Annotated in this window: 211 protein-coding genes, 2 tRNA genes, 1 pseudogene and 1 riboswitch; of the genes and pseudogenes, 103 read left to right on the forward strand and 111 right to left on the reverse strand. The window is 66.2% G+C overall.

All coding sequences use genetic code 11. The features are described from left to right. The first annotated feature begins 393 nt into the window (after window positions 1-393). From J5M67_RS13755 to J5M67_RS13785, 7 genes are all read left to right on the forward strand, one after another. Window positions 394-858: a multidrug transporter gene (locus J5M67_RS13755; RefSeq protein ID WP_207885893.1), complete on the forward strand. Its 465-nt coding sequence runs from the start codon at window positions 394-396 to the stop codon at window positions 856-858. 59 nt (window positions 859-917) lie between these two features. Next, a complete protein-coding gene (locus J5M67_RS13760; RefSeq protein ID WP_207885894.1) occupies window positions 918-1,748 on the forward strand; it encodes an SDR family oxidoreductase in 831 nt (276 codons plus the stop codon). Beyond that, a complete protein-coding gene (locus J5M67_RS13765; protein ID WP_207885895.1) occupies window positions 1,748-2,134 on the forward strand; it encodes a hypothetical protein in 387 nt (128 codons plus the stop codon). The genes J5M67_RS13760 and J5M67_RS13765 overlap by 1 nt, the downstream gene beginning before the upstream one ends. 86 nt (window positions 2,135-2,220) lie before the next feature. After that, window positions 2,221-2,844, forward strand: coding sequence for a tyrosine-protein phosphatase (locus J5M67_RS13770; RefSeq protein WP_207885896.1), 624 nt, complete (start codon window positions 2,221-2,223; stop codon window positions 2,842-2,844). Window positions 2,845-2,960: 116 nt separating this feature from the next. Then, a complete protein-coding gene (locus J5M67_RS13775) occupies window positions 2,961-3,848 on the forward strand; it encodes a TIGR01459 family HAD-type hydrolase (protein ID WP_207885897.1) in 888 nt (295 codons plus the stop codon). Window positions 3,849-3,916: 68 nt separating this feature from the next. After that, complete coding sequence (locus tag J5M67_RS13780) at window positions 3,917-4,126, forward strand: hypothetical protein (RefSeq protein WP_207886087.1); 210 nt, start codon at window positions 3,917-3,919, stop codon at window positions 4,124-4,126. Between the two features lie 72 nt (window positions 4,127-4,198). Beyond that, a complete protein-coding gene (locus tag J5M67_RS13785; protein ID WP_207885898.1) occupies window positions 4,199-5,917 on the forward strand; it encodes a SulP family inorganic anion transporter in 1,719 nt (572 codons plus the stop codon). A 123-nt stretch (window positions 5,918-6,040) separates the two neighbouring features. Here J5M67_RS13785 and J5M67_RS13790 read toward each other — a convergent pair whose 3' ends face one another. Genes J5M67_RS13790 through J5M67_RS13805 form a run of 4 tightly spaced genes read right to left on the reverse strand, consistent with a single transcriptional unit; the run spans window position 6,041 to window position 10,849 of the window. Continuing rightward, a complete protein-coding gene (locus J5M67_RS13790; RefSeq protein ID WP_207885899.1) occupies window positions 6,041-6,946 on the reverse strand; it encodes an HlyD family secretion protein in 906 nt (301 codons plus the stop codon). A gap of 13 nt (window positions 6,947-6,959) precedes the next feature. Next, on the reverse strand, window positions 6,960-7,160 hold the full coding sequence (locus J5M67_RS13795) for a DUF1656 domain-containing protein (RefSeq protein WP_207886088.1): 201 nt from the start codon (window positions 7,158-7,160) through the stop codon (window positions 6,960-6,962). Window position 7,161: 1 nt separating this feature from the next. Then, window positions 7,162-9,354 carry an FUSC family protein gene (locus tag J5M67_RS13800; RefSeq protein ID WP_207885900.1) on the reverse strand — a complete coding sequence of 731 codons (2,193 nt, stop codon included), beginning with the start codon at window positions 9,352-9,354 and terminating at the stop codon, window positions 7,162-7,164. A 1-nt stretch (window position 9,355) separates the two neighbouring features. Then, window positions 9,356-10,849 (reverse strand): efflux transporter outer membrane subunit, encoded by a 1,494-nt coding sequence (locus J5M67_RS13805; protein ID WP_368735931.1) that lies wholly within the window; start codon window positions 10,847-10,849, stop codon window positions 9,356-9,358. 216 nt (window positions 10,850-11,065) lie between these two features. Between J5M67_RS13805 and J5M67_RS13810 the strand changes: the two genes are divergently transcribed. Together J5M67_RS13810 and J5M67_RS13815 are read left to right on the forward strand one after the other, a co-directional pair. After that, window positions 11,066-12,001, forward strand: a complete 936-nt coding sequence (locus tag J5M67_RS13810) for a LysR family transcriptional regulator (RefSeq protein ID WP_207885902.1) — start codon at window positions 11,066-11,068, stop codon at window positions 11,999-12,001. Window positions 12,002-12,302: 301 nt separating this feature from the next. Then, a complete protein-coding gene (locus J5M67_RS13815) occupies window positions 12,303-13,277 on the forward strand; it encodes a D-glycerate dehydrogenase (RefSeq protein ID WP_207885903.1) in 975 nt (324 codons plus the stop codon). A gap of 271 nt (window positions 13,278-13,548) precedes the next feature. Here J5M67_RS13815 and J5M67_RS13820 read toward each other — a convergent pair whose 3' ends face one another. Then, on the reverse strand, window positions 13,549-14,850 hold the full coding sequence (locus tag J5M67_RS13820; protein ID WP_207885904.1) for a Wzz/FepE/Etk N-terminal domain-containing protein: 1,302 nt from the start codon (window positions 14,848-14,850) through the stop codon (window positions 13,549-13,551). Window positions 14,851-15,215: 365 nt separating this feature from the next. Further along, window positions 15,216-16,109 carry a DMT family transporter gene (locus J5M67_RS13825; RefSeq protein ID WP_207885905.1) on the reverse strand — a complete coding sequence of 298 codons (894 nt, stop codon included), beginning with the start codon at window positions 16,107-16,109 and terminating at the stop codon, window positions 15,216-15,218. 136 nt (window positions 16,110-16,245) lie between these two features. Between J5M67_RS13825 and J5M67_RS13830 the strand changes: the two genes are divergently transcribed. Next, entirely contained in the window at window positions 16,246-17,121 is an 876-nt protein-coding gene (locus tag J5M67_RS13830) for a helix-turn-helix domain-containing protein (RefSeq protein WP_207885906.1), read from the forward strand. A 593-nt stretch (window positions 17,122-17,714) separates the two neighbouring features. On the opposite strand, the gene J5M67_RS13835 is transcribed toward J5M67_RS13830, so the two are convergent. The 6 genes from J5M67_RS13835 to J5M67_RS13860 all read right to left on the reverse strand — a co-directional run bounded on the left by J5M67_RS13835 (window position 17,715) and on the right by J5M67_RS13860 (window position 24,709). After that, window positions 17,715-18,038, reverse strand: a complete 324-nt coding sequence (locus tag J5M67_RS13835) for a DUF3325 domain-containing protein (RefSeq protein WP_207885907.1) — start codon at window positions 18,036-18,038, stop codon at window positions 17,715-17,717. Then, window positions 18,038-19,561: a PepSY domain-containing protein gene (locus tag J5M67_RS13840; protein WP_207885908.1), complete on the reverse strand. Its 1,524-nt coding sequence runs from the start codon at window positions 19,559-19,561 to the stop codon at window positions 18,038-18,040. Before J5M67_RS13840 ends, J5M67_RS13835 begins: the two co-directional genes overlap by 1 nt. Then, the gene (locus J5M67_RS13845; protein ID WP_207885909.1) at window positions 19,558-19,872 is read right to left on the reverse strand and encodes a DUF3649 domain-containing protein; all 315 of its coding nucleotides are present in this window, start codon (window positions 19,870-19,872) and stop codon (window positions 19,558-19,560) included. The genes J5M67_RS13840 and J5M67_RS13845 overlap by 4 nt, the downstream gene beginning before the upstream one ends. Window positions 19,873-19,963: 91 nt before the next feature. Next, window positions 19,964-20,551, reverse strand: coding sequence for a hypothetical protein (locus tag J5M67_RS13850; protein ID WP_207885910.1), 588 nt, complete (start codon window positions 20,549-20,551; stop codon window positions 19,964-19,966). Between the two features lie 229 nt (window positions 20,552-20,780). Continuing rightward, entirely contained in the window at window positions 20,781-23,225 is a 2,445-nt protein-coding gene (locus J5M67_RS13855) for a TonB-dependent siderophore receptor (RefSeq protein ID WP_207885911.1), read from the reverse strand. A gap of 86 nt (window positions 23,226-23,311) precedes the next feature. Then, a complete protein-coding gene (locus J5M67_RS13860) occupies window positions 23,312-24,709 on the reverse strand; it encodes a PLP-dependent aminotransferase family protein (RefSeq protein ID WP_207885912.1) in 1,398 nt (465 codons plus the stop codon). A 137-nt stretch (window positions 24,710-24,846) separates the two neighbouring features. On the opposite strand from J5M67_RS13860, the gene J5M67_RS13865 reads away from it, so the two are divergent. Beyond that, window positions 24,847-25,728, forward strand: coding sequence for a DMT family transporter (locus tag J5M67_RS13865; protein WP_243434664.1), 882 nt, complete (start codon window positions 24,847-24,849; stop codon window positions 25,726-25,728). Window positions 25,729-26,172: 444 nt separating this feature from the next. Next, a complete protein-coding gene (locus J5M67_RS13870; RefSeq protein ID WP_207886090.1) occupies window positions 26,173-28,203 on the forward strand; it encodes a DEAD/DEAH box helicase in 2,031 nt (676 codons plus the stop codon). 79 nt (window positions 28,204-28,282) lie between these two features. Here the strand turns inward: J5M67_RS13870 and J5M67_RS13875 are convergent, their stop codons facing one another. From J5M67_RS13875 to J5M67_RS13915, 9 genes are all read right to left on the reverse strand, one after another. Then, complete coding sequence (locus tag J5M67_RS13875) at window positions 28,283-29,263, reverse strand: FecR domain-containing protein (RefSeq protein ID WP_207885913.1); 981 nt, start codon at window positions 29,261-29,263, stop codon at window positions 28,283-28,285. Next, window positions 29,260-29,763, reverse strand: coding sequence for a sigma-70 family RNA polymerase sigma factor (locus tag J5M67_RS13880; RefSeq protein ID WP_368735930.1), 504 nt, complete (start codon window positions 29,761-29,763; stop codon window positions 29,260-29,262). Before J5M67_RS13880 ends, J5M67_RS13875 begins: the two co-directional genes overlap by 4 nt. Window positions 29,764-30,053: 290 nt before the next feature. Beyond that, window positions 30,054-30,839 carry a 3-hydroxybutyrate dehydrogenase gene (locus J5M67_RS13885; RefSeq protein WP_207885915.1) on the reverse strand — a complete coding sequence of 262 codons (786 nt, stop codon included), beginning with the start codon at window positions 30,837-30,839 and terminating at the stop codon, window positions 30,054-30,056. Between the two features lie 43 nt (window positions 30,840-30,882). Continuing rightward, window positions 30,883-31,230, reverse strand: coding sequence for a YceK/YidQ family lipoprotein (locus J5M67_RS13890; protein ID WP_207885916.1), 348 nt, complete (start codon window positions 31,228-31,230; stop codon window positions 30,883-30,885). 54 nt (window positions 31,231-31,284) lie between these two features. Next, window positions 31,285-31,644 (reverse strand): YceK/YidQ family lipoprotein, encoded by a 360-nt coding sequence (locus J5M67_RS13895; protein WP_207885917.1) that lies wholly within the window; start codon window positions 31,642-31,644, stop codon window positions 31,285-31,287. A gap of 33 nt (window positions 31,645-31,677) precedes the next feature. Beyond that, entirely contained in the window at window positions 31,678-32,811 is a 1,134-nt protein-coding gene (locus J5M67_RS13900) for an ABC transporter permease (RefSeq protein ID WP_207885918.1), read from the reverse strand. 9 nt (window positions 32,812-32,820) lie between these two features. Then, complete coding sequence (locus J5M67_RS13905; RefSeq protein ID WP_207885919.1) at window positions 32,821-33,993, reverse strand: ABC transporter permease; 1,173 nt, start codon at window positions 33,991-33,993, stop codon at window positions 32,821-32,823. Continuing rightward, on the reverse strand, window positions 33,975-34,946 hold the full coding sequence (locus J5M67_RS13910) for an HlyD family secretion protein (RefSeq protein WP_207885920.1): 972 nt from the start codon (window positions 34,944-34,946) through the stop codon (window positions 33,975-33,977). Before J5M67_RS13910 ends, J5M67_RS13905 begins: the two co-directional genes overlap by 19 nt. Before the next feature lie 86 nt (window positions 34,947-35,032). After that, complete coding sequence (locus tag J5M67_RS13915; RefSeq protein WP_207885921.1) at window positions 35,033-35,512, reverse strand: phosphate-starvation-inducible protein PsiE; 480 nt, start codon at window positions 35,510-35,512, stop codon at window positions 35,033-35,035. Window positions 35,513-35,710: 198 nt separating this feature from the next. Between J5M67_RS13915 and J5M67_RS13920 the strand changes: the two genes are divergently transcribed. Then, on the forward strand, window positions 35,711-35,992 hold the full coding sequence (locus J5M67_RS13920) for a DUF3509 domain-containing protein (protein ID WP_207885922.1): 282 nt from the start codon (window positions 35,711-35,713) through the stop codon (window positions 35,990-35,992). A 258-nt stretch (window positions 35,993-36,250) separates the two neighbouring features. Then, entirely contained in the window at window positions 36,251-36,517 is a 267-nt protein-coding gene (locus tag J5M67_RS13925) for a YebG family protein (protein WP_152225594.1), read from the forward strand. Between the two features lie 563 nt (window positions 36,518-37,080). Here the strand turns inward: J5M67_RS13925 and J5M67_RS13930 are convergent. After that, the gene (locus tag J5M67_RS13930; RefSeq protein ID WP_207885923.1) at window positions 37,081-38,115 is read right to left on the reverse strand and encodes a Glu/Leu/Phe/Val dehydrogenase; all 1,035 of its coding nucleotides are present in this window, start codon (window positions 38,113-38,115) and stop codon (window positions 37,081-37,083) included. Window positions 38,116-38,265: 150 nt separating this feature from the next. On the opposite strand from J5M67_RS13930, the gene J5M67_RS13935 reads away from it, so the two are divergent. Continuing rightward, complete coding sequence (locus tag J5M67_RS13935; protein ID WP_207885924.1) at window positions 38,266-39,075, forward strand: SirB1 family protein; 810 nt, start codon at window positions 38,266-38,268, stop codon at window positions 39,073-39,075. Window positions 39,076-39,110: 35 nt separating this feature from the next. Here the strand turns inward: J5M67_RS13935 and J5M67_RS13940 are convergent, their stop codons facing one another. The 3 genes from J5M67_RS13940 to J5M67_RS13950 all read right to left on the reverse strand — a co-directional run bounded on the left by J5M67_RS13940 (window position 39,111) and on the right by J5M67_RS13950 (window position 45,020). After that, window positions 39,111-41,639 carry a LuxR C-terminal-related transcriptional regulator gene (locus J5M67_RS13940; RefSeq protein WP_207885925.1) on the reverse strand — a complete coding sequence of 843 codons (2,529 nt, stop codon included), beginning with the start codon at window positions 41,637-41,639 and terminating at the stop codon, window positions 39,111-39,113. 176 nt (window positions 41,640-41,815) lie between these two features. Further along, the gene (locus tag J5M67_RS13945; RefSeq protein ID WP_207885926.1) at window positions 41,816-43,186 is read right to left on the reverse strand and encodes a DUF1329 domain-containing protein; all 1,371 of its coding nucleotides are present in this window, start codon (window positions 43,184-43,186) and stop codon (window positions 41,816-41,818) included. Between the two features lie 25 nt (window positions 43,187-43,211). Next, a complete protein-coding gene (locus tag J5M67_RS13950) occupies window positions 43,212-45,020 on the reverse strand; it encodes a DUF1302 domain-containing protein (RefSeq protein ID WP_207885927.1) in 1,809 nt (602 codons plus the stop codon). A 293-nt stretch (window positions 45,021-45,313) separates the two neighbouring features. On the opposite strand from J5M67_RS13950, the gene J5M67_RS13955 reads away from it, so the two are divergent. From J5M67_RS13955 to J5M67_RS13965, 3 genes are all read left to right on the forward strand, one after another. Continuing rightward, the gene (locus tag J5M67_RS13955) at window positions 45,314-46,066 is read left to right on the forward strand and encodes a nuclear transport factor 2 family protein (protein WP_207886091.1); all 753 of its coding nucleotides are present in this window, start codon (window positions 45,314-45,316) and stop codon (window positions 46,064-46,066) included. 113 nt (window positions 46,067-46,179) lie between these two features. Continuing rightward, a complete protein-coding gene (locus J5M67_RS13960; RefSeq protein WP_207885928.1) occupies window positions 46,180-47,601 on the forward strand; it encodes an FAD-binding oxidoreductase in 1,422 nt (473 codons plus the stop codon). 33 nt (window positions 47,602-47,634) lie between these two features. After that, window positions 47,635-47,982, forward strand: coding sequence for a cupin domain-containing protein (locus tag J5M67_RS13965; protein ID WP_207885929.1), 348 nt, complete (start codon window positions 47,635-47,637; stop codon window positions 47,980-47,982). A gap of 283 nt (window positions 47,983-48,265) precedes the next feature. Here the strand turns inward: J5M67_RS13965 and J5M67_RS13970 are convergent, their stop codons facing one another. The 7 genes from J5M67_RS13970 to J5M67_RS14000 form a co-directional block, all read right to left on the reverse strand. Continuing rightward, entirely contained in the window at window positions 48,266-49,033 is a 768-nt protein-coding gene (locus tag J5M67_RS13970; RefSeq protein ID WP_207885930.1) for a crotonase/enoyl-CoA hydratase family protein, read from the reverse strand. Between the two features lie 124 nt (window positions 49,034-49,157). Next, window positions 49,158-50,069 (reverse strand): SDR family oxidoreductase, encoded by a 912-nt coding sequence (locus J5M67_RS13975; RefSeq protein ID WP_207885931.1) that lies wholly within the window; start codon window positions 50,067-50,069, stop codon window positions 49,158-49,160. Between the two features lie 106 nt (window positions 50,070-50,175). Further along, window positions 50,176-50,469 (reverse strand): hypothetical protein, encoded by a 294-nt coding sequence (locus J5M67_RS13980; protein WP_207885932.1) that lies wholly within the window; start codon window positions 50,467-50,469, stop codon window positions 50,176-50,178. A 54-nt stretch (window positions 50,470-50,523) separates the two neighbouring features. Beyond that, a complete protein-coding gene (locus J5M67_RS13985; protein WP_207885933.1) occupies window positions 50,524-51,447 on the reverse strand; it encodes an alpha/beta fold hydrolase in 924 nt (307 codons plus the stop codon). Continuing rightward, a complete protein-coding gene (locus J5M67_RS13990) occupies window positions 51,447-52,229 on the reverse strand; it encodes a class II aldolase/adducin family protein (protein WP_207885934.1) in 783 nt (260 codons plus the stop codon). Before J5M67_RS13990 ends, J5M67_RS13985 begins: the two co-directional genes overlap by 1 nt. 185 nt (window positions 52,230-52,414) lie before the next feature. Beyond that, window positions 52,415-53,101, reverse strand: coding sequence for an LrgB family protein (locus tag J5M67_RS13995; RefSeq protein WP_207885935.1), 687 nt, complete (start codon window positions 53,099-53,101; stop codon window positions 52,415-52,417). After that, window positions 53,088-53,465, reverse strand: coding sequence for a CidA/LrgA family protein (locus tag J5M67_RS14000; RefSeq protein ID WP_207885936.1), 378 nt, complete (start codon window positions 53,463-53,465; stop codon window positions 53,088-53,090). Before J5M67_RS14000 ends, J5M67_RS13995 begins: the two co-directional genes overlap by 14 nt. A gap of 112 nt (window positions 53,466-53,577) precedes the next feature. On the opposite strand from J5M67_RS14000, the gene J5M67_RS14005 reads away from it, so the two are divergent. Next, window positions 53,578-54,474 (forward strand): LysR family transcriptional regulator, encoded by an 897-nt coding sequence (locus tag J5M67_RS14005; protein WP_207885937.1) that lies wholly within the window; start codon window positions 53,578-53,580, stop codon window positions 54,472-54,474. A gap of 79 nt (window positions 54,475-54,553) precedes the next feature. Here the strand turns inward: J5M67_RS14005 and J5M67_RS14010 are convergent, their stop codons facing one another. Next, window positions 54,554-55,024 (reverse strand): cupin domain-containing protein, encoded by a 471-nt coding sequence (locus J5M67_RS14010; protein WP_207885938.1) that lies wholly within the window; start codon window positions 55,022-55,024, stop codon window positions 54,554-54,556. Beyond that, a complete protein-coding gene (locus tag J5M67_RS14015; protein ID WP_207885939.1) occupies window positions 55,024-55,476 on the reverse strand; it encodes a flavodoxin in 453 nt (150 codons plus the stop codon). The genes J5M67_RS14010 and J5M67_RS14015 overlap by 1 nt, the downstream gene beginning before the upstream one ends. Window positions 55,477-55,616: 140 nt before the next feature. On the opposite strand from J5M67_RS14015, the gene folM reads away from it, so the two are divergent. From folM to J5M67_RS14050, 7 genes are all read left to right on the forward strand, one after another. Next, on the forward strand, window positions 55,617-56,342 hold the full coding sequence (gene folM / locus J5M67_RS14020; protein WP_207885940.1) for a dihydromonapterin reductase: 726 nt from the start codon (window positions 55,617-55,619) through the stop codon (window positions 56,340-56,342). A gap of 32 nt (window positions 56,343-56,374) precedes the next feature. Beyond that, entirely contained in the window at window positions 56,375-56,935 is a 561-nt protein-coding gene (gene folE / locus J5M67_RS14025; RefSeq protein WP_207885941.1) for a GTP cyclohydrolase I FolE, read from the forward strand. A gap of 1 nt (window position 56,936) precedes the next feature. Continuing rightward, a complete protein-coding gene (gene folX / locus J5M67_RS14030; RefSeq protein WP_207885942.1) occupies window positions 56,937-57,308 on the forward strand; it encodes a dihydroneopterin triphosphate 2'-epimerase in 372 nt (123 codons plus the stop codon). Window positions 57,309-57,435: 127 nt separating this feature from the next. After that, window positions 57,436-57,747 carry a DUF1244 domain-containing protein gene (locus tag J5M67_RS14035; RefSeq protein ID WP_152225632.1) on the forward strand — a complete coding sequence of 104 codons (312 nt, stop codon included), beginning with the start codon at window positions 57,436-57,438 and terminating at the stop codon, window positions 57,745-57,747. A gap of 13 nt (window positions 57,748-57,760) precedes the next feature. Next, window positions 57,761-58,099, forward strand: coding sequence for a HopJ type III effector protein (locus tag J5M67_RS14040; protein ID WP_207885943.1), 339 nt, complete (start codon window positions 57,761-57,763; stop codon window positions 58,097-58,099). Window positions 58,100-58,279: 180 nt separating this feature from the next. Continuing rightward, a complete protein-coding gene (locus J5M67_RS14045) occupies window positions 58,280-59,056 on the forward strand; it encodes an ABC transporter substrate-binding protein (RefSeq protein WP_207885944.1) in 777 nt (258 codons plus the stop codon). Between the two features lie 13 nt (window positions 59,057-59,069). Next, complete coding sequence (locus J5M67_RS14050) at window positions 59,070-60,098, forward strand: histone deacetylase family protein (protein WP_207885945.1); 1,029 nt, start codon at window positions 59,070-59,072, stop codon at window positions 60,096-60,098. Window positions 60,099-60,168: 70 nt separating this feature from the next. Here J5M67_RS14050 and J5M67_RS14055 read toward each other — a convergent pair whose 3' ends face one another. Beyond that, complete coding sequence (locus J5M67_RS14055; RefSeq protein WP_207885946.1) at window positions 60,169-61,098, reverse strand: LysR family transcriptional regulator; 930 nt, start codon at window positions 61,096-61,098, stop codon at window positions 60,169-60,171. A 211-nt stretch (window positions 61,099-61,309) separates the two neighbouring features. Here J5M67_RS14055 and J5M67_RS14060 point away from each other — a divergent pair, with 211 nt between their 5' ends. From J5M67_RS14060 to J5M67_RS14085, 6 genes are read left to right on the forward strand one after another with little or no spacing between them, the layout of a single operon-like run. After that, window positions 61,310-61,972, forward strand: a complete 663-nt coding sequence (locus J5M67_RS14060; RefSeq protein ID WP_207885947.1) for an amino acid ABC transporter permease — start codon at window positions 61,310-61,312, stop codon at window positions 61,970-61,972. After that, window positions 61,969-62,730 carry an amino acid ABC transporter ATP-binding protein gene (locus J5M67_RS14065; RefSeq protein WP_152225642.1) on the forward strand — a complete coding sequence of 254 codons (762 nt, stop codon included), beginning with the start codon at window positions 61,969-61,971 and terminating at the stop codon, window positions 62,728-62,730. Before J5M67_RS14060 ends, J5M67_RS14065 begins: the two co-directional genes overlap by 4 nt. Before the next feature lie 50 nt (window positions 62,731-62,780). Further along, entirely contained in the window at window positions 62,781-64,109 is a 1,329-nt protein-coding gene (locus J5M67_RS14070; protein ID WP_207885948.1) for an aspartate aminotransferase family protein, read from the forward strand. Further along, window positions 64,106-64,786, forward strand: a complete 681-nt coding sequence (locus J5M67_RS14075; RefSeq protein ID WP_207885949.1) for a CoA transferase subunit A — start codon at window positions 64,106-64,108, stop codon at window positions 64,784-64,786. Before J5M67_RS14070 ends, J5M67_RS14075 begins: the two co-directional genes overlap by 4 nt. Further along, entirely contained in the window at window positions 64,761-65,414 is a 654-nt protein-coding gene (locus J5M67_RS14080) for a 3-oxoacid CoA-transferase subunit B (protein WP_207885950.1), read from the forward strand. The genes J5M67_RS14075 and J5M67_RS14080 overlap by 26 nt, the downstream gene beginning before the upstream one ends. Before the next feature lie 13 nt (window positions 65,415-65,427). Continuing rightward, window positions 65,428-66,624 (forward strand): thiolase family protein, encoded by a 1,197-nt coding sequence (locus J5M67_RS14085; RefSeq protein ID WP_207885951.1) that lies wholly within the window; start codon window positions 65,428-65,430, stop codon window positions 66,622-66,624. A gap of 69 nt (window positions 66,625-66,693) precedes the next feature. On the opposite strand, the gene trxB is transcribed toward J5M67_RS14085, so the two are convergent. Then, on the reverse strand, window positions 66,694-67,641 hold the full coding sequence (gene trxB, locus J5M67_RS14090) for a thioredoxin-disulfide reductase (RefSeq protein WP_207885952.1): 948 nt from the start codon (window positions 67,639-67,641) through the stop codon (window positions 66,694-66,696). A 443-nt stretch (window positions 67,642-68,084) separates the two neighbouring features. On the opposite strand from trxB, the gene J5M67_RS14095 reads away from it, so the two are divergent. The 4 genes from J5M67_RS14095 (at window position 68,085) to J5M67_RS14110 (ending at window position 72,526) form a co-directional block, all read left to right on the forward strand. Continuing rightward, window positions 68,085-70,016 carry a diguanylate cyclase gene (locus J5M67_RS14095; protein ID WP_207885953.1) on the forward strand — a complete coding sequence of 644 codons (1,932 nt, stop codon included), beginning with the start codon at window positions 68,085-68,087 and terminating at the stop codon, window positions 70,014-70,016. A gap of 99 nt (window positions 70,017-70,115) precedes the next feature. Next, on the forward strand, window positions 70,116-70,856 hold the full coding sequence (gene cysZ / locus J5M67_RS14100) for a sulfate transporter CysZ (RefSeq protein ID WP_207885954.1): 741 nt from the start codon (window positions 70,116-70,118) through the stop codon (window positions 70,854-70,856). Window positions 70,857-70,954: 98 nt separating this feature from the next. Then, window positions 70,955-71,254 carry a hypothetical protein gene (locus J5M67_RS14105; protein ID WP_207885955.1) on the forward strand — a complete coding sequence of 100 codons (300 nt, stop codon included), beginning with the start codon at window positions 70,955-70,957 and terminating at the stop codon, window positions 71,252-71,254. A gap of 66 nt (window positions 71,255-71,320) precedes the next feature. Then, on the forward strand, window positions 71,321-72,526 hold the full coding sequence (locus tag J5M67_RS14110; RefSeq protein ID WP_207885956.1) for a glycosyltransferase family 1 protein: 1,206 nt from the start codon (window positions 71,321-71,323) through the stop codon (window positions 72,524-72,526). Between the two features lie 3 nt (window positions 72,527-72,529). On the opposite strand, the gene J5M67_RS14115 is transcribed toward J5M67_RS14110, so the two are convergent. The 4 genes from J5M67_RS14115 to J5M67_RS14130 form a co-directional block, all read right to left on the reverse strand. Continuing rightward, a complete protein-coding gene (locus J5M67_RS14115) occupies window positions 72,530-73,489 on the reverse strand; it encodes a DegV family protein (protein WP_207885957.1) in 960 nt (319 codons plus the stop codon). A 564-nt stretch (window positions 73,490-74,053) separates the two neighbouring features. Then, entirely contained in the window at window positions 74,054-75,166 is a 1,113-nt protein-coding gene (locus J5M67_RS14120; RefSeq protein WP_207885958.1) for an NADH:flavin oxidoreductase, read from the reverse strand. A 69-nt stretch (window positions 75,167-75,235) separates the two neighbouring features. After that, the gene (locus J5M67_RS14125) at window positions 75,236-75,826 is read right to left on the reverse strand and encodes a TetR/AcrR family transcriptional regulator (protein ID WP_207885959.1); all 591 of its coding nucleotides are present in this window, start codon (window positions 75,824-75,826) and stop codon (window positions 75,236-75,238) included. Window positions 75,827-75,901: 75 nt separating this feature from the next. After that, window positions 75,902-76,792, reverse strand: a complete 891-nt coding sequence (locus J5M67_RS14130; protein ID WP_207885960.1) for a LysR substrate-binding domain-containing protein — start codon at window positions 76,790-76,792, stop codon at window positions 75,902-75,904. A 107-nt stretch (window positions 76,793-76,899) separates the two neighbouring features. Between J5M67_RS14130 and J5M67_RS14135 the strand changes: the two genes are divergently transcribed. Then, complete coding sequence (locus J5M67_RS14135; protein WP_207885961.1) at window positions 76,900-77,307, forward strand: tautomerase family protein; 408 nt, start codon at window positions 76,900-76,902, stop codon at window positions 77,305-77,307. Here the strand turns inward: J5M67_RS14135 and J5M67_RS14140 are convergent. The 3 genes from J5M67_RS14140 to J5M67_RS14150 form a co-directional block, all read right to left on the reverse strand. Next, window positions 77,294-78,034, reverse strand: coding sequence for a nitroreductase family protein (locus tag J5M67_RS14140; protein ID WP_207885962.1), 741 nt, complete (start codon window positions 78,032-78,034; stop codon window positions 77,294-77,296). The genes J5M67_RS14135 and J5M67_RS14140 overlap by 14 nt on opposite strands. 111 nt (window positions 78,035-78,145) lie before the next feature. Beyond that, window positions 78,146-78,631 carry a glutathione peroxidase gene (locus tag J5M67_RS14145; protein ID WP_207885963.1) on the reverse strand — a complete coding sequence of 162 codons (486 nt, stop codon included), beginning with the start codon at window positions 78,629-78,631 and terminating at the stop codon, window positions 78,146-78,148. Window positions 78,632-78,847: 216 nt separating this feature from the next. After that, window positions 78,848-79,333 (reverse strand): peptidylprolyl isomerase, encoded by a 486-nt coding sequence (locus J5M67_RS14150; protein WP_207885964.1) that lies wholly within the window; start codon window positions 79,331-79,333, stop codon window positions 78,848-78,850. Here J5M67_RS14150 and J5M67_RS14155 point away from each other — a divergent pair. The 4 genes from J5M67_RS14155 (at window position 79,302) to J5M67_RS14170 (ending at window position 84,018) form a co-directional block, all read left to right on the forward strand. Then, complete coding sequence (locus tag J5M67_RS14155) at window positions 79,302-79,634, forward strand: DUF3565 domain-containing protein (protein WP_207885965.1); 333 nt, start codon at window positions 79,302-79,304, stop codon at window positions 79,632-79,634. The genes J5M67_RS14150 and J5M67_RS14155 overlap by 32 nt on opposite strands. Window positions 79,635-79,636: 2 nt before the next feature. Further along, the gene (locus tag J5M67_RS14160) at window positions 79,637-80,827 is read left to right on the forward strand and encodes an acetate kinase (RefSeq protein WP_207885966.1); all 1,191 of its coding nucleotides are present in this window, start codon (window positions 79,637-79,639) and stop codon (window positions 80,825-80,827) included. A gap of 74 nt (window positions 80,828-80,901) precedes the next feature. After that, the gene (gene pta, locus J5M67_RS14165) at window positions 80,902-83,028 is read left to right on the forward strand and encodes a phosphate acetyltransferase (RefSeq protein ID WP_207885967.1); all 2,127 of its coding nucleotides are present in this window, start codon (window positions 80,902-80,904) and stop codon (window positions 83,026-83,028) included. A gap of 78 nt (window positions 83,029-83,106) precedes the next feature. Then, window positions 83,107-84,018, forward strand: coding sequence for an acyltransferase (locus J5M67_RS14170; protein WP_207885968.1), 912 nt, complete (start codon window positions 83,107-83,109; stop codon window positions 84,016-84,018). 133 nt (window positions 84,019-84,151) lie between these two features. Here the strand turns inward: J5M67_RS14170 and J5M67_RS14175 are convergent, their stop codons facing one another. The 3 genes from J5M67_RS14175 to J5M67_RS14185 form a co-directional block, all read right to left on the reverse strand. Next, a complete protein-coding gene (locus J5M67_RS14175; RefSeq protein ID WP_207885969.1) occupies window positions 84,152-84,865 on the reverse strand; it encodes an OmpA family protein in 714 nt (237 codons plus the stop codon). A 92-nt stretch (window positions 84,866-84,957) separates the two neighbouring features. Further along, a complete protein-coding gene (locus J5M67_RS14180; RefSeq protein ID WP_207885970.1) occupies window positions 84,958-85,599 on the reverse strand; it encodes an MBL fold metallo-hydrolase in 642 nt (213 codons plus the stop codon). 71 nt (window positions 85,600-85,670) lie between these two features. Beyond that, complete coding sequence (locus J5M67_RS14185) at window positions 85,671-86,690, reverse strand: AraC family transcriptional regulator (RefSeq protein WP_207885971.1); 1,020 nt, start codon at window positions 86,688-86,690, stop codon at window positions 85,671-85,673. 121 nt (window positions 86,691-86,811) lie between these two features. Here J5M67_RS14185 and J5M67_RS14190 point away from each other — a divergent pair, with 121 nt between their 5' ends. Beyond that, the gene (locus tag J5M67_RS14190) at window positions 86,812-87,651 is read left to right on the forward strand and encodes a metal-dependent hydrolase (protein WP_207885972.1); all 840 of its coding nucleotides are present in this window, start codon (window positions 86,812-86,814) and stop codon (window positions 87,649-87,651) included. A 534-nt stretch (window positions 87,652-88,185) separates the two neighbouring features. On the opposite strand, the gene J5M67_RS14195 is transcribed toward J5M67_RS14190, so the two are convergent. Next, the gene (locus J5M67_RS14195) at window positions 88,186-89,124 is read right to left on the reverse strand and encodes an alpha/beta fold hydrolase (protein ID WP_207885973.1); all 939 of its coding nucleotides are present in this window, start codon (window positions 89,122-89,124) and stop codon (window positions 88,186-88,188) included. Window positions 89,125-89,196: 72 nt separating this feature from the next. Beyond that, the gene (locus tag J5M67_RS14200; protein ID WP_207885974.1) at window positions 89,197-89,850 is read right to left on the reverse strand and encodes a TetR/AcrR family transcriptional regulator; all 654 of its coding nucleotides are present in this window, start codon (window positions 89,848-89,850) and stop codon (window positions 89,197-89,199) included. Window positions 89,851-89,949: 99 nt separating this feature from the next. On the opposite strand from J5M67_RS14200, the gene J5M67_RS14205 reads away from it, so the two are divergent. Continuing rightward, window positions 89,950-90,822 (forward strand): hypothetical protein, encoded by an 873-nt coding sequence (locus J5M67_RS14205; protein WP_207885975.1) that lies wholly within the window; start codon window positions 89,950-89,952, stop codon window positions 90,820-90,822. A 157-nt stretch (window positions 90,823-90,979) separates the two neighbouring features. Here the strand turns inward: J5M67_RS14205 and J5M67_RS14210 are convergent, their stop codons facing one another. The 4 genes from J5M67_RS14210 to J5M67_RS14225 form a co-directional block, all read right to left on the reverse strand. Next, window positions 90,980-93,706: a LuxR C-terminal-related transcriptional regulator gene (locus J5M67_RS14210; protein WP_207885976.1), complete on the reverse strand. Its 2,727-nt coding sequence runs from the start codon at window positions 93,704-93,706 to the stop codon at window positions 90,980-90,982. Window positions 93,707-93,923: 217 nt separating this feature from the next. Next, window positions 93,924-95,291 carry a DUF1329 domain-containing protein gene (locus tag J5M67_RS14215; protein WP_207885977.1) on the reverse strand — a complete coding sequence of 456 codons (1,368 nt, stop codon included), beginning with the start codon at window positions 95,289-95,291 and terminating at the stop codon, window positions 93,924-93,926. 152 nt (window positions 95,292-95,443) lie between these two features. Next, the gene (locus tag J5M67_RS14220; protein WP_207885978.1) at window positions 95,444-97,366 is read right to left on the reverse strand and encodes a DUF1302 domain-containing protein; all 1,923 of its coding nucleotides are present in this window, start codon (window positions 97,364-97,366) and stop codon (window positions 95,444-95,446) included. A 206-nt stretch (window positions 97,367-97,572) separates the two neighbouring features. After that, on the reverse strand, window positions 97,573-99,255 hold the full coding sequence (locus tag J5M67_RS14225) for a fatty acid--CoA ligase (protein WP_207885979.1): 1,683 nt from the start codon (window positions 99,253-99,255) through the stop codon (window positions 97,573-97,575). A gap of 270 nt (window positions 99,256-99,525) precedes the next feature. On the opposite strand from J5M67_RS14225, the gene J5M67_RS14230 reads away from it, so the two are divergent. After that, window positions 99,526-100,701 carry an acetyl-CoA C-acyltransferase gene (locus J5M67_RS14230; protein ID WP_207885980.1) on the forward strand — a complete coding sequence of 392 codons (1,176 nt, stop codon included), beginning with the start codon at window positions 99,526-99,528 and terminating at the stop codon, window positions 100,699-100,701. 48 nt (window positions 100,702-100,749) lie between these two features. Here J5M67_RS14230 and J5M67_RS14235 read toward each other — a convergent pair whose 3' ends face one another. Continuing rightward, window positions 100,750-101,934, reverse strand: coding sequence for an MFS transporter (locus tag J5M67_RS14235; protein WP_207885981.1), 1,185 nt, complete (start codon window positions 101,932-101,934; stop codon window positions 100,750-100,752). Between the two features lie 88 nt (window positions 101,935-102,022). Here J5M67_RS14235 and J5M67_RS14240 point away from each other — a divergent pair, with 88 nt between their 5' ends. Further along, window positions 102,023-102,799 (forward strand): helix-turn-helix domain-containing protein, encoded by a 777-nt coding sequence (locus J5M67_RS14240; RefSeq protein WP_207885982.1) that lies wholly within the window; start codon window positions 102,023-102,025, stop codon window positions 102,797-102,799. 294 nt (window positions 102,800-103,093) lie between these two features. Here J5M67_RS14240 and J5M67_RS14245 read toward each other — a convergent pair whose 3' ends face one another. Continuing rightward, window positions 103,094-103,723: a LysE family translocator gene (locus J5M67_RS14245; protein WP_207885983.1), complete on the reverse strand. Its 630-nt coding sequence runs from the start codon at window positions 103,721-103,723 to the stop codon at window positions 103,094-103,096. Window positions 103,724-104,004: 281 nt separating this feature from the next. Between J5M67_RS14245 and J5M67_RS14250 the strand changes: the two genes are divergently transcribed. The 6 genes from J5M67_RS14250 (at window position 104,005) to J5M67_RS14275 (ending at window position 109,744) form a co-directional block, all read left to right on the forward strand. Beyond that, on the forward strand, window positions 104,005-104,970 hold the full coding sequence (locus J5M67_RS14250) for a 2-hydroxyacid dehydrogenase (protein WP_207885984.1): 966 nt from the start codon (window positions 104,005-104,007) through the stop codon (window positions 104,968-104,970). Further along, window positions 104,967-105,731 carry a DUF1835 domain-containing protein gene (locus J5M67_RS14255; protein ID WP_207885985.1) on the forward strand — a complete coding sequence of 255 codons (765 nt, stop codon included), beginning with the start codon at window positions 104,967-104,969 and terminating at the stop codon, window positions 105,729-105,731. The genes J5M67_RS14250 and J5M67_RS14255 overlap by 4 nt, the downstream gene beginning before the upstream one ends. A gap of 52 nt (window positions 105,732-105,783) precedes the next feature. Then, window positions 105,784-106,788 carry a class I SAM-dependent methyltransferase gene (locus J5M67_RS14260; protein ID WP_207885986.1) on the forward strand — a complete coding sequence of 335 codons (1,005 nt, stop codon included), beginning with the start codon at window positions 105,784-105,786 and terminating at the stop codon, window positions 106,786-106,788. A gap of 117 nt (window positions 106,789-106,905) precedes the next feature. After that, window positions 106,906-108,363, forward strand: a complete 1,458-nt coding sequence (locus J5M67_RS14265; protein WP_207886092.1) for an amino acid permease — start codon at window positions 106,906-106,908, stop codon at window positions 108,361-108,363. Between the two features lie 44 nt (window positions 108,364-108,407). Further along, window positions 108,408-108,524: riboswitch (yybP-ykoY riboswitch) on the forward strand. A gap of 90 nt (window positions 108,525-108,614) precedes the next feature. Then, window positions 108,615-109,196 (forward strand): TMEM165/GDT1 family protein, encoded by a 582-nt coding sequence (locus J5M67_RS14270; RefSeq protein WP_207885987.1) that lies wholly within the window; start codon window positions 108,615-108,617, stop codon window positions 109,194-109,196. Between the two features lie 104 nt (window positions 109,197-109,300). Further along, on the forward strand, window positions 109,301-109,744 hold the full coding sequence (locus J5M67_RS14275; protein WP_207885988.1) for a ketosteroid isomerase-related protein: 444 nt from the start codon (window positions 109,301-109,303) through the stop codon (window positions 109,742-109,744). A gap of 122 nt (window positions 109,745-109,866) precedes the next feature. Here J5M67_RS14275 and J5M67_RS14280 read toward each other — a convergent pair whose 3' ends face one another. Next, entirely contained in the window at window positions 109,867-110,874 is a 1,008-nt protein-coding gene (locus J5M67_RS14280; RefSeq protein WP_207885989.1) for an NAD-dependent epimerase/dehydratase family protein, read from the reverse strand. Between the two features lie 34 nt (window positions 110,875-110,908). Beyond that, a complete protein-coding gene (locus J5M67_RS14285; protein ID WP_207885990.1) occupies window positions 110,909-111,730 on the reverse strand; it encodes a M48 family metallopeptidase in 822 nt (273 codons plus the stop codon). A 189-nt stretch (window positions 111,731-111,919) separates the two neighbouring features. On the opposite strand from J5M67_RS14285, the gene J5M67_RS14290 reads away from it, so the two are divergent. Then, window positions 111,920-114,052, forward strand: a complete 2,133-nt coding sequence (locus J5M67_RS14290; RefSeq protein WP_207885991.1) for a methyl-accepting chemotaxis protein — start codon at window positions 111,920-111,922, stop codon at window positions 114,050-114,052. 226 nt (window positions 114,053-114,278) lie between these two features. Here the strand turns inward: J5M67_RS14290 and J5M67_RS14295 are convergent, their stop codons facing one another. Genes J5M67_RS14295 through J5M67_RS14305 form a run of 3 tightly spaced genes read right to left on the reverse strand, consistent with a single transcriptional unit; the run spans window position 114,279 to window position 115,370 of the window. Further along, window positions 114,279-114,890 carry an SOS response-associated peptidase gene (locus tag J5M67_RS14295; RefSeq protein ID WP_207885992.1) on the reverse strand — a complete coding sequence of 204 codons (612 nt, stop codon included), beginning with the start codon at window positions 114,888-114,890 and terminating at the stop codon, window positions 114,279-114,281. Between the two features lie 31 nt (window positions 114,891-114,921). Then, entirely contained in the window at window positions 114,922-115,188 is a 267-nt protein-coding gene (locus J5M67_RS14300; protein WP_207885993.1) for a DUF2007 domain-containing protein, read from the reverse strand. Beyond that, entirely contained in the window at window positions 115,188-115,370 is a 183-nt protein-coding gene (locus J5M67_RS14305; RefSeq protein ID WP_207885994.1) for a CPXCG motif-containing cysteine-rich protein, read from the reverse strand. Before J5M67_RS14305 ends, J5M67_RS14300 begins: the two co-directional genes overlap by 1 nt. A gap of 140 nt (window positions 115,371-115,510) precedes the next feature. Here J5M67_RS14305 and J5M67_RS14310 point away from each other — a divergent pair, with 140 nt between their 5' ends. Next, complete coding sequence (locus tag J5M67_RS14310) at window positions 115,511-116,668, forward strand: 1-acyl-sn-glycerol-3-phosphate acyltransferase (protein ID WP_207885995.1); 1,158 nt, start codon at window positions 115,511-115,513, stop codon at window positions 116,666-116,668. A 39-nt stretch (window positions 116,669-116,707) separates the two neighbouring features. On the opposite strand, the gene J5M67_RS14315 is transcribed toward J5M67_RS14310, so the two are convergent. Next, entirely contained in the window at window positions 116,708-116,986 is a 279-nt protein-coding gene (locus J5M67_RS14315) for a hypothetical protein (RefSeq protein ID WP_207885996.1), read from the reverse strand. A gap of 264 nt (window positions 116,987-117,250) precedes the next feature. On the opposite strand from J5M67_RS14315, the gene J5M67_RS14320 reads away from it, so the two are divergent. Then, window positions 117,251-117,457: a hypothetical protein gene (locus tag J5M67_RS14320; RefSeq protein ID WP_207885997.1), complete on the forward strand. Its 207-nt coding sequence runs from the start codon at window positions 117,251-117,253 to the stop codon at window positions 117,455-117,457. A 77-nt stretch (window positions 117,458-117,534) separates the two neighbouring features. On the opposite strand, the gene J5M67_RS14325 is transcribed toward J5M67_RS14320, so the two are convergent. After that, window positions 117,535-118,122: a YajG family lipoprotein gene (locus J5M67_RS14325; RefSeq protein WP_207885998.1), complete on the reverse strand. Its 588-nt coding sequence runs from the start codon at window positions 118,120-118,122 to the stop codon at window positions 117,535-117,537. Window positions 118,123-118,918: 796 nt separating this feature from the next. Here J5M67_RS14325 and mqo point away from each other — a divergent pair. Continuing rightward, window positions 118,919-120,412, forward strand: coding sequence for a malate dehydrogenase (quinone) (gene mqo, locus J5M67_RS14330; protein ID WP_207885999.1), 1,494 nt, complete (start codon window positions 118,919-118,921; stop codon window positions 120,410-120,412). Between the two features lie 71 nt (window positions 120,413-120,483). Here mqo and J5M67_RS14335 read toward each other — a convergent pair whose 3' ends face one another. The 3 genes from J5M67_RS14335 to J5M67_RS14345 form a co-directional block, all read right to left on the reverse strand. Beyond that, the gene (locus J5M67_RS14335; RefSeq protein WP_207886000.1) at window positions 120,484-120,885 is read right to left on the reverse strand and encodes a glyoxalase/bleomycin resistance/extradiol dioxygenase family protein; all 402 of its coding nucleotides are present in this window, start codon (window positions 120,883-120,885) and stop codon (window positions 120,484-120,486) included. A gap of 305 nt (window positions 120,886-121,190) precedes the next feature. Next, on the reverse strand, window positions 121,191-121,478 hold the full coding sequence (locus J5M67_RS14340) for a PA4642 family protein (protein WP_205337322.1): 288 nt from the start codon (window positions 121,476-121,478) through the stop codon (window positions 121,191-121,193). Between the two features lie 98 nt (window positions 121,479-121,576). Further along, window positions 121,577-122,056: a hypothetical protein gene (locus J5M67_RS14345; protein ID WP_207886001.1), complete on the reverse strand. Its 480-nt coding sequence runs from the start codon at window positions 122,054-122,056 to the stop codon at window positions 121,577-121,579. 137 nt (window positions 122,057-122,193) lie between these two features. Between J5M67_RS14345 and J5M67_RS14350 the strand changes: the two genes are divergently transcribed. After that, the gene (locus tag J5M67_RS14350) at window positions 122,194-123,111 is read left to right on the forward strand and encodes a LysR family transcriptional regulator (RefSeq protein WP_207886002.1); all 918 of its coding nucleotides are present in this window, start codon (window positions 122,194-122,196) and stop codon (window positions 123,109-123,111) included. Here J5M67_RS14350 and J5M67_RS14355 read toward each other — a convergent pair. The 3 genes from J5M67_RS14355 to J5M67_RS14365 all read right to left on the reverse strand — a co-directional run bounded on the left by J5M67_RS14355 (window position 123,095) and on the right by J5M67_RS14365 (window position 125,770). Continuing rightward, the gene (locus tag J5M67_RS14355; RefSeq protein ID WP_207886003.1) at window positions 123,095-124,519 is read right to left on the reverse strand and encodes an aldehyde dehydrogenase family protein; all 1,425 of its coding nucleotides are present in this window, start codon (window positions 124,517-124,519) and stop codon (window positions 123,095-123,097) included. The genes J5M67_RS14350 and J5M67_RS14355 overlap by 17 nt on opposite strands. 214 nt (window positions 124,520-124,733) lie before the next feature. Beyond that, window positions 124,734-125,210 (reverse strand): WbuC family cupin fold metalloprotein, encoded by a 477-nt coding sequence (locus J5M67_RS14360; protein ID WP_207886004.1) that lies wholly within the window; start codon window positions 125,208-125,210, stop codon window positions 124,734-124,736. Between the two features lie 2 nt (window positions 125,211-125,212). Next, window positions 125,213-125,770: a hypoxanthine-guanine phosphoribosyltransferase gene (locus tag J5M67_RS14365; protein ID WP_207886005.1), complete on the reverse strand. Its 558-nt coding sequence runs from the start codon at window positions 125,768-125,770 to the stop codon at window positions 125,213-125,215. A 155-nt stretch (window positions 125,771-125,925) separates the two neighbouring features. Here J5M67_RS14365 and upp point away from each other — a divergent pair, with 155 nt between their 5' ends. The 3 genes from upp (at window position 125,926) to J5M67_RS14380 (ending at window position 129,028) form a co-directional block, all read left to right on the forward strand. Continuing rightward, the gene (gene upp / locus J5M67_RS14370) at window positions 125,926-126,564 is read left to right on the forward strand and encodes a uracil phosphoribosyltransferase (protein ID WP_207886006.1); all 639 of its coding nucleotides are present in this window, start codon (window positions 125,926-125,928) and stop codon (window positions 126,562-126,564) included. A 3-nt stretch (window positions 126,565-126,567) separates the two neighbouring features. After that, window positions 126,568-127,869 carry a uracil-xanthine permease family protein gene (locus J5M67_RS14375; RefSeq protein WP_207886007.1) on the forward strand — a complete coding sequence of 434 codons (1,302 nt, stop codon included), beginning with the start codon at window positions 126,568-126,570 and terminating at the stop codon, window positions 127,867-127,869. A gap of 160 nt (window positions 127,870-128,029) precedes the next feature. Beyond that, entirely contained in the window at window positions 128,030-129,028 is a 999-nt protein-coding gene (locus J5M67_RS14380) for a lysylphosphatidylglycerol synthase transmembrane domain-containing protein (protein ID WP_207886008.1), read from the forward strand. Between the two features lie 3 nt (window positions 129,029-129,031). Here the strand turns inward: J5M67_RS14380 and J5M67_RS14385 are convergent, their stop codons facing one another. Both J5M67_RS14385 and purU read right to left on the reverse strand, forming a co-directional pair. Beyond that, window positions 129,032-129,217, reverse strand: coding sequence for a hypothetical protein (locus J5M67_RS14385; protein WP_207886009.1), 186 nt, complete (start codon window positions 129,215-129,217; stop codon window positions 129,032-129,034). 90 nt (window positions 129,218-129,307) lie between these two features. Further along, window positions 129,308-130,159 (reverse strand): formyltetrahydrofolate deformylase, encoded by an 852-nt coding sequence (gene purU, locus J5M67_RS14390; RefSeq protein WP_207886010.1) that lies wholly within the window; start codon window positions 130,157-130,159, stop codon window positions 129,308-129,310. A 260-nt stretch (window positions 130,160-130,419) separates the two neighbouring features. On the opposite strand from purU, the gene mvaT reads away from it, so the two are divergent. Then, on the forward strand, window positions 130,420-130,794 hold the full coding sequence (gene mvaT / locus J5M67_RS14395) for a histone-like nucleoid-structuring protein MvaT (RefSeq protein WP_152225797.1): 375 nt from the start codon (window positions 130,420-130,422) through the stop codon (window positions 130,792-130,794). A 60-nt stretch (window positions 130,795-130,854) separates the two neighbouring features. On the opposite strand, the gene sbcB is transcribed toward mvaT, so the two are convergent. Further along, window positions 130,855-132,285: an exodeoxyribonuclease I gene (gene sbcB, locus J5M67_RS14400; protein WP_207886011.1), complete on the reverse strand. Its 1,431-nt coding sequence runs from the start codon at window positions 132,283-132,285 to the stop codon at window positions 130,855-130,857. A 142-nt stretch (window positions 132,286-132,427) separates the two neighbouring features. On the opposite strand from sbcB, the gene J5M67_RS14405 reads away from it, so the two are divergent. The 7 genes from J5M67_RS14405 (at window position 132,428) to J5M67_RS14435 (ending at window position 140,156) form a co-directional block, all read left to right on the forward strand. Continuing rightward, window positions 132,428-133,192: a hypothetical protein gene (locus J5M67_RS14405; protein WP_207886012.1), complete on the forward strand. Its 765-nt coding sequence runs from the start codon at window positions 132,428-132,430 to the stop codon at window positions 133,190-133,192. A gap of 157 nt (window positions 133,193-133,349) precedes the next feature. After that, complete coding sequence (locus tag J5M67_RS14410; RefSeq protein WP_368735932.1) at window positions 133,350-134,021, forward strand: RDD family protein; 672 nt, start codon at window positions 133,350-133,352, stop codon at window positions 134,019-134,021. Then, the gene (locus tag J5M67_RS14415) at window positions 134,018-135,004 is read left to right on the forward strand and encodes a stage II sporulation protein M (protein WP_207886013.1); all 987 of its coding nucleotides are present in this window, start codon (window positions 134,018-134,020) and stop codon (window positions 135,002-135,004) included. The genes J5M67_RS14410 and J5M67_RS14415 overlap by 4 nt, the downstream gene beginning before the upstream one ends. Further along, window positions 134,991-136,562: a DUF4129 domain-containing protein gene (locus J5M67_RS14420; RefSeq protein ID WP_207886014.1), complete on the forward strand. Its 1,572-nt coding sequence runs from the start codon at window positions 134,991-134,993 to the stop codon at window positions 136,560-136,562. Before J5M67_RS14415 ends, J5M67_RS14420 begins: the two co-directional genes overlap by 14 nt. Then, window positions 136,559-137,827: a DUF4350 domain-containing protein gene (locus tag J5M67_RS14425; RefSeq protein WP_207886015.1), complete on the forward strand. Its 1,269-nt coding sequence runs from the start codon at window positions 136,559-136,561 to the stop codon at window positions 137,825-137,827. The genes J5M67_RS14420 and J5M67_RS14425 overlap by 4 nt, the downstream gene beginning before the upstream one ends. Further along, window positions 137,824-138,831 carry a MoxR family ATPase gene (locus J5M67_RS14430; protein ID WP_207886016.1) on the forward strand — a complete coding sequence of 336 codons (1,008 nt, stop codon included), beginning with the start codon at window positions 137,824-137,826 and terminating at the stop codon, window positions 138,829-138,831. Before J5M67_RS14425 ends, J5M67_RS14430 begins: the two co-directional genes overlap by 4 nt. Continuing rightward, window positions 138,828-140,156: a DUF58 domain-containing protein gene (locus tag J5M67_RS14435; protein WP_207886017.1), complete on the forward strand. Its 1,329-nt coding sequence runs from the start codon at window positions 138,828-138,830 to the stop codon at window positions 140,154-140,156. The genes J5M67_RS14430 and J5M67_RS14435 overlap by 4 nt, the downstream gene beginning before the upstream one ends. A 626-nt stretch (window positions 140,157-140,782) precedes the next feature. On the opposite strand, the gene J5M67_RS14440 is transcribed toward J5M67_RS14435, so the two are convergent. The 3 genes from J5M67_RS14440 to J5M67_RS14450 form a co-directional block, all read right to left on the reverse strand. Continuing rightward, window positions 140,783-141,142 (reverse strand): PilZ domain-containing protein, encoded by a 360-nt coding sequence (locus tag J5M67_RS14440; protein WP_207886018.1) that lies wholly within the window; start codon window positions 141,140-141,142, stop codon window positions 140,783-140,785. Between the two features lie 60 nt (window positions 141,143-141,202). After that, entirely contained in the window at window positions 141,203-141,625 is a 423-nt protein-coding gene (locus J5M67_RS14445; protein ID WP_207886019.1) for a DUF4124 domain-containing protein, read from the reverse strand. 76 nt (window positions 141,626-141,701) lie between these two features. Next, a complete protein-coding gene (locus tag J5M67_RS14450) occupies window positions 141,702-142,073 on the reverse strand; it encodes a tol-pal system YbgF family protein (RefSeq protein ID WP_207886020.1) in 372 nt (123 codons plus the stop codon). Between the two features lie 99 nt (window positions 142,074-142,172). Between J5M67_RS14450 and J5M67_RS14455 the strand changes: the two genes are divergently transcribed. The 3 genes from J5M67_RS14455 to pyk all read left to right on the forward strand — a co-directional run bounded on the left by J5M67_RS14455 (window position 142,173) and on the right by pyk (window position 145,594). After that, window positions 142,173-142,979 (forward strand): tetratricopeptide repeat protein, encoded by an 807-nt coding sequence (locus J5M67_RS14455; RefSeq protein WP_207886021.1) that lies wholly within the window; start codon window positions 142,173-142,175, stop codon window positions 142,977-142,979. Window positions 142,980-143,127: 148 nt separating this feature from the next. After that, entirely contained in the window at window positions 143,128-144,036 is a 909-nt protein-coding gene (locus J5M67_RS14460) for a universal stress protein (RefSeq protein WP_207886022.1), read from the forward strand. A gap of 106 nt (window positions 144,037-144,142) precedes the next feature. Further along, on the forward strand, window positions 144,143-145,594 hold the full coding sequence (gene pyk / locus J5M67_RS14465) for a pyruvate kinase (RefSeq protein WP_207886023.1): 1,452 nt from the start codon (window positions 144,143-144,145) through the stop codon (window positions 145,592-145,594). Between the two features lie 410 nt (window positions 145,595-146,004). Here the strand turns inward: pyk and J5M67_RS14470 are convergent, their stop codons facing one another. From J5M67_RS14470 to J5M67_RS14480, 3 genes are read right to left on the reverse strand one after another with little or no spacing between them, the layout of a single operon-like run. After that, window positions 146,005-146,778, reverse strand: coding sequence for an enoyl-CoA hydratase-related protein (locus J5M67_RS14470; RefSeq protein WP_207886024.1), 774 nt, complete (start codon window positions 146,776-146,778; stop codon window positions 146,005-146,007). Window positions 146,779-146,826: 48 nt separating this feature from the next. Further along, the gene (locus J5M67_RS14475) at window positions 146,827-147,765 is read right to left on the reverse strand and encodes an iron-sulfur-binding ferredoxin reductase (protein WP_207886025.1); all 939 of its coding nucleotides are present in this window, start codon (window positions 147,763-147,765) and stop codon (window positions 146,827-146,829) included. After that, entirely contained in the window at window positions 147,758-148,876 is a 1,119-nt protein-coding gene (locus J5M67_RS14480) for a diguanylate cyclase (protein ID WP_207886026.1), read from the reverse strand. The genes J5M67_RS14475 and J5M67_RS14480 overlap by 8 nt, the downstream gene beginning before the upstream one ends. Window positions 148,877-149,136: 260 nt before the next feature. Here J5M67_RS14480 and J5M67_RS14485 point away from each other — a divergent pair, with 260 nt between their 5' ends. Then, the gene (locus J5M67_RS14485; RefSeq protein WP_207886027.1) at window positions 149,137-150,660 is read left to right on the forward strand and encodes a fumarate hydratase; all 1,524 of its coding nucleotides are present in this window, start codon (window positions 149,137-149,139) and stop codon (window positions 150,658-150,660) included. A gap of 191 nt (window positions 150,661-150,851) precedes the next feature. Here the strand turns inward: J5M67_RS14485 and J5M67_RS14490 are convergent, their stop codons facing one another. The 12 genes from J5M67_RS14490 to J5M67_RS14545 form a co-directional block, all read right to left on the reverse strand. Next, window positions 150,852-151,154: a ribbon-helix-helix domain-containing protein gene (locus J5M67_RS14490; RefSeq protein WP_207886028.1), complete on the reverse strand. Its 303-nt coding sequence runs from the start codon at window positions 151,152-151,154 to the stop codon at window positions 150,852-150,854. Window positions 151,155-151,187: 33 nt separating this feature from the next. Then, window positions 151,188-151,769 carry a DJ-1/PfpI family protein gene (locus tag J5M67_RS14495; RefSeq protein WP_207886029.1) on the reverse strand — a complete coding sequence of 194 codons (582 nt, stop codon included), beginning with the start codon at window positions 151,767-151,769 and terminating at the stop codon, window positions 151,188-151,190. Between the two features lie 340 nt (window positions 151,770-152,109). Continuing rightward, entirely contained in the window at window positions 152,110-153,516 is a 1,407-nt protein-coding gene (locus J5M67_RS14500) for an efflux transporter outer membrane subunit (RefSeq protein WP_207886030.1), read from the reverse strand. A 17-nt stretch (window positions 153,517-153,533) separates the two neighbouring features. Then, window positions 153,534-156,710 carry an efflux RND transporter permease subunit gene (locus tag J5M67_RS14505; protein WP_207886031.1) on the reverse strand — a complete coding sequence of 1,059 codons (3,177 nt, stop codon included), beginning with the start codon at window positions 156,708-156,710 and terminating at the stop codon, window positions 153,534-153,536. Window positions 156,711-156,720: 10 nt separating this feature from the next. Beyond that, on the reverse strand, window positions 156,721-157,770 hold the full coding sequence (locus tag J5M67_RS14510) for an efflux RND transporter periplasmic adaptor subunit (RefSeq protein ID WP_207886032.1): 1,050 nt from the start codon (window positions 157,768-157,770) through the stop codon (window positions 156,721-156,723). Between the two features lie 199 nt (window positions 157,771-157,969). Beyond that, window positions 157,970-158,581, reverse strand: a complete 612-nt coding sequence (locus J5M67_RS14515; protein ID WP_207886033.1) for a hypothetical protein — start codon at window positions 158,579-158,581, stop codon at window positions 157,970-157,972. A gap of 62 nt (window positions 158,582-158,643) precedes the next feature. Then, window positions 158,644-158,910 (reverse strand): hypothetical protein, encoded by a 267-nt coding sequence (locus J5M67_RS14520; RefSeq protein ID WP_207886034.1) that lies wholly within the window; start codon window positions 158,908-158,910, stop codon window positions 158,644-158,646. A gap of 408 nt (window positions 158,911-159,318) precedes the next feature. After that, the gene (locus J5M67_RS14525; protein WP_207886035.1) at window positions 159,319-161,604 is read right to left on the reverse strand and encodes an Orn/Lys/Arg decarboxylase N-terminal domain-containing protein; all 2,286 of its coding nucleotides are present in this window, start codon (window positions 161,602-161,604) and stop codon (window positions 159,319-159,321) included. Between the two features lie 100 nt (window positions 161,605-161,704). Next, a complete protein-coding gene (gene adiC / locus J5M67_RS14530; protein ID WP_207886036.1) occupies window positions 161,705-163,216 on the reverse strand; it encodes an arginine/agmatine antiporter in 1,512 nt (503 codons plus the stop codon). A 163-nt stretch (window positions 163,217-163,379) separates the two neighbouring features. Next, window positions 163,380-163,931, reverse strand: a complete 552-nt coding sequence (locus J5M67_RS14535) for a DUF2846 domain-containing protein (RefSeq protein ID WP_207886037.1) — start codon at window positions 163,929-163,931, stop codon at window positions 163,380-163,382. Between the two features lie 356 nt (window positions 163,932-164,287). Next, window positions 164,288-165,178 carry a carbon-nitrogen hydrolase family protein gene (locus tag J5M67_RS14540; protein ID WP_207886038.1) on the reverse strand — a complete coding sequence of 297 codons (891 nt, stop codon included), beginning with the start codon at window positions 165,176-165,178 and terminating at the stop codon, window positions 164,288-164,290. Then, complete coding sequence (locus J5M67_RS14545) at window positions 165,178-165,771, reverse strand: GNAT family acetyltransferase (RefSeq protein WP_207886039.1); 594 nt, start codon at window positions 165,769-165,771, stop codon at window positions 165,178-165,180. Before J5M67_RS14545 ends, J5M67_RS14540 begins: the two co-directional genes overlap by 1 nt. A gap of 109 nt (window positions 165,772-165,880) precedes the next feature. On the opposite strand from J5M67_RS14545, the gene J5M67_RS14550 reads away from it, so the two are divergent. Beyond that, entirely contained in the window at window positions 165,881-166,279 is a 399-nt protein-coding gene (locus J5M67_RS14550; RefSeq protein WP_207886040.1) for a nuclear transport factor 2 family protein, read from the forward strand. A 135-nt stretch (window positions 166,280-166,414) separates the two neighbouring features. Here the strand turns inward: J5M67_RS14550 and J5M67_RS14555 are convergent, their stop codons facing one another. The 4 genes from J5M67_RS14555 to J5M67_RS14570 form a co-directional block, all read right to left on the reverse strand. Next, entirely contained in the window at window positions 166,415-167,695 is a 1,281-nt protein-coding gene (locus tag J5M67_RS14555; RefSeq protein ID WP_207886041.1) for an acyltransferase, read from the reverse strand. Between the two features lie 44 nt (window positions 167,696-167,739). Then, window positions 167,740-168,897 carry a phospholipase D-like domain-containing protein gene (locus J5M67_RS14560; protein WP_207886042.1) on the reverse strand — a complete coding sequence of 386 codons (1,158 nt, stop codon included), beginning with the start codon at window positions 168,895-168,897 and terminating at the stop codon, window positions 167,740-167,742. Further along, window positions 168,894-169,469 carry a YceI family protein gene (locus J5M67_RS14565; protein ID WP_207886043.1) on the reverse strand — a complete coding sequence of 192 codons (576 nt, stop codon included), beginning with the start codon at window positions 169,467-169,469 and terminating at the stop codon, window positions 168,894-168,896. Before J5M67_RS14565 ends, J5M67_RS14560 begins: the two co-directional genes overlap by 4 nt. Window positions 169,470-169,580: 111 nt before the next feature. Further along, window positions 169,581-170,486 carry a LysR family transcriptional regulator gene (locus J5M67_RS14570; protein ID WP_207886044.1) on the reverse strand — a complete coding sequence of 302 codons (906 nt, stop codon included), beginning with the start codon at window positions 170,484-170,486 and terminating at the stop codon, window positions 169,581-169,583. 107 nt (window positions 170,487-170,593) lie between these two features. Here J5M67_RS14570 and J5M67_RS14575 point away from each other — a divergent pair, with 107 nt between their 5' ends. Next, window positions 170,594-172,093: an MFS transporter gene (locus J5M67_RS14575; RefSeq protein ID WP_207886045.1), complete on the forward strand. Its 1,500-nt coding sequence runs from the start codon at window positions 170,594-170,596 to the stop codon at window positions 172,091-172,093. Window positions 172,094-172,364: 271 nt separating this feature from the next. Here the strand turns inward: J5M67_RS14575 and J5M67_RS14580 are convergent, their stop codons facing one another. The 5 genes from J5M67_RS14580 to J5M67_RS14600 all read right to left on the reverse strand — a co-directional run bounded on the left by J5M67_RS14580 (window position 172,365) and on the right by J5M67_RS14600 (window position 176,374). After that, a complete protein-coding gene (locus tag J5M67_RS14580; RefSeq protein WP_243434667.1) occupies window positions 172,365-172,964 on the reverse strand; it encodes a YceI family protein in 600 nt (199 codons plus the stop codon). A 43-nt stretch (window positions 172,965-173,007) separates the two neighbouring features. Further along, window positions 173,008-173,346: an amidase gene (locus J5M67_RS14585; RefSeq protein WP_207886046.1), complete on the reverse strand. Its 339-nt coding sequence runs from the start codon at window positions 173,344-173,346 to the stop codon at window positions 173,008-173,010. Further along, on the reverse strand, window positions 173,343-174,473 hold the full coding sequence (locus tag J5M67_RS14590; protein ID WP_207886047.1) for a serine hydrolase: 1,131 nt from the start codon (window positions 174,471-174,473) through the stop codon (window positions 173,343-173,345). The genes J5M67_RS14585 and J5M67_RS14590 overlap by 4 nt, the downstream gene beginning before the upstream one ends. Window positions 174,474-174,584: 111 nt before the next feature. After that, entirely contained in the window at window positions 174,585-175,370 is a 786-nt protein-coding gene (locus J5M67_RS14595) for an MBL fold metallo-hydrolase (RefSeq protein WP_207886048.1), read from the reverse strand. A gap of 107 nt (window positions 175,371-175,477) precedes the next feature. After that, window positions 175,478-176,374: an acyl-CoA dehydrogenase family protein gene (locus tag J5M67_RS14600; protein WP_207886049.1), complete on the reverse strand. Its 897-nt coding sequence runs from the start codon at window positions 176,372-176,374 to the stop codon at window positions 175,478-175,480. Window positions 176,375-176,520: 146 nt separating this feature from the next. Between J5M67_RS14600 and olsB the strand changes: the two genes are divergently transcribed. Together olsB and J5M67_RS14610 are read left to right on the forward strand one after the other, a co-directional pair. Next, window positions 176,521-177,276 carry an L-ornithine N(alpha)-acyltransferase gene (olsB, locus tag J5M67_RS14605; RefSeq protein WP_207886050.1) on the forward strand — a complete coding sequence of 252 codons (756 nt, stop codon included), beginning with the start codon at window positions 176,521-176,523 and terminating at the stop codon, window positions 177,274-177,276. Then, window positions 177,276-178,046: a 1-acyl-sn-glycerol-3-phosphate acyltransferase gene (locus J5M67_RS14610; RefSeq protein ID WP_207886051.1), complete on the forward strand. Its 771-nt coding sequence runs from the start codon at window positions 177,276-177,278 to the stop codon at window positions 178,044-178,046. The genes olsB and J5M67_RS14610 overlap by 1 nt, the downstream gene beginning before the upstream one ends. Window positions 178,047-178,183: 137 nt before the next feature. Here the strand turns inward: J5M67_RS14610 and J5M67_RS14615 are convergent, their stop codons facing one another. Continuing rightward, entirely contained in the window at window positions 178,184-179,047 is an 864-nt protein-coding gene (locus tag J5M67_RS14615) for a universal stress protein (RefSeq protein ID WP_243434668.1), read from the reverse strand. Between the two features lie 78 nt (window positions 179,048-179,125). Next, the gene (locus J5M67_RS14620; RefSeq protein ID WP_207886052.1) at window positions 179,126-179,719 is read right to left on the reverse strand and encodes an ACP phosphodiesterase; all 594 of its coding nucleotides are present in this window, start codon (window positions 179,717-179,719) and stop codon (window positions 179,126-179,128) included. A gap of 241 nt (window positions 179,720-179,960) precedes the next feature. Here J5M67_RS14620 and J5M67_RS14625 point away from each other — a divergent pair, with 241 nt between their 5' ends. Genes J5M67_RS14625 through J5M67_RS14635 form a run of 3 tightly spaced genes read left to right on the forward strand, consistent with a single transcriptional unit; the run spans window position 179,961 to window position 182,579 of the window. After that, entirely contained in the window at window positions 179,961-180,290 is a 330-nt protein-coding gene (locus tag J5M67_RS14625; protein WP_207886053.1) for a helix-turn-helix transcriptional regulator, read from the forward strand. Between the two features lie 46 nt (window positions 180,291-180,336). Next, on the forward strand, window positions 180,337-181,500 hold the full coding sequence (locus J5M67_RS14630; RefSeq protein ID WP_207886054.1) for an MFS transporter: 1,164 nt from the start codon (window positions 180,337-180,339) through the stop codon (window positions 181,498-181,500). A gap of 29 nt (window positions 181,501-181,529) precedes the next feature. Next, window positions 181,530-182,579: an alkene reductase gene (locus J5M67_RS14635; protein ID WP_207886055.1), complete on the forward strand. Its 1,050-nt coding sequence runs from the start codon at window positions 181,530-181,532 to the stop codon at window positions 182,577-182,579. A 403-nt stretch (window positions 182,580-182,982) separates the two neighbouring features. Here the strand turns inward: J5M67_RS14635 and J5M67_RS14640 are convergent, their stop codons facing one another. After that, window positions 182,983-183,819 carry an ATPase gene (locus J5M67_RS14640; RefSeq protein ID WP_207886056.1) on the reverse strand — a complete coding sequence of 279 codons (837 nt, stop codon included), beginning with the start codon at window positions 183,817-183,819 and terminating at the stop codon, window positions 182,983-182,985. A gap of 252 nt (window positions 183,820-184,071) precedes the next feature. On the opposite strand from J5M67_RS14640, the gene J5M67_RS14645 reads away from it, so the two are divergent. Next, window positions 184,072-184,362 carry a hypothetical protein gene (locus J5M67_RS14645; protein ID WP_368735933.1) on the forward strand — a complete coding sequence of 97 codons (291 nt, stop codon included), beginning with the start codon at window positions 184,072-184,074 and terminating at the stop codon, window positions 184,360-184,362. A 150-nt stretch (window positions 184,363-184,512) separates the two neighbouring features. Here the strand turns inward: J5M67_RS14645 and J5M67_RS14650 are convergent, their stop codons facing one another. Further along, window positions 184,513-185,502 carry an NAD(P)-dependent oxidoreductase gene (locus J5M67_RS14650; RefSeq protein ID WP_207886058.1) on the reverse strand — a complete coding sequence of 330 codons (990 nt, stop codon included), beginning with the start codon at window positions 185,500-185,502 and terminating at the stop codon, window positions 184,513-184,515. 190 nt (window positions 185,503-185,692) lie between these two features. Between J5M67_RS14650 and J5M67_RS14655 the strand changes: the two genes are divergently transcribed. Further along, complete coding sequence (locus tag J5M67_RS14655; RefSeq protein WP_207886059.1) at window positions 185,693-186,754, forward strand: trans-acting enoyl reductase family protein; 1,062 nt, start codon at window positions 185,693-185,695, stop codon at window positions 186,752-186,754. Here J5M67_RS14655 and J5M67_RS14660 read toward each other — a convergent pair. Further along, on the reverse strand, window positions 186,741-187,646 hold the full coding sequence (locus J5M67_RS14660) for a LysR family transcriptional regulator ArgP (protein WP_207886096.1): 906 nt from the start codon (window positions 187,644-187,646) through the stop codon (window positions 186,741-186,743). The genes J5M67_RS14655 and J5M67_RS14660 overlap by 14 nt on opposite strands. Before the next feature lie 92 nt (window positions 187,647-187,738). On the opposite strand from J5M67_RS14660, the gene J5M67_RS14665 reads away from it, so the two are divergent. The 10 genes from J5M67_RS14665 to J5M67_RS14710 all read left to right on the forward strand — a co-directional run bounded on the left by J5M67_RS14665 (window position 187,739) and on the right by J5M67_RS14710 (window position 202,085). Next, entirely contained in the window at window positions 187,739-188,146 is a 408-nt protein-coding gene (locus J5M67_RS14665; protein ID WP_207886060.1) for an ACT domain-containing protein, read from the forward strand. A 3-nt stretch (window positions 188,147-188,149) separates the two neighbouring features. Continuing rightward, a complete protein-coding gene (locus J5M67_RS14670) occupies window positions 188,150-188,752 on the forward strand; it encodes a LysE/ArgO family amino acid transporter (protein ID WP_207886061.1) in 603 nt (200 codons plus the stop codon). Between the two features lie 309 nt (window positions 188,753-189,061). Next, on the forward strand, window positions 189,062-189,643 hold the full coding sequence (sodB, locus tag J5M67_RS14675) for a superoxide dismutase [Fe] (protein WP_152225940.1): 582 nt from the start codon (window positions 189,062-189,064) through the stop codon (window positions 189,641-189,643). A gap of 192 nt (window positions 189,644-189,835) precedes the next feature. Beyond that, window positions 189,836-191,914, forward strand: coding sequence for a bifunctional diguanylate cyclase/phosphodiesterase (locus tag J5M67_RS14680; RefSeq protein ID WP_207886062.1), 2,079 nt, complete (start codon window positions 189,836-189,838; stop codon window positions 191,912-191,914). A 288-nt stretch (window positions 191,915-192,202) separates the two neighbouring features. Continuing rightward, window positions 192,203-193,546, forward strand: a complete 1,344-nt coding sequence (locus tag J5M67_RS14685) for an imelysin family protein (protein ID WP_207886063.1) — start codon at window positions 192,203-192,205, stop codon at window positions 193,544-193,546. Window positions 193,547-193,743: 197 nt separating this feature from the next. After that, the gene (locus J5M67_RS14690; protein WP_207886064.1) at window positions 193,744-195,165 is read left to right on the forward strand and encodes a di-heme oxidoredictase family protein; all 1,422 of its coding nucleotides are present in this window, start codon (window positions 193,744-193,746) and stop codon (window positions 195,163-195,165) included. 15 nt (window positions 195,166-195,180) lie between these two features. After that, the gene (locus J5M67_RS14695) at window positions 195,181-196,242 is read left to right on the forward strand and encodes an imelysin family protein (protein WP_207886065.1); all 1,062 of its coding nucleotides are present in this window, start codon (window positions 195,181-195,183) and stop codon (window positions 196,240-196,242) included. 84 nt (window positions 196,243-196,326) lie between these two features. After that, window positions 196,327-197,421 carry a DUF1513 domain-containing protein gene (locus J5M67_RS14700; RefSeq protein ID WP_207886066.1) on the forward strand — a complete coding sequence of 365 codons (1,095 nt, stop codon included), beginning with the start codon at window positions 196,327-196,329 and terminating at the stop codon, window positions 197,419-197,421. 378 nt (window positions 197,422-197,799) lie between these two features. After that, entirely contained in the window at window positions 197,800-198,912 is a 1,113-nt protein-coding gene (locus J5M67_RS14705) for an efflux RND transporter periplasmic adaptor subunit (protein WP_207886067.1), read from the forward strand. Window positions 198,913-199,028: 116 nt separating this feature from the next. Further along, window positions 199,029-202,085 (forward strand): multidrug efflux RND transporter permease subunit, encoded by a 3,057-nt coding sequence (locus J5M67_RS14710; RefSeq protein ID WP_207886068.1) that lies wholly within the window; start codon window positions 199,029-199,031, stop codon window positions 202,083-202,085. Window positions 202,086-202,326: 241 nt separating this feature from the next. Here the strand turns inward: J5M67_RS14710 and J5M67_RS14715 are convergent, their stop codons facing one another. From J5M67_RS14715 to J5M67_RS14725, 3 genes are all read right to left on the reverse strand, one after another. After that, entirely contained in the window at window positions 202,327-203,691 is a 1,365-nt protein-coding gene (locus J5M67_RS14715) for an MFS transporter (protein ID WP_207886069.1), read from the reverse strand. Between the two features lie 320 nt (window positions 203,692-204,011). Then, a complete protein-coding gene (gene hemH / locus J5M67_RS14720) occupies window positions 204,012-205,034 on the reverse strand; it encodes a ferrochelatase (RefSeq protein ID WP_207886070.1) in 1,023 nt (340 codons plus the stop codon). Between the two features lie 114 nt (window positions 205,035-205,148). Further along, a complete protein-coding gene (locus tag J5M67_RS14725; protein ID WP_207886071.1) occupies window positions 205,149-206,054 on the reverse strand; it encodes a TIGR01777 family oxidoreductase in 906 nt (301 codons plus the stop codon). A gap of 271 nt (window positions 206,055-206,325) precedes the next feature. Here J5M67_RS14725 and J5M67_RS14730 point away from each other — a divergent pair, with 271 nt between their 5' ends. The 4 genes from J5M67_RS14730 to phrB all read left to right on the forward strand — a co-directional run bounded on the left by J5M67_RS14730 (window position 206,326) and on the right by phrB (window position 210,803). Then, a complete protein-coding gene (locus J5M67_RS14730) occupies window positions 206,326-207,309 on the forward strand; it encodes an NAD(P)/FAD-dependent oxidoreductase (protein WP_207886072.1) in 984 nt (327 codons plus the stop codon). Between the two features lie 150 nt (window positions 207,310-207,459). Continuing rightward, window positions 207,460-208,419: a DUF523 and DUF1722 domain-containing protein gene (locus J5M67_RS14735; RefSeq protein ID WP_207886073.1), complete on the forward strand. Its 960-nt coding sequence runs from the start codon at window positions 207,460-207,462 to the stop codon at window positions 208,417-208,419. Window positions 208,420-208,437: 18 nt separating this feature from the next. After that, the gene (locus J5M67_RS14740) at window positions 208,438-209,379 is read left to right on the forward strand and encodes a MerR family transcriptional regulator (RefSeq protein ID WP_207886074.1); all 942 of its coding nucleotides are present in this window, start codon (window positions 208,438-208,440) and stop codon (window positions 209,377-209,379) included. Next, window positions 209,376-210,803 carry a deoxyribodipyrimidine photo-lyase gene (gene phrB / locus J5M67_RS14745; RefSeq protein ID WP_207886075.1) on the forward strand — a complete coding sequence of 476 codons (1,428 nt, stop codon included), beginning with the start codon at window positions 209,376-209,378 and terminating at the stop codon, window positions 210,801-210,803. The genes J5M67_RS14740 and phrB overlap by 4 nt, the downstream gene beginning before the upstream one ends. A 231-nt stretch (window positions 210,804-211,034) precedes the next feature. Here phrB and J5M67_RS14750 read toward each other — a convergent pair whose 3' ends face one another. The 6 genes from J5M67_RS14750 to hemA form a co-directional block, all read right to left on the reverse strand. Continuing rightward, a complete protein-coding gene (locus tag J5M67_RS14750; protein WP_207886076.1) occupies window positions 211,035-211,556 on the reverse strand; it encodes an acyloxyacyl hydrolase in 522 nt (173 codons plus the stop codon). Window positions 211,557-211,671: 115 nt separating this feature from the next. Continuing rightward, entirely contained in the window at window positions 211,672-212,466 is a 795-nt protein-coding gene (gene murI, locus J5M67_RS14755; RefSeq protein ID WP_207886077.1) for a glutamate racemase, read from the reverse strand. Beyond that, a complete protein-coding gene (locus tag J5M67_RS14760; RefSeq protein ID WP_207886078.1) occupies window positions 212,459-213,214 on the reverse strand; it encodes a molybdopterin-synthase adenylyltransferase MoeB in 756 nt (251 codons plus the stop codon). Before J5M67_RS14760 ends, murI begins: the two co-directional genes overlap by 8 nt. Then, window positions 213,208-214,038 carry a peptide chain release factor N(5)-glutamine methyltransferase gene (gene prmC / locus J5M67_RS14765; RefSeq protein WP_207886079.1) on the reverse strand — a complete coding sequence of 277 codons (831 nt, stop codon included), beginning with the start codon at window positions 214,036-214,038 and terminating at the stop codon, window positions 213,208-213,210. The genes J5M67_RS14760 and prmC overlap by 7 nt, the downstream gene beginning before the upstream one ends. A gap of 30 nt (window positions 214,039-214,068) precedes the next feature. Beyond that, the gene (gene prfA, locus J5M67_RS14770) at window positions 214,069-215,151 is read right to left on the reverse strand and encodes a peptide chain release factor 1 (protein ID WP_207886080.1); all 1,083 of its coding nucleotides are present in this window, start codon (window positions 215,149-215,151) and stop codon (window positions 214,069-214,071) included. Further along, the gene (gene hemA / locus J5M67_RS14775) at window positions 215,148-216,416 is read right to left on the reverse strand and encodes a glutamyl-tRNA reductase (RefSeq protein ID WP_207886081.1); all 1,269 of its coding nucleotides are present in this window, start codon (window positions 216,414-216,416) and stop codon (window positions 215,148-215,150) included. The genes prfA and hemA overlap by 4 nt, the downstream gene beginning before the upstream one ends. Before the next feature lie 145 nt (window positions 216,417-216,561). Between hemA and J5M67_RS14780 the strand changes: the two are divergent. The 9 genes and pseudogenes from J5M67_RS14780 to ychF all read left to right on the forward strand — a co-directional run bounded on the left by J5M67_RS14780 (window position 216,562) and on the right by ychF (window position 223,549). Continuing rightward, window positions 216,562-218,329, forward strand: a pseudogene (locus tag J5M67_RS14780) (tetratricopeptide repeat protein). 3 nt (window positions 218,330-218,332) lie between these two features. Then, on the forward strand, window positions 218,333-218,977 hold the full coding sequence (gene lolB / locus J5M67_RS14785; RefSeq protein ID WP_207886083.1) for a lipoprotein insertase outer membrane protein LolB: 645 nt from the start codon (window positions 218,333-218,335) through the stop codon (window positions 218,975-218,977). Between the two features lies 1 nt (window position 218,978). Beyond that, complete coding sequence (gene ispE, locus J5M67_RS14790; protein WP_207886084.1) at window positions 218,979-219,827, forward strand: 4-(cytidine 5'-diphospho)-2-C-methyl-D-erythritol kinase; 849 nt, start codon at window positions 218,979-218,981, stop codon at window positions 219,825-219,827. Between the two features lie 31 nt (window positions 219,828-219,858). Then, window positions 219,859-219,933: transfer RNA gene (locus tag J5M67_RS14795), tRNA-Gln, on the forward strand. Between the two features lie 61 nt (window positions 219,934-219,994). Beyond that, window positions 219,995-220,069 (forward strand) — tRNA-Gln (locus J5M67_RS14800). A 52-nt stretch (window positions 220,070-220,121) separates the two neighbouring features. Next, window positions 220,122-221,063, forward strand: coding sequence for a ribose-phosphate pyrophosphokinase (locus J5M67_RS14805; RefSeq protein WP_015478849.1), 942 nt, complete (start codon window positions 220,122-220,124; stop codon window positions 221,061-221,063). Window positions 221,064-221,176: 113 nt separating this feature from the next. After that, a complete protein-coding gene (locus J5M67_RS14810) occupies window positions 221,177-221,785 on the forward strand; it encodes a 50S ribosomal protein L25/general stress protein Ctc (RefSeq protein WP_207886085.1) in 609 nt (202 codons plus the stop codon). Between the two features lie 38 nt (window positions 221,786-221,823). Beyond that, entirely contained in the window at window positions 221,824-222,408 is a 585-nt protein-coding gene (gene pth / locus J5M67_RS14815) for an aminoacyl-tRNA hydrolase (RefSeq protein WP_024767097.1), read from the forward strand. A gap of 40 nt (window positions 222,409-222,448) precedes the next feature. Then, the gene (gene ychF / locus J5M67_RS14820; protein ID WP_207886086.1) at window positions 222,449-223,549 is read left to right on the forward strand and encodes a redox-regulated ATPase YchF; all 1,101 of its coding nucleotides are present in this window, start codon (window positions 222,449-222,451) and stop codon (window positions 223,547-223,549) included. The last annotated feature ends 111 nt before the right edge of the window (window positions 223,550-223,660 follow it).

Consider the following 223,660-nt stretch of genomic DNA (forward strand, 5'->3'; position numbering starts at 1 on the left):
ATTCCTCTTTCAGGCTCATGGCATCTCTCGTGTTCCAGGGCATGGTGTGGATTCCCGACAAGGCTGCTCGCCGGAAAGTGTCAACCATGTCCCCGCACACCTGTCAGCTATGTACCCGGTCCGTACAGTCGTTTGGCAAAGTGACTCGCCCGAGGGGGCGAAACAAAATCTCTCAGCACACGCCGAAGCGGCGCAGAAACACCCAGCCCAAAAGCATCGCGGACGGAGTCCGCTCCTACGCAGGCGGGAAGCTCAAGGGCTTCTCCTGCGAGAGAGGACTCATCCGCGATGGACTTCGCGGACAAGGTCCGCTCCTACGAGAGCCGTGCCGCGATCAACCCGCCACACCCCGCCCCCTGCTAAGGTATCCAGCAAATCCCCGCGGAGCGCTCCATGCTGTACGGCATCCTACTGATCGTCACCTGGATCATCCTGCTGATCCGCTACCCCTCCCGCGCCCTGCCCATTTCCGGCGCCGGCCTGGTCGGCCTGGCGGCGGTGATCGCCCTCGCCATCTGGCAGGACAGCAACGACACCCGCCAGCTGCAGCACCTGGAACTGCGCATCGCCTACCAGCCCGACCAGTGCCCGCCCGGCCGCCCACTGGCGGTCAGCCTGAAGAACGGCGCCTCGCGTCCGCTGCTGGAGCTGCGCTGGAAGGTCGCCGCCTACCGCCCCGGCGATACCACGGACCTCGCCGAAAACCTCTACGAAGCCCCGCGCTACCGCGGCCCCGGCGCGCTGCTCGCCGGCGATGCCTGGAGCGACTGCCTGCCGCTGCCGCCGCTGCGCCCCGGCTACCGCGCCAGCACCCTGGAGTTTCGCGCGGAACATGTGAACGGCCGCTTCGGCAACTGATTCACCTGCCCCGCACAATCCGGTACGGTAGTCCCGCCCACAGCCAAGGACCGCCCGCCATGCCCCTCCCCGTCGCCCTCATCACCGGTTGCTCCAGCGGCATCGGCCGCGCCCTCGCCGACGCCTTCCAGAACGCCGGCTACCAGGTCTGGGCCACCGCGCGTCGTGACGAGGACGTCGCCGCCCTCGACCAGGCGGGTTTTCGTGGTGTGCAGCTTGACGTCAATGACGAGTCCGCCGTGGCGCGGCTCGCCGAGCGGGTGCAGCGCGAAGCCGGCGGCCTCGACGTGCTGATCAACAATGCCGGCTACGGCGCCATGGGGCCGCTGCTGGACGGCGGCAGCGAGGCGCTCCGCAAGCAGTTCGAGACCAACGTATTCGCCGTGGTCGGCCTGACCCGCGCGCTGTTTCCGGCCCTGCGCGCGCGGCGCGGACTGGTGGTGAACGTCGGCAGCGTGTCCGGCGTGCTGGTCACGCCCTTCGCTGGCGCCTACTGCGCATCGAAGGCGGCGGTGCATGCGCTGAACGAAGCACTGCGCCTGGAACTCGCGCCCTTTGGCATCGAGGTGCTGGAAGTACAGCCCGGCGCCATTGCCTCCAACTTCGGCGCCAATGCCAGCCGCGAGATGGCGGCGGTGGTCAGCGAAGAGTCGGCCTGGTGGCCACTGCGCGCCTTCATCCAGGCACGCGCCGCCGCATCCCAGGACAAGCCTACTCCGGCCAGCGACTTCGCCCGCGAGCTGCTGGCCACCGTCCAGCGCTCGCCGCGCCCGCGCCTGGTGCGCATCGGCCACGGCAGCCGCGCCCTGCCGTTGATCGCCCGCTGGCTGCCCACCGGGCTGCTGGACAAGGTGCTGAAGAAACGCTTCGGCCTCGACGGGCAACTCTGATGACCTATCGGGTTCGCTACCTCGCGCTCGCCGGTATCCTCGCCGCCTTCTTCCTCAACGTGGTCGCGCGAGGGCTGTTGCGGGTCGGCGGAGTGCCGGCGACCCTGCTGGTGGCGGCGCTGATCGCAGCTGGCATGGCCTTCTGGTTCGCCCGCCGGCACAAGCGCCTGGCCGAGACCGGCGAACGCTGGCGGCTGACCGCGCTCTATGGCGGCGGCCTGGCGGTGCTCTACCTGATCCTGGTGGCCATGGCCGCCTGGAAGAACACGCCCAGCCCGGCGGCACTGCTGATCTTCGCCCTCAGCTACCTGTGCTATCCGCTGTGCGTCTGGTGGTTCTTCCGCCCGGGCGTCATGGCCCGATTCCTGCCAGACGGGGCACGCTGAAGCCGCTTCACGCATTTTTCACACCCCTTTCATGGGGGCACGACGCGCACCGGCCTAAGGTGGCGCGGACCTTCCGAGGAGTCCCCATGTCCTTTCCCCGCATTCTGCGCGGCGCCGCTGGCGTCGTCGCACTGATCGCCAGCCTGACCACCCTCCCCGCCCTCGCCACCGGCGAAACGCAGGCCGACTGGGCCAAGCCGGTGGACAAGTCGTTCAACCTCTACCAGATGTCGCCGACCCTCTACCGCAGCGCCCTGCCCAGCAGCCAGAACCTGCCGGAACTGCAGCAGCTGAAGGTGAAGACCGTGGTCAGCTTCATCAAGGACGACGACAAGACCTGGGTCGGCAACCAGCCGATCGACGTCGTGAGCTTCCCCACCCACGCCGACCGCGTCGACGACGCCGACGTGCTGAAGGTCCTGCGCATCCTCCAGCAGGCCCAGCAGCAAGGCCCGGTGCTGATGCACTGCAAGCACGGGCGTGATCGCACCGGCCTGTTCGCCGCCATGTACCGCACCGTGGTCGAGGGCTGGAGCAAGGAAGACGCGCTCAAGGAAATGACCGATGGCGGCTTCGGCACCGAAGACGACATGAAGGATGCCATCGCCTACGTGCAGAAGGCCGACGTGGACAAACTGCGCCAGGCCCTGGCCAGCGGCGCCTGCAGCACCAGCGCCTTCTCCACCTGCCACCTCAAGGAGTTGCTGTGAGCGCCTTCAGCGAAGCGCGCACACCGCATCCCAGCCGCTGATCCACTTCGGCTCGCGCCAAAAGCCCGCGAGTGCGGTAGGTTAGGAAACTTACCCACCCACTCGCCAGGCCGTCCATGTCCTCCTCCCGCTTCACCGCCGTCACCCATACCCGCTATATCGACCACGCTGGTCTGGATGCCTTCTGCGCCGACTACGACGGTTTCCTGCTCGACCTCTGGGGCGTGCTGATCGACGGCCAGGAAGTCTTCCCCGGCGCGCTCGCCTGGCTCCGCCGACGCGCCACCGAAGGCAAGCCGGTGTGGTTCCTGAGCAATGCCTCGCGCAGCGTCAACGAGATGGCCGATACCCTGGAGCGCCTTGGCGTCCCCCGCGACCTGTACTGCGGCATCACCACATCCGGGCAGTTGGCCATCGACGCCCTCACCCACGAACCCGAACTCCAGCGCGGCGGCATCCACACCGTCGGCGTGATCGATTCCCTGGCGACCTGGCCCGGCGAAATCCGCGAGCGCTTCTGCGACGACCTGAACGCCGCCGCGCTGATCCTCGGCGTCGGCAGCTTCCCCCAGGACGAACTGGAGGCACGCTTCGCCCCGCTGCGCAGCGCCACCGACAAGCCCTTCCTCTGCGCCAACCCGGACCGCGTGGTGGTCTCCGGCGGCAAGACCGTGTTCGGCGCCGGCCGCCTGGCCGAAGCCTTCGCCGAGGAAGGCGGCCAGGTGCACTGGTACGGCAAGCCCGATCCATCGGCCTTCCGCATCGCCCAGCGCCAGCTGGAAGCACGCGGGGCGAAGCACATTCTGTTCGTCGGCGACTCGCTGGTGACCGACGTGCCCGGCGCGCTGGCGGCGCGCATCGACACCCTCTGGCTGGCCGCCACCGGCATCCACCGCCAGGCGCTGGGCGTGCCGTTCAACGGTGCGCTGGACCCGGAACGTACCAACGCGCTGCTCGACGGCTATCCGGTTCGACCGCACTTTGCCGCGCCGGGGCTGGTCTGAAATCAGGACAATCGCCTGAAATCGACTGACCCGTGAATGAACTGATCGACCTGCTGCAATGGCCAGCCATGCTGGTCACCGTCCTCGCCGCCTGGCTGGTGGGCTCCCGCGACCGCCGGCGGCGCAAGGTGGGCTTCTGGGTATTCCTCGCCAGCAATGCGCTGTGGATCGCCTGGGGGCTTCCGGCCGGGGCCTATGCGCTGGTGCTGCTGCAACTGTGCCTGGCGGGCATGAACATGCGCGGAAGCTACAAGAACCGTCAGCGAAGTGACGGCTGACCCGCGGCCGCGAAATCTCCGATAAGCCCTTGGGAAGCCATCACCTGTTCCCCAGGCGATGCGATTGCTCGAATGCCTACCCGCATTCAGGGCACGTCCGCGATGGCCAACCGACTGAAAATCCTCCAAGGCATTCTTCCCCTCACCCGCAAGGGCGCACTGCGCGACGCGCTGGCTGGCGTCTCCCTGGCGGCCATGGATATCCCGCAATTGCTGGGCTATGCCCGGATTGCCGGCATGCCCGCCGTCGCCGGGCTCTACACGGCCCTGTTGCCGCTGCTGGCCTTTGCCTTCTTCGGCGCCTCGCGACACCTGGTGGTCGCGGCCGACTCGGCCACGGCGACCATCTTCTCCAGCCGCTTGTCCGGCATGGCCAGTATCGGCAGCCCGGAATACATCGCCCTGGCCGGCACCGTCGCGCTGCTCACCGCCGCCCTGCTGCTGGTCGCACGCCTGCTGCGTCTGGGCTTTCTCGCCGACTTTCTCTCGCGCACCGCGCTGACCGGCTTCCTCGCGGGCGTCGGCATCCAGGTGGCGCTGGCCATGTGCGGCGACCTGTTTGGCCTGGCGATCAGCGCACCGACCGCGCTGGGCAAGCTGCTGTTCCTGCTCGACCATCTGCTGCAGATCCACCCTCCCACCGCCGCGTTGGCCTTGTCGCTGCTGCTGGTGCTGCTTGCCGCCAAGCGCTGGCTGCCGCACCTGCCGATCCCGATGCTGTTGCTGGCGGGCTGCATCGCCGCCAGCGCGGCCTTCGACTTCGCCGCCCGTGGCATCCAGGTGCTCGGCCCGGTCGCCGGCGGTCTACCCTCGCTGACGCTGCCCAGGCTCGGCTGGAGGGATGTCCTCGACCTGCTGCCGATCGCCGGCGCCTGCTTCGTCATGATCATCGCCCAGAGCTCGGCGGCCAGCCGGGTCTATGCCGACCGCCACTATGAGCACGACGACCAGAACGCCAACATCCTCGGGCTCTCGGCGGCCAACGCGGCAGCGGCTTTCAGCGGCGCCTTCGTGGTCAACGGCAGCCCGACCCAGACCGCCATGGCCGAGCAGTCCGGCTCGCGCAGCCAGGTCGGCCAACTGGGTTTCGCCGTGGTTGTGGCGCTGGTGCTGCTGTTCCTCTGCCAGTGGCTGCAGTACCTGCCGCACTGCGCGCTGGCGGCGGTGGTGTTCGCCATCGCCGTCGGGCTGGTGGACGTGAAGACCCTGCGGGCCATGCGCACGGAAAGCCCCGTGGAGTTCCGCATGGCCCTGATCACGGCGGCCACCGTGCTGATCGTCGGTGTGGAACAGGGCATCCTGCTGGCCATGGCGCTGTCGCTGATCCACCACGTACGCCACAGCTACCGCCCACACACCCTGATGCTGGAACCGGACAGCAGCGGCCGCTGGCAGCCCGTGGCGGTGCAGCCCGGCCGGGAGACGGCGCCGGGGCTGATCGTGTTCCGCTTCGGGGCCGACCTGTTCTATGCCAACGACACCTTCTTCGTCAGCCAGGTGACGCAACTAGTCGCCCAGGCACCGGCGGGGCTACGCTGGTTCGTCGTCGATGCCGGCGCCATCACCAGCCTGGATTACTCGGCGGCACGTACCCTGCTGGAGCTGTACCGCAATCTCTCGCAGCAGGGCGTGCAGCTGGTGTTCGGGCGGGTCAACGGCTACCTGCGCGCGGACATGGTGCGGCATGGCATCGACGGGGTTGTCGATGAACGCTACCTGCTGCCGACACTGCATGAGGCGTTGGCGGTGGCCGGGGTCACGCCGCAGCGTTCAACCAATGGCGGGGAATGACTGGCCAGATTCAGCACTTAGGGCGCATAACCCGGAACGGGTTATCCGCCCTACGCAGGCTGAAGCAACGTCGATACCCCAGGATGAAAACGGGAGCCGAGGCTCCCGTTTTCTTTCATTGGATCACTGCGCCGCCGCAGCCGCCCCGTCGGAGCGCTCCGCGGTGCGCGACTCCGGATTGACGATCACGGTGGCGGTAATCCCCGCCGCCAGCAGCACGCCGTCCGGCACGTCGTCGATGTGAATGCGCACCGGCACGCGCTGGGCCAGGCGTACCCAGTTGAAGGTCGGGTTCACGTCGGCCACCAGCTCGCGGCTTTCCGGGTTGTCGCGGTCGTAGATGGCGCGAGCGATGCTTTCGACGTGGCCCTTCAGGCGCTCGCCGCTCATCAGTTGCAGTTCGGCCGGGTCACCCAGGCGGATGTGCGGCAGCTTGGTTTCTTCGAAGTAGCCGTAGATCCAGTAGGAGTTCTCGTCCACCACGGCCATCTTCGCCTCGCCCACGCGGGCGTAGTCGCCCCGGTGCACGTTGAGGTTGGTCACGTAGCCGTCCACCGAGGCGCGCACCTGGGTGCGTTCCAGGTTCAACCTGGCGGCGTCCAGCGCAGCCAGCGCCTGCTGGTAGTCGGCCTCGGCGGCAGCGGCGGTGTTGCTGGCATCGTCCAGGCTCTCGCGCGATACCACTTCCTCGTCCATGGCGCGGCGGCGCTTGGCGTTGCTCTGGCGCATCTGCAGGGTGGCCTTGCGCGAGGCGACTGCCGCTTCGGCCTGCTTCACCGCGATGCGGTAGTGGTCCGGGTCGATCTGCATCAACAGGTCGCCTTTCTTCACCTGCTGGTTGTCACGCACCGGCACGTCGACCACCACGCCGGAGACATCGGCGGCGACGTTGATGATGTCGGCGCGCACCCGGCCGTCGCGGGTCCAGGGGGTATCCATGTAGTTCACCCAGAGGGCGCGGCCGATCAACGCGGCGACCGCCAGGATGATCAGGGTCGCCAGCAGGCTGATGATGGATTTGAGGGTCATGGATGCACGCTCGTTATTTGTAGATGGTCAAGGACAGCCCGCCAAACAGGCAGGCGAACAGGCACACGCGGAACAGCGCCGGGTGCCAGGTGAAGCGGTACAGGCCGATGGAGGCGAAGACGCGGTCGATGCCCCAGCAGATCACCGCGGCGACGATGAACATCAGGGTCAGGGTCGGCATGTAGACCCCGTGGAACGCGATCTCGCGGGGCAGGTCAGGCAGCATGTAAGGTCTTTCCCGAAGAGGTTTTGCTGTCGCGCAGCGGCGACTGCGGATCGAGCAGGCTGCTGCGGATGAAGTGCAGGTAGCTGAGCACGCGGCGCAGGGGCGAACTCTCGAAGTCCGGGGCGCGCGGCTCGTCGGTGTTCTTCACGCAGTCGATGGCCTGTTCCACGGCAGCCAGGGCGCGCTCGCGGTTGGCTTCGCCGGGTTTGACGAACAGGCGGATCAGCGCACGGCCCATGGCGCGGATCGACTGCCGCCAGGGCGACGTCTGCGCATAGCAGGGCTCGTCCGGCAGGGCTTCCTGTTCGGCGCGCAGTTCGATGACCGCATGGCCGATCTCCAGCACCACGAAGGTCCAGCGCAGCAGGCGGCGCTGCATCTGCGGGCTGCGCGCGGCAGCGCCGTAGGCCTGGTTGAGCAGGTCGCGGGTGCCGCTCTCGAAGGACGACACCAGGCCGTCGAGCTTGCCGCTGATGGCTTCCACCACGCGCAGGCGCAGGTCCTTCTCCAGGCGGCGCCACAGCCAGGCGCTGGTCGGCGGCATGATCACCGCGACCATCACCGCGGCCAGGCTCTGCGACAGCACCAGGGCGATGTATTCGTTGAGCATGCGGCCCGGATCGTAGACTGTCAGGTTCGCCGGGATCGCGCCGAAGCTGAAGAACACCAGCAGGCCCAGGCCGTAGCCGGCGTACTTGGGCTTGATCGAGAGGAACGCGCCGACGGCGAACACCGGCGCCAGGGCATAGGCCAGCAGGGCGAAGCCGTCGAGGTGAGGGAACACGAAGAAGGTTTCGGAGAAGCCGAGGATCGCCGCGAAGAAGGTGCCCACGGCCATCTGCATGGCCAGCTTCGCCGGATCGGGCGCGGCGGAAACCAGCGCGGCGACGGCGGCGGCGTTGAGCACGAAGGTGCTGCCGCTGGGCCAGGCGGTCTCGATCCAGAACAGGCCGAAGGTCAGCACCATCAGCGCGGTACGCCCGCCGGCCACCAGCGAGGCGACCAGGTTGGCCTTGGGCGAGAAGCCGTGCTTCCAGTTCTCCCGCTCGTGCTTGTGCGCGGCCAGGGAGGCGTGGGTCAGGGCATAGTCGTAGAGGTCGTCGGCCAGGCGGTAGAGCAGCTCGCCGGCGGTGTTGTAGTCCAGCAGCGCGGCTGGATCATCCTGCTCGGCGAGCAGTTGCGCGCGACCATTGCGGATGCACTGCATCATCCGCGAGCGGTGGCCTTCCAGCTGCGCGGCCAGGCGTTCGGCATCGCGCTCGGTGACCGACTGGCCGCGCCAGGGCGCGAGCACCTGGGCCAGTTCGTCGAGGCAAGGCTGCAAGGCCCGCAGTACCGCCTCGGCCTCCTGCACACGCAGGCGCTCGAGCAGCTGGTGCAGCGCGTTGTAACGGGTGGTGAGGACCATGAACTCGTTGTTCAGGCGCGACAGGCGGCCGGAACGCAGGCGCATGTGCGGGTCTTCGAAACGGGTGGCGCTGCGCAGCGCTTCCAGGCCCACGGCCTGGGAGGCGAAGGCGACGTTGGCGGCCTCGAACTTCAGCCGCTCGCCGCCACCGAGGTTGTCCAGGACGAACCCGGCGAAGGCGCCGAAGCGCTGGTACAACGCGCTGCGCATGGCGGTGGTGGAGGTCTGCGGGAACAGCGTGGCACTGACCACAGTGGAGCAGACGATGCCCAGGCAGATCTCCAGCACCCGCCAGATCGCCGACATGAACGCGGCCTCGGGGTGCAGGGTGGCGGGCAGGCCGATCAGCGTGGCGGTGTAACCAGCGAGCATGCAGGCATAGGAGCGGAAGTCGCGGTAGCGCGCGGCGCCCACGGTGCACAGGCCGATCCACAGCGCCGAGACGAGCAGGAACAGCACTCGCTCCTGGGCGAAGATGGCGATCAGCGCGACCATCACGGAGAGGCCGATCAGGCTGCCGATGATCCGGTAGAAGCTCTTGGCGAACACCTGGCCGCTCTGCGGCTGCATGACGATGAACACGGTGATGGTCGCCGTGCTCGGCTGCGGCAGCTCCAGGCGCATCGCCAGCCACAGGGTCAGCAGCGAGGCGAGCAGCACCTTGGCGATGTAGATCCAGGTGACGCCGTCAGTGCGCCCCCACTCCAGCAGCGCGCGGCGCAGGGCGTCCAGCGGCGCCAGCGGGCGGGCGGCGGTGTAGTTGTCAGCGGCCATCTCAGCGCTCGCTGACCGCGCGGACATCGACGGTGTCGGGCACCATCTTCGAATCCTTCGGCCCTTCCTGGACCTCCATCAGGCCGCCGCCCAGGGCGACGACGAGGCCGGCATGGGTGGCCAGGCGCGCGGCGCGCACCTGCTGCTCCACTAGCTGCTGCTGGAACAGGCGGGTCTGCGCGTTGAGCACGTTGAGGTAGTCGGTCAGGCCGCCACGGTAAGCCTTGGTGGCGATGTCGTAGGTGCGCTGGGCGGAGGCCACGGACTTCTCGGCGAAGCCCTGCTGCAGCTCCATGGAGTGCATGCGGATTAACTGGTCGGAGATGCCCTTGAGGGCGTTGACCAGGGTCTGGTTGTACTGCGCCACGGCGGCGTCGTAGCCGGCCGATTCCTGGCCCAGCTGCGAACGGCGGCGACCTCCGTCGAAGATCGGCAGCGAAATGGCCGGGCCGACGCCGTAGGTGAACTTCTCGCCGTTGAGGAACTCCAGCACGCCGCCGCCCACCGCGCTGTAGCCGATGCTGGCGACCAGGTCGACGTTGGGATAGAACTCGGCGCGGGCGACGTCCACGCCCTTGGCCTGCGCGGCGACCTTCCAGCGGCTGGCGACCACGTCCGGGCGATGGCCGAGCAGTTCCATCGGCAGCTTGCTGGGCAGGCCCGGTCCTGCGGCGAGCTTCAGGCTCGGACGCTGGATTGAAGCGCCGGCGCCGGGACCCTTGCCGGCCAGGGCGGCGATCTGGTTGCGGGTCAGCTGGATGTCCTCGTCCACCGACTCGATCTTGCGCTCGGTTTCCGGCAGCGGGGTTTCCGCCTGGCTGACTTCGAAGTGGGTACCGATGCCACCGGCCAGGCGACGCTGGGCCAGGGCGAGGATGTCCTGCTGCTGCTTGAGCATGGCCTTGCCGATGTCCAGTTCCGCGTACTGCAGCGACAGCTGGATATAGGCGCGGACGATGTTGCTCTCCAGCTCCAGCTGGGCCATGCGCGCCTCGGCGGCGGTCATCTTGGCGATGTCCAGGTAGCGCTCGGTGTTGCTGCGCTCACGGCCCCAGAGGTCCAGCGAATAGCTGAAGCCCAGGGCGGCGTTGTTGTTGAAGGTGGTGGTGTCGGCCAGCTCGCCCGGGCCGTAGAAGTAGTCGGTCGGCCAGCGGTGGCGGGTAATCGAGGCGTCGGCATTGACCTGCGGCGACTCGGCGGATTCGGCGACGCCGGCCATGGACAGCGCCATGCGTACCCGCGCCTCGGCCTGGGCCAGGGTCGGGCTGCCCTCCAGCGCGGTCTTCACCCAGGCATTCAACTGCGGATCACCATAGGCGCGCCACCATTGTTCGGCCGGCCAGCCGGCTTCCCGGTTGGCGTGCGCGATGGCGGCGTCGGTGGCCAGCTCGGTGTCGCCCAGGCGCTGTTCCTGCGGGGCGATGCCATCGGTGCTGATACATCCGGCGATTGTTGAAAAAATGACAAAGGAGCCGACGAACGTCAGTCCTTTCACGAGGTGACGCGACACAGTGAGGGTCCTGGAAGTGATCTAGCTTTTCAGCGTGGGACCGGCGTCGAGATGCCGGCAGAGCCAATTGCGGCGATTGAATTCTAGGGAGGCGGAAGGAAACGGATAAGACGGCTGATTTGTGATTGTTTATTACCGAAAATGAAACAATGTATGTCTTCATCCGTGTGACAATACGCCGCTCCCACTGACGAGGCCCCCATGGACACATTGCAGACCATGCGAGCGTTCGTCTGCGTCGCGGAAACCGGCAGCTTCACCGCCGCCGCGCAGCAGTTGAACACCACCACCGCCTACGTATCGCGCGCGGTGGCCAACCTCGAATCGCACCTCCAGGCGCGGCTGCTCAACCGCACCACCCGGCGCATCGCCCTGACCGAGGCCGGCCAGCGCTACCTGCTGCGCTGCGAGCAGATCCTCGCCTACGTCGAGGAAGCCGAGGCCGAGGCCAGCGACGCCCATGCCCGCCCCGCCGGCCGCCTGCGCGTGCACTCGATGACCGGCATCGGCCAGCACTACGTGATCCGCGCCATCGCCCACTACCGCCAGTTGCACCCGGAAGTGACCTTCGAGCTGACCATGGCCAACCGCGTGCCGGACCTGCTCGACGAAGGCTTCGACGTGGCCATCGTGGTCGCCTCGGAGCTGCCGGACTCGGGCCTGGTGTCCCAGCGCATCGGCGAGACCTACAGCATCCTCTGCGCCTCGCCCGAGTACCTGGCGCGGCGCGGCGCACCGAAAACGCCCTCGGAGCTGATCGAACACGACTGTCTGCGACTTATCAGTCCAGTACTACCCCTGGACAAGTGGTTGTTCGATGGCCCCAACGGCCAGGAAATGATTACCCTGGGTACTTCGCCCTTCCAGGTGAACGTCGGCGACGCCATGACCGAGGCCATCAGCTCCGGCATGGGTATCGCCGCCCTCCCCGTTTACTCGGCCGTCGACGGCCTACGCAACGGCTCGCTGGTGCGCGTGCTGCCGCATTACAAGCTGCAGCAGCTGAACGTTTACGCGCTGTATCCGTCGCGGCAGTACCTGGATGCGAAGATCAAGACCTGGGTCGCCTACCTGCGGGAAAACCTGCCTGGCGTGCTCCAGGCCGATGGGGCGGGCGTCGCCAGCGTCACGCCCTGATCTGTTTCCCGCGTTTGCGGGCAAGTTCGCTCGATGTAACTCCTTACCCCGGTGTGAGCGAACTTGCCCGCAACTCCTTATTCCCCCGCTCCGAAATCTCCAGAATCCCCTTGTAGGAGCGAGCTTGCTCGCGAACCGCATTGCACCGAGGTCGCCGGGAAATCCTTTCGCGAGCAAGCTCGCTCCTACAAGAGCAACCGAGCCGTTCGATAACCGCCCGACGCGCACGCCAGCCTTGCCCCGCCCCATCCCGGCAATGATAGGGTTAGCCCCTTCATTGATCCCCAGCCGTCCGAGCACCATGAAAAAGAACGTCTTCGTCTTCAGCCGCCTTGCCCCGGAACACCTCGACCGCCTGCGCAGCCAGTTCAACGTCACTGTGCTCGATCCCAAGCTGGGCGATGTAAACGAACAGTTCGCCGCCGCCCTGCCGACCACCCACGGCATGATCGGCGTGGGCCGTCCGCTGGGCGAGAAGCAACTGGCCAACGCCGGCCAGCTGGAAGTGATCTCCAGCGTCTCGGTCGGCTACGACAACTACGACCTGGCCTACCTGAACCAGCGTGGCATCCCGCTGACCAACACCCCCGACGTGCTCACCGAAACCACCGCGGACCTGGGCTTCGCGCTGATCATGGCCACCGCCCGGCGCACCGCCGAGCTGGACGCCTGGACCAAGGCCGGCCAGTGGAAGCGCACCGTGGACACCCCGCAGTTCGGCGTCGACGTTTACGGCAGGAAGCTCGGCATCCTCGGCCTGGGCCGCATCGGCGCGGCCATCGCCCGCCGTGGGCGCTTCGGTTTCAACATGGACGTGCTCTACCACGGTAACAGCCGCAAGCCGGAACTGGAACAGGAACTGGGCGCGCGCTTCTGCGGCTTCGACGAATTGCTGGGCGAGGCGGACTTCGTCTGCGTGGTGGTGCCGCTGTCGGAGCAGACCCGCAAGCTGATCGGCAAGCGCGAACTGGAGCTGATGAAGCCCAGCGCCATCCTGGTGAACATCGCCCGCGGCCAGGTGATCGATGAAGCCGCACTGGTGGAAGCCCTGCAGGAAAAACGCATCCTCGCCGCCGGCCTGGACGTCTATGAGAAGGAACCGCTGGCCGAGTCGCCGCTGTTCGCCCTGCCCAACGCCGTGACCCTGCCGCACATCGGCTCCGCCACCTTCGACACCCGCCGCGCCATGGCCGAGTGCGCGCTGGACAACTTCGAGACCGCGCTGCGCGGCGAGCGGCCGAAGAACCTGGTCAATCCGCAGGTGTGGAAAGACTGACCAGCGGCGGCTTTTCTCAGGATGGAGTGAGGCGATGACCTTCGATGAGAGCGCAGTAGACGCTCGGCAGGGGTGTCGCCTTCGCCCATTCCTGCCTGGCTGACGCGGACACCACGACCGATCAGGCGAACCCGATCAAGCTACGCCACGGCGTCATCTGCAAAACAGCGTCCATGGCATGGGCGCCCATGCCGACTTACCGATTCGTTGCGTTGCCCGCCACATTTCCCGAAACAACCAGGGATATGTAGTGGGCAACGCACGGACATCATCAGGAATAACTCAGAGCCAGACTGCGCTCCTCGCGCACCACCGGCCTTCCTCTTCTCAGCACGGCGACGAGCGCGGCACCCACGCCAAGCGCCGCACCGATGATCAGGCCGAGCGCCATGATCAGCAGCTTGCGAGGCCGCACCGGCGCCGAAGGCGTGGTAGCAGACTGATCGAGCTGCACCAGCTGCAGTTTGGAGAAATCGACTTTCATATGCTCCAGCCTGGCCCTCTGCTCGGTGAGTGCAGCAAGATTCGCAAGGAACAGTTCTTCGTTCGCGCGGTCCCGCAGCACTTCGACCTCGCGGTTATGGGCGAGCAGTGTCAGCTGTTTCTGAATCTCGGAAATACGCGGCTCGGAAAAATCATCGGACTGTCGGGCAATCAAGGCAGATCGCTCAGCCTCCAGGGCTTCCACCCCCATGAAGTAGAGCGGTATCTGCTGATTATTGACCTCGGTCCGGAAGATGCTCCCCTGAGTTTCCCGTTGGCTATCGCCCAAGGCAGAAGGCGTGGTCGGCTTGGTAATATGCAGTCGTTCAGCGATCTGAATCGCCTCATTGAGTTGCTTGATGCGATTCTGCCGCCGAACCAGCAACTGCTGACGAAGCGCTCGGAGCTCGTCCTCAAGCTGAACTTTCTGAAGGCGATCGGCTTCCAGAAGGACCGCGATCTTGGCTTCCTTACCGGCGTCATAGGCCGCCCGCTGCGCCGCGATCTTGCTCTCCACCTGTGCCAGGCGGTTAGCCAGGAGAACGCTGAAATCATCCTGGATTCGCTGGCGCTCCCGCTCCACCGCGGCACCAACCAGTCCGTTGACGATCGCAACGCCGTCGACACCGGCGGGGAAGGCAAAACGTAGCCCTACAAAGGGTGCACTATCCGGCGCCTTCTTCAGGTCCGGGCGCAGCACGGTAAATCCGTCACGGTTCAGTCGCTCGAGCACCTGCTCAAGCGGCTCATCGCCAATCTGCAGCGCAGCGGTCAACTCCGGATTATCACGGAGGAACTGCAGGCGAATGCTGTAGGACTCCAGCGCCACACCCACCTGCTGCAATGCATTGGCAGGACTCAATTCCATCAGTTTCGTGCCATTGAGCTCATCGAGGTGCTTGAGCGCTACGGGCCGAAGCACGCTTTCCACCTGGTATACAGGCGTCGCCAGCATCGCGTACAGCGTGGAACAAGCGAAGATGAAAAGCGTCACTCCCAGGATCAGGAACTTGTACGTCCAGAGGGAGCCACACAGGGCCAGAAGGTCGATTTCAGCATCTCTGCGGGGTGGAGCAACATAGTCATTCATTGCGTAGTGCATCCTTGCATAGCCAGGCATTTCAATATGATTTGCCAGGCCATGGGAACTTTTCCATGGTCAAAGAGTCGTCGAGGGGGGCAATATGATAGCAATATGACGGCCAAGGACAAGTTCATCTGGTCTAGGAAAATCGCTGGATATTTCCGAAAGAAACCCAGACGCAACCGAATGCGACTTATCCAGACTGTCAGACCGGCATAACGTGACCAGAAAATGCGGTTGAACGCTGAGCGCAACGCCTTTCAGAACGGAGCAGCTCGTTCCAGGCATGTATAGCGGTTCGCTGACGAACGAGCTCCGCCGCAGCCGGTGCGTGAGCAGGCCTGAGCGTCCTCCTCGCACCGACCAAGCCCTCACACCCGCGCGGGCTGCAACGCCGGCCTGGGCTTGCGGAACACCAGCACGTTCCCCGCCATCACCAGCCCCAGCCCGGCGAGCGCCGGCAGGCTCCACTGGTAGCCTTCGGCGAAGGCCGAAACATTCAGCGCCACCACCGGGAACAGCACGGTGCAGTAGGCGGCGCGCTCCGGCCCCATGCGCCCGACCAGGGTGAGGTAGGCGGTGAAGCCGATCACCGAACCGGGAATTGCCAGGTACAGCAGCGAGCCGACGTACTGGCTGCTGGTATCGAAGGTCAAGGGCACGCCCTGCACCAGGCAGATCGCCAGCAGGATCAGCGAGCCATAGAGCATGCCCCAGGCGTTGGTCGACAGCGGGCGCAACCCGGCTTTCTGCTGCAGGCTGGACAGCAGGTTGCCCGCCGAAAAGCAGAGGGTGCCGGCGAGGGCCAGGCCCAGTCCGTAGTAGGTCTCGCGGCCGGCACTGTGGCGGGACAGTTCCGGCCAGAACAGCAGCACCAGCCCCGCCAGTCCCAGGGCGCCCCCCGCCAGCACGTTCGGCGCGATGCGCTGGCCGAAGAAGATCCGTGCGTTGAGCGCATTCCACAGGGTGGCGGTGGAGAACACCACGGCGATCAGCCCGCTGGGCACCCACTGGCTGGCGGTGTAGAAGCACAGGAAGTTCACGCAGAACAGGCACAACCCCTGCGCCAGGCAGATCGCCTGACCGCGCCGGCCGAGCGGCTGCAGGCGTCGCGAGAGCAGCAGCAGGGCGAACAGCACCAGCGCCGCCAGGCTGAAGCGGTAGGCGATGGACAGCGGAATGGCGACCACGCCGACCTGCAGCTTGATGGCGATCCAGGTGGTGCCCCAGATGAGTACGGTGAGCAGGTAGAGCGAGAGGTTCATGACGGTCTCCGGGTGGCAGGGAAACAGTCTCCCGCCCTGCCCCGGCGCCGGCTTGCAGATTCTTGCGCTTATTGCGACAACCGGGCTGGCAACGCGCGCCCGCGCGGGTAGAGTTGGACGCAACAGAGGAACGTCCATGACCGCCATCGAAGCACTCGAAGTCTTCCAGTCGATGAACTCGTCGCCCAACGCCCGCCTGGAGCGTTGCGCCGAGTTGGGCGACGGGCTGTCGGCGGCGATCTGGAGCAACAGCCACGACGCCCGCGACTACCACGCGCCCAGCCACCACACGCTGTCGTGCTACCTCAATGACGGCACCGGCACCTTCCGCCGCGGCGCGCCGGGCAGCAAGGGCGCGCCGGACAAGTTGTGCGTGATGCCCGCCGGCTCCGAGTCGGCCTGGATCGTCAACGGCGACATCCGACTGGCCCACCTGTACATCGGCCAGGAACAGTTCGCCCTCGGCTGCATTCGCCTGCTGGACCGCGAGCCGCGCGAGCTGCAACTGCACGAACGGACCTTTCTCGACGATCCGCAGCAGGCCGCGCGTTTCCGCCAGCTGGTCAAGCTGGACTGGCAGGAGCCGGGCGAGCGCATCCGCACCAGCAGCGTGGCCCACGAGCTGATCGACCACCTGTTGCTCAACCAGGTGGGGTTGCGCGAGGGGCTGAAGCTCAAGGGGGGCCTGGCGCCGACGATGCGTCGGCGGGTGGCCGAGTACATCGAGCAGCGCCTGGACCAGCCGTTGTCTCTCGGCGAACTGGCGATGCAGACGGCGCTGTCGGAATACCACTTCGCGCGGATGTTCCGCGAAAGCTTCGGGATGCCGCCGCACCAGTACGTGCTGGCCCGCCGCGTGGCCCTGGCGCAGCACCTGCTGCGCGATACCCGGCAGCCGTTGGCACAGGTGGCGCTGGCGTGCGGGTTCTCCAGTGCCAGTCATTTCGCCAACCGGTTCCGGTCGGTGGTGGGTGGGACGCCGGGGGAGTATCGGGCGGCGTTTGAGGAGTGAGGCGCCAGCCGCATTTCCATGTGCATTACATGCACATGGCAGATGTGCCCGCTCTACGGCGAACGAGCGCCCCGTAGGAGCGGACTCCGTTCGCGATGTTCTTTGTAGGGCGAATAACGCCTCTGGCGTTATCCGCCGTATCGAGGTTAGGTGTTTCTGCGCCGCTTCGGCGTGTACTGAGGGATTTTATTTCGCCCCCTCGGGCGAGTTACTTCTTCCAAACGCCGAAGAAGTAACCAAGAAGGCTTGCCCCTGCATCCGGGTCCCGCTTCGCGGGACTCCCCTCGCTCCATCGAAGTTTCAGGGGCACGCGTCGACGGGCCACCCCTGGCCCAACGACGCTCTCGCGGCATCCATGCCGCTCAACCCCTGAAACTCCGATTCCACTCGGCCTCCTGAAGGGGCGCCCGGAGTGCGCGGATGTTTCTCTGGAAGTCCTCAAGAGCTAAAGCCAGAGCATGGGGGCCGTCCCCGTAGGAGCGGACCTTGTCCGCGAAATCCCTCGCGGATGAATTCATTTTCACAGGGGAACACCTGTGCATTGCGCGTGCGTAGGAGCGGACTCCGTCCGCGATCAGCCGATCAGGCCAGCGTCAGCCTATCACCGCCAAAACCCCGCCAATCACCGGCATCACCGCCGCCGTTGGCAACGTCCAACGCGGCCGCCAGGCCAGCAAGAGTACAAGAGCCGCACCCGCAATCATCAACAGGCACGCCCAATACACGACACCTAGCTCAATCCCCATGCGGTGAATCGCAAAGGCCAACGCCAACGCACCATCCACCAGCGCGACACTCCGCAACAGAAGCACACGGACATCCGACGGCGCACTTCCGAACAGATCCCGGTGATGCCGAGCGAGCGACAGGCAGGCCGCCGCCAATGCCAGCAGGTTGAGACCAAAAACCAGTAACATCAGGCGAACTCCTCGGTACGGCCACGACGCACACGCACGGGCTCGGCGCGTTCCCGGCCCAGGCACCAGGCCAGGAAGGCGCACAGTACGCCCGTCACCAGAAAACCAAGCTCGACACCCGCCATCAACCAGTCACCCTCGGCGATACGGGTTGTCAGTCGGCCGGGCTCGGGCCCGAACAGGCCAAGTACCGGCAGCAACAGTGCCAACGCGGCCAGCGCGCCGCACTGCTCGCGAGCCATGCCCCGCCCGCCGCGACGCCACAGCGCATGGGCCAGCGCCAGCAGCCAGGCCACCACGAACGCCGTCGCCTCCCAGCGCTCACGGCCTATCATCCCGGCCGGCAGCAGTCGCGACGCCGCCAACAGCGCCAGCGAGGCCAACGGCAGGCCGCCGCACACCGCGCCATTGAGTACCCGCACCACTGCTACGCCCCGGTGGCTGCGCGCCTCGCGCTTGCTCACCCAGACCTGCAGCCCACCGAAGACCATGGCGCATCCCACCAGGCCGAGGACGAAATACATCACCCGCAGCAGATGATTGCCGAACTGCGCCATGTGCAGCCCGGTCAGCCAGGCGTAGGTGTGATAGCCGGGGGTATAGGGCGGCTGCACATGCAGCAGCGCGCCGGTGCCGGAGTCGAACGACACCGTGCGCTGGTCGTTCACCATGCTGCGGTCCACCGCCCGGCGCACCTGGACCATCGCCGCGGCGTCATTGGGATGCTCGACGTTGATCCAGCCTACGGCGCTGTCGTCGCCCCAGGCCTCGCGCGCCTTGAGGATCATGCGATCGATGGACTTCGGCGGCTTGGCCGGCTTGCCCAGCTCCTCGCGCTCGAAAGCCCCCTGTACTTCATGCTCGAAGCGCTCCATGTCGTTCTTGTAGGCGGCCTGGATGCCGGCGGTCATATAGAAGGTGATGAAGATCGCCAGCCCCGTGTAGGCCATCAGCAGGTGGAACGGCAGGCCGAGTACGCCCAGCACATTGTGCGCATCGAGCCAGGCACGCTGCCTGGCAGCCTTCGGCCGCAGGGTGAAGAAGTCCTTGAAGATGCGCCGGTGCACTATCACCCCGCTGACCAGCGCCACCAGCATGAACAGGCCGGCCACGCCGACCACGTAAAGCCCGATGATGCCGCCATGCAGTTCGTAGTGCAGCTCGAAGAAGAAGTTGCCGCCGACGGTGCGCGGCAGCACCTCGCCGCTCCGCGCATCGACCAGGAAGGACTGGAACTCGCCCACGCCTTCCGGCTCCCAGCCCGCGGTCCAATAAGGCATGCGCTCGCTCGGCGGCAGCATCCAGTAACCATGGGTCCGGGGCGCGCGTTCGACGATCAGGTCGCGGACCTGGTCGGCGCCCACCTGGATCGACTCCAGCGGCTGCAGTTGCGGCAGCATCCAGCGGGTCAGCTCCTTGTCGAACACCGCGAGGGTGCCGGAGAACAGCACCACGAACAGAACCCAGCTGACCAGCAGGCCACTCCAGGTGTGCAGCCCGGACATGGATTGGCGCAGGCTCATGGGCGCACTCCATAACCGGCGGGAAGAAAAGCCGCCAGCCCGAGCACGAGGCTCAGCGCTGCCGGCACCCAGACGGCACGCCAGGGGCTGCGAGCACCAAAGGCGTAGAGGATCGCCGCGACCCAGACGATGAAGCAGGCCAGGCTGGCCAGGGACACGCGGTCCGGACGCGACATCGGCAGGTAGACACTGAGGAAGGCCGTGGCGCTGTAGGCCAGGGCGTAACCGCCGACCACGGCGCTCAGGATGCGCGCGGTGATGGCGCCGGCCTGGGTACCGCTCCAGCCTTGGGAGCGCGGAGAAGCAGACATGCGGGTGAATCCTGCGAAGCCTCCCGGGCGGTTCCCTGGAGGCGTGATTGAAAAGCAGAATTATATGATATTGCTTCTCAATTAAAAGAAATCAGTCGGTATCTTTGTCAGCAGCTGTGTCGGCTATCCGCTGCACAGCATAGGCCCCGCTGACGTCCATGGCCCGCAGCAGGCGCCCCATTACCCGGTCGGCTTCGACGGTGAGTCCCGCCGGTGGATCATGCGGCAGAATGCGTGACTGGCCAGGAAGCAGCTCCACGGCGGCGACCACATTGCCCTGCTCGAACAGGTATTCGTAGATCAGCAGATGATCCGGCCCTGGCAGGTCCTTGAAATCGGCGATCCGCCGCAGCACGTTGAGCGCACCGATCACCCACTCGCGGCTTTCGGCGAATTCCAGTACCGCCAGGGTCCAGGCCTGGGTCGCCTCGTCATAGTGGTTCCAGGCCGGCGAGCGCAGGTGCCGGCTCCAGCCGTCGACCCAGGCCTGCGCCGTGGTGCCCTGCCCCAGTTCGCACAGCTCGTTCCAGGTCATGTTTCCTCGCCAACGCCGGTTGATATCGAGCCATTGCTCGAAGTCGTCGAAGCAGGCCGCCGAGTCCGCCTCGCTGTGCAGGAAAGCCTCGAGATTCGGTCGGCTGATGGCGACCTTCAGATACAGCTGGCACGGCTGGGCCATGGAAAATCCTCAGTTTTCTAATCATCGTTATCACCCCGAGGTACCCGTAGCCGGGGCGCTGAAGCGATTATCCTAGAGCCTCGCAGCCGCCCGACTTATCCACTCTTTTTGCCCGTGAAGTCATCTCTTTCCGATCAACACGTACGACCGTTCAAAATCCCTACAGCCCGTCCCACATACACATCCACATAGCTGGAGCCGTGGCAGATCGCCATGTCGGGCTGCCTGCTTACCAGCGGTAGGTCGCGGTCCCGGTGACGATGCGACCGTTGCCGTAGATGCAGCGGGTGGCGTCGTAGCAGCCGGCGATGTACTCGCGGTCGGTGAGGTTGGTGGCGTTGACCGCGAAGCGCCAGGGGCCGGTCTCGTAGTGCACGGCGGCGTCGAGCAGGGTGTAACTGGGCACGTTCAGCGAGTTGTCCGGGGCCCCCGGGCTGCGGCCGTTGTAGCGGGCACCGGCGGCGAATCCGAGCCCCTTCAGCTCGCCGTCGCGCAATGTGTAGTCGGCCCACAGCGAGGCCAGGTTGCGCGGGGTCGGGATGCTGACCGGCGTCTTGCCGTCGCTGGCGTCATTGGCCTGGGTGATCTTCACGTCCTGGTAGGTGTAGGTCGCGACCAGGTTCAGCGCGTCGCTGAGGCTCGCCACGCCCTCCAGCTCCAGGCCACGGGAACGCACCTCGCCGGTCTGCACGTTGCTGTTGACGTGGCTCGGGTCCGGATCGGGGGTGACCACGTCGCGCTGGGTGATCTCGAACACCGCGGCGGTCACCGAGCTGTCCGAGCCCGTGGGCTGGAACTTCACGCCCGCCTCGTACTGCCTGGCCTTGGTCGGGTCGAAGGGTTTGCCGTAGTAGTCGGTGCCGGCATTGGGCGTGAAGCCCTCGCTGTAGCTGACGTAGGGCGCCAGGCCGTTGTCGGCGAGATAGACCAGTCCGACCCGGCCGCTGAAGGCTTCGTCCTTCTGGCTGGCATGGCTGCTGCTCGTCGTGCTGCGGGTGTCGGTGGTGGAACTGGCCCAGTCGTAGCGGCCGCCCAGGGACAGCACCCAGTGGTCGTCGAAGTGCAGTTGGTCCTGCAGGTACAGGCCGGTCTGGCGCTGGATCTGGTCAGTGTAGGTCCAGTCGTCCGGGGTGAAGGCGGACGGGTCCACCGGGCCGTAGGACGGGCCGCCGTAGAGGTCCAGCGGCGTGGTCAGCACGTAGGCCTGCGGGTCCTCGGTCTTCTGCCGTTGCCAGTCCAGGCCGAGCAGCAGGGTGTGGCGTAGCCAGCCGGTGTTGAAGTCAGCCTGGGCCTGGTTGTCCAGGGTCCAGCGGGTGTATTCGGGGTTCTCGATACCGGCATAGCGCAGCAGTGTGCGGTCGTCGCCGCCTTCCATGCCCCAGTAGCCGGTGGTGCCGACGCCGTAGACCATGTTGTCGTTCAGATCGAGATGGGCGTAACGCAGGTTCTGGCGAATCTGCCAGACGTCGTTCAGACGCGTCTCGAACTCGTAGCCGAGGCTGTATTGCTCCTTCTCGTACCTGGAGAAATGCTTGTCGCCGGTGAACAGGCTGCGGCGGATCCTGCCGTAGGGGCTGTGTTCCACCGTGCCCACCGCCGGCAGGAAGTTGTCCTGGGCGTTGGTGTCGTCCTTCAGGTAGCTGGCCATGACGGTCAGGCGGGTATCCTCGTCCGGCTGCCAGCTCAGAGACGGTGCCAGGGCCAGGCGCTTGTCTTCCCAGGGTGTATCGCGGATGTCGCCCTCGTGGCCGACCATCACCACGCGGTAGCTCCACACCCCGGCGTCATCCAGCGCGCCAGTGCTGTCGAGGCCCAGTTGCTTGCGCGCGTCACTGCCGTACTGCACCTGGATTTCGTGGCTGGCGATGGGGCTCGGGCGCTTCGACACCTGGTTGATCACCCCGCCCGGATCGCCCTGGCCGTAGAGCACGCCGGCCGGGCCGCGCAGTACTTCGACGCGCTCCAGCATGTAAGGGTCGACCATCCAGCTGGCGAGGTTGATGGTGTTGGGCAGCTGCAGGCCGTCCTGGTAGGTGGTGGGCGAAAAGCCGCGAATCACGGTGTACCAGTCCGAGCGGTTGTTGGAGCCGTAGGACGACACGCCCGGCGTGTAGCGCAACGCCTCGTTCACCGAGTGCACGGCCTGGGCCTCCATGCGCTCGCGGGTCACCACGGAGATGGACTGCGGCGTCTCGTGGATCGGCGTATCGGTCTTGGTCGCGGTAACGCTGCGCCTGGCCACGTAGCCCTGCACCGGGCCCTTGGGGTCTTCCTCCGTCTGGCCCGTAATGGTCTGTGCGTTCATTTCCAGCGCGCCTTCGGTGGCACTGCGTTGCAGACGGTAGCTGCCGTCTGCGCTGGCCTCGGCGGACAAGCCGCTGCCGGACAGCAGCACGGCAAACCCGGCGTCCACCGAATAGTCGCCAGCCAGCCCCTGGCTGCCGAGGCCACGGGTCAGCGCCGGATCGAAGCTCAGCAGCACGCCGGCCTGACGCGCGTAGGCATTCAGCGCATCCTCCAGGCTGCCGGCGGGTACGCTGAAGTGCTGCGCGGAGGACGCGGCCAGGACGGAAGAGCAAGGCAGGAGCAGCGGCAGGCTGGCGGCCAGGCCGAGCGCGGCGATGCGCAGGGCGTGAGACAGCGGACGCTGGCGCGCGGTGGGGACGGCGGGCATGGAATTTCCTTGTGCAGATCAAGCGGGACTGCACAGAGGCCGAACGACGAAGCAAAACCTGCAGGCCGATCTAAAAAATTTTTCTGTCAGCGCGTGCGCGCCGCGTCCATGGCCCGTTCCAGCCCCTCGAACACCCGTGGCGACAGGCACTGGGCGACGTTGAAGCGCAGGAAGCCGGTGGCGCTCTGGCTGAGGCTGAAGACGTTGCCCGGCGCCAGCACCAGGTTGTCCGCCAGCGCCGCGCGGGACACCTCGGCGGCATCCAGCCCGCCCGGCAGGCTGGCCCAGATGAACACCCCGCCGCGCGGCTCCAGCCAGGGCTGGATATCCAGCGCGCGCAGGCGCTGCAGCGTCTCGCCCATGGCGTCGGCGAGGCGTGCGCGCAGGCTGTCCAGATGCCGGCGGTAGCTGCCCTTGCGCAGCAACTCATGGAGCATTTCCGCGCTGAACGGACTGTTGCCGAAGCTGGTGGCCAGCTTCAGGTCCACCAGGCGCTCGCACCATTCGGGCTTGGTGGCGATGTAGCCGCAGCGCACCGAGGCCGACAGCGTCTTGGAGAAGCTGCCGACCTGGATCACCCGCTCCAGCCCGTCGAAGGCCGACAGGCGCGGCGCGCTCTCGTGCTCGAAGTCGCCGAAGATGTCGTCCTCGACGATCAGCAGGTCATGGACCTCGGCCAGCTTCAGCAGGCGATGGGCGACCAGCGGCGAAAGCACCGCGCCGGTGGGGTTATGGAAGGCCGAATTGGTGATGTACAGGCGCGGCCGGTGCTGCTCCAGCAGGCTCGCCATGGCGGCCACGTCCGGCCCGGTCGGCGTATAGGGCACGCCGATCACCTGCACGCGGTGGGCACGCAGCAGGGCCTGGAAGTTGAAGTAGCCAGGGTCGTCCACCAGTACGCAATCGCCCGGCTCCAGCAGGAAGCGGCAGACCAGGTCGATGGCCTGCGTACCGTTATCGGTGAGCACCACCTGCTGCGGGCCGACCGGCACGCCGTAATCCGCCAGGCGCCGCGCCAGTTGCTCGCGCAGGCCGGAATGGCCGTAGGGGCGGCCGTACTCCAGCAGGCTTGATTGCGGCGCCCGGGCGATCTGTCGCAGCGCGCGGCGCAGTTCGTCTTCCGGCAACCAGGACGGCGGCAGCCAGCCGCAGCCAGGCTTGAGCGAGGTGTCGGCGGCTTCCAGCGACTGACGGGATATCCACAGGGGATCGATGCTGCGGTCCAGGGCCGGGCTGATCTCCGCCAGCGACAGGGGCGGCGCATGGCCGCTGACATAGAAGCCGGAGCCGCGCCGGGCGGCGATCACTCCATCGGCAGCGAGGCGGTCATAGGCCTCGACCACCGTGGTCTTGGACACCTCCAACTGTTCGGCCAACTGGCGGATCGACGGCAGCCGCTCCCCTGGCACCAGCGCCCGTGCAGCCAGGCGCTCGCGCACATGGTGCATCACCGAATCGACCCGCGTGCTCTTTGGCCTGCCCATGCTGCCCTCACCTGCCCAGGATAATGTGTACCGGAATAATTTACGGACAGTTTGCGAAAATTGTACCTTTCTGTCACTGGCCGCTCGGCGGGTCCCGGCGCATCCTCGATGCTCGCTCTCCTGCTGGATGGACCATCATGAACAACACTCTCGCCATGAACCGCAATCTCGGCGGCTGGCTCAGCGGCTTCCTCGGCGTCCTCATCTTCAGCGGCTCGCTGCCGGCCACGCGGGTGGCGGTGGCCGACTTCGACCCGACCTTCCTCACCCTCGCCCGCGCCAGCATCGCCGGCCTGCTGGCGGCGGCGATCCTGATCCTGCTGCGGCAGAAGCTGCCGGCGCGCAAGGACCTGATCCCCCTGCTGGTGGTCGCCGGCGGCGTGGTGGTCGGCTTCCCGCTGCTCACCGCGCTGGCGCTCAAGCACGTCAACTCGGCCCACGCCATCGTCTTCGTCGGCCTGCTGCCGCTGGCCACCGCGCTGTTCGGCGTGATGCGCGCCGGCGAACAGCCACGCCCGGCGTTCTGGGTGTGCTCGCTGCTGGGCAGCGCCGTGGTGGCCGGCTTCGCGCTATCGCAGAGCGGCGCGGGCAATCTGACCGGCGACCTGCTGATGCTCGCCGCCATTGCCGTCTGTGGCCTGGGCTACGCCGAAGGCGGGCGCATCGCCCGGCACCTGGGCAGCTGGCAGGTGATCTGCTGGGTGCTGGTGCTGTCCCTGCCGCTGATGCTGCCGCTGGCCTGGTACACCCAGCCGGAAACCTTCAGCGGCGCCAGCTGGCCGGCCTGGCTGAGTCTGGGCTACGTGTCGCTGTTCAGCATGCTGATCGGCTTCTTCTTCTGGTACCACGGCCTGGCCACCGGCGGCATCGCGGCGGTCGGCCAGCTGCAATTGCTGCAGCCGTTCTTCGGCCTGGCGCTGGCCGGCCTGCTGCTGCACGAGCAGATCAGCCCGCTGATGGCCGGCGCCACCGTCGCCGTGGTGCTGTGCGTCGCCGGAGCCAAGCGCTTCGCCCGCTGACTGACCGCTGGTTTCCTTCCGCGCCCAGGCGAGAAAAATCGCGGTATCATCGGGCGTTTGCGTACTCGGCTGGATCGCCGGAAGGAAACTCGGATGAAGCCACCCGCCGAATCTCCACTGCCTGCCGTGGAGCGCGACGAATTCGCGCCACGGCCACGCCTGACCCTGGGCAGCCACGTGCACAGCGGTTTCGACCTGCGCAGCGGGCGCATGCAGAACATCTCCCGGCACCGCGCCGCGCTGGCCTTCCTGTATGACGACATGCCGGTCTCCGGCAGCGTCACCCCGCGCTCGGGCCGCGAGATCCGGGTATTCCGCGATGACCGGATCGTGCGCGTCAGCCGCCAGCTGGAGCTGGAACAGGCCTGGCGCCTGGACCTGCGCGAACTGGGCTTCAAGCCGGCGATGCGGCGCAGCGATGCGCTGGAGGACAGCGCTGGGGAAATGTTCGAACTGCCCGACGACAGCGCCTGGCAGGAGTTCATGCGCGAAGGCCTGCTGCAGCTGCGCGAACAGGGCTGGGAAATCGACGTGCGCCCGGAGTTCGTCTTCGACATCTCGCCGGTGGAAGACTGGTACGCGGAGATCGAGGAAACCGAGGACCGCCAGTGGTTTGACCTGGAACTGGGCATCCAGGTGGACGGCCGCCGCATCAGCCTGCTGCCGTCGCTGATCGAACTGATCCGGCGCATGCCCGCGCTGCTCGACCCGGCCGCCCTCGCCCGCCACGCCGACGACGAACAACTGGTGCTGCGCCTGGATGCCGGGCGCAACCCGATCCATACCTGGCAGACCGCCTCGGACCGCCCACTGCGGGTATCGCTGCCGTTCGGCAAGCTCAAGCCGATGCTCGGCACGCTGTCGGAGTTCTACATCGGCGACCTGCCGCCGGTGCGCCGCCTGCGCATGGGCGCGGCCGACGCCTCGCGCCTCTCCGAACTGGAAGAGCTGCCGCTGGCCTGGGAAGGCGGCGAGCAGCTGCGCGAGATCGCCCACCGCCTGCGCGACTACCGCGCGCGCCCGGCAGCGATTCCCGAGGGCCTCAACGCCGAGCTGCGCGCCTACCAGCACGAAGGCCTGAGCTGGATGCAAACCCTGCGCGAAGTCGGCGCCAGCGGCATCCTCGCCGACGACATGGGCCTGGGCAAGACGCTGCAATCCCTCGCCCACATCCTGCTGGAGAAGCAGGCCGGGCGCCTGACCAGCCCGGCGCTGGTGATCATGCCCACCAGCCTGATCCCCAACTGGCTGGACGAGGCCGAACGCTTCACCCCCGACCTGCGCGTGCTCGCCCTGCACGGCGCCGGCCGGCGCAAGGCGTTCGCCAGGATCACCGAGCACGACCTGATCCTCACCACCTACGCCCTGCTGCCGCGCGATGCGGAGAAGCTCGCGCAGCACGAGTACCACCTGCTGATCCTCGACGAGGCGCAGAACATCAAGAACGCCGGCACCAAGGCGGCCCAGGCCGCGCGCCACCTGCAGGCGCGCAACCGCCTGTGCCTGACCGGCACGCCGCTGGAGAATCACCTGGGCGAGCTGTGGTCGCTGTTCCACTTCCTGCTGCCCGGCTGGCTGGGCGACGCCCGCCAGTTCGCCATCGACTACCGCACGCCCATCGAGCGCCACGGCGACCAGGGCCGCCTGAGCCACCTGGCCGCGCGCATCCGTCCCTTCCTGCTGCGCCGCACCAAGGAACAGGTAGCCTCGGAACTGCCGCCCAAGAGCGAGTTTATCCAGCACATCGAACTCAGCGAGGCACAGCGCGACCTCTACGAGACCGTGCGCCTGGCGCTGGACCGCAAGGTGCGCGACGAGATCGCCCGACGCGGCCTGGCACGCAGCCGCATCATCATCCTCGAGGCGCTGCTGAAGCTGCGCCAGGTGTGCTGCGACATCCGTCTGGTGAACAAGGAGGCTCCGCCGCCCACCGGCAAATCCGCGCGCGCGGTGACCTCGGGCAAGCTGGTGTACCTGCTGGACATGCTCGAAGAGCTGCTCGCCGAAGGCCGCCGCGTACTGGTGTTCTCGCAGTTCACCTCGATGCTCGCGCTGATCGGCGAGGCGCTGGCCGAGCGCAACCTGGAATACGCCCTGCTCACTGGCGACACCCGCGACCGCCGCGCGCCAGTGAAGGACTTCCAGGAAGGCCGCGTGCCGCTGTTCCTGATCAGCCTGAAGGCCGGCGGTGTAGGCCTGAACCTGACAGCCGCCGACACCGTGATCCACTACGACCCCTGGTGGAACCCGGCCGCCGAGAACCAGGCCAGCGACCGCGCCTACCGCATTGGCCAGGACAAGCCGGTGTTCGTCTACAAGCTGATCGCCCGTGGCACGGTGGAAGAGAAGATCCAGCTGCTGCAACGCGACAAGGCGGCGTTGGCCGCCGGCATCCTCGAAGGCACCGGCTCCGACTGGCAGCTCGACGACGCCGATATCGACGCGCTGTTCGCGCCGCTGCCCAAGGCGGTTTGAACCTGTAGGAGCGGGCCATGCCCGCGATTCGCGCCCATGGGGCGCTCCTACAGGAACAACGCCCCCGGAATCCAAGGACTCAAGCCAACGGCACCAGCTTCACCCACCAGCGCGTCCGGTACTGCGCCCGTACCGGCAGGCTACGTTGCAGGGCGGCGATGGCCTGCTCCGGCTGGTCCAGCGGGAACACACCGGAGATCGCCAGGTTCGCCACCTCCGGATCGCAGCGCAGCACGCCGGGGCGGTAGCGCGCCAACTCGGCGCACAAGCGGCCGAGCGTCCACTGCCGTGCCACCAGATAGCCGTCGCTCCAGGCCAGCGAATCGGCATCCAGCGCCGTCTCGCCATACAGCCCCGTGCGGTCGAAGCGCACCTGGCGGCCGGCAACTACCACCTCGGCTGGCTCATCGCGCAGTGCCGGCGTGACAGCCACCGCGCCCTCCTGCACGGACAGCCGCGCATCGCTGCCATCCAGGCGCACGGCGAAGCGTGTGCCCAGCGCCTGCAGACGGCCCAGCGGCGTGTCCACCCAGAAGGTGCGGCGTGCACTGTCCGGGGCGGTCTGCACCAGCATCTCGCCGCTGTACAGGCGCACCCGGCGCTGCTGTGGGTCGTAGACGATATCCACAGCGCTGTCCGTATTGAGCTGCAACCAGCCGCCATCGGGCAGCGCAATGCGCCGGCGCTCGCCGACCGAGGTGCGCTGCTGTGCCAGCCAGGGCGAATCGCGCAGGCCGAAGCTGCCGCTGCCCACCACCGCCGCGCTGCCGGCGAGCAGCAGCAGGCTCTTCAAGGCCCGCCGCCGCGCCGGATCGACCGCCGCGCGACGCAGCGAGCGGCTGGCCACGGCCGGTGCCACGCCGCCCAGGCGCCCGTCGAAGAACTCCAGGCGCTGCCAGGCCTGCTCATGGGCCGGATCGGACGCCCGCCAACGCTGGCAGGCATCTACCTCATCGGACGCGGCCAGCCCGGAGGCCAGGCGCACGCGCCAGCCGATGGCCTGCTCCACCACCGCATGCTCCAGACGCGGAGCGACATCGAGGGTGCCGCTGCGGTTCATGGATAGAGCGCCTGGTAGCAATGGCCGAAGGCCTGGGTCATGTACTGCTGCACCGAACTCAGGGAAACGCCCAGGCGCTCGGCGATCTGTGGATAAGTCAGGCCATCCAGCTGCGACAGCAGGAAGGCGCTGCGCACGACCGGGCGCAGACCATCGAGCAGGCGGTCGATTTCCATCAAGGTCTCCAGCACCATCGCCCGCTCCTCGGCGGACGGTGCTCCGGCCTCGGGCTGCTGCGCCAGGCTGTCGAGCCAGGCACGTTCCAGGCTCTGGCGGCGGAAGTGATCGACCATCAGCCCACGGGCGACGGTGGCGAGGAAGGCTCGGGGCTCGTGCAGTCCCTTGAGTTCGCTGCGACCGAGCAGGCGGACGAAGGTGTCCTGGGCCAGGTCCGCCGCCTGATGGCGACATTCCAGGCGGCGATAGAGCCAGCCGAGTAGCCAGGAGTGATGACCGGCATAGAGCTCGCCGACCTGTGAATGCTGTGTGGCTGACGTCACGGGAGCCCCCTGCGCGCGAACGTCCTGCATCGCGGCCCGGGTGAAACAGAGCCTCAAATGCGAAAACTTATCATTTGCGCAAAGATGCCATGGACGGGCCATCACGGCAAGGGCCGTGGGCAAGGTGCGGTCGACGCTGCGGGGGAATTCTGTTCGCGAGCAAGGGCTGGGCGCCTCCTCGGCCCTACGATGCACTGCCTGCAGGAGCGAGCTTGCTCGCGAACCGCGTCTCACAGGCTTGATCGCGGACGGAATCCGCTCCTACGAAAAGCGCAACTTGCGGGAATCGCTCAGCGCATCCCCCAGCCATGGCTGACCAGCACCGACTGCCCGGTGAGCGCTGCCGAGGGGAAGCTGGCGAGGAACAGCACGGTCTGCGCCACATCCTCGACGGTGGTGAACTCGCCGTCCACGGTGCCGCCGAGCATGACCCTCTTCACCACCTCGTCCTCGCTGATGCCCAGCTCCTTCGCCTGCTCGGGAATCTGCTTCTCCACCAGCGGCGTACGCACGAAGCCGGGGCAGACCACATGGGAACGCACGCCGTGCGGCCCGCCCTCCTTCGCCAATGTGCGCGCCAGGCCGAGCAGTCCGTGCTTGGCGGTGACGTAGGCGGACTTCAGCGGCGACGCCTCATGGGAGTGCACCGAGCCCATGTAGATCACCACGCCACCGCGTTTGGCCGGGTACATGTGGCGCAGCGCGGCGCGGGTGGTGAGGAAGGCGCCGTCGAGGTGGATGGCGAGCATCTTCTTCCAGTCGGCGAAGGCGAAGTCCTGCAATGGACTGACGATCTGGATGCCGGCATTGGAGACGAGGATGTCGATGCTGCCGAAGGTGGCGACGACCCGGTCGATACCACTGCCCACCGCCTGCTCGTCGGTGACATCCATCGCTACCGCCAAGGCCTTGCCGCCGGCGTTTTCGATCTGATCCACCACGCGCTGGGCAGCGTCCTGCTGCAGGTCGGCGATGGCCACTGCCGCCCCGGCCTGAGCCAGGGTCAGGGCGATCTGCTTGCCAATGCCGCTGGCGGCGCCAGTGATCACCGCGACCTTGCCATTCAATGGGTTCATCACAGCACTCCTCGAATGATCCGAAACACTCACTCTAGACGGGCTACTCTCGGAGCATCTGGATACTGCCGTCCCGATTCTGGCGGTACAGCGTGTACGGCAGCACCAGGGTATCGGCCACCGCGGACAAGCCCATATCGATGACGGGCGCCGGATACTCCATCAGGCCAATACGATAGAGCGGCCCACCACGCTCATGACCATTGCCGCTCAACACGCAGATGTTGTAGACCACGCCACCGTAAACCCGAGGCAGCGTGTCGCCGCAGGCAGTTCCCTTGAGCTCCAGATCATCGACCTTGGCGACATTGTCACTGGACAACGTCCGGACCGACCCGCACCCCGCAATGCCAGCCACGATCAGCAGCGCGACCATCAAGCGAACGATCATGGTTCAACTCCCTGTCAACGAATGACCGCCCGCGTTGGGCGGCGGATGCATCACTCAATCCTTACGCAACTCGATACTGCCATCGCGGTTCTGGCGATAGACGGTATAGGGCAAGGCCAGGGTATCGACGACGCCGGATAAAGCCATGTCCAGCACGGGCAGGACCTGCGGGCCGATAGTCGCGTTGGCCGGCGTATCCGGCGTCTTGCTCGGCGTATCAGTCGGCGGCTCGCCGTACAGTTGGCAGGCATCCCAGACCACGCCGCCGTACACCCGCGGAATGGCCCCGCAATAGGTACCCTTGAGCCGCAGATCGCTGGCGCTCATGACATCGTCGCTGCGCAGTGTGTGGTAGGACCCGCAGCCACTGAGCAGACTCGCCAGCAGCAGTGGCCAGGTCAGGCACGGCTTCATATCGAAACTCCTTCTCGATAACGAAAGGGCGCTCTACCAGCCCTTGAGCTGGTCCCAGCGCCAGTTGCGGTACTGGTAGATCAGTGTACCCAGCACTCCATAAGCCGCGGCCATGGCAAAGAGGATGAGAATCCTGTCCGCCACCGCCGATAGCGGCAGGTTCATCTGGTTCATCTCCACCACCGCGCGGATCGCCCAGGTGGATGGGATCGCGTCAGCCAGCAGCTGCACCCACTGCGGCATGGCCTGCGGCGGCCAGGTGAAGCCGGCCATGTAGAACAGCGGCAGGGTGATGAAGGTCATGGTCAGGTAGACCGCCTCCTCCGAGGGCAGCAGCTCGGCGATGAACTCGCTCATGGCGATCACCGCCAGCAGGAAGGGCAGCACCAGCCCCATCAGCATGAAGAACGAGGCGGTCTGCCGGTAACCCATCATCCACGGCCAGATCACGTAGAAGAGCATCGCCAGCACCGTCCAGATCAGCAATTGCGCGGCGTAGCGACCGAAGCGCGTGGAGGTCGGCTGGCGCAGCGAACGCGGGGTGCCGCCGCGCAGGTTGAGGTTCACCCGCGTGCAGGAGAGCAGCAGGCTGTGCTGCAGGATCAGCGTCACCAGCCCCGGCAGGACGATGGCGGCGAAGCTGGTGCCAGGGTTGAACAGGTCGGTGAGCTGGCCGACCGCCGGTTGCAGGAGGACGTTCGACTGAGTCTCGGAGAAGCCATTACGCATCAGCCGCTCGCGGTTGTAGCGCAGCGAGAGTTCGGTGTAGGTGGCGCTGATGTCCTGCTGGATCTGACCGTTGGCCATGCGGTTGGTGGCGTCGCCGAAGATCGGCACGGTAACCGACTCGCCACGCAGCACGCGCTTCTCGAAGTCCAGCGGGATCACCACGATGGCGAACAGCTTGCGCCAGGCCAGGTCGTGCTGCGCCTCGGGCAACTGGTCGTAGCCGAGGGTGGCGATCTTCGGCGCGGCATCGAGCAGGCGCACCAGCTCGCGGGACACGGCGCTGTGGTCCATGTCGATCACCGCCACCGGCAGGTCGTTCATGGTGCGGTGGGCGTAGGGCAAGGTGGTCAGCGCCACCGACAGCACCATCATCAGCCACAGCGGCTTGCTCAGCATGTTCACTAGGGATTCGCGGAAGACGCTCCAGAAATTTTCCATGCGCGCTCCTTACGCCGGGCTCAGGTCGAGGCGCCGGCGCAGGCGCATCTTGGCGATCATGTAGGCGATCAGTGGGTAGAGCAGCAGCTTGCAGCAGGTGTAGAGCCCGGACTCGGCCGGCGCCTTGCGCAGGAACTGGTCGAACAGGCCGTGGAGGGTGTGGGTCAGCGGCTCGGCCTCGGCGATCACGCGGGCGATCGGCGGCATCGCCAGTTCCGGCAGCAGCACGCCGGAGTAGGTCTGTGCCAGGCCGATCAGCAGGCCGATCAGCGAGTAGGCGCTGAAGCGGTTGGCGGTGAAGATGAACAGCACCAGCCCGAGGCTCTGCGCCGCCGCCACGTAGCAGAAGGTGATCGCCAGCATCCACCAGGGATTGCCGTTGATCCGCGCGCCATTGAGCTCCACCAGCAGGAACAGCTCCACCATCAGCAGTGTGCTGAACAGCAGCGTGTAGGGCGCCAGCTTACCCAGCAGGCGCACGCCGAGGGCCTGGGCACGGAGGATGTGCGGCGACGAGGCGCGCAGCTCCGGCGCCTCGCGGGCCAGCACATGGACGGTGGCGACGATCACGAACAGTTGCAGCAGGTGGACGATGGCGGCGAACTGCTGGAAGTAGATGTAGTTGCCGCTGGCGTTGAACAGGCTCTCGTAGGACACCGCGATGCTCGCCAGTGCTGGCATCGGGCGGTCCATGCCGGCGGCCAAGCGCGGGCGCAGCTCGGCATTCACCGAGCTCATCAGCCCGCTGAAGTCCTGGGTCGAGTAGAAGCCGGCGGAATAGAACAGCGAGTTGTAGTACAGCTCGGCGGTGGGCTGGCGGCCGGCCAGCGCGTCCGCCTCGAAGTCGCGGGGAATGTAGAGCAGCGCGTAGTCGTCGGCCATGCGCAGGCGGCGCAATCCCTCCTGCAGACCGCCGCCGAGCACCTCGACCCTAGCGTGGGAGCCGGCGTCCAGCTCGCGGACGATCTGCCGCGACAGGTGACTGTGGTCGGCATCGACCACCGCCACCGGCATGTCCAGCAGGGTGCCGGCCTGGTATACCCCGCTGATCACCACGAACAGCAGCAACGGCCAGAGCCAGCCGAGCCAGTGGATGGTCCAGCTGCGCAGGGCGATGCGCGTCTCGCTGCCGAAGGCCTGGGCGAAACGCTGCAGGTTGCGCCTTACTGCTGCCAGTGCCACAGCGCGCTCATCCCGGGGCGCAGGCCGTCCACCGGTTTCTCCGGGTAGAGCCGCACTTCGAAGGTCTTCAGGTCGAAGTCGCCGGTGGCGCGGGTCGCACGCTTGGTGGCGAAGTCGCCGAGCGGTGCGATGTAGCTGACCTTGGCCTTCACCTCGAGATTCTTCAGGGCCGGCACCTGGATCGCCACTTCATCGCCCTTCTTCACGTCGGCAAGGATGTCTTCGCGCAGGTTGAACACGAAATAGCTGTCGGACAGCCGCACCAGCGTCAGCAATGGGCTGTAGGCGTTGACCAGCTCGCCCTGCTCCGCCGGGATCGGCCCGACTTCGCCGTCCACCGGCGCCACCACGTTGAGGTCGTCGGTCTGCGCCTGCAGTTCGAGGATCTGCGCATCGGCCCGGCGCACCGCCGCTTCCAGCGCACGGCGGCGTTCCTCGCGGTCGCCCTGGTTGCCCTGGTCGAGATTGGCCTGGGCCTCGGCGACGCGGTTGCGCGCCACATCGCGGCCACGCCGGGACAGGTCCAGCTGTGCCTGGGACACGAAGCCGCGGCCAGCCAGCTCCTGGTTGCGCTGGTACTCGAGGTCGGCGTTGCGCATCTCGGCCTGGGCCTGGGACAGGCTGGCCTGCAAGGCGCGCAGAGTCTCTTCGCGGGTGCCGTGGAGGGATTCGTCGAGATTGGCCTGCACCTGGTTGCGCGCGGCGCGCAGGGAGTCCAGCTGGGCCTGCAGCTCCGGGCTGCTGAGGGAAATCAGCAACTGCCCCTGCTTCACATCGTCGCCGCGCCGCACATGCAGCACTTCGACCCGCCCCTTGGCCTTGGAGGCGACGATCACGTCGGTGGCGTCCGCCTCGCCCTGCAGCAGCAGGGGCTGAGTGTGCAGGCGCAGGTACAGGGTAATGGCGATGATCACCAGGATCAGCAGGGGTGCGAACAGCTTCCATCCCTTCATGGGCTCGGTCTTCCTCGGCGGCCGGATGCACCGATGGTAGTGCATCCGGCCGCGCTACGGCGGACCGGGATCAGTCGTCGGTGCGATCAGCGCTCGTCGTCGCTGATCAGGTCACGCTCGCCGCCACGCTGCGGCGAGGCCGGCGACGGGAAGCGCGAGGAGGCATAGCGCACCACCAGGATCGCCAGCGCCAGCAGCAACAGGGCCACCGAGACCAGGATGATGCCGTCGTCCGGCACGTGGTTGTGCTGGATGTCGGCGATCATCAGGCGGGTCAGCGCGGTCATCGCCACGTAGATCAGGAAGCGCACCGGCATGTGGTTGGTCTTGAAGTAGATCCCCACCATCGCGCCCAGTTCGAGGTAGATGAACAGCAGCAGGATGTCATCGATGCTCGCGTGGCCCTTGCCCATCATCTCGCCGAAGGCCACCGCCGCCGACCAGAACACCGAGCCGCCGATGGCGAATAGCGCCAGGTAATGGAAGCCCTCCACCAACAGGTTGCCCAGGGATTCGGCACAACCGTGCATCCGTTCTCGCAAGCGCTCGGCCCAGTCCAGTTTCATTGGTTACACCTCCGTTTCTTTAAGGATTCCTTGGGGTAAAGCCTGCCAGCCACTATTTGTAAGCACTGCGATTGCAAGCACTACGCCATTGATCTTGAGCAGTCATGGCAGCACGTCGCTGCGGCACCATGACGGCGAACTTTTCCGGTGGGCCTCCGGTCAATCCAGAAGCACGCCCACAACAGGCAGGACCGATTCATGCAAAGCCCCTTTCAGGTACTGACCGACGCCTTTCAGCACCAGTACCGCGTCAACTTCAGCCTCGAACGGCTCGACGGCAGCATCGTCCTCACCCTCTCCACCGAGGACGGCGTCGCTGCGCGCCGCATGATCCGTAGCAGCCAGTTGCAGGACCCGGAGCAGCTACAGCGGGTGATCCAGAGCGTCCGCTTCGGCATCGCCATCGAGCACGGCCGCATGGCACCGCAATTGCTGGCCACGATGGCGCGCAACGGCCACGGCCTGCTCATCGCCTCCTAAGCCAAATTCTCATCATCTGAAAGTTCTGACTGACGGCGCCTTGCGCCGGTCACGTCGGAGCCGCTGCGCGCGCCTTCGGGGCGCGCGCACCGCTTTGGGCCACCGCAGACAGTGGCCGAATTCCGGCATTCCTCTTCTCCGCGTCTAGGCTTCTGACGAATGGTTCGCGCACGGGCAGTAGCATTGCGCGATCACTTTGCTGTATAAATAAACAGTAATTTCCACTCCCCCAACAAGAGAAGGCTTACGAGGTGATGAATGGCCGTCGAAGTGGTGTACCGCAGCAGCCGCGATCCGGAGCGCCTGTTCATGGATAAGGCGGAAGCCGACCGGCACGACAAGATGCTGGAGCTGGCGGAAACGCTGGCTGAGGTACTGCAGAAGGCGGTGCCTTCGCTCAAGGAGGACCAGGTCGAGGAGATCGGCATCTTCATGGCCAAGAATCGCGACGCCTTCGCCCGTGCCTTCAAGAACCAGCCAGATGCGTTGAACGAGATTTTCAGCGAGGCTGCGGCCGAGGAGTGAGCCGGTAGCTGGCCCATCGCGGACAGAGTCCGCTCCTACGCAGGCGCAAAGCACTGGTGTTCCCCAGTGAAATTGGATTCATCCGCGAGGGATTTCGCGGACAAGGTCCGCTCCTTCAAGAGCAAGTGCCCCGCACAGTTCTGGCTCTGGATTTAAAGACTTCCAGAGAAACCTCCGCACACGCCAGAGCGCCCCTTCAGGAGGCCGAGTGGAATCGGAGTTTCAGGGGTTGAGCGACATGGATGTCGCGAGAGCGTCGTTGGGCCATGGATGGCCCGTCGACGCGTGCCCCTGAAACTTCGATGGAGCGAGGGCAGTCCCGCGAAGCGGGACCCGGATGCAGGGGCAAGACTTTTGGTTACTTTGCGTGGGGCGGCCATCCGTCGTTTGGCAAAGTGACTCGCCCGAGGGGGCGAAACAAGAAACATCCGAACACACCGAAGCGGCGCTGGAACACCCAGACCCAGAAACGGCGGATAACGCTTTACGCGTTATTCGCCCTACGAAAGCCAAGAGCATCGCGGACGGAGTCCGCTCCTACGAAAGCCGCACGAGCGGCTATATCAGTGCCCCGAATATTCCCCATAGAGAATCCGCTCCGCCAACTTATCGGCGACCCGCGCCGGCGACAGGTGATCGGCCTGGGCGTGGGCATAAACCTCGGTCAGCCGCTCGGAAATCCGCGACAGGTGTGCGGTGATGGTCGGCAGCAGCTCGCCCTGGTGTTGCAGCGCAACGTAGATCAGCCCGCCGGAATTGATCACATAATCTGGCGCATAGAGGATTCCCCTCGCCTCCAGTTCGTCAGCCACCTCGGGATGCGCCAGCTGGTTGTTCGCCGCCCCCGCCACCGCAGCGCAGCGCAGGTGACCGACCACCTGCGAGGTAAGTACCCCGCCCAGCCCGCACGGCGCGAGGATGTCGCAGGGGGTGGTGAGCAGCGCTTCGTTGGGCACCGGACGTGCCCCCAGTTGCTCCACCGCCAATTCCACTTTTCCCGAATCGATATCGCTTACCAGCAGCTCCGCACCAGCGGCGGACAAGTGCTCCGCCAGCGCATAGCCCACATGCCCCAGGCCCTGGATGGCAACCCGCAAGCCGTCCAGGTCATCGCTGCCCAGGCGCGCCTGGGCGCTGGCGCGAATGCCGGCGAACACGCCCAGTGCGGTGTGCGGCGAGGGGTCGCCGCCCGTGGTGGTGCTGGTGACATGGCGGGTGTACTGGGCGATGCAATCCATGTCCGCGCTGGAGGTGCCGCTGTCCACTGCAGTGACGTAGGCACCGCCCAGGGAATCGATGAAGCGGCCGAAGGCTTCGAACAGTTCGCCGCGATTGGGCACATGGGGCGGGCGGATGATCACCGCCTTGCCGCCGCCCTGGCGCAACCCGGCCAGCGCGGCCTTGTAGCTCATGCCCTGGGCCAGCCGCGCGGCATCACGCAGGGCGGCGTCCTCGCTGGGATAGGGCAGATAGCGGCAACCACCCAGCGCCGGCCCGAGCCGGGAATTGTGGATGGCGATGATGGCCTTGAGTCCCGTGGCCGGGTCCTGGGCGAGATGCAGCGACTCGAGCCGGGTGGCTTCCATCATGGCGAACATGGCGGCGCTCCCTTGCTGTTGACCGGGTCCCCGTGTTTCGGGGCCCTAACAGTATAGGCAGTGCCGCCTCTGCGCGTTGGCCGGCGACGCGGGAGACTGGACGAGCGCGGCCCGCAACGGTTAAAACCGCAGGGTCAGCCGGAGAACGCCATGAACCCGCGTGAAGCCTGCCTCGCCTGCCTTGCCCAGGAGCCACCGGCCCTGTTCGAGGCGGCGCTGTGGATCGCCGCCGAGCACGAGCCGCACCAGAGCCCGGAACAGGCACGCCGCCTGTTCGACAGCCTGGCGCATCAGGTCGCGGTGGCGCTGCCGGTTGCCACCACGGATGCCGAGCGAGCCCAGGCGCTGCTACGCCGCCTGAGCGAACTGGGCTTCGCCGAAGATGACGAGTTCCCCCTGCAACCTCGCGCCGCCCTGCTCCCCAGGGTGCTGCAACGCCGCCACGGCCAGCCGCTGTCGCTGGCGCTGATTGCCCTGGAGATGGCACGCCAGCAGGGCATTTCCCTGGTGGGCGTGAATTTCCCCGGACGCTTCCTGCTGCGCGTCCCCGGCGCCGATCATCTGCTCGACCCGGCCACCGGCCGACGCCTCTATACCCGCGACTGCCGGGACCTGCTGGTGCGTCAGCTGGGACCGAAGGTGGAGCTGTCTGCCGCGCACCTGCAAACCGCCAGCGCCGCCGAGATGCTGCAGCGCCTGTCGCGCAACCTGCGGCAACTGCACCTGGGCGCCGGCGAACCGCTGGCGGCGCTCAAAGACGCCCAGCGCGTGCTGGAACTGGGCGAGCCGACCGCCGGCGATCATCTGGCCCGCGCCGATCTCTATCACGCGCTGGAATGCCCGCAGGCCGAACGCTACGACCTGGAGCGGGCGATGCTGCTCAGCGACGACCCCGCCGAGCACCTGCAACTGGCCCAGCGCCTGGCGGAGATCAGCGTGCCGCCCAAGGCCCTGCACTGAGCCATAGCGCCTGATTGCGATCTTACGAGCCAGCTTTAGACCTTCAGCAGCCCCAGCTCCTTCGCCCGCGCCACCGCCTGGGTGCGCCGCTCGACGCCGAGCTTGCCGTTGATTCGCCGGGCGTGGGTCTTCACCGTGTGCAGCGAGATGTAGAGGCGTTCGCCGATTTCCAGGTTCGAGCAGCCCCGCGCGATCAGCTCCAGCACCGAGAGCTCGCGCAGGCTGAGCAGGCTGTGCGCAGGCTCCTCGCCGGAACAGGGGCGAAGGCCGAACAACCCCGGCTGGCGGCGCTGGGTTTCCCGCAGCGTGGCGAGCAGGCCGAAGCGCTGCACCAGTGCCACGCCTTCATTGAGCGCCGCCCGCGCGCCTTCCACATTGCCGGCGATGTAACGGGCTTCGGCCAGCGCCAGCCAGACATCGCAGGCCAGGGTATTACGCCCCTGCCGCAGCAGGTCCGGCAGCATCGCGGAAAGGCGCAGCTGCGCACCTTCGACATCACCCTCGTAGAGTTCCGCGAGTGCCAGGCAGCTCTCCACCTGCAGGATCAGGTCGGGCGTGGCGGCCGGTGGGTTCAGGCGATCCGTGCGGCAGCGCGAGGCCACCCGCAGCAACACCTCGCGCGCCTGCCCTGCCCGCCCCTGGCGCAGGCTCAGGGCGCCGCTGAGCAGGAGCAGCCAACCTCGATACATGGCCTCGGGTACATGCTGCAGTTGCATAAGTCGCTCGACTTCCAGCAGACGGTTGAACGCGCCGTCGATGTCGTCATCCAGCGCATCCAGCCACGCCATGCCGGTGAGGCCGTAGACCAGGCTCGGATCATGGCTGCGACGGGTTTCGGTGAGGCCGGCGATGAACAGCTCGCGCGCCTCCTCGTTGCGCCCCTGGCGCAGGCTCAACCAGCCCCGGCGCAGGGCAACGCGCCCGGCCATGGCATTGCCGGTCACGCTGACCTCATCCAGGTAATCCTGCACCCGCGCCAGCAGGGCGTCGGCACGCTGCAATTCGCCGCGCTGCTCCAGCCACTGGGCACGGTCCAGCTCCAGCAGCGCCTCGAAGGTCAGGCTGCCGTGCAGCCGTGCCAGCCTGAGCGCGTCCCGGTTGAGCAGACGGGCTTCGGCAAGGTTGCCGCCGGCCTGGGCCTGCTGGGTCAGCGCCGACAGGCAGATCAGCTTCTGCGCCCAGGCGTCTTCCGGCAGGTACTCCAGCGCTTCGCGCAGCTGCTCGCGGGAACTGGCGCGGCCACGGGCATGGGCCAGCACTCCGGCAAGCCCCTGCCACTGTGCGACCAGCGCGCGCTGGCGGCGCTCACCGGGCATCGGCAGAAAGCGGGTGAACCCGGCAAGCAGCGCCTCGACGTCGTCCAGCCGGCCGACGAACAACAGGGTCCAGGCGTTGAGCACCAACAGGCGCGGCGTGCTGCACAGCAGCTCGTCCGGGAGCATGTCGCGCAGCGTGAGCACTCGTTCGATGTTACGCCCATGCAGCAGGTGTTCTTCGGTGAAGCGTTGCAGCAGGCTTGCCGCCTCGTCCGGCTGCTCGGCGAGCAAGGCGTGTTCGAACGCAGCGTGGAGGTCGCCGGACTGGCTGAACCACTGGCAGGCCCGGCGATGCAGCATCGCCGCCGGCCAGCGCGACAGGCGCGCCAGGGTCGGCGCCAGCATCGGCGCCACCTGGAACCGGTGCCGGGTGTTGTCCACCGGCTCGATCAGCGCGCCCCAGACGAGCAGGCCGTCCAGCCCCTGGCCGGGCGCATCGAACAGGTAGTCGCTGAGATCAGGGCCAAAGCGCGGAATGACCGCCAGCGCGCAGAGGATTTCCGCCAGCGACGCCGGCAAGGTGGTCAGCACCTCCCGTTGCAGATAGTCCTGCAACAGCGCGCCGCCGCTCTCCGCCACCTGGGCCGCGCACGGCACCAGGGCATCGCCGGCGAGGCTCAGCAGGCGCAGGCGGATGCCGGCGAACCAGCCACGGGTCGATTCATGCAGGGCTTCGCGCTGGGCCTGGGGCCACTCCAGGCCCGACAGGTGCAGATAGCGGTCGAGTTCGCCCTGGGTCAGCGCCAGGCTGGCGGCGTCCAGCTCCAGCAGCTCGCCTTCGAGCAGCAGGCGGGTCAGGTTGCACTTCGGCCGTCGCCGGCTGGCCAGCCACCAGCCAACCTGCGGTGAGGCCACGGCGAGCAGGCGGTCGAAGCAGTCGTCCAGTTCCGTATCCGGCGTGCGCGGGTAATCGTCGAGCATCAGCCAGATCGGCTCGCTGGTGGTTTCCAGCCATGCGCTCAATGCATCTTCGTCGCCGCGCAGCACCCCCAGGGCTTCCGCCAGCCGCTCGCAGAACTGCGCCGGCTCCAGCATCCGCCCACCGAAGCTCAACCAGACCACGCGGATGCCGGCCGGCGCCTGGCGCGCGCATTCGCTGAGCAGCACCGTCTTGCCGCAACCCGGTGGCGCCACCAGCAGGCGCAGACGGCATTCGGCGGCGCCCAGGCTGGCTTGCAGGCGCTCACGGGACAGGTGCTGGCGAGGCAGTCGCGGCAGCGCCGCGCGGTGCAGGGCGAATGTCGACATGGGCTTCTTCCGGCCATTTGCTGCGAGCCAGCCTATGCCTGGGCGCGCGGCGGGCAAAGAACCATCAGCCCCATTCATGCCACGTCATAGCGCGAGCGGTGCCAACCCCGCTCAGCCCTGAAAAAAAGAAACCCGGCGCCTCGCGTGAGGCGCCGGGCAAGGAGCACAGCAGTGGATCAGCGCACGCCGGTATTGCGCAGCGCCGCCGGGGTGAAGTCGGCCATGCTGGCCTTGTTGCCGAACTGGTAGCCACGCTTCTCCTCGTTGTTCAGGCCGAAGGTCACGTAGCGGCCGGCGAGGATGTCGTACAGCGACTCGGCGGCGTAGCCGGTGGCCAGTTCCGGGTAGAAGGTCATCGAGTGGCCCTCACCCACGCGCCACAGCTGGCCGCGGCCGTCATACAGCTCGGACTCGGCGATCTGCCAGCTGTCCTCGTCGAGGTAGAAGTGGCGGGTGGCGTAGATGTTGCGCTCGCCGGACTTCAGGGTGCCCACCACTTCCCACACGCGGTGCAGTTCATAGCGGGTCAGGTCCTGGTTGATATGGCCGGGTTTGACGATGTCGTCGTACTTGAGCTGCGGCGAGTTCAGCCGGTAGCTGTTGTAGGGGATGTACATCTCGCGCTTGCCCACCAGCTTCCAGTCGTAGCGGTCCGGGGCGCCGGAGAACAGGTCGTAGTTGTCCGAGGTGCGCATGCCGTCGGAGGCGGTGCCCGGGCCGTCGTAGGCCACCTGCGGGGCGCGGCGCACGCGGCGCTGGCCGGCGTTGTAGATCCACGCCAGACGTGGTTCCTTCACCTGGTCCAGGGTCTCGTGGACCAGCAGCACGTTGCCGGCCAGGCGTGCCGGGGCGGTCACCTCCTGCTTGAAGTAGGTGAGGATGTTGCCGGTCTTGCTGGCGTCCTGCTCGGCCATGCTCTGCGGCACCGCGATCGACTCCTCGAAGCGGATCGGCGTGTAGCTGCCGTTGGTCTGCGGCACCACCTGCACCACCACGCGGGAGATGTTGCCGCCGTGGTAGCGGGTCAGGTGGTTCCACAGCGCCTGCACGCCGTTCTTCGGAATCGGGAAGGCGTAGTAGCGGCTCTTGTCGAAGTTCTCCAGGCCGTTGCCGTCGTTGATCGGCTGGACGAACTCGGCGCTGCGCTTGATCGCGCCGTAGACCTCATCGGGCAGCGCGAAGCTGCGGTGGGTCTTGTACACCGGGATCTTGTAGGTATCCGGATAACGCTTGAACAACGCCAGCTGGCCGGCGGAAAGCTTGTCCTTGTACTGGTCCACGTTCTGCGCGGTGATGGTGAACAGCGGTTTCTCGCCAGCGAAGGGATCGGAAAGGAAACCCTTGGCGTCCACCTTGCCGGCGTCGCGGGCGATGCCGCCGGTCCAGGCCGGAATGCTGCCGTCGGCGTTGCCTTCCTTCTGCGAGCCCATGGGCGTCAGGCTGCTGCCCAGTTTCGCCACCTCGTCGGCGGAGACCGCGGCCATCACCCCGCAGGACAGCAGGCTCAACGCCAGCGCGCCGCATTGAAGGATTCTTGTCGTTCTCATACGTCGGTTCCTTGGGTCAGGCGGGTCAGAAGTTCACGCCGAGGCTGAGCGAAACGAAGTCGCGGTCGACGATGGTGTTGTAATCGCCGCCGAAGAAGTTCGTGTAGTTCAGGCTCGCGGTGTAGGTGTTCTGGTACTCGGCGTCGAGGCCGACGCTGGCGGCCTTGCTGCCTTCGTTGAAGACCGGGCCGTAGCCGTGCACGTCGTGGGACCAGGCAATGTTCGGCTTGAGGTTCACCCCGGCGAACACGTTGTTGTAGTCCCAGATGGTGCGGGCGCGGTAACCCCAGGAGGACGAGGTGTAGAAGCCGCCGCTGCCGTACTGGGCATCGGCCACCGCGTTCTCCGGCACGCCGAACACCGAGTCGCGGCCGTAGCGTTCGCCGACCTTGTCGGTCATGCCGCCGACGTAGGTCACGCCGATTTCACCCACCAGGGTGACGCGGTCGGCGCCCATGGCCTGGTCGAAGAAGTGGGTGAAGGTGGTCTGCGCCTGGCTCACGTCTTTGCGTATATAGCCGTGGTTGACCTGCTCGGCCTGGGCCAGGGCGCCCGCCACGCCGCCGCTGGCGAAGCCGCCGGCAACCGTGGTGGCCAGCAGCGGCGTCAGGTCGGTGGTGTTGAGCTGCAGCGGCATGTTCGGCCGGAAGCTGAACTCACCCTGCCAGGCGGTGCCGGTGGGCAGCGTGGTGGAGAAGCTCAGGCCGTACAAGCGGATGTCCTCGGGGTATTCGAGGAAGTAGTGGCCGCGTCCCAGCAGGATCGGCTGGGCCAGTGCCGGGGCACCCGCGCCGATGGCGCGCAGGGCGTTGCCGATGTCGGCGGCGCTGGCGTTCTGCATGCTCACGATGGGCGTACGGCTGTGGTAGTTCATGGCGTAGGCGCCGTACTCGACATCATCGCCCAGCCAGCGCATGGAAAGGCCCCACTGCCCGGAATCACGGGCATCGCGGTCGGCGCCGCGCGGCACCATCAGGCCCTCGGGCGTCACGGTGACGCCCAGGGAATTGAGCAGCGCCTTGGTCGCCGGGGCGTTCAGCGCGGTGACGGTGTTCTTGTCGAGGATGTTGTAGTTGGTGTTACAACCGTCGGCCGCCACGTCGGTGGTGGAGAAGAAGGTGCCGCAGTTGTCCAGCACCGTCTGGTCCCACTCCAGCTGGTAGAAGCCTTCCACGGACAGCGAATCGGTGAGGCTCTGCGACATGTAGAGCATGTTCACCGGGATCAGACCTTCCTTGATTTCCGAACCGGGCCGGCGGAAGGCGGAGACGTCGATGGGGTTGATGGCGTTGATGCTGTTGCCGATGAAGGTGCTCTCACCCCAGCTCACCACCTGCTTGCCCAGGCGCACGGTGCCGGGCATGTCGGCGATGGAATAGTTGTAGTAGCCGAAGGCGTCGAGCAACTGCGCCCCGGACGACTTGGCGCCCTCCTTGCGGCCGCTGTTGGAGATCGGCTTCCAGTCGGTGTCTTCGTCCTCCAGGCGGAAGTCGTACCAGTACTTGCCACGGGTGAAGACGCCGAAGTCCCCATACTTCAGCTCCAGGTCGTGGATGCCCTTGAAGATCTTCGAGAAGGTGTCGCCCTTGCGGAAGTTCAGGCGTCCGTCGTCGTTGGTCTGGGTCATGCCGTGGCCGCCGTTGGCGGAGCCGATCAGGTCCTGCTTGGGACTCTGGGTACTCCAGCTGGCCCCCACGGACAGGCTGGAGTCGAACTGTCCTTCGATTTCCCCAATGTTGAAGTTGATGGCCTGAGCCTGGGTGGCGCATCCCAGGGCGACAGCGGTGGCGAGCAGTTGCGGTTGGAAGAATCCGCGCCTTGTTTTTGTTGTCATGCGGCTCTCCTGATGGTGTCGAGGTGGCTACACCCTACTCAGGCCCCCGAGGGGGAGTAAGCGCTCCAAGGTGGTATTCGAGCTGTCGCCCGAAAGAGTGAATCCCCGCTCTGCCATGGGGCTCTTCAGGTGACATTGGCGCAGGCAATGACGGGCCATCGAGCATCTGGATAGTGCATCGGCCATTGCCACTACCCGAACGCCGCGCTCTGGGGCAGACTTGGCAACCTATGCAAGCCATCGACCAACGCCCCACCGACAGCCATCTCACCGAACAGACCCGCGAGGTGGTGCTGCGCTATCACCAATGCTGGAAGCACCGCGACCTCGATGCGGTGCTCGCGCTCTACCATCCGCAGGTGGAGTACAACGACTTCTTCCAGAACCGTACCCTGGGCTTTGCCGACCTGCGCGACTATGTGCAGGGCACCATGCCCAGCCGTCCGGAAGAGTTCCTCGCCCACATCGACCGCATCCGCGTGGATGGCGATACCGCGTTCATCCAGTACCGCATCGCCTTCACCCTCAGCGGGCGCCTGGCGACCTTCCACTCCAGCGAAGCGATCACCGTGCGCGACGGCCTGATCTGGCGCATCAACGAATACGCCTCGGTGGTGCGCGAGGGCGCCGAGAACCGCTCGCAGGCCAGCGACCCGCGCCCGGCCACCAGCCGCCTGGGCCTCTCGCCGCGCCAGCTGAGCCAACTGGCCAGCGACCTGGAGCACTACTTCAGCAAGAGCCAGCCGTACCTGGCGCCGGACCTGGACCTGACCCAGGTGGCCACCGCCACCGGCTACACCCGCAACCAGATTTCCTACCTGCTCAATCAGGTGATGGGGCTGAGCTTCTACCAGTATGTCAACCAGACGCGCCTCACCCACCTGCTCGCCCAGCTGCGCCCGCCGCTGCCGGCGCGCATCGACGAACTGGCGTTCTCCGCCGGCTTCAACTCGCTGTCGGCCTTCTATCGCTGCTTCCGCCAGCACACCGGGCAGTCCCCGCGCGAATACCTGAAGCGCCTGCGCGACGAGCAGAACGACGCCTGACCGCCAGTTGCCAGCGGGTGCGCGGGCACTCCCCGCGTACCCGCGCAGACGACAGAACCCCGCGCCACCTCTAGGCTTGACGACATTCCCCCACTTCCCCTCCGGAGTCGTCTATGTCGGCATGGCGTCATATCAGTCTGTGGATGAACCAACTGGACGACGACCTCGTCCCGCGCCCTGCCCTGCAAGGCTCGCTGGACGTCGACGTGGCCATCGCCGGCGCCGGCTACACCGGACTGTGGACCGCCTATTACCTGAAGCAGCGCGCGCCGCAGCTGAAGATCGCCATCGTCGAAGCGGAAACCGCCGGCTTCGGCGCCTCCGGCCGCAACGGCGGCTGGCTGATGGGCAACATCCTCGGCGAGGATCGCCTGCTGGCCGGCCTGTCGCCGGAACAGCGCCGCGCTTCCTACGACCTCCTGCACGACATCCCCGATGAAGTCGGCCGCGTGATCGAACGTGAAGGCATCGATTGCGACTACCGCAAGGGCGGCGTGCTCTACACCGCCGCGCGCTACCCGGAACAGGAGCGCCGCCTGCGCGACTACCTCACGCACCTGCATGCCGAGGGCCTGACCGAGGACGACTACCGCTGGCTGAGCGCCAGCCAGCTCGCCGAACAACTGCGCATTCCCAGCGCGCTGGGCGCCATCCACACCCCGCACTGCGCCACCATCCAGCCGGCGAAGCTGGTCCGTGGCCTGGCCCGCGCCGTGGAGCGCCAGGGCGTGCAGATATTCGAGAAGAGCCGCGTGACCCACTGGGCGCCCGGCCTGCTGCGCACCGACCGGGGCGAGCTGAAGGCGCACTGGGTGGTGCCGGCCATCGAAGGCTACGCCGCCGACCTGCCGCCGCTGGGCAATTACCAGCTGCCGGTGCAGAGCCTGCTGGTGGCCACCGAGCCGCTGCCGGAATCGGTCTGGGCCGAGATCGGCCTGGAAAAAGGCCAGGCCTTCAGCGAATTCAGCCGCCAGGTCACCTATGGCCAGCGCACCGCCGACAACCGCCTGGCCTTCGGCGCCCGCGGCGGCTACCGCTTCGGCGGCAAGCTGCGCAGCGATTTCAGCCTGACCGACGATGAAGTGGGCCTGCGCCGCTACCTGTTCGGCGAACTCTTCCCGCAACTGAAGGACGTGCGCATCACCCACACCTGGGGTGGCAACCTCGGCATGTCACGCCGCTTCCACCCGCACATGCTGATCGACCGTCGCAATGGCATCGCCCTCTCCGGCGGCTACGGCGGCGAAGGCGTCGGCGCCACCAACCTGGGCGGCCGCACCCTCGCCGATCTGATCCTCGGCCAGCACAGCGAACTGACCCGCCAGCCTTGGGTGATCGACGACCGCAGCGTGCAGGACGGCCTGCGCGGCTGGGAGCCCGAGCCGTGCCGCTGGCTGGGCTACAACGCAATCATCCACAGTTTCGTGCACGAAGACGAAGTGCTGGCCAACCCGCACAGCGCCCCGTGGCGCCGTCGCCTGGCGGAGAAAGTCGCCGCGACCATGGAAGGCCTGATGACCTGGAAGGTCGGCTGATCAGCCCTTAGAGAAAACCCACTGGAGCCCCGAATGAAACTGACCCACCTGAAGAACACCCTGCACGCCGAACTCGGTGAAGCCAACCCGGTCGCCGTGCCGCTGGGCGAACCGGTGTCGGAGACCCGCGTGGAATCCATCGAGCGCACCGATGGCGTGGAAACCGGCATCTGGGAATGCACCCCCGGCCGCTGGCGCCGGCAGATCGTCGAGCAGGAGTTCTGCCACTTCATCTCCGGCCGCGGCACCTTCACCCCGGACGGCGGCGAGACCATCGCCTTCCAGGCTGGCGACGCCTTCCTGCTGCCGCAGAACAGCCTGGGCGTGTGGGACATCCAGGAAACCGTGCGCAAGACCTATGTGATCATCCAGCGGGATTGATCGGCGTACCGTAGGGCGTACAACCGTTCGCGGTTGTACGCCGATGCACCTCGCCGCATCGCGGGCGGAGTCCGCTTCTACGGAAAGACGCGGCTCTCGTAGGAGCGGATCCTATCCGCGAAACCCATCGCGGATGACTCCGTTCCAACAGGGAAATGCCGACATATCGCGCCTAGGTAGGAGCGGACTCCGTCCGCGATCAGCGGCGCACGCCAGCGCCACGCCAGGTTCGCGAGCAAGCTCGCTCCTACAAAAAAGCGCAGCATTGTTTTCCGCACGCCTCTCAAAACTCCCCGTGCCGCCCTTCCCCATCGGCGAAGCGCTGCGCCCCTTCCACCGTCTCTCCGCTCTGGATCACCGCCAGCCCACCCTGGAATTCATTGGCCATCGCCACATCGAAGGACAGGGTCCACTGCGTGAAGACGCTCGCCCGGTCGGCCAGCATGCAACGCTGAGGAAACTCGGCGATCTCCCGCGCCAGCTCTTCCGCCGCCTCCAGCGCCTGCCCGCGCGGCACCACGCGGTTGGCCAGGCCCATCGTCAGCGCCTCCTGCGCCCCCACTGGGCGGCCGGTGAGGATCATGTCCAGCGCCCGGCCCTGGCCGATGATGCGCGGCAGACGCACGGTGCCGCCGTCGATCAGCGGCACGCCGAAGCGCCGGCAGAACACGCCGCATACCGCGTCCTCGGCCATCACCCGCATATCAGCCAGCAACGCCAGCTCCAGCCCGCCGGCCACGGCGTAACCCTCGATGGCGGCGATCAGCGGCTTGGACAACTGCATCCGGCTGGGGCCCATCGGCGCGTCGCCTTCGGTTTCCAGGCGATTGCGCCGCTCGCCGCCCTCGGCCACCGCCGCCAGATCGGCGCCCGCGCAGAAGGTGCCGCCGGCACCGGTGATCACCGCGACCCGAGCCTCCTCGTCCTGCTCGAAGTCGCGCAAGGCATCGGCCAACGCCTGGGCGGTGGGCAGGTCCACGGCATTGCGTACCGCGGGACGGGCGATCACCAGGGTGGTGACCGGGCCGTTCCTCTCGATTATCACGCTCATGGCGAACTCCTTGGGCATCGAGGCAGAAAAGCAAAGGGCCGACTCTGAGCCGGCCCTTCCACCTTACTGCGTCCGCCGCCCCGGAACAGCCCCGCTGGCCGTTCCGCCGGTCAGGCTGGCCGGATCAACCGGCGTATTTCTGCAGGTTCGCCATCATTTCGCGCAGCGCTTCGACGTTGTCCTTCGGATGTGCGGCATTCTCGAAATCGCAGATCTGCGCGAAGTTGGCCGCCACATCCTCGACGCTGAAGCCCTCGCGCGGGTCGAAGCCCACGCCCAGGCTGCGCTCCCAGCGCACCTTGCCGATCCAGCCGCCGCCCACTTCGAACAGGCCGGAAGTCTCCTGGCAGGCTTCGCTGCCCAGGTACACCACCAGCGGGCTGACCAGCTCGGGCTTGAGCTGCTCGAACACCTGCGGCGGGATCAGGCCTTCGGTCATGCGGGTGCCGCCGGTGGGGGCAATGGCGTTGACGAAAATATTGTTCTTGCGGCCCTCGATGGCCAGGTTGCGGGTCAGGCCGTAGAGGCCGAGCTTGGCCATGCCGTAGTTGCTCTGGCCGAAGTTGCCGTAGATACCGGAGGTGGACGAGGTGAAGATCACCCGGCCATAGCCCTGCTCGCGCATGAACGGCCAGGCGGCGTGGGTCACCTTGTAGGCGCCCTCGACATGGACCTTGTAGACCAGGTCCCAGTCGGCGTCCTCCATCTTGTGGAAGGTCTTGTCGCGCAGGATGCCGGCGTTGTTCACCACCACGTCGATGCGGCCGAATTCCTCCACGGCCTGGCGGACGATCTTCTCGCCGTCGGTCACCGAGTCGTGGTTGGCGATGGCGGTGCCGCCGGCTTCGCGGATTTCCGCCACCACGCGGTCGGCGGCCGAAGCGTTGGCGCCTTCACCGTGGGTGCTGCCGCCCAGGTCGTTCACCACCACCTTGGCGCCGTGCTTGGCGAACAGCAGCGCATGGGCGCGGCCGATACCGCCGCCGGCTCCGGTAACGATCACGACTCTTCCGTCGAAACGCAGGGCATCACTCATGGTCGGACTCCAGGCAGGTCTGTTTTTTCCGGAGTGTCCGGCAGTCACGATTCGGTCACAAGCAAGACGATTGGGGCGAATGTTGCCCAATAAGGCCGGGGGATGATCAGCGGATCGGCAGGTTCAGTTCGTCGCGCGGGCCGAGCTTGAACAGCCACCAGTCGTACTCGCTCCAGAACAGCAGCAGGCCGAAGGCCGGCAACAGCGCCAGGGCGCCCAGTGCGGCGGGCACCCAGTCCTGCATCGTCCAGGCGTAATAGCAGCCGGCGGCGCAGACACCCACCAGCAGCAACAGCACGGGCACGGCGACGAAGGCGAAATCCCGGCGCAGGTGCAGCAGCGCCCGGTACAGCAGCGAACCCTGCGGCTGACGGACGGGAATGACGGATCTGAGTGGCATGGCAGCGGCCTCCGGCTGGACAAAGCCGGGGAAGCTACCGCCGCCACATGGAGTTCAGCTATCGGCTCGTTCTGAATCTCTCGACAGATCGGTCTGTACCTGTCGAACCCGTTCCTGTCGGAACGCCAGATAGTGCTGTAGCACCTGCTCCGGCGCTTCCACCTGCGGGTAATGGCCGATGCCTGGGAGCTCGACGGTGTCCGGTTGCGGGATCAATTCCCGGTAGCGCGCCACCATGTGCGCGCCGGAAATCGGGTCCACCGGCCCGTCGATCACCCGCAGCGGCACCCGCGTGCGCTGCATCGCGCCGACCCAGCGTTCGCGGTGCTCGCGGCGGTCGAGGATGTAGTGGATCAGCCGGTGCATCACCCGCGGGCCGTCGTTATGGCGGATCAGCTCCCAGAAGGCATCCAGCTCCGCCTCCGAGGGCTGCGTCGCGGGGCCGAACACCCTGGCGAAGTTCTGCGCAAGGCGTCGGCGATCGAACAGCCGGGCGAACAGGCCGCCCAAGGGGCTGAGCAGCAGCTTCTGCGACAGCACCGCGCGGTGGGTTTCCGGGAACAGGCCGCCGTTGAGGAACACGCAGGAGGCCAGGGCGAATCCGCCCTCCTCATGCCGCGCCAGCAGTTCCTGGCCGACGCTGTTGCCGTAGTCGTGCACCAGCAGGTGCACCGGTTCGTGCACGTCCAGGTGCACCAGCAATGCCTGCTGCAGGTCGGCCTGTTCGAGGATGCGGTAGTCGTGGCCACGTGGTTTGGCGGAGTCGCCGAAGCCGAGCATGTCGCAGGCGATCACCCGGTAGCGCTCGGCCAGCGCACACCACAGGTAGTGCCAGTCCCAGGACGCCGTGGGAAATCCGTGGATCAGCAGCAGCGGCTCGCCGCTGCCGGCGCTCCAGTAGCGAATCGGGTGGCCGCGGAAGGTGAAGGAACTGCCCTGGGCGCGCCAGTCGCGCAGGGCGATGCCGTCCAGCGCCATCAGTCGCGGTAGCCGGGGTTCTGCTGGTCCAGCTTGCGCAGCAGCGCCGGCCAGGCCAGCGCGCCGCCCAGGCCCTGCTTGCTGCGGGTGACGCCGGCGGCCATGGCCATGGCGCCGTCGAGGATCTGCTGCGGGATCATGATCAGTTCAGCGCCGCCGCCCTGGGCCAGCACCTGGATTTCGCAGGCGCGCTGCAGGATGAACATCATCAGGAAGGTGTCGGCGATGCTCGGTCCGCAGGTCATCAGGCCATGGTTGGGCAGGATCATGAAGCCGGCTTCGCCCAGGTCGGCCTGCAGGCGGGCCTTCTCGTCATGGTTCAGCGCCACGCCCTCGTAGCCGTGGTAGGCGAGGCTCGACAGCACGAACAGCGATTGCTGGGAAATCGGCAGCAGGCCCTGCTTCTGCGCGGAAACGGCGATGCCGGCGGCGGTGTGGGTGTGCAGCACGCAGTCGACGTCGTGGCGGACTTCGTGGACGGCACTGTGGATGGTGTAGCCGGCGGGGTTGATCTCGTAGGGGCTGTCCATCAGCTTCTTGCCGGCGAGATCGACCTTCACCAGGCTGGACGCGGTGATCTCGTGGAACATCATGCCGAAGGGGTTGATCAGGAAGTCTTCGGTGCCGGGCACCTTGGCGGAAATGTGGGTGAAGATCAGGTCGTCCCAGCCATGCAGCGCGATCAGACGGTAGCAGGCGGCGAGGTCGACGCGGGTCTGCCATTCGGCGGCGGAGACCTGGTCCTTGACGTTCGCGGTGGGCAGCGGGTGTGCGGCGTGCATGGTCGGAAGCCTCTTCGTTGTTGTTGTGCGATGCAGCAGTCTAGCCAGCACAGCGGGCCGTGGACTGTCACGGAGCTGACAGTCGTCTCCGGCATGGCCTGCCGAATGACGCGCCATAAGCCGGGACGTGGGTAGCCCACGCCCCGGCCCGACAACGAAGCGTAGAAACGCCCAGTTTCAGCCGATCACAGGCAGTACGCCAGGACGGGCGCCAGCAGCAGGTTGAACAGGCCGGTGAGGACCATCAGCAGGCCCGCCGCCGAACCTTCCTCACCGCCGAACTCATAGGCCCGGCTGGTGCCCGCGCCGTGGGCGCCGACGCCCAGCAGCGCACCGCGGGCCAGGGCCGAACGCAGGTGCAGCAGGCGCATCAGCACACCGCCGACCAGGGCGCCGAACACCCCGGTGATCATCACGAAGGCGGCGGTCAGCGCCGGCACGCCGCCCAGGTCATGGGACATCTCCATGGCGAACGGCGTGGTGATCGAGCGCGGCAGCAGCGACAGGGTCACCTGGCCGTCCAGAGACAGCGCATGGGCCAGCGCCCAGGAGCTGCCGATGGCCATGGTCGAGCCGGCGAGCATGCCGGTCAGCAGCGCCGGCCAGTGGCGGGCGAGCAAGGCGCGCTGCTGCCAGATCGGGATGGCGAAAGCCACGGTGGCCGGCCCGAGCAGCGCCACCAGCCAGTTGGTGTCGCGGGCGTAGTCGGCGTAGGTGGCGCGCATCGGGATCGCCAGGGCGAACAGCAGCACCGGGACGAACACGATGGGCGACAGCCAGTACTGCTGGTAACGGCGGTACAGCAGGCGACTGAGCAGGTAGCCGCCCAGGGTGGCGGCCAGCCAGAACAGCGGTTGCTTATCGAGATTCATGGCGCGACCTCCAGTGGCACATCCACTCCACCGCCAGCGCGGTGGCCAGCATCACCAGCACGGTGCTGGCGGTGATCACCAGCAGGATCTTCCAGCCCTCGCTGCGCAGCAGCGGACCGTAGTCCAGCAGGCTCATCAGCGCGGGAATGAAGAACAGCAGCATCTCCGCCAGCAGCACGCCGGCGCCGCCCTGCAGCAGGGCCGGACGGATCGCCCCGCAGGCGAACAGCACCAGCAGCAGCGCCAGCCCGATCACCCCGCCCGGCAGCGGCAGGCCGGTGAGCGTGGCGATCCAGCCGCCGATCCACCAGAAGGCGGCCAGGACGGCGAGTTCGAAAATCAGGCGGGCGGCGCGGCGGAACATGGCGGCGATCTCGAAGTGTTTGGGGAAGCAGAAATGCTTCGGGAATGGTGCAAAGCCTACGCCCGCGCCTATCATCTCCAAAGCGAATAGATCGAATCGGAGCCATTCCAGAATGGAATTCAAGCAACTGCGCACCTTCGCCGAAGTGGTACGCCAGGGCAGCTTCACCCAGGCCGCCGTGCACCTGAACGCCAGCCAGTCGGCGGTGAGCAAGCAGGTCGCCCAGCTGGAGCAGAGCCTGCGCGTGCAGTTGCTGGAACGCAGCGGCCCGCACATCCGCCTGACCGCCGCCGGCGAGGTGGTGCTGCGCCGCGCCGAGGACATGCTGCGCCTGCGCCGCGAGCTGCTCACCGAACTGGACGACCTCACCCACCTGCAAAGTGGCGAGCTGCGCCTGGGCCTGCCGCTGCTGGGGGCCGACGCGCTGTTCGCCGGGCGTTTCGCCGAGTACCGGCGGCGCTACCCGAACATCGCCGTGCACCTGATCGAGGGCGGCAGCAAGACCATGGAAGAGCTGGTCTACAGCGGCGAGCTGGAACTGGGCGGCGGCCTCACCCCGGAAGACCCGGCCTTCGACCACCAGCCGTTCTGCAACGAGCCGCTGGACGCCCTGCTCCCCGCCGATCATCCGCTGGCCTCGCGGGAAAGCCTGAGCCTGGTGGAACTGGCCGATACGCCCTTCCTGCTCTACCAGCAGAGCTTCACCCTGAATGACCGGCTGCTGCGTGCCTGCCGCGAGCTGGGTTTCGAGCCGAAGGAAGGTGGCCGCAGCGGCCAGGCGGACTTCCTCGGCGCGCTGGTCGCCGCCGGCCAGGGCGTGGTGTTGTTGCCACGGGTGGTGGCCGAGGAACTGGAGCGTCCGGGGGTGGCGCGGGTGCTGATGAGCCAGCCGGACCTGAGTTGGGACATCAGCTTCATCTGGCGGCGCGACGCCTACCTGTCGAATGCGGCAAAGGCATGGCTGGAACTGATGCGGGAGATGCCGTTGCATCCGGCGAACAAGGCGTGATGCGGTTCGCGAGCAAGCTCGCTCCTACAGGTCCGCGCCGGCATGCTCTTCGTAGGAGCGAGCTTGCTCGCGAACGGACTTACAGCAGCTCGGGAAACTCCCCGACGAGCTGCGGCCACTCAAGCTGCGCCTGCGCGTCATCCGACAACAATTTGAACCCGGCGAACTCGAACGCCGGCGAGACGGTGCACCCCACCAGCACGTAATCCCCCAGGCAGCGCGCCGCCTGCCAGGCGTGGGCGGGCACCGCGCGCTGCGGCAGGCTGCCCTCGCCCACCGGACCGAGCGTTTCGATGCGTACGGGAGCGTCCGGCTGTTCGGCCACCAGCAGCTCCAACGGCCCGCCCTCGTGGTAATGCCACAGCTCATCGGCATCGACACGGTGCCAGCGGCTGACCGTGCCGCCAGGCAACAGGAAGAAGATCGCCGAAGATTGCTGGCGACCATCCGCGCCCTCCAGCGCCGATTCGAACACCCGGCGATAGAAGCCGCCCTCGGGGTGCGGAGCGAGGCCAAGGGTATCGATCAGGTAGCGGGCGCGGGGATGCATCAGGCTTTCAGCGCGGCGATGAACTCGGCGATCCAGGGCTCGGAATCGGTCTCCTGGTCCACCGTCTCGCTGCCGTCCAGGCGCAACATCGGCACCACTTCGCGCATGCCCAGCTCCACCAGCAGCTCGCGCACCAGTTCGCCGCCGCCGCAGTAGGTGTCGCCATAGCTGGAATCGCCCAGGGCGATCACGCCGCCCGGACGGTCGCGCCAGTTGGGCAGGCGGTCGCGCAGGGCGTAGTACAGCGGCTGGAAGGTGTCCGGCAACTCGCCCATGCCGGTGGTCGAAGTCACCACCAGCAGCGCCTCGGGACCGAAGGCCAGCAGGCCGTCGAGGGTCACGCGCGGGTCGTGCCAGGCTTCGAAGCCTGCCGCTTCGAGCAGGCGCTTGGCGTGGCGCGCGACCTCTTCGGCGGTGCCGTAGACCGAGCCGGACAGAATGGCGACTTTCATGATCACTCCCACAGGGCAAGACAAGGCCACCCATTATGCCCCATCCGTGCCCGGCCGCGCCGGGGCTGGTATAGTTTTGCCCTACCCGGCCGCTCGGATATTCCCCGGCGCGGCGTTCCCCCCGATTTCACGAGGCGCACATGGGCAACACCCCGGCCCCCATCCTGATCACCGGCGCCAGCCAGCGCATCGGCCTGCATTGCGCGAAGCGCCTGCTCCAGGACGGCCACCCGGTGATCGCGACCTACCGGCAGGAAAAGCCCGGCGTCGACGAACTGCGCCAGCTCGGCGCCACCTGCCTGCATGCGGAACTGGCCGACGAAGCCGGCATCCTCGCCTTCATCGACGCGCTGAAGTCCCGCACCGACCGCCTGCGCGCGATCGTCCACAACGCCTCGGCGTGGATCACCGAAGAGCCCGGCCATGAGGCCGATGCCTTCGGCGAACTGTTCCGCCTGCACATGCTCGCGCCCTACCTGATCAACCTGCGCTGCGCCGAGCTGCTCGAACGCGATGCGGCCGAACGCGGCGCCCCGACGGACATCATCCACCTCTCCGACGACGTCGCCCGCAAGGGCAGCGCCAACCGCATCGCCTACTGCGCCAGCAAGGCCGGCCTGGACAACCTCACCCTGTCCTTCGCCGCCAGCCTCGCGCCGCGCATCAAGGTCAACGGCATCGCGCCGGCACTGATCCTGTTCAACCCCGATGACGACGCGGACTACCGCGCGCGCACCCTGGCGAAATCCGCCCTGGGTATCGAACCGGGCGCGGACGTGATCTACCAGAGCGTGCGCTACCTGCTCGACAGCCCTTACGTGACCGGAACCACCCTGACCGTCAACGGCGGCCGGCACCTGAAATGACCCGCCCGGCGCGGGCGCGAGGAACTCCCACCATGATCGAAGACCTGTCTCACCACTACCGTGAGATTCTCAAAGGGCTCGGCGAAGACCCCGAGCGCGAGGGCCTGCTCGACACCCCCAAGCGCGCAGCCAAGGCCATGCAGTACCTCTGCCACGGCTACGGGCAGACGCTGGAGGAAATCGTCAACGGTGCGCTGTTCGCCTCGGACAATGACGAAATGGTGATCGTCAAGGACATCGAGCTCTACTCCTTGTGCGAACATCACCTGCTGCCCTTCATCGGCAAGGCGCATGTGGCGTACATTCCCACCGGCAAGGTGCTGGGCCTGTCGAAGGTCGCGCGCATCGTCGACATGTTCGCGCGGCGCCTGCAGATCCAGGAAAGCCTGACCCGGCAGATTGCCGAGGCGGTCGCCCAGGTCACCAGTGCCGCGGGCGTCGCGGTGGTGATCGAGGCGCAGCACATGTGCATGATGATGCGCGGGGTGGAGAAGCAGAACTCGGTGATGAACACCTCGGTGATGCTCGGCGCCTTCCGCGACTCCAACACCACCCGCCAGGAATTCCTGAAACTGATCGGACGGAGCAAGTGAAATGACGCAGCTGCAGCCAGGCATGGCGCGAATCCGGGTCAAGGATCTGCGCGTGCGCACCTACATCGGCATCAAGGAAGAGGAAATCCTCAACAAGCAGGACGTGCTGATCAACCTCACCATCCTCTATCCGGCCGGTGACGCGGTGCAGGTCAACGACATCGAGCATGCGCTGAACTACCGCACCATCACCAAGGCGATCATCGCCCACGTGGAAGAGAACCGCTTCGCCCTGCTCGAACGCCTGACCCAGGAACTGCTCGACCTGGTGATGAGCAACCCGGCCGTGCACTACGCTGAAGTGGAAGTCGACAAGCCGCACGCCCTGCGTTTTGCCGAATCGGTGTCCATCGCGCTGGCCGCCCAGCGCTGACCGGCCGGTCGCACAAGCTGTACGCCCGTGCCAGTCGGCCAACGGGCGTTGCTGGCCGATCGCCCCGCTCTATAGAATCGCGCCAGCCCCGCCATGCGCCTCTGATGCGCCCAATGAGAGACACGCCATGACCGAGCCCATGAACCTGACCGACGAACAGCGTACCGAACTCGAGGCCGCTGCGTTCCGCACCCTGGTGCAGCACCTGCGCACCCGCAAGGATGTGCAGAACATCGACCTGATGAATCTTGCCGGCTTCTGCCGCAACTGCCTGTCCAAGTGGTACAAGGCCGCGGCCGACGACATGGGACTGGACGTCAGCCCCGACCAGGCCCGCGAAGAGATCTACGGCATGCCTTACGCCGAATGGAAGGCCAAGTATCAGACGGAAGCGTCGCCAGCCCAGCAGGCGGCCTTCGATCACGCGAAAAAGCACTAACGAGTTTGCCTTGATGACCCTCAACGATTTTCGCGCGCGCCTGCGCAGCGAGCAGCACCTGTTCACCGACACCCTGGCGTACATCGCCGAGCACTACAGCTACACCCCCAGCGCGTTCAGCAACGGCACCGTGGAAAACTCCGCCGGGCAGAACGAAGGCTCCTGCAAGACCCTGGGCTTCGCCATCCTCGAAGGCCTGAGCCAGGAAGAGTCGCTGCTGGCGTTCGGCGAGCACTACCGCGCTGTGCGTGAGAACCCCGAGGGCAGCGACCACGCCAACATCCGCGCCCTGCAGACCACCGGCCTGGCCGGCGTCAACTTCGAGCGCCAGCCGCTGTCGCGTCGCGGCTGAGTTCGTTGGTTTCATGAAAAAGCCCCGCCTTGGCGGGGCTTTTTCTTGTCCGCGCCAAGCACCCGCGCAGGTGCTTAGCCAAACGACTCATGTGATTGAAAAACAACATAGATTGACGCGAAAAGAGGCGATTGGAACACTCCTGGGCACTTCCTCACCCACCACCGGGAGCTTCGCCAAATGACAAGAACAATGCGCGCCCTGGCCAGCGGTCTGCTGCTGGCATCCACCTGCCTCCTGCCCTTCCTCGCCCAGGCCGACGACCTTCAGAGCATCAAGCAGAAAGGCGAACTGAGCTTCGCCCTTACCGGCAAATACCCACCCTTCAGCTTCATCGACATGGACGGCAAGCTGCAGGGCTTCGACGTCGACATCGGCGACGGTATCGCCCAGCGCCTGGGCGTGCAGGCCAAGCCGATCACCACCGCCTGGGACGGCATCATCGGCGGCCTGCTCGCCGGCAAGTACGACGCCATCATCGGCAGCCTGGCGATCACCGACGAGCGCATGAAGGCGGTGGACTTCTCCGAGCCCTACTACCTCTCCGGCGCGCAGCTCTTCGTGCGCAAGGACAGCCCGCTGCAAGGCATCGACGAGATGGACGGCAAGGTCATCGGCATCACCCTGGGCGAGACGTACGAAAGCTGGCTGCGCGAGCACAAGCCGAACGTCACCCTGAAGACCTACAAGGGCCTGCCGGACATCCTGCTGGACCTGCAGAACAAGCGCATCGACGGCTTCGTCACCGACAAGATCGCCGGCCTCCTGACCATCCGCGACCGCCACCTGGACGCGCGCCCGGCCGGCGCCCTGCTCTACCCTGAGAAGATGGGCATCGCCGTGCGCAAGGACAGCCCCGAGCTGAAGGCCGCCATCAACGCGGCGCTCGCCGACCTCGACAAGGACGGCACCTACAAGGGCATCAGCGAGAAATGGCTGGGCACCGACATCCGTTGAAGGACACCGCGCAATGCTGACCTACTTCCACCCCGACCAGTACCTCCACCATCCGCGCACCTACCTGTCCCGCGGACAGATGCGGGTGCCGCAGGAGGTGCCCGAGCGTCCCCGGCGCCTGCTGCAGGCCGTCGAACGACTGGGCTTCGAGCTGCGCCAGCCCGAGGACCACGGCATGCAGCCGCTCAGCGCGGTGCACTGCCCCGAGTACCTGCGTTTTCTCGAAGAAGCCCACGGCGAGTGGAAAGCCACCGGCCAGGACTGGGGCGAGGAGGTGATCTCCAACGTTTTCGTCCGCCAGCCCAACCCGCTGCGCGGCATCCTCGCCAAGGCGGCGCGCTACCTCGCCGACGGCAGCTGCCCGGTGGGCGAACAGACCTGGCGCGGCGCCTACTGGTCGGCGCAGAGCGCCGTCGCCGGCGCCCGCGCCCTGCTCGACGGCCAGCCCGAAGCCTACGCGCTGTGCCGGCCGCCGGGGCACCATGCGCGGCGCGATGCGGCCGGCGGTTTCTGCTACCTGAACAACGCTGCCATCGCCGCCCAGGAACTGCGCAAGGGCCACGCCCGCGTCGCCGTGCTGGACACCGACATGCACCACGGCCAGGGCATCCAGGAAATCTTCTACGAGCGCGACGACGTGCTCTACGTGTCGATCCACGGCGACCCGACGAACTTCTACCCGGTGGTCGCCGGCTACGAGGACGAAAAGGGCACCGGGGCCGGCTACGGCTACAACCTCAACCTGAGCATGCCCCACGGCTCGCCCGAGTCGGTGTTCTTCGACCGCCTGCAAGAGGCCATCGCCGCGCTGCGCCGCTTCGAGCCGGACGCCCTGGTGCTGTCGCTGGGTTTCGACATCTACGAGCTGGACCCGCAATCCCAGGTCGCGGTGACCGGCGACGGTTTCCGCCGCCTCGGCCAGGCGATTGGCGGGTTGAAGCTGCCGACGCTGATCGTGCAGGAAGGCGGCTACCACCTGGAGAGCCTGAAGGACAATGCCGAGCAGTTCTTCAACGGCTTCCTCGCGCCCCGCAAAGCGTGATGCAGCAGCGGGCGGCTTCGGCCGCCCGCTTCAGAACCTGTTTATGCTCTCGCGAGCGTAAGCAGGTTTCTCACGCCGCCGGCAGGCGCAACGCCCCAGCACAATCCTCGCGCTGCAACATCGTCTCGACCACCTGCGCCAGCGCCAGACGCACGTCGCCCACCAGGCGATTGCTCTTCAGCTCCTGCTTGTACACCAGGTAGAAATTGAACCACTGCTCCAGCGCGAAGGGCCGGCTGACCAGCTTCGGGCTCTCGCACAGGTCAGCAGCGGTGATGGCGTTGACCAGGCTCAGCCCGCCGGTCATTTCGATCATCGCGCCCATGCACGACAGGCTGGACTGCAACTCGTGGCGCAGCAGGCGGCGCAGGCTGTTGTCGCGGTAGATCAGGTGGTCGGACTGGATCGGCTTGATCAGCGCCTGCCCGTCGAGGTCGGCCAGCTCCAATTCCGCCTTCCCCGCCAGCTCGCTGGCCGCCGGCATCAGCACGCGCATGCGCGCCGAGACCATGGGCGCGAACAACAGGTTGGGCTCGTGCACCTCGTAGGAGACCAGCGCCATGTCCAGCCGCCCGGCTTCCACCTCGGCGATCAGCCGGCCGCTGGCCGCCACGTCCAGCGACACCGCGATGCCCGGATGGGCCTGCAGGTAACGCTGCACCAGGCCGGGCCCGAAGCGGTGGCCGAGGCCGGGCGCGCAGCCCAGCTTCAGCGACGCCACGCCGCTGTCCTGGAGGACGAACAGGTCCTCCTCGATACGCGCCAGGTTGCCCATCAGCAGGACCGCCTCGTTGAGCATGTAGCGCCCGGCGGCGGTGATCTGCAGGCGTTGGTTCTCGCGGGTGAACAGGCGAATCTTCAGCGACTCCTCCAGCCGCGCCAGGGCGTGGCTCACCGCCGACTGAGTGAGCCCCAGCTGCACCGCGGCCTGGCGCGTGGAACCGGTGGTGGCGATGGCGTGGAAGATTTCCAGGTCGCGCAGGCTGAACTCGGTACGCATGGTGGGGATGCATCCTGGCCGGTCAAATGATGAAAAAAGATCATAAATTGACGCTATTTTTTGTCAATGCAAGACTCACCCCGTGTTCACGAACAACTGAAACCCGCTTGCCTGGCGGGCCTAAGCCAGAACACATGGGTATTAAAATAATTTGTAGGAACCACCATCCATTCACCACGGATGGCTCCAGAGACCCAACCCGAGAATAAGAATGTTCGACTTCAACCTGGTGCTCCACTACCTCCCCATGCTGCTCAAGGCAGCCGGAGTCACGGTCGAGCTGACGCTGCTGGCCATCGTCTTCGGCCTGCTGATCGGCCTGCTCGCCGCCCTCGCCCGCCTGTCCCGCCACCGGCTGCTGCGCTGGATCGCCGGCACCTATATCTGGCTGATCCGCTCGACGCCGCTGCTGGTGCAGCTGTTCATCATCTACTTCGGCCTGCCGCAGTTCGGCCTCGAACTGTCGCCCTTCACCTCCGGGGTGATCGGCCTGGCGCTGAACGTCGGCGCCTACAACGCCGAGACCATCCGCGCCGGCATCCAGGCCATCCCCCACGGGCAGATCGAGGCGTCACGCTCGCTGGGCTTCGGCAGCGTGCGCACCATGCGCCTGATCATCCTGCCGCAGGCCTTCAAGCTGATCGTGCCGCCGCTGGGCAACAACCTGATCATCCTGATCAAGGACACCTCGCTGGTCTCCACCATTACCCTGGCCGAGCTGTTCATGCGCACCCAGCAGCTGGTGGGCGCGACCTTCAAGCCATTCGAGCTGTACTTCGCCTGCGCGCTGATCTACGCGCTGCTGACCAGCATCACCAGCCTGCTGCTGCAAGTGTTCGAGCGGCGGCTTCTGCTCAAGGGGGGACGGGCATGAACATCGCCGACGTACAGATCCAGCTGAAAGATATCCACAAGCACTACGGCCCGCTGGAGGTGCTCAAGGGCATCGACCTCGACGTGCGCCGGGGCGAGGTGATGGTACTGATTGGCCCCAGCGGCTCGGGCAAGAGCACCCTGCTGCGCTGCGTGAACATGCTCGAACAGCCCACCCGCGGCGAGATCCACTTCCAGGGTCAGTTGATCAACGACCGCCGCCGCAGCCACGGCGCCCAGGAGAAATACCTCAACAGCCTGCGCATGAAAGTCGGCATGGTGTTCCAGCACTTCAACCTGTTCCCCCACCTCACGGTGCTGGAGAACATCACCATCGCCCCGACCCAGCTGCAGGGCATCGACCCGCGCCAGGCCCGCGCCGAGGCGGAGGAACTGCTGGAGAAGGTCGGCGTGCTGGACAAGCGTGACGTCTACCCCGGCAACCTTTCCGGCGGGCAGAAGCAGCGGGTGGCCATCGCCCGCGCCCTGGCGCTGAAGCCTGACGCGATGCTGTTCGACGAACCCACCTCGGCACTCGACCCGGAAATGGTCGGCGGCGTGCTGACGGTCATGGAAAGCCTCGCCCGCAGCGGCATGACCATGATGGTGGTGACCCACGAGATGCGCTTTGCCGAGAAGGTCGCCGACCGCGTGGTGTTCATGGCCGACGGCAACATCGTCGAGCAGGGCACCCCGCAGGAAGTGTTCCGCCAGCCGCAGCAGCAACGCACCCGCTCCTTCCTCGCCGACATCGGCTGATTCGCTACCAAGGGCGCGCCGGGACGCGCGTCATCAACCAGGGGATTCGCATGTCCGACTACCTGTTCTACCAATCCTCCGTGCGCCTGCCGACGGTCTCCCACGCCCAGGGCATCTACGCCTGGGACGAGCATGGCAAGCGCTACCTGGACGCCTGCTCCGGGGCCATCGTCGCGCAGCTCGGCCATGGCCATCCGGCGGTGCGCGAGGCGATGCTGGCGCAGCTGGACAAGGTCGCCTTCGCCTACCGCACGCAGTTCGAGAACCAGCCGGCGGTGGACCTCGCCGAGCGTCTGGTGAACCTCACCGGCCAGCGCTTCGACCGGGTGTTCTTCTCCTCCGGCGGTTCCGAGTCGGTGGAGTCGGCGCTGAAGATCGCCCGCCAGTACTGGTTCTGCAAGGGCGAGCCGCAGCGCAGCATCTTCATCAGCCGCAAGCCGGCCTACCACGGCTCGACCATGGGCGCGCTGGCGATGACCAGCTACACGCCGCTGACCCAGCCCTTCGAGCCGATGTTCCAGCATTACCCGAAGATCGCCTCGCCGACCCAGTACCGCGTGCCCGCCGGCCTGAGCGCCGAGGCCCACGCCCTGGCCTGCGCCGACGAGCTGGAAGCGGCGATCCTGGAAGTCGGCGCGCACAACGTCGCCGCCTTCATCGCCGAGCCCATCGGCGGCGCCAGCACCGGCGCGGAAGTCCCGCATGACGTCTACTTCCCGCGCATCCAGGCGATCTGCAAGCGCCACGGCATCCTGCTGATCCTCGACGAAGTGATGACCGGCATCGGCCGCACCGGGCGCTGGTTCGGCTACGAGCACTGGGACGTGCAGGCCGACATCCTGTGCCTGGCCAAGGGCCTGGGCGCCGGCTACTACCCAGTCTCGGCGGTGCTGACCCGCGCCGAGCTGACCGACCCGATCCTCGCCTCCGGCGGCTTCCAGCACGGCTACACCTACGCCGGCAACCCGCTGGCCAGCGCCACCGCCCTGGCGGTGATCCAGGCCATCGAGGACGAGAACCTGGTGGCCAGGGTGGCCGAGAACGGCGCCTACCTGCTGGAGCGTCTCCAGGCGCTGGGCGCGCGCTACGAATTCGTCGGCGACGTGCGTGGACGCGGCTACCTGCAGGCCGTCGAGTACGTCGCCGACCGCGAGGGCAAGACACCCTATCCGCTGGCGGCCAACGTCAGCGACAGCATCACACGCCTGGCCCGCGAGCGCGGCCTGATCATCTACCCGCGCCGCTCGCTGATGGGAGAACAGGGCGACCACACGCTGATCTCGCCGCCGCTGATCACCACCCGCCAGCAGTGCGACGAAATCGTCGAGTTGCTGGGCGCCACCTTCGACGCCTTCCAGGCGCAGCAGGCCGGCCGATGAACAAGCAGTGCTCGCTGGAGCAGGCCATCGCCGGCATCGCCGACGGCAGCAGCATCATGGTCGGCGGCTTCGGCTCGCCCGGCACGCCCTTCTCCCTGCTGGAGGAACTGGCGCGCCAGGGCAAGCGTGACCTGACCATCATCAAGAACGACGCCAACCAGGACGGCTACGGGGTCTCGCGGCTGATCGAAGCCGGGGCGATCCGCAGGATGATCACCACCCACCTGGGCCTGAGCGACGCGGCGCGGCGGGCCTTCACCGCCGGCGCGCTGGAAGTCGAGTTCGTTTCCCAGGGCCTGTTCGCCGAGCGCATCCGCTGCGCCGGCGTCGGCCTGCCGGCCTTCCTCAGCGACATCGAAATCCCCGAGGAGCTGGGCGAGGCGCGCCAGACCGTGTCCCTCGACGGTCGCCAGCTCTACGTCGAACCGGCACTACGCGCCGACTACGCCTTCATCGCCGGGCATTGCGCCGACCGCGCTGGCAACCTGCGCTACCACGGCAGCGCGCGTAACTTCGGCCCGCTCATGGCGATGGCCGCCGACCGCGTGATCGCCGAGGTCTACGACCTGAGCGAGCAGGCGCTGCCCGCGGACAGCATCCACACCCCCGGCATCTTCGTGCACCACCTGGTCGCCGTCACAAGGAGCTCCCATGAGTACCAGCCCATCCCTCGCTGACCCGCGGGAAACCATCGCCCGCCGGGCCGCGCGGGAAATCCGCGACGGCCAGCTGGTGAACCTCGGCATCGGCCTGCCGACGCTGATTCCGGCCTACGTTCCCGGCGACATCCAGGTGTGGATTCATTCGGAGAACGGCATCGTCGGGGTCGGCCCGCAGGCCGGCGAACACAACCTCGACGCCGAGCTGATCGACGCCGGCGGCGGCTACGTCACCGTGGTGCCGGGCGGCGCCATCGTCGACAGCGCCACCTCCTTCGGCATCATCCGCCGCGGCCTGCTCGACATCACCTTCCTCGGCGCCCTGCAGGTCTCGCAACACGGCGACCTGGCCAACTGGCTGGTGCCGGGCAAGATAGTCGCCGGCATCGGCGGCGGTGCGGAGCTGGCGCAGAAAGCCCGCCAGGTGATCGTCACCATGCCGCACTGCGACAAGGACGGCCGCGCCAAGATCGTCGAGCGCTGCGACCTGCCGCTCACCGCCCGGCGCTGCGTGACGCGGATCATCACCGAGCACGCGGTGTTCGACATCGACGCCGAGGGCCTGCTGCTGCGGGAAATCCTCAGCGACCTGAGCCCTGCGCAACTGCAGGACATCACCGCGCCCTTCCGCGACGCCCGCGCCTGATCCGGACTCCATCATGACGACCAAGACCAACACGGCATACATCGCCGGCTACGCCCGCACGCCTATCGGTCGGGCCTATCGCGGCGCCTTCAACGACACCGACGCCCCGACCCTGGCCGCCTTCGCCCTGCGCGCGGTGCTGCGACGCAGCGACCTCGACCCGCAGCTGATCGACGACGTGATCCTCGGCTGCGCCCTGCCCGAAGGCTCGCAGTACTACAACATCGGCCGCATGGCGGCGCTGGCGGCAGCGCTGCCGGTACGCACGCCGGGCATGACGGTGGACCGCCAGTGCGCTTCCGGACTGATGTCCGTGGCCATCGCCAGCCAGCGCATCCAGGCCGGCGACGCGGAGCTGATCCTGGCCGGCGGCGTGGAGTCCATCAGCCTGGTGCAGAACTCGCACATGAACGCCTACCGCCGCCAGGACCGCCAGTTGCTGGAGCGCCTGCCGGCGGCCTACATGCCGATGGTGGAAACCGCCGAAGTGGTCGCCACGCGCTATGGCGTCAGCCGTGAGGCACAGGACGCCTTTGCCCTGGAAAGCCAGCGGCGCGCCGCCACGGCGCAGGCTCAAGGTCTGTTCGCGGAAGAGATCGCAGCGGTACGCACCGTGCAACGGATCGAGGACCGCAGCAGCGGCGAGCAGTCCTTCGTCGAGATCGACGTGGCTCGCGACGAATGCCCCCGCCCCAGCACCACGGCCGAAGGCCTGGCGGCGCTATCGCCGGTATTCGCGCAGGGCTCGGTCAGCGCCGGCAACGCCTGCCCGCTGTCGGACGGCTCGGCCGCCTGCCTGGTGGTCTCCGAAGCGGAGCTGCAACGTCATCGGCTGCAACCGCTGGGCCGCCTGGTCAGCTGCGTGGTGGAAGGCTGCGCGCCGGACGAGATGGGCATCGGCCCGGTCCCGGCGATCCGCAAGCTGCTGCAACGCAACCGCCTGACGGTGGACGACATTGACCTCTGGGAAATCAACGAAGCCTTCGCCTCCCAGGTGCTGTACTGCGCGCAGACCCTGGGCCTGCCGGCCGAGCGGCTGAACGTCAATGGCGGCGCCATCGCCCTCGGCCATCCCTACGGCATGAGCGGCACCCGGCTGGTCGGCCACGCGCTGCTCGAAGGGCGTCGCCGCCAGGCGCGCTACGTCGTGGTCAGCATGTGCATCGGCGGCGGCCAGGGCGCGGCGGCATTGTTCGAATGCCTGTCCTGAGCTGAACAGCGCACCCAGAAAAAGGCCCCGCAAGCGGGGCCTCTTCCTGCACGCAGGCTCTTCGGGCCGTTACAGGGAATCCAGGTAACGTTCCACGTCCAGCGCGGCCATGCAGCCGGCGCCGGCAGAGGTGATGGCCTGGCGGTAGACGTGGTCGGCCACGTCGCCGGCAGCGAACACGCCGGGAATGTTGGTCGCCGTGGCATTGCCCTCGCGGCCGCCATTGACCACCAGGTAGCCGTCCTTCAATTCCAGCTGGCCTTCGAACAGCGAGGTGTTGGGCGTGTGGCCGATGGCGACGAACAGGCCGTCGACTTTAAGCTCCGAGGTCTCGCCATCGTTGTGGCGTAGGCGCACGCCGGTGACGCCCATGGCATCGCCCAGCACTTCGTCGACCTGGGCATTCACCCGCAGCTCGATCCTGCCCTCGGCGACGCGGGCACGCAGCTTGTCCTGCAGGATCTTCTCCGCGCGGAAGCTGTCGCGGCGGTGCACCAGGGTCACCTTGCTGGCAATGTTGGCCAGGTACAGCGCCTCTTCCACGGCGGTGTTGCCGCCGCCGACCACCGCCACTTCGCGGTTGCGGTAGAAGAAGCCATCGCAGGTGGCGCAGGCGGACACGCCCTTGCCCATGAATTTCTCTTCCGAGGGCAAGCCCAGGTAGCGCGCACTGGCACCGGTGGCGATGATCAGCGCATCCGCCGTGTAGGTGCCGCTGTCGCCCTTGAGCACGAAGGGTTTGCCGGCCAGGTCCACGCCGTGGATGTGGTCGAAGACGATCTCGGTCTCGAAGCGCTCGGCGTGCTCCTGCATGCGCTGCATCAGCGCAGGCCCGGTGAGCCCGTGCGGGTCGCCCGGCCAGTTGTCGACTTCGGTGGTGGTGGTCAGCTGGCCGCCGGCCTGCAGGCCGGTGATCAGCAGCGGCTTGAGGTTGGCGCGGGCGGCATAGACCGCGGCGCTGTAACCGGCCGGACCAGAACCCAGAATGATGACCCGCGCGTGACGATTCCCGGACATTGCAGCCTCCTGATGTTCAGTCGAAGAACGGCGTTCGGTTGAAGAACGCCGGACAAAGAAAAGGGAGCTGCCAAATACCAGGGGGAAGGTTGGGAGGAACGGCAGCTCCTCTGAAAGGTTTCTCGCGCGGGGCCGCATGACCTGGAGACCTTCGGCAATGCGGCGTGGCCTGAACCACGGAACCCATTGTCCTGCAGATTTTCCAAGTACCCTTGAGATAAGTCAGGCAGTTCCGGATTCGCCCTGGCCGGTTTGACATGCGTCAAGGTGTTCCGGATTGGCTCTCGAACCCGTGCGATTAGACATGGCGCGCAGCTTACCGCCGTGCCGGCGTCCTGTAGAAATGGCCAATCTCAATGCCATCCATAGGCCATGCCTATGTCCACGGCATCCACCGAAGGGCTGTCTAGACTCAAGCAAATCCCATGATCAACAGTCACCCCATGAATCTTCGCGCACGCCTGCTTCTGCTGTTCCTGCCCCTGTTCGCCGCCAGCCTCGCCGGGGTGTGGATGCTGTCGGACAGCATCCTGCTCGACCGCTTCGACCGCGGCGACCGCCAGCGACTGGCCGATGAGGTTCGCATCGTCCACAAGCGCATCGCCTTCGAGAAGCAGCGCTACCTCGATATCGTGCGCAGCTATGCCTGGTGGGACGCCAGCTACGCCTTCATGCACACCCCCGACCCGAAGTTCGTCACGGAGAACCTCGATATCGACATGCTCGGCTTTCTCGGCTTCGACTATGTGCTGTACGTCGACCGCCAGGGCCGGATTGTTGGCCAGCAATGGGGGCTCGACAATCTCTCCGAACGCATTCCCGGCGCGCCCGCGACCAATCCGGAGACGCTGCAGCGCGACATCCTGAAGACCGCCATCGAGCTCGGCGCCCTCGACGTCGCGGGCGATACGCGGCACAGCATCGATCAGCTCGTGCAGATCGACGGCGTGCCGCAACTGCTGCTCAGCTATCCGATCAGCGACACCGACGGTCACGCCGAACCCGCTGGCGCGATGATCGCCGGCGTGCTGTTCGACAAGCGGCGCATGGCCGGACTCGAAGACCAGATGGGCGCGCACCTGCGCCTGACCAGCGATGCCAGCTCCGACAGCACCTGGCGGCCGCTGAACATCCCCAACAACCGCGGTGCCACACTGCTCAGCCCGCGCCAACTGCTGGGCAGGAACACCCAGCAGATGTCCTTGCTCTACCTGAACTCCAAGGGCCAGCCGCAGATGCGCATCGAGGTCAGCAGCCCCAGGCCGCTGTACCTGCAAGGCCGGCAGTCGATCCGCCTGTTCCTCTACCTGGCCATGGCCCTGCTGGCCGTCGCCCTGCTGCTGGCTTACCTGGCGCTGGAGCTCTGGATCATCCGCCGCGTGCGCATGCTCAACCGCGAAGTGTCCAGCATCGGTCCGGACGACAACCAGCAGCGTCTCGGCAGCCTGGGTGAGGATGAGCTCGGCCAGCTCGCCGGCGAGATGAACCACATGCTCGACCGCCTGGAGCAGAGCGAGGCGCGGGACCGGGCGATCCTCGATGCGATCCGCGACGGCTACTTCGAGATGGACCACAAGGGCATCCTGCTCACCGTCAACGCCGCGCTGTGCCGGATGCTCGGCTATTCGGCGCAAGACCTCGTCGGCCGTCACTACAGCCTGCTGCTGCCCGCGGAAGACGCCCGGCGCGCCCAGGCACTCTATATCCAGGTGCGCGACGACCAGCGCGAGACCACCTTCTCCGCGCCCTTCAAATGCGGCGACGGACGCCTGCTCAACTGCGAGACACGCTGCTCGGCGATCCGCGACAATCAAGGCGTGTTTGGCGGATTCCGCGGCATCCTGCGCGACATCAGCCAGCATGTCGCCTACCAGAACCAGTTGATCGACCTCGCCTTCCGCGATGCCGTGACCGGCCTGGGCAACCGCAAGGCGTTCGACGAGCAGTTGCCGGCGGCGATCATCCGTTGCGAACGGGTCGCCCTGCTGTACATCGACCTGGACCGCTTCAAGCAGGTCAACGACCGCTTCGGCCACGCCACCGGCGACGCCCTGTTGGCCGCCGTCGGGGAGCGCCTGCATAACAGCCTGCGCCAGCCGGACCAGGCCTACCGCCTGGGTGGCGACGAGTTCGCCGTACTCCTGGAAAACGCCGAGCCGCCGCAGGCCGAAAGCCTCGGCATGCGCCTGCTGCAGGTGCTGGGCAGCCCCTACGAACTGAGCGGCCAGACCATCGACTTCGTCACCCCGAGCATCGGCATCGCGTTTTATCCACAGGACGCCGACGACGCCGAGGACCTTACCCGCGCCGCCGACGTCGCCATGTACCAGGCCAAGCAGGAACGCAACCGCTGCCAGCGCTACAGCGCCATATGAGCCGCCACATACCCGGCAAAACACACGGCTCGCCGGCCCTTTGCCGGGTCTGTTAAGGTCGCAGCCGCGTTACCTTTGGAGAGTCCCCTGGAGAGCCTCATGCCCAACCTGAGCGGCCCGCAATACCTGAGCGAAGGCCTGAAACTGATGATGCGCCCTGGCCTGCGGCTGTTCGTGCTGCTGCCGCTGAGCATCAACCTCATCCTCTTCGTCGGCCTGATCGGCTTTGCGGTGAGCGAGTTCAGCCACTGGGTCGACGCCCTGATGCCCAGCCTGCCCGACTGGCTGAGCTTCCTGCAGTTCATCCTCTGGCCGCTGTTCGTCGCGCTGGTGCTGCTGATCGTGTTCTTCACCTTCACCCTGATCGCCAACCTGATCGCCGCGCCCTTCAACGGCTTCCTCGCGGAAAAGGTCGAAGTGGTGGTGCGCGGCACCGACGACTTCCCCGAATTCAGCTGGACCGAACTGATCGCCATGGTGCCGCGCACCATCGGCCGCGAGCTTCGCAAGCTCGGTTACTTCCTGCCGCGCGCCATCGGCCTGTTCATCCTCAGCCTGATCCCCGGCCTGAACCTGATCGCCGCACCGCTGTGGCTGCTGTTCGGCGTGTGGATGATGGCCGTGCAGTACATCGACTACCCGGCGGACAACCACAAACTGGGCTGGAACGAGATGCTCGCCTGGCTGCGCAGCAAGCGCTGGGCGTGCATGGGCTTTGGCGGCATCACCTACCTCGCCCTGCTGATCCCGGTGGTCAACCTGGTCGCCATGCCCGCCGCCGTGGCCGGCGCGGTGCTGTTCTGGGTGCGCGAGGGTGGCGACAAGGCGCTGGTGAAGTAATCACCTGCGCCGTACGAACCTTCCGATTTGCACGGCGAGCGCTGACCGCCGCCGGGGAAATTCGTCCAATGGCGTTTTTCCCCGGCCACGAGATTTCCATGCGCTCACTGCTTGCCCTGCTCCTCGCCCTCAACCTGGGCACGGCCCTGGCTGACGATTACGACAGCCGCTTCCGCACCACCCTGCCCCCACAGCCTGAAGCGCCAGCGGAACTGCCGAGCGAGCCGGCCTTCCGCATCACTCAGGACGGCTCGCTGATTCGCCCGCCGGGCGAGCGAATGATCGACAGCGGCAATCCCCTGCTCGACGCCGACGAATCCCGCGAGCGTGCGAACTGCCTGCGCATTCGCCAGCGCGTCGCCGACCAGGGCAGATTTCCCAGCTTCGGCTGCGACTGAGCCGCTGTCACATTTCGATCATCGCGGCGTCATCGGCGCGCCACTGCGCGCCATGACACTGCGGACATGACGAAAAATCTTCTGCGCATTGCGCTGATCAGCGAAACCTTTCCGCCGGAAATCAACGGCGTTGCCAATACCCTCGGCCGACTGGCTGCGGGGCTGTTGCGCCGGGGCCATCAGATCCAGGTCGTGAGACCACGGCAACAATGCGACGGCAGCCGTCATAGCGACGCCGAACTGGTGCTGACCCGGGGCTGGCCGCTGCCGGGCTACCCGGGGCTGCAATGGGGGCAGTCCTGCCTGCACAAGCTGCTGCGCCACTGGCAGGGGCTGCGTCCCGACGTGCTCTACATCGCCACTGAAGGCCCCCTGGGCCTGGCCGCCCTGCGCGCCGCGCGGCGCCTGCGGATTCCGGTGATCAGCGGCTTCCACACCAATTTCCAGCAGTACAGTGCGCACTACGGCTTCGGCCCGCTGATGCGTCTGGTGACCCTGTACCTGCGCTGGTTCCACAACCGCACCCAGCAGACCCTGGTACCCAGCGTCAGCCAGTCGCTGGAATTGCAGCGGCGCGGCTTCGAACGCCTGGCGCAACTGTCGCGCGGCGTCGACAGCCAGCTGTTCAACCCCGCTCGCCGCGACGATGTGCTGCGCCGCGAATGGGGTCTGGGCGAACGCGATATCGCCGTGCTGCACGTGGGCCGACTGGCGGCGGAGAAGAACCTGTCGCTACTGGGCAGCAGCTTCCGCGCACTATGCGCGGCGCACCCGCAGCTCAAGCTGCGCCTGGTCATCGTCGGCGACGGCCCTCAGCGCGCCCAGTTGCAGAGGGAATTGCCCGAAGCGGTGTTCTGCGGCCTGCAACGCGGCGAGGAACTGGCGCGTCACTACGCCAGCGGCGACCTGTTCCTGTTCCCCAGCCTGTCGGAAACCTTCGGCAACGTCGTACTCGAAGCCCTGGCCTCAGGGCTGGCCGTGGTGGCCTTCGACCAGGCGGCAGCCGGGCAGCACATCCGCCACGGGCACAACGGCACGCTGGCGAGCCCCGGCGACAACCAGGGCTTCTTCGAGGCGGCCAGCTGGCTGCTGGGCGACCCCGAGCGTCTGCGCCGGGTGCGCCTGAACGCCCGCCACCACGCGGGGCATCAGGCCTGGGATGCCGTGGTGGAGCGATTCGAAGGTTATCTACAGGAAGCCTGCCGCCTGGCGCTGCACGGAAAGACCGCCACCGGCCTCAGGCCGGTGGGCGGGTCCTCCGTGCACAAATGAGACTCAGGCGAAAGGTATCGGCGGCGCCGCGAAGGACAGGCTCATGGCGCCCGCGCCCAGGTTGATGCCGCCGGTGGGGCTGAGCATCGCCAGGTGCACCTGTATTCCCCTGGCCTGGCAGGCCGCTTCCAGTGCGGAGAAGCCCGGCAGGTCGCGCAGTGCCGACGGATCGCCGGCATAGCTCAGGCACATCTGCGGCGCCAGCAGCTCGCCCGCCTCGACCCGCGCGCGGGCGAAGTTGAGCAGGCGCTCGGCGGACTTCTCGTAGTTGGGCGACACCGAGACCGGCTTGTCCTCGCCCTGCACCAGGCTCAGCACCGGCTTCATGTCGAGCATCGAACCGATGCCGAGGAAGGCGCCGCGCAGGCGGTCGCCGATGCTGCTGCGGTCGCCCTTCTGGAAGCCTCGGCGGCGGATGTGCCCCAGGTCGCTGGCGACCAGGAAGGTGTTCATCTGCTGGCTGAGCTGCTCCAGGCGGGTGCGCACGGCGTTGGGGTGCTGGTCCTCGCCGAGCAGGCGCACGCCTTCGGCGGCCAGCACGGCGAGGCCGGCGAACACCGTCTGGCTGTCGATCACCCGCAAGGCGAACGGCCCGGCGATGCCGGCGGCGCTGCGGCGTTCCTTGTAGCTCTGCAGCAGGCTGAAGGAGGCCTGGGTGGCATGCTCGAAGATCGGGCTGCGCTGGCTGGTGACGGTCAGGCAGATGACGTAATCGAAGTCGGTGACCAGTTGTTCCAGGAACCAGTCGTGGGTCTGCGCGGGCGTCAGCGGCTCGCTGCCGTCCTCGGGGCCGACCTTGGGCAGGTATTGGGAATAGAACGTGAGGGTGGTGTCGGGATCGCGATCATCGACGATACGGCGCTCGCCCAGGCGGATGCCGATGGGCAGGACGCGGATGTTGTTGGCCGCGAGAAATTCGGGGGGCAGGTCGCAGGTCGCATCGACCACCAAGCCGATCCGCATGGCTTACTCCTATGGCCGTATCCCGGCCTATTGTTGTGTGAACGCGGTCATACAATGCCCGTTTCGGACCATGAAGTCAGCAAGCGGAAAGGTGGGTTCGGAAAAGATTTGTAAACGCCTAGGACGGGGCTTTCAGAGCATTCACAAGACTTATGGGCAGTCATAACCAGAACACAGATTGCTGTGCAGAGGACCCGGCCTGTAGGAGCGTGCCGTGCGCGCGATCGCGGGCATGGCCCGCTCCTACAATGGGGTTTGCCGCGCTGAATGTTCGCGGAGAAGTGCTGCTCTCGTAGGAGCGGACCTTGTCCGCGAAATCTACGGCGCAGGAGAGCTATGCCATCAGGAAACACAGGGGCCGACCGCCTGCACCAGCGCCGGCCCTGCCGGCGAATCGCGGATAAGATCCGCTCCTATACAAGCCAAAGCCACGGAGCTGACCTGTAGGAGCGCGCCATGCGCGCGATCGCGGGCATGGCCCGCTCCTACAGGGGACTCCGCAATAACAAGAAAGCCCCTGGCACCGAGGGCGCCAGAGGCTTTTTCAAATCCAGCCGTTGCGAATCAGGCCAGCGACATCAGCGCATCGCGGCTGAACGGCTTGATATCGGCCAGGCGGCCGTCACGCACCTTCACCGCCCAGTCCGGGTCGACCAGCAGGGCGCGACCGACGGCGACCAGGTCGAACTCTTCCTTGTTCAGGCGCTCCAGCAGCCCATCGATGCCCGACGGCTGGGCGACTTCCTCGGTGTTGCCGAAGAAGGCCAGGAACTCGCTGCCATCCAGGCCGACGTTGCCGACGGTGATGGTCGGCTTGCCGGTGAGCTGGCGGGTCCAGCCGGCCAGGTTGAGGTCGGAGCCTTCGAACTCCGGAATCCAGAAGCGGCGGGTGGAGCAGTGGAAGATATCCACGCCGGCGTCCGACAGCGGCTTGAGGAAGGCTTCCAGCTCCTCGGCGGTCTGTACCAGGCGGGCGCTGTAGTCCTGCTGCTTCCACTGGGAGAAGCGGAAGATGATCGGATAGTCGGGGCCGACGGCTGCGCGCACGGCCTGGATCAGCTCGATGGCGAAGCGCGAACGGTTGGCCAGGCTGCCGCCGTATTCGTCGGTGCGCTTGTTGCTGCCGTCCCAGAAGAACTGGTCGATCAGGTAACCGTGGGCGCCGTGGATTTCCACGCCGTCCATACCGATGGCCTTGGCGTCGCGGGCGGCCTGGGCAAACGCGGCGATGACTTCCTGGATGTCCTCTTTGGTCATTTCATGGACCAGCACAGTGCCATCCTTGACCTTGCCGCTGGGGCCGTAGCCCGGAACGCTGGCGTCCGGCTCGGTGCCGAGGCGGCGCACGGCGCCGACGTGCCACAGCTGCGGGACGATCTTGCCGCCTTCGGCGTGCACCGCGTCGACCACCTGCTTCCAGCCGGCCAGGGCGTCTTCGCCGTGGAAGCGCGGCACGTTCGGGTAGCCGTTGGCGGCCTTGTGGTTGACCGTGGTGCCTTCGGTGACGATCAGGCCGACGCCGGCGGCGGCGCGGCGGCGGTAGTACTCCACCACCTGGGCGTGGGGCACGCCGCCCGGGGTGAAGTTGCGGGTCATCGGCGCCATCACGATGCGCGTGGGCAATTCCAGGCCGCCCAGGCGGAAGGGCGAGAACAGGGTGTCTACGGATGCGGTCATTGAAGTCTCCATGACGGCCAGGCGACCGGTCGTCTCGTCTTTGGGTAAAGGGTTTTGGATGAAGAAGAATCAGGCCTGAAGCAGGTACTCCAGGCGTTCGATGAAGCGTTCCAGCGGTTTAAGCGAGGCACTGACCTTCAGCCGCGCCAGCACGCCCTGCCAGGCATTGCCGATGAACTCGGCCAACTGCTCAACGTTCTCCGCGGCCGGCAGCTCACCGGCGCGCTGGGCGTCGGCGAGGCAGTCGCGCAGGATATCGATGGACTGCTGCAGGATGCCGTCGACCCGTTCGGTAATGGCCGGCGACAGCTCGGCCATCTCGAAACTGAGGCTGCCGATGAAGCAGTGGAATTCGAGCTTCTCCTGACGGGAGAAGTGCGCCAGCAGCTCGCGGTAATAGGTGAGGATGCGCGCACGCGGCCCCAGCACCGGATTGCCTAGAGCCTCGGCGTAGCGGGCCAGGCGCGGTCCGTAAAGGTGCTCCAGGGCCTGCAAGGCGAAGTCTTCCTTGCTCTCGAAGTAGTGATAAAAGGAGCCCTTGGGGATGCCGGCGGCCTGGACGATGTCCTGCACGCCGGTGCCGTGGTAGCCGCAACGGGTCATCGCCAGGGAGCCCTTGGCGAGGATCAGGTCGCGCTTGTCGAGTCGGATGCTGTTCATGGGGAGCGAGAATATGACCGGTCGTCTCGCTTTTCCCAGCATCATTGATCGCGGTGATTTTCCCTTAGAAATGGATCAGCGATTGGCCGGGTTTTCCAGCAGCTCGGCGACACCCTCGCAGAGCAATTCGCGCAGGCGCGCCACCACCGCCTCGGGCTCGGCTTCCGCGCGATGCAGGCATAGTCCAAGCGGCGCCATGGCCGGCAGACCGGCACGCTCAGGGTCGAGCCGCTCGACGCTGGCCGGCAGGCCGATGGGCGTACGCAGGCCAATACCAAGCCCGGCCCCTACCGCCGCCCAGATGCCCGACAGCCCGGCGCTGGTGAAAGCCACGCGCCAGGCAATGCCGGCGCGATCCAGAGCCGTCGTCGCCGCGCTGCGCAGCAGGCAGGGCGCTTCCAGCATCACCAGCGGCAGCGGCTCAACACCGGGCGCCGGCACGCTGCCGGGTACGCCGATCCAGCACTGCGCCACGGCGCCGATGCGCTCCATGTGCGCCGTACGCTCGCCTGTGTCCCAGGCCAGCGCCAGGTCCAGTTCTCCGTTGCGCACGCCTTCGATCAATTGCTGGTTGCGCGCCGTGCGCACCTCGATCCGCACCTTGGGATGGGCGCGGGCAAAACGAGCCAGCACGGCGGGCAGCAGGGTTTCGCCGAAGTCCTCCTGCAAGCCCAGGCGCACCCGGCCTTCCAGCGTGCCGCCGCGCAAGGCGCCGGCGGCTTCGTCGTTCAGTTCCAGCAGGCGGCGGGCATAGGCCAGCAGCGTCTCGCCCGCCTCGGTGAGCGCCATGCCCCGGCCTTCGCGGCGCAGCACTGGCGTGCCGGCCTGCTCCTCCAGCTTCTTCAACTGTGCGCTGACGGCCGAGGTCGAGCGCCCCAGGCGATCTGCCGCGCGGGCGAAGCTGCCCAATTCGATGCCGGTGACAAAGGTGCGCAGTACGTCCAGGTCGAAGTTGATACGAGGCATGGCAACCATCCCGGTTAATCGAACTATCAGTCAAATATTTCCCGATTTTCCGAATCAACTTGCCGGGCTAGCCTGAACTCGTCAATCACCCACCGAGGAACGGCGCCATGCCTACCGTCCGCATCTCCCTGCGCAAGGGCAAGCAACCCGAATACCTGCGCGAACTCGCCGATACCGTCTACGACGCCATGCACGAGGCCTTCAACGTGCCGGCAAACGATCAGTTCGTGATGATCCACCAGCATGAGCCTGAGGAATTCGTCTACGACCGCGGCTACCTCGGCGGGCCGCGCAGCGACGACTTCGTGCTGATCGCCATCACCATCGGCCGCCCCCGCGACTCGCAGACCAAGCAGGCGTTCTACCGGCGCTTGAATGCGCTGCTGGGCGAACGCCTGGGCATCGCCAGCGAGGACGTGATGGTGCAGATCACCACCAGCGAGGCGGACGACTGGTCCTTCGGCGGCGGACGCATGGGCGTGCTGACCCGCCCCGACGCGGTCAGTGCCAGCTGACGCGCTGCTCCAGCGGGAAGCGCAGGCGCGGGTTGTAGACGCCGTTGTCGGCAGCGCGGCCCACCGCCAGCAGCATGATCGGCACCGCGCGGCGGGGAATCTGCAACACCTTGCGCAGCCGCACTTCGTCGAAGCCCTCCATCGGGCAGGTGGCAAAGCCGTGGCTCTGCAGGGCGAGCATCAGGTTCTGCGCCGCCAGCGCGGTGGACTTCACCGCCCACAGGCGCATCTCGGCGTCGCTGTTGGGCTGGCGCATCAGCGCGCGGCGCAGGCCGACCACCGAGTACAGCGCCCGCTTGTACAGCCCGCGCCAGCCGAAAGCGCCCTGGTTGTACTGGAAGGGCGCGGTGCGCTGATAGAAGTCCCGCACCTTCTCCGGCATCTGCGGTTCCGGCCACTGCTCGATCAGCGCCGCGCAGGACTCGCGCCAGGTGTCCGGCCGCGCCAGCACGGCGATCAGTACCGGCGCCGTGCGCGCGGCATTCTGCCCCAGGCATACCGGCACCAGGCGGCGGCGCAGGTCGGCATCGCGGATCACCTGGAAGCTCCACGGCTGCAGGTTGCAGGCATTGGGTGCGAGCACCGCCTGTTCCAGGCAGTCGCGCAGCACGGCGTCCGGCACCGGCTCATCGAGGAAACGCCGCACCGCGCGGCGCTGCTCGATCAATGCGCGCAACGCATCGGGGGTTGCCGGCAGGCAGGAGGACTCGGCGGCGAAACGGCTCATGGCGGGCTCCGGTATCAGGTCACCCGATTAAGCCGTCGCGCCGGGTCCGGAACAATACGCAGGGGAGAAATGCCGGCGGGATTGGCGCAAGCGCCCTCTCCCGCCGGAGGATCAGGCGCCCAGCGCCTTCTCGATGGCGTGCACCAGTGCGGGGTCTTCCGGCGCGGTACGTGGGCTGAAGCGCGCCAGCACGCGACCGTCCGGGGCGAGCAGGAACTTTTCGAAGTTCCAGGTGATGTCACCGGGGAACTCGGCACCCTCGCCCGCCAGCAGCCGGTACAACGGGTGGCGTTCCGAGCCGTTGACATCCAGCTTGGAGGACATCGGGAAACTGACCCCGTAGTTCAGCGAACAGAACGACTGGATCTCGGCTTCGTTGCCCGGCTCCTGCCCGGCGAACTGGTTGCACGGCAGGCCGAGCACCACGAAACCCTGATCCTTGTATTGCTGGTAGAGCTTCTCCAGACCGGCGTACTGCGGGGTCAGGCCACATTTCGAGGCGACGTTGACCACCAGCACGACCTTGCCCTTGAGCGGGGCCAGCGGCAGATCCTGGCCGTCGAGCCCTTGCAGCGTCAGACCGTGAACAGCGCTCATTGCTTGCTCCTTGAAGAAGTAGGCACAACGTGCCCGCGCAGCAGGGCGGACAGCGCGTCCGTCTTCTGCGCATTCCCAATCGATGCGGGAAAAATGCCCTGGCCTTGTTGCAGTAGATCAGGTTGCATGAGAAAGGCGCCCGAAGGCGCCTTCCTCAGATTGAGCGTAGCAGCTCAATGATGGCTTCACCGGTCAGCGTGCGACCGGCGGAAGCGATCAGTGGTGGTGACCACCTTCGCCGTGGACGTGGCCGTGGGCGACTTCTTCGGCGGAAGCGTCACGCACGTTGACCACCTTCACCTTGAAGTTCAGGCGCTGGCCGGCCAGCGGGTGGTTGCCGTCGACGATCACGTCGTCGCCGTCGATGTCGCGGATGGTGACGATCTGCATGCCGCCGTCCGGAGCCGACGCGTGGAACTGCATGCCGACTTCCAGCTCGTCCACGCCTTCGAACATTTCACGGGTCAGGGTGGCGACCAGTTCGGCACTGTACTCGCCATAGGCGTCGGCCGGCTCGATGGTGACGTCCAGCTCGTCGCCGACCTGCTTGCCTTCCAGGGCCTTTTCCAGGCCGGCGATGATGTTGTGGGCACCGTGCAGGTAGACCAGCGGAGCGCCGCCGGCGGAGCTGTCGATGACCTCACCTGCGTCGTTGGTCAGGGTATAGTCGATGGAAACCGCCTTGTTGGCCGCGATCTGCATGGTTCGAAACCTATCTGATATAGAAGTTGAGCGCGCAAGTTTACGCTGCGACGCCCCCGAATGCGACCCGAAGACGGACGGACGGGACAACGCGGACGCCCCGCGCCTGCTTGACTTTCATCAGGATGAAGACGGGTACTGGGTGGCAGTCTTGTCCTGCGGACATACCCAGCACCTGCGGCACCAGCCGCCCTGGCAATCCCGGCCCTGGGTGCTGGACCCGCAGCAACGTCAGGCGCAGATCGGCCGCCCCTTCCCCTGCGGCTGGTGCGCCAAGGAACAGAACAGCGACAAGGAGTAGGCATGCCGGCACGCAACATCCTGGTGATCAACTGCGGCAGTTCTTCGATCAAATTCGCCCTGGTTCGAGAGGGGCGCGACGACTTCATCCTCCACGGCCTGGCCGAACGCCTCGGTGCCAACGGCGCCAGCCTGCGCTGGCAAGGCGAAGGCGATGCGCAACCGCAGACCCTGGAACTGCCCGGCGGCGACCACAAGGCCGCCCTCGCCCGCCTCCTGCCGCTGGTGAACGAGGCCGCCCAGGGCGAGCTGCACGCCATCGGCCATCGCGTGGTGCACGGCGGCGAACGCTTCACCCAGGCCTCGCGCCTGACGGAAGAAGTGCTCGGTGCGATCCGCGAAACCTCGCCCCTGGCGCCGTTGCACAACCCGGCCAACCTGCTGGGCATCGACGCCGCCATGGCGCTCTACCCGGACCTGCCGCACATCGCCGTGTTCGACACCGCCTTCCACCAGAGCCTGCCCGAGCGCGCCTACCGCTACGCCATCCCCGAGCCGCTGTACCGCGAACAGCACGTGCGCCGCTACGGCTTCCACGGCACCAGCCACCGCTACGTCAGCCACAAGGCGGCCGAAATGAGCGGGCTGGCGGTGGGCGACAGCAACTGGCTGTCGGCGCACCTGGGCAACGGCAGCTCCACCTGCGCCATCGCCAACGGCCAGAGCCGCGACACCAGCATGGGCCTGACCCCGCTGGAGGGCCTGATGATGGGCACCCGCTCCGGCGACGTCGACCCGAACCTGCACAGCCACCTGGCGCGCACCCTGGGCTGGAGCCTGGAGAAGATCGACCACATGCTCAACCACGACAGCGGCCTGCTCGGCCTGTCCGGGCTGTCCAACGACATGCGCACCCTGGAGCACGCCCGCGAGCAGGGCCACGCCGGCGCGGCGCTGGCCATCGAAGTATTCTGTTACCGACTGGCCAAGTCGCTGGCCTCGCTGACCTGTGCGTTGCCGCGCCTGGACGGCATCATCTTCACCGGCGGCATCGGCGAGAACTCGGCGCTGGTGCGCAACCTCACGGTCAAGCACCTGCACGTGCTCAACCTCGAACTCGACGGCGAAGCCAACGCTCGCTGTGTTGGCGGGGTCGGCGGAGCGATCCACCTGCCCGGCCATCCCCGCGTGCTGGTGATCCCCACCAACGAGGAACGGCAGATCGCACTCGACACCCTGGCCGTCCTCGACTGAAGATTCGAAATACCTGTTCCAAGGCGTTGCCCCACAAGGGCAGCGCCCTCCCCCGCACGGCTTAAGGAGCCCGGATGCACACCTTCTTCCTCGCGCCGACCGGTTTCGGTGTCGGCCTGACGTCTACCAGCCTGGGCCTGATCCGCGCCCTGCAACGCGCCGGCCTGAAAGTCGGCTTCTTCAAGCCCATCGCCCAGCCCCACGCCGGCGACGACGGTCCGGAGCGCTCCAGCGAGTTGGTCGCCCGCACCCACGGCCTGGAAGCCCCTGTCCCGCTGTCCCTGGCCAAGGTCGAGCGCATGCTCGGCGACGGCATGCTCGACGAGCTGCTGGAAGACATCGTCGGGATGTTCAACCAGGCGGCGGAAGACAAGGACGTGATGATCGTCGAAGGCATGGTGCCGACCAAGCACGCCAGCTATGCCGCGCGCATCAACGGGCACCTGGCGCGCAGCGTCGACGCCGAGGTGATCCTGGTGTCGGCGCCGGACAACGAGACGGTGAAGGAGCTCTCCGACCGCATCGAGATCCTCGCCCAGCTGTTCGGCGGCCCACGCGACCCGCAATTGCTCGGCCTGATCGTGAACAAGGTGCGCGGCGGCGAAAGTGACGACGCGCCGCGCGATGCCGAGGCGGCTGCCCGGCTGTTCGGTGAACGCCTCAAGGAGCATTCACCGCTGCTGCGCGAAGGCGACGTGCGCCTGCTCGGCTGCATCCCCTGGCAGGACGAGATGAACGCCCCGCGCACCCGCGACGTGGCCGACCTGCTCGATGCCAGCGTGCTCAATGCCGGCGACTACGAACAACGCCGCGTGCAGAAGATCATCCTCTGCGCGCCCTCGGCGCCAAACACCGTGCACCTGCTCAAACCCGGCGTGCTGGTGGTGGTGCCAGGCGACCGCGACGACATCATCCTCGCCGCCTGCCTGGCCGCCATGAACGGCGTGCCGCTGGCCGGCCTGCTGCTGTGCTCGGGCCTGACCCCGGACGCGCGGATCATGGAACTGTGCCGCAGCGCCCTGCAGAGCGGCCTGCCGGTGCTGACGGTGAAGACCGGCTCCTTCGACACCGCCGGCGACCTGACCCGGATGAACAAGGAAATCCCGGTGGACGACCGCGAGCGCGCCGAGCGCGTCACCGAGTTCGTCGCCGGGCACATCGACTTCGAGTGGCTCAAGGACCGCTGCGGCGCGCCCCACGAGCTGCGTCTGTCGCCCCCGGTGTTCCGCTACCAGCTGACCCAGCGCGCCAACCGCGCCGGCAAGCGCATCGTCCTGCCCGAGGGCAGCGAACCGCGTACCGTGCAGGCGGCCTCGATCTGCCACGCCCGCGGTATCGCCCGCTGCGTGCTGCTGGCCAAGCCCGACGACGTGCACGCCGTAGCGCAGATGCTGGGCATCGTGCTGCCCGAGGACCTGGAGATCATCGACCCGGACCTGGTGCGCAGCCGCTACGTCGAACCCATGGTCGAGCTGCGCAAGGGCAAGAGCCTGAATGCGCCGATGGCCGAGCAGCAGCTGGAAGACAACACGGTGCTGGGGACCATGATGCTCGCCCTGGACGAAGTGGACGGCCTGGTCTCCGGCGCCATCCACACCACCGCCAACACCATCCGCCCGGCATTGCAGCTGATCAAGACCGCGCCCGGCTACAACCTGGTGTCGTCGATCTTCTTCATGCTGCTGCCCGACCAGGTGGTGGTCTATGGCGACTGCGCGGTGAATCCCGATCCTTCGGCCAGTGACCTGGCGGAGATCGCCCTGCAAAGTGCCGACTCCGCGCAGGCCTTCGGCATCACCCCGCGGGTGGCGATGATCAGCTATTCCACCGGCGACTCGGGAACGGGCGCAGATGTCGACAAAGTACGCGAAGCCACGCGCATCGCGCGGGAAAAACGCCCCGATCTGTTGATTGATGGCCCCTTGCAGTATGATGCCGCCGCCATCGCCAGCGTCGGTCGCCAGAAGGCGCCCGACAGCCAGGTGGCCGGACGCGCCAATGTGTTCGTGTTCCCCGACCTGAACACCGGGAACACCACCTACAAGGCCGTCCAGCGCAGCGCCGACTGCGTCAGCATCGGCCCGATGCTGCAGGGCCTGCGCAAACCGGTGAACGACCTGTCGCGCGGCGCGCTGGTGGACGACATCGTCTACACCATCGCACTGACCGCGATCCAGGCCGACAGCGGCAGGGACGGCTGACAACCCGGCACGAGGATGTGCCCGAGAACGCTTCACGCGCCCGGTGGACCGGCGCCCACGTACAAGGACCATTCCTCGATGTTGAGTTTCCTCCCCGCCACCCTGCGCGGCATCCTCGCCAGCCTGATCCTGTTCGCCAGCACGTTGTGCTGGGCCACCCTGCTGTTCAGCATGACCCTGGTGAAGATCCTGCTGCCCATCGCCGCGGCGCAACGCGTCTGCAGCAAGATCATGAGCCTGATCGCCGAAGGCTGGATCGGCTGCAACAAGGGCTGGATGAACCTGGTCCGCGATACCCGCTGGAACGTGAAGGGCCTGGAAGGCCTGGAGTACGAGCACTCCTACCTGGTCACCAGCAACCACCAGAGCTGGGTCGACATCCTCGTCCTGCAGTACCAGCTCAACCGCCGCGTGCCGCTGCTGCGCTTCTTCCTCAAGCAGGAGCTGATCTGGGTTCCGATCATCGGCCTGTGCTGGTGGGCGCTCGATTTCCCCTTCATGAAGCGCTACACCAAGGCCTACCTGGCCAAGCACCCGGAGAAGAAGGGCAAGGACCTGGAGACCACCCGCAAGGCGTGCGCCAAGTTCAGCCGCATCCCAGTGTCGATCTTCAACTTCCTCGAAGGCACCCGCTTCACCCCGGACAAGCATGACGAGCAGGCCTCGCCCTTCCAGCACCTGCTCAAGCCCAAGGCCGGCGGCATCGCCTTCGTCCTCGACGCCATGGGCGAGCAGCTGCGCACCCTGGTGAACGTCACCATCCACTACCCCGACGGCCGCCCGACCTTCTGGTGCCTGCTGTCGGGCAAGCTGCGCGAAGTGGTGGTGCGCTTCGAGGAGCTGGAGATCCCGCGCCAGTTCGTCGGCAAGAGCTACGACCAGGACGAGGGCTACCGCGCCGAGTTCCAACTGTGGGTGAACCAGCTGTGGGAGCGCAAGGACCAGTTGCTGGCGCAGTTGCACCGGGAATTCCCGGCGGCCAAGGCGTGAGGCGGTTTACTGGGTTCCCGCATTCGCGGGAATGACGCTCAGGTTTATCCCGTCATCCCCGCGAACGCGGGGACCCAAAAACAGACGCCCATGAAAAAGCCCGCCAATCGGCGGGCTTTTTCATGGGCGGAGCTTACTGCTGGTACTGCTGGGTCTGTGCGTTCGGCAGGGCCTTCAGGTTCACTTCCACGCGGCGGTTCTGCGCGCGGCCGTTGGCGTCGGCGTTGGACGCGATCGGCTGGTCCGGCCCCATGCCGCGGGTGCTCACGCGGGTGGAGTCGACGCCCTGGGAGGTCAGGTAGGCGGCCACGGACTGCGCACGGCGCTGGGACAGGTCCATGTTGTGCTGGCGGCTGCCGGTGCTGTCGGTGTAGCCGACGATCTCGATGCTGTTCTGGTTGAACTCCTTGAAGGAGTTGGCCAGGTTGTTCAGCGGGGTGTAGAAGGACGGCGCGATGTTCGCGGAGTCGGTGGCGAAGGTGATGTTGCCCGGCATGATCAGCTTGATGTCATCGCCCTGGCGCTCGACCTGCACGCCGGTGCCCTGCATCTGCTGGCGCAGCTTGGCTTCCTGCTTGTCGGCGTAGTAGCCGTAGCCCGCGGCGGCGGCACCGATGGCGGCGGCGCCGATCATCGCGCCCTTGCCACGGTTGTCGTGGTTGATCGCGGCACCGGCGACGGCGCCGGCCAGCGCACCCAGCGCACCGTACTTGGCGGTCTTGCTCATGCCACCCTCGGCCGGCGGGGCCTGGGTGTTGGGATCATAGGGATTCTGGGAGGCGCAACCGGCCATGAGAGCGAGGACGGTGGCAGCCGCGACCATGGACAGACTACGTGCAGTGAACATGAAGGAAGACTCCTGGATAACGAAATCGCCCGATTGGGCGCTGGTTAGATCATACAACAGCGAAAAGATTCAATTTTCCTTAACGCGCGCCATCAGGCCCGAATGAACGGGTTCTCGCGCATCTCGTCACCCAAGCAGGTATCCGGACCGTGGCCGGTCACCACGGTGGCCTCCTCGTCCAATGAGTACAGGCGCTCGCGGATGGAACGTTCGATCGTGTCGTAGTCGCCGCCCCACAGGTCGGTGCGGCCGATGCTGCGGCGGAACAGGGTGTCGCCGGCGATCAGCAGCTTGTCCTTGGGGAACCAGAAGCTCATGGAGCCCGGCGTATGCCCCGGCGTGTGCAGGGCCACGCCACAACCGCAGGCCAGCTCCTCGTCATCCGCCAGCCACTGGTCCGGGGACGGCACCGGGGTGTAGGGCACGCCGAACATGCGGCACTGCATCTCCAGGTTGTCCCAGAGGAACTGGTCGTCCTTGTGCAGGTGCAGGGTGGCGCCGGTCTTCTCCTTCATCTGCCCGGAAGCGAGGAAGTGATCGAGGTGCGCGTGGGTGTGGATGATGCTCACCACCTTCAGCCCCAGCGCATCGAGGCGCTGCAGGATGAGCTCGTGGTCGCCGCCCGGATCGACGACGATGGCCTTCTTCGTCAGCGGGTCGCCGATGATGGTGCAGTTGCACTGCAACGGGCCGACGGGGAAGGTTTCGCGGATCAGCGCGGGCTGCTCACTCATCACGGGGTCACTCGATGGCTTGGGCGGAGCGGCATTTTCGCCGATTCCGCCCTGCCCTGGCGAGCGGTGGGTCAATCGTCGCGGCGATAGTCCGTGGGCAGCTTTCCAGTCCACTTCCTGAACGCACGGCGGAAGTTCGACGGATCGTTGAACCCCAGCAACAAGGCGATTTCGTAGAGCGGCAAATGCGTGGTGGTGAGGTACTGCAGCGCCAGGCGCTTGCGCACGTCGTCGAGCACTTCCTGGTAGGTGGTGCCCAGGTTCGAAAGATGTCGACGCAGGCTGCGGCCGCTGGTGTGCAGCTCGGCGGCCACGGTCTCGAGGTCCGGGAACTCGCCGGGGCGCGCCAGCAGCAGGCGGCGGATGCGGGTGAGCAAACCTTCCTGTACGTCCAGCGTGGCCAGCAGCGCCTCGCACTGCTGCTCGCACATCTGCACCGTGGCCGGATTGGCCAGGGCCATGGGCCGCGCCAGGTATTCGCTGGGCAGGCCAATGAAATGGAACGGCTGGTCGAACGACACCTCGCCGCCGAACACCTCGGCATAGCGCCCGGCATAGGCCGGCGCGGGATGGCCAAAACCGACGCTGACGCCCTGCAGCGGTTCGCCGACCAGGAAGCGGGCGATGGTGTAGAGGCTGGTCATCAGGCCCTCGGCGGCGAAACGCCCCATGGGCCCGAGTGGGATCGACTCGCTGGCGCGCAGGTAGGACACGCCGTCGTCCTCCACCATCTCCAGGTCGTAGGCCAGGCCGAGCACGCGGTAGTACTTGAGGGCAAAGCCGATGGCGCGTTCGAGGTTGGCGCTGGAGAGCACCGCGTAGCCGAGGATGCCGTGGGTGGAGACGTTCAGCCGCTGCCCCAGCAGCAGGCCGAAGGCCGGCTCGTTGCAGTGCGCCAGCGCGGTGCCGGCGAGCAGGTTGAAGTCGATGAAGGACAGGCGCGCGTTGGGGCTTTCAAGCACCTCGGGGCGCACGCGGGCCAGTTCGAACAGGCGCGCGCGCGGCACGCCCAGCTCCTCGGCAAGATCGAGCAGCGCCTGCGCATAGGCGACGGGCACCAGTTCGGCGGTGAAATTGAGCGGTTGTTTCATCGTTTTTCTTGTGTCGACCGCTGGCCGGATATGACCGGAAAGTTGGCAGACAATAACCTTGTGACGCTTTGCCTACAAGCCCACAGTACTGACCATGGACAACCACAACAATGGAGCCGCCATGGCCAGCACCACCCCCGAGGGACTGGAAATCAAGCCCCGGCATATGGACTTCGAACTGCCCGATCCGCTGCCGCGTCACTGGCATGGCGGGGACGCCTTCAGGTCCCATCTGTTCGATGCGATGTCGGTGCTGTTCCCCGACGGCGAGCGCTTCTTCATCGACTCGGTGCGGCACTTCCGCGAGGACATCACCGACCCGGTGCTCAAGGAGCAGATCCGTGGCTTCATCGGCCAGGAAGGTCACCACAGCCGTGAGCACCTGGTGTACAGCCAGCGCCTGCGCGACCAGGGCTACGACATCACGCGCATCGAGAAGCTGGCCCAGGCGCGCATCCGCTACACCCAGAAGAAATTCCCCGCCAAGCGCCAGCTGGCCGCCACCGCCGCGCTGGAGCACATCACCGCGATCATGGCCAACGGGCTGCTCAACGACCCGCGCACCATGGCAGGCGCCGACCCGGTGATGCAGCGCCTGTGGCGCTGGCACGCGCTGGAGGAGACCGAGCACAAGGCGGTGGCCTTCGACGTCTACAACCAGGTCTGCGGCAGCCGCAAGCTGCTGCGCCGGGCGATGCTGATGGCGACCTTCTTCTTCGTCCTCGACACCTTCCGCGGGCTCACCCACATGCTGCGCAAGGACGGCCTGCTGTGGAACTGGCGAGTCTGGCGCGACGGGTTGAAGTGGAGCTGGGGCAAGCACGGCGTATTCCGTCCGCTGGTGCGCGAGTACCTGGACTTCTTCAAGGAGGATTTCCATCCCTGGCAGCACAACAATCTCGAGCTGCTGCACGAGGTACGCCGGGAGTACGATCCGCAGCCGTTGGCGCACGCCGGCTGACAGGTTTGCCGTATTGAACGCCGCCCCGCCTTGTCGGGGCGGTGTTGTTTCTGGCGCTCACCGGAAGCGCGGGCCAGGCCCGCGAATCGCACCCATGGGGCGCTCCTACAGGTCAGCTCCGTCGTTTCGGCTCTCGTAGGAGCGGAGCTTCTCCGCGATCACCGCGATAGCGGTGCCTTCCAGGAACGCCGGCCTGCCGGCCGGTTTCGCGGACAAGGTCCGCTCCTACGGAAGCGCCAGGGTGCCAATGCAAGGCAAGGTGAAACGGCGTACAACCGCGAACGGTTGTACGTCCTACATGACGCCCCAGCGCTCCCTGTAGGAGCGGGCCATGCCCGCGATCGCGCCCATGGGGCGCTCCTACGCTTTGCGACGGAGTTACCTTGTAGGAGCGGATTTATCCGCGATGCGTAGTATCCCCAAATGACATGAATTCCAGCGGGTAAAAATCGCGGACGAAGTCCGCTCCTACGAAAGCGCCGCCCATGAAAAAGCCCGGCGCTTGGCCGGGCTCTTTCTTTCACGACTCATCGCTCAGGCATGCAGGAACCGCAACGCATCCGCCGCCGATTCCAGGGGAATCTCCTCCATCGGGATATGCCCCACGCCCGGATAGACCTTCACCTCGATCCCCGGCACGTCGCGCTGCCACATCGGCACGTGGCGCGGCGAAATCCAGCGGTCGCGTTCGCCCCACATCAGCATCGTCGGCACCTTGAGCTCCGCCACGCGGGTCGGGGTGCCGGTCAGTTCCTCGCGGTTGGCCTTCACCAGTACGCGGAAGATATCGATCATCGCCCGGCGGTTACCCGGACGGCGGCTGATGTCGTAGTAGCGGTCGATCACCCCCGGCTTGATCTTGCGGGCATCGCCATAGACTTCCTTGATGCCCTGGGCCACCAGCGCGCGCGGCATCCACATCGGCATCAACAGGCCGGCGCCCGGAAGCACCGCACTGGCGATCATCAGCGGGACCTTCTGCATGTAGTAGCCGGCCGGGTCGATCAGGATCAACCGCTCCACTCGGTGAGGCTGGGCCAACGCATAGTTCCAGGCGATGTAGCCGCCCAGGGAATTGCCGGCGATGGAAACGTGCTTGAGGTCCAGACGATCCAGGAACATGCCGAACACCTTCACCAGGCGCTCGCCGCTGTACTCGCGGTCGCTGCCGCCGCCGGTGAGGCCAAAGCCCGGCACATCGAGGCGGATGATGCGGAAGTGTTCGGAGAGCTCGGCGACCCAGCCGTCCCAGGTGTGCAGCGAGGCCATCACGCCGTGGACCATCACCAGCACCGGCTTGTCGCGGCTGCCCTCGTCCCGGTAATGGATGTCGAAACCGTCGACGTTGATGAAGCGCGAGCCGGTTTCCGGCGCGGCGTAACGACTCTTCAGCGCGGCCAGCGACAGGGCGCCGAAACCGTAGCGGGCCAGGCCCTCGGCCAGTGGCGGTTGCAGAGACAGGGTGGCGGACATGGACGAGTGACTCCCGTGCTTGTTGTTCTCGGATACCGATCACACCACAGCCCGTCAGCCTGCGCGCCCAACCTAGGTAGTGCGTGAGCAGAGCGTCGTTACCAACAGATCGCCGATCACCTGTTTCACCTCGCCCAGCGGCATGTCACCGCCCTTGCCCAGCAGCTCCAGCGAGGTGGACTCCAGCGCCCAGATCAGCGCCTGGTAGGTCAGCACCGCGTGCTGCACGCCTTCGCCCTGGAAACGCTCTTCCAGCAATGCGCGCAACTCCCGATGCGCGTCGGCGCGGTGGGCGGCGAGGGGCGAGTCGGTGCGCAAGGCTTCCTCGTGCATCAGGCGGATGATCGGCCCCACCGCCAGGTGGTAGTCGAAGAAGCGCTCGACCATCGCCCGCAGCCAGGCATCGGTGCTGCCGGCGTCGGTGCGCATCTCGCGAAAGCGCATCAGCAGCAACTGCACCGCCGTGCGGTAGATGCCTTCGAGCACATCGAGCTTGCCCTGGAAGTACTTGTAGAAAGTACGTCGCGACACCTGGGCGGCGTCCAGCAGATCGTTCACCGTGGTATCGGCCAATCCCTTGGCGACGAACACCGGGATGCTCGCCAACTGGATATTGGCCCGTTGCAGGTGCCCCACCAGCGGCCCCTCGCCCTCGCCGGCCTGACGCGCCACCGCGCCAAAGCCGCCCAGGTCCTCGAAGACCGCGCTGACTGCTGCCGATTCCATCGCCCCTCCCCGCTTCACCCAACCAAGGCGCGGGATGACGCCAGCCCCAGGCCCCGATAACCTAGACCGACCGCTCCCCCGCGCAAGGAAAGCCCGTTCGTGCCGAACCTAACACGCCGTCTGCTCTGGCCGCTGGCCATCCTTTTGCTGGTTCTCTGCCGCCCCACCTTCAGCGCCGACCTGTACTACCTCGGGCAGAAGATCCCCGACATCAAACGCCCCTGGACCAGCGCCGACTACCAGTTGCTGATCGACGCGCTGAAGAAGATCGACGAAACCCAGGCCAACGGCCTGCCCCGGCGCAGCGGCGAGTTCACCGGGCCGATCTACCAGCGCATGGTCAGCGAGGAGAACTTCCGCCCGCAGCTGAATATCTATGCGCCGCTGGAGCTGCGGCAGAACGAGGCACGCGAGGTGCTGTTCAAGCTCAAGGAGCTGATGCGCCTGTACTTCAACTTCCGCGCCGCCAAGCAGCCCTATGGCGCCGAAGCACTGGGCCTGATGAGCTACTCGCTGCGCGAACAGGCGATCCTGTTCAACCTGACGGTGGAATTCTGGATGACCCTGGCGCAGAACGAACAGCGCAACCCGGTGCGCCTGCAAGGCATGCAGGAAGCCAAGGCCGCCGCCTCGATGCTCACCAGCAGCGCCCTGGACTACCTCGGCCTCACCGCCCAGTTCGACCGCCAGGACCTGGTGCTGTATAGCGCCGAGTTGTCCAAGCAGATGCCCGAGCTGTTCATCCACCTGCCGGCGGACGTCCGTGCGCAACTGCTGATGCGCGTGGACGAGCTGGCGCAGAAGCATGCCTATTCGGAAGTGCGCGAGAACATGCGCGATCTGCTGCCGGTGCTGCAGGCGATCCAGGATGACGTGCAGAAGCAGCTGGCTGCGCCGGCCAAGGGGCAGGCGGTGCCGAAGGGGCTGGACCTGAGCGCGCCGGCGGAAGTGGAGAAGAAGAAGGGGATGTGAGCCTGGCGTCGGCCGGGAAGGCTTCACTGATCTGCAGGAGCGGCTTGCGTAGGAGCGGACTCCGTCCGCGATCGCTTCCCACCCGCTGAGCCGTCTCAAGCCAATCGCGGACAGAGTCCGCTCCTACGCCAGTCTCTGCGAACCTGAGCCAGAACTCCTAGCGCAACAACCCCATCTCCTTGGCCCGCGCCACCGCCTGGGTGCGGCGCTCCACGCCGAGCTTGTCGTTGATGTGCCGGGCGTGGCTCTTGACCGTGTGCAGCGAGATGAACAGGCGCTCGCTGATCTCCTGGTTGGAGCACCCCTGGGCGATCAGTTCCAGCACCGCCAGTTCGCGGCCGCTCAAGCAATCGGTGAGTACCGCACAGCGTTCCGGCGGGGCCGGCAGACATTCGCGCAGGGCCTCTATGGCCGGCGAAGAAGCCCGTACAGTCAATTGCTCACGCAGCCATTCCGGGTGCTGCAGCAGCACCTCATGCAGCGGGATCAGCAGGCCCACGGCCAGGCCATTTAGGCATTCCCCCAGCTCGAAGGAGGCCTCGCGCTCGCGACCGTCCTGCAGCAGCAAGGCGACCAGCTGGCCCTGGGCGAAGCGCGCCTGCAACTGCGCACCTCCTTGCAGGGCGCCGCTGGCCACAGCGCGCAGCCGCGCTTCCGCATCGGCCATCCGGCCTTCGCGGCGCTCCAGTTGGGACTGGAGCATTTCCACGTTGCGCGGCAATTGCGGCGAACACTCCGGCGGCGTGGCCGGTTCGTCGCCGATATAGGTGTCGCGCAGGCGCTCCAGCCAGGCAGAGGCCAGTTCGATCTGCCCCTGGCCGAGCCAGAGCTCGCACTTGATCAGGGTAATGGCCGACAGGTAGTAGACCGGCGGCACATCCCATACATGCATCATCCGCTCGACCTCGGCGAGGTGAGCGAAGGCGCGGGTGTAGTTGCCCAGCCGCCCTTCCAGGCTGGCCAGCACGCAGAAACCGATGACCAGGCTGATGTCCCGGCAGGCGCGGGCTTCCTCGATCCCGGCCTTCAGGCACTTGCGCGCTTCGTCCGGCTGCAGCGCGAGGCTGCGCAGGTAGCCCTGGTAGAGCATCAGCCGTCCGCGCACGGCGTAGCGGCGCTGCCCCGACAGCCCGGAGAGTCGCGCCAGCCCCAGGCGCACTTCCTCTTCGGCGCGCAGTACCTCGCCGCGCGCCTGCAGGACGCGGGCACGGTCGTAATGCACCATGGCCTCGAATAGCGGATTGCCGAAGCGTTGCGCCAGCTCCAGGGCATCCCGGTTCAGGCTGCGGGCGCGCCACAGGTCGTCACGGACGATGGCCAGGTTGCTCAGGGTCGACAGGCATAGCAGGCGCGGGCCGAAGCGCTCCGGTCCGAGCCCTTGCAGGGCTTCCCCGCAGTGTCGCTCGGCGCTCGCGATGTCGCCGCGGCCACGGGCGACCACACCGGCCAGCGCCTGCCATTGGGCCATCAGGTCGCGCTGGGTGTCAGGGTCGGCTGCCGGCAGGAAGCGCGACAGTTGCAGCGCCAGTTCCTCGGCGGCATCCAGTTGGCAGGCCAGCGCCAGGGCCCAGCTGTACAGCACGATCAGGCGCGGCGTACTGGCCAGCAGGCTGTCAGGCAGGTCCATCTTCCAGCGCAGCAGCGTGGCGACGTTCTGCTCGGCCAGCAATTGTTCCTCGGACAGGCTCTGCACCAGGTTCGCCGCGACTTCCGGGTGGCCGGCGCGCAGGGCCTGCTCCACGGCCTCGTCGAACAACCCCTGGGCGCTGAACCAGCGGCAGGCGCGCAGATGCAGGGCCGCCGCCGAAGGCCCGGAGCCGGGCAGCGGCCGCGCCAGCAGCAGGTCGGAAAACAGGTGGTGGTAGCGGAACCACTGGCCCTGCTCGTCCAGCGGCACCAGGAACACCTGGTGCTGCTGCAGGTGACGAAGGATCGACGCGCTGTCGTGGGTATCGCGCAGGGCATCGCAGAGTTCGGCGGAGAAGCGTTCGAAGCGCGCGGTCTGGTAGAGGAAGACCTGTACCTCCGGCGACTGCTTGTCGATCACTTCTTCCAGCAGGTAATCGCGGATCAGCTCCTCGGCGCCATGCACCGAAAGATCGGGGGCTTTTGCCGCCAATTCGTCGCCGTGCGCCAGCAGCCACAGACGCAGGCCGGCGATCCAGCCCTCGCTGCGCTCCACCAGGTTGTCCAGGGCGTTGTCGTCCAGCTGCGCGCCGTTGGCGGAAACCAGCCGCGCGGTTTCCTCGGCGGTCAGGCGCAGGTCCTGTTCGTTGAATTCCAGCAGTTGTCGCGACAGACGCAGGCGCGCCAGGTGCCAGTCGGGTCGCTGGCGGCTGGTGACCAGCAGCACCAGGCCGGGCGGCTGGTGGTTGAGGAGGAATTGCAGGCAGCGGTCGAGCACCGCGCCCTGGGCCAGGTGGTAGTCGTCGAGCACCAGCAGCAGCGGGCGGTCGACGGACAGGCTGTCCACCAGTTCATCGAGCAGGTCGTCGAGCCAGGCTTCGAAGGCGAACGGCTGGTGCCGCTGGCGCATCTTCAGGATGCCCAGCGCCTCTTCGCCCAACATGGGAAAGTGCAGGCGCAGGCCTTCGAGCAGGCGTTCTAGGAATCGCCCCGGATCACTGTCCCTGGCACTGAGCCCCAGCCACAGACTGCGCCATTGGCCTTCCAGCGTCTGACAGAACTCGATGGCGAGGGAGCTCTTGCCGAACCCCGCCGGCGCAGACACCAGAATCAGCCGCCCCTCCAGTCCGGACGCCATGCGTTCGCACAGCCGCGAGCGCGAGACGTGGCCATGCGGCAGCGGCGGCCGGAAGAAGCGGCTGCCCCCAGTGCTGGTGGGAACCTCGGTCAGTCGTGGCAGAGTCGAGAAGTCGGTCATCAGCCTGGCTCTTGCTCTAGCTCTTGTTTCTATGTGGACGGAGCCTAGCCGCTCGCGAGCGGTATTTGAAGTCGATTTTGTTACCGTTGCCCACAAGATGACCAGAAGTCTTCCGACATTCAGCCTTCCCATTCATCTGACAGATGATCGTCCATAAAAAAACCGGCCCGAAGGCCGGTCTTTTCTCACCGCGGAACCACCCGTGGGGATCGGGGGATCAGCGCACGCCTTCCTGGCGAAGCGCTGCCGGGGTGAAGTCGCTTTCCGAAGCGCTGTAGTTGAAGTCGTAGGCGGATTTCTCCTCGTTCTTCAGACCCAGCACCAGGTAGCGACCGGACAGCAGGTCATACAGGGTTTCGGCGGTGTACCACGGTACCTGGTAGTTGTAGTAGTACTGGTTGAAGGCCTCGGCCACGCGCCACAGGGTGCCGCGACCGTCGTAGTGGTCGATCTCCACGGCCTGCCAGGTGTCCTCGTCGATGTAGAAGTCACGCTTGGCATAGATGTGGCGCTCGCCCGGCTTCAGGGTGGCGGTCACGTGCCACACGCGGTGCAGCTCGTAGCGGGTCAGGTCCTGGTTCAGGTGGCCGGGCTTGATGATGTCGGCGTACTTGAGCTTCGGATCATCGAGCTTGTAGTTGTTGTACGGGATGTACAGCTCCTGCTTGCCCACCAGTTTCCAGTCGTAGCGGTCCGGCGCGCCGTTGTACATGTCCAGGTTGTCGGAGGTACGCAGGCCGTCGGCGGCGGTACCCGGACCGTCGTAGGACACCTGCGGGGCGCGGCGTACGCGGCGCTGGCCGGCGTTGTAGAGCCACGCCAGGCGCGGTTCCTTCACCTGGTCGAGGGTCTCGTGCACCAGCAGGACGTTGCCGGCCAGACGCGCCGGGGCGGTCACGCGCTGCTTGAAGTAGAACAGTACGTTGCTCGGCTTGCTGGCGTCGTAGTCCTTGAGGTCGGTGCGGAAGACGAATTCGTCCTGGAAGTACACCAGCGAGTAGGAGCCGTTCACCTGCGGGGTGGCCTGGGTGACCAGGCGACGCACGTGGCCGCCACGGTAGCGGGTGATGTGGTTCCAGATGACTTCCAGGCCGTCCTTCGGAATCGGGAAGGGGTTGGCGGTCTGGAAGTTCTGCAGGCCGTTGCCGCCCTGCACCAGGGTGGTGGTGGTGGCGTTCTTCTTGGTCGCCGCCAGCACGCTGTCCGGTACGGTGGCGGTACGGTGCGACGGGAAGACCTGCATCTTGTAGGTGTCGGGGTAGCGCTTGAACATGGCTTGCTGGCCGGGGGTCAGCTTGGCCTTGTACTGGTCCATGTTCTGCGCGGTGATGGTGAACAGCGGCTTCTCGCTGGCGAACGGATCGGAAAGGAAGCCCTTGCTGTCGGCGCTGCCGGCGTTCTTGGGCAGGCCGCCGGTCCAGGCCGGGATGCTGCCGTCGGCGTTGCCGGCCTTTTCCGCGCCCATCGGGGTCAGGGTGGTGCCCAGCTTGGCCGCTTCATCGGCGGAGACGGCCGCCATCACCTGGGTGGCGAGCAGGCTGAGTGCCAGCGCGCCGGTATGCAGCAGGATCTTTGTTGTTCTCATTCGTTTATCGTCCTCGTTGAGTCTGTGCCCTCCGCGGTGGCCGCCCCTTGCGGGACGGGTCGCGGGTTGTATCTGCTGCACCGCCGGCCGGTTGGAGCGACCGGCGGATGGCCCGCCACGGAAGCGGGCCGGAGACCGGTTGAACGACCGGTTTAGAAGTTCACCCCGAAGCTCAAGCTGACGAAATCACGGTCATCGACGGTGGAGTACTTGCCGTCGAAGTAGGTGGTGTAGGCCAGGCTCGCGGTGTAGGTATTCAGGTAGTCGGCGTCGACGCCCATGCTGACCGCCTTGCGGCCTTCCTCGAAGTTGCCGCCGGGGCCGGGCGAGTAGCCGTCCACGTCATGCTGCCAGGCCAAGTTCGGCTTGAGGTTCACACCAGCGAAGACGTCGTTGTAGTCCCAGATCGCACGGGCGCGGTAGCCCCAGGAATCGGCGGTGGTGAAGCCGTCGCTTTCGCAGTTGCGGCTGACGTTGTTGGCGTTGGGGGTACCCAGGGTGGAGGCGTTCAGCGCTTCGCAGGTCGCCATGCCGTTCAGGCTGCCGGCCAGCGGGCCGGGGCCGAATACCGGGTCGCGGCCATAACGCGCCTTGCTCTGGCTTTCCAGGCCGCCGACGTGGGTCCAGCCGACCTCGCCCACCAGGGTCAGACGCTCGGCGCCCATGACCTGGTCGAAGAAGTGGGTGAAGGTGGTCTGCAGCTGGGTGATTTCCTTGCGGCGATAGCCGTGCAGGTCCTCGCCGGCGCTGCCGTTGAGCACCGAGGCGTTGTTGTAGACATGGTTGCCGCCGATGGCCACCGGATCCAGGCCGGAATACAGGATATCGGTGGTGTTCAGCTGTACCGGGGCGTTCGGACGGTAGCTGATCTCGCCCTGCCAGGCGGTGCCGGTGGGCAGCGTGGTGGAGAAGCTCAGGCCATACAGATGGATGTCTTCGGGGTACTCGATGAAGTAGCTGGAGTTACCGGCCATGGCGGCGGCGCCGGCCTGGGCGGCCAGGGTCGGGCTGATGGCGGCGATGTTGGTGATCAGCTGGTTGATCTGCGCCACCTTGGAGGCGTCGGCGCCCTTGCCGCTGAAGATCGGCAGACGGCTGTGGTAGTTCATGTAGTAGCCGCCGAACTCGGTGTTCAGGGAGTCGGCGAAGTACTTCAGCGACAGGCCGTACTGGCCGCTGTCGCGGGCGTCGCGGTCCGGACCGCGCTGCACCACCAGGCCTTCGTCCCACGGCGACGGGGTCACCGCCAGGTTCGGGCCGAGAATGGCGTTCAACGTACGGATCGAGGAGGCGTTGTTGGTCAGTACCGCCAGGTTCTGGGTACAGCCGTCGGCAACGACGTCCGGCTGGGAGAAGAAGGTGCCGCAGTTGTCGACCACCGTCTGGTCCCACTCCAGCTGGTAGAAGCCTTCGGCGGAGAGGTTATCGGTGAGGTTCTGCGACATGTAGAACATGTTCACCGGTACCAGGGCTTCCTTGATCTCGGAACCCGGACGGCGGAAGGCGGTCACGTCGAACGGGTTGATCACACTGATGCCGTTCTGGATGAAGGTACTTTCACCCCAGTTCACCACCTGCTTGCCCAGGCGCACGGTGCCCGGCATCTCGGCAATGGTGTAGTTGTGGTAGACGAAGGCGTCGAGCAGTTCGGAACCGGAGGCCTTGGCGGCTTCCTTGCGGTTGTCGTCGCTGAGCGGCTTGAAGTCGGTGTTCTCATCCTTCTGCTCGAAGTCGTACCAGTACTTGCCGCGCAGGAAGAGGCCGGTGTCCTGGTATTTCAGTTCGAGGTCGTGGATGCCCTTGAAGATCTTCGAGAAGGTTTCGCCGGCCTTGTAGTTCAGGTGGCCGTCGTCGGAGGTCTGGGACAGGCCCTTGCCGCCGTTGTTGACGCCGATGAGATTCTTGTTCGGATTCTGCGTCGACCAGCTGGCCCCCACGGACAGCGACGAGTCGAACGAGCCTTCGATTTCCCCGATGTTGAAAGTGACGGCGGAAGCGGGGGTCGCCAGCGTAGAAGCCAGGCTGACGGCAAGCGGCAAACGCGCCAGACGCCAGATATGTTGCATGGTTTTCATCGACGCTACTCCATGTGATTTTTGTTATGAGTAGCGGCGACTATATCGACGGCGTTACACACCTTGATCCCTCTAAAGTGTGATTTCTCCTACGAAGGCCCCGACTAGACGGTCGCAAGGGCCGGAAGCACCGTCATCACTGGCCTGCGCCGTGCCAAGCGCTTGCTTGGCACGGACGCTTCACGCACTGACCAACCGGTCGTCACTCAAACCATGGAGAGGAAGGCGCTGCCCGCCTCCTGCCATTGGGCGATGTCTACCCGGATACGCTTCTTGTCGAGCTTGCCGACGCTGGTCTTGGGAACTTCAGTAACAACGGCGATCTGCGAGGGAATCGCCCACTTGTTGATATTCCCCTGCTCGACGAAAGGCTTGAGGTGTTCCTTCAATCCCTTGGCGTCCAGCGACTGGCCGTCGCGCAGCACCAGCAGGGCGAACGGACGCTCGCCCCACTGCGGATCGGGTACGCCGACCACGGCGACTTCGCGCACGGCCGGGTGACGGCTGATCAGGTCCTCCAGCTCCAGCGACGACAACCACTCGCCGCCGGTCTTGATCACGTCCTTGATGCGGTCGCGGATGTCGATGAAGCCCATGCCATCGATGGTCGCCACGTCACCGGTGTGCATCCAGCCGCCGGCCCAGAGTTCCTCGCCCTTCTGCGGCTCCTGGAAGTACCCCTGGGTCAGCCAGGGCGCGCGAAGCACCAGCTCGCCCTGGGATTCGCCGTCGGCCGGGAGGAACTGGCCGTGCTCGTCCATGATCGCCGCTTCCACCATCGGTACCGGCACGCCCGCCTTGATCCGGTAGGTGGTGCGTTCGTCCTCGCTGCCGGCGAGCAGTTCCTGGTTGAGATAGCCGCAGGAGATCAGCGGGCAGGTCTCGGACATGCCGTAGGCGGCGGTCAGCTGGATGCCGCGGGCCTTGGCGGCGTCGTAGAGCGCGTGGTTCAGCGCGCTGCCGCCGATGATGATCTTCAACCCGCCGAAGTCGTAGTCCTTGGCGCTGGCGGCGTTGAGCATCATCTGCAGGATGGTCGGCACGCAGTGGGAGAAGGTCACCTTCTCCTCGCGGATCAGCTTGCACAGCAGCTCCGGCTCGTAGCGGCCCGGGTACACCTGCTTCACGCCCAGCATGGTCGCCACGTAGGGCACGCCCCAGGCGTGGACGTGGAACATCGGGGTGATCGGCATGTACACGTCGTCGGTGCCCATCAGGCGGATGCTGTCCAGGCTGCCGATGGTCGAAGCCATCGCCAGGGTGTGCAGCACCAGCTGGCGGTGGGTGAAATACACACCCTTGGGGTTGCCGGTGGTACCGGTGGTATAGAAGGTGGTCGCCACCGAGTTCTCGTCGAAATCGGGGAAGGCGTAGCGCGGGCTGGCGGCGGCCAGCAGGGTCTCGTACTCGCCCACGCAGTTGGGCAGCGTGCTGGTCTTGTCGGCGCCATCGGTGAGCAGCAGGGTCTTCTCCACCGTGGTCAGCTGGCCGGCGATGCCCTGGTAGAGCGGCACGAACTCGCTGTTGACCAGCACGAAGCGGTCGTCGGCGTGGTTCATGGTGTAGAGGATCTGGTCGGGCGAGAGGCGGATGTTGATGGTGTGCAACACCGCGCCGATCATCGGGATGGCGAACATGCATTCCAGATAACGATGGCTGTCCCAGTCCATCACCGCCACGGTGTCGCCAGCCTTCACCCCAGCCTCGGTCAGCACGTTGGCCAGCCGCGCCACGCGCTCGTTGAAGGTGGCATAGCTGTAGCGCACGCTGTCGCGGTAGACGATCTCCCTGCCCTTTTCATAACGGCTGCCCGACAGCAGCAGGCTCTTGATCAGCAACGGGTACTGGTAGGCATTCTGTGCAGCAGGGATGACACGGGTTTTCAGCATGGCGGGGCACTCTCACGGCTGGATTTCTAGAAGGAATACATCGGGATGATTGCGACTCTAGAGGCCTCCCCCTGTCCGTTCATCAGTCAAAAGAGTGATTTGCCGATGACTCTTTGGCCACATCCGGTCACGCGGTAGAATCCACCCCGCCCGATCGTTCACGATCGGCCCCCTTACCCGGAACTCGGGTATGACCTGCTTCCACGCAGTCCTGCCGACGCGCAGCCGGTCATACGCGAGCTCCTACAACAAGAGCGAAGAGGTAGATTCATGTCCGAGATCGTCATCGTCAGCGGCGCCCGTACTCCCATGGGCGGCTTCCAGGGCAGCCTGTCCGGCGTTCCCGCCGTGGAACTGGGCGCCGTCGCCATCCGCGAAGCCATCGCCCGTGCCGGCATCCAGCCCGAGGACGTGCAGGAAGTGATCATGGGCAACGTACTGCCCGCCGGCCTCAAGCAGGGTCCGGCCCGCCAGGCGGCGCTGAACGCCGGCCTGCCGGCCGCCACCGGCTGCACCACCATCAACAAGCTCTGCGGCTCGGGCATGAAGGCCGTGATGCTGGCCCACGACCTGCTCAAAGCGGGCACCAACAACGTGATGGTCGCCGGCGGCATGGAAAGCATGTCCAACGCGCCCTACGTGATCGAGAAGGCCCGCACCGGCCTGCGCATGGGCCACGGCGAGATCAAGGACCACATGTTCCTCGACGGCCTGGAAGACGCCCGCACCGGTCGCCTGATGGGCTCCTTCGCCCAGGAAACCGCCGACAAGTACGGCGTGACCCGCGAGGAAATGGACGCCTACGCCATCGAATCGCTCAAGCGCGCCCAGGCCGCCATCAAGGACGGTTCGCTGGACTCGGAAATCGTTCCGGTCACCGTGACCACCCGCAAGGGCGAGACCGTGGTGAAGGACGACGAGCAGCCGCTGACCGCCAACCTGGACAAGATTCCGGGCCTGAAGCCTGCGTTCCGCAAGGACGGCACCATCACCGCCGCCAACGCCAGCTCCATCTCCGACGGCGCCTCCGCGCTGGTCCTGATGACCGCTGAAGAAGCCGCGCGCCGTGGCCTGAAACCGCTGGCGAAGATCGTTGCCCACGCCACCCAGAGCCAGGACCCGGCCGAGTTCACCCTCGCTCCGATCGGCGCCATGACCAACCTGTTCAAGAAAGCGGGCTGGAGCAAGGACGACGTGGACCTGTTCGAGATCAACGAAGCCTTCGCCATGGTCACCATGCTCGCCATGCGCGAACACGGCCTGGACCACGCCAAGGTCAACGTCTACGGCGGCGCCTGCGCCCAGGGCCACCCGGTCGGCTCCACCGGTTCGCGGATCATCATCACCCTGATCAACGCCCTGCAGAAGAAAGGCGGCAAGCGCGGCGTGGCCTCGCTGTGCATCGGCGGCGGCGAAGCCACCGCGGTGGCGATCGAGCTGGTCTGATTTTCAATCCGGCATGAGAAAGGGGCGCCTCGGCGCCCCTTTTTCGTTTCAGGCCGTGACCACCTTCGGCGCATGCGGTGCCGTACGTGGGAACACCACCGCCGCGAGGAAGGTAACCGCCCCCAGCACCGCCAGGATCAGGTACAACCCGGTCAATCCCTGGCGCGGCTCGATGTAGCTGATCAGCGGGATCGCCGCTGCGCTGGCGCCGAAGGACACGAAGTAGCGCAGGGCGAACACCCGCGCCTGCCATTGCGGCGCGACGAAATTGGCGACCATCGCATCGTTCACCGTCACCTGGCCGAACACTGCGAACATAAACAGCGCACCGACCACCGCCACCGGCCAGCCCTCGGCATAGGCCAGCGCCACCAGCAACGGGCCCTGGCAGAAGGTCATGATCAGGAACGGCCCCTTGAGGCTGAAGCGGTCCAGCAGACGGCCCATGATCAGCTGCGCCACGGCGCCGAAGGCATAGGCCAGGCTGACCACCACGCCGAGGCTTTCCGGCGAGGCCAGCAGTTCTTCAAGACGCACCTGGAACAGGCGCGGGTAGGTCACGGTGCTGGCGTTGAACACCACGCCGCCGGTGGCCGTCACCAGCGCCAGCACGCCGAATACGCGGCGCATCGACAGCTTCTGTCCGCCCAGGCCGCGCGGTGCCGGATGCGTCACCGCCACCGGCGCCTCGGCGCGCACCTGCCAGGCGAAACCGATGCCGATCAGCACCGCCACGGCGCCCGGCAGGATGAATGCCGCACGCCAGCCGAAGTGCGCGGTGAGGAAGCCGGTCAGCAAGGCCGCGAAGGCCACGCCCAGGTTGCCCCACATGCCGTTGATGCCGATCTCGTGGCCACGGTTCTGCGCATGGGCCACCAGCATCGCCGTGCCCACCGGGTGGTAAATGGCGGCGAACACGCCGATCAGGGTCAGGCCGGCGACCAGCAGCGGCACCGAATTCGACAGCCCGGTGAGAATCGATGCCGCACCGATGCCGAAGAAGAACAGCTGCATCATGTGCCGGCGGTCCCACTTGTCGCCCAGCCAGCCGGCCGGGATCGAGCAGGCGCCGAAGGCGATGAAGCCGCCCAGGGACAGACCGATCATCTGCGCGTAGCTCAGGCCGAAACTCTGCGTCATGCCCAGCACGGCGGCCGGGAAGATCAGCATGAACATGTGGTCGATGATGTGGGCGGCGTTGACGTAGCGGATGATCGTTCGAGGTCGGGACATGGCGTCGGCTCGCGGTTTTGGCGGAGAGAGCGTCCATGCTAGGTTGTCAGGAGAACGCAGACCTGACAGAAAAGTCATAGAACCCGACATGGACCTCGACATTCCCCAGGACTCACGCCTCGCCGCCGTAGGCCTCGACTACGTCGACGGACACCACGTGGAGCCCCATGACCATCCGCAGGCGCAGCTGCTCTACGCCGCCAGCGGCCTGATGCGCCTGGTTACCCGCCAGGGCGCCTGGGTCATCCCGCCGACCCGCGCGGTGTGGATACCTCCAGGCATTCGGCATGAGATCCACATGTCCGGCGAGGTGCACATGCGCACCCTGTTCATCCGCGGCGACGCCTGCCCGCAGAACCTCAGCGACTGCTGCGTGCTGGCGGTCACGCCATTGCTGCGGGAGATGATCCTGCGCTGCATCCGCTGGCAGGCGCAGCCGGACGAGCCGGCGCTGCCGCTTCTGGAGCAGTTGATCCTGCTGGAGATCGCCACCCTGGAGCGCCTGCCGCTGGCCCTGCCGCTACCGTCCGACCGCCGCCTGCAGGCGATCTGCAAGGCGCTGCTCAAACACCCGGAGCACCCGCATACCCTGGAGGACTGGGGCCAGCAGGTGGGCGCCAGCTCACGCACCCTGGCCCGGCTGTTCCGCCAGGAGCTGGGCATGAGCTACCCGGAATGGCGCCAGCAGCTGCGCCTGACCGAAGCGCTGCCGCGCCTGCTGGCCGGCGAGAGCGTGCAGAGCGTCGCCGCCGCGCTGGGCTACACCAGTGGGCGGGCGTTCAGTGCGATGTTCAGACGATTGCTGGGGGAGAATCCGCGGGAGTACCTGCAAGCGTTGGCGCAGTTGGCGGAGATCAAGGTCTGAGCCCGGCCCAATCGCCCTGCATCCAGTCCGTAGGGCGCATAACCCGGAACGGGTTATCCGCCGCATTGGCGGATAACGCCAGAGGCGTTATGCGCCCTACACCCGGCGCCAATGCGCTCCGAACCCGGCGTGGGCACCTGCTCCCTGTAGGAGCGCCCCATGGGCGCGATCGCGGGCATGGCCCGCTCCTACGGATTGAGTCCTGCGCGGCTCTCGTAGGAGCGGATCTTATCCGCGAATCGGGCCGGCACCTCCGGCCTTCGCCGACAACGACGAAAGTGTCACCCCACGCGCTCAACGCAACTCGGTGAACGCCAGCTTGATCCCCAGCCCCACCAGCACCACGCCCATCACCCGGTCGAACCAGTGGCCCATGCGGGCGAAGCCAGCGCGCACGCGCTGCTGGCTGAACAACAGCGCCACCAGGCAGAACCACACGGCCGTCGCACAGGCCAGGTAGACGCCATAGCCGGCCTGCACCAGCAGTGGCGTGTGCGGGTTGATCACCACGGTGAACAGCGAGAGGAAGAACAGCGTGGCCTTCGGATTCAGGCCATTGGTGACGAAGCCGGCGACATAGGCCCCGCGTGCGGTGCGTGCCACCGGCGCGATGATGCTTTCGGCCGCCGCCGGGTCAGCCGGGCGCGCACGCAGCGCCTTGAAGCCGATGTACAGCAGGTAGGCCGCCGCCAGCCATTTCAGCGCGTTGAACAGCACGATGGACTGCGACACGATCAGGCCGATGCCCAGCAGCGAATAGGTGACGTGCAGGAAAATCGCACTGCCCACCCCCAGCGCCGTCCAGGTGCCGGCGCGGCGCCCGTGGGTCACACTCTCGCGCACCACCACGGCGAAGTCCGGACCGGGGCTGGCCACCGCCAGCAGGTGGATGAATGCCACGGTGAGAAATTCCGTCCAGTACATCGCGCCTCCGCAGAACGTTCGGAAAACAGTTAGGCTGACTACCTCAGAGCCTGTTTAGGATCTCGCGAGCTAGAGTAGAGCAAGGAAAAAACAGGCGAGGAAGCGGAGTTTACGCGCTGTAAATGAGCATTGCTCGCTTCGCTCGCCCCTTCGGGGCCGCACTGAAGTGCGTTAGCCGCAAGCGGCTTCCGAGCCTGTTTTTAACGCAGCTATACCGACGCGCAGCAGATCGTAAACAGGTTCTTACGTCACACCGAATCACTGCAAAGGTACAGCTACCCGTGAACAGCACTCGCGCCGTCTTCCTCGACCACGCCTCCCTCGACCTCGGTGACCTCGACCTCGCGCCGCTGCGCGCGCCGTTCGGCGAACTGGTCCTGCACGGGCGCAGCGACGCGGAACAGGTGGCCGAGCGGCTCGAAGGCGCCCAGGTGGCGATCAGCAACAAGGTGCGTATCGGCGCGGAAGTCTTCGAGCAGTGCCCGGACCTCAAGCTGATCCTGGTCGCCGCCACCGGCACCAACAACATCGATCTCGCCGCCGCGCGCCAGCACGGCGTGACCGTCAGCAATTGCCAGGGCTACGGCACCCCGTCGGTGGCCCAGCACACCCTGATGCTGCTGCTCGCCCTGGCCACCCGTCTGCCCGACTACCAGGCCGCCGTCCGCGCCGGACGCTGGCAACAGGCACCGCAGTTCTGCCTGCTGGACTTCCCCATCGTCGAACTGGAGGGCAAGACCCTCGGCCTGCTCGGCCACGGCGAGCTGGGCGGCGCGGTGGCGAAGCTGGCCGAAGCCTTTGGCATGCGCGTGCTGCTCGGCGCCCTGCCCGGCCGCCCGCCGCGCGCCGACCGCCTGGCGCTGGACGAGCTGCTGCCGCAGGTCGACGCCCTCACCCTGCACTGCCCGCTGACCGACGCCACGCGCAACCTGATCGGCCAGCGCGAACTGAACCTGATGAAACCCGGCGCCTTCCTGATCAACACCGCCCGTGGCGGCCTGGTGGACGAGCAGGCGCTGGCTGACACCCTGCGCCGCGGCCATCTGGGCGGCGCTGCCTTCGATGTGCTCAGTGTCGAGCCGCCGAAAGATGGCAACCCGCTGCTGGCTGCCGATCTGCCGCACTTCATCCTCACCCCGCACAGCGCCTGGGGCAGCCGCGAGGCCCGGCAGCGCATCGTCGGCCAGCTCAGCGAGAACGCCGCCGGCTTCTTGGCCGGCGAGCCGCGCCGGGTGGTGGCGCCATGAGCCTGCACCTGGTCTGCGGCGACGGCGCCGCCGATGCCCTGCGCCGGGCAGTGGAAGCCGGCGTACTGGTGGAGAAGAGAATCCGCGTGATGCCGGACGATCTGGCCGTCGGTCCGCTGAGCGATGTGGATAACCCACCCTGCCAGCAACGCGCCGCGTTCTGGCATGAGCTGGGCGGCGAAGTGCTGCGCGAGCGCGAGATCGCCATCGAGCTGGCCACCGACGCGAACTGGCTGCGCAACCCGGACGTCAGCATCGTCACCCTCTGGCACGGCGACAGCGCCAGCGAGCAACTGCTGCTGCGCCGCGTCTGCGCGCTGCTGCCCGCGCAGGTCACCCTGCGCAGCGTCGGTGCCGGCAGTGGCCAGTGCCGCTGCGACGACCGCCATGCCATTGCCATGCTCAAACCCGAGGAACTGGCCAACGCCCTGGCCGCCAGCCATGAAGTGGATGCCACCGAACGCCAATGCCTGGGCGAGGACTGGCAACGCGCCCTTGCCGCCAACGCCGAGCTGCGCCTGTGGCTGGACGGCGAATTGAGCGGCACCGACTACGCGCACATCGACCGCGTTCTGCTGGACAGCGCCAGCGAGTCCTGGCGGCCGGTGCAGTCGGTGATCGGCCCGACCATGGCCTATGTCGAAGGCCTGTTCGTCAGCGACCTGCTGGCCGCCTGGCGCCTGCGCGAACTGGTCGCGGCGGGGCACCTTGCGCTGCGTGGCGAGGACTTCTGGAAGAACGGCGAGGTGCGGCTCGCCTAGGCCCGGCCAACGCAGCCCTGTTAAACTTCCGCCCTTTTTTCGAGGAGGCCGCATGTCCAACGCCCCCACCAGTGAAGTGCTGCTGCGCCAGATCGAGCGCTTCCAGGGCCGCGTCCTGCTCGCCGGCCTGCCCGCCGACGCCCTGCTTGGCGACCTGCCGCAGGCCCGGGGCTGGAGCTGGAACGCCGGAGACGCCAGCCAGCTCGAAGCCCGCTATCCGGGCCGCTGCCACTTCGGCGCGACAGCCCCGGAAGGCACCTTCGATGCCGCCGTGCTGTTCCTGCCCAAGTCCCGCGAACTCACCGATTACCTGCTGGCCGCGCTGGCGAGTTGCGTGCCGCACGCTGAGCTGTACCTGGTCGGCGAGAAGCGCGCCGGCGTCGAACGCGCCAGCAAGCAGCTCGGCGAATTCGGCCGCGCCAGCAAGCTCGACAGTGCCCGCCATTGCCAGCTGTGGCACGCGCACATCGACGGAGCTCCGGCCGCGCCCGACCTGCACGCCCTCGCGCAACGCTATGAACTGCCGCTGGCCGATGGCCCGCTGCAGGTGGTCACCCTGCCCGGCGTGTTCAGCCACGGCCGTCTGGATCGCGGCAGTGCGCTGTTGCTGGAGCAACTGGACCGCCTGCCGACCGGCCACGTGCTTGACTTCGGCTGCGGTGCCGGGGTGCTCGGCGCCACGCTCAAACGACGTTATCCACAGAGCCGCCTGACCCTGCTGGACGTCGACGCCTTCGCCATCGAAAGCAGCCGCCTGACCCTGGCCGCCAACCATCTGGAAGGCGAGGTTATCGCCGGCGACGGCATCGACGCCGCGCCCACCGGGCTCGCCGCCATCGTCAGCAATCCGCCCTTCCACCAGGGCGTGCACACCAGCTATGCCGCCACCGAACACCTGCTGCGCCAGTCCGCCCGCCATCTGGCGTCCGGCGGCGAGTTGCGCCTGGTGGCCAACAGTTTCCTGAAATACCCGCCGCTGATCGAGCAGCACCTCGGCCCCTGCCAGACCCTGGCCGAGGCCGACGGCTTCCGCATCTACAGTGCCCGGCGGCGCTGACCCAAGGCCCGCACTACACTGCAGCGAGCCATGGACCGGCGCGCCGCTGCACGCCCAGACTGATCGAGGACACCCGTGAATCGCAGAATCAACGACGATGTCGAGCTGACATTCGCCATGGGGCCGAAAGAGAAGCCGCATCATCTCAAGCGCTCTCTCAAGCCCCGCCACCTGAACATGATCGCCATCGGCGGCTCCATCGGCACCGGCCTGTTCGTCGCCTCCGGCAGCACCATCGCCACCGCCGGCCCCGGCGGCGCGCTGATGGCCTACGCGCTGATCGGCCTGATGGTGTTCTTCCTGATGACCAGCCTCGGCGAGTTGGCGGCGTACATTCCCGATTCCGGTTCTTTCTGCACCTATGGCAGCCGTTTCATCGACGATGGCTTCGGTTTCGCCATGGGCTGGAACTACTGGTACAACTGGGCGGTGACCATCGCTGCGGAACTGGTAGCGGCTCAGCTGGTGATGAAGTTCTGGTTCCCCGACGTGCCCGGTATCTACTGGAGCGTGGTGTTCCTGGGCATCATGTTCATGCTCAACTATTTCTCGGTGAAGGGCTTCGGCGAGAGCGAGTTCTGGTTCGCACTGATCAAGGTGGTCGCCGTCGTGGTGTTCATCGCCATCGGCCTGGCCAGCATCATCGGCATCATGCACGGCGTCGACAGCCCCGGCTTCAGCAACTTCACCACCGGTGACGCGCCCTTCGTCGGCGGCCTGCAGGCGATGATCGGGGTGGCGATGATCGCCGGCTTCTCCTTCCAGGGCACCGAGCTGATCGGTGTTGCCGCGGGCGAATCGGAAAACCCGCAGAAGTCCATTCCCATCGCCATCCGCCAGGTGTTCTGGCGAATCCTGATGTTCTACATCCTGTCGATCTTCGTCATCGGCATGCTGATTCCCTACACCGATCCGAACCTGCTCAAGACCGACAGCACCGACATCAGCACCTCGCCCTTCACCCTGCTGTTCGAGCGTGCGGGCCTGGCTGCCGCAGCCGGCGTGATGAACGCGGTGATCCTCTCGGCTATCCTCTCGGCCGGCAACTCCGGCATGTACGCCTCGACCCGGATGCTCTACACCATGGCCCTGCACGGCAAGGCGCCACGGCTGTTCAGCCAGGTGTCCGTCAGCGGGGTGCCGCGCTACGCGCTGCTGGCCACCACCTTCGTCGGCGCGCTGTGCTTCCTCACCAGCTTCATCGGCGACAAGACCGTCTACACCTGGCTGCTCAATGCCTCGGGCATGTGCGGCTTCATCGTCTGGCTCGGCATCGCGGTGTCGCACTACCGCTTCCGCAAGGCCTTCGTCCTGCAGGGCGGCGACCTGCGCAGCCTGCCCTACCGCGCCAAGTGGTTCCCCTTCGGCCCACTGTTCGCCTTCACCCTCTGCCTGGTCATCACCCTGGGGCAGAACTACCAGGCCTTCGTCGGCGAGCACGTGGACTGGGCCGGGCTGGTCGCCACCTACATCACCATCCCCTTGTTCCTCTCGATCTGGCTGGGCTACCGCTTCAAGAACGGCACCCGCTTCATCCGCTACGAGGACATGGACGTTCGCTCCCACCGCGAATGATCCGACCTGCAGGCTTGCCCAAGTCCTGCGACTTGGGCAGAATGCGCCCCGTCCTAGGGGAGTAGTCTCCCGCGAGCGCCCAGCTCGCCCGGTACGCGTCAACACACTTGGTCCGCAGACCATGGCGCGTGCGACCCGCCTGCAACGCTCAGGCCCGGGTTTGACAAGACCTATGACACGAGCAACCTGACCCGGGGCGGGCAGGTGGCGCGTGTCATGGTGCTTAGTCGACCCGCCCCTTAGGAAGCCTGATGGAATCCCTCTTCGTCCCAACCCTGATCGTTGCCCTGGCCGAAATCGGCGACAAGACGCAACTGCTCGCGCTCGTCCTCGCCGCGCGTTTCCGCAAGCCCTGGCCGATCATCGCCGGGATCATCGCCGCCACCCTGGCCAACCACTTCGCCGCCGGCGCCGTGGGCAGTTGGGTCGCCAGCTTCTTCTCGGCAACCACCCTGAGCTGGGTGCTGGCCGCGTGCTTCCTGGCCGTCGCCGCCTGGACCCTGATTCCCGACAAGCTGGATGACGACGAAGAAGGCGCGCTGAAGAAGTTCGGCCCGTTCCTCACCACCCTGATCGCTTTCTTCCTCGCCGAGATGGGCGACAAGACCCAGGTCGCCACCGTGATGCTGGCCGCGCAGTACCCGCATTTCTGGCTGGTCGTGCTGGGCACCACGCTGGGCATGCTGATCGCCAACGTGCCCGTGGTGCTGGCCGGCAATTTCGCCGCCGACCGCCTGCCGCTGAACCTGATCCGCCGCCTGGCCGCCGCCGCCTTCGCCGTCCTCGGCCTGGCCGCCGTCTGGCACGCGCTGCAACTGGGCGGGGTGCTCTGACCTGAGCACGGAGGAACCTGGCGCGCCGGCCAATGCCTGTGTTTCACGATCGATACACAGTGGCGTGCCATTCTCCCCGTATTTCAGGAATCACAGGACACACCATGGCTGAGAAGGATCTCAAGAGGCTCGCCCGCCAGCACATCGACCTTGTCTGGAACAAGGGACATCTGGCGCTGGCCGAGCAGCTGCACAGCCCGGACTTCCTCTACAAGAGCGCCTTCACCGCGCAACCGCTGAACAACGCCGGCTACCGCCGGCTGGTGGAAGGGATCCGCTCGGCCATGCCGGACCTGGAAGTGGTGGTGGAAGAGTGCATCCGCGAAGGCAACAAGGTGTTCACCTGGAGCACCCTGCTGGGCAGCATCTCCCGTCCCGCCTTCGGCTACCCGGCCAGCGAGAAGATCCTCAGCCTGTCGGCCATGGGCTTCTGGGTGTTCAGCAGCACCGGGGAAGTCCTCGAACTGTGCACCATGTTCGACATGGAGAGCTTCCGCGCGCAGATGGGGCTGCAGAACCGGCCCTTTGCCGAGAAGGCGCTGCCCTGAGATGAAAAAGCCCGGCATCTGCCGGGCTTTTTCCTTTGTGCTTTTCGTAGGAGCGAGCTTGCTCGCGAACAGAGGCCGCTCGGTGCCGTGCGGTTCGCGAGCAAGCTCGCTCCTACAGGGCGTTACAGGTAGTCGTTGGCGTGGAACCAGGCGATGGCCCGCTCCAGCGTATCCTCCAGCGGCACATGGGACTCGAAGCGCAGCTCCTCGCGCGCCTTGCGGCCGTCGAGGAACTGTCCGCCGGCCATCACCTCGATCGCCGTATCGTCCAGCAACGGCACCTTCCCGGTCAGCCGGTAACGCCAGCGCCCCAGGGTCGCCAGGGCCCGCGCACGGTGCAGGGGCATCGGCGTCGGCGCCGGCTTGCCGAGCAGGCGAGCAATGGTGGCGGTCAGCTCGCCCATCTCGATGTTGTGCCCGGTGAGCAGGTAGCGCTCGCCGACCCGACCGCGCTCCAGCGCCAGCAGCAGGCCACGACCGGCCTCGGCGGCGTCGATGACGTTGCGCCGGCCCGGCACGTAGTGAAGCATCTCGTCATGGCCGATGGCAGTGATCAGGCGGCCGGTGGTCGGACCGATATCCAGCTCGCCCAGCGCCATGCCAGGAATCCCGATCACCACCGGCAAGCCGCCGCGCGCCTGTTCGCGGGCCTGCTCGTCGAGCGCCCACTTGCACATGACATAGGCGCTCTTGCCGGTAGGCAGGCCCTCGTAGAACAGCCCCTCATGCCCCGGCAGCCCCTGCGGGTGCAGCGGCATGGCGAAGGCCGAGCCGACGTAGAGGATGCGCGGCACCCTGGCCTGCAGGCAGGCGGCGTAGAAATGGTTGGTCAGGTCCAGGGCGCTGGCCACTTCTTCCTGCCAGCGTCGCGGTCGCACCGGGTAATAGCCGGCGCTGAAGATCACCGCGTCCAGCCCGCTCAGCGCGCGGGCCATGCCCTGGTGGTCGAAGAGTTCGGCCACCCGGCACTCCGGCTCGAGGTAGGCCAGGCGCTGGATCTGCGATGACGGTCGGTGGATCAGCACCAACTGGTGTCCCGCGGCCTTGATGGCGCGGGCGGCGTGATGGCCCAGGAGCCCTGTGGCTCCGAGTACAGCAATTTTCACGGGCGCTCCCTGTTCACGTTGCACAGCGGCGCTACCACGCGCCGCTCCTGGCAGGCCATCAGCGAGCCTTGGCTTGCTCGTACAGCGGCATCACCTTCGGAATGGCTGCCTTCAGGTTCGCCATCCGGGTGCTGTCGGCCGGGTGGGTGCTGAGGATTTCCGGCGGCGCCTCGCCGCCGGCCGCCTGCCCCATCTTCTGCCACAAGGTCATCGCGGCGTTGGGGTTATAGCCGGCGCGGGCGGCCAATTCCAGGCCGATCAGGTCGGCCTCGTTCTCATTCTGCCGGCTGTTGGGCAGGGTCATGCTGTATTCGACCACCTGGTGCGCCAGATCGACGCTGCCCTGGCCCAGACCCAGCAGGGCGCCACCGAGACCCAGGCCCATCTGCTCTGCGTAGGCGCGGGACATGGCTTCACGGCCGTGCTCGCGCAGGGCGTGGGCGATCTCGTGGCCCATCACCGCAGCGAGTTCGTCGTCGGTCAGATGGAGCTTATCGATCAACCCGGTGTAGACGATGATCTTGCCGCCGGGGCCGCAGTTGGCGTTGAGCTCATCGCTCTTGATCACGTTGACTTCCCACTTCCAGGACGGTGCGTCCGGACGGAAGGCGCCGGTCTGCGGAATCAGCCGGCTGGCGATGGCCTTCACCCGCTTGGCATCGCTGCTGCTGGCATCCAGCTTGCCCGCCTTGGAGGCTTCGCCAAGGGTCTGCTGGTAGGACTGGGCGTACATCTGATCGACCTGCGCGCTGGACAGCATGCTGAACATGGTCTGCTGGCGGTTGACGCCGACGACGCCCCCGCTGGTGGTGTTCACCTGCTGGCAAGCGGTCAACAGCAGGGCTGCGGCCAGGCCGGCGACACGGAAAAGACGGGGCATATGCTCTCCTGAAACTGTGCAATCACCCAAAGACAGCGCGCATGGTAGGCCGCGCCCCGATGGCCGGCAACTACCCCGCAACAGGCGGCATACAACGGCGTTACAACCCATTACAAGCAGTGCCTAATGAAACCGACCGGTCGTGCCGATAACCAGGCACACGCAGGCTCTGGGACATCGGGTACCCGTATGAAATTCAAGTCGATCCAGTTTTCCGTGGTGGCGCTGGCAGGGGCCAGCGTCTTGGCGGTGGTCGCGGCATTGGTGCTGTATGCACTGTTCGCGGGTTCCAGGACCCAGGCGTTGGTGCAGGAGCGCACCCAGGCCCTGCTCGAACAGGTGATCAACGAACGCCTGGTGGCCATGGCCCGTGGCCAGGTCAGCCAGATCCAGCGCGAGCTGGAGTATCCCCTCACCGTCGCGCGCGACCTGGCCAACACCAACGCCCTGCTCGACGAGACCGACGCCAACGGCCAGCCGTTGCTGGGCATCGGCCGTGCCGGCATGTCCAACCTGTTGCGCCAGACCGTGGCGCAGAACCCCAAGCTGCTCGACGCCTTCGCCGGCTGGGAACCCAACGCCTTTGCCGGCAACGACAGCCAGTACGCCGGCCTGCCGGGCTACGACGCCAGCGGCCGCTTCATGCCCTGGTGGTACCGCAAGGACGGCGGCCTGACCGTGGAAGCCATGGGCGACACCCTGGAAAGCCAGAAGATGCAGCCCACCGGCGTGCGCGAAGGCGAGTATTACCTGTGCCCGAAAGAGAAGCACCAGCCCTGCATCGTCGACCCGGCGCCCTACGAGATGGCCGGCAAGATGGTGCTGATGTCCTCGTTCAACGCACCGATCATGGTCAAGGGGCAATTCAAGGGCAGTGTCGGCGTGGACCTCTCGCTGGACTTCATCCAGGACCTGCTCAAGGCCGCTGACAGCCAGCTCTACAAGGGCGCCGGCGAGATGGCGCTGATCTCCACCAACGGCCGCCTGGTCGCCTACACCAAGGACCCGGCCAAGCTCGGCGAGCCGGCCAGCAGCGTGCTGGACGCCAATGAAGTGGCCAACCTGAGCAAGCTCACCCTCGACCAGCCGCTGACCTCCGTGGATCAGGAACACGGCCACATCGAACTGTTCCTGCCCTTCACCATCGCCGATTCCGGCGCGCGCTGGACCCTGATGCTGCAGCTGCCGCAGGAAGCCGTACTGGGCGACCTGAAGCTGTTGCAGAGCGACCTGAAATCCCAGCGCGACGGCGACACTCTCGGCATGACCCTGGTGGGCCTGCTGATCGCCGCCATCGGCCTGGCAGTGATCTGGCTGGTCGGCCACGGCATCGCCCGCCCGCTGCGCCAGCTGGTCGGCATGCTCGACGACATCGCCCAGGGCGAAGGCGACCTCACCCGCCGCCTGTCCAGCGACCGCGCCGACGAACTGGGCTCCATCGCCAAGGGCTTCAATACCTTCCTCGGCAAGCTGCAGGGCATGATCGGCCAGGTGGTGACCTCGGTGCAGCGCGTCAGCGATTCCTCCGAACACACCGCCGACATCGCCATTCGCACCAACCAGGGCGTGCAGCAGCAGCTGGCGGAAATCGAGCTGGTGGCCACCGCCGTCCACGAGATGACCGCCACCGCCCAGGACGTGGCACGCAATGCCACCCACGCGGCGGAAGCGGCCAACCATGCCGACCAGGCCGCGCACCACGGCAAGCGCATCGTCGAGAGCAGCTCGGCGGCGATCCAGGCACTGGCCAATGAGATCGGCCGCGCAGTGGGCGTGGTCCAGACCCTGGCCCGCGACAGCGAGAACATCAACGCGATCCTGGTGGCCATCCGCGGCATCGCCGAGCAGACCAACCTGCTGGCGCTCAACGCCGCCATCGAAGCGGCCCGCGCCGGCGAGCAGGGACGCGGCTTCGCGGTGGTCGCCGACGAGGTGCGCAACCTGGCGCAGAAGACCCAGCAGGCCACCGAGGAAATCCAGTCGATGATCCAGCAGCTGCAGCACGGCACCCGCGAAGTGGTGCAGGTGATGCAGCAGAGCCAGGAGAAGACCGACGACAGCGTGCGCCATGCCAGCGAAGCGGCCCAGGCGCTGGAGTCGATCACCCAGGCGGTGTCGGTGATCAACGACATGAACACCCAGATCGCCAGCGCCGCCGAGGAGCAGAGCGCGGTGGCCGAGGACATCAACCGCAACGTCACCAACATCGGCATGGTCGCCAACCAGGTGGCCGGCGGCGCCGACGAAGCCTCCCAGGCCAGCGCCGAGCTGACCAAGCTGGCCGAGCAGCAGCGTCGACTGGTGAATCAGTTCAAGGTGTGAGCGATATCGCGCGGCACTCGCCCGCGCTTTTCGTAGGACCGAGGGGGACGCCCTAGTCCTTGCTCGCGAACCAGCTCCACTGCGAAGCGTTCCCCTCACCCCAGCCCTCTCCCTCAGGGAGAGGGAGCCGTCCGTACCGGCTGACGCAAAGGTTTCATCCTGCATCGATCAGTCCCCTCTCCCTCCGGGAGAGGGTTAGGGTGAGGGCAAGGCTGGGCACGCAATATCAGGCGGGCGTCAGGCACTCCGGCCCATTGCACGCGGGATCGTTGACGAAGTTCGCCAGCACCTGCTCGCGCAACTTCGCCAGGGGCAATTGCAGCAACTCCAGCAAGCGCGCCCGCTCGGTCTCGCTGGACAGCCACTGCGCCTGCTCCGCCTCATCGAGGATCAGCGGCCGGCGCATGTCCCCGGCCGCCTGGGTAACCATCGCCACGCTGTAATAGGTGTGCCCCTCCACCGGATAGGCCTCCCACACCGCTGCGAAACAGATCAACCCGCCACCGGAAATCCAGTGCGGTCGCTTGCGCACGCCGCGCCACTCGTAGAAACCGTTGGCCGGCAGCAGGCAGCGGCGCTGGACGAAGGCGTCGCGGAACATCGGCTGCTCGGCGATGGTTTCGGCGCGGGCATGGGCCGGGGTGCGCGACAGGTCCTTCAACCAGGCCGGCGTCAGGCCCCAGCGCGCCAGGTCGGCGCAGCGCGCACCGCCCTCTTCGCGCAGCATCAGCACGCGGGCGCCGGGGGCGAGGTTCCACTGCGGCTGCAGGTCCGCGGGAAACCCGGCGCTCTGGGCAAGTTCACGGTTCCAGCGGAACAGGGCATAGCGGCTGGTCATGGGCAGTCGTTCAGGGCGCGGGAAGGATCAATCAGCACAGCAGGACGCCAGGGCCAGCCTCGTTGTCATCGGCAGGCCCCGGCAGGGGTTGCGCGGCATTGTACGCGGCGATCAGCGCCCGCGCCCGTTCGGCATGCTCATCCTCGACCCACAGGTGCAGCAGGCCCATGCCCGGCAGCTCGCCAATGCCGCCCAGCAGGTGGCGCCCGCCCAGGTGCGACGAAATGCCCTCATTGGCCAGCATTCCGCCTAACAGTTCGGCTTCGATCAGGTCGGCGGGTTCGTAGATTCGCTGCATCAGTCGTCCTCGCGCTGGACTTCCAGGGACCACTCCACACCGTCGGTGTACAGCTGGAACAGGATCGGCCGGCAACACACCGGACAATCTTCATAGTAGCGCTGGTCGCCACCGGAAAGGTCAAGCACGGCCTCCGCCGGCTCGCCGCAATAGGGGCAGGTATAGGCCTGACTTTCGAGCATCGCTGGTTCCCCTGTGACTTCCGTTTATAATCGCGCGGTCTTTCAGGCTGCCCGGTTCGACCGTTCGGTCCCCAGGCAACCCTCCGAGCTGTCTACTTCGCGGCTTGGCCCGTGATACCCACAAAAAATTCATAGAGAGCATGATGGGCGAGTTCGAAGCCATCCGACCGTATAACGACGCCGAAGTCCCGGCCGTCCTGCAACGCCTGCTGAGCGATGACGCCTTCCTCGGCGCGCTGGCGCGTTACCGCTTCCCCCGTCTGTCCGGTCCGCTCGGCTGGCTGCTCAGACCTCTTATAGCTCATCGCCTGGCCCGTGAAGTCACCGGCATCCGCACCGTCATCGCGCTGCAGGACAAGATCGAGCCCTACGTCGACCGCACCATCGAGCACGCCACCGACGGGGTCACCTACTCCGGCGTCGAGCGCCTGAAGCCCGGCTGCGCCTACCTGTTCATCGCCAACCACCGCGACATCGTGATGGACCCGGCCTTCTGCAACTACGCGATCTATCACGCCAAGCTGCCGACGCCGCGCATCGCCATCGGCGACAACCTGCTGCAGAAGCCGTTCGTCAGCGACCTGATGCGCCTGAACAAGAGCTTCATCGTGCACCGCTCGATCACCGGCCGGCGCGAAAAGCTGGCGGCGTACCAGAAGCTCTCGGCCTACATCAATCACTCGATCCGCGAGGATGGCCAGTCGATCTGGATCGCCCAGGCCGAAGGCCGCGCCAAGGACGGGGATGACCGTACCGATTCGGCGATCCTCAAGATGTTCCACATGAGCCGCAAGGACGAGCCGTTCGCCGAGGTGATCCGCGAGCTGCACCTGATCCCGGTGTCGATCAGCTACGAATACGACCCCTGTGACGCCGCCAAGGCCCGCGAGCTATACACCCGCGCCACCACCGGCGGATACACGAAAGCGCCGGGCGAGGACGACCGCAGCATCGTGCAGGGCATCACCGGCTACAAGGGCCGGGTGCACATCAACTTCGGCGAGCAGATCACCGGGGAGTTCAGCGACACCAAGCAGCTTGCCGCCGAACTGGACCGGCAGATCCTCGGCAACTATCGGCTGTTCCCGGTGCACTACCTGGCCTACGAGGCCTCCGAGCTCCGCGATCCGGCGCTGCAGGTGCCCACCGCCGCCAGCCTGTTCAAGGACGAGGAGCTGCGCCGCGCGCGCACCGAATGGGAGCGCCGCCTGGCGGAATGCCCCGCCGAGCAGCGCGCGCACCTGATCCTGCAATATGCCAACCCGGTACTGAACCAGTACCGCTTGAAGCAGGCATAAAAAAAGGCGCCCTCGGGCGCCTTTTTCAATGGTGGCTGATCACAGTCGCGTGCTGTACCAGCTGACCGCCAGCGCCAACGCCATGCAGGCGAAGCCGAAGCGGTAGAAGAAGCGGTTCAGGCGCAACGTCGGCTGGAAGCTGTCCAGCGGTATCGGCTGCACTTCGCTTTCGGAAGCCAGGCGCGCCAGGGCCAGGCGCTCGCGCCGACGGGTCGCCAGCAACAGCCAGGCGCCGGCCAGGGCGAAGAACAGGGCCAGGTCGTTCACGATTCGACCGGGATGGGCCTGGAGCAGATTCCAGAGCGCCTGCAGCGACATCACAACCTCCGCTTGGGGACTACACACCAGTTATCGCGAAGGAAAGCCGGGGGTGAGCCTACTGATGAACGGGCATCGCCCGTCATGGATGAGAAACAATCGTCGCGCATTTTATCCGCAGGCCAGTCATCACAGCCAGCGCGTAACGCTTAATTACGACGAGCGTAAGAATTATCGAGAAATGGTCTAAGACCGCCCTCGCGCCTTGGCACGCGATTGGCTTCTACGGTTTTACCGACCCGGTCCTTCGCTAGGAGATTCGTCATGCTCGACATCGTTCCTCACGAAAACACCTACCTGATCGAACACCTGGAAGAAATCGAGGCAGTCGTCATCGAACTGTCGTTCAACGTGCAGGATGACCATTGGATGGTCTACACCCAGGCCTGTGGCCACGAACACCTGGACCTGCCGGAACAGCACGAGCGCGCGCCGTTCTGCGACGTCGACCCGTACCGCCAGGCCGCCTGATCGCACAGCGTTCAGCCGCCCATGAAAAAGCCCGGCATTGGCCGGGCTTTTTCATTTCCGCGCAGAGCTTGCAGCGATCAGCGCTGGTTCAGCGTCTGGCCGATGCTCGGGTCGCGGAACACGCGGTTCAGTGCATCGCTGAGCACATCGCTCACCAGCTTGCTGTTGGTCTGCTCGTTGGGCGCCATGCCGAAGCGCTGGTTCAGCGCTGCGCCGTAACGGCCACTGTAGTGACGCGCGCTGCTCTGCACGTCGACACGGAAGGTGGCGCCGATGTCGGCCTCGGTGACGTACACGCCTTCCTTGGGTGACTGGTACTTCAGCTCAGTCAGGGTCAGGGTCAGCTGCGGTGCGTTGTAGGCGTTGGGCGAGGGCGTGAAGCCCAGCAGGCGCACGGCGGTCTCGGCCTGCAGTTGCAGCTTGGGAATCAGGTCCTGGCTGCGCACGGTGAGCTGGCTGGTTTCGGAATACAGGCCGCCACGGGTACCCAGCGCGGTGCTGGGACGACCGTCGACGACCTTGACCACCACCGGCTGGCCCTGGCCAACGGCAGCGACGGGGCCCTTGAACACCGGGTCCGGGTTAAGTTGTTGCGGGCTGAGTGCACAGCCGGTCAGGGTCAGGCTGGCAGCAGCGATAAAGCTGAGCAACAAACGTTGCAGCATGCTCATCTCTCCATGGGTTGGGCAATGGCCGGCAGTATACCGGCCGTCAGCGCGGGCAGATAGCGCCTGGCCATTGGACGCGGAACAGGTTCTCAGGGTTCCCTCACGGGCGCGGCCACATGCCGTATTGACCCGCCTTGAGGCGAGACGCACCAGGGTGGAGCGAAAAATGCAGATCAAGGGGTAAACCCTAGGAAAAAAGTCTAAGGTGCAGGGCTTTTTTTCTGTTTCGCCGTTATAATCGCCCCCCGATTATAAGGACGCCTCCAGATCGGGCCCCGCACGATGCCGACACACCGTGTCTCGCCTCTGCCACCCCTCAAAGAGAGTCGCCACTCGCCTCGGTCACTGGCCGTCGCGCTTAACGTTCGTTGCGCAGAACGCTTGGCAAGGATGCAGCCGCCCACTCCGTACGGAGACCGGACCGGCCCGCAACGACGATCCCCTTTGAGTTTCACGCCTCCAAAAGAGCGTGATTTGAAGGTTTTTCACTACTTCACGAGAGTGTGGCGAGCAATGAAGAGTTTTGCGTCGGTAGCAGCACCATTAACGTCTGTCCCCGCAGCACTGAATCGCTTTTTCGGCACCGGAAGCCGCGCATAAGCGCCCACCCGATGCACTTGCGGATGCCCTGATCGTCCGCCGTGGATTGCCGAGCGAAGGTGCACCTTTCCCCTCCTCCAATCCCGGCTCCCGGCATTCGCGGATGGTCGCACGCGACCTGAGAAGAATTCGGACTGGCGGCTGAAAAGCCCCCGTCACAACTGGCTGCTGATAGTTTTTTGGAGACGCGTTAATGGCGCAGAACGATTACGAATCGATGGACGTGTTGCTGGTAGGCGCCGGCATCATGAGCGCAACCCTGGCTGTCCTGCTCAAGGAAGTCGATCCGAGCGTGAAGCTCGAGATCGTCGAACTGCAGGAATCCGGGGCCATCGAGAGTTCCAACCCGTGGAACAACGCCGGTACCGGCCACGCCGGCCTCTGCGAGCTGAACTACACCCCGCAGGCCGCCGACGGCTCGATCGACATCAAGAAGGCGGTGAACATCAACGCCCAGTTCGAGGTGTCCAAGCAGTTCTGGGCCTACCTCGCCGGGAAGGATGCCTTCGGTTCGCCGCGCAACTTCATCAACCCCGTTCCGCACATGAGCTTCGTGCGCGGCAAGGACATTCCGTTCCTGAAGAAGCGTTTCGAGCTGCTCAGCCAGCACCACGCCTTCACCTCGATGGAATACACCGAGGACCGCGCGAAGATCGCCGAGTGGGCCCCGCTGACCATTCCCGGCCGCCCGGCCGACGAGCAGGTTGCGATGACCCGCGTGGAAAGCGGCACCGACGTCAACTTCGGCGCCCTGACCAACCAGCTGCTGGGCTACCTCACCAGCCGCGAAGGCAGCGAAGTCAGCTACTTCCAGCGGGTCGTGGGCCTGGAGCGCAACGGCGACGGCTGGCTGGTGGACATCAAGAACACCCAGTCCGGCGAGTCCCGCAAGGTCAAGGCGAAGTTCGTCTTCCTCGGTGCCGGCGGCGGCGCGCTGCCGCTGCTGCAGATGTCCGGCATCCCGGAAAGCAAGGGCTTCGGCGGCTTCCCGGTGAGCGGCCAGTGGCTGCGTTGCGACAACCCGGAAGTGGTCAAGCACCACCAGGCCAAGGTCTACAGCCAGGCCGAAGTGGGCGCCCCGCCGATGTCCGTGCCGCACCTGGACACCCGCGTGGTCGACGGCAAGACCTCCCTGCTGTTCGGCCCCTACGCCGGCTTCTCCACCAAGTTCCTGCGCCACGGTTCGTTCCTCGACCTGCCGCTCTCGGTACGCACCAGCAACCTGCTGCCGATGCTCGCCGTGGCCCGCGACAACATGGACCTCACCCGCTACCTGGTGAAGGAAGTCATGCAGTCCATGGACCAGCGCATCGAAGCCCTGCGCAAGTTCTACCCGGAACTGAACCCGGCCGACTGGCGCCTCGAAACCGCCGGCCAGCGCGTGCAGATCATCAAGAAGGACCCGAAGAAAGGCGGCATCCTGCAGTTCGGTACCGAACTGGTGGCAGCCCAGGACGGCAGCATCGCCGCCCTGCTCGGCGCCTCGCCGGGCGCCTCGGTGACCGTGTCGATCATGCTGGGCCTGCTGGAGCGCTGCTTCCCCGAGCGCTACACGTCGGCCGAGTGGACCGCGAAGCTCAAGGAGATCTTCCCGGCCCGCGAGAAGCAGCTGGAAACCGACGCCGCGGCCTACCGCGAAGTCAACCAGATGACCGCCGACCGTCTGCAGATCGTCGCCGCGTCCTGAGCCTCGCGCTGATGAAAAAGCCCGCCTTCTGGCGGGCTTTTTCGTTTCTGCTTTCGTTCCACGTGCGGGGGTCAGTGGCAGCTGACCATCCAGCCGACGCCGAAGCGGTCGGTGAGCATGCCGAAGCGCTGCGCCCAGAAGGTCTTCTCCAGCGGCATGTCCACCCGCCCCTCTTCCGCCAAGGCGGCGAACGCCTGCTCCGCCGCCACCACGCTGCGCAGTGACAGGTGCAGGGAGAATCCATCGAAGGTGGCGTTGTGTTCGCCCCGGCCATCGGACAGGAAGATTTCGGTTTCGCCGATGCGCAGGCTGGCGTGCATCACCTTGTCCATCCAGCCATCCGGCACCGGCGACGGGCCGGGCGCCTCCTCGTAGCGCATCAGCATGTTGAGCTGCGCACCGACGGCATGTTGGTAGAAGGCAATGGCCTCATCGGCGCGACCATGGAAAAACAGATAGGGCTGTACTTGCACGGCTTCGTCCTCGCCTTGTCGTTATCGTTCTGAGGGAAGTCTAGGCGGGGATTCGGAGCTGGGCCGAAAGACGGCGTATCACCCGTAGGAGCGGACCTTGTCCGCGAAATCCCGGCCTGTGCTCCCTGAACGACCTGACGTGAGTCATTTTCGTAGGATGGGTGGAGCGCAGCGATACCCATGCGGTCCGCGCCTCGAGAGCGATGGGTATCGCTGCGCTCCACGCCATCCTACTTCGAGTTTCCCTGCGGAATTTGCGCACAAAAAAACCCGCACAAGGCGGGCTTTTCAGCGACTCGAACCGATCAGCCGCGAGCAGCCTTGATCACTTCGATGTAAGGCTCGGCCTGGCGCTGGTCCTGGATCAGGGCAATGAAGTCATTACCCTGGGCATCCTTGGCGGACAGGTCGTAACCGGCCTCGACGAAGAAGCCGACGAAGCGCTCGAAGTCGTCGATACGCAGGCCGCGGTAGGCCTTGACCAGCTTGTGCAGGGACGCCGGGGTGTCATCGGCCGGTTCCACGTCGAGGAACAGCTTGATGGCGTCGTCGTTGATCTCTTCGCCAATCACCTGCTTCTTGTCTTTACGCATCGCTCGCTTCTCTCTACGGCTGTCTCGGGAATCGCGGCCGGCATCGGCTCAGGCCGGGCATCACGGTCGGGCAGTTTAACCCTGCGCGGTGGCGCCGCTCAACGCGCGCGCACCGCCCCAGTGTGCAGGTCGGCCCAGATATGGCCGTTACCGTAGCTGAGGAACTGCACGTAGACGGTGCCGTTGCGCAGCAGGTCGAGCAGCCTGGGATAGGACGCCTGAGGGTAGTAGAGGCTGAGCACGCGGCTCTTCTCGTCGTAGACCGGCTTTTTCAGGCTCTTGCCCTCGGCATCGAAGCTGATCACCACCTGGCTGATCTGTGCCCCCTTGTTCAGCGGCTTGCCTTTCAGGCGCACTATCGACGGCGTGGTGATCGGGATCGGCTGCTGGTTGGATTGGCGCTGGTTGCCCAGCACCACGCTGTATTCGGTGACCTGCAGCAGTTGCTGCTCCGGTTCGCCCTGGCGCAGGCCGGCGTCGTCCGGCGGCAGGAACTGGCTGTGCATCGGCGCGGCAAACGCCGCGAGGGGTAGACAGAGCGCCAGCGCCAACGCGGCGCCCGGAATGCGAACGGACATCATCACCTCCGCGGAACAGGGCCGAGCACTCTAGCACGCCCCCGAAGCACCACGACAGGCGCGCATGGCATGGCTGCCGATACATTGATAGCCTTCGACATGAACAACCTCTCGCATCGACAGGATCCGATCAGATCATGCTGCACAACGTCTCCGACCTCGACTTGCGCCTGCTGCGCATCTTCGCCTGCGTGGTGCGCTGCGGCGGCTTCTCCGCCGCGCAAGGCGAGCTGGGCATGGGCCAGTCGACCATCAGCACGCACATCGCCAGCCTGGAGACCCGCCTGGGCTATCGCCTGTGCGAGCGAGGCAAGAGCGGTTTCCGCCTGACCGAGAAAGGCGAGCGGGTGCTGGACTACACGCAGAACCTGTTCGCCGCGCTGGGCGACTTCCGCGATCAGGTACAGTCATTGGCCGGGCGTCTGGTCGGCGAGCTGCACCTGGGCATGGCCGACAACGTCGCCACCCTGCCCGGCGCACGCATCCACCAGACCCTGGCGCGCTTCCACCGCCGCGACCAGGACGTGCGCCTGCACTTCCTCATCGAATCGTCCACCGAACTGGAGCGCCTGGTACTCAGCGGCCGCCTGCACCTGGCCATCGCCTGCTTCAGCCGGCGCCTGCCCAACCTGCGCTACGAGCCGCTGTACCACGAACGGGTGGCGGTGTTCTGCGGGCACGAGCATCCGCTGTTCGGCAAGGACGTGACGGACGCCGCCGAGTTGGAAAGCTGCAACTGGATTCAGCACGGCTACGCGGTGGCCGACGTGCAATTGCCGGCCGATCCGCAACGCAGCACCGCCTTCACCCAGCACATGGAAGCGGTACTCCATGCGGTACGCGCCGGTACTCACCTGGGCTACCTGCCGACCCACTACGCCGAGCGCTGGGTGCAGCAGGGCGAGATGCGTGCGCTGCTGCCGGACAGCCTCGGCTACGGCATCACCCACAGCCTGGTGGTGCGTGACGAACCGGGGCACAACGAAGCGCTCCAGGCGCTGGTGGAGGACCTGCGCCTGGAGCACGGAGCAGCACCGATCAGCGCGGCGCGGTGATGTGCTTGATGTCGAAGAACGCCGACAAGCCCCACGGCCCCAGCTCGCGGCCGATGCCGCTGCGCTTGCCGCCGCCCCAGGAGGTCTGCGGGAACACTACCTGCGGCGAGTTCAGCCAGACGTTGCCGGCCTCCAGGTTCTCGGCGACGCGCTGGGCGCGCTCGAGATCGGCGCTGCACACGGTGGCGGCCAGGGCGAAGTCGCTGCCGTTGGCCTGACGCAGGGCATCGGCTTCATCGTTGAAGGTGCGCACGCACAGTACCGGGCCGAAGATTTCCTCGCGCCACAGTCGGCTGTCCGCCGGCACGTCGGTATAGACGGTGGGCTGGATGAACCAGCCCTCGGCCGCTTCGCCACCGGTCAGGCAGGCCAGGCCTTCGTCGCGGGCCACCGCGAAGTAGTCGAGCACCTTGCGGTACTGCGCTTCGCTGGTCATCGGGCCCATGTCGGTCTCGCCCAGTAGCGAATCGCCAACGCGCAGGCCTTCCACCGCGACCTTCAGCTTCGCCAGCAGCGGCGCGGCGATGGACGCCTGCACCAGCAGGCGCGAGGTGGCGGAGCACATCTGCCCGGCGTTCCAGTAGACGCCGGCAATGATCCACTGCACGGCCTCGTCCAGGTCGCAATCCTCGAACACCAGGATCGGCGACTTGCCGCCCAGCTCCAGCCCCACCGGCAGGGTGCGCGCGGCGGCGGCTTCCATGACCTTGCGACCGACGACGTTGCTGCCGGTGAAGGACAGCTTGGCGATGCCCGGATGGCTGCACAGCGCCGCACCGGCATCGGCCAGGCCCGGCACCAGGTTCAGCACGCCGGCCGGCAGACCGATGGCGTCGGCGACCTCGCCCAGCACCAGTTCGATCAGCGGGGTGATCTCCGAGGGTTTGAGCACCACGGTGCAGCCCGCCGCCAGTGCCGGCGCGACTTTCCAGGCGCTGGTCACCAGCGGGAAGTTCCACGGCACGATCAAGCCAACCACGCCGATGGGCTCGAAGCGGGTCTGCGAGCGGTAGCCGGCGTCCGGCAGGGCGACCTCGGCGTTCTGCCGGGCGTCCAGTTGGTCGGCCAGCTCGGCGTAGTAGGCGAAGGTGGCGATGGCGTCGCCGATGTCGATTTCAGCTTCCAGGCGCGGCTTGCCGCTGGCCTGCATCTGCAGGGTGATCAGGGCTTCGCGGCGGGCTTCCAGTTGCTCGGCGAAGGCGCGCAGATAGCCGGCGCGTTGGGCTGCCGAGGTCTGGCGCCAGTCGGCGAAAGCGCGCTTGGCGGCAGCGACGGCACGCTCCACGTCGGATGCGCCGGCACAGGCGACTTCCGGCAGCGCTTCACGGGTGGCGGGCGCGATCGGGCGCAGGACGGCGCCGCTGTCGGCGGCCTGCCATTGACCATTGATGTAGAGAAGACGGGACATGCGAACCTCGGGCGGATCTCAGTGAGGGTCGCAGGATAGGCGGGGCATGCATCGGCAAAAATACGAATCAGCCCATGCATGCATCGATACCGCTCGATGCATGACTTGGCGTAGGAGCGGACTCTGTCCGCGATGTGTTCGCCTAACACCCTGACAAAAAGGAGCGGCGGTGAGTCGATCGCGGACGGAGTCCGCTCCTACGCACGTGCAGAGCTCAGTGCGGGAATTGCGAGCGCATCCAGGTCAGGTACTCGGCAGCACCCGGCTCGCCTTCGCGCGGCGCCCACTGCCCGCGCTCGTCCTCACCCAGCGGCACGAACGGGCCAGCCTTGGCTTCGAACATGACACTGTCCGGTTCCAGCGCGACGATGGCGTGGAAAGTACCTGGCGGCAGGTCCGCACCGACACACTCGCCACCGGCGCGCAGCATGCGGGTGGTCAGCAGCTCACCGCTGTCGGAAAAGATCAGCAGGCCCAGCGCGCCCTTCACCACCAGCAGGCTTTCGGCCTTGTCCGGGTGGCGATGGCAATGCGGCGGGATGTAGCTGTCCGGCTGCAACGCATTGAGCAGGCGATGGCAGGGCTCGGTCTGCTCATGGAAGTTGTGGTTCTGCCGGCGCCGTGGACTGGCAGCGGCCTTGGCCGCGACCTCGTCGAACAGCGCACTGTCGAGAAAACGCGGCCCGCCCATCGTCAGAGGCCTTTTACGGCGAAGATGCCAGCAGCGTTACGCCAGTAGCCCTTGTAGTCCATGCCGTAACCGAAGATGTAGCGGTCGATGCAGGACAGCCCCACGTAGTCGGCCTTCAGGTCCGGGCGGGCCTTGCGGTCGTGGTCCTTGTCGATCAGCACGGCGGTGTGCACGCGCTTGGCACCGGCGTGCTTGCAGAAGTCGATGATCGCCGAGAGGGTGTGCCCTTCGTCGAGTATGTCATCGATGATCAGCACGTCGCGGTCGATGAAGGAGATTTCCGGCTTGGCCTTCCAGAACAGCTCGCCGCCGGTGGTCTCGTTGCGGTAACGGGTCGCATGCAGGTAGGAGGATTCCAGCGGGAAATTCAGCAGCGGCAGCAGCTTGCCGGCGAAGATCAGGCCGCCGTTCATCACGCAGAAAACCACCGGATTGGTCTCGGCCAGGGAACCGTTGATGGCCTCGGCCACGCGGGCGATGGCGGCTTCCACCTCGGCATTGGTGTACAGGCAGTCGGCTTCGGCCATGACTTGGCGAATGTGCGCGAGATCGACGGACATGGGGGTTCTCCGGTGAAAAAGTGCGCAAAGGTACCTATCGGCGTGCCCTGGGGCAAGGGTCAGCGGACGAAAGTCCCCGACAATCGTGGCCCAAGATAGCTAGGATGCATTACGCTACCGCAATTTTTTTGCCAGCCCGTCCGGAGACCCCGTCCATGCCCGTACTCGAGATTCGTCATCCCCTGATCCGCCACAAGATCGGACTGATGCGCCGTCACGATATCAGTACCAAGAATTTCCGCGAGCTGGCCCAGGAAGTGGGCGCCCTGCTGACCTACGAGGCGACCAAGGACCTGCCGCTGGAAAACTACGAGATCGAAGGCTGGGCCGGCCCCGTTACGGTGGAGAAGATCGCCGGCAAGAAGATCACCGTGGTGCCGATCCTGCGCGCCGGCATCGGCATGCTCGACGGCGTGCTCAGCCTGATTCCGGGCGCCAAGGTCAGCGCCGTCGGGGTTGCGCGCAACGAGGAAACCCTCGAAGCGCACACCTACCTGGAAAAGCTGGCGCCGGACATCGCCGAGCGCCGCTCGCTGATCATCGACCCGATGCTGGCCACCGGCGGCTCCATGGTCGCCACCATCAACCTGCTGAAGAAAGCCGGCAGCAAGGACATCCGCGCCATGGTGCTGGTGGCGGCGCCGGAAGGGATCAAGGCAGTCAACGATGCGCATCCGGACGTGCTCATCTATACCGCCTCGATCGACAAGTGCCTGAACGAGCACGGTTACATCATGCCGGGCCTGGGCGACGCCGGTGACAAGATCTTCGGCACCAAGCAGAAGGACGCCTGATTCATGGCCGACGAATTCAACGATCCGCTGTGGCGCCAGGTCATCTCCGGCGCGCAGATGCTCTTCGTGGCCTTCGGCGCGCTGGTGCTGATGCCGCTGATCACCGGCCTGGACCCGAACGTCGCACTGTTCACCGCCGGCTTCGGCACCCTGATGTTCCAGATCGTCACCGGCCGCCAGGTGCCGGTGTTCCTGGCTTCGAGCTTCGCCTTCATCACCCCGATCATCCTCGCCAAGGGCCAGTTCGGCCTGGCGGCGACCATGGGCGGCGTGGTGGCGGCGGGCTTCGTCTACACCTTCCTGGGCCTGGCAGTGAAGATCAAGGGCACCGGCTTCATCGACCGTCTGCTGCCGCCGGTGGTCATCGGCCCGGTGATCATCTCCATTGGCCTGGCCATGGCGCCGATCGCCGCCAACATGGCGATGGGCAAAGCCGGTGACGGCAGCGAGCTGATCCCCTACAAGACCGCCATGCTGATCTCCATGCCGGCGCTGGTCACCACCCTGATCGTCGCCGTGTTCGGCAAGGGCATGCTGCGCCTGGTGCCGATCATCTCCGGCGTGCTGGTGGGCTACGGCCTGTCCTTCGCCTTCGGCGTGGTCGACGTGGCCAAGATCGTCGCCGCGCCCTGGCTGGAGCTGCCGAAGTTCACCACGCCGGAATTCAACTGGCAGGCCATCCTTTTCATCGTCCCGGTGGCGCTGGCCCCGGCCATCGAGCACATCGGCGGCGTCATCGCCGTGGGCGGCGTGACCGGCAAGAACTACCTGAAGACTCCGGGCCTGCACCGCACCCTGCTGGGCGACGGCATCGCCACCTCCGCCGCCGGCCTGTTCGGCGGCCCGCCGAACACCACCTACGCGGAAGTGACCGGCGCGGTGATGCTGACCAAGAACTACAACCCGAAGATCATGACCTGGGCGGCGGTGTTCGCCATCGGCCTGGCCTTCATCGGCAAGTTCGGCGCCATCCTGCAGAGCATCCCGGTACCGGTGATGGGCGGCATCCTCTGCCTGCTGTTCGGCACCATCGCCTCGGTGGGCATGAACACCCTGATCCGCCACAAGGTCGACCTGTCCCAGGCGCGCAACCTGTGCATCGTCTCGGTGACCCTGGTGTTCGGCATCGGCGGCGTGCTGATCGGCACCGGCACCGGCCCGGACGACTTCGGCCTGAAGGGCATCGCCCTGTGTGCCATCGTCGCCATCCTGCTCAACCTGATCCTGCCCGGCGAGGAAGGCTGGGAGAACAAGGCGCTGGAAGAAGGCGCCGGCGTCTCTTCAGCCGAGAAATCCGCCGAGTGAGCCTTGGGCGCCGCCATACGGCGGCGCCCAGCCCACGGAAAGTTCGGCGAACGCAGTCCCGCGCTGACGGTCCACTCTGCATGAAACAGCGATTCATCCCGCACACTTCCCCGCTCCACGCTGCCCTGCCCATCGCCCCGCCCCTGCCGGAGGCACGCACGTGAATCGCGGCTGGTGGCTGTTGCTGGGCCTGATCGGCGCCTCGCTGATCCCCCTGGCTCTTGGCGGCCGGCAGATGCTCACCCAGGTCCTGGCCTTCCCCCTGGACAGCCTGCTGATCATGTTCGGCATGATCCTGCTGTGCTGGCTGATCAACGCGCAGAAGTTGCGCGTACTGCTCAACGGCCGCGCCGGCGACATCGGCCGGGCCCAGTCGGTGGGCATCATCATGGCATCGGAGTTCGCCTTCTACGCCACCCCGGGCGGCACCGGCGGCCCGCTGACGCTGATGGCCCTGCTCTCGCGCCACGGCATGCGCCCGGCGCACAGCAGCGCGATCTTCGCCGTGGACCAGCTCAGCGACCTGATGTTCTTCCTCTGCGCGCTGGCGGCGGTGCTGGTATGGGCCCTGTCCCACAGCGTGAGCCCGAACCTGGAAACCTCGCTGATCACCAGCGGCGCGCTGCTGGGCGGAATCCTCTTCGGCGTGGTGCTGCTGGCGCGCTTCCAGCGCCGGGCGATCAAGGCTATCGGCCGCCTGCTCGCACGCCTGGGCATGAAGCCGCGCAGGCGCCTGCACTGGGCACGCAAATGCCTGCACTTCCGCGACACCCTGGTGAGCAGCCTGCGCCAGCCGAAACGGCGACTGGGACTGATCTTCTTCCTCACCTGCTGCCACTGGACGCTGCGCTTCTCGGTGCTCTACCTCACCTTGCGCGCCATGGGCGTTGACCTGCACTGGGCCTGGACCTTCCTGATCCAGTTGCTGTCGCTGGCCGCCGGCCTGGCTACCCTGCTGCCCGGTGGTGCCGGCGGCACCGAGCTGACCTCCGCCGCACTGCTCGCCCCACTGGTGGGCAAATCGACCGCGGCCGCGGCTATCCTCATCTGGCGCGTGGTGACCTACTACTTCTATCTGGTGATGGGCGCGCCGGTATTCGCCCTGCTGGCGGGGCGACCGTTGCTGCGCAAATTGATAGGGCTGCGGGAAAAAGACTGAGCCTCAGTCTTCGGAAGGCTTGTCGCCTTCGGATGGCGTTTTCGGCTTGAGCGAATCCCAGAGTTCGGCGGCGCCGGGAAACTCGGTGCCGTCTTCTTCGCTCAGGGCGTCGGGATCGTAGCGGCGGACACAGCCTTCGCCCAGGGTGGGCGGCGGGGTGGCGGTGCCGGGGTTCTTCGGGTCGCTCATCGCGGCACACTCCGGTTGGGCGCAGCGCCGGCCGTCAGGCGACGGCAGGCGCGTGCGGAGTACCCAGTGTAGCGAACGACCGACTGCGGATCAGTCGAACACCACGGTCTTGTTGTCGTGCACCAGCACGCGGTCTTCCAGGTGATAGCGCAGGCCGCGGGCCAGCACCAGCTTTTCCACGTCCTTGCCCAGGCGCACCAGGTCCTCGACGTTGTCGCGGTGGGTGATGCGCACCACGTCCTGCTCGATGATCGGGCCGGCGTCCAGCTCCTCGGTCACGTAGTGGCAGGTCGCGCCGATCAGCTTCACGCCGCGCAGCGAGGCCTGGTGGTACGGCTTGGCGCCGACGAAGGACGGCAGGAAGCTGTGGTGGATGTTGATCACCTGATGGCGGTACTTCTGGCACAGGTCCGGCGGCAGGATCTGCATGTAGCGCGCCAGCACCACGTTGTCGGCCTGGTGCTCGTCGATCAGGCGCGACACCTGCTCGAAGGCCGGCTGCTTGTTCTTCGGGTCCACCGGAACGTGGAAGTACGGAATGCCATGCCACTCCACCATGCTGCGCAGATCGTCATGGTTGGCGATCACGCAGGGGATCTCGCAATCCAGCTCGCCGCTGTGCCAGCGGTGCAGCAGGTCGGCCAGGCAGTGCGATTCGCGGCTGGCCATCAGCACCACGCGCTTCTTCACCGACGAGTCGGTGATACGCCATTCCATGGAGAACTCGCGCGCGATGGGCGCGAAGGCCTGGCGGAAGCCATCGAGGTCGAACGGCAGGGAGTCGGCACGGATTTCATGCCGCATGAAGAACCAGCCGTTGTCATTATCGGAATGGTGACTGGCCTCGGTGATCCAGCCGTTGTAAGTGGCCAGGAAATTACTCACCTTGGCGACGATGCCGACCCCGTCGGGGCAGGCGATCACCAGTCGAAAAGTGCGCATGGGTGTACTCCAGATACATCGCGAAGGCCGCCATTCTAGCGGCTGGAGGGGAAAAGTTCAGCATTGCCCGGGAGCGGTCGACGAGAGCCAATTAGGGCGGGCGCCAAGTAATCCGGTTAAATCCCTCTGGCTAATAACTTAAATACTTGACTAATTACCCACAAAAGTTTTCTCCGCAGTTTACTTGAACAACTGCGCTGACTATTATGGGTGCTACAAACTATCCGCCACCGCTGGACCTCAAGAATAAGGTACCCAACATGTCGCTGATCAACGAGTACCGCGCCACCGAAGAAGCCATCAAGGAACTTCAAGAGCGCCTGAAATCCCTCGAACAGGACGACAAGCTGAAGAAAGAGCTTGAGTTCGAAGAGAAACTCCGCGCACTGATGGGCAGCTACGGCAAATCCCTGCGCGATATCATCGCCCTGCTCGATCCGGACGCGAAGCTGAGCAAATCGCCGCGTGCCGCGAAGAGCACCGTGAGCAAGCGCGCTCGCAAGGTCAAGCAATACAAGAACCCGCACACCGGCGAAGTCATCGAGACCAAGGGCGGCAACCACAAGACCCTCAAGGAATGGAAGGCCAAGTGGGGCGCCGAGGCCGTCGAAGGCTGGGCCACGCTGCTGGGCTAAGCGCTTCGCGCAATAAAGAACGCCAGCCTTGCGCTGGCGTTTTTTATTGCCTGCCGAACGCTAGAGGCCATAGCGCTCGCGCAACGCGAGTGCATACTTCGCCCAGGCTTCAAGCACCGCGCGGTTTTCCGCACCGGCATTACTCATCTGTTCGGCCATTGCGCTGTCGAAGTTCGACAGAGTATTGGGCGCCCCCCACTCTGGCGCACTCAGGCGCGCACGGCAGAAGTCCTGCCATTGTTGCTGTTCGGTGGCAGACAAAGTTTCCGGAAAATTACGTGCGCGGTATCGGAACAGAAGTTCTGGAAGTCGCGGATCATCGAACGGCCATTGCTCTTTGGCCAGTCGCTCGGGATCTGCCTGGCGCACCTGTTCGCACAATCGACGATCCCGATCTCCGATAAATCCGTCATACAACTGCTGCTCCGGGTCCTCGCTCGCGGCGAAACTTTCCTCGGCATAGATCGGCGCCAGTTTGTCCTGCCAGAGCGCCTTGGCCTGCACCAGGGTTTGCGCAGTCTTCAGGCATCCGTCCAGGTCCAGGCCGATGCGTTCGCGATCCTGCGGGCGGAGCACCTTCAATGGCGCCACCACCGGGCAGCGATTGATATGCAGGAGTTTCAACGGCACCGGCAGTTCACCTTCGGCCAGTTCATCCCGGCGCGTATACAGGCGCTGGCGCAGCGTCTCGGCGTCCAGGTCCAGCAGGGGCGCAGGATCGGCGGCCAGGTCGCAGACGATCAGGGCATTGCGGTTGCGCGGGTGCCAGCCCAGCGGCAGGACCACCGACAGATAGTGACGCGCGCCGGATAAGCGCCCGGACACGTGCACCAGCGGCTCGTGCAGGCGGATCTGGTCCAGCACGCCCTGCTTGCTGCGCAGGCGGTAGAGGTAGTCGTAGAGCTTGGGTTGGCGGTCACGGATCAGCCGCGCCAGGGCGATGGTCGCGCGCACGTCCGACAGGGCGTCGTGGGCCTGGCCGTGTTCGATGCCATTGGCGACGGTGAGCCGGTCCAGCTTCAGGCTGACCACGCCATCCTGTTCGGGCCAGACGATGCCCTCCGGACGCAGGGCGTAACAGGTGCGCACCATGTCGATCAGGTCCCAGCGGCTGTTGCCGCCCTGCCACTCGCGGGCATAGGGATCGAAGAAGTTGCGGTACAGGCTGTAGCGCGTCATCTCGTCGTCGAAGCGCAGGGTGTTGTAGCCCGCGACGCAGGTGCCCGGCTGCGCCAGCTCGGCATGCAGGCGAGTCATGAACTCGGCTTCGCCCAGGCCGCGCTCTTCCAGGCGATCCGGGGTTATCCCGGTGACCAGGCAGGCCGCCGGATGGGGGAGGATGTCGTCGCTGGGACGGCAGTAGAGGTTCAGCGACTCGCCGATCTCGTTGAGCGCCTCGTCGGTGCGGATACCGGCAACCTGCAGCGGCCGGTCGCGGCGCGGGTCGATGCCGGTGGTTTCGTAGTCGTACCAGAAGATGCTGGCGGTCATGGCGCGTTTCCTTGCCTGCGGTCGATTGCGCCGCAGTCTAACAGTGCGCGTTGCCGCACTTCCAAACCGTGGTACTGGTCCATGGCCAAGCGCCATCCTATGCTTCACCGCGAATGGACTCATCTGAAGGAAAGGAACTGCCATGCAAGAAATCTCTGCGCAGAATCCCTACAGCCCGCCGCAAAGCGACCTGCAATCCAGCCCGTCCGCACTGGCGGTCCCCTCCGTGGAGGAGGCCCTCGCCCGTGGCTACGACTTCTCGATTGGCGAGGTGATCAGCGAAGCGTGGAAGCGGGTCAAGGGGATGAAGGGGCTGCTGATCGCAGCCACGCTGGTCTACATCGTGGCAATCCAGACGATCAGCTTCGCCTTCGGCCTGGCACTGGGGCTCGGATTCGGCGTGACGGAATCCCAGACGCCGATGGGACAAGTCGCACAAGTAATTGCGAGCATTCTCGCCGGAGCCGTCTGCTATCCCCTGGCCGCCGGGGTTGCCATGCTCGGCATCCGCCGCGCCGCCGACCAGAAGGTCTCCTTCGACGAGATGTTCAGCCACTTCGGACTGTTCGTCCCGCTGCTCGTCACCGGCCTGCTGATGACGCTGCTGATGTACGCCGGGCTGTTACTGCTGATCATTCCCGGCCTCTACCTGAGCCTCGCCTACCAACTGGCGATCCCGCTGGCGGTCGAGCGCAAGCTCAGCCCCTGGCAGGCGCTGGAAGCCTCGCGCAAGGCGATCACCCGGCACTGGTTCAAGATCCTCGGCCTGTACCTCACCCTCTGCCTGATCACGTTCCTCAGCATGCTGCCACTGGGCATCGGCCTGGTGTGGACGGTTCCGCTGCTGATCATTTCCGGCGGCGTGTTGTACCGAAAGATTTTTGGTGTGCTGCCGCCCGCCAATTGAACCCCGTTCGCCAATTGCCGCCAGCGCGGTTGCCTCGCCGCAGCGCGCTGGCTAGCATCTGCCTTCCAGCCATCGATAGCGACTCCCCTTGACCGCAGCCGCCGCTCCACGCTCGGACGCACGTCCACCCAGCCCTGCGCTGGATACCCGCTACCACGTGGAGACGCCGGAAGGGATCGACCTCTTGCTACGTCCCGCCGGCGTGATTCCACGGGCGATCGCCTACCTGATCGACCTGGGCATCCGCGCCCTGCTGATGTTCGCCCTGTTCATGGCGCTGGCCTTCCTCGGTCAACTCGGCACGGGCCTCGGCCTGCTGCTCACCTTCGTCATGACCTGGTGGTACATGGTGCTGTTCGAAGTGCTCAACCAGGGACGCTCGCCGGGCAAGCAGATGATGGGGCTGCGCGTGGTCCACGATGACGGCACGCCGATCGGCTGGTCCGCCTCGCTGCTGCGCAACCTGCTGCGCTTCGCCGACATCCTGCCCTTCGGCTACACCCTGGGCCTGCTCAGTTGCCTGTCCAACCCGGCGTTCAAGCGCCTGGGCGACCTGGCCGCCGGCACCCTGGTGATCTACCGCGACCCGCCGCCGGGCCGTCCGCAGCCACCAGAGGTTGCGCCTGAGCTGGCGCCCTGGCCGCTGAAGCTGGAGGAGCAGCGCGCGATGATGGGCTTCGCCGAGCGCGCCGGACAGCTGTCCGCGGCACGCCGCGAAGAGCTCGCCGGCATCCTCGCCGAGCCCCTGGGCGTCCCCCCCGAACAGGCGGAAGCGCGCCTCAATGCCATCGCCAGCGGCCTGCTCGGCAGCGGCCGGGGGACGCCATGAAGCAGGCCCTCTTCGAACAGCGCCACCAGGGCGCCTGGAAGCGCTTCGGCAAACGCCTGGAGCAACTGGAAAACGGCAAGCGCCAGGAAGCCTCCGAGCGCCCCGACGAATTCGCCGCGGACTACCGGCGCATCTGCCAGCAACTGGCGCTGGCCCAGGAGCGCGGCTACAGCAGCCACCTGATCGACTACCTGCAACAGCTCGCAATGCGCGGGCACCAGCAGTTCTACCGGCACCGCAGCCACCTCGGCGCACGCATCCTCGGCTTCATCACCGCCGGCTTCCCGCGACTGGTGCGCGAGGAGTGGCGCTTCATCCTGGTCGCCAGCCTGCTGCTGTATGGCAGCGCCCTGCTCATGGGGCTGCTGACCTATCACTTCCCCGACCTCACCTACAGCGTGATGGCGCCCGAGCGCGTCGCCGAGATGGAGACCATGTACTCGCCAGAGGCGCGGCGTCTCGGCCCGATGAGCGAACGGGACACCGGCGACGACTGGAAGATGTTCGCCTTCTACATCATGAACAACATCGGCATCGCCTTTCAGACCTTCGCCAGCGGCCTGCTGTTCTGCCTGGGCAGCCTGTTCTTCCTGCTGTTCAACGGCCTGATGATCGGGGCTGCGGCCGGGCACCTGACCCAGGTCGGCTACATCGAGACCTTCTGGTCCTTCGTCATCGGCCACGGCGCCTTCGAGCTGACCGCCATCACCTTCGCCGGCGCCGCCGGCCTGAAGCTCGGCTGGGCGTTGCTCGCCCCCGGCCGCCTGAGCCGCCTCGATGCGCTGCGCCAGGCCGCTGCCCGCGCCGTGCAGCTGGTCGCCGGGGTGATCCTGCTGCTGCTGATCGCCGCCTTCGTCGAAGGCTACTGGTCATCGGTCACGCAGTTCCCGGCCAGCGTGAAGTACGTCGTCGGCGCCTGCCTGTGGCTGCTGGTCGGCGGTTATTTCCTGTTTGCCGGACGGAGCCGCCATGCGCCTGACTGACGCCAGCGTCGCGATCCGCCCGCGCAGCCCGTGGGAAGCCCTGGACCTGGGGATACTCCTGGCACGCCGACACGCCGGCCTGCTGATGGCCAGCTGGGCGCTGGTCACCCTGCCGGTGTTCGCGCTGCTCAGCCTGTTGCTATGGAACCACTCGGGTTGGGCGATCCTGCTGTTCTGGTGGCTCAAGCCGGCCTTCGAGCGCCTGCCGCTGTACATCCTGTCGCGGGCCCTGTTCGACGACACTCCGACGCTCAAGCAGGCCCTGCGGGCCTTCCCCGGCCTGCTCAGGAACCAGCTGCTGCCCAGCCTGCTGTGGCGCCGCGCAAGCCCCACGCGCAGCTTCGACCTGCCGGTGCTGCAGCTCGAAGGGCTCAAGGGCCAGGCACGCAGCCAGCGCCTGGTGGTCCTCGGCCAACGCAATGCCGGCAGCGCCACCTGGCTGACGGTGATCGGCATGCACTTCGAATCCGCCCTGTGGCTCGGGCTGACCGTGCTGCTCTACCTGCTGCTGCCGCAGCAGTGGGTCGCGGACTGGAAATGGCAATCGCTGATCAGCCTTGCCGACGGCGAATGGGCCTGGCTGGAGCACGTGAGCAACCTGCTCTACGCGCTGATTCTGGTGGTCTGGGAGCCGGTCTACGTGGCCTGCGGCTTCACCCTCTACCTGAACCGGCGCACCGAACTGGAAGCCTGGGATATCGAGCTGGTGTTGCGCCGCCTGCGCCAACGCCTGATCGGCAGCGCCTACGCCCTGCTGCTGGTGGTCGCCTGCCTGGCACCGCTGCCCGGCGCCAGCGTCTGGGCGGCCGACTCGCCGGGCCACAGCTGTCCCCTGCCCGACCAGAACCCCAACGGCCCGCAAGCCCCGCGCCTGCAGAACCAGGTGCTGAACAGCGAGCAGTCGCGTCACGCCGCCGAGGCCATTCTCGCCGCTCCGCCGTTCCGCAACAGCGAGACAGTGACCCGTTGGCGACTGAACGACCCGGCCAAGGACAAGCCGAGCAAGGAGGATGAACAGAGCCTGAAGCGCTTCTTTGAGGCCCTGGGGCACTGGAAGGCGTTCAGGTACATCGCACAGATCATCGAAGTGCTGCTGTGGGGCGCGCTGCTCACCGTGGTCGCGCTGCTCGTCTGGCGCTACCGCGAATGGCTGCGCCTGTTCGCCGGCCGCATCGGCCTGCCGCAGAGCCCGCGCCGTGAGGTGCCGAGCGTGCTGTTCGGCCTGGAACTGGCCCCGGAAACCCTGCCCTCGGATGTCGCCAGCGAAGCCGAGCGCCTGTGGGACGAGCAGCCGCGCGCCGCGTTGGGCCTGCTCTACCGTGCATTGCTCAGCCGCCTGCTGCATGACTTCCGCGTGCCGCTGCGCGACTCCACCACCGAAGGCGAGGTACTGGCGCGGGTCGAAACCCTCGACAACCCGCCGCTGGACAGTTTCGCCCGCACCCTGACCCTGCACTGGCAGGCGCTCGCCTACGGCCATCGCACGCCCCAGGCCGGGCTGAAGCAGGAGCTGTGCGAGCAGTGGCGCAGCCTGTTCGGCAACGAGGTGCGCGCATGAAGCGCCCCGTCGTCCTGCTGATCACCCTGGCCATCCTGCTGGTGCTGGGGGCCGCCGGGTACTACCTCTACACCCACCTCACGCCCTATCCCGAGACCATCGAGCACGGCCCCGCCCCGGAAGCCCGCGCCAACCCCTACCTCGCCGCCGAAGCCTACCTGCGCGGACGCGGCCTGAAGGTCCGCGCAGCGAAGGGGATGGAAGTGCTCGACCAGCTGCCGAGCAAGGGCCACACCCTGATCCTGCTCGGCAGCCGCGAGAACCTCACGCCGAAGCAGAGCGAACGCCTGATCGATTGGACCATGCGTGGCGGCCACCTGGTGGTCACTGCCGAACGCCTGTGGGACGAACAGGAAGGCAAGAGCGGCGACCTGTTGCTCGATCGCCTGGGCGTACAGCAGTTCCTCACCGAAGACCTCGACAAGGACAAGGGCGCCGCCCAACCGGAAGACAAGTCCGATGCGGAGCCTGCCACACAGGAACAGCCAGCCGAGCAGCCCAATGCTCCCGCTACCGACAACCCCGAGGCAACGGAGTCAGCCGAGGAAGAGGATCCCTATCCGAAGCTGACCAAGCTCTACCTGGAAAACGAAAAGGCGCCGGCCTACATCGACTTCGACACCGAATACCACCTGTTCGACTCGAAGAACCTCGCCTACGCCTGGGCCAACAGCGCCAAAGCCACTCACCTGCTGCAACTGCAACAGGGCCAGGGACTGGTCACCGTGCTGACCGACAACTGGATCTGGCAGAACACCCAGCTGGGCGATTACGACAACGCCTGGCTGCTCTGGTACCTGACCCAGGACAGCAGCGTGACCCTGGTCTATCGCGCCGACGGCGACAGCCTGTTCTCCCTGCTCGCGCGCTACTTCCCGCAGGCGCTGGTCGCCTGCATCCTGCTGCTGGCGCTCGCCCTGTGGCGCCAGGGGCTGCGCCAGGGCCCGCTGCAACCCAGCCCCGCGCGCGGACGCCGGCAACTGGAGGAACACCTGCGCGCCGGCGCCGACTTCGTCCTCCGCCAGCGCGGCCAGATCGCCCTGCTGCAGGGGTTGCAACGCGACATCCTGCGCCGCGCGCGGCAGCGCCAGCCGGGCTTCGAGCGCTTGCCCGTCGCCGAACAGTGGCAGACCCTGGGCCGCATGACGCGGCTGCCGGTCAGCGCCATCAGCCAGGCCATGCGCCCCTATCCGCAGCAGCGCATGGCCATCGCCGAATTCACCCGTCAGGTCGCCCACCTGCAGAGCCTCAGGAATTCCCTATGAGCGAACAAGTTCCGGAACAAGCCAGCCCGTCGTCCAACCCCGCCGCCCAGCGCCAGCGCGCCAGCCAGTTGGCCCAGGCGCTGCGCCATGAACTGCAGAAGGCGCTGATCGGCCAGCAGGGCGTGATCGACGATGTGCTGACCGCGCTGCTCGCCGGCGGCCACGTGCTCATCGAAGGCGTCCCCGGCCTGGGCAAGACCCTGTTGGTGCGCGCCCTCGCCCGCTGCTTCGACGGCGGCTTCGCGCGCATCCAGTTCACCCCCGACCTGATGCCCAGCGACGTCACCGGCCACGCGGTCTACGACCTCGCCACCGAGCAGTTCAAGCTGCGCAAGGGCCCGGTGTTCACCCACCTGCTGCTGGCCGACGAGATCAACCGCGCCCCGGCCAAGACCCAGGCGGCGCTGCTGGAGGTCATGCAGGAGCGCCAGGTCACCCTCGAAGGCCGCGCCTTGCCGGTGCCGCAGCCGTTCATGGTGCTGGCCACGCAGAACCCCATCGAGCAGGAAGGCACCTACCCGCTGCCCGAGGCGGAGCTGGACCGTTTCATGCTCAAGCTGCGCATCGATTATCCACAGGAAGCCGAGGAGCAGACCCTGGTGCGCCAGGTGACCCGCTCGGCGCGCAGCGACATGCTCGACGTCGCACCGATCCGTCCCCTGCTCAAGGAAAAGGACGTCCTCGCGCTGCAGAAGATCGCCTCCGACCTGCCCATCGACGATCAGGTGCTCGACTACGCCGTGCGCATTGCCCGCACCACCCGTAACTGGCCGGGTTTGGCCCTGGGCGCCGGGCCGCGTGCGTCCATCGCGCTGGTGCGTTGCGCACGGGCGCGGGCGTTGCTGCGCGGCGGCGACTTCGTGCTGCCGGACGACGTCAAGGGCAGCGCCCTGGCAGTGCTGCGTCACCGCGTGCGGCTGTCGCCGGAGCTGGACATCGAGGGCCTGTCGGTGGACCAGGTGCTGCAACAGCTGCTCGACCAGGTACCGGCACCGCGCCTATGAAGCCATCGCGCGCCCTTCTCGCGCTGCTCGGCGTGCTGCTGGCCGTGGCCATCGCCCTGGGCACCGCCACGGCCCTGGACGCCTCGGTGCCGCTGCTCGGCCGCCTCTGGTGGGGCGCCCTGTGCGCCCTGGCCGTGCTCGCCCTGGTCGATGCCCTGTGGCTGCGCCGCCTGCCGTCACCGCGCCTGGAACGGCAGCTGAGCGGCAATCTGCCGCTGGGCCGCTGGAGCGAGGTGCGCCTGCACCTGCACCATCGCTACGGGCAGGCACAGCGCGTGACCCTGTTCGATCATCTGCCCGGCGCCATGGACTTCGAGTACCTGCCACAGGTGGTCGAGCTGCGTCCGGGCGAGCAGACCGAGCTGGGCTATCGCGTGCGTCCCCTGTCGCGCGGACACTTCGTCTTCCCGCGCTGCGAGATCGAACTGTCCAGCCCGCTGCGCCTGTGGAAGGGCCGGCGCTACCTGGAAGAGCGCAGCGAAACCCGCGTCTACCCCGACTTCGCACGCATCTACGGCGCCGAACTGATGGCCGTGGACCACTGGCTGAACCGCATCGGCGTGCGCGCCGGGCAGCGCCGTGGCCTGGGGCTGGAATTCCACCAGCTGCGCGAATTCCGCGACGGCGACACCCTGCGGCAGATCGACTGGAAAGCCACCGCGCGCAAGCGCACGCCGATTGCCCGCGAGTACCAGGACGAGCGCGACCAGCAGATTCTCTTCCTGCTCGACTGTGGCCGACGCATGCGCAGCCACGACGGCGACCTGTCGCACTTCGACCATGCCCTGAATTCCAGCCTGCTGCTGGCCTACGTCGCGCTGCGCCAGGGCGATGCCGTGGGCCTGATGACCTTCGCCGGTGATCAGCCGCGCCACCTGCCGCCGGGCAAGGGCAGCGCGCAGCTGAGCGTGCTGCTCAACGGCGTCTACGACCTCGACAGCAGCCAGCGCGCGGCGGACTACACCGCGGCGGTGCAGGCAGTGCTCACCCGCCAGCGCCGCCGCGCGCTGGTGGTGATCATCACCAACCTGCGCGACGAGGACGACGAAGATCTGGTGGCCGCCGTGAAGCGCCTGGGCCGGCAACACCGGGTGCTGGTGGCCAGCCTGCGCGAGGAAGTGCTCGACCGCCTGCGGCAGGCGCCCGTGGAAGGCTACGAAGAAGCGCTGGCCTACTGCGGCACTGTGGAGTACCTGAATGCCCGTGCCGGGCTACACGAGAAGCTGATCGCCCATGGCGTGCCGGTACTGGATGCACGGCCCAGCCAGCTCGGGCCGGAGCTGGTCAGTCGCTATCTGGGGTGGAAGAAGGCAGGGGCGTTGTAATGCGTTGCTCTTGTAGGGCGACGCCGTCTTGTTCGGTGTTTCTGCGCCGCTTCGGCGTGTGCTGAGAGATTTTGTTTCGCCCCCTCGGGCGCCCTACTTTGCCAAACGACGCAAAGTAGGCAAAAGTCTCTGCCCCATCATCCGGGTCCCGCTTCGCGGGACTTCCCTCGCTCCATCGAAGTTTCAGGGGCACGCGTCGACGGGCCATCCATGGCCCAACGACGCTCTCGCGGCATCCCTGCCGCTCAACCCCTGAAACTCCGATTCCACTCGGCCTCCTGAAGGGGCGCTCCGGTGCGCGCGGATGTTTCCCTGGAATCCGCTTTGGCTTTTCGCTTTTCGTAGGAGCGAGCTTGCTCGCGAACCGCCCAGCATCGATGCAGCCCGGAAACACTGTTCGCGAGCAAGCTCGCTCCTACAAGGCGGCTGTCGCGCAATCGGAGATAAAAGGAACGTAGGGCGTACAACCGTTCGCGGTTGTACGCCGATGCACCGGACTCACGCTTAAGCGAAAGGACCAAACCTCGGAGCACACGGGGATCGAGGTCACACCTTGTTCTGACGGCGGGAATGTCCCGGCGTCCTGCCTTCCGCCACCGCCAGATCGGTTCAGCGCGTCTTGCGCCTCAGACCGACTCCACCTGACGGCGAAAACTGAAATAACGGCGTAGCGCATCGACCAGCTCGACATACTCCATCGGCGGCGCCACCAGGCTGAAGCCGGAGTCGTAGTTGCCCGGATTGACGTCCTCGCGGCACCACTGGCAGATGGCGGAAAACTCGATCAGCTGCAGCTTTCCGTCGTGGCCGGGGATCTTCAGGCGCATGTCGAAACGGCCGCCCACCAGCATGGGCAGCTGGCTGATCAGCAACATCCCGTCCAGCGAGACGTTGCCCAGGTAGCCCATGGGTTTGTCGGTGATGCTGTTGAACACCTTCAGGTAGTAGGGCAGCTGATGGCGCTCGATGTGTCGTGAATGGCGCATAATGGCGTTTCGCTATGAGATATCGTCCAGTATGGCAATGCCGCCCGTTCGGGGCCAGTCCTAACGACAACCTTCCGCCAGGCGCGCTTCGAGCTCGCGACGGGCGGCGTCGATCTGTGCATCGCTGTAGTAGGTGCGTTTACCGTCGCTTTCCTGCGTGAAATAGCGACCGCCCAGACTGAGGTTGTCCAGGCCCTGCTGCCACTGCGCGCACTGGGCGCTCAGCTTGGCCTGCTGTTCGGTCGCCTTGGCTTGTGCGGCGGCCTGCTCGTCACGACGGGCATCGTAGAAGCGGGCGGCGCGCTCCTCCCGCTCGCGGGTCGCCGCGTCACGCTCGACGACCTGGGGCTTCACTTCGATGCGCTGAGCCCCCGGCGGTGGGGTTTCGCTGAAATGCACCTTGCCCTGCGCGTCGGTCCAGCGATAGATGTCGGCGTTAGCCAACAGGGGAAAACACCAGACGCAGAGCCACAGCGCACGCATTCCAGCCTCCTCCGTGAAGTCACTCCATGAGATTAGTCAGCGATCGGGGGCGCTCAAGTTCGCCACCGACCGGCGGTCAGGGCGTGACCGGATAACTGCGCGCGGTATCGCCGGGAAGACGGCCATTCAGGCGCAGCGTCTCCAGCCGGGCCTTGGCGCGGTAAGCATACTCGCTGGTCGGATAGCGGGCGATGATGAACTGGTAGGTCTGTGCGGCGTCGACGAAGAACTTCTGCCGCTCCAGGCATTGCCCGCGCAGCATGGAGATTTCCGGCTGCAGCCAGGGCCGCGCGCGGCTGTTGCGCTCGGTTTCCGAGAGTTCGAGCATGACCCGCTCGCAATCGCCGCTCTTGTACGAGCGATAGGCGTTGTTCAGGTGGTAATTCATCGACCAGCTGGTGCATCCGGTAACACTCAGGAGCAGCAGCAGGGTGGCCAGGGTTCGCATGGGCATATCCTCCGTTGGGAAGTGTATCGGCCTGTCTTGGCCGTACTGAAGCCCACCACTAGACTGGCGCGGATCACGCCCTGGCGCCAAGGAGATGCCATGCGCTCAGCTTTCGCCCTGCCCTTTGCCATGCTCCTGCCCCTGCTGGCCGCCTGCGCCCCCACCACGCCGCTGTTCGTCGCACAGGTCACCACCGGTGAAGTCGCCGAATACAAGCAGCTGAAGAACAAGCGCATGACCGCCGCGGTGGAAGAGGAAGGCGACCTGCTGACCTACAGCGCCCAGGCCATCCGCGACGGCAAGAGCGCCGAAGCGGAGCAGCTCTACCTGACCGGCTACGACAACACCCGCTACGGCCCGGAAGTGCGCGCCATCGCGCTCTATCAGATCGGCCTGATCTACATGAGCCGCTTCAACGACCAGCGTGACGACGCCAAGGCGCTGCAGTACTTCCAGCGCATCGACCGCGAATTCCCTGGCACCCAGGCCGCCGCCCACGCCGATGCGCGCATCCTGATGATCCGCCAGCGCGCCAAGGACCCGGTGCAGAAGAACGCCCGCGAGCTGCTGGCAGACTGGAAGCCGCAATACAACCTCGACCTGAACAAGCCCAGCCTCGACCCGGACATGACCCTGCTGTCGCGCCGCGCGGTGCTCAAGGACCGCGTCGACGAAGCCGCGCAGCTCTATCTGCTGGGCGCCAATGACCCGGCCATTCCGGCGGACATCCGCGAAAAGGCGCTCTACCAGCTCGGCCTGATGTACATGGCGCCGGACAATCCCCACGCCAACCGCGACCAGGCCATCGCCTACCTGCGTCGGCAACTGGCCGAGTACCCCAACGGCGACCTCGCCGGCAAGGCGGCGAACCATCTCGACCGGGCACTGAACAGCCAGCGCAACTGAGTGTTTCCGGGCCCCCGCGTACGCGGGGGTGAAGACGCTCAAGTCCGCACCACCGCCGTCATCGGCAATCCCTCCCTCGCTGCCCCAGATCAAGCGCAACGCGCTAGGCTTGGTCTGCAATGGTCGCAATCCGCGCGAGGAAGCCGACATGAAACTCAAGCACCTGCTCGTCGTCATCGACCCCACCCGCGAAGACCAGCCCGCGCTCACCCGCGCCCAATGGATCGCCGAACGCAGCGGCGCCCGCCTGGAACTGCTGGCCTGCGAATTCAACCCCGCCCTGGACAACAGCCTGCTGCTGGACCAGGCCGACCTCGAGCGCGGCCGGCAGAGCCTGCTCGACCTGCGCCTGGCGCGGCTTGAGCAGCTCGCCGCGCCCCTGCGCCAGGCGGGCATCGAGGTGAAGTGCCAGGCGCTCTGGGGCAAACCCTTGCACCGGCAGATCGTCCTGTACTGCGAGCAGAGCCAGCCCGACCTGGTGCTCAAGTCCGCGCACCACCACAGCCTGCTCAAGCGCCTGGTGCTGACCAACCACGACTGGCAGCTGATCCGCCACTGTCCGCAGCCCTTGTGGCTGGTGCAGCACGGCCAGTGGCGCGGCGAACGCCTGTGCGCGGCGCTCGACCCGCTGCATGCCAGCGATAAACCGGCGGCGCTGGAGCATCGCCTGATCGGCGTGGCCCGCGAGTTCGAGCAGCGCCTGAATCTGCAGGCGCACTACCTGCACGCCTATGTCGCCGTCCCGCAGACCCTCGCCTTCAATGCCGAGCTGCTGGCCGACTACGACAATTACGTACGGCGCACCGAGGCGCACCACCGCGACGCCTTCGACGCCCTGCTGACACAATACCCGGCCATCGACCGTACACGCACCCATCTGGGCCAGGGCTTCGCCGAAGAGGTGATCCCCGCCTACGTGCGCGACAACGGCATCGACCTGCTGCTGATGGGCGCGGTCGCCCGAGGGCAGTTCGACAACGCGCTGATCGGCCAGACCGCCGAACGGGTGCTCGAAGAAGTGGAATGCGATTTGCTGGTGATCAGACCTGTCAGCTGAAACCCTGTCACATGAAACAGAGTAAGATGGCGACCTGGCTGCCGCGAAACCTGTTCAGGTTGTCCGGGCCGCCTGACCGCTGCTTGCTTTCCCCTAGGAGTCCCGCATGTCCCTTCGCCGCACCAAGATCGTCGCCACCCTCGGCCCAGCCAGTAACTCCCCCGAAGTCCTGGAACAGCTGATCCTCGCCGGGATCGACGTCGCCCGCCTGAACTTCTCCCACGGAACTCCCGACGAACACCGCGCCCGCGCCAAGCTGGTCCGCGACATCGCCGCCAAGCACGGCCGCTTCGTGGCGCTGCTGGGCGACCTGCAGGGTCCGAAGATCCGCATCGCCAAGTTCGCCAACAAGCGCATCGAACTGGCGGTCGGCGACACCTTCCGTTTCTCCACCAGCCACCCGCGCACCGAAGGCAACCAGCAAGTGGTCGGCATCGACTATCCGGACCTGGTGAAGGACTGCGGTGTGGGCGACGAGCTGTTGCTGGACGACGGCCGCGTGGTCATGGCGGTGAAGGAAGTGAAGGCCGACGAGCTGGTCTGCGAAGTGCTGATCGGTGGCCCGTTGTCCGACCACAAGGGCATCAACCGCCGTGGCGGCGGTCTCACCGCGCCGGCCCTGACCGAGAAGGACAAGGCCGATATCAAGCTGGCCGCGAGCATGGACCTGGACTACGTTGCCGTGTCCTTCCCGCGTGACGCCAAGGACATGGAATACGCCCGCAGCCTGCTCACCGAAGCCGGCGGCACCGCCTGGCTGGTGGCCAAGATCGAGCGCGCCGAAGCCGTGGCCGACGATGAAGCCCTGGACGGCCTGATCCGCGCCAGCGACGCCGTGATGGTGGCCCGTGGCGACCTCGGCGTGGAAATCGGCGACGCCGAACTGGTGGGCATCCAGAAGAAGATCATTCTGCACGCACGCCGCTACAACAAGGCCGTGATCACCGCGACCCAGATGATGGAGTCGATGATCCACAACCCGATGCCGACCCGCGCGGAAGTTTCCGACGTGGCCAACGCCGTGCTCGACTACACCGACGCCGTGATGCTCTCGGCCGAATCCGCCGCCGGCGAATATCCGGTGGAAGCCGTCAAGGCCATGGCGCGCATCTGCGCCGGCGCCGAGAAGCACCCGACCACCAAGAAGTCCAGCCACCGTATCGGCCAGACCTTCGAGCGCTGCGACGAGAGCATCGCGCTGGCGGCCATGTACACCGCCAACCACTTCCCGGGCATCAAGGCGATCATCTGCCTGACCGAAAGCGGCTACACCCCGCTGATCATGTCGCGCATCCGTTCCTCGGTACCGATCTTCGCCTACTCCCCGCACCGCGAAACCCAGGCCCGCGTGGCACTGTTCCGCGGCGTGGAAACCATCCCCTTCGACCCGGCCGCCCTGCCGCCGGAGCGTGTCAGCCAGGAAGCCGTCGACGCGCTGCTGCAGCGCGGCGTGGTGACCAAGGGTGACTGGGTGATCCTGACCAAGGGCGACAGCTACACCACCCAGGGCGGCACCAACACCATGAAGGTGCTGCACGTGGGCGACCTGCTGGTCTGATCCTGGTGTGCCACTGAAAAGGCCGCCCTCGGGCGGCCTTTTCATTTGGGGTTGCTCAAAGGGCAACCAATGCGCTGAAAGCCAGGCGCCGTGCGGGCTCGGCACCTTGGCCCCAAGCTTATCCACAGCACCTTCCACACCTTATGTGGGCAACCTGCGGAACGTCGCTCAAATACCGTTCAATTCCCTGCAGGCCACGTATACCGTGGGTCAGCCGGGTTGTCCCAGAGCTTATCCACAGCGCACTCCACAGATTGTGTGGGCAACCATTACCCGCGATGCGGACCTATCGCGGACAGAGTCCGCTCCTACGCCACCGGGTGACACCGGCATTCCACTGTAGGAACGGGCCATGCCCGCGATCGCGCGCATGGCGCGCTCCTACAAGGGGTACGGCGTCAACAGGTGCCTCACAGAAACTTCGAGAAATCCGGCTGGCGGCGCTGGGTGAAGGCGCTCAGCGCCTCCTGGGCCTCCGGCGAGTGCAGGCGCTCGACGAAGAGCTGCCCTTCCTCCGCCACCACCTGGCGCAGTTGCTCGATGTAGGGCGCCTTGAGCAGACGCTTGCTCAACGCCACCGCCGCTGGCGGCAGTTGCTGCAGCGCCTGGCAGACCTCGTGGGCGCGCTCGAGGGCGGCGGCGCCGTCGGCCAGCGCTTCGTTGGCGATGCCGTACGCCACCGCCTGCTCGCCGGTGAATCCCTCACCGCGCATCAGCAGGCTGGCAGCCTTGACCGGGCCGACCAGACGCGGCACCAGGAAGCTGGAGCCGAACTCCGGGCACAGGCCGAGGTTGACGAAAGGCATCTTGAACTTGGTGCCCTGGGCAACGAAAACCTGGTCGCAGTGCAGCAGCAGGGTGGTGCCGATGCCCACGGCGGGGCCGGCCACTGCCGCGACTACCGGCTTGGTGAAGTCCATCAGCGCGCGCATGAAGCGGAACACCGGGCTGTCCGGGCCGCTGGGCGGCTGCTGGAGGAAATCGACGATGTCATTGCCACTGGTGAAGCACTCGGCGCCGCCGGTGATCATCACCACGCGCACGCTGCGGTCCGTCTGCGCCGCTTCCAGCGCGTCGGCCAGGGCGGAATACATGGTGCGGGTCAGCGCGTTCATCTTGTCCGGACGGTTCAGGCGCAGGATCAGCAGGCCCTGTTCGCGTTCGACGAGAATCTGTTCGCTCATGGCAAATCCTTCTTCTTGGAATTCTGTTGGGTGGAGCCGCGCGCCGGCTCAGGCGTGGGGCAGGAACAGGTCGGCGAGCGTCTGGCCGCGCGGTACGCCACAGAGGTAGAGGCGGCGGGCGAAGGCATCGACGCTGTCGGGGTGGCCGCAGAGTAAGGCGAGGGTCCGTCGCGAAACAAGCCGGAGTTGTGCCATAACGGCGGCCGACTCGGCCGTGGTCATCAGCGTCACCTCCAGTTCCGGGTGCGCGGCGGCAAGCGCCCGCAGCGGTCCGGCGAGGTAGTGGCCAGCAGCGTCATGAGCCTGGTGAATGATCCGGATGGGGCCGGCATGATGCTGGCGCAACGCCTCGCGCAGCACCCCCCAGAGCGGCGCCAGCCCTGTTCCCGACGCCATCAGCAACAACGGCCGCTCATGCCATTCGGGGTCATAGTGCAAGGCGCCGCCGCGCAGCTCGCCCAGGCGGACGCTGTCACCCGGCTTCAGCTGGCGGGCGAAGTCGCTGAAGGCACCGGGCAGGCGGCAATCGATATGGAACTCCAGCCAGGAATCGACACCCGGCACGCTCGCCAACGAGTACGGCCGCGCCACGCCCTCGGCGCTCCAGAGGATCAGGTGCTGCCCGGCGCGGTAGCGCAGCGGGCGTTGCGGGATGAGGCGCAAACGCAGCACGTCCGGCGCCGGCCAGTCCAGTTCGGCGACGCTGGCGGGTAGCCCATCGCGCTGCGGATCGAAGACTTCCACGGCGAGGTCTTCAACGACCCGGCACTGGCAGGACAAGCGCCAGCCCTCCTCGCGCCGCGCGGTGTCCAGCGCATCGGGCTGCGCATCGAGCACCTCGCCGCGGGTGCAGCGCACCAGACAGGCATGGCAGCTGCCGGCACGGCAGCTGTAGGGCACGGCGACGCCGGCCCCGTGCAGGGCATCGAGCAGGTTGACTCCGGGGCTTACCGAAAAGCGTTGCGATCCGGCCTGTATCTCAGGCACGCGTCCACTCCCATGCGGCATCGCAGCGGTTACGTCCGCTGCGTTTCGCACGGTAGAGCGCCTGGTCGGCCCGTTGCAAGGCCTCGTCGAGATCGTCGGTCGGCTCCAGCAGGGTCATCCCCGCCGAGAGGCTCAGCACTTCGATATTCACCCCAATCGGCTCGGCGGCGGCATAGGCCGTGCGCAGCCGTTCGCAGCAGGCGGCCAGGCGGTCGGCGTCGGCATTGGGCAGCAGCAGGACGAACTCCTCGCCGCCGTAGCGCGCCAGGATGTCGCCCTCGCGCAGGCAGGCACGCGCCACCGCGGCGAAGGTCTGCAGCACGCGGTCGCCAGCGGCGTGGCCGTGGATATCGTTGATGCGCTTGAAGTGGTCCAGGTCGATCAGCGCCAGGCCGTGACGCTGGCTCAGCTGCATCTCGTCCAGCGCGCGGCCGGCCAGGCGCAGGAAGTGACGGCGGTTGTACAGTCCGGTCAGTTCGTCGGTGGCCACCAGGTCTTCCAGCTGACGCATCATCCCGCGCAGCGTGTCCTGGTGCGCCTGCAGCGCGTAACGGCGTTGGCGCATGCGCTGGCGCAAGGCCTGGACATAGCCGGCGAACAGACTGAGCCAGACCAGCACGATGAACAGCACCAGCAGTTGCAGAATCGCCTGGGCGGGCACTTCGAGGCGCTGCTGGAAGGCCTCCCACAGGTTAAGGCCGGCGAAGGCGATGAACGCCAGCGCCGCGCAGCGGGCGAAAACCCTGGGCTGCAACTGGAACACGCCGAACAGCAGGATCAGCACGTAGAACACCATCAGGGTGCCCCGCGCGGTATCGACGTTGGCCAGGAACAGGGTGTGCCAGAGGAGCGCGACCAGCACCTGCGGCTCGGTCATGCTGGGGTCGGAGAAGCGTTGGTTGCGCCCGGTGAGGAACAACCAGAAGAAGACAAGCTGGCTCGCCACCACCAATACGGTGCAACCCAGTGCGAAGGCAACGGTGCCGCGAAAGAAATCGCCGAACACCGCCATCCATAGCAACAGTTGCGCCAGCGCATAGGTGCCGACGGCCATGCCGAATCGCCTGATGAGTAGTTTTTGTAAGGCGCGCTGTTTCAGCAGTGTGCTCATGGGGCTCCATCCCGTAATGGCACGTGGCCTTCAATCTACTATCAAAGCGCCCGAATGCCTAGCCGACCGGAATGTGGGCGCCCGTGTGGCTTTTTAAAAACAGCGGCAGCCCCTGTGACCAAGGTCGGATCACCGGCGGGTGCGCGGCAAGCGGCCGCAGCGGTATACTACGGCGCCTTTTTTCGCCGGAACCGTGCCGGCGAACTCCCGACGTAACAGGCCTTGCGCCTGTAATACCTGCCTGAAGAGGACCGTGCTCCATGGCCGTGATCAAGCAAGACGACCTGATCCAGAGCGTCGCCGATGCCCTGCAGTTCATCTCCTACTACCACCCGGTTGATTTCATCCAGGCCATGCATGAGGCCTACCTGCGTGAAGAATCGCCGGCCGCCCGGGACTCGATGGCGCAGATCCTGATCAACTCGCGCATGTGCGCCACCGGCCATCGCCCGATCTGCCAGGACACCGGCATCGTCACCGTCTTCGTTCGCGTGGGCATGGACGTGAGCTGGGCCGGCGCCACCATGAGCGTCGACGACATGATCAACGAAGGCGTGCGTCGCGCCTACAACCTGCCGGAAAACGTCCTGCGCGCCTCCATCCTGGCCGACCCGGCCGGTGCGCGTAAGAACACCAAGGACAACACCCCGGCGGTGATCCACTACTCCATCGTCCCGGGCAACACCGTGGAAGTGGACGTCGCGGCCAAGGGCGGCGGCTCCGAGAACAAGTCGAAGATGGCCATGCTCAACCCGTCCGACTCCATCGTCGACTGGGTGCTGAAGACCGTTCCGACCATGGGCGCCGGCTGGTGCCCGCCGGGCATGCTCGGCATCGGCATTGGCGGTACCGCCGAGAAGGCCGCGGTGATGGCGAAGGAAGTCCTGATGGACCCGATCGACATCCACGAGCTGAAGGCCCGTGGTCCGCAGAGCCGCATCGAGGAGCTGCGCCTGGAGCTGTTCGAGAAGGTCAACCAGTTGGGCATCGGCGCCCAGGGCCTGGGCGGCCTGACCACCGTGCTCGACGTGAAGATCATGGACTACCCGACCCACGCAGCGTCCCTGCCGGTCTGCATGATCCCCAACTGCGCCGCCACCCGCCACGCGCACTTCGTGCTCGACGGCTCGGGCCCGGCCGAACTGGAAGCGCCGTCCCTGGACGCCTACCCGGAAATCGTCTGGGAAGCCGGCCCGTCCGCGCGCCGCGTCAACCTCGACAGCCTCACCCCGGAAGAAGTGCAGAGCTGGAAGCCGGGCGAGACCATCCTGCTCAACGGCAAGATGCTCACCGGCCGCGACGCAGCACACAAGCGCATGGTCGACATGCTGAACAAGGGCGAAGAGCTGCCGGTGGACCTGAAAGGCCGCTTCATCTACTACGTCGGCCCGGTCGATCCGGTCGGTGACGAAGTGGTTGGCCCGGCTGGCCCGACCACCGCGACCCGCATGGACAAGTTCACCCGCCAGATCCTCGAGCAGACCGGTCTGCTGGGCATGATCGGCAAGTCCGAGCGCGGCCCGATCGCCATCGAAGCGATCAAGGACAACAAGGCCGTCTACCTGATGGCCGTAGGCGGCGCCGCCTACCTGGTCGCCCAGGCGATCAAGAAGTCCAAGGTCCTGGCCTTCGCCGAACTGGGCATGGAAGCGATCTACGAGTTCGAAGTCAAAGACATGCCGGTGACCGTTGCGGTCGACACCAATGGCGAGTCGGTGCACATCACAGGCCCGGCCATCTGGCAGAAGAAGATCGCCGAGAACCTGGCGGTGGAAGTGAAGTAATCCTTCACGTTCTCCCCATGAAAAAGCCCGGCCATGTGCCGGGCTTTTTCATGCATGGGATGTTTGTGGCTTCGGCGTATGGGTTGGCCAATCGCGGATAAATCCGCTCCTACAAGAACCGGTAGCTACGGCGCATCACCGTAGGAGCGGACTTCGTCCGCGAAAGACGGGCATGGCGCCCGCACAATCGATCACGCGCTGCGCGGCACCCGGCTCAACTCCACAACGTTGTCGCGGCGCTGGGCCAGGAATCGCGTGCAACTCACCCGCAGGAAGGAAGCGAAGTTCACCACCTCCCCGCGATAGTCCATCACCTCGTCGTAGAGCTTGGCGATCAGCTGGTTGGTGGTCATGCCGTCCACCTCGGCGATCTCGCGCAGGATGTCCCAGAACTGGTTCTCCAGGCGCAGCGTGGTGACCACGCCACGGATGCGCAGCGAGCGCGAACGCGACTCGTAGAGAATCGGGTCGGCCTTTACATAGAGTTCGCACATGGACGGCTTCTCCAGCTTCGATGATGGGCCAGTCTACAGGCTGATCTTCGTGCCCAGCACGTCGAGGAATTTCGCCAACCATGCCGGATGCGCCGGCCAGGCCGGGGCGGTGACCAGGTTGCCGTCGACGTGGGCGGCGTCCACCGGAATATCCACGTACTCGCCACCGGCCAGGGTCACTTCCGGGCCGCAGGCCGGGTAGGCACTGCACGCGCGGCCCTTGAGCACGCCGGCGGCGGCCAGCAGCTGGGCACCATGGCAGACGGCGGCGATGGGCTTCTTCGCGGCGTCGAAGGCTTTCACCAGTTCGATGACTTTCGCATTCAGGCGCAGGTATTCCGGGGCGCGGCCACCGGGGATCAGCAACGCGTCGTAGTCCTCGGCGCGCACATCGGCGAAGGTGGCGTTCAGCGCGAAGTTGTGGCCTGGCTTCTCGCTGTAGGTCTGGTCGCCTTCGAAATCGTGAATGGCGGTGCGGATGCTCTGGCCGGCCTTCTTGTCCGGGCAGACGGCATGGACGGTGTGACCGATCATCAGCAGCGCCTGGAACGGCACCATGGTTTCGTAGTCTTCGGCGTAGTCGCCGACCAGCATCAGGATCTTCTTCGCGGCCATCTGGGCATCCTCCCGGCAGGGCCCGGCCTTGGTGGCCGGGCATGCGGGAGAGCTTAGTCAGTCGCGCAGGCAGCGGGTAATACGCCGCTACTACACCACCGTGCACTGGGTGGGTGTCATGCTGGCGCGCTGTTCTGCAACCTGACGGGCGTCGAGGGGATTGGCCGCTACGGCTACTAGCCGGACATCGCCAGCGACAAGCCAGACCTGTCGGAGGTGGAACGTTTCCAGCACTGGCTGAACATGGAAGTCCCGCGAGCCACTCGCGGCAGCGCTTCTGCCGCAGTTGAATAAATCCAGGGGCCTTGAGCCCCGCCGCAGTCCCATTTCCTGCATCACCTCAGCGATGCACTATTGGCCTGAACAGGGGAGATGCCTCTGCCCCAAGATCACCACCGACCGCCAGGTACAGCGAATTGAATGCATTCAGCGCGGCCAGCCGAGTGTCCACTTCCTGAAGCTGTCCGTCGAAGAGTTTCTCCTCCGAAGTCGTGACGTCCAGATAGGTCGAGTACCCACCTTCATACAACCGGCGAGCTTGACTGGCATAGGTCTGCAACGCACTCACCTGCTGCTCGACGGCCGCATGCTGCGCAGCCGATTCGCGGGTGTCGACCAGAGCGTTGTTCACATCCTTCAATGCTGACTGAACGGCTCCCTGGTAGGCCAGCACCGACTGCTGGTACTGGGACTTCGCCTGCTGCACCTGGCCGGAGATCGCGCCAGCGTCGAATACGGTCTGGTTGATACCCAGGGCGAGGTTCCAGATCTTCGACGCGCTCTCGAACAATTGTCCGCTCTCGCCACGGCTGAAGCCGATCATCCCGGAAAGGTTCAGGTCCGGCAGGTACAACGCCTGTGTCGCCCCGACCATTGCATTGCTGGCCACCACCGCCTGTTCTGCCTGCAGCAGGTCCGGCCGTCTCGATAGCAGGCTGGCCGGCAGGACATCCGGCAGCTTCGGTGCGCGCAACGAAGACAGGCGCTCGCCACGGACGATGGGACCAGGCATACGGCCGAGCAGCACCGACAGCGAATTTTCCGCCGCCGCGATCCTGGCCTTCAAAGGCGGTATCGAAGCCTGGGTCGCCCAGTAATCGTTCTGCGCCTGGCTGAGTTCCATCTGTCTGACCACACCACGGTCATAACGCTTCTGGAAGATATCCAGCGCATCCTTGCGCGCCTGTGCCGTCTGCTCCGCGATGACGAGTTGCTCATCCAGCGCGAGGAGGTTCAGGTAGCCTTCGGTGATCGAGCTGGCGAGGCTGAGCGCCACACCACGCTGTGCATATTCCGCGCCCAGCAGTTGCGCGCTGGCCGCCTCGCTCTGCCGACGCAAACGCCCCCAGAGATCGATCTCCCAGCTGGCACTCAGGCCGCTCTGGTATTGATTGGCGACACTATCGAAGCCCGAAAGGGGCGTATCGACAAATTGATCGCTCCGCCCACGCTGGGCATTCAGCCCCAGGCCGAGCTGCGGGATCAGCCCCGCACGGACAGTGCGCAATTGTCCACGGAACTGTTCGATGCGCGCGGTGGCCCGCTGCAGATCGAGGTTGTTGCGCAGGCCTTCGTTGACCAGCGAGGTCAAGGTCGGCGAACCGAACTGCCCCCACCAGGGGCCGGCAACCCCGGCAGTGGTATCCGTCAGGTGAGCCCTGAACGAGGATGGCACGGTGACGTCCGGCCGTTGATAGTCCGGACCGATCATGCAGCCCGAGACGCAGGCCAACGCCAGCGTCAGCAAGAGTTTCCGGACGTCCATCAGTGGGCCTCCGTGGCAGAGCCGCTATCGTTGGCGCTCGCGACGACAGGCGCTGGCGCGACTTCCTTGTTCTTCTTGCGCCGTTCGCCAGCGCGCTCGACCAGGTAGGAGAACAGCGGTACGAACAGCAACGCCAGACTGGTGGCGGCGAGCATGCCACCGATGATGCCGGTGCCGATGGAGTGGCGGGAGTTGGCCCCGGCGCCCGTGGCGATGGCCAGCGGCACAGCGCCGAAGATGAAGGCCAGCGAAGTCATGATGATCGGACGCAGACGCAGCTCGGCGGCCTTGAGCACCGAGTCCAGCGGGGAAAGCCCCGCCTGGCGCTGGAGGATGACGAACTCGACGATCAGGATCGCGTTCTTCGCCGCCAGCCCCACCAGGGTGACCAGGCCGATCTGGAAGTACACGTCGTTGGGAATGCCGCGCGCCCAGATCGCCACCAGCGCACCGAAGATGCCGAAGGGCACCGCGCTGAGCACAGTCAGCGGCAGCGACCAGGACTCGTACTGTGCCGCCAGAATCAGGAACACCATGATGATGCCGAAGATGAACACCAGCACGGTGGTATTGCCCGACTTGTTCTCCTCGAAGGCTTCGCCGCTCCACGCGTAGCTGTAGCCTGCGGGAAGCTCCTGGGTGGCAAGCTCCTGCATCGCCGCGATGGAGTCACCGGAACTGTAGCCCGCGCCCGCGTTACCGGTGATCTTGGCCGCCGGGAAGTTGTTGAAGCGCGTCACCAGGCTCGGGCCGGACGTGAACTCGGTCTTCACCAGGGCGGACAGCGGGATCATCTTGTCGTTCTTCTGCTTGACGTAGAGATAGCCCAGGTCCGTCGGCGAGCCGCGGTATTGCGGCGCACCCTGCAGGATCACCTGCCATACCCGGCTGCCCAGCACATACTGGCTGACGTAGGAAGAGCCGAACTGGGTTTGCAGCGCGCCGTAGACATCGGCCATGGGCACGCCCAGCGTCTCGGCCTTCGAGTTGTCCACGGCGATGCGCATCTGCCGGGTGGAGGCCTGGAAGGTACTGATCAGGCCGGACAGTTCAGGGCGCTTGGCGCTGGCACCGATGATCTTCCAGGTTGCATCCTGCAGCTCCTTGGCATCGCTGTCGCCACGGTTCTCCACCCAGAACTCGAAGCCGCCCTGGGTACCCAGACCGGGGATCGACGGCGGGTTGATCGGGATGATCCGTGCCTGGGGAATGCTTGCGAGCTTGGGATACAGCGCCTGGATCACCCCCTCGGCGGAGAGCGCGAAGCCCTTGCGCTGCTCGGACGACTTCAGGTTGATGAACACCGTGCCCATGTTGGTCTGGTTCTGTCCGTCGATGAAGCTGTAGCCGGACACCGCGGAAGCGTCCTGCACGGCCGGGTGCTGACGGAACAAGGCGGCGACCTGCTCGGTGGTGGCCTCGGTCCGGTCGAGGCTTGCCGAGTCGGGCATCATCACGGCCACCAGCAGGTAGCCCTGGTCTTCCTCCGGCACGAAACTGGTGGGGATGCGCGAGAACAGCACGTAGATGCACAGCAGCATGCCGGCGAACAGCGCCAGCGCCACCACCATCCGCCGCACCACCACGGAGACCAGGCTGACGTAGCCATGGGTCAGCTTGTCGAAGGCCGTGTTGAACCATTGGAAGCCTTTCCAGCGGGCGTGCTGCCCAGGCTTGAGAATCAGCGAGGCCAGGGCCGGCGACAGGCTCAGGGCCACGAAGCCGGAGATGACCACCGAGCAGGCGATGGTCAGGGCGAACTGCCGATACAGCAGCCCCGTAGTCCCGCTGACGAACGCCACGGGAATGAACACTGCGCACAGCACCAGCACGATGGCGACGACCGGCCCGGTCACTTCCTCCATCGCCTTGATCGTCGCATCGCGGGCACTGAGCTTGAATTCCTCCATGTTCCGCTCGACGTTCTCCACTACCACGATGGCGTCGTCCACCACGATGCCGATGGCCAGCACCAGGGCGAACAGCGTCAGCAGGTTGATGGAGAACCCCAGCGCCAGCAGGGCGCCAAAGGTGCCTACCACCGCCACCACCACCGCGGCGACCGGGATGAGGGTGCTGCGCACGCTCTGCAGGAAGACGAACACCACCAGCACCACCAGCGCGATGGCGATAAGCAGCGTTACCTCCACCTCGTGGATGGAGGAACGTACGAATTCCGTGGTATCCAGCGAGACGACATAGTCGATGCCATGGGGGAAAGTCCTGGACATATCCGACAGGGCCGCGCGGACGTTCTTCGAGACCTCCAGCGCGTTGGACCCGGCCTGCTGGTAGACGGCGATCAGAGTGGCGGTCTTGCCGTTGATAGCCGAGCGCATGGTGTACTGATTGAGTCCGATCTCCGCGCTGGCCACGTCGCCCAGGCGCACGATGGCGGTCCCGTTGGAGTCGGCGCGCAGGATGATGTCCTCGAACTCCTTGGCGGTCTTCATGCGCCCCGGCGTCACCAGGGGATAGGTGAGCTCCATCTGTCCCTGGGAGGGGGCCTGGCCGATGTTGCCGGCGCCGAACTGCTGGTTCTGCTGGCTGACGGCGTTCTGCACGTCGTTCGCGGTGATACCCAATTCGGCCATCCGGTCAGGCTTGAGCCAGATACGCAGGGCAAGGTCGGCGTCGCCCATGATCTGCGCCTGGTTCGCTCCCTGGATGCGCTTGATCGTGTCCAGCACGTACAGGTTGGCGTAGTTGCCGACGTACTGCTGGTCGAAGCTGTCGTCAGGGGAGTAGATCGCCAGCAGCATGAGGAAACTGGAGGAGCGCTTCTGCACGTTGACGCCGTTCGCCTGGACGGACTGCGGCAGTTGCGCCAGCGCCTGACTGACGCGGTTCTGCACCTGGACCTGGGCGATGTCCGGGTCGGTACCGATATCGAAGTACACGTTGAGGGTCATCTGCCCGGTGGGCGAACTGACCGACTGCATGTACAACATGTTGTCCACGCCGTTGACCTGCGTTTCGATAGGTGCGGCGACGGTAGAAGCGATGGTCTGCGAGTCGGCGCCCGGATAGGTCGCCGTCACGGTAATCTGGATGGGGGTGATGTCCGGATACTGCGCCACCGGCAGAGCGAAGATCGACACACCGCCCGCGATGATGATGATCAGCGACAGCACCATGGCGAAGATCGGTCGATCGATACAGAAGCGCGAAAGCATGGCCGGCTCCTCACTCAGGCTTCACGGCAGAAGCGCCGAAGCTGCCGGCAGGCGCCGCGCCGGTCACTTTCAGTGGTGCGCCGGGCATGAGTTTCCCCGCGCCGTCGACCACCACCTGCTCCCCGCCCTTGAGGCCGTCTTCGACCCGCCAGAAGGCACCGGACGGCTCGGCCACCTGCACCGGGCGAACCTCGGCCTTGCCATCGGTGCCGGCGATATAGACGAAATCGCCTTTCGGCCCATGCATGACCGCGCGCTGCGGTACCTGGATGGCATTGGCGTAGCTCGCGCCCTTGAGCGTGATGCGCACGAATTGCCCCGGATGCAGGTCGCCGTTGGGGTTGGCGAAATCGGCACGCACCATGAAGGTGCCGGTCTGCTGGTTGAACGAGGTCGAGGTGAAGGTCACCACACCGGTATGCGGATAGCTGGAGCCATCGGCCATCAACAGATCGGCCTCCATGCGCCCGTCGGCCGGCATGACCAGACGGCCACGGTCGATCAGGTTGCGTATCGCGAGGAACTGCTCCTCGCTCACACTCAGGACCACCCGCATGGGATCCAGGGTCGAAACCGTGGTCAGCAGGCTGTTGCTGGTATTGACGTAGGTGCCATCGTTCACCTTTGCGTAGTCGCTGACACCCTCTACCGGCGAACGGATATAGGTGTAGGAGAGGTTCAGCTCCTGGGTTCTGACCTGGGCCAGCGCCGCCTGCATGGAGGCCTCCGCGGCCTTGGCGCTGCCAATGGCGTCGTCACGATCCTTGGGGCTCAGGGCGTTCTCCGCCGCCAGCGGCAGGACGCGGTCCAGGTTGGCCTTGGCCCGCTCGTAACGTGCCTTCTGTGCCTCGTACTCGGCCTTGGCCGAGGCGAGATCAGCCAGGAATGGCGCATGATCGATCTCGAACAGCAACTGGCCGGTCTTCACCATGCTCCCCTCGACGTAGTTGCGCTTGAGGAGGAAGCCATTCACTCGCGCGCGAATGTCCACGGCCTGGGGGCTTTGCGTCTGGCCGACGAAGGTGATGCTCGCCGGCAAGCTCTCGGGCTTCGTCGTCACGGTAGTGACGTCTATCGGTGCGGCGCCTGTAGGGGCCGTTCCCTCCGGCCCGCAGGCGGTGAGGCAAACAGCGGCGAATAACACTGCGCATCGGCAGCCGAGATCAGTCAAACGCATGGTGAGTTCCATTGGTCATCGCCGGACAGCGATCAAGCAAGGGCCGTGGCTCCTGCGGACTCGCAGGAGCTACAGGGTTGAATCAATTGGTGGACTTGGCCGGTGCCGTAGCCTGTGCGACCGGATGGGAGGTGACGATCTGCAGGGTGTCCTCATAGGTCACGTTCAGCATCTGCCCGATCTTCAACTCACCCAGCTTGCCGCGCAGCTTCGGATCGTCGACGGAAACGACCTTGGTGGCGCCGTCCGGACCTTCGAAGGTGAGCTCATGCTTCTTGACGTTGATCCCGACGATCTTCAGCTGCACACGCGCCATACGGAAAGCATCACCGCCCGGATGCGGATTGCTCGGGGTAGCCAGTGCGGCACCATCGGCCTCGATACCGCCCGGGGCCTGGCTCTGGACCTTGGTGTCGAAGTCGAAGGCGGCGGAGTGGATGACCAGCGCAGCGATGTAATCGCCTGCCTTCAGATGGCCCAGGTCCTGAGCGGCATCGGTGACCTGCACGGTGACCGGCTTGCCCGCCGCGTCTTCGACAACGAGACGGCGATCCCTGGCATCAATGGAGACGACCCTGGTCACGACCTCATCAGCCTCGACAGCGGTACCCAGCTGGATATCGGCGGCCATCACAGGTGCGGCAATCGCGAACGCCAGTGCACTGATCATGGGCAGAGACTTGAAGATATGCATGGATGAACCCTCCTTGGGCTCAGTGATGTGGAAACAGGGCTCGACGCACGGCAATCCCGTCGCTACTCGGCAACCCGGGCGGTATCGCTGATGGCATTGCAGGTGCTCGGGTCCAGGCAGTAGGTGATGTACACCGCCTGGCGCCCACAGCCGCGGGCGCCGACGGTGTATTCGGTTCGGTTGTTCATGTTGGCGAACCGAACCTGGGTGACCTTGCTCGACAGGACCGAGGCGGTCACATCCGGGCAATTGAGCTCGAACCTGGCGCGCGAGACGGTCGCGTCGATCGCGGCGCTCTGGTTCTGCGCAAGAAACTCCTGATCGGTCATGCAACCGGTCAGGGGGAGACAGCTGAGTGCCAGCGCGGCAAAAGCGGACCGAAGATGCATAGCGACTCCTAGTGAGGACGGTTCACCGACAGCCCGGCGGGACAGCTGGAAAGACTGCACCAGAGGCCGTCGCCCGAGGCGGGAGTCGCTACCTTAATCGGCATCCAGAGCGCTGAAATCGGGGCGGAATCAGATACGGACAGACCCGCGATCAGTTACGCCAATTTCCTACAGGATCCGAGCAAGACTCCGAGAAACTACTGCGCGTAAACGGTCTTGCATCGCAAAAAAAAGAACGGGCGCACCGGTCTCCCGATACGCCCGTCAGGGGCTTGCCATTGCTGGCTTGACGCCGAGCCCTTCGAAACTTTCATCCATGCACCGGACGGGTCTGCACGCCGGCGGAAGTCACTCCTTGAGGCAGGCGATCCGGTAGAGGCCGTCCTCCACCTCGACGCCATGGGTGTCGTGGGCGAAGCCCGGGAAGCGCTGATCGAAAGCTTCCAGCGCCTTCAGGTAACCCAGTACCGGTCCGTCACCCGCACCAGCACTCTCGCCCGGCATCAGCAGAGGGATGCCCGGCGGATAAGGCACCACGCCGGTCGCCACGGTACGGCCGCTCATTTCGTCCAGGGTCAGTCGCTCGATGTTGTTCTTCACCAGTTGCTCGTAGGCGGCAGTTGGCGTCAGGCGCGGCTCGGGCAGCAACGAGAAGGCCTGCCCCATCAGGGTGGTGGTCTGCAGTTCGGCCATGCTTTCGAACATCCGGTCGCAGAGGTCCTTGAGCCCCATGTCGCCGTAGCGTTCCGCCCAGCTGGCGACCAGCTGCGGCAGCGCGCGTGACAGCGGAAGGTTCGCGTCGTAGTCGCGTTTGAAGCCCAGCAGCGCGTTCACCAACGTGCCCCACTTTCCCTTGGTCACACCAATGGAGAAGAGGAACAGCAGGGTGAAGTCGGTGGTCTTCTCCACCACGATGCCCTGCTGCGCCAGGTAGGCCGTGAGCACCGCAGCGGGAATGCCGACCGGCATCAGCGCACCACTGGGCGAGACGCCCGGCGTCACCACCGAGACCTTGATCGGATCGAGCATGCAGTAGCCGTCCTCGATCTCGCCAAAACCGTGCCAGCGAGCGCCCGGCGCCAGGGTCCAGCAACGCGGGTCGCCGACCAGCAGCTCCTCGTCCGCCTCAAAGAACCGCACCTTGCGGCCCGTCTTCGGATCACACACCTCATCGGGCTGCCAGGCGTCGAAGAACCAGTCGCCCTGCTCGGCGAAGTCGTTGTTCAAGCGCGCCAGCAAACGACGGAATGCCACCGCCTCACGGATCGCATCAGTGGTCAGCGCCACCCCGCCCTGTCCATCCATCATCGCTGCCGACACATCGTTGGAAGCGATGATCGCGTACTGCGGCGATGTGGAGGCGTGCATCATGAAGGACTCGTTGAAGCGCGCGTGATCGACCGGGTTACGCCCATCGCGCACATGGATGAACGAGGCCTGGGACAACGCCGCCAACAGCTTGTGGGTGGATTGGGTGGCGAATACCGTGGGGCGATCCGCCGTGTGCTCCGACGGGTCGCCATGCATGGCGTGGCGCTGGTGGTAGAGCGGGTTGAAGCGCGCGTAGCCGTACCAGGCTTCGTCGAAGTGCAGGCGGTCCACACTCTGGCCGAGCAGTTCCTCGACCCGCGCCACGTTGTAGCAAAGGCCGTCGTAGGTGGAGTTGGTGATGATCGCGTGACGCGGCGTGGCTTCAATGCCCGTGTGCACCAGCGGGTTGTCGGCGATATGACGCTTCACCGCCACGGCCGTCAGGCGCTCGGACAGGATCGGGCCGATCAGGCCTAGATGGTTGCGTGACGGCACCAGGTAGGTCGGGATCGCCCCTGACATGGTCATCGCATGCTCGGCCGACTTGTGGCAGTTGCGGTCGCACAGCGCAATCTGGTCGCGGGTGACGCTGGCCATCAGGATGACCCGGTTGGAGGTCGAGGAACCGTTGGTGACGTGGTAGCTGCGGTGGGCGCCGAACACCCGCGCAGCGTAGCGCTCGCTTTCGCCGATGGGGCCGCTGTGGTCGAGCAGCGAGCCCAGGTCGCCGACGGAGATCGACAGGTCCGAGCGCAGCAACTCTTCACCGAAGAAATCGAAGAAGACGCGCCCGGCCGGGGCCTTGAGGAAGCCGGTGCCGCCGGTATGGCCCGGCGTGTGCCAGGAGTACTCGTAGACGCGAGAGAACTTCATCAGCGCCTTGAACATCGGTGGCAATACCACGTCGCGATAACGCTCGACGGCGGCAACGATCCGGCCACCAATGAAGTCGGTGGTGTCTTCCAGCAGCCAGATGAAATCGTCCGACTGGCGCAGCGCCTTCAGGTCGATAGAAGCTGCGTTGCCGCGCGATGCCATGAGGAAGACAGGCAGCTGCGCATGCCGCTGGCGCAACCTGTCCAGCACCGGCTGCGCCCCGTCGGGCAACTCCCAGTTCAGCAGCACGCATTGCAGGGCCGGGTTCGAATCGATGACGGCACAGGCGTCGTCGGCGGTCGCAGCGAGCAGCACGGTCACGCCACGCCGTTCGAGATCCTGAACCAGCGCACGAGCAGCTCGCCCCGCTGACGAGGGCTGCTCCAGCGCCTCGTGGACCATCAGCACCACGACATCCAGTGTGTTCTTGGTAACGGACTCGGACATGGAAACTCCTTGAATCGGCTGGCGGCACTCGAGCCGCCAGCCAGGCAGGCGCCTGCCCCGCCTTCAGCGCCATCGGAGAAGGCGCGTGCAGGCGAAGGGATCAGTTGGAGGCGGGTACCACGGCGGCCGGTGCGGCAGCGATGGTGGAGACGGCGGCTGCCGGTTGCGGCACCCGCGGACGCAGGTTGAGGTTGTCGTGGCGGCCGACCGAGACCCAGAACATCGCCACCAGCGCGAGGATGGTCAGCGCCAGGGTGCCGAAGCGGATCCAGCCCGGCGAGACGCCGCCCGGATGCACGCCGGTTTCCTCGACGGTGCGCATGCTGTTGATCGACAGCTCGTAGAAGATGATCGTGGAGACCACGAAGATCAGCGACCAGCGCGTCTGCTCGCCATCGGAGCCAACCATCGCCCAAAGGCTGTAGATCGCCGCGATGATGCCGACGAAGGTATAGAAGCCATACTGCCGCGCCGGCATTTTCTGATAGCCCATCACCTTGATGGCGATGGCCGAGTAGATGTAGGGCAGCAGCGTCATGATCACCGCGATGGAAGCGATCTTGCCGAACTGCTCGCTGGCGGTGGGCGACATGGTCGCCAGCACCTGGATGCTCATGATCGCCGCGACGATGGCCAGGCCTGCCGAGGGCACGCCCTTGGCGTTGACCTTGGCGAAGACCTTGCCGAACAGACCGTCATCCGCTGCCGCCTTGGCGGTCTGCCCGACCAACAGCGTCCAGCCGGCCAGCGAGCCGAGGCAACCGATCGCCGCGCAGAGGGCCACGATGTTGGCGGCGGTATCACCCAGCGCCAGACGCGCCGCATCGGCGAAGGGGGCACTGGAGGCGAGCAGGTCCTTGTTCGGGATCATGCCCATGATCGCCGTGGAGCTGAGCACGTAGCAGACCGCTGCGATCAGCACGCCGCCGACGGTCGCGATCGGCACGTTGCGCGCCGGGTCGCGCACCACGCCCGCCGAAACCGAAGCGCTCTCCACACCGATGAAGGCCCACAGCGTGTAGTTCAGCGTCGAACCCACAGCCTCGAAGCCGCTCTTGCCGGACACGTTCCAGCCGGCTTGGTAGATGTCGCCGCTGAACCAGAACCAGCCCAGCAGCGCCATGCCGATGATGGGGAACAGGGCGAAGATCGTAGTGAACGACTGCAGCTTGCCGACCACCGACGGACCGAGGATGTTCGCGTAGGTGAAGAACCAGATCACCGCAATCTGCGCCAGGGCGGACACCAGCGGGTCTTTCAAGCTGGGGAAGAAGTGAGAGAGGTAGCCCAGGCCGGCGACCGCGAGGCCGACGTTGCCCACCACGTTGGCCAACCAGTAGATCAGGTTGGTCTGGTAACCCATGTAGTTGCCGAAGGACTTCTTCGTATAGGCGTAGGGGCCGCCCGCCGCAGGATCGATCGCCGATAACTTGGCGAAGACCAGAGCCAGCGACACGGCGCCGACGATGGTGATGAACCACCCGTAGAGGGCGATGCCACCGGTGGTGGCGAGGTTGGCCGGGAGCATGAAAACCCCCGAGCCCATCATGTTTCCCGCCACCATCAGGGTGGCCGCCACCACCCCGATCTTGTTGCTGTCGGCTTGTTCCATAGCGTGACTCCAGGAAAGTGGAGTCACGATTCTTGTGCCGCCGCCAAGGGCCTCGAAATCGCTCGGATTCCCAAAGCACAGGCCGAAAATTCCTTAGGCAGCAAATAATGAAATAGCGCTGTTCCAGGGGAGCGGGCTCACAATCTGGATAATGCCCTCGCTGCTAGCGCGGCACTTCCTTGCCGTCGGCAGCAATGCTCACCGGCTCCTGCACCTGGCGCGTGGCGGGGATCTCCCGCGAGCCCAGCTCATTGCCCACCAGGTTCAGCGGGCCGGCGCCCTCCCCAGCGTTGTGCTGGAACTTGGGCGGTGTGTGGCTTTCGTCGTAGCGCAGGTAGTAGACCTGGCCAGCCTTGGCCTCCAGGGCGAAGCCTGAGATCAGAGTGAAGTCCAGGGTGCCACCGGCAAAGAAGGTCCAGAAGCTGCCCAGCAGCGGGCGGCGCATCTGCAATGGATAACTGCCCGGCTCGAAACTCATGGCGAAATAGCCGTTGCTCGGCAGGCTGCCGATCAGCTCATCGTTGAGGAACAGCCCCGGCGCTTCCAGCTCCTCGTCGGACCACTGGTTCTGCGGGCGGTAGATGTACACCGTCGCACGCTGTGGATCGCTCGGCTGCGCGCTGAACATCGGGCCGTCCAGGGCACCGAAGAACGCACCGGGCGAACTGCAGCCGGCCAGCAGCAGGAGGAAGGCGCACAGGGCCAGTCGGAGCATGGGGTGTCCCTCTTATGGTTATGCCCGGAGCATAACCAGGGCACCGCGCCTTGCCACCCGTCGAAAGTCCGGGTCGACCACTTCGCGGTTATGCCAAAACCAGCGGCAACGGGCAGTCTCGAGTTTGACGCCTTCTCGCCTGCTGTAAATCTTGCCGCTTTCTCCAACTTTGCGGGAGGCCGAAATGACGACATCTGCCAATGAGCGACAGCAAGCCACGATGGAGATCGAACAAGCTTGGGAGGAGTTCCGCGCGACTGGCCAGTACGCCAAACCAGAAGACGTAGAGGACTGGCTAAATAGCTGGGGAAGCAAGGACGAGCAGCCGCTCCCACTCACCACCAGCGCGAAGCCGCTTACTGAGTCAGCACCTTCAACCGCTCCGGCGTGAACTGCTCCGGCCAGTCGCGGCGGGTAAATACCTGCCCTTCGCGGCGAACCCGGCGTACTTCGTCCAGGTCCAGGTCGTGCAGCAACCAGCGGCTTTCCGAGGGCATCAACTCCTCGCTCAGCGCCAGCACGCCATTGGCTGGCATGCCGTAGTCCGGCGGCACGTAGAGGCCGGCGCGGCCGACGTTCTCGTCCAGGGCCGGCGACCAGGGCGCGAGGCCCACGGTGGGCGAATGCAGCACCGCGATCTGGTTCTCCAGCGCACGCGCCTGGGCGCCGATACGCACGCGGTGGTAGCCGGCCTCGGTATCGGTGCAACTGGGTGCGAGGATCAGGTCCACCTCCTGCTCGGCGAGGGTACGCGCCAGCAGCGGGAATTCGTTGTCGTAGCAGATCAGGATGCCCAGCCGGCCAAATTCCGTCTCGAACACGCGCAAGCCTTCGCCACCGACGATGTTCCACTGCTCGCGTTCGAAGCGCGTCATCAGCAGCTTGTCCTGGGTGCCGAGCAGGCCATTGGGGCCGAACAGCCAGGCGCGGTTGCGGTAGCGGTCGTCCGCGTCGAGCTCCGGTGCGGAGCCCGGCACGAAGTAGAGGTTCATGCGCCGCGCGATGGATTCGCACAGCGTCAACCACTTGGGCAGCCAAGGCTGCAGGCCGGCGATGGAGCCGTGCAGATCGCTGCGCACCGCCGTCGGCAGCAGGCCACTCAGCACCAGTCCGGCATATTCGGGCAGCACCAGCAGACGCGCGCCCTGCCCCGCGGCTTCGGCGCAGAGGTTTTCCAGGTGCTGCGCGTAGGCCTCCCAGTTTTCGTGCAACTCGATGGCGTACTGGCAGGCGGCAACACGGATCATCAGGTCAGCTCCTTGAGCCAGAAGGACATGGGCTTGGCGCTTTCGCCCGACTCGCCAACGTCGCGCCAGTGGTACTCGGTGTGCAGCTCCGGATGGGGAGTGAAGCCACGGCGCCGCCAGAACTCATCCAGCGTCCGGTAACCGGCGGGGCGCGCCGGATGGTCCGGCGGCCGCTGCACCGCGCAGAAGGCGCACCAGTCGAAGCGTTGCAGCCCCCGCGCATAACGCTCGCGCTCCTCGAAGAAGCGCAGGCCCAGGCCGGTATTGCGGTAGGCCGGCAACAGCACCGATTCGCCGAAGTAGAAGATGCGCTCGGGGTTCCAGCCCTGCTCGAGGAAGGGCCGCTGGAACTCGTCGGTCTCGTCCGCCAGCGGCAGGCCGGTGGAGGCGCCGACCACATGGTCCCCATCGAGCACCAGCACGCACAGGCTCCAGGGCGAGCGCACGTAGGTATCCAGGTAGTTCGCCTCGTATTCCGGAGTGCCTTCGTAGAGATAGGGGAACTCGCGGAACACGGTAATCCGCAGGCGCGCCAGATCATCGATGAAGGGGCGGATGGCGCCGCCGCTGAGCAGGCGGATGTCCGTGGGCATGGTCGTTTTCGTCCGCTGGATGCCGCAAACGGCAAAGTGATGGCTGACAGGTCAACCTATCATGGCCGACAAACCCGCCTTAAGCCCTACCCGCGACAGGAGCATACCCATGCACGCCAAGGCCCTGATCAGTGCCTACTACGCCGCCTTCAACGCCGGCGACATACCCACCTTCCTTGGCCTGCTGCACGAGGAGGTGGTGCACGACATCAACCAAGGCGAACGCCAGCACGGCAAGGCGGCCTTCGCACGCTTCATGGAGCACATGAACCGCTGCTACCGCGAGCGTCTGGCGGATATCGTGGTGATGGTCAGCGACGACGGCACGCGCGGCGCGGCCGAGTTCGTGGTGCATGGCGAGTACCTGAGCACCGACGAGGGCCTGCCGCCGGCCAACGGGCAGACCTACGTGCTGCCGGCCGGCGCCTTCTTCGAGATCCGCGACGGCAAGGTCGCGCGGGTGACCAACTACTACAACCTAAACGACTGGCAGGCGCAGGTGGGTTGAGGTCGGCGCGCATCGTGATCCATCGGTGCATTGCAGCTCGCGGGCATGGCCCGCTCCTACAAGAGCAGCGGCACCGAGTTTCCCTGTAGGAGCGGGCCATGCCCGCGAACCGTCGGCAAGGCCGACGGCAAAGGCTCAGGACTCCGTCACCACCCGCGACCGTGACGACGGCACCGGCAGCAAATGCCGCACCAGCCACTTGCGCACCGGCACCACGCAGCGCTCCTGCACCAGCACGCAGCTCGTTACCATGAACAGCAGGAACAGCGGGTACAGCCACAGCGACAGCTGCTGATGGGTCGCGGCGTCGACGCAGAAAGCCCAGTCGGCCAGACAGTCCCCCGGTGCGCGGATCAGCTTCTCGGTCCGCGAGAACAGAGTGAACAGCGGCACGTGCAGGGCGAACAACGACAGCGACGCCGCCCCCAGGCGCGGCGACCAGCGGCGGATCAGGCTGCTGCCGGAGTCGCGCGGCAACGCACTGAGGTACACCAGCATCAACTGCGCCGGCAGCAGCAGGCCGTTGTGCAGCAGGAAGTACCAGAACTTGGCGCCGTGGGTGTAGAGGTAGTCCGCCACCAGGAAATTCAGCAGCACGAAGCCCCCCATGGCCAATGTCAGCCCGCGCCCCGGCGTGCGGCCGGCATCCTTGTACTGGCGGAACAGCCCGTAGGCGACGATACCGCTGAGGAACTCCGGCAGGCGCAACAGCGGGTTGCGGTGCAGCAGGCCGGTCCACGGCATGCCGTACTCCTGGCTGGCCACCACCAGCAGCGGCGGCACCAGGTACAGCAGCCAGAGGATGATCAGCAGCCGCCACTTGTGCTGCACACGCGCCAGCCTAGGCGCCACATAGGGGAAGCAGAGGTAGAAGAAGAACAGCGTCGACAACGACCACAGCGGCGCGTTGAAGGTCAGGTAATACGGGTTCCATGCCTGCATCATGGTGAGCTGCAGGATGCTGTTGAACAGCAGCTCGCGGTCGCTCATCCAGTGATGGAACAGCTGCGGCTGCAGTCGCCCGATCACTTCGTTGGTGTCGTAGATGACGAAACGCGGCGTGGCCTGGTTGATGTCCGGGCCGATGCCCAGTCCACTGACAGTCAGCAGCACGGCGATGGTCAGCAGGATCGAGAAGATGTGCAGCGGGTATAGATTGGACAGCCGCTTGGTGAAGAAGCTGCGCGGGCTTTCGCGCAGTTGCCCGTCGCTCACGTAGACGTGGCAGAGCAGGAAGCCCGACAACACGAAGAAGGTGCTGGTGGCAAAGAACCCCAGGCTGGTCAGGTCGTCGAGGCCTGCGAACTTCTGCTCCGCCGGGTAGCTGTGCAGGGTGTGGTAGATCACCACGTAGATACCCAACAGGAAGCGCAGCCACTCCAGGCCGATGAATCGTTCCTTCTGAATCGTACTCAACGCCGCTCTCCTATTCGAAAAACCGGTTAGGGCGCTCCGCCGGATCAACGCCGGCGGTCGAGAAAATTCACCACCAGCCGGTCGAGGGAGCCCCATAGCCGTTCACGCACGCGCTTCCACCAGGGCCGGGCGTGCCAGCTGCCGAGGTCTATCTCGCGGCTCTGCTCGAAGTCCGTGCACAAACACTCGGCGACCGCCGCAGTGAACTGCGGATCGAACGCTTCTACATTGGCCTCCAGATTGAAGCGAAGGTTCCAATGATCGAAGTTGCAGGAGCCGACACTGGTCCAGTCATCGACCAGTACCATCTTCAGATGAAGAAAACGTGGCTGGTACTCGAAGATCCGCACGCCCGCACGCAACAGGCGTGGGTAATAGCGCTGGCCAGCATAGCGTACCGGCGCATGATCGGTGAGCCGGCCGGTGAGCAGCAGGCGCACGTCGACACCGCGTTTGGCGGCCTTGTGCAGCGCGCGACGGACCTTCCAGGTCGGCAGGAAATACGGCGTGGCCAGCCAGATGCGCGTGTGTGCCCCACGCAGTGAGCGAACCAGCGACTGCAGGATGTCGCGATGCTGGCTGGCGTCCGCGTAGGCGACCCGCGCCAGGCCATCCCCCGCACTGGGGAGCGGCGGCAGGCGGGTCAGCAGTACCTCCTCGCGGGGCTTCCACGCGCGCACGCCGAAGGTGGCGTGCCACTGGCGCTCGAACAGGCGCTGCCAGTCGGCGACGATGGCGCCGGTCATTTCCACCATCACTTCGTGCCAGTCGCTGCGGTTGTCCCGCGCCGACCAGAACTCGTCGGTAGCGCCCGTGCCGCCGACATAGGCGATGCGTCCATCCACCAGCAGCAGCTTGCGGTGGTCGCGGTACAGGTTGCGCAGCCCGGCCTTCCAGTTCAGCGGGTTGTACTGGCGCAGCTCGCCGCCCGCCTCCACCAGCTGCCGCGTCCAGGCGCTGGAAAGCTTCAGGCTGCCAAAGGCATCGAACAGGCAGCGCACCCGCACACCGCGCGCGCAGGCGGCCAGCAGATGGTCCAGAAGAGCCTCGGCGCAACTGCCGCTCTCCACCAGGTAGAGCTCCAGCTCGACCTGGCGCTCGGCGCTGTCGATGGCCTCGAACATGCGCGGGAAGAAGCGCTCTCCATCGCAGAGCAGGGCGAAGCGGTTGGCGCTTCGCCAGGGGAAGATAGGTCCGCTCACCGTGAGGCGAAGATCAGCACGGCGCCCACCGGCACCGACAGGCCGATGCTGTTCAGCCCGGCCAGTTTGCGCAGCTGGGCCACGCCCGGGGCCAGGCCGAAGTCAGCGGCGTTGACCACCACCGGCGAAAGCGTCACCACCTGGAAGCGGTGTTCGTCCAGGCGGGTGATCAGCACGTCGGTGCGATAGTCCTTCGACTGACCGCGCAGCTCCAGGCGCAGCGGCAGACGCATCTCCATCTGTACGCCACTGGCCAGGTCAGTGATCGGCCGCAGGTCCAGACGGGCGGTGATCCGCGCATCCGGGTACTTCTCGGTGTCGAACAGCGTCTCGCGCACCCGCTCGTCGCGCAGCGGAATGCCGGTGCTCACCGAGTCCATCTCGATGCGTAGTTCGGCCTGCCCGTGTTCGTCGACCTTGCCGTGCATCACCAGGAAGCGGCTCACCTCGGCGACGTCGGTGTTCTTGCTGGTGACGAAGGTCAGCCGCGACGACTCGTAGTCGAGGTACCAGGCAGCCTGGGCGGAGGCGGCGAATCCAGCCGCGAGGAGGAAGGCGAACAGCGAGCGCATGAAATCCCTTACATGAAAAACAGACGGAACAACGGCCAACGATAGCGGCCCGCCGATAGCTTGCAAACCAGCCGACAGGCGAGCCCTTGGGCAGGTGGCGGCGCCAATGGTTCAGTCGGCCAGCAAGGCGGGAATCCCGGCTACCAGCGCATCGATGGCGCAGCGAATCTTCGACGGCATGTAGCGGGTCTTCGGCCACACCGCGTGGATGTCCAGCGGCGGCAGGTTGCAGCGCCCCTTCACCACCACCAATTCGCCCAGCTTCACGTGCCGCGCCAGCAGCCAGGAAGGCAGGCGCGCCAGGCCGAAGCCCGCCACGGCAGCAGCGGTGATGGCCTGCAGGTCGTCCATGCTCAGCTGCGGGTCGATGTCGATGCGCTTTGCCTGGCCGTCGTCGTCGCGCAGGTCCCAGGGCGAAGTGACGCCGGCGACCGAATAACTGATCGCCGCATGGCCGGCCAACTCGTCAAGGTCCTGCGGCATGCCGTGCTCCGCGATATACGCAGGCGCCGCGCCGATGCTGGTGTACTGCACGCCCAGCTTGCGCGCGGCGAGCGTGGCGCTGTCGCCCAGCGGGCCGATGCGCACGGCAAGGTCGAAGCCCTCTTCCACCAGGTCGACACGGCGGTCGGTGAAGGACAGGTCGATCTTCAGCGTCGGGTACAGCCGCGCCAGCTCCAGCATCAGCGGTACCACGCAGAGGTGGCCGAAGGAGATCGGCACGCTGACCCGCAGGCGTCCACGCGGCTCCATCCGTCCGCCTTCCAGCACGGTATGCGCGGCGTCCAGTTCGGCCAGCGCGCGCACGCAGCTGTCATAGAACACCTGGCCGTCGTCGGTGAGGTTCTGGCTGCGCGTGGTGCGCTGCAACAGGCGCACGCCGAGGCGCGCCTCCAGCCGGGCAATGGCCTTGCCCACCGCCGAGCGCGTGAGGTTCAGGCGCTCCGCCGCCACGGCGAAGCTGCCGGCATCCACCACCTGGACGAAGGTGGCGATACCATCGAATCGGTCATCCATCGGCCTGCCCTTTTGAATCCTAACAAGCACCAATGATGGGACGAAATGGAGCCAATAGGGAACTTTATTCTCTTCCAGAATGGAGGTCCTGAATTGGAGCCGCCCTCATGACAGCCATCCACAATCCCCGCAATCTCATCGCCCTGGCCGCGGTGTGCCTGTCCTCGATGATGTTCGGCCTGGAGATTTCCAGCGTACCGGCCAGCCTGCCAGCCCTGGAGCGCGTGCTGCACGGCGATTTCCAGGACCTGCAATGGGTGATGAATGCCTACACCATCGCCGTCACCAGCGTGCTGATGGCCGCCGGCACCCTGGCCGACCGCTTCGGCCGCAAGCGCCTGTTCGTCATCAGCCTGGCGCTGTTCGGCCTCACCTCGCTGCTCTGCGGGTTGGCGAGCAACATGCCGACCATGATCGCCGGGCGCTTCCTGCAGGGCGCGGCCGGCGGGGTCATGCTGATCTGCCAGGTGGCGGTGCTGACCAGCCAGTTCAGCGCCCCGGCCGAGCGCGTCCGCGCCTTCGCGGCATGGGGCGTGATCTTCGGCATCGGCCTGGGCTTCGGGCCGATCATCGGCAGCGCCATCGTCGCCCTGGCCAGTTGGCAATGGGTGTTCCTGGTGCACGGGCCGCTCGCCCTGCTCACCCTGGCCCTGGCGCAATACGGCGCAGTGGAATCCCGCGACCCGGACGCCGAAAGGCTCGACCTGGGCGGCATGTTCACCCTGTCGCTGGCCGTGCTCGGCACCGTCTTCTACATCACCCAGGGCGCCGACATGGGCTTCACCAGCCCGCGGGCGCTGGCGATCCTGCTGACCAGCCTTGCCTGCCTGGCGGCCTTCATCGTGATCGAACGTCGCGTCGCCCACCCGATGTTCGACTTCTCCGTGCTGCGCATCCGCACCTTCTCCGGTGCGATGTTCGGCTCGGCCGGGATGAATGTGAGCTTCTGGCCGCTGATGATCTACCTGCCGGTCTACTACCACGGGGTACTCGGCTATGACGACGTAAAGGCCGGCTGGTCGCTGCTCGCCTACACCCTGCCCACGCTGGTGGTGCCGCCCATCGCCGAACGCCTCGCGCATCGCTTCCAGCCGGGCTGGGTGATCCCCGGTGGGCTGTTCGTGATCGGCGCCGGCTTCTTCCTGATGCTCTGGGGCAGCACCGCCGAGGACGCCAGCTGGCTGACCCTGCTGCCCGGCTGCGTGCTGGCCGGCATCGGTCTGGGCCTGACCAACACCACGGTGACCAACACCTCCACCGCCGCCGTACCCGCGGCACGCGCCGGAATGGCCTCGGGCATCGACATGAGCGCGCGGATGATCTCCCTGGCGCTCAACATCGCGGTGATGGGGCTGCTCCTGCTCTGGGGCGTCGCCGCGGGACTGTCGGGCGTGGAAGGCGAAGCGCGTCTGCAACTGGCCGCGACCATCGCCAGCGGCCAGCTCGGTGCCGACGATCCGGAACGTGCGCGGGCCGCACTGGTGCAAGGCTTCGGCTGGGTGCTCGGGTATGGCGGTATCAGCGCCTGGCTGTTCGCCGCGGGCAGTTTCCTGGTCTTCGGCGCGCATCGGCGGTCGGGGCGTAGACTGGAAGTCGCCCGATCCTGAAACGCAGGAGAACCGCCATGAAGATCGCACTGCTGTTCGCGCTCATCCTCGCCACCTCTGCCAGTTGTGGTTTCGGCTTCCAGGTAGAGCACCAGGTGCCCACTGTCGCGGTTACCACGCCAGTCTGACCCGCGGCTAAAAGCTGCGCTTTTCCTTGGGTATCGGCCTGCAATGGTGAGGCAGCCTTTCGTAGGAGCGGACTCCGTCCGCGATCAGCCGGCAAGGCCGGCGTCAGGCGGGTTCGCGAGCAAGCTCGCTCCTACGGGAACCATCACGGCGCCTGCTTGATCACCTGGCGGAAGCCCAGCACCGCGAACACCGGCACCTCGGGGGTGATGGACGGGAGGTTGGCGACCTCCTTGAGCGGTTCCAGCTTCTCTTCCAGATCGAAGTCGATCAGCTTTAGCACCAGCGCCTCCAGGGTGGTCACCTCGATTCGCTCCTCGCTGGACCGAATGACCAGCACCTCGGCTTTCAACCGGCGCTGCTGGCCGTGCAGATCGAGATTGAATTCGAGGGTTTCCGGCCGCGACTGGCCCACTCGCAGGTCATCGTAGAGGCTCAGGTCCAACTGGCTGGTGATGATCGCCTCCGGGTAGCGCTCGACCTCGAAGAACGAGTTGCGCATGCGCTCATCGCGCAGCGCCAGGCCACTGTCGATAGAGGCCAGCGGCACCACCAGGCGCACCGCGCCCTTGTCGTCGATCTGCCCGGAGAGCTGGTCGAAGCGCTGCACTTCCACCATCTTGCCACGCTTGACCGAGACGAAGCTGATCCGCGAGGTGTCGCCGTCCAGTTGCCACTCGGCCAGCGCCAGCGGACTGGTGAGAATCAGCAACGCTCCCATCAGCGCGCACTTCAGAGAAGACATCATTCCTCCAGAGCGGGGCGCCCCGCTCCGTGGAACGTACCCGTCAGTGGTTGGGCAACGCGTCCGCCTGGGGCATCAGCCGGCATCCTTCGCGCGCGCCGAGCCAGGCGGCTGTCTGGGTACTGCCGAGACCGCGGGCGGTCACCCGCTTGTGCGCTTCGTCGTCGAGGAAGGCGCTGGTCGGCACGTACTGCTTCGTATAGGCCCGGCAATAGTCCGCCGAGTTCCCCATGACGTAGCGGCAGGAGCAGTACTCCTTGGCCGTGTAGGCGCCGATGATGCCGGGGAAGGCGGCCAGGTGGACGCGGTTCTGCCAGGCCGTGGCGACAAGCAGGAGCAGCAGCAGAAGCAGCGCGGTCAGGACCGGGTGACGGCGGATCATGGCTGCACCTCCGGCTGGGCGAAGGCCGCCTGGACGAGCTTGAGGAAGGCGTCGTGCTGGTAGCTGCCGTCGCGGTCGTCGGCATAGCGCACGATCACCAGTTTCTCTTCGGGGATCACGTAGAGCGCCTGGCCCCAGTGGCCGAGGGCGGCGAAGGTGTCCTCCGGGGCGTTCGGCCAGGGCGCCGGGGCGCCGGCTACCGCGCGGTTCAGCCACCACTGGCCGCCGGGTACCGCCTCGCCGGGCTTTTCCGCCTGCGGCTTGTAGTTGGGGAACGGCGCGAGGACGAACTGCAGCCACGCCTGCGGCAGCAGCTGGCGGTCCTTCCAGCGCCCGCCGCGCTGCATCAGCAGGCCGATACGGGCCATGTCGCGGGCGGTCATGTAGGCGTAGGAGGAACCGACGAAGGTACCGCTGGCATCGCGCTCCCACACCGCCGACTGGATGCCCAGTGGCTGGAACAGCGCGGTCCAGGGGTAATCCGCGTAGGCCTGCACCCCGACCATCTGCTTGAGGGTTGCCGAGAGCACGTTGCTGTCGCCGCTGGAATAGCGGAAGCGCTGCCCCGGAATCGCGTCGAGCGGGAAGTCGGCGGTAAATTTCGCCATGTCGTCGCGGCCTCGGGTGTAGAGCATCGCCACCACCGAGGAACGCACCGGCGCGTATTCGTAGTCTTCCTGCCAGGCCAGGCCCGAGGCCCAGTTGAGCAGGTGGCGCATCGTGATGTCGCGGTGCGCGGCGAACGGCGCGTAGTGGCTCGCCACCGGGTCGTCGAGCTGGAAGCGGCCCTCGCCGAAGGCCACGCCGAGCACGCTGGCCATCAGGCTCTTGCTCATCGACCAGGCCAGGTGCGGCGTCTCGGCGCGCGTCGGGCCAGCATAGCGTTCGTAGATCAGCTGGCCGTCGCGGATCACCACCACGGCGTCGGTGCGCACGCCCTTGCGGGTGGCGTCGTCGCGAATGGGGAAGGCGTAGTTCTCGAAGGCCTGGACGGCGGCGCCGCTGGGCGTGGCACCATGGGACCAGTCGGCCTCGGGCCAGATGTCGGTAGCCAAGGCATGGCCGCAAAGCAGGCAACTGGCGAGTGCCAGGGCGCGCAGCAGCGGGCTGCGCGGGAAGGTGGGCATCGGTGGGCCTCTTGTTATCGGGTCGGCCCGCACCCTAGCACGGCGACGATGACGGATTAAGCGCCGATCGTGCCTAGTTCAAGGACGATTGGCGCAATCAATCAGCCCCTCTCAGCGCGGCACCTGATAGTCCTCAGGTCCCAGCAGATCCATGCCGCACTGTAGGTTCTCGATCCAGTAGAGGAAGGCACTGATCATCGCCTTGCCGACGAAGGGCCGGCCGTGCTGCGGCACGATCATCTCGACGTCCATGCCGCGCACCATCGAGGCCCACAGGCGGGTGACCTTGTTGGAGGCCATGTAGCGGCGGTGGAAGCCTTCCATGTGCGGCAGGTGGGCGGCGAAGTCCTGCACGGGGTTGGCGTCGTCCACCAGGGAGGCGCCCATGTCGCCGGAGAAAAGGATCTTGCTCACCGGATCGAAGACCTGGAAGTTGCCCACCGAATGCAGGAAGTGCGCAGGGATCATTTTCAGCTGGCAGCGCCCCAGTTGCACGGACTCGCCACGGTCCGGCAGCGAGATGACCCGGTCATAGGTGGAGATGCCGTGGTTGACCGCCAGGTAGTTGGCCGTCAGGTGCGGCAGGAAGCGCGCCCAGAGCTTGGAGCAGATGACCTTGGCGCGGGTGTGCAGTAGCCACTTGTCGAGGGCGGCGATGATGTCCGGGTCCTGGTGCGAGGCGAAGATGTAGTCCAGGTCCTGCAGCGGGAACAGCTTGGACAGCTCCAGCGACAACGGTGTGTAGGTCAGGTCGCCACCCGGATCGAGGAGCAGGCGCTTCTCGTGGTCGACGATCAGGAACTGGTTGGACTGGACCCCGTCGCCACTCACCAGATCGTCGAAACACAGGCACTGGTGTTTGCCGTCGTCGAACAGCACGATGGGTTCGCGTCGCATGGGGGAGTTCCTGTCGAGAGAGTGGGAAAACAGTGGGTAGCCGTGCGGATATTTCTGAGTACGACTTCAGAAACGGCCGCAAAGGCTAACCAGCCCTTCCCTCGCGCTCACTGACCTGGATCAAGCCCCAATACCGCCCGCGCTTTCTCCAGGCGTTTGGCCCGTGCCGCGCCGGCAATCGCGAGGACACCACGGTCACGCCTCCACGCCGCCGCCAGCGCCGGATCGGCCGTGGCGAACGCGGCATCCAGCGCTGCCGACAGGTACTCGAACTGGCTGAACACCCCGGCCAGCAGCAGATGGGCTTCCGCCTGAGCGGCCGGTTGCCGGCTCACTTCCGCACAGCCGGCCAGCACGCCGACCAGGCGCAACGTCAGCGCCGCCGGCCAGTGCAGCTCGTTGGCCAGGCCGTAGAGCCAGGCGCAGAGGGCAGCCAGCACATGGGTGTCTTCCAGGGTGCGGAAGGGCTTGCTGTAGGCCTCCCAGCCGTCGCCGGGCAGGCGCTCGCAATGGGTGCCGTCGAGCAGCAGGCGGGCATGGGGAATATCCGGCAGCAGCGGCAGGGCCGGCAGCGGCTCCAGCGTCACGCCTGGTGCTCCGGCCAGCACTACTGCCATCGCCAGGCGCGGGGCTTCACCTTCGTCTTCATCGCGCGCCGCCACCAGCCACCAGGCCGCGCGGTCGGCCGCGGTGGCGAAGTCTTTCTGGCCCCGCAGTACCAGGCCATCCAGGCGAGTCTGCAAATCCGCCGGACGCACGCTCTTCTTCTCGGTCACGCACAGCGCGCCAAGGCTAAGCGGCGCCGCCGGCCAGAGCGCGCGCAGGGCGGCCTGGTAGCCGGCGAGGAAGGCCAGCCCCGGTGTAGCCGCCAGGCGTCCGCCAAGTACCGCCAGTTCGAAGCTGCCGACAGCGCCGGCGCGTTCGAGCAGCTCGGCGTACCAGTCGTCCAGGGGGACTCCGGCGGGCAGTCGATCCTGCGGGCCGAGCAGGCATTTCCAGGGCATCGCGGCGCTCCTTCTTCAAGCCATTCGTCGTTGTCATACAAGCATCACCGCGCCGTCATGGGGGTGACACCGCTCATTCCTAGCCTGAGCTTGCACAACAAAGCCGACCGGCCGCAACCCGCATGGCCGGCACACGGAGGCCTTGCATGAGTCAGATCGCCCTCTCCTGTGACATCCCGGCGCAGCGCCGTCTCAAGGCCGTACGTCTGCGCGGCGCCCGCGCCCTGCGCGAAGCCCAGGCCCTGCGTTACCGCGTGTTCAGCAGCGAATTCGACGCCCAGCTCAAGGGCGCGGACCAAGGCCTGGACATGGACGATTACGACCGCCACTGCGCCCACATCGGCGTGCGTGACCTGAACACCGGCGCGCTGGTGGCCACCACCCGCCTGCTCGACCATCGCGCCGCCCAGCGCCTGGGCCGCTTCTACAGCGAGGAAGAGTTCGCCCTCGACGGCCTGGACAACCTGCAGGGCCCGGTGCTGGAAATCGGCCGCACCTGCGTCGACCCGGATTACCGCAACGGCGGCACCATCGCCGTTCTCTGGAGCGAACTGGCCGAAGTGCTCAACGAAGGCGGCTACCGCTACCTGATGGGCTGCGCCAGCATCCCCATGCGCGACGGCGGCATCCAGGCCCGCGCGGTGATGCAGCGCCTGCGCGACCGTTACCTGTGCCACGAAAACCTGCGCGCCGAGCCGAAGACGCCGCTGCCGCCGATGGATGTGCCGGACAACCTCACCGCCGAACTGCCGCCGCTGCTCAAGGCCTACATGCGCCTGGGCGCGAAGATCTGCGGCGAGCCCTGCTGGGACCCGGACTTCGGCGTCGCCGACGTGTTCATCCTGCTCAAGCGCGACGAGCTCTGCCCGCGCTACGCCCGTCATTTCAAGGCGGCGGTGTGATGCGCAGCCTGCGCGCCTGGCTGCGCATCGCCCGCCTGTTGCTGGTGTTGACGCTGGGCCTGGCGCTGGCCGGTTTGGTCAGCCTGCTGGAACGCCTGCCCGGCCACGACTGGATGCTCCTGCGCCAGCGTCTGACCCGCTGGTTCCTGGCGCGCCTGAGCGCCGCCTTGCCCTTCGAGATCACGGTGCACGGCGAGCTGCCCAGCCAGCCGATGCTGTGGGTGTCCAACCATGTGTCCTGGGTCGATATTCCGCTGCTCGGCGCGCTGCTGCCGCTGACGTTCCTGTCCAAGGCGGAAGTGCGCCAGTGGCCGGTGGCCGGCTGGCTGGCGGAGAAGGCCGGCACCCTGTTCATTCGCCGTGGGTCGGGCGACTCGCGGATGATCAATGCGCAGCTGGCCACGCACCTGTCGCGCGGCCGCTCGCTGCTGGTCTTCCCCGAGGGCACCACCACCGATGGCCAGGGCCTGCGCACTTTCCATGGCCGCCTGATGGCCAGCGCCATCGAAGCCGGCGTACCGGTGCAGCCGGTGGCGCTGCGTTACCGCCGTGACGGCCAGGCGTGCGAACTGGCGCCCTTCATCGGCGACGACGAGCTGGTCAGCCACCTGAAGCGGTTGTTCGGCAATGATCGGGGCGTGGTGGAAATCCACTTGCTGCCGGCGCTGTCCAGCGCTCACCAGAATCGCAATCTGCTGGCGCAACAGGCACGCAACGCGATCCACGCAGTGGTTTGCGACGCGCAGGAAGAAACGGCCATCGCGGCCTGACTCAAGCGGATTGAAAGCAGGAAGGGATGTGGAGCCCGCCGTAACCTACGGCCGACGGGTTCCCACTCTGACGAAGCGGCTTTCGAACTGCGCCGGACGGCACCCTCGAGCCGCCCGGTGAAGCCCGAAAACAGTCTCTAGGCGCCGGTCTCCGGCGGCACGACCAGGATGTCACAATCCAGCTCGCGCAGAGCGTAGTCGGCAACACTGCCGATCAGGGCACGCTTGATCCCACCCATGCCCCGAGTGCCCATGACCAGCAGATCGGGCCGATGCTTGTCGACCATCCGCTGCAGCACGTTGCCCGGCAGCCCGACGGCCACCAGTTGTTCATCGATGCGATCGTCCAAGCGCTCATCGTGCAGGAAGGTTTTCAGTTCCTCCACGGCCTGGCGCGTCTCGGTGCCGACGAACTCGTCGACCCGCTCCTCGCTGACCCCGGAGTACTGCATCATGCCCTTGGCCAGCGGGCTGAAGGCGTAGACCCCACGGCGCACCGCACCATCGAGCAGGCCCAGCGTTCCCGCGACATTCACCGCGTTGGCCGAGGCGTGGGAAATGTCGAGCGCCAACAGCAGGTCACGGTACTCACCTCTCGCCGGCTGGTTGACCACCAGCACCGGCAGCTGGCCGGCGCGCAGTACACGCTCGACGGTGGTGCCGACGAAGATGTCGCGCAGCACGCTCTTGCGATGGGCGCCCATCACCAGCAGTTCGGCATTCTGGCTCTTGGCCGCGGAGAGAATCCGCTGATTCGGATCGCCGCGCTCGACCATCAGTTTCGGGCTGCTGCCGGCCCATTCGGTCAGCTCCACCAGACGCGCCTCCAGCATCATCCTGACCTGGGTGGCCTCCTGCTCGACCAGTGCGGCCGGCTGGTCCTCGTCGACCACGTAGAGCACGGTCCAGGGGCAGGCGAAGCGCTTGGCGAGCGCCGCCGCGCGGTGCAGAGCCTTTTCCGAACGGCCGGACAGATCCGTTGCGACCATTAACGACTTCATGATGCTGCTCCTCTCGTCGTCCTTCAGATGTGTCTATTGCACACGCGATGGGCGGCCGGGCGGTTGACGCATATCAAGTCAGGGCGGACCGTCCATCGAATTCGGCAGCTTTCTGACGAAAGCCTGCAGTTCGGGATAGAACTCACGAAAATCGCTGCTCAACGGCTCGTACAGGCGCTCCAGTTCATCCCAGGCGCCGTCCAGCAGGGACGGTCGCGACAGGCGTCGGGACATCCCGGCGACCACGTCCTGCAGCACTTCGAACTGCCGATAACTGCCGAGCCAGTCCTGCGCGGCCATGCGCGGTGCAATGCGCGCCAGACGCTCCGGCAGGCCGGGCGTGCGGCCCAGTACACCGTAGACGCGATGGGTGAACCGCTCCAGCGGCTCATCGGAGAAACGCCCCCAGTCGCGGGCCAGGCAATGGTCGAAGAATACGTCGAGAAGCACGCCCGCCATGCGTCGGCGCTCCTGCGGGAAGCGCGTCTTGGCAATGTGTATCAAAGGGTGACTGTCGGTGAAGGCGTCAATGCGCCGATGCACACGGATGGCCGCTTCGATGTCGGCAGGCCATTGGCCGGCGAGCGGCCCTTTGACGAAGTCGCCGTAGAGGCTGCCGAGCAGTTGGGCGGGCCGGTCGCCGCCCAGGTGGAGGTGCGCTAGATAATTCATACGACGAGCTTAGCGCGGAACCCTGGCCAACCCGAAACGCCGTGCCGTGATCTCGGCGTAGGGGCGGATTCATCCGCGATAGGTCCGCATCGCGCCGGATACCGATCGCGGACGGAGTCCGCTCCTACGACGGTGCCGAAGGCTAATATCACGGGTGTCGATCATTACTATCGCCCCAAACGAATTCATATCGCTTTTGACCGATATATAGTTCGTCTCAACGCGATATACCGATGTGCCCATGACTGAACAACCCAATCTCGATCCTGGTATCGACCTCGACGAAATCTTCAAGGCCCTGGCCCACCCGGTGCGGCGCGACATGCTGCGCTGGCTGAAGGACCCGGAGAAATTCTTCGTCGAGCAGGAGCACCAATCCTTCGAGATCGGCGTCTGCGCCGGCAAGTTCGACCAGCGCACCGGTCTGTCGCAATCCACCGTCTCCGCGCATCTGGCCACCCTCCAGCGCGCGGGCCTGGTGACCAGTCGAAAAGTCGGCCAGTGGAACTTCTTCAAACGCAATGAAGAGACCATCCAGGCCTTTGTTCGCCACCTGAGCGAAGCGCTGTAACCCCCGGCTACTGCCACGACAATTTCCACTTTCCAGGAGCAGGCGCATGCCCACTTCGCTTCTCGTCCTCGCTTTGTCCGCGTTTGCCATCGGCACCACGGAATTCGTGATCATGGGCCTGTTGCCCGAGGTCGCAGGCGACCTGTCCGTCAGCATTCCCGCCGCCGGCTGGCTGGTCAGCGGCTATGCCTTCAGCGTCGCCATCGGCGCGCCGATCATGGCCCTGCTCACCGCCCGCCTGCCGCGCAAGAGCGCGCTGCTGATGCTCATGGGCATCTTCATCCTCGGCAACCTGCTCTGCGCGGTGGCTGCCAACTACGGGCTGCTGATGCTGGCGCGAATCATCACCGCGCTGTGTCACGGTGCCTTCTTCGGCATCGGTTCAGTGGTCGCCGCCAGCCTGGTGCCGGCCAACCGAAAAGCGTCCGCCGTGGCTCTGATGTTCACCGGCCTGACCCTGGCCAATGTGCTCGGCGTGCCGGCCGGCACCGCGTTGGGCCAGATCGCCGGCTGGCGCTCGCCGTTCTGGGCGGTGACGCTGATCGGCGTGGCTTCGCTCATCGGCCTGTGGCGCGTGCTGCCGAAGAAACACGATGAAGAAGCGGTGGACATGCGCAAGGAATTCGCCGCGCTGCGCAACGGCCCGCTATGGCTGGCGCTGGGCACCACCGTACTGTTCTCGGCCGCCGTCTTTGCGCTGTTCACCTACGTCGCGCCGCTGCTGGGCGAAATCACCCAGGTTTCCCCGCGCGGCATCACCTGGACCCTGGTTCTGATCGGCCTCGGCCTGACCCTGGGCAACATCCTCGGCGGCCGCCTCGCCGACTGGCGCCTTGGCACCACCCTGGCCGGCGTCTTCGCCACCATGGCAGTGGTTTCCACCGCATTGAGCTGGACCAGCGCCGCGCTGATCCCGGCCGAGATCACCCTGTTCATCTGGGCCGCCGCCGCCTTCGCCGCGGTGCCCGCCCTGCAGGTCAACGTGGTGCGCGTCGGCGGTGCCGCACCGAACCTCGTCGCCACCCTGAACATCGGCGCCTTCAACGTCGGCAACGCCATCGGCGCCTGGGTCGGCGGCAGCGTCATCGACCACGGCCTGGGCCTGACCCGCGTGCCCCTGGCCGGCGCCGTGCTCTCCGTACTCGCGCTGATCGCGGTGATGATCGCCTTCAGCGGCAAGCCCAACCAGACCCAAACCGTCCTCGATTGATCCTCCCCCTCACGCCCCGGAGTAACGCAATGACTACGCTTTTCGATCCCATCGTCATCGGTGACCTGGAACTGCCCAACCGCATCGTCATGGCCCCGCTGACCCGCTGCCGCGCCGACGAAGGCCGCGTGCCCAACGCGCTGATGGCCGAGTACTACGCCCAGCGCGCCGACGCCGGCCTGATCCTCAGCGAGGCCACCTCGGTGAGCCCGATGGGCGTGGGCTACCCGGACACCCCCGGCATCTGGTCCGATGACCAGGTGCGCGGCTGGAGCAACATCACCAAGGCCGTGCACGCCAATGGCGGGCGCATCATGCTGCAGCTGTGGCACGTGGGCCGCATCTCCGACCCGCTGTACCTGAACGGCGAAACCCCGGTGGCGCCGAGTGCGATCAAGCCGGCCGGCCATGTCAGCCTGGTGCGCCCGATGAAGGAATTCGTCACCCCGCGCGCCCTGGAAACAGAAGAGATCGCCGACATCGTCGAGGCCTACCGCATCGGTGCCGAGAACGCCAAGGCCGCCGGTTTCGACGGCGTGGAAATCCACGGCGCCAACGGCTACCTGCTCGACCAGTTCCTGCAGAGCAGCACCAACCAGCGCACCGACCAGTACGGCGGCTCCGTCGAGAACCGCGCGCGCCTGCTGCTGGAAGTCACCGATGCCGCCATCGAGGTGTGGGGCGCCGGCCGCGTTGGCGTGCACCTGGCGCCGCGCATGGACTCCCACGACATGGGCGATGCCGACCCGCTGGCGACCTTCGGTTATGTAGCCCGCGAGCTGGGCAAGCGCGGCGTGGCCTTCATCTGCACCCGCGAGAAGGCCGGCGACGACAGCATCGGCCCGAAACTCAAGGAGATCTTCGGCGGCGTGTACATCGCCAACGAGCGCTTCACCAAGGGAACCGCCAGCGAGTGGCTGGAGAGCGGCAAGGCGGATGCAGTCGCCTTCGGCATCCCGTTCATCGCCAACCCGGACCTGGTGACCCGTCTGCAGAAAGACGCCGCCTGGAACGAACCGCACCCGGAAACCTTCTACGCCAAGGGCCCGGTCGGCTACCTGGACTACCCGCGCCTGTAAGGGCTGGCTCCAGCGTCAATGAAAAGGGCGCCTTCGATTGAAGGCGCCTTTTTCATTTCCGGGCCGGGCGCATCAGGAATCATCGTTTGCAGGAGCGGATCTTATTCGCGAAATCGGCGCAATCCTGCGGCCCTTCGCGGACAAGGTCCGCTTCTACATTGTTTTTGGATCCCCGCGTTCGCGGGGAAGACAATTGTGGAGCGCGGCGCACGACATCGTCACTCCCGCGAACGCGGGAGCCTAAAAGGCAGTTGCTCCTACAGCCCCGGACGCTCAGGGCGCGAACACCGCGGCTGCCTCCACACAGCCCTTGCAACTTCCGCAGGCCAAAGGGGGATCGCCCAAACGAAAAGCCCCCGCTCCGGAAGAGCGAGGGCCTTTGCGATTGCGCCTGCGCCGGAGGTCAGCGCGTGCTGAGCTGCTGCTGGAGGTTCTGCACCTGCTGCTGCAGGGTGTTGATGTTGCGCATCACCTGGATGCGGAAGACATCGAACTCCTTGGTGTCGTTGCTGGCCTGGCCCTGGCGGCCGTCGACCTCGGCACGCAGCAGCATCAGGTCGTCCTGCAGGCTCTTGATCGCCTGGCTCTGGTTACCCTGCTTCTTCAGGTTGGCGATCTCGGTGTTGAGCCCCTGGATCTGCTGGTTGGCGGCGGCAAGGTCGGCCTGCACGCTGCGGAGCTTGGCCTGCTCGTCGGTGATGGCCTGGAGCTTGCCCTCGAGCTGCGACATCAGCAGCGCAGCGCTGTCCTGCTGGGCCTTGAGTTCGGCGCTGACCTGCGCCAGGCGCTTGCCCTGGGCGCCGTCGAACTCTGACAGCGACGCCTGCTGTGCCTTGGCCTGCTCGGCCAGGCGGCCTTGCAGTTGCTTGACCTGCAGCTTCAGCGCTTCGCGGTCGCTGGTGCCGTTGGATTCGTTGGCGACGAACCTGCCGCGGATGTCGTCAAGACGGCCGGAGGCTTCCTCGCTGATCTTGGCGAAGCTCTCCTGGGTGGCGATCAGCTGTTGTTCCATCAGCATCAGCTGCTGGTGGCTCCACCAGGCCACGCCGCCCAGGGCGATGGCCATGGCGGCGACCAGCGCCCACAGCGCCCCGGTGCCGCCGCGCTTCACCGGCTGGGGCAGCGGGCGACCGCTGGGCTCGACCACACGGCGCGGGTGATGACCGAACTCGTCGCGGTCAGCGGAATCGGTGGAAAGGCTGGGCACATCATCGAATTCGTCGAACGTGTCGTTACGCATGGAGTGAACCTGTGGGGATAAAGCGGCGTGTTGCCTGCGCTGTGCGCAGTATATCCGTTCGGGCACAGGCGTGAGCAGGGTGCCATCACGGAGCGCGGCGCACCTGATCGGCGCACAGAAGACCCCATCGCCAGCCCGGCAGTTCCCCAACAACCCGCCACGGCCGGCCCGGCGGCAGCGTGGCATGGTGCTTGCTCGCGTCCCGGACAGGTGGCGCCGTCCGGGCGCCTTTGCGGGGGAGCACGTCGGGTGATCGAATTCAACAAGGCTATCCTGGACTGCATGCGCGAACTGCGCCGCCGACTGCGCGACGAACAGGCGCTGGAAATCCAGTACCAGCAGAGCGACGCCATCGAACAGATGTTGCGCGCCTGTGCCGACTCAGCGCGGGACGAGACCCGCCGGATGGGCCAACGCCTGAGCGAGCTGAGCGGCGTGAAGCTACCGCGTGTGGTGCAGGAACCGAGCTTCCTGCCGATGCAGGGCGGCGGCGACCAGCAGTATTCCGGCCCGCTGCGCGGCGGGGCCCGCTCCTCGCGCTGACGCCTTTATCTCTTGCAGGAGCGAGCTTTCTCGCGAACAACCCAAGCGCTGGTGCCATGCGGTTCGCGAGCAAGCTCGCTCCTACAGGCAAAGCCCGCCCTCGCAGCGGGCTGACAGTCCGCTCCTACAGTTCAATAGCCACGTAAGCCGTCAGCCCCCGCGCAATCTCCACCAGTCGCAGAACTCGTCCAGCGCATCCCACAGGCTCGCCTGCGGGTCGTAGTCGAGGTACTGGCGGGCGCGGGAGATATCCAGGGAGAAGTCCTTGCCCATCACCGCCATGCCGAGGCGATGCAGGGTCGGCTCGGGTCGCCCCGGCAGCACCTTGCACACCCCTTCGTTGAGCAGCGCCAGGGTGTAGGCCAGCGGATAAGGCATGTGCCGCGTCACCGGCGGCAGCTCCAGGCGGCGCATGACGTAGTTGACCACGTCCCACAACGGCAGCGGCTGGCCGTTGCTGATGTTGTAGGCCTGGCCGAGCGCCTCGTCGTCCGCCATCAGGCTGGCGAACAGGGCGTCGTTGAGATTCTGGATGCTGGTGAAATCGACCTTGTTCAGGCCCTGGCCGATGATCCGCAGGCGGCCCTTGCGGTGCGCGGCGATCAGGCGCGGGAAGATGCTGGTGTCGCCGGCGCCGGTGACGAAGCGCGGGCGCAGCGCCAGCACTTCGAGGCCGAACTCCTGGGCACCGAGGGCAACCAGCTCCGACTGGTACTTGGTCGAGCCGTAGTGGTTGGCGAAGCGCTTGGGCACCTGCTGTTCGGTGATACCGACATGGGAGCGGCCATCGAAATAGATCGACGGCGACGAAAGATGCACCAGCCGCCGCACCTTCTGCTTCAGGCACGCCTCGACCACCGACTCGGTCATCGCCACGTTGGCCTGGTGGAAGTACTCATGACTGCCCCACACGCCCACCGCGCCGGCGCAATGCACCACGGCGTCGACGTCGTGGCACAGCGTGCGCACCAGCGCGGGATCGGCGAGGTCGCCCGCCATGAACTCGGCGCCGCGTGCCACCAGCGGCTGCAGCGCCTCGGCGCGCCGTCCGTTCACCCGCACCGCCAGTCCCTGCTCAAGGGCGAAACGGGCAAAACGCCCGCCAATGAACCCGCTGGCTCCGGTGACCAGAATCTTCATGCACGCAACTCCCCTGCTTCCAATGCGGCGACTCTAGCAGCCGCCGCAACGTACTACCCTGGCCTTGTACGCCAGAAACGAATCCTTGCAGACCGCACCGGCGCTCCAGGGTTGCACGACTTGCGGTGGGTGACAGCCAGGGGGCGAATGGAACTACGCTTTAGGAATTGGTTTTCACCGAGAGCAGAGCATGAGCAAGCCCCACTGGATGATCTACGGCGCCAGCGGCTACACCGGCCGGCTGGTGGCCGAACAGGCGCAGCGCGAGGGCCTCGCGCCGATCCTCGGCGGCCGCAACCCGGCCAGCCTGCACGCACTCGGCAGCACGCTGGGCCTGGAGTGCCGGGTCTTCGACCTCAATGACAGCGCCGCCGCCCAGGCCGCGCTGGCGGATGTCGCGGTGCTCGCCAACTGTGCCGGCCCCTTCTCCGCCACCGCCGCGCCGCTGATCGAGGCGTGCATTGCCAGCACCACGCACTACGTGGACATCACCGGCGAGATTGCCGTCTTCGAACACGCCCACAGCCTCGACGATGTCGCCCAGGCCGCCGGCATCGTCCTCTGCCCCGGCGTGGGCTTCGACGTCATCCCAACCGACTGCATGGCGGCCTGCCTGAAGGAAGCCATGCCGGAGGCGACCCAACTGGCCCTGGGCTTCGACAGCGGCAGCGGACCGTCGCCGGGTACCGCCAAGACCATGCTGGAAGGGCTCAAGCTGGGCGGCAAGGTGCGCGAGGCCGGGCGCCTGCGCGACGTGCCGCTGGGCTACAAGCGCCGCGACATCGACTTCGGTCGGGGCCTCAAGCACGCCGTGACCATCCCCTGGGGCGACGTGGCGACGGCTTACTACTCCACCGGCATCGGCGACATCGAGGTCTATATGTCCATGCCACCCACCGCCGCCATCGGCATGCGGATGATGGACACGCTGCGCCCGCTGCTGGGCCGCGACCGCGTGCAGGACTGGCTCAAGGAACAGGTGGACAAGCGCGTCCACGGCCCCGACGAGCTGGCCCGCAGCAAGCTGCGCACCTGGGTCTGGGGCGAAGTGCGCAACGCCCGTGGCGAGCGCCGGACCGCGCGGCTGGAAACCGCCAACGGCTACGACCTGACCCTTAACGGCGTGCTCTTCGCGGTGCGCCACCTGCTGGCGAATCCGAACAGCGCCGGCTACTTCACCCCATCGAAACTGTTCGGCCCGCGCTGCATCGAGCAATTGCCCGGCAGCGGCAGGATCGTCATTCGCGGCTGATCGGCACCAGAACGCCCGGCGCCTTCGCCAGCAGGTGCCGGGTCAGCGCAGCGAGCAGCTCGCCGCCGTTGCGCCAGTGGTGCCAGTAGAGCGGCACGTCGATCACCCGCCCCGGCAGCATGTCCACCAGCTCGCCACGTTCCAGTTCACCCCGGACCTGCTGCTCGGGCACCAGCCCCCAACCGAGGCCGCCGCTGGTCATGCGCACGAACCCTTCGGACGATGGGCACAAGTGATAGCTGAAGTGACCGTCGACGCCCAGCGTCTGCAGATAACGATGCTGCAGTTGATCATCCGGGCCATAGACGATGGCCGGGGCGCGCACCAGGCCCTCGGGTGTCACGCCGCCGGGGAAGTGCCGGGAGACGAATTCCGGGCTGGCGAGACCGCGATAACGCATCGCCCCCAGCGGCTCGCAACGCCCACCGGCCACCGGACGCGGGCTGGCGCAGACGCAGCCGGCCACCTCCCCGGCGCGCATGCGCTTGAGGCCGACCTCCTGGTCCTCCACCACCAGGTCCAGCAGCACACGGCGCTCGCCACAGAAGTCGCCCACTGCCTGCGCCCACCAGGTCGCCAGGCTGTCGGCGTTCAACGCCAGGCGCAGGCGCTCGGGCGCCGCGCCGTCATCCAGCGCCGGCACCCATTGCTGCAGGTCGCCTTCCAGCAGGCGCACCTGCTGCACGTGGTTGAGCAAGCGCCGGCCCAGATCGGTCGGCTGCGGCCGTGCCGCCCGCACCAGCACCGGCTGGCCGACCCGCGCTTCGAGCAGCTTGATGCGCTGGGAGATCGCCGACTGCGACAGCCCCAGCACCTGGGCGCCGCGCTCGAAACCGCCCTGCTCCACCACGGCGGCCAGGGCAGCGAGCAGCTTGTAGTCGAACATGATCAGTTTCCCTAATGAGATATCAGCAACATTGGTTTTTCTTATACCGCCGAACGCCCGACAATCGCCAGCAATCCCCCTCTTCGACGGACTTCTCCATGGCTGGCGAAACCTCCCTGGCCGCGCTGCTGCGCGGCATGACCCCGGTACTCAACGACGGCGAGTACGTGTTCTGCACCCTGGCCGACGGCCGCATGCCCGCCGGGCTGCAACCGCTGGGCAGCTTCCGCGAGCGCGAAGGGCTGACGCTGATCCTGCCGCGCGTCGAAGCCGAGGAGGCCGGGCTGGCCTTCGACTACGTCGCCGCCTGGCTGACCCTGGACGTGCATTCGGCGCTCGAGGCGGTCGGCCTCACCGCCGCCGTGGCCACCGCCCTGGCGAAAGCCGGCATCAGCTGCAACGTGGTCGCCGCCTGGTACCACGACCATCTGTTCGTAGCCCACGCCGACGGCCCGCGCGCGCTGGACGTGCTGCGTGCCCTCGCCCTCTCCCCGGAAGGAATCTGAACCATGTGGCAGAGCTACCTGAACGGCATGCTGGTCGCCGCCGGCCTGATCATCGCCATCGGCGCGCAGAACGCCTTCGTCCTCGCCCAGAGCCTGCGCCGTGAACACCACCTGTCGGTGGCGGCGCTGTGCGTGCTGTGCGACGCCATCCTGGTCAGCGCCGGGGTCTTCGGCCTGGCCAAGGTCCTCGCCGAGAACCCCACGCTGCTGGCCATCGCCCGTTGGGGCGGCGTCACCTTCCTGTTGTGGTACGGCCTGAAGGCACTGCGTCGTGCAGTCGCACCCGAAGCCATGGCCGACGCTAAAGAAACCGGCCCACGCTCACGCCGCACCGTACTGATGGCGGCGCTGGCGGTGACCCTGCTCAACCCGCATGTCTACCTCGACACCGTGCTGCTGATCGGCTCCCTCGGCGCCCAGCAGGCAGCGCCCGGCGCCTACGCCATGGGCGCGGCCAGCGCTTCGCTGCTGTGGTTCTTCACCCTCGCCCTGGGCGCCGCCTGGCTCGCGCCCTGGCTGGCGCGGCCGGCCACCTGGCGGCTGATGGACCTGATGGTGGCGGTGATGATGCTGGGCATGGCGGCGCAGCTGGTATTTGCCGCCTGATGCGGAAAAAGTCCGAACGACGATTCGTCATCCCGGTCGGAGCATAGTGAGGACACGCTCCGGCGTGGCCCTGCCGCACGGCCTTTGACCCTACAGATGCTGCGTGGATATGCCCAGGGTCGGGTGCTATGATCCGACCTTCGCGGCGCCGGAAGCCACGGCTTCCGGACGCAACTGGCGCGCTGCCCTGGTCCCGTGGGGACGCATTGCAGCTACGCCCGGATGCCGCGACAAATACTTCAACCGGCCCCGTGTACCGGTCGCGCGTTCGCCGCGCTAGCCCAGACTGAGTGAGATAGGAGAGAGAACATGGCTTTCGAATTGCCGCCGCTGCCTTACGCGAAGAATGCCCTTGAGCCGCACATTTCCGCGGAAACCCTGGAATACCACCACGACAAGCACCACAACACCTACGTCGTGAACCTGAACAACCTGGTTCCGGGCACCGAGTTCGAAGGCAAGAGCCTGGAAGACATCGTCAAGACCTCTTCGGGCGGCATCTTCAACAACGCAGCCCAAGTGTGGAACCACACCTTCTACTGGAACTGCCTGAGCCCCAACGGCGGTGGCCAGCCCACCGGCGCCCTGGCTGACGCCATCAACGCTGCCTTCGGTTCCTTCGACAAGTTCAAGGAAGAGTTCAGCAAGACCTCCATCGGCACCTTCGGCTCCGGCTGGGGCTGGCTGGTGAAGAAGGCCGACGGCTCCCTGGCCCTGGCCAGCACCATCGGCGCCGGCTGCCCGCTGACCAGCGGCGACACCCCGCTGCTGACCTGCGACGTCTGGGAACACGCCTACTACATCGACTACCGCAACCTGCGTCCGAAGTACGTGGAAGCGTTCTGGAACCTGGTGAACTGGGACTTCGTGGCGAAGAACTTCGCTGCCTGATTCCCCCCAGCGTGACCCTGGAAACCCGGCCTTGTGCCGGGTTTCTTCGTTCTGTACGCGCAAGAGGCCCGGGTCGGCTAACCTGAAAGGCCTAAACCGTCAAAAATGCAACGATGGCCCTTTGACGCCATAGCGCCAATTGCCAATACTCAGACCAGTCTTTCGCCCCCGGCGATGAACAAGGAAAAACCCTTGAAACTGGACCCCCGGCACAGCCTCTCCCTCAAGCTGCTGCGAATGGTACTGCTCGCGGCCCTCGTGGTCGGGGTTGTGCTCAGCTGTGCCCAGATCATTTTCGATGCACACAAGGCCCGCCAGGCCGTCCACAACGACGCCCAGCGCATCCTGGCGATGGTCCGCGACCCCTCCACCCAGGCCGTCTACAGCCTGGACCGGGACATGGCGATGCAGGTCCTCGAAGGGCTGTTCCAGCACGAGGCCGTGCGCTATGCCGCCATCGGCCATCCCGACGAACCCATGCTGGCGGAAAAGTCCCGCCCGCTGCTGGAGTCCCCCACCCGCTGGCTGACCGACCCGATCCTCGGCGCCGAACAGAACTACGCCATCCGCCTGGCCGGTCGCGGCGGTTCCAACGAATACTACGGCGACCTGAAGATCACCCTGGACACCGCGCCCTACGGCGAGGACTTCGTCACCACCTCGGGGATCATCTTCCTCTCCGGCCTGCTCCGCGCCCTGGCCATGGGTCTGGTGCTGTTCATGGTCTACCACTGGCTGCTGACCAAGCCGCTGTCGAAGATCATCGAGCACCTCGCCTCGATCAACCCGGACCGCCCCAGCCAGCACAAGCTGCCGATGCTCCACGGTCACGAGAAAGACGAGCTGGGCCTTTGGGTCACCACCGCCAACCAGTTGCTCGCCTCCATCGAGCGCAACGGCCACTTGCGCCGCGAGGCCGAAGACAGCCTGCTGCGCATTTCCCAGTACGACTTCCTCACCGGCCTGCCCAACCGCAAGCTGCTGCAGCAGCGCCTGGACCAGATCCTCGAAGGCGCCTCCCGCCTGCAGCGGCGCGTTGCCGTGCTGTGCCTGGGGCTGGATGACTTCAAGGGCATCAACGAGCAGTACAGCTACCAGTTCGGCGACCAGTTGCTAATCGCCCTCTCCGACCGCCTGCGCACCCGCAGCGCGCACCTGGGCGCCCTGGCGCGACTGGGCGGCGACCAGTTCGCCCTGGTCCAGGCCGACATCGAGCAGCCCTACGAGGCCGCCGAGCTGGCCCAGCAGATCCTCGACGACCTGGAAGCGCCCTTCGAGCTGGACCAGCACCTGGTACACCTGCGCGCCACCATCGGCATCACCCTGTTCCCCGAGGACGGCGAGACCACCGAAAAGCTGCTGCAGAAAGCCGAGCAGACCATGACCCTGGCCAAAAGCCGCTCGCGCAACCGCTACCAGTTCTACATCGCCAGCGTCGACAGCGAGATGCGCCGCCGCCGCGAACTGGAGAAGGACCTGCGCGAAGCCCTGGCGCGCAGCGAACTGCACCTGGTCTACCAGCCGCAGGTGGACTACCGCGATCACCGCGTGGTCGGCGTCGAAGCGCTGCTGCGCTGGCAGCACCCGACCCAGGGCTGGGTCGCGCCGGACCTGTTCATCCCGCTGGCGGAACAGAACGGCTGCATCTTCAGCATCGGCGAGTGGGTCCTCGACCAGGCCTGCCGGCAACTGCGCGAATGGCACGACCAGGGCTTCGACGACCTGCGCCTGGCGGTCAACCTGTCCACCGTACAACTGCGCCACAACGCCCTGCCGCGTGTGGTCAGCAACCTGCTGCAGATGCATCGCTTGCCGCCGCGCTCGCTGGAACTGGAGGTCACCGAAACCGGCCTGATGGAAGACATCTCCACCGCCGCCCAGCACCTGCTCAGCCTGCGCCGCGCCGGCGCGCTGATCGCCATCGATGATTTCGGCACCGGCTACTCCTCGCTGAGCTACCTGAAGAGCCTGCCGCTGGACAAGATCAAGATCGACAAGAGCTTCGTCCAGGACCTGTTGCTGGACGACGACGACGCCACCATCGTTCGCGCCATCATCCAACTGGGCAAGAGCCTGGGCATGCAGGTGATCGCAGAGGGCGTGGAGACGGTCGAGCAAGAGGCCTACATCATCGCCCAGGGCTGCCACGAGGGGCAGGGCTACCTGTACAGCAAGCCGCTGCCGGCGCGCGAGCTGACCCTCTACCTCAAGCAGGCCCGGCGCCTGGCCGAAGTGGCCGGCGGCGGCTCCGGCGGAGTGGAGCGTCACTGACACCTCCCCGACCTGATCGGCGGAATACCCACCCCATCACCAGCACCATGCCCCTGTAGGAGCGAGCTTGCTCGCGAACCGCTTGGCACCGGCGCTCGGGCTGTTCGCGAGCAAGCTCGCTCCTGCATGAACAGCATCATTCACTCCTCCCAGTGGCGACCTGCTGGCCACCCGACGCGAAAGCCCCCTCGAATACCCTTTTCAAAAATGCAAATCTTTCGCATTATGTTGCCGTTTTTCGTACGCAGTTCGATCTCGTGCGCCTCCTACACCTCAAAGGAACCCGTCATGACACGTATGCCCTGGGCCACTGCCAGCCTGCTCGCCATCGCCATTTCCCTCGCCGGCTGCGGCGATGACAAGAAAGCCGAAGCCCCTGCGAACCAGGCCGCCACCCCGGCAGCCAGCGCCCAGAGCAACGCCCCGGCCGCCGCCAAGGTCGACGAGGCCGCGGTCAAGGCCGTGGTGAAGAACTACGCCGACATCGCCGAAGCCACCTTCGGCGATGCCCTGACCACCGCCAAGGCCCTGCAGGCCGCCGTCGACGCGCTGCTGGCCAAGCCCAGCGAAGAAACCCTGAAAGCCGCTCGCGAAGCCTGGCTGGCCGCGCGCAAGCCCTACTCGCAGAGCGAAGGCTTCCGCTTCGGCAACGCCGTGGTTGACGACTGGGAAGGCGCGGTCAACGCCTGGCCGCTGGACGAAGGCCTGATCGACTACGTCGCCAAGGACTACCAGCACGCCGAAGGCAATGCCGGCGCCACCGCCAACATCGTCGCCAACACCGAGATCCAGGTTGGCGAAGACAAGATCGACGTGAAGGAAATCACCGGCGAGAAGCTGCTGAGCCTGAACGAACTGGGCGGCTCCGAAGCCAACGTCGCCACCGGCTACCACGCCATCGAGTTCCTGCTCTGGGGCCAGGACCTGAACGGCACCAAGCCGGGCGCGGGCGACCGCAAGTACACTGACTACGTCCAGGGCAAGGACTGCAGCAACGGCCACTGCGACCGTCGCGCCGCCTACCTGAAGGCCGTCACCGACCTGCTGGTCGCCCAGATGGAAGAGATGGCCGGTAACTGGAAAGCCGGCGTGACCGACAACTACCGCGCCAAGCTGGAAGCCGACAGCGCCGACAACAACCTGCGCAAGATGTTCTTCGGCCTGGGCAGCCTGTCCCTGGGCGAGCTGGCCGGCGAGCGCATGAAGGTCGCCCTGGAAGCCAACTCCACCGAAGACGAGCACGACTGCTTCAGCGACGACACCCACCACACCCTGTTCTTCGATGCCAAGGGCATCCGCAACATCTACACCGGCGAGTACAAGCGCGTGGATGGCAGCGTGGTGAAAGGCCCGAGCCTGTCCGACCTGGTGGCCAAGGCCAACGCCCAGGCCGACAGCGACCTGAAGGCCGACCTAGAGGCCACCGAGGCCAAGATGCAGGCCATCGTCGACCGTGCCGAGAAGGACGGTGTGCACTTCGACCAGATGATCGCCCCGGACGCCAAGGACGATCAGCAGAAGATCCGCGACGCCATCGCCTCGCTGGTCAAGCAGACCGGCGCCATCGAGAAAGCTGCCGCCGCGGTTGGCGTGCAGGACCTGAAGCCGGACACCGCCGATCACCAGTTCTGATCGCCGGCCGGCGCTGCGGCTCCGCGTCGCAGCGCCGGCATGAACCGGATAATGTCCAGCGAAGCCCCGCCGCGCGGGGCTTCGTCATTTTCGCGGGCAGGCATGGCTGAACCTCGAATACAAATTTTTCAGATTTGCATTTGGTGCGCGCCTGATAAGATGACCTGCTGCAATTTCACGCTCTGGAACTGAAGTCCATGCTCCACCGTCGCGCCATTCTGCTGGTACCGCTGCTCTCTGTCGTCGCTCTTGCCGCATGCAAGCAGGAGACCTCCCGGCACGCGGTGGCCGAGCCGGGCGAAGCGCTTTCCGGCGGCGCCGCCACGGTCGGCCAGAGCGACCGCAACGCCTACTCCATGCCCTCGGCCAACCTCACGCCGAGCCGCCGCCTGGACTTCAGCGTCGGCAACAGCTTCTTCCGCAACCCCTGGGTGATCGCCCCGTCCACCACCACCGCACGTGACGGCCTGGGCCCGCTGTTCAACACCAACGCCTGCCAGAACTGCCACATCAAGGACGGCCGCGGCCACCCCCCGGAACCCAATGACGTCAACGCAGTGTCCATGCTGGTACGCCTGTCGATTCCGGCAGGCCCGGAGGATGCGCGCACGCTCAAGCGCCTGGGCGTGGTGCCCGAGCCCGTATACGGCGGCCAGCTGCAGGATTCGGCCATCCCCGGCGTAGCCCCCGAAGGCAAGGTGCGGGTGGATTACGAAGCGGTGCCGGTGACCTTCAAGGACGGCACCAAAGTCGAGCTGCGCAAGCCGATCCTGCGCATCAGCAACCTCGGCTACGGCCCGATGCAGGCGAACACCCAGTTCTCCGCACGCATCGCCCCGCCGATGATCGGCCTGGGCCTGCTCGAATCGATCCGCGAGGAGGACATCCTCGCCAACGCCGATCCGGACGATCACAACGGCGACGGCATCCGTGGCCGCGCCAACCAGGTCTGGGACGATGCGCGCCAGGATACAGCGCTCGGCCGCTTCGGCTGGAAGGCCGGGCAGCCCAACGTCGCCCAGCAGAACGCCCACGCCTTCTCCGGCGACATGGGCCTGACCAGCGACCTGATCCCCACCGACGACTGCACCGAGGCGCAGGTCGACTGCCGCAACGCCATCGACGGCGGCAAGCCGGAAGTCAGCCAGCACATCTTCGACCAGGTCGCCTTCTACGCCCGCAACCTGGCGGTGCCGGCGCGGCGCAAGGTCGACGACCCGCAGGTGCTGGCCGGCAAGGGCCTGTTCTTCGACAGCGGCTGCGCCAGCTGCCACACCCCGAAATTCACCACCGGGCCCAATGCCGCCGAGCCGGAACTGGCCAACCAGGTCATCCGCCCCTACAGCGACCTGCTGCTGCATGACATGGGCGATGGCCTTGCGGACAATCGCCCGGAATTTCTCGCCAGCGGGCGCGACTGGCGCACCCCGCCGCTGTGGGGTATCGGCCTGACCGAGACGGTCAATGGCCACACCCAGTTCCTCCACGACGGCCGCGCTCGCAACCTGCTCGAAGCCGTGCTCTGGCACGGAGGCGAAGCCGAAGCGGCCAGGCAGCGCGTACTGACTTTCGACGCCGAGCAGCGCAGTGCCCTGCTGGCGTTCCTGAATTCCCTCTAAGGAGCCGAGCCGAACATGTTCCGCCCCCGCCTACTGATCACCAGCCTCGCCATCGCCCTGGGCGCCTGCTCGCCCACCGACCCGCAGGCCACCACCAGCGCCACGCTGGCCCAACAGGTGATCCTGCCGACCTACAGCCGCTGGGTGGACGCCGACCGCGCCCTGGCTGCCAGCGCCCTGGCCTACTGCCAGGGCAACGAGGACCTGGCCAAGGCCCGCGCCGACTACCTGGCCGCGCAGAAGGCCTGGGCCGAGCTGCAGCCGCTGCTGGTCGGCCCGCTGGCCGAGGGCAACCGCGCCTGGCAGGTGCAGTTCTGGCCGGACAAGAAGAACCTGGTCGCGCGCCAGGTCGAGCAGCTGCTGGGCAGCGGCAACCCGATCACCCCGGCGACCCTGGACAAGTCCAGCGTCGTGGTCCAGGGCCTGACCGCCTACGAATACATCCTCTTCGACGCGAAGATCGACCTGGCCAACGCCGAGACCAAGGCACACTACTGCCCGCTGCTGGAAGCCATCGGCGCGCACCAGCAGGCCCTGGCCGAAGGCATCCTGGCGCAGTGGAAGCAGGACGGCGGCATGCTCGCCCAGCTCTCCAAGTTCCCCAACGACCGCTACGCCGACGCCCACGAAGCCATCGCCGAACTGCTGCGCGTGCAGGTCACCGCCCTGGACATGCTGAAGAAGAAGCTCGGCACCCCGCTGGGCCGCCAGAGCAAGGGCATCCCGCAGCCGTTCCAGGCCGAAGGCTGGCGCAGCGACGCCTCCCTGGCGAGCCTGGACGCCAGCCTGACCGGCGCCCAGGCGCTGTGGAACGGCACCGACAGCAAGGGCCTGCGCGCCCTGTTGCCGGCCGAGCAGAAGGAACTGGCGGGCAAGATCGACGCCGCCTACGCCGACACACACGGCAAGCTGAAGGCGATCGACAAGCCGCTCAGCGATCTGCTCAAGGACGAGGCCGGCATCCAGCAACTGAATGCGCTGTATGACAGCCTCAATGCCGTTCACCGCTTGCATGAAAGCGATCTGGCGAAAGCACTGGGTGTGCAGTTGGGCTTCAACGCCAACGACGGCGATTGATCGGCTACGCGTCGGCCATGCGTCGTTGGAGAGCCTGGCTCTAGCTCGCGCGATCGAAGAGAAAAATTGAACGAGGTGAACGCCATGTTGCGACGTCACGTACTCGGCCTGGGCAGCCTGCTGCTCGGCGCCCTGACCCTCGGCGGCTGGACGCTGTCGCGCAAGGGCAAGGAGCCCCTGCTGCTGTCCGCCCGTGACGACGCGGATGGCAAGCACTACGCGGTGGGCTACCGCCTGGATGGCAGCCGCGTGTTCGCCACGCAGGTGGGCCTGCGCTGCCACGACGTGGTGCAGCACCCGAGCCTGCCGCTGGCGCTGTTCGTCGCCCGCCGCCCGGGCCGGCAGAGCTACCTGATCGATCTGAATGACGGCCGCCTGCTGCAGACCCTCGACTCGCAAGCCGACCGCCACTTCTACGGCCACGGCGTGTGGCACAAGGACGGCGAGTGGCTCTACGCCACCGAGAACGACACCACCGATCCAGGCCGCGGCGTGCTCGGTGTCTACCGCTTCGACGGCAACCAACTCAGCCACACGGGCGAGATTTCCACCCACGGCCTCGGCCCGCACCAGGTGTCCTGGATGCCCGACGGCGAGACACTGGTGGTGGCCAACGGCGGCATCCGCACCGAAGCCGAAAGCCGCGTGGAGATGAACCTCGACGCCATGGAGCCGAGCCTGGTGCTGATGCAGCGCGACGGTTCGCTGATCTCCAGGGAAACCCTGGCGCAGCAGATGAACAGCGTGCGCCACCTGGCCATCGCCGCCGACGGCACCATAGTCGCCGGCCAGCAGTACATGGGCGATGCCCACGACCATGCCGACCTGCTCGCGATCAAGCGCCCCGGCCAACCCTTCCAGCCCTTCCCCCTGGCCGACGAGCAGCGCCTGGCGATGACCCAGTACACCGCCAGCGTCGCCATCCACAGCGACCTGCGCCTGGTGGCGCTGACCGCCCCGCGCGGTAACCGCTTCTTCATCTGGGACCTGGATACCGGCGCCGTGCGCCTGGACGCGCCGCTGCCCGACTGCGCCGGCGTGGGCGCAGTGAAGGACGGTTTCGTCGTCACCTCCGGGCAGGGCCGCTGCCGCTTCTACGACTGCCGTGGCGAGCGCATCGCAGCCGCTCCGCTGGAGCTTCCGCCAGCGTTCTGGGACAACCACCTGCACCTCGCCTGAACACCCGCCCCGGGCAGCCCGTCGCACGATCGCCAGGTGTCTGCCCGCCGCTCCTTGCGGGTATCTCCGGCGAACGCGCCGAAATGCCCCAAGGCCAGGATCGGCTACACGGCGGTGGCGTCCCTTCCACGGCGCCGCACCGATTCAGCGCAATTTGCGCGCAATCACATCGGTTTCTTCGCGAAACGCCTTGTAATCGCCACCCTTTGACTCATCGCCCGATCAGGCATAAGGTGCGCAATTCCGCCCCGCAATGGGGCGTCCCCCGTATCGGCTTCATGGCCTGATCGACATCCCGCGAACGGAAGGCCGTCCTGCAGTATCCGGACGAGCGAATCGCGGAGGATTGCTGCCAGGCACGTACCAAGGAACAGGAAGATGTTGCGCCGCATGCTGATCATGCTGGGCGTGGTTGCCGTCATCGTTGCGGTGCTCGCCGGCTCGAAATACCTCTCCATCCAGAAACAGATCGCCATGTTCTCGGCACCGCGCCCGCCGGTCAGCGTCACCGCGACCGACGCCGTGCAGCGCGAATGGCAAAGCCGCCTGCCGGCCATCGGCACCCTGCGCGCGGTACAGGGCGTGACGGTGACCGCCGAAGTCGCGGGCATCGTGCGCAATATCCAGTTCGTCTCCGGCGACAAGGTCAAGCGCGACCAGCCCATCCTGCAGATGGACGACGACGTCGAGCAGGCCACCCTGCGCAGTGCCGAGGCCGACCTGGGCCTGGCCAAGGTGGAATACGAGCGCGGCCGCAACCTGATCGACCGCCAGGCGATTTCCAGGAGCGACTACGACCGCCTCGCCGCCCAGTTGAACCGCTCCACCGCCACCGTGGCGCAGCTGCGCGCGGCGCTGGCGAAGAAGCGCATCCTCGCGCCCTTCGACGGCACCGTCGGCATCCGCCGGGTGGACGTGGGCGACTACGTCTCGCCGGGCACCGAGATCGTCACCCTGCAGGACCTCTCCACCCTGCTGGTCGACTTCTTCCTGCCGGAACAGGACTTCCCCCTGCTCAAGCCCGGCCAGGCGGTGAGCGTGCGGGTCGCGGCCTATCCCGGGCAGACCTTCGAGGCGCGCATCGACGCCCTCAGCCCGCGGGTGGACAACGAGACGCGCAACCTGCTGGTCCGCGCCAGCATGGCCAACCCCGACGGCAAGCTGCTGCCGGGCATGTTCGCCAACCTGGAAGTGCAGTTGCCCGACAGCGCGCCGCGCATCGTGGTCCCGGAAACCGCCGTGGCCTTCACCCTCTACGGCAACTCGGTGTACGTGGTCGGCCCGCAGAAGGACAAGGACGGCAAGGTGAAGGCCGACGACAAGGGCCAGCCCGTCCTCGCCGTGGAGCGCCGCTTCATCAAGACCGGCGAGCGCCGCGAAGGCAACGTGGTCATCGTCGAGGGCCTGAAGGCCGGCGAGCGGGTCGTCACCTCCGGCCAGCTCAAGCTCGACAGCGGCACGCCGGTGGCGATCGTTCCGGACGCGCAGTAACAGACAGCAGTGCCCTCGCCCTGGCGAGGACAGCGAGAGTACGGATTTCGCGCGCTGGAGCCAGGCAACGCCGCATGGCCGACGCGCAGCAAATCCGAACACAAAGGATTGAGAGTATGTTCACCGATCCCTTCATCCGTCGCCCGGTGCTGGCGACCGTGGTCAGCCTGCTGATCGTCCTGCTCGGCATGCAGGCCTTCAGCCGGCTGGTGATCCGCGAATACCCGCAAATGGAAAACGCGCTGATCACCGTCACCACCTTCTATGCCGGCGCCAACGCCGAGACCATCCAGGGCTACATCACCCAGCCGCTGCAGCAGAGCCTCGCCAGCGCCGAAGGCATCGACTACATGACCTCGGTGAGCCGGCAGAACTACTCGGTGATCTCGATCTACGCGCACATCGGCGCCAACACCGACCGCCTGGTGACCGAGTTGCTGTCGAAGATCGGCGAGGTGAAGACCCAGCTGCCGCCCGACGCCGAAGACCCGGTGCTGGACAAGGAAGCCGCCGACGCCTCGGCGCTGATGTACATCAGCTTCTTCAGCGAGCAGATGAACAACCCGCAGATCACCGACTACCTGTCCCGCGTGATCCAGCCCAAGCTTGCCACCCTGCCGGGTATTTCCGAAGCCGAGATCCTCGGCAACCAGGTGTTCGCCATGCGCCTGTGGCTGGACCCGGTGAAGATGGCCGCCTACGGCATCACCGCCGGCGACATCGACAGCGCGGTGCGCCAGTACAACTTCCTCTCCGCCGCCGGCGAGGTGAAGGGCGAGATGGTGGTCACCTCGGTGAACGCCTCCACCGACCTGAAATCCCCGGAAGCCTTCGCCGCCATCCCGCTCAGGACCGAGGGCGATCGCCGCGTGCTGATGGGCGACGTGGCACGCATCGAACTGGGCGCGGCGAGCTACGACGCGGTCAGCTCGTTCAACGGCATCCCCTCGGTGTACATCGGCATCAAGGGCACGCCCAGCTCCAACCCGCTAGACGTGATCAAGGAAGTACGCGCCCGGATGCCGGAGCTGGAAGAACAGCTGCCGCCGAGCCTGAAGGTGACCATCGCCTACGACGCCACGCGCTTCATCCAGGCCTCCATCGACGAGGTGGTGAAGACCCTGGGCGAGGCGATCCTGATCGTCATCGTGGTGGTCTTCCTGTTCCTCGGCGCGCTGCGCTCGGTGATCATCCCGGTGGTGACCATCCCGTTGTCGATGATCGGCGTGCTGTTCTTCATGCAGATGATGGGTTACTCGATCAACCTGCTGACGCTGCTGGCCATGGTGCTCGCCATCGGCCTGGTGGTGGACGACGCCATCGTGGTGGTGGAGAACATCCACCGCCACATCGAGGAAGGCAAGACGCCGTTCCAGGGCGCCATCGAGGGTGCGCGGGAGATCGCCGTGCCGGTGGTGACCATGACCATCACCCTGGCCGCCGTGTACGCCCCCATCGGCTTCCTCAGCGGCCTCACCGGTGCGCTGTTCAAGGAGTTCGCCTTCACCCTGGCGGGCGCGGTGATCATTTCCGGCATCGTCGCCCTGACCCTGTCGCCGATGATGTGCTCGCGCCTGCTGCGCCACGACGAGAACCCCACGGGCCTGGCCCATCGCCTGGACCTGATCTTCGAGGCGCTCAAGCAGCGCTACCAGCGCACCCTGCACGGCACGCTGAACAGCCGGCCGGTGGTGCTGGTGTTCGCCGCGCTGGTGCTGGCGATCATCCCGCTGCTGATGATGTTCACCCACAAGGAGCTGGCGCCGGAGGAAGACCAGGGCATCGTCTTCATCATGTCCAACGCGCCGCAGACTGCGAACCTGGACTACCTGTCGAAGTACACCGCCGAGTTCGAGGGCATCTTCCGCACGTTCCCCGAGTACTACTCCGCGTTCCAGATCAACGGCTACAACGGCGTGCAGACCGGCATTGGCGGCATGCTCCTCAAGCCCTGGGACGAGCGCAAGCGCAGCCAGATGGAGCTGCTGCAGGCGGTGCAGGGAGAGCTGGACAAGATCCCCGGCCTGCAGATCTTCGGCTTCAACCTGCCGTCATTGCCGGGCACCGGCGAGGGCCTGCCATTCCAGTTCGTGATCAATACCGCCAGCGACTACCAGTCGCTGCTGCAGGTGGCCGAGCGGGTGAAGAAGCGTGCCGAGGAGTCGGGCAAGTTCGCCTTCCTCGACCTGGACCTGGCCTTCGACAAACCTGAACTGGCGGTGGACATCGACCGCGCCAAGGCCGCTCAGATGGGCGTGACCATGCAGGACCTGGGCGTCGCCCTGGGCGCGCTGCTGGGCGAAGGCGAGATCAACCGCTTCACCATCGACGGGCGCAGCTACAAGGTGATCGCCCAGGTCGAGCGCGCCTACCGTGACAACCCGGGCTGGCTGAGCAACTACTACGTGAAGAGCCAGAGCGGGCAGCTGATCTCGCTGTCGACCCTGGTGACCTTCCACGAGCGCGCGCGGCCGCGCCAGCTCAACCAGTTCCAGCAGCTCAACTCTGCGATCATCTCCGGCGTGCCGATGGTCAGCATGGGCGAGGCCATCGACACCGTGCGCGGCATCGCCGAGCAGGAGTCGCCGCGCGGCTTCGCCTTCGACTACGCCGGCGCTTCGCGGCAGTTCGTGCAGGAAGGCAACGCGCTGATGATCACCTTCGCCCTGGCGCTGGCGGTGATCTTCCTGGTGCTGGCGGCGCAGTTCGAGAGCTTCCGCGACCCGCTGGTGATCATGGTCACCGTACCGCTGTCGATCTGCGGCGCGCTGATCCCGCTGTTCCTCGGCCTGTCGAGCCTGAACATCTACACCCAGGTCGGGCTGGTGACGCTGATCGGGCTGATCAGCAAGCACGGCATCCTCATCGTCGAGTTCGCCAACCAGCTGCGTCACGAGCGCGGGCTGTCGGTGCGCGAGGCGGTGGAGGAAGCCGCCGCCATCCGCCTGCGCCCGGTGCTGATGACCACCGCCGCCATGGTGCTCGGGGTGATCCCGCTGCTGCTCGCCACCGGCGCCGGCGCGGTGAGCCGCTTCGACATCGGCGTGGTGATCGCCACCGGCATGAGCGTGGGCACCCTGTTCACCCTGTTCGTGCTGCCCTGCGTGTACACGTTGCTGGCCAAGGAGGACCCGAAACCTGTCGGTGACGGAGCGCCGGCTTCGGCGTACTGATGAAAAAGCCCCGCATCAGCGGGGCTTTTTTTGGAGCGGCGGGCATGGTCCGCTTCTACGAGATAGTCCGGTGCTCGGGCCTACCCTCACCCTAGCCCTCTCCCAGGGGGAGAGGGAACCGTTCGGTGCAGGATGAAACCTTGGCGTCAGCTGGCACGATCAGCCCCCTCTCCCTGAGGGAGAGGGCTGGGGTGAGGGAGATGGCCCAGGCACGGATTTATCCGGAACAAGACAGAAGAAATCACGCCGGCTGGCGCTGCATCGCATCGCCGGCGCTCTCCCCTTTCAGGCTCCAGCTCTTCAGGTGCTCCAGGCTTGCACGGTAAGGCTTGAGCCCCCGCGCCAGCAGGAAGGCGCCAGCGCTCAGCGCCACCAGGCTGACGATCAGCAGCGAGTAACGCAGCGCCATGTCGTCGGCGAACACGTAGTCGGTCACCAGGGCGATGGCGGTCGGCCCGACGCCCAGGCCGAGCAGCGTCACCACGAACAGGTAGATGGCCGACGCCTGGCCGCGCATGGAGTTGGGCATGATCTCCTGGATCGCCGCCGGCGCGACGCCGAACGGCATGCCGAGGAAGAACACGATGGGCGCCATCAGCACCGCCGCGGCATTGCCACTATCGAGCAGCGGATAGACCAGGGTGAAGGGGATCGCCAGGACCGCCGCCAGCAGGCCCACGCGCATGTTCGCGTCGGTGCGCCCGCGCTTCGCCCAGTAGTCCGCCAGGCGGCCACCGCAGACGATGCCCAGGCAACCGAACACCGCGACGATACTGCCGTACACCACACCCACGTGGCCGGCGTCCCAGCCATAGGTGCGCACGAAGAAGGTCGGAATCCAGGCGCCGCTGCCGTAGCTGGCGAAGGAGATGCAGGCGAAGCCGAAGTTGTGGCAGATCACCGTCTTGCGGTTGGCACGCAGGTAGGCGCCGACTTCACTCATCGGCACCACCACGCCGGCGCCCACGCCGCGCCGCGTCGGCTCCTTCACCGCCAGCATCAGCAGGGTGAAGAGCACGCCAGCGGCGCCGAGCAGCAGGAAGATCAGTTGCCACGGCCGCACTTCGCCGAGGATCGGCAGGTGCACGTCACCCTGGGCCGAGGCGAACTTGATCACCAGGCCGCCGAGCAGGAAGGCCAGGCCCGAGCCCAGGTAGATCCCCATGGAGTACACGCTGATGGCCGTGGCGCGGCGGTGGGCCGGGAAGCTGTCGGCGATCAGCGAATAGGCCGCGGGCGACAGGGCCGCCTCGCCCACGCCAACGCCGACGCGGAACAGCAGGAAGTGCCAATACTGCCGGGCCAGGCCGCAGGCGGCGGTCATCGCACTCCAGATCAGCACGCCGACGGTGATCAGCCCTCGCCGGCTGCGGCTGTCGGCCATGCGTCCGAGCGGGATACCGCAGAGGGTATAGAACAGCGCGAAGGACAGGCCCATCAGCAGGCTCATCTGCGTGTCGCTGATTTCCAGGTCGCGGCGGATGGGGCCGACCAGCAGGTTGAGAATCTGCCGGTCGATGAAGGACAGCACGTAGGCGACCATGAGGATCGCGACCGTGGACCATGCCACGGCACTGGAGGGGTAGCCGTTATTGTTGTTGTGCATGCGGGCTCCTGGACGCCGCCAACGCGGCGATGGCGATGGGGAGAACCCGCAGGGTAGGCACAGTGAACCGGCGACGCGCGCACTATCAGGTCTCTGAATGCGGGCGTTGGCCGTTGGCTGATGGATAGAGATTGGCCGAGGCGTTCCCTGTAGGGCGGATAACGTTCGACGTTATCCGCCGTTCAGCCTGGGTTCCAACGCACTCCGAGCTTATCCCCGGAGCCCATGGCGAAGCCTGGTGTATCGGCGTACAACCGCGAACGGTTGTACGCCCTACGCCAGCCTGGGATCGGCGCACCTACAAAGAGCTGAGCCTGAGCTCAGACCGCCGTCGGCATCCGCTCACACAGCTTCGCCAGCGCCTTCGCCCACAGTTCCTGATCGTTCAGGCAGGGCACCAGCACCAGCTCTTCTCCGCCCGCCGCCTGGAACTGCTCGCGGCCGCGCTGGCCGATTTCCTCCAGCGTCTCGATGCAGTCGGCGACGAAGGCCGGGCACATCACCAGCAGGCGCTTCACGCCCTGCTTGCCGAGCTTGTCCAGCTGCGCCTCGGTGTAGGGTTCGATCCACTTGTTGCGGCCCAGGCGCGACTGGAACGACACCGACCAGGTCCCGTCCGCAAGCCCAGCGCCCGCAGCGAAATCCTCCGCCGTGCGCAGGCACTGGCTGCGGTAACAGACCGCCATCACCTCATCGCTCATCCCGCGGCTGGAACTGGCGGTCAGATCGTGGCGCTTGTCCTTCACCAGCTTGCGGATGTGCGACTCGGGCAGCCCGTGGAAGCTCAGCAGCAGGTGGTCGTAGGGTTGTTCCAGATACGGCTTCACGCTGTCCACCAGCGCCTGGCGATACTCCGCTTCGGCATAGAACGGCGGCAGCACCTTCAATTCGAAGCTCAGGCCGCGCTCGCGCATGACCCGGCGCGCTTCCTCGATGGCGGTGGTGGTGGTGCTGTCGGCGAACTGCGGGTAGAGCGGCGCGAAGGTCACCTGGGTGACGCCCTGCTGGCTCAGGCGCAGCAGCGCCGACTCGATGGACGGCTCGCCATAGCGCATGCCCAGCTCCACCGGGCCGTGCGGCCAGTAGGGACGGATCGCCTCCTGCAGGCGGCGGCTGAGCACAATCAGCGGCGAACCCTCGTCCCACCAGATCGATGCATAGGCATGGGCCGATTCCTCGGGGCGCTTGCGCAGGACCAGCGACACCAGCAGGCGGCGGATCGGCCACGGCAGGTCGATCACGTAGGGGTCCATGAGGAACTGATCGAGGTAGCGGCGCACGTCCTCGACCTGGGTGGAAGCCGGCGAACCCAGGTTGACCAGCAGGAGGGCGTTTTGGGTCATGCAATGTCCTTGGAATCGGTTCACGATCTCGCCGGGCGGGAGCGGTGGGGCTGCGCAGTTTACACGCAGCGGATTGCCCCACGGCCCGGCGCTATTGCCGCAGGGCGCTGTGGCTCAGCGCTGCTCGCGCAGCACGTCCGCCAGGGCGTCCTGAATCTCGGGGAAGCGGAAGGTGAAGTCCGCATCCAGCAGCCGGCGCGGCACTACACGCTGCCCACCGAGCAGCAGTACCGACAACTCGCCGAGCATCAGGCGCAGGGCGAAGCCGGGTACGCCCAGCACGGTCGGCCGGTGCACTGCCCGCCCCAGTTCACGAGTGAAGTCGCGGTTGCGCACCGGCTGCGGCGCGCAGGCATTATAGGGACCCTCGGCATCGGCCCGCTGCAAAAGAAAATCGATGAGGGCGATCTGGTCTTCGATATGGATCCAGGACATCCACTGCCGGCCGTTCCCCAGCTGGCCGCCCAGCCCCAGGCGGAACGGCGGCAACATGCGTTTGAGGAAGCCGCCTTCGGGCGCCAGGACCAGCCCGGTGCGCACCAGCACCACGCGGATACCGAGTGCCTTGGCCTCGCGAGCGATCTGCTCCCACGCCAGGCACAACTCGCTGGCAAAATCCTCGCCGGCTGCCGCGCTGTTTTCCTCCAGCGGCCGCTCGCCGGCATCGCCGTACCAGCCCACCGCCGAACCGTTGATCAGCACACTGGGGCGCTGGCTGCGCGACTCAAGCCAGGCCACCAGCCGTTCGGTCAGCCCTACCCGGCTGTCCCACAGCAGCGCCTTGCGCGCGGCGCTCCAGGGTTTGTCGGCGATCGGCGCGCCGGCCAGATTGACCACCGCGTCCAGCGGCTCGTCACCGTAGTCCTGGAAATCGGCGATCCCGCGCACCAGCTCGCCGCACAACGCGGCGACCCGCTGCGGCTGGCGGCTGAGCACCGTCAGGCGATGCCCGGCGGCGGTCCACTGGCGGCATAGGCGACGGCCAATCAGCCCGGTGCCACCGGTCAACAGAATATGCATGGCGAACTCCTTGTCAGTGTGTTCCACCCACCCTCAGTCTGGACGACACAGCGGCGCTTGCACCTGCCCGGACAGCGCTGAGGGTCTACGCTTTATTTGCCGGAACCGGCTGCTCTCATTCATGAAGGAACCGATGAGACGCAGAAGGTTCCGATGATCGGATTCCTGCCGATCATGGGCGCGTTGGCAGTCAAACGATTGTACAGATCAAACCATTTGTACAAGCCAACCACGCTCGTTACTCTGAAACAGACAACCAACGAGGCACGTCATGAGCGCCCCCATTGCCATCATTGGCACCGGTATCGCCGGACTCTCGGCCGCCCACGCCCTGCGGGACGCAGGACAGGACGTCCAGCTATTCGACAAGGGCCACGGCAGCGGCGGCCGCATGGCCAGCAAGCGAACCGAAGCCGGTGCCCTCGATCTCGGCGCGCAATACTTCACCGCCCGCGATCGACGTTTTCTCGACGCCATCCAGAAATGGCGCGTACAAGGCTGGGTCGCCGAATGGGACCCGGCCCTGTACCAGTACCGCGACGGCGAACTGAGCCCGTCGCCGGACGAACAACCGCGCTGGGTTGGCACCCCGCGCATGAGCGCGATCACCCGCGCCCTGCTGCAGGACCAGACCGTCACCTTCTCCTGCCGCATCACCGAGGTCTATCGCGGCGAGCAGCACTGGCACCTGCAGGACTCCGAAGGCCAGACCTACGGCCCCTTCAGCCGCGTGCTGATCGCCACCCCGGCGCCCCAGGCCGGCGCGCTGCTGGCCAGCGCACCGAAGCTGGCGGCGGCGGCGGCGAGCATCCCGATGGAGCCGACCTGGGCCGTCGCCCTGGGCTTCGCCGAGCCGTTGCAGACGCCGGTGCAGGGCTGCTTCGTGCATGAAGGCCCGCTTTCCTGGCTGGCCTGCAACCGCTCCAAGCCCGGCCGTGACGGGCAGCTCGATACCTGGGTGCTGCATGCCAGCAGCAGCTGGAGCAAGCAGAACATCGACCTGCCCAAGGAGAGCGTGATCGAGCACCTGCGTGGCGCCTTCGCCGAGCTGATCGGCTGTGCCGTGCACGCCCCCGACTTCGCCCTCGCCCACCGCTGGCTGTACGCCCGGCCGATGGAGGCCCACCAGTTCGGTGCGCTGGCCGACGCCGACCTGGGGATCTACGCCTGCGGCGACTGGTGCCTCTCGGGTCGTGTCGAAGGCGCCTGGCTGAGCGGCCTGGAAGCCGCCCGCCGCCTGCTGGAACACCTCTGAGTACGCTGCGGTCTTCTCCGGCAGAGAAGACCGTAGCCCCCTCGCCGACCTCAAAAACTTGTACAAGTATTTGCACTTGTACAAGAGTGCGCCTATTCTTGTCGATAGTTGTACAAATATTTTTATCCGTACAAGAAGTCGGTCGCCAGCATGCCCAACACCCCGCCACGCCCCCTGCTCGGAATCAGCGCCTGCCTGCTGGGCGAGCCGGTGCGCTACAACGGCGGACACAAGGCCTCGCGCCTGTGCCTGGACGTGCTCAGCCGCCACTTCGATTTCAGCCCGGTCTGCCCGGAGGTCGCCATCGGCCTTGGCGTGCCACGACCGACCCTGCGCCTGGTCGGTGACCACGACGCCCCCAGGGCGTTGATCCAGCGCGAAGGCGACCGCGACGTCAGCGAGGCGCTGCGCGACCTTGGCCGCCAGCAGGCCGGCCTGTTGCAGGACATCTGCGGCTACATCTTCATGCAGCAATCGCCCTCCTGCGGACTGCTGCGGGTGAAGCTCTATCGCCCCGACGGCCAGTTGCGCCCGCCGGGCACTCGCGGGCTCTACGCGGAAGCCTTCTGCGCGGCTCGTCCGGAGTTGCCGGTGGAGGAAGAAGGTCGGCTGAACGACCCGGTGATCCGCGAGAACTTCCTCACCCGCGTGTTCGCCTACGCCGCCTGGCAGAAACTCTGCGCCCAGGGTCTGACGCGCCATGCGCTGATCACCTTCCACTCGCGCTACAAGTACCAGCTGATGGCCCACAATCCCCGCCAGTACAGCGTCCTCGGCCAGCGCCTGGCGATGATCGGCAACCAGCCGCTGGACGATTTCGCCCCGGCCTACTTCCGCGATTTCATGCGCGCACTGGGCAGCTGCGCCACGCGCGGCACCCACAGCAACGTGCTGCAGCACCTCGCCGGCTACCTCAAGCATGAACTGCCGGCGGCGGAAAAAGCCGAGCTGCAGCGACTGATCGAGCAGTACCGCGCGGGAGTGATCCCGCTGGTGGTGCCACTGACGCTGCTCAAGCACCACTTCCGCCGGCATCCGCATCCCTATGTCGATATCCAGGCGTACCTCCAACCGCATCCCGAAGACCTGAGCCTGCGCAATGCCATCTGACGTACCGACAGGAACCCCATGAAAGCCGATCACCCGCACCGCGACACGGACGACGACTACCGCCAGGCGCTGGCCGAAGGCTGGCTCCCCATCCGCGAGGTGGCCCGGCGCACCGGGGTCAACCCGGTGACCCTGCGCGCCTGGGAGCGGCGCTACGGGCTGGTGGTGCCGCAGCGTACACCCAAGGGACATCGCCTCTACTCCGAGGCGCAGATCACGCGCATCCAGGCCATCCTCACCTGGCTCGGCCGCGGCGTGGCGGTGAGCAAGGTCCGCGCGCTGCTGGACAACCCGGACACGCCCGCCGCCGAATCGAACGCATCCCCCTGGGACGGCCTGCTGCAACACTGCATCGATGCCATCGGCCGAATCAGCGAGCGCCAGCTCGACGAACTGTTCAACGGCGCGCTGGCGGTCTACCCGGCCCACACCCTCTGCGAGCACCTGATGCTGCCGCTGCTGGAGCAACTGGAGCGGCGCTGGCAGGGCCAGTTCGGCGCGCAGCTGGAGCGGGTGTTCTTCCACGGCTGGCTGCGCAGCAAGTTCGGCACCCGCCTCTACCACCACAATCGCCAGCAACGCGGCGCACCGCTGCTGCTGGTGAACCACTCCGAGCTGCCGCTGGAGCCGGGCCTCTGGCTCAGCGCTTGGCTGGCCAGCAGCGCCGGCTGTCCGCTGGAGGTCTTCGACTGGCCGCTGCCGCCCGGCGAACTGGCGCTGGCGGTGGAACGCCTGAAGCCGCGCGCGGTGCTGCTCTATTCCAGCCAGACGCTCAATCTGGCCCAGCTGCCGCGTTTGCTGGCCGGCGTCGAGTGTCCCCGGCTGCTGGCCGGCGCCGCCGCGCGCATCCACCAGGAGCAACTGGCCGAAGTGGCGGCGCCGCTGCACCTGGCGCAGGACCCGGTCGCCGCCCTGCACTGCCTGCGCGAACTCGGGCTGCTCAACGGTGAGCCGGTATGAAGCGGCAACTCCTCTGGCTGCGCACCGACCTGCGTCTGCGCGACAACACCGCCCTGGCGGCCGCGGCCGAACGCGGGCCGGTCATCGCCCTGTTCCTGCTCAGCCCCGGCCAGTGGCGCGAACATGACGACGCGGCGTGCAAGGTGGACTTCTGGCTGCGCAACCTGCGTGAGCTGCGCGCCGGGCTTGCCGAGCTGAATATTCCGCTTCTGGTACGCACGGCGGATCGCTGGAGCGATGCGCCCCAGGTGATCGCCGAACTCTGCCGCCGCCATGGCATCGAGGCGGTACACGTCAACGAGGAGTACGGGCTGCACGAAGCCCGCCGCGATTCCGCCGTGAAGCGCGAGCTGGCCAGCCAGGGCGTCGACCTGCGCAGCTACCTCGACCAACTGCTGTTCGCCCCCGGCACCCTGCTCACCAAGAGTGGCGGCTACTTCCAGGTCTACAGCCAGTTCCGCAAGCTCTGCTACGAGCGCCTCAACCTGGGCGTTCCCATGTTGCAACGGGTACCGCGTGCACAAGCGCCGCTGGAACTGGCCAGCGATCCGCTGCCCGAATGGATCGACGGTTTCGAATCACCCACTGAGGAGTTGCGCAATCACTGGCCGGCCGGCGAGGCCGAAGCCCGTGAGCGTCTCGATGCCTTCGCCGACGAGCGCCTGAATGGCTACCACGATCGCCGCGACTTCCCCGCCAGCGAAGGCACCAGCCAGCTCTCGCCCTATCTCGCCGCCGGAGTCCTCTCGCCGCGTCAGTGCCTGCACGCGGCGCTGGCCAGCAACCATGGCGAATTCGAGACCGGTAACAGCGGCGCGGTCAGCTGGATCAACGAACTGCTCTGGCGCGAGTTCTACAAGCACATCCTGGTCGGCTTCCCGCGTGTGAGCCGGCATCGCGCCTTCCGCGAGGACACCGAAAGGCTGAACTGGCGCTACGACAAGCAGGACCTGGAAGCCTGGCAGCAGGGCCGCACCGGCTTCCCGCTGATCGACGCGGCGATGCGCCAACTGCAGGCCACCGGCTGGATGCACAATCGCCTGCGCATGGTGGTGGCGATGTTCCTCACCAAGAACCTGCTGATCGACTGGCGCGAAGGCGAGCGCTGGTTCATGCGCCACCTGATCGACGGCGACCTGGCGGCGAACAACGGCGGCTGGCAGTGGAGCGCTTCCACCGGAACCGATGCGGTGCCTTACTTCCGCATCTTCAATCCCCTCTCGCAATCCGAGCGATTCGATCCGGACGGTCGCTTCATCCGTCGCTGGCTGCCGGAACTGGCTGGCGTGGAAGGCCGGGCGGTTCACGATCCGTCACGGCTGGGGCTGTTCGGCGCGGCGGGTTATCCACAGCCAATGGTCGACCTCTCCGCCACGCGGGAACGTGCGCTGGAAGCCTTCAAGCGCCTCTCCGCTAAGCCTTGATGCTTCAATCGCGGACAGAGTCCGCTCCTACGAGAACCGACGGGACGAAGGTCAGACGGCATCCATCGCCGATGCGACCAGGGACTTCTGTTCGCGAGCAAGCTGGCTCCTACAGGCGGTGCACCGTGCCGCTCTTCGTAGGAGCGAGCTTGCTCGCGAACCCGCCCAGCCGCAGACGGCAGGCACAAAAAAGCCGGACCCAAGGTCCGGCTTTTTTTCGTCAGCGCCCTGTTACAGAGGCTGCGTGAAATACAGGCTGTAGGACTCGATGCCCTCGTTGGGCTGGCCGAGACCGGCGTTGGAATAGTGCAGCGCCCGTACGCCGACAACCTGGCCACTGCTGAACTTCACGCCAGTGCCGATGCGATCCTCGAAGGTCACCGCGCCGCCCAGGTCCTGGTCACCCACTTCCGAACCGGTGAAGGCCGCGATACCGATACCGGCTTCCAGGAAGGGTTTGGCCGACTCGCCGGCGAATTCGTAGCGGAATACCGGGGAGAACGACAGGGAGTGACGGCCACCGGCACGATCACCCGCCGACCAGTAGGTGTAGCCGGCATCCCAGTAGCCGGTCAGATGCCCTGCGGAGCTTTCCCACCAGCTCTTGTCCCAATCGAAGCCCATGCCCAGGCGATACGTCATGTCGCCCTGACCGGTTACCCCCACGGCGCCGGTAAGGCCGGCAGCCTGCACATTCACAACCTGGCTCAGGGACAGTGCGGCCAAGGCGGCCAGCGAAAGTAGTTTCTTCATTGAAACATCCTTAATGAGAAAGCTGAATGAAAAATCCCCGCGAATAGCTGGACATTATAAGACCATGTATCGAACTTGGCCGACAGGGCCTTGTCGCTGACAGGTAATTTTTCCTTCATCCGCTGAACGAACTGACGAGCTCGTCGCTTCCCCACAGCACCGGCATGACCTTCTCCAGGGCCTCTACCGGGCCGCTGGTCCAGAACTCCGTCCGCTGTGCAGGCCCCGCCGCCAGCAGCCCGCGGGCCTGCAGCAGGCGCTCCAGCTGACGTGCCACCGCAGCGCCGGTATCGATCAGCGAAATATCCGCAGGGATCAGCTCGCGCAGCAGCGGGCGCAGGAACGGGTAGTGAGTGCAGCCCAGGATCAGCGTGTCGCAACCTTCGGCCAGCAAGGGCTCGACGTAGTGCCCCAGTAGGTCGCGCGTCTGCGGCCCGTTCAGGTCGCCGGCCTCGATGCGTTCCACCAGCCCCGGACAGGGCTGGGTGATCACCCGCACGTCACCGGCGAAGCGATCGAGCAAGGCGGCGAAGCGCGCGCTCTTGAGCGTTCCGGTCGTCGCCAGGACGCCGACCACGCCGCTGCGGGTCGCCTCGGCGGCCGGCTTCACCGCCGGCTCCATGGCCACGATCGGCATCTGCGGGTACAGCTCGCGCAGGTCGGCGGCCGCGGCGGCAGTGGCGGTATTGCAGGCCAGCACCAGCGCCTTGGCGCCACGGGGCAGGAGGAAGTCCGCGATGGCGCGGCAGCGCTCGCGGATGTAGTCGGGGGTCTTTTCGCCGTAAGGGATATGGCCGCAGTCGGCGAGGTAGATCAGCGACTCGTTGGGCAGCCGGGCGCGAATCTCGTGAAGGACACTGAGTCCGCCGACGCCGGAGTCGAAGACACCGATGGGCGCAGCGTCAGCCATGCGCGACTCCGCATACGGCGCACTGCGGGTCGCGCTTGACGCGCAATTCGCGGAAGCGCGTGCCCAGCGCATCGATCAGCAGCAGGCGGCCCACCAGCGGTTCGCCGAAGCCGGCCAGCAGCTTGAGCGCTTCCAGCGCCTGCAGGCTACCCACCAGGCCCACCAGCGGACCGACCACGCCGGCCTCGCTGCAGGTCAGCTCGGCTTCGCTGCCGTGGCCGTAGAGGCAGTGGTAGCAGGGGCTTTCCTCGCGGCGCGGATCGAACACCGAGAGCTGGCCTTCCAGGCGAATCGCCGCGCCGCTCACCAGCGGCTTCTTCGCGGCGACGCAGGCGGCGTTCACCGCCTCGCGGGTGCCGAAGTTGTCGCAGCAGTCCAGCACCAGGTCCACCGCGGCCACGGCGGCGTCGAGGGAATCGACGTCCAGCGCCTGGCGATGGGCGACCAGCTTCACGTCCGGGTTGATCGCCTGCAGGCGGGCCATGGCGGAGTCCACCTTGCCCATGCCGACGCTGCCGGTGTCGTGGATGATCTGCCGCTGCAGGTTGGTCAGGTCGACGCTGTCGAAGTCCGCCAGGTGCAGCTCGCCGACGCCGGCGGCAGCCAGGTACAGCGCCACCGGGGCACCCAGGCCGCCAAGGCCGACGATCAGCACGCGGCTGTCCTTCAGACGCAGCTGGCCGTCGACGTCGATCTGCGGCAGGAGGATCTGCCGGCTGTAACGCAGCAGTTCGTTATCGCTCAGCATGTCCAGTTCCCCAGGCTGATACGTTCGTGGCCGCCGAAGTCGCGGCGGCTTTCCACGCGGGCGAAGCCACGGGTCAGCAGCAGGTCGCGCACGGCGTCGGCCTGGTCGTAGCCGTGTTCGAGCATCAGCCAGCCGCCGCTTTCCAGGTGGTCCGGCGCCTGCTCGACGATCAGGCGGATGTCGTCCAGCCCGTCGGCTCCGGAGACCAGCGCGCTCGACGGCTCGAATCGCACGTCGCCCTGCGTCAGATGCGGGTCGGCGCTGGGGATGTAGGGCGGGTTGCTGACGATCAGCGAGAAGCGCTCGCCGGCCAGCTCGGAGAACCACTGGCTGGCGCGGAAGGCGGCATTGTTCAGGTCCAGGCGCTCACGGTTGCGCTCGGCCAGGGCCACGGCCTCGGCCACGCGGTCCACGCCCAGCACCTGCCAGCTCGGGCGCTCACAGGCCAGGGCCAGGGCTATGGCGCCGGTGCCGGTGCCCAGGTCGAGCACGCGGGCCGGGGTGGCCGGCAGCAGCGCGAGGGCGGTTTCCACCAGCAGCTCGGTGTCCGGACGCGGGATCAGGGTGTGCGGCGCGACTTCCAGGTCCAGGCTCCAGAAGCCCTGGTGGCCGAGGATGTAGGCCACCGGCTCGCCGGCCTGGCGGCGGGCGATAAAGCCGTCGAAGAGGTCATGGGCTTCGCGGCTGACCACACGCTCCGGCCAGGTGCGCAGAAAACTGCGCGACTTGCCCAACGCGGCGGCGAGCAGCAGCTCGGCATCCAGGCGCGCACTGGGCGAGTCCGGCAGTTGCGCCTCGTTGAGCAGGGTCATGATGGTTGCCATGGTCTGTCGCTCTCTCAGTCGCCCGCGCTCTTAGTCACCCAGCGCGGCCAACTGGTCGGCCTGGAACTCTTGCAGCAGGGGCTCGATCACCTGTTCCACGGCGCCTTCCATTACTTCCCCCAGGGAATAGAGGGTGAGGTTGATGCGGTGGTCGGTTACCCGGCCCTGCGGGAAATTGTAGGTGCGGATGCGCTCGGAGCGGTCCCCCGAGCCGACCAGCAGCTTGCGCGTGCTGGCAATCGCCTGCTGGGCGGCGGCCTGCTGCTGGTCGTTGAGCTTGGCCGCGAGCCAGGCCATGGCCTTGGCGCGGTTCTTGTGCTGCGAGCGCTCTTCCTGGCACTCGACCACGATGCCCGACGGGATGTGCGTGATGCGCACCGCCGAGTCGGTCTTGTTCACGTGCTGGCCGCCGGCGCCGGAGGAGCGGTAGGTGTCCACCCGCAGGTCGGCCGGGTTGATCTCGATGGCCGCCTGTTCGTCCGGCTCCGGCAGCACCGCCACGGTACAGGCCGAGGTGTGGATGCGGCCCTGGGATTCGGTGGCCGGCACGCGCTGCACGCGGTGGGCGCCGGACTCGAACTTGAGCTTGGCATAGACGTTGTCGCCCTCGACACGGGCGATGACTTCTTTATAGCCGCCGTGTTCGCCTTCGTTCTCGGACATGATCTCGACGCGCCAGCCCTGCTTCTCGGCGTAGCGCGAGTACATGCGGAACAGGTCGCCGGAGAAGATCGCGGCTTCGTCGCCGCCGGTGCCGGCGCGGATTTCCAGGAAGACGTTGCGGCCGTCGTTGGGGTCCTTGGGCAGCAGCATGCGCTGCAGGCGATCCTCCAGGCCGACCAGCGCGGTCTTGGCCTCGGCGACTTCTTCCTCGGCCATCTCGCGCAGGTCCGGGTCGCTGTCCTTGAGCAGCGCCTGGGCGCCCTCCAGGTCCGACTGCACCTTGCGGAACTCGCGGAAGGCGAGGATGACCGGCTCCACTTCCGCGTATTCACGGGAGTAGGCGCGGAACTTGGTCTGGTCGCTGATCACCTCGGCGTCGCCCAGCAGAGCGGTGAGCTCTTCATAGCGGTCGCTGAGGATATCCAGCTTTTTCAGGAGGGACGCTTTCATCGCTTGTCAGTGCCCTCCTCGAGGGCGAACAGTTCCTGCGCGACGGCCAGCGCATCGATGCGGCCCTCGGCGGAGAGTTTCTTCATCTGCACGCTGGGCGCGTGCAGCAACTTGTTGGTGAGGCCACGGGCGAGCTGCGCCATGACCTCCATCGGGTCGGCGCCGTTGGCCAGCAGGCGCTGGGCCTTCTGGATCTCCTCGTCGCGCAGGCGCTCGGCCTGCTGGCGGTAGGCGCGCAGCACGTCGACGGCGGCCAGCTCGCGCAGGCGCGCCATGAAATCGACGACGCCATCGCCGACCAGCTCCTCGGCGGCCTGGGCGGCGCCCTGGCGGCTCTTGAGGTTCTCGGCGACCACTTCGTGGAGGTCGTCGACGCTATAGAGGTAGACGTCTTCCAGCTCGCCGACTTCCGGCTCGATGTCGCGCGGCACGGCGATATCGACCATAAACATCGGCTTGTGCCGGCGTTGCTTCAGCGCTCGCTCCACCGCGCCCTTGCCGAGGATCGGCAACTGGCTGGCGGTGGAACTGATGACGATGTCGCTGTTGACCAGCTCGTCGGGCATGTCGGCCAGCAGGATGGCGCGGGCGCCGAACTGCTCGGCCAGCTGGCTGGCGCGCTCCAGGGTGCGGTTGGCGACCACGATGCGCTTCACGCCCTGCTCGTGCAGGTGGCGGGCGACCAGGGTGATGGTCTCGCCGGCGCCGATCAGCAGCGCCTGGCTGCGGCTCAGGTCGCTGAAGATCTGCCGGGCCAGGCTCACCGCGGCGAAGGCCACGGACACCGGGTTCTCGCCGATGGCGGTGTCGGTGCGCACGGTCTTGGCGGTGCTGAAGGTCGCCTGGAACAGGCGGCCGAGCATCGGGCCGATGGTGCCGGCTTCGCGGGCCACGGCATAGGCGGACTTCATCTGGCCGAGGATCTGCGGCTCGCCCAGCACCATGGAGTCCAGGCCGGCGGCGACGCGCATCATGTGGCGCACCGCCTCGTCGTCCTGGTGCACGTAGGCGCAGGCACGCAGGTCGTCGATGTTCAGATGGTGGTAATCGGCGAGCCAGGCCAGCACGTCACCGGCATCCGGATGCTCGATCTCCAGGTAGAGTTCGCTGCGGTTGCAGGTGGAGAGGATCGCGGCCTCGCGGCTGGAGGTCAGACGGCAAAGCAGCTGCAAGGCCTCGACCATCTGCTCGGGAGTAAAAGCCACGCGCTCGCGCACGGCCACGGACGCGGTCTTGTGGTTGATACCGAGGGCAATGAAGGCCATGCAGGGTCGCTGAGCTGATCGGAAAGCCCGCAATTGTCCTACTTAGCCTTGTGAAGGACAACCACCCGCGACGTATCGCACACTGCAAAGCGTATACAAGGCCGGATGCCGCGCTTGCCCATGGGATTGCCACATTCCTTATGTCATGATGGGCGCTATTTCGCAGGTTAGGCCATCATCCTTCCTCTATGAACAAGTCTCTTGCGCTGCTGACCGCTCTGCTGCTGCTCGGCGGCTGCCAGTCCCTCTCCCACAAAACCCCGGATGGTTCTTCCGCCGAGAAGGACAAGGCTGTCGCCGCCCAGAAGAGCCAGAAGTACGGTTCCTTCAGCGAAGAGACAATGTATTCGCTGCTGGTGGCAGAGCTTGCCGGCCAGCGCAACCGCTTCGATATCGCCCTCGCCAACTACGTCGAGCAGGCCCGCGCCACCCAGGACCCGGGCGTCGCCGAACGCGCCTTCCGCATCGCCGAATACCTGGGCGCCGACCAGGAAGCCCTGGACACCTCGCTGATCTGGGCCAAGGCCGCGCCGGACAACCTCGACGCCCAGCGCGCCGCCGCCATCCAGCTGGCGCGCACCGGGCAGTACGACGAATCCATGGTGTACATGGAGAAAGTCCTCAATGGCCAGGGCGACACCCACTTCGACTTCCTCGCGCTGTCCGCCGCCGAGACCGACCCGGACACCCGCGCCGGCCTGCTGCAGAGCTTCGACCGCCTGCTGAAGAAGTACCCGGACAACGGTCAGCTGCTGTTCGGCAAGGCCCTGCTGCTGCAACAGGACGGCCGCCCGCAGGAAGCGCTGCACCTGCTCGAAGACAACTCCGCCAGCAAGCACGACGTCGCCCCGCTGCTGCTGCGCGCGCGCCTGCTGCAAAGCATGAAGCGCAGCGACGAAGCGCTGCCGCTGCTGAAGAACGGCATCAAGGAACACCCGGACGACAAGCGCGTGCACCTGGCCTACGCCCGCCTGCTGGTGGAGCAGAACCGCCTGGACGAAGCCAAGGCCGAGTTCTCCGCGCTGGTCGAGCAGTTCCCCGATGACGACGACCTGCGCTTCTCCCTGGCGCTGGTCTGCCTGGAAGCCCAGGCCTGGGACGAAGCCAAGGTCTACCTGCAGGAACTGGTCGAGCGCGACAGCCATGTCGACGCCGCCCACTTCAACCTGGGCCGCCTGGCCGAGGAGCAGAAGCAGCCGGACACCGCGCTCAAGGAATACGCCCTGGTCGGCCCCGGCAACGACTTCCTCCCGGCGCAGCTGCGCCAGACCGAAATCCTGCTCGACCAGAAGCGCGTCGACGAAGCCTCCCTCCGCCTCGCCGAAGCCCGAGAGCGCCAGCCGGACTACGCCATCCAGCTGTACCTGATCGAAGCCGAAGGCCTGTCCAACCGCGGCCAGGTCGACCGCGCCTGGAACGTCATCCAGCAGGGCCTCAAGCAGTTCCCGGACGACCTCAACCTGCTCTACACCCGCTCCATGCTGGCCGAGAAGCGTAACGACCTTTCGCAGATGGAGCAGGACCTGCGCCTGATCATCCAGCGCGAGCCGGACAACGCCATGGCGCTCAATGCGCTGGGCTACACCCTGGCCGACCGCACCACCCGCTACAGCGAAGCCCGCGACCTGATCCAGAAGGCCCACCAGTTGAACCCGGACGACCCGGCAATCCTCGACAGCCTGGGCTGGGTCAACTACCGCATGGGCAACCTCAGCGCAGCGGAAGGCTATCTGCGCCAGGCGCTGGAGCGTTTCCCCGACCACGAAGTCGCCGCGCACCTGGGCGAAGTGCTCTGGGCCCAGGGCAAGCAGAGCGAAGCCCGCAAGGTCTGGGCCGCCGCCCTGCAAACCCAGCCCGACAGCACCGTCCTGCGCGACACCATGAAGCGCCTGACCGGCTCCGGAACCCTCTGATCCATGCGTTTACGTCACCTGATCGGCGCCGCCGCCCTCGCCCTGCTTGCAGGTTGCGCAGGCTTCGGCACCCATGAATCCCTCGAAGGCCAGGGCAACGCCGCCGCCTGGAACGCCCACAAGACCCGCATCGCCGCCCTCGACGGCTGGCAGATCGACGGCAAGGTCGGCATCCGCGCACCCAAGGACTCCGGCAGCGGCACCCTGTTCTGGCTGCAACGCCAGGGCTATTACGACATCCGCCTGTCCGGCCCGCTGGGCCGTGGCGCCGCGCGGCTGACCGGCCGCGAAGGCGCGGTGACCCTCGAAGTCGCCGGCCAGGGCCGCTACCAAGCCGCCTCCCCCGAAGAGCTGCTGGAACAACAGATGGGCTGGCGTCTGCCGGTATCCCACCTGCTCTGGTGGATTCGCGGCCTGCCCGCGCCGGACAGCAAGAGCCGCCTGACCCTCGATGGCGACAGCCGCCTGGCCAAGCTCGAACAGGACGGCTGGGAAGTGGAATACACCCGCTACAGCGAGCAGGACGGCTACTGGTTGCCCGAACGTCTGAAGCTACACGGCCAGGACCTCGACGTGACCCTGGTGGTGAAGACCTGGCAGCCGCGCCAACTGGGCGCCGGTCAAGCGAAGCAAGCAGGCCAGCAGTGACATGCAGGACCGCCTGACCCTGCCGGCCCCGGCCAAGCTCAACCTGTTCCTGCACATCAACGGCCGCCGTCCCGACGGCTACCACGAACTGCAGACCCTCTTCCAATTCCTCGACCATGGCGACGAACTGCAATTCGCCCTGCGCGAGGACGGCCAGATCCGCCTGAACACCGAGATCGAAGGCGTTCCCCACGACAGCAACCTGATCGTCAAGGCCGCCCGCCGGCTACAGGAGCAATCGGGCTGCACGCTGGGTGCGGACATCTGGCTGGACAAGCGCCTGCCCATGGGCGGCGGCATCGGCGGCGGCAGTTCCGACGCCGCCACCACCCTGCTCGGCCTCAAGCACCTATGGAACCTCGACTGGGACGAAGACCGCCTCGCCGCGCTGGGCCTGAGCCTGGGCGCCGACGTGCCGGTGTTCGTACGTGGCCGCGCGGCCTTCGCCGAAGGCGTCGGCGAGAAGCTCACGCCGGTGGAACTGGATGAGCCCTGGTTCCTCGTCGTCGTACCGCAAGTCTTTGTCAGCACAGCAGAAGTTTTCTCCGATCCCGAGTTGACACGGGATACTCCGCCCATTAAAGTTCGCAGCCTTCTCGGGGTGGACGGTCATAACGACTGCCAGCCGGTCGTCGAGAAGCGTTACCCGGATGTACGTAACGCACTGATCCAGCTAGGTAAATTTACCGAAGCGAGATTGACCGGCACCGGAGCTTGTGTGTTTGGGAGCTTCCCAAACCGAGGCGATGCTGATAAAGTTCGCCGCCAACTTCCGGCCACTCTGCCAAGTTTTGTTGCCCAGGGTCGTAACATCTCGATGTTGCACCGCAAGCTTCAAGGCCAGGCCTGAGAAGAAAGCAATGTAATCGGTTGTACGATACAGGGGCGTCGCCAAGCGGTAAGGCAGCAGGTTTTGATCCTGCCATGCGTTGGTTCGAATCCAGCCGCCCCTGCCATAACCCACAGGGTTTAACGTACAGCGTCAACGAACACATTGCTCCGCAAGTTGTAAGCTACAGGGGCGTCGCCAAGCGGTAAGGCAGCAGGTTTTGATCCTGCCATGCGTTGGTTCGAATCCAGCCGCCCCTGCCATTTTCTTCTGGCTCAACCGGGCCTACCCTCAAGCCGACACAGGTACCGCAGCGTGTCCAAAATGATGGTTTTCACGGGGAACGCCAACCCCGATCTGGCACGCCGTGTCGTACGGCAGCTGCACATTCCCCTCGGTGACGTTTCTGTCGGTAAATTCTCCGACGGCGAAATCAGCGTTGAGATCAACGAAAACGTTCGTGGTAAGGACGTCTTCCTGATTCAACCGACCTGCGCACCGACCAACGACAACCTGATGGAACTGGTAGTGATGGCTGACGCCTTCCGCCGCTCCTCGGCGACTCGTATCACGGCCGTCATCCCCTACTTCGGTTATGCCCGCCAGGACCGCCGTCCGCGTTCCGCCCGCGTGGCCATCAGCGCCAAGGTCGTTGCCGACATGCTGACCGTCGTAGGCGTCAACCGCGTTCTGACCGTTGACCTGCACGCCGACCAGATCCAGGGCTTCTTCGATATCCCCGTCGACAACATCTACGGCTCGCCCGTACTGGTCGACGACATCGAAGACCAGCGCTTCGAGAACCTGATGATCGTCTCCCCGGACATCGGTGGTGTCGTGCGTGCTCGCGCCGTCGCCAAGTCCCTGGGCGTCGACCTGGCCATCATCGACAAACGTCGTCCGAAGGCCAACCAGTCCGAAGTCATGCACATCATCGGTGATGTCGAAGGCCGTACCTGCGTACTGGTCGACGACATGGTCGATACCGCCGGCACCCTCGGCCACGCCGCCAAAGCTCTGAAAGAGCACGGCGCCGCCAAGGTCATCGCCTACTGCACCCACCCGGTGCTGTCCGGCCGTGCCATCGAGAACATCGAAAATTCCGTACTGGACGAGCTGGTAGTGACCAACACCATCCCGCTGTCCGCTGCTGCACAAGCCTGTGGCCGCATCCGCCAGCTGGACATCGCTCCGGTTGTCGCTGAAGCCATGCGCCGCATCAGCAATGAAGAATCGATCAGCGCCATGTTCCGCTAAGGCGGAACAGCACTGACGTAAAGCGCCCCGTCATGTCGATGGGGCATCAAGCAAAATCGCCCGAACGCTGGTCGCAAGCGTCCGGGCGATCTTGTCATTTTGGAGATATACAAATGGTTGATTTTGTACTGAATGCTCAAGAGCGTTCCGACCTGGGGAAAGGTGCGAGCCGCCGCCTGCGTCGTAATGCCGGCCTGATCCCGGCTGTGGTTTACGGTGGCGAGAAAGCCCCGCAATCCCTGACCCTGGAACTGCGTGAAGTTGCCAAGCTGCTGGAAAACGAGGCTGCCTTCAGCCACGTGATCACCCTGAACGTCGGTGCCGCCAAGGAAACCGTACTGATCAAGGCCCTGCAGCGTCACCCGTCCAAGGGCTTCGTCATGCACGCTGACTTCCAGCGCGTCGTTGCCGGCCACAAGCTGACCGCTCACGTTCCGCTGCACTTCATCAACGAAGCCACCGCTGTTGGCGTCAAGGTTGGTGGCGGCGAGATCTCCCACGTGATCGCCGAAGTCGAAGTTTCCTGCCTGCCGAAAGACCTGCCGGAATTCATCGAAGTCGACCTGGCCAAAGTAGAACTGGGTCAGATCGTTCACCTGTCCGACCTGAAACTGCCGAAAGGCGTAGAGCTGGTGCAACTGGCCCACGGTAACGACCTGGCCGTCGCCAACATCCACGCTTCCCGCGTAGTGAAAGAAGAAGGCGAAGGCGCTGCCGAGTAATCGCGCGCACCATTGCCTTTAAGGAAGGGGCCCCCGTCGTGACTGCCGTACAACTGATCGTTGGCCTGGGTAATCCAGGCCCTGAATACGACCAGACCCGGCATAACGCGGGGGCCCTTTTCGTTGAGCGACTGGCGGACGCGCAACGCGCGAACCTGTCGCTGGACAAGAAGTACTTCGGCCTGGTTGGCAAGTTCAGCCACAAGGGCCGCGACGTTCGTCTGCTCATCCCCACCACCTACATGAACCGCAGCGGCCAGGCCGTGGCGGCGCTCGCCGGATTCTTCCGCATTCCGGTCGAAGCCATCCTGGTGGCCCACGACGAACTCGACATGCCCCCCGGCGTCGCCAAGCTCAAGAAGGGCGGCGGACACGGCGGGCACAACGGACTGCGCGACATCATCGCCCAGCTCGGCAACCAGAACGGTTTCCATCGCCTGCGGCTTGGCATCGGCCATCCGGGGCACAGCAGCCTGGTCTCCGGTTTCGTTCTTGGCCGCGCCCCGCGCGCCGAACAGGAACTGCTCGACACCAGCATCGACTTCGCCCTCGGCGTGCTGCCGGAAATGCTCGACGGGGACTGGACCCGCGCGATGCAGAAGCTGCACAGCCAGAAGGCCTGATTACACCTCTATTTCCGCCACCTGGCGCGAGGGACCTAACATGGGATTCAACTGCGGCATCGTCGGCCTGCCCAACGTCGGCAAGTCCACCCTGTTCAACGCCCTGACCAAATCCGGCATCGCGGCGGAAAACTTCCCCTTCTGCACCATCGAGCCGAACAGCGGCATCGTGCCGATGCCCGACGCCCGCCTCGATGCGCTGGCCGCCATCGTCAAGCCCGAGCGCGTGCTGCCGACCACCATGGAATTCGTCGACATCGCAGGCCTCGTAGCGGGCGCGTCCAAGGGTGAAGGCCTGGGCAACAAGTTCCTCGCCAACATCCGCGAGACCGACGCCATCGCCCACGTCGTGCGCTGCTTCGAAGACGAGAACGTCATCCACGTCTCCAACAGCGTCGACCCCAAGCGCGACATCGAGATCATCGACCTCGAACTGATCTTCGCCGACCTCGACAGCTGCGAGAAGCAACTGCAGAAGGTCGCGCGCAACGCCAAGGGCGGCGACAAGGACGCCCTGGTGCAGAAAGCCCTGCTGGAAAAGCTCATCCCCCACTTCACCGAAGGCAAGCCCGCCCGCTCGCTGATGAAGAACATGGGCGATGACGAGAAGCGCGTCATCCGCGGCTTCCACCTGCTCACCAGCAAGCCGGTCATGTACATCGCCAACGTTGCCGAAGACGGCTTCGAGAACAACCCGCACCTGGACGTCGTCCGCGCCATCGCCGAAGAAGAAGGTGCCATGGTCGTGCCGGTATGCAACAAGATCGAAGCCGAGATCGCCGAACTCGACGACGGCGAAGAGAAGGACATGTTCCTCGAATCCCTCGGCCTCGAAGAGCCGGGCCTGAACCGTGTGATCCGCGCCGGCTACGAACTGCTGCACCTGCAGACCTACTTCACCGCCGGTGTGAAGGAAGTCCGCGCCTGGACCGTCCGCGTTGGCGCCACCGCCCCGCAGGCCGCCGGCGTGATCCACACCGACTTCGAAAAAGGCTTCATCCGCGCCGAAGTCGTCGCCTACGACGACTTCATCCAGTTCAAGGGCGAACAGGGCGCGAAAGAAGCCGGCAAATGGCGCCTGGAAGGCAAGGACTACATCGTCAAGGATGGCGACGTGATGCACTTCCGCTTCAACGTCTAAGCGCCAGCAAAACCCGAAAAGCCCCGGCCACCCGCCGGGGCTTTTTTATGCCCACCGCACTTGTAGGAGCGAGCTTGCTCGCGAACAGCCCCCACTCCCATATCCCCCGCC

Origin of the sequence: Pseudomonas sp. 30_B (assembly GCF_017491605.1) — a bacterium.
GTDB lineage: Bacteria > Pseudomonadota > Gammaproteobacteria > Pseudomonadales > Pseudomonadaceae > Pseudomonas.

What these genes read in the sequence shown, in the direction of transcription:
- J5M67_RS14405 (WP_207886012.1), top strand. Translation starts at nt 132,428, where the DNA reads ATGCAAGAAATCTCTGCGCAGAATCCCTACAGCCCGCCGCAAAGCGAC.
- J5M67_RS14420 (WP_207886014.1), top strand. Translation starts at nt 134,991, where the DNA reads ATGCGCCTGACTGACGCCAGCGTCGCGATCCGCCCGCGCAGCCCGTGG.
- J5M67_RS13960 (WP_207885928.1), top strand. Translation starts at nt 46,180, where the DNA reads ATGTCGGCATGGCGTCATATCAGTCTGTGGATGAACCAACTGGACGAC.
- lolB (WP_207886083.1), top strand. Translation starts at nt 218,333, where the DNA reads ATGCGTTTACGTCACCTGATCGGCGCCGCCGCCCTCGCCCTGCTTGCA.
- J5M67_RS14260 (WP_207885986.1), top strand. Translation starts at nt 105,784, where the DNA reads ATGTCCAACGCCCCCACCAGTGAAGTGCTGCTGCGCCAGATCGAGCGC.
- J5M67_RS14455 (WP_207886021.1), top strand. Translation starts at nt 142,173, where the DNA reads ATGCGCTCAGCTTTCGCCCTGCCCTTTGCCATGCTCCTGCCCCTGCTG.
- J5M67_RS13780 (WP_207886087.1), top strand. Translation starts at nt 3,917, where the DNA reads ATGCTGGTCACCGTCCTCGCCGCCTGGCTGGTGGGCTCCCGCGACCGC.
- J5M67_RS13920 (WP_207885922.1), top strand. Translation starts at nt 35,711, where the DNA reads ATGCAAAGCCCCTTTCAGGTACTGACCGACGCCTTTCAGCACCAGTAC.
- J5M67_RS13760 (WP_207885894.1), top strand. Translation starts at nt 918, where the DNA reads ATGCCCCTCCCCGTCGCCCTCATCACCGGTTGCTCCAGCGGCATCGGC.
- J5M67_RS14085 (WP_207885951.1), top strand. Translation starts at nt 65,428, where the DNA reads ATGACGACCAAGACCAACACGGCATACATCGCCGGCTACGCCCGCACG.
- J5M67_RS14385 (WP_207886009.1), bottom strand. Translation starts at nt 129,217, where the DNA reads ATGAGCGACCCGAAGAACCCCGGCACCGCCACCCCGCCGCCCACCCTG.
- J5M67_RS14700 (WP_207886066.1), top strand. Translation starts at nt 196,327, where the DNA reads ATGTTGCGACGTCACGTACTCGGCCTGGGCAGCCTGCTGCTCGGCGCC.
- J5M67_RS13940 (WP_207885925.1), bottom strand. Translation starts at nt 41,639, where the DNA reads ATGTCGACATTCGCCCTGCACCGCGCGGCGCTGCCGCGACTGCCTCGC.
- J5M67_RS14045 (WP_207885944.1), top strand. Translation starts at nt 58,280, where the DNA reads ATGACAAGAACAATGCGCGCCCTGGCCAGCGGTCTGCTGCTGGCATCC.
- J5M67_RS13965 (WP_207885929.1), top strand. Translation starts at nt 47,635, where the DNA reads ATGAAACTGACCCACCTGAAGAACACCCTGCACGCCGAACTCGGTGAA.
- J5M67_RS14190 (WP_207885972.1), top strand. Translation starts at nt 86,812, where the DNA reads ATGGCCAGCACCACCCCCGAGGGACTGGAAATCAAGCCCCGGCATATG.
- J5M67_RS14150 (WP_207885964.1), bottom strand. Translation starts at nt 79,333, where the DNA reads ATGCAGATCGCGGCCAACAAGGCGGTTTCCATCGACTATACCCTGACC.
- J5M67_RS13870 (WP_207886090.1), top strand. Translation starts at nt 26,173, where the DNA reads ATGTTCGAACTGCCCGACGACAGCGCCTGGCAGGAGTTCATGCGCGAA.
- J5M67_RS14600 (WP_207886049.1), bottom strand. Translation starts at nt 176,374, where the DNA reads ATGCCCTGGAAATGCCTGCTCGGCCCGCAGGATCGACTGCCCGCCGGA.
- J5M67_RS14255 (WP_207885985.1), top strand. Translation starts at nt 104,967, where the DNA reads ATGAGCCTGCACCTGGTCTGCGGCGACGGCGCCGCCGATGCCCTGCGC.
- J5M67_RS14570 (WP_207886044.1), bottom strand. Translation starts at nt 170,486, where the DNA reads ATGGATGACCGATTCGATGGTATCGCCACCTTCGTCCAGGTGGTGGAT.
- phrB (WP_207886075.1), top strand. Translation starts at nt 209,376, where the DNA reads ATGAAGCGGCAACTCCTCTGGCTGCGCACCGACCTGCGTCTGCGCGAC.
- J5M67_RS14375 (WP_207886007.1), top strand. Translation starts at nt 126,568, where the DNA reads ATGGCCGACGAATTCAACGATCCGCTGTGGCGCCAGGTCATCTCCGGC.
- sodB (WP_152225940.1), top strand. Translation starts at nt 189,062, where the DNA reads ATGGCTTTCGAATTGCCGCCGCTGCCTTACGCGAAGAATGCCCTTGAG.
- J5M67_RS14285 (WP_207885990.1), bottom strand. Translation starts at nt 111,730, where the DNA reads ATGCCCCGTCTTTTCCGTGTCGCCGGCCTGGCCGCAGCCCTGCTGTTG.
- J5M67_RS13765 (WP_207885895.1), top strand. Translation starts at nt 1,748, where the DNA reads ATGACCTATCGGGTTCGCTACCTCGCGCTCGCCGGTATCCTCGCCGCC.
- J5M67_RS14630 (WP_207886054.1), top strand. Translation starts at nt 180,337, where the DNA reads ATGCCCACTTCGCTTCTCGTCCTCGCTTTGTCCGCGTTTGCCATCGGC.
- J5M67_RS13915 (WP_207885921.1), bottom strand. Translation starts at nt 35,512, where the DNA reads ATGAAACTGGACTGGGCCGAGCGCTTGCGAGAACGGATGCACGGTTGT.
- J5M67_RS14060 (WP_207885947.1), top strand. Translation starts at nt 61,310, where the DNA reads ATGTTCGACTTCAACCTGGTGCTCCACTACCTCCCCATGCTGCTCAAG.
- J5M67_RS14080 (WP_207885950.1), top strand. Translation starts at nt 64,761, where the DNA reads ATGAGTACCAGCCCATCCCTCGCTGACCCGCGGGAAACCATCGCCCGC.
- J5M67_RS14245 (WP_207885983.1), bottom strand. Translation starts at nt 103,723, where the DNA reads ATGTACTGGACGGAATTTCTCACCGTGGCATTCATCCACCTGCTGGCG.
- folE (WP_207885941.1), top strand. Translation starts at nt 56,375, where the DNA reads ATGATCGAAGACCTGTCTCACCACTACCGTGAGATTCTCAAAGGGCTC.
- J5M67_RS14740 (WP_207886074.1), top strand. Translation starts at nt 208,438, where the DNA reads ATGAAAGCCGATCACCCGCACCGCGACACGGACGACGACTACCGCCAG.
- J5M67_RS13800 (WP_207885900.1), bottom strand. Translation starts at nt 9,354, where the DNA reads ATGGCCGCTGACAACTACACCGCCGCCCGCCCGCTGGCGCCGCTGGAC.
- J5M67_RS14300 (WP_207885993.1), bottom strand. Translation starts at nt 115,188, where the DNA reads ATGCAGCGAATCTACGAACCCGCCGACCTGATCGAAGCCGAACTGTTA.
- J5M67_RS14810 (WP_207886085.1), top strand. Translation starts at nt 221,177, where the DNA reads ATGGTTGATTTTGTACTGAATGCTCAAGAGCGTTCCGACCTGGGGAAA.
- J5M67_RS14595 (WP_207886048.1), bottom strand. Translation starts at nt 175,370, where the DNA reads ATGCGACGCGAACCCATCGTGCTGTTCGACGACGGCAAACACCAGTGC.
- J5M67_RS14160 (WP_207885966.1), top strand. Translation starts at nt 79,637, where the DNA reads ATGCCGGCACGCAACATCCTGGTGATCAACTGCGGCAGTTCTTCGATC.
- J5M67_RS14070 (WP_207885948.1), top strand. Translation starts at nt 62,781, where the DNA reads ATGTCCGACTACCTGTTCTACCAATCCTCCGTGCGCCTGCCGACGGTC.
- J5M67_RS14725 (WP_207886071.1), bottom strand. Translation starts at nt 206,054, where the DNA reads ATGCATATTCTGTTGACCGGTGGCACCGGGCTGATTGGCCGTCGCCTA.
- J5M67_RS14535 (WP_207886037.1), bottom strand. Translation starts at nt 163,931, where the DNA reads ATGCTCCGACTGGCCCTGTGCGCCTTCCTCCTGCTGCTGGCCGGCTGC.
- ychF (WP_207886086.1), top strand. Translation starts at nt 222,449, where the DNA reads ATGGGATTCAACTGCGGCATCGTCGGCCTGCCCAACGTCGGCAAGTCC.
- J5M67_RS14125 (WP_207885959.1), bottom strand. Translation starts at nt 75,826, where the DNA reads ATGAACAGCATCCGACTCGACAAGCGCGACCTGATCCTCGCCAAGGGC.
- J5M67_RS14590 (WP_207886047.1), bottom strand. Translation starts at nt 174,473, where the DNA reads ATGCCCACCTTCCCGCGCAGCCCGCTGCTGCGCGCCCTGGCACTCGCC.
- J5M67_RS13980 (WP_207885932.1), bottom strand. Translation starts at nt 50,469, where the DNA reads ATGCCACTCAGATCCGTCATTCCCGTCCGTCAGCCGCAGGGTTCGCTG.
- J5M67_RS14040 (WP_207885943.1), top strand. Translation starts at nt 57,761, where the DNA reads ATGACCCTCAACGATTTTCGCGCGCGCCTGCGCAGCGAGCAGCACCTG.
- J5M67_RS13835 (WP_207885907.1), bottom strand. Translation starts at nt 18,038, where the DNA reads ATGTTACTGGTTTTTGGTCTCAACCTGCTGGCATTGGCGGCGGCCTGC.
- J5M67_RS14695 (WP_207886065.1), top strand. Translation starts at nt 195,181, where the DNA reads ATGTTCCGCCCCCGCCTACTGATCACCAGCCTCGCCATCGCCCTGGGC.
- J5M67_RS13775 (WP_207885897.1), top strand. Translation starts at nt 2,961, where the DNA reads ATGTCCTCCTCCCGCTTCACCGCCGTCACCCATACCCGCTATATCGAC.
- J5M67_RS14435 (WP_207886017.1), top strand. Translation starts at nt 138,828, where the DNA reads ATGAAGCCATCGCGCGCCCTTCTCGCGCTGCTCGGCGTGCTGCTGGCC.
- J5M67_RS14315 (WP_207885996.1), bottom strand. Translation starts at nt 116,986, where the DNA reads ATGTCGCTGCAGGCGCTCTGGAATCTGCTCCAGGCCCATCCCGGTCGA.
- J5M67_RS13995 (WP_207885935.1), bottom strand. Translation starts at nt 53,101, where the DNA reads ATGAATCTCGATAAGCAACCGCTGTTCTGGCTGGCCGCCACCCTGGGC.
- J5M67_RS14180 (WP_207885970.1), bottom strand. Translation starts at nt 85,599, where the DNA reads ATGAGTGAGCAGCCCGCGCTGATCCGCGAAACCTTCCCCGTCGGCCCG.
- J5M67_RS14325 (WP_207885998.1), bottom strand. Translation starts at nt 118,122, where the DNA reads ATGCTGCAACGTTTGTTGCTCAGCTTTATCGCTGCTGCCAGCCTGACC.
- J5M67_RS14075 (WP_207885949.1), top strand. Translation starts at nt 64,106, where the DNA reads ATGAACAAGCAGTGCTCGCTGGAGCAGGCCATCGCCGGCATCGCCGAC.
- J5M67_RS14230 (WP_207885980.1), top strand. Translation starts at nt 99,526, where the DNA reads ATGTCCGAGATCGTCATCGTCAGCGGCGCCCGTACTCCCATGGGCGGC.
- J5M67_RS14750 (WP_207886076.1), bottom strand. Translation starts at nt 211,556, where the DNA reads ATGAAGAAACTACTTTCGCTGGCCGCCTTGGCCGCACTGTCCCTGAGC.
- J5M67_RS14005 (WP_207885937.1), top strand. Translation starts at nt 53,578, where the DNA reads ATGGAATTCAAGCAACTGCGCACCTTCGCCGAAGTGGTACGCCAGGGC.
- J5M67_RS13815 (WP_207885903.1), top strand. Translation starts at nt 12,303, where the DNA reads ATGAAAAAGAACGTCTTCGTCTTCAGCCGCCTTGCCCCGGAACACCTC.
- mvaT (WP_152225797.1), top strand. Translation starts at nt 130,420, where the DNA reads ATGTCGCTGATCAACGAGTACCGCGCCACCGAAGAAGCCATCAAGGAA.
- J5M67_RS14505 (WP_207886031.1), bottom strand. Translation starts at nt 156,710, where the DNA reads ATGCTTTCGCGCTTCTGTATCGATCGACCGATCTTCGCCATGGTGCTG.
- J5M67_RS14685 (WP_207886063.1), top strand. Translation starts at nt 192,203, where the DNA reads ATGACACGTATGCCCTGGGCCACTGCCAGCCTGCTCGCCATCGCCATT.
- J5M67_RS14290 (WP_207885991.1), top strand. Translation starts at nt 111,920, where the DNA reads ATGAAATTCAAGTCGATCCAGTTTTCCGTGGTGGCGCTGGCAGGGGCC.
- J5M67_RS14240 (WP_207885982.1), top strand. Translation starts at nt 102,023, where the DNA reads ATGGACCTCGACATTCCCCAGGACTCACGCCTCGCCGCCGTAGGCCTC.
- pyk (WP_207886023.1), top strand. Translation starts at nt 144,143, where the DNA reads ATGTCCCTTCGCCGCACCAAGATCGTCGCCACCCTCGGCCCAGCCAGT.
- J5M67_RS14010 (WP_207885938.1), bottom strand. Translation starts at nt 55,024, where the DNA reads ATGCATCCCCGCGCCCGCTACCTGATCGATACCCTTGGCCTCGCTCCG.
- J5M67_RS14485 (WP_207886027.1), top strand. Translation starts at nt 149,137, where the DNA reads ATGGCCGTGATCAAGCAAGACGACCTGATCCAGAGCGTCGCCGATGCC.
- J5M67_RS14640 (WP_207886056.1), bottom strand. Translation starts at nt 183,819, where the DNA reads ATGCGTAACGACACGTTCGACGAATTCGATGATGTGCCCAGCCTTTCC.
- J5M67_RS13790 (WP_207885899.1), bottom strand. Translation starts at nt 6,946, where the DNA reads ATGACCCTCAAATCCATCATCAGCCTGCTGGCGACCCTGATCATCCTG.
- J5M67_RS14620 (WP_207886052.1), bottom strand. Translation starts at nt 179,719, where the DNA reads ATGAATTATCTAGCGCACCTCCACCTGGGCGGCGACCGGCCCGCCCAA.
- J5M67_RS14440 (WP_207886018.1), bottom strand. Translation starts at nt 141,142, where the DNA reads ATGCGCCATTCACGACACATCGAGCGCCATCAGCTGCCCTACTACCTG.
- J5M67_RS13935 (WP_207885924.1), top strand. Translation starts at nt 38,266, where the DNA reads ATGAACCCGCGTGAAGCCTGCCTCGCCTGCCTTGCCCAGGAGCCACCG.
- J5M67_RS14525 (WP_207886035.1), bottom strand. Translation starts at nt 161,604, where the DNA reads ATGTCCGAGTCCGTTACCAAGAACACACTGGATGTCGTGGTGCTGATG.
- J5M67_RS13950 (WP_207885927.1), bottom strand. Translation starts at nt 45,020, where the DNA reads ATGACAACAAAAACAAGGCGCGGATTCTTCCAACCGCAACTGCTCGCC.
- J5M67_RS13840 (WP_207885908.1), bottom strand. Translation starts at nt 19,561, where the DNA reads ATGAGCCTGCGCCAATCCATGTCCGGGCTGCACACCTGGAGTGGCCTG.
- J5M67_RS13830 (WP_207885906.1), top strand. Translation starts at nt 16,246, where the DNA reads ATGACCGCCATCGAAGCACTCGAAGTCTTCCAGTCGATGAACTCGTCG.
- J5M67_RS14585 (WP_207886046.1), bottom strand. Translation starts at nt 173,346, where the DNA reads ATGATCCGCCGTCACCCGGTCCTGACCGCGCTGCTTCTGCTGCTGCTC.
- J5M67_RS14145 (WP_207885963.1), bottom strand. Translation starts at nt 78,631, where the DNA reads ATGAGCGCTGTTCACGGTCTGACGCTGCAAGGGCTCGACGGCCAGGAT.
- J5M67_RS13890 (WP_207885916.1), bottom strand. Translation starts at nt 31,230, where the DNA reads ATGATCGTTCGCTTGATGGTCGCGCTGCTGATCGTGGCTGGCATTGCG.
- J5M67_RS14490 (WP_207886028.1), bottom strand. Translation starts at nt 151,154, where the DNA reads ATGTGCGAACTCTATGTAAAGGCCGACCCGATTCTCTACGAGTCGCGT.
- mqo (WP_207885999.1), top strand. Translation starts at nt 118,919, where the DNA reads ATGGCGCAGAACGATTACGAATCGATGGACGTGTTGCTGGTAGGCGCC.
- J5M67_RS14155 (WP_207885965.1), top strand. Translation starts at nt 79,302, where the DNA reads ATGGAAACCGCCTTGTTGGCCGCGATCTGCATGGTTCGAAACCTATCT.
- J5M67_RS14265 (WP_207886092.1), top strand. Translation starts at nt 106,906, where the DNA reads ATGGGGCCGAAAGAGAAGCCGCATCATCTCAAGCGCTCTCTCAAGCCC.
- J5M67_RS13865 (WP_243434664.1), top strand. Translation starts at nt 24,847, where the DNA reads ATGAACAACACTCTCGCCATGAACCGCAATCTCGGCGGCTGGCTCAGC.
- adiC (WP_207886036.1), bottom strand. Translation starts at nt 163,216, where the DNA reads ATGGAACAAGCCGACAGCAACAAGATCGGGGTGGTGGCGGCCACCCTG.
- ispE (WP_207886084.1), top strand. Translation starts at nt 218,979, where the DNA reads ATGCAGGACCGCCTGACCCTGCCGGCCCCGGCCAAGCTCAACCTGTTC.
- J5M67_RS14365 (WP_207886005.1), bottom strand. Translation starts at nt 125,770, where the DNA reads ATGTCCGTCGATCTCGCGCACATTCGCCAAGTCATGGCCGAAGCCGAC.
- J5M67_RS14565 (WP_207886043.1), bottom strand. Translation starts at nt 169,469, where the DNA reads ATGCGCTCGCTGTTCGCCTTCCTCCTCGCGGCTGGATTCGCCGCCTCC.
- J5M67_RS14635 (WP_207886055.1), top strand. Translation starts at nt 181,530, where the DNA reads ATGACTACGCTTTTCGATCCCATCGTCATCGGTGACCTGGAACTGCCC.
- J5M67_RS14345 (WP_207886001.1), bottom strand. Translation starts at nt 122,056, where the DNA reads ATGTCCGTTCGCATTCCGGGCGCCGCGTTGGCGCTGGCGCTCTGTCTA.
- murI (WP_207886077.1), bottom strand. Translation starts at nt 212,466, where the DNA reads ATGGCTGACGCTGCGCCCATCGGTGTCTTCGACTCCGGCGTCGGCGGA.
- J5M67_RS14185 (WP_207885971.1), bottom strand. Translation starts at nt 86,690, where the DNA reads ATGAAACAACCGCTCAATTTCACCGCCGAACTGGTGCCCGTCGCCTAT.
- J5M67_RS14235 (WP_207885981.1), bottom strand. Translation starts at nt 101,934, where the DNA reads ATGTCCCGACCTCGAACGATCATCCGCTACGTCAACGCCGCCCACATC.
- J5M67_RS14655 (WP_207886059.1), top strand. Translation starts at nt 185,693, where the DNA reads ATGAGCAAGCCCCACTGGATGATCTACGGCGCCAGCGGCTACACCGGC.
- J5M67_RS14140 (WP_207885962.1), bottom strand. Translation starts at nt 78,034, where the DNA reads ATGAGCCGTTTCGCCGCCGAGTCCTCCTGCCTGCCGGCAACCCCCGAT.
- purU (WP_207886010.1), bottom strand. Translation starts at nt 130,159, where the DNA reads ATGCGCACTTTTCGACTGGTGATCGCCTGCCCCGACGGGGTCGGCATC.
- J5M67_RS14175 (WP_207885969.1), bottom strand. Translation starts at nt 84,865, where the DNA reads ATGTTCACTGCACGTAGTCTGTCCATGGTCGCGGCTGCCACCGTCCTC.
- J5M67_RS14425 (WP_207886015.1), top strand. Translation starts at nt 136,559, where the DNA reads ATGAAGCGCCCCGTCGTCCTGCTGATCACCCTGGCCATCCTGCTGGTG.
- prmC (WP_207886079.1), bottom strand. Translation starts at nt 214,038, where the DNA reads ATGGCAACCATCATGACCCTGCTCAACGAGGCGCAACTGCCGGACTCG.
- J5M67_RS14665 (WP_207886060.1), top strand. Translation starts at nt 187,739, where the DNA reads ATGGCTGGCGAAACCTCCCTGGCCGCGCTGCTGCGCGGCATGACCCCG.
- J5M67_RS14670 (WP_207886061.1), top strand. Translation starts at nt 188,150, where the DNA reads ATGTGGCAGAGCTACCTGAACGGCATGCTGGTCGCCGCCGGCCTGATC.
- J5M67_RS14650 (WP_207886058.1), bottom strand. Translation starts at nt 185,502, where the DNA reads ATGAAGATTCTGGTCACCGGAGCCAGCGGGTTCATTGGCGGGCGTTTT.
- J5M67_RS14480 (WP_207886026.1), bottom strand. Translation starts at nt 148,876, where the DNA reads ATGAGCACACTGCTGAAACAGCGCGCCTTACAAAAACTACTCATCAGG.
- J5M67_RS14495 (WP_207886029.1), bottom strand. Translation starts at nt 151,769, where the DNA reads ATGGCCGCGAAGAAGATCCTGATGCTGGTCGGCGACTACGCCGAAGAC.
- J5M67_RS13975 (WP_207885931.1), bottom strand. Translation starts at nt 50,069, where the DNA reads ATGAGTGATGCCCTGCGTTTCGACGGAAGAGTCGTGATCGTTACCGGA.
- J5M67_RS14275 (WP_207885988.1), top strand. Translation starts at nt 109,301, where the DNA reads ATGGCTGAGAAGGATCTCAAGAGGCTCGCCCGCCAGCACATCGACCTT.
- J5M67_RS14095 (WP_207885953.1), top strand. Translation starts at nt 68,085, where the DNA reads ATGAATCTTCGCGCACGCCTGCTTCTGCTGTTCCTGCCCCTGTTCGCC.
- J5M67_RS13885 (WP_207885915.1), bottom strand. Translation starts at nt 30,839, where the DNA reads ATGAACCCATTGAATGGCAAGGTCGCGGTGATCACTGGCGCCGCCAGC.
- J5M67_RS14110 (WP_207885956.1), top strand. Translation starts at nt 71,321, where the DNA reads ATGACGAAAAATCTTCTGCGCATTGCGCTGATCAGCGAAACCTTTCCG.
- J5M67_RS14580 (WP_243434667.1), bottom strand. Translation starts at nt 172,964, where the DNA reads ATGTCTTCTCTGAAGTGCGCGCTGATGGGAGCGTTGCTGATTCTCACC.
- J5M67_RS13910 (WP_207885920.1), bottom strand. Translation starts at nt 34,946, where the DNA reads ATGAAGGGATGGAAGCTGTTCGCACCCCTGCTGATCCTGGTGATCATC.
- sbcB (WP_207886011.1), bottom strand. Translation starts at nt 132,285, where the DNA reads ATGACCGCCAGCATCTTCTGGTACGACTACGAAACCACCGGCATCGAC.
- folX (WP_207885942.1), top strand. Translation starts at nt 56,937, where the DNA reads ATGACGCAGCTGCAGCCAGGCATGGCGCGAATCCGGGTCAAGGATCTG.
- J5M67_RS14195 (WP_207885973.1), bottom strand. Translation starts at nt 89,124, where the DNA reads ATGTCCGCCACCCTGTCTCTGCAACCGCCACTGGCCGAGGGCCTGGCC.
- J5M67_RS14270 (WP_207885987.1), top strand. Translation starts at nt 108,615, where the DNA reads ATGGAATCCCTCTTCGTCCCAACCCTGATCGTTGCCCTGGCCGAAATC.
- J5M67_RS14550 (WP_207886040.1), top strand. Translation starts at nt 165,881, where the DNA reads ATGCACGCCAAGGCCCTGATCAGTGCCTACTACGCCGCCTTCAACGCC.
- J5M67_RS14415 (WP_207886013.1), top strand. Translation starts at nt 134,018, where the DNA reads ATGAAGCAGGCCCTCTTCGAACAGCGCCACCAGGGCGCCTGGAAGCGC.
- J5M67_RS14000 (WP_207885936.1), bottom strand. Translation starts at nt 53,465, where the DNA reads ATGTTCCGCCGCGCCGCCCGCCTGATTTTCGAACTCGCCGTCCTGGCC.
- J5M67_RS14730 (WP_207886072.1), top strand. Translation starts at nt 206,326, where the DNA reads ATGAGCGCCCCCATTGCCATCATTGGCACCGGTATCGCCGGACTCTCG.
- upp (WP_207886006.1), top strand. Translation starts at nt 125,926, where the DNA reads ATGCCCGTACTCGAGATTCGTCATCCCCTGATCCGCCACAAGATCGGA.
- J5M67_RS14690 (WP_207886064.1), top strand. Translation starts at nt 193,744, where the DNA reads ATGCTCCACCGTCGCGCCATTCTGCTGGTACCGCTGCTCTCTGTCGTC.
- J5M67_RS14460 (WP_207886022.1), top strand. Translation starts at nt 143,128, where the DNA reads ATGAAACTCAAGCACCTGCTCGTCGTCATCGACCCCACCCGCGAAGAC.
- J5M67_RS14320 (WP_207885997.1), top strand. Translation starts at nt 117,251, where the DNA reads ATGCTCGACATCGTTCCTCACGAAAACACCTACCTGATCGAACACCTG.
- J5M67_RS14515 (WP_207886033.1), bottom strand. Translation starts at nt 158,581, where the DNA reads ATGCATATCTTCAAGTCTCTGCCCATGATCAGTGCACTGGCGTTCGCG.
- J5M67_RS14120 (WP_207885958.1), bottom strand. Translation starts at nt 75,166, where the DNA reads ATGACCGCATCCGTAGACACCCTGTTCTCGCCCTTCCGCCTGGGCGGC.
- pta (WP_207885967.1), top strand. Translation starts at nt 80,902, where the DNA reads ATGCACACCTTCTTCCTCGCGCCGACCGGTTTCGGTGTCGGCCTGACG.
- J5M67_RS13930 (WP_207885923.1), bottom strand. Translation starts at nt 38,115, where the DNA reads ATGTTCGCCATGATGGAAGCCACCCGGCTCGAGTCGCTGCATCTCGCC.
- J5M67_RS14615 (WP_243434668.1), bottom strand. Translation starts at nt 179,047, where the DNA reads ATGAAGTCGTTAATGGTCGCAACGGATCTGTCCGGCCGTTCGGAAAAG.
- J5M67_RS13875 (WP_207885913.1), bottom strand. Translation starts at nt 29,263, where the DNA reads ATGAACCGCAGCGGCACCCTCGATGTCGCTCCGCGTCTGGAGCATGCG.
- J5M67_RS13900 (WP_207885918.1), bottom strand. Translation starts at nt 32,811, where the DNA reads ATGGAAAATTTCTGGAGCGTCTTCCGCGAATCCCTAGTGAACATGCTG.
- J5M67_RS13850 (WP_207885910.1), bottom strand. Translation starts at nt 20,551, where the DNA reads ATGGCCCAGCCGTGCCAGCTGTATCTGAAGGTCGCCATCAGCCGACCG.
- J5M67_RS13990 (WP_207885934.1), bottom strand. Translation starts at nt 52,229, where the DNA reads ATGCACGCCGCACACCCGCTGCCCACCGCGAACGTCAAGGACCAGGTC.
- J5M67_RS14760 (WP_207886078.1), bottom strand. Translation starts at nt 213,214, where the DNA reads ATGCTGAGCGATAACGAACTGCTGCGTTACAGCCGGCAGATCCTCCTG.
- J5M67_RS13855 (WP_207885911.1), bottom strand. Translation starts at nt 23,225, where the DNA reads ATGCCCGCCGTCCCCACCGCGCGCCAGCGTCCGCTGTCTCACGCCCTG.
- J5M67_RS14350 (WP_207886002.1), top strand. Translation starts at nt 122,194, where the DNA reads ATGCTGCACAACGTCTCCGACCTCGACTTGCGCCTGCTGCGCATCTTC.
- J5M67_RS14035 (WP_152225632.1), top strand. Translation starts at nt 57,436, where the DNA reads ATGACCGAGCCCATGAACCTGACCGACGAACAGCGTACCGAACTCGAG.
- J5M67_RS14200 (WP_207885974.1), bottom strand. Translation starts at nt 89,850, where the DNA reads ATGGAATCGGCAGCAGTCAGCGCGGTCTTCGAGGACCTGGGCGGCTTT.
- olsB (WP_207886050.1), top strand. Translation starts at nt 176,521, where the DNA reads ATGAGTCAGATCGCCCTCTCCTGTGACATCCCGGCGCAGCGCCGTCTC.
- J5M67_RS14520 (WP_207886034.1), bottom strand. Translation starts at nt 158,910, where the DNA reads ATGACCGATCAGGAGTTTCTTGCGCAGAACCAGAGCGCCGCGATCGAC.
- trxB (WP_207885952.1), bottom strand. Translation starts at nt 67,641, where the DNA reads ATGTCCGGGAATCGTCACGCGCGGGTCATCATTCTGGGTTCTGGTCCG.
- J5M67_RS14310 (WP_207885995.1), top strand. Translation starts at nt 115,511, where the DNA reads ATGATGGGCGAGTTCGAAGCCATCCGACCGTATAACGACGCCGAAGTC.
- J5M67_RS14065 (WP_152225642.1), top strand. Translation starts at nt 61,969, where the DNA reads ATGAACATCGCCGACGTACAGATCCAGCTGAAAGATATCCACAAGCAC.
- J5M67_RS14735 (WP_207886073.1), top strand. Translation starts at nt 207,460, where the DNA reads ATGCCCAACACCCCGCCACGCCCCCTGCTCGGAATCAGCGCCTGCCTG.
- J5M67_RS14540 (WP_207886038.1), bottom strand. Translation starts at nt 165,178, where the DNA reads ATGATCCGTGTTGCCGCCTGCCAGTACGCCATCGAGTTGCACGAAAAC.
- J5M67_RS14705 (WP_207886067.1), top strand. Translation starts at nt 197,800, where the DNA reads ATGTTGCGCCGCATGCTGATCATGCTGGGCGTGGTTGCCGTCATCGTT.
- J5M67_RS13770 (WP_207885896.1), top strand. Translation starts at nt 2,221, where the DNA reads ATGTCCTTTCCCCGCATTCTGCGCGGCGCCGCTGGCGTCGTCGCACTG.
- J5M67_RS13845 (WP_207885909.1), bottom strand. Translation starts at nt 19,872, where the DNA reads ATGTCTGCTTCTCCGCGCTCCCAAGGCTGGAGCGGTACCCAGGCCGGC.
- J5M67_RS14710 (WP_207886068.1), top strand. Translation starts at nt 199,029, where the DNA reads ATGTTCACCGATCCCTTCATCCGTCGCCCGGTGCTGGCGACCGTGGTC.
- J5M67_RS14225 (WP_207885979.1), bottom strand. Translation starts at nt 99,255, where the DNA reads ATGCTGAAAACCCGTGTCATCCCTGCTGCACAGAATGCCTACCAGTAC.
- J5M67_RS13825 (WP_207885905.1), bottom strand. Translation starts at nt 16,109, where the DNA reads ATGAACCTCTCGCTCTACCTGCTCACCGTACTCATCTGGGGCACCACC.
- J5M67_RS14355 (WP_207886003.1), bottom strand. Translation starts at nt 124,519, where the DNA reads ATGTCCCGTCTTCTCTACATCAATGGTCAATGGCAGGCCGCCGACAGC.
- J5M67_RS13895 (WP_207885917.1), bottom strand. Translation starts at nt 31,644, where the DNA reads ATGAAGCCGTGCCTGACCTGGCCACTGCTGCTGGCGAGTCTGCTCAGT.
- J5M67_RS13755 (WP_207885893.1), top strand. Translation starts at nt 394, where the DNA reads ATGCTGTACGGCATCCTACTGATCGTCACCTGGATCATCCTGCTGATC.
- J5M67_RS13810 (WP_207885902.1), top strand. Translation starts at nt 11,066, where the DNA reads ATGGACACATTGCAGACCATGCGAGCGTTCGTCTGCGTCGCGGAAACC.
- J5M67_RS14715 (WP_207886069.1), bottom strand. Translation starts at nt 203,691, where the DNA reads ATGCACAACAACAATAACGGCTACCCCTCCAGTGCCGTGGCATGGTCC.
- cysZ (WP_207885954.1), top strand. Translation starts at nt 70,116, where the DNA reads ATGCCCAACCTGAGCGGCCCGCAATACCTGAGCGAAGGCCTGAAACTG.
- J5M67_RS13985 (WP_207885933.1), bottom strand. Translation starts at nt 51,447, where the DNA reads ATGGCGCTGGACGGCATCGCCCTGCGCGACTGGCGCGCCCAGGGCAGT.
- J5M67_RS13945 (WP_207885926.1), bottom strand. Translation starts at nt 43,186, where the DNA reads ATGAGAACGACAAGAATCCTTCAATGCGGCGCGCTGGCGTTGAGCCTG.
- J5M67_RS14215 (WP_207885977.1), bottom strand. Translation starts at nt 95,291, where the DNA reads ATGAGAACAACAAAGATCCTGCTGCATACCGGCGCGCTGGCACTCAGC.
- J5M67_RS14050 (WP_207885945.1), top strand. Translation starts at nt 59,070, where the DNA reads ATGCTGACCTACTTCCACCCCGACCAGTACCTCCACCATCCGCGCACC.
- J5M67_RS14450 (WP_207886020.1), bottom strand. Translation starts at nt 142,073, where the DNA reads ATGCGAACCCTGGCCACCCTGCTGCTGCTCCTGAGTGTTACCGGATGC.
- J5M67_RS13970 (WP_207885930.1), bottom strand. Translation starts at nt 49,033, where the DNA reads ATGAGCGTGATAATCGAGAGGAACGGCCCGGTCACCACCCTGGTGATC.
- J5M67_RS13820 (WP_207885904.1), bottom strand. Translation starts at nt 14,850, where the DNA reads ATGAATGACTATGTTGCTCCACCCCGCAGAGATGCTGAAATCGACCTT.
- J5M67_RS13785 (WP_207885898.1), top strand. Translation starts at nt 4,199, where the DNA reads ATGCCTACCCGCATTCAGGGCACGTCCGCGATGGCCAACCGACTGAAA.
- J5M67_RS14360 (WP_207886004.1), bottom strand. Translation starts at nt 125,210, where the DNA reads ATGGGCGGGCCGCGTTTTCTCGACAGTGCGCTGTTCGACGAGGTCGCG.
- folM (WP_207885940.1), top strand. Translation starts at nt 55,617, where the DNA reads ATGGGCAACACCCCGGCCCCCATCCTGATCACCGGCGCCAGCCAGCGC.
- J5M67_RS14220 (WP_207885978.1), bottom strand. Translation starts at nt 97,366, where the DNA reads ATGAAAACCATGCAACATATCTGGCGTCTGGCGCGTTTGCCGCTTGCC.
- J5M67_RS14445 (WP_207886019.1), bottom strand. Translation starts at nt 141,625, where the DNA reads ATGCGTGCGCTGTGGCTCTGCGTCTGGTGTTTTCCCCTGTTGGCTAAC.
- J5M67_RS13860 (WP_207885912.1), bottom strand. Translation starts at nt 24,709, where the DNA reads ATGGGCAGGCCAAAGAGCACGCGGGTCGATTCGGTGATGCACCATGTG.
- J5M67_RS14305 (WP_207885994.1), bottom strand. Translation starts at nt 115,370, where the DNA reads ATGCTCGAAAGTCAGGCCTATACCTGCCCCTATTGCGGCGAGCCGGCG.
- J5M67_RS14610 (WP_207886051.1), top strand. Translation starts at nt 177,276, where the DNA reads ATGCGCAGCCTGCGCGCCTGGCTGCGCATCGCCCGCCTGTTGCTGGTG.
- J5M67_RS14115 (WP_207885957.1), bottom strand. Translation starts at nt 73,489, where the DNA reads ATGCGGATCGGCTTGGTGGTCGATGCGACCTGCGACCTGCCCCCCGAA.
- J5M67_RS14470 (WP_207886024.1), bottom strand. Translation starts at nt 146,778, where the DNA reads ATGAGCGAACAGATTCTCGTCGAACGCGAACAGGGCCTGCTGATCCTG.
- J5M67_RS14135 (WP_207885961.1), top strand. Translation starts at nt 76,900, where the DNA reads ATGCCTACCGTCCGCATCTCCCTGCGCAAGGGCAAGCAACCCGAATAC.
- J5M67_RS14295 (WP_207885992.1), bottom strand. Translation starts at nt 114,890, where the DNA reads ATGACCAGCCGCTATGCCCTGTTCCGCTGGAACCGTGAACTTGCCCAG.
- prfA (WP_207886080.1), bottom strand. Translation starts at nt 215,151, where the DNA reads ATGAAAGCGTCCCTCCTGAAAAAGCTGGATATCCTCAGCGACCGCTAT.
- J5M67_RS14130 (WP_207885960.1), bottom strand. Translation starts at nt 76,792, where the DNA reads ATGCCTCGTATCAACTTCGACCTGGACGTACTGCGCACCTTTGTCACC.
- J5M67_RS14430 (WP_207886016.1), top strand. Translation starts at nt 137,824, where the DNA reads ATGAGCGAACAAGTTCCGGAACAAGCCAGCCCGTCGTCCAACCCCGCC.
- J5M67_RS14055 (WP_207885946.1), bottom strand. Translation starts at nt 61,098, where the DNA reads ATGCGTACCGAGTTCAGCCTGCGCGACCTGGAAATCTTCCACGCCATC.
- J5M67_RS14545 (WP_207886039.1), bottom strand. Translation starts at nt 165,771, where the DNA reads ATGCCCACGGACATCCGCCTGCTCAGCGGCGGCGCCATCCGCCCCTTC.
- J5M67_RS14170 (WP_207885968.1), top strand. Translation starts at nt 83,107, where the DNA reads ATGTTGAGTTTCCTCCCCGCCACCCTGCGCGGCATCCTCGCCAGCCTG.
- J5M67_RS14015 (WP_207885939.1), bottom strand. Translation starts at nt 55,476, where the DNA reads ATGAAAGTCGCCATTCTGTCCGGCTCGGTCTACGGCACCGCCGAAGAG.
- J5M67_RS14105 (WP_207885955.1), top strand. Translation starts at nt 70,955, where the DNA reads ATGCGCTCACTGCTTGCCCTGCTCCTCGCCCTCAACCTGGGCACGGCC.
- hemH (WP_207886070.1), bottom strand. Translation starts at nt 205,034, where the DNA reads ATGACCCAAAACGCCCTCCTGCTGGTCAACCTGGGTTCGCCGGCTTCC.
- J5M67_RS14625 (WP_207886053.1), top strand. Translation starts at nt 179,961, where the DNA reads ATGACTGAACAACCCAATCTCGATCCTGGTATCGACCTCGACGAAATC.
- J5M67_RS14340 (WP_205337322.1), bottom strand. Translation starts at nt 121,478, where the DNA reads ATGCGTAAAGACAAGAAGCAGGTGATTGGCGAAGAGATCAACGACGAC.
- J5M67_RS14575 (WP_207886045.1), top strand. Translation starts at nt 170,594, where the DNA reads ATGACAGCCATCCACAATCCCCGCAATCTCATCGCCCTGGCCGCGGTG.
- J5M67_RS14210 (WP_207885976.1), bottom strand. Translation starts at nt 93,706, where the DNA reads ATGACCGACTTCTCGACTCTGCCACGACTGACCGAGGTTCCCACCAGC.
- hemA (WP_207886081.1), bottom strand. Translation starts at nt 216,416, where the DNA reads ATGGCCTTCATTGCCCTCGGTATCAACCACAAGACCGCGTCCGTGGCC.
- J5M67_RS13925 (WP_152225594.1), top strand. Translation starts at nt 36,251, where the DNA reads ATGGCCGTCGAAGTGGTGTACCGCAGCAGCCGCGATCCGGAGCGCCTG.